The 187,870-nt window shown below is 38.1% G+C and carries 153 protein-coding genes and 1 tRNA gene; 85 read left to right on the forward strand and 69 right to left on the reverse strand.

Features of this window, described 5'->3' with window-relative positions; translation table 11 throughout:
- The first annotated feature begins 363 nt into the window (after nucleotides 1-363).
- From AC13EX_RS15240 to AC13EX_RS15250, 3 genes are read left to right on the forward strand one after another with little or no spacing between them, the layout of a single operon-like run.
- A complete protein-coding gene (locus AC13EX_RS15240) occupies nucleotides 364-912 on the forward strand; it encodes an RNA polymerase sigma factor (RefSeq protein ID WP_048640880.1) in 549 nt (182 codons plus the stop codon).
- Complete coding sequence (locus tag AC13EX_RS15245) at nucleotides 893-2,224, forward strand: outer membrane beta-barrel protein (RefSeq protein ID WP_048640879.1); 1,332 nt, start codon at nucleotides 893-895, stop codon at nucleotides 2,222-2,224. Before AC13EX_RS15240 ends, AC13EX_RS15245 begins: the two co-directional genes overlap by 20 nt.
- Nucleotides 2,225-2,252: 28 nt before the next feature.
- Nucleotides 2,253-3,209 carry an FKBP-type peptidyl-prolyl cis-trans isomerase gene (locus tag AC13EX_RS15250; RefSeq protein ID WP_048640878.1) on the forward strand — a complete coding sequence of 319 codons (957 nt, stop codon included), beginning with the start codon at nucleotides 2,253-2,255 and terminating at the stop codon, nucleotides 3,207-3,209.
- A gap of 48 nt (nucleotides 3,210-3,257) precedes the next feature.
- Here the strand turns inward: AC13EX_RS15250 and AC13EX_RS15255 are convergent, their stop codons facing one another.
- From AC13EX_RS15255 to AC13EX_RS15270, 4 genes are all read right to left on the reverse strand, one after another.
- Nucleotides 3,258-3,716 (reverse strand): hypothetical protein, encoded by a 459-nt coding sequence (locus tag AC13EX_RS15255; protein WP_482893349.1) that lies wholly within the window; start codon nucleotides 3,714-3,716, stop codon nucleotides 3,258-3,260.
- The gene (locus tag AC13EX_RS15260) at nucleotides 3,713-4,639 is read right to left on the reverse strand and encodes a calcium/sodium antiporter (RefSeq protein ID WP_482893350.1); all 927 of its coding nucleotides are present in this window, start codon (nucleotides 4,637-4,639) and stop codon (nucleotides 3,713-3,715) included. The genes AC13EX_RS15255 and AC13EX_RS15260 overlap by 4 nt, the downstream gene beginning before the upstream one ends.
- Nucleotides 4,640-4,653: 14 nt before the next feature.
- Nucleotides 4,654-5,301: a uracil phosphoribosyltransferase gene (gene upp, locus AC13EX_RS15265; RefSeq protein WP_048640875.1), complete on the reverse strand. Its 648-nt coding sequence runs from the start codon at nucleotides 5,299-5,301 to the stop codon at nucleotides 4,654-4,656.
- A gap of 71 nt (nucleotides 5,302-5,372) precedes the next feature.
- On the reverse strand, nucleotides 5,373-6,647 hold the full coding sequence (locus AC13EX_RS15270) for an OmpA family protein (protein ID WP_048640874.1): 1,275 nt from the start codon (nucleotides 6,645-6,647) through the stop codon (nucleotides 5,373-5,375).
- Nucleotides 6,648-6,822: 175 nt separating this feature from the next.
- Between AC13EX_RS15270 and AC13EX_RS15275 the strand changes: the two genes are divergently transcribed.
- The 11 genes from AC13EX_RS15275 to AC13EX_RS15325 all read left to right on the forward strand — a co-directional run bounded on the left by AC13EX_RS15275 (nucleotide 6,823) and on the right by AC13EX_RS15325 (nucleotide 17,930).
- A complete protein-coding gene (locus AC13EX_RS15275) occupies nucleotides 6,823-7,740 on the forward strand; it encodes an aminopeptidase (RefSeq protein ID WP_048640873.1) in 918 nt (305 codons plus the stop codon).
- A 78-nt stretch (nucleotides 7,741-7,818) separates the two neighbouring features.
- Nucleotides 7,819-8,355 carry a hypoxanthine phosphoribosyltransferase gene (gene hpt, locus AC13EX_RS15280; protein ID WP_482893351.1) on the forward strand — a complete coding sequence of 179 codons (537 nt, stop codon included), beginning with the start codon at nucleotides 7,819-7,821 and terminating at the stop codon, nucleotides 8,353-8,355.
- 27 nt (nucleotides 8,356-8,382) lie between these two features.
- Nucleotides 8,383-8,955: an adenylate kinase gene (locus tag AC13EX_RS15285; protein ID WP_048640871.1), complete on the forward strand. Its 573-nt coding sequence runs from the start codon at nucleotides 8,383-8,385 to the stop codon at nucleotides 8,953-8,955.
- Between the two features lie 118 nt (nucleotides 8,956-9,073).
- Nucleotides 9,074-10,063: a GTPase ObgE gene (gene obgE, locus AC13EX_RS15290; protein ID WP_048640870.1), complete on the forward strand. Its 990-nt coding sequence runs from the start codon at nucleotides 9,074-9,076 to the stop codon at nucleotides 10,061-10,063.
- 80 nt (nucleotides 10,064-10,143) lie between these two features.
- Entirely contained in the window at nucleotides 10,144-10,713 is a 570-nt protein-coding gene (locus AC13EX_RS15295) for a nucleotide exchange factor GrpE (RefSeq protein ID WP_048640869.1), read from the forward strand.
- A gap of 6 nt (nucleotides 10,714-10,719) precedes the next feature.
- A complete protein-coding gene (gene dnaJ, locus AC13EX_RS15300; protein WP_482893352.1) occupies nucleotides 10,720-11,832 on the forward strand; it encodes a molecular chaperone DnaJ in 1,113 nt (370 codons plus the stop codon).
- A 69-nt stretch (nucleotides 11,833-11,901) separates the two neighbouring features.
- Nucleotides 11,902-12,789, forward strand: coding sequence for a hypothetical protein (locus AC13EX_RS15305; protein WP_482893353.1), 888 nt, complete (start codon nucleotides 11,902-11,904; stop codon nucleotides 12,787-12,789).
- 66 nt (nucleotides 12,790-12,855) lie between these two features.
- The gene (locus AC13EX_RS15310; protein ID WP_482893354.1) at nucleotides 12,856-13,758 is read left to right on the forward strand and encodes an ABC transporter ATP-binding protein; all 903 of its coding nucleotides are present in this window, start codon (nucleotides 12,856-12,858) and stop codon (nucleotides 13,756-13,758) included.
- Nucleotides 13,748-15,058, forward strand: coding sequence for an ABC transporter permease (locus AC13EX_RS15315; protein WP_482893355.1), 1,311 nt, complete (start codon nucleotides 13,748-13,750; stop codon nucleotides 15,056-15,058). Before AC13EX_RS15310 ends, AC13EX_RS15315 begins: the two co-directional genes overlap by 11 nt.
- 130 nt (nucleotides 15,059-15,188) lie before the next feature.
- Nucleotides 15,189-16,391: a sensor histidine kinase gene (locus tag AC13EX_RS15320; protein ID WP_482893356.1), complete on the forward strand. Its 1,203-nt coding sequence runs from the start codon at nucleotides 15,189-15,191 to the stop codon at nucleotides 16,389-16,391.
- Between the two features lie 24 nt (nucleotides 16,392-16,415).
- Nucleotides 16,416-17,930 carry a glycoside hydrolase family 32 protein gene (locus AC13EX_RS15325; RefSeq protein WP_482893357.1) on the forward strand — a complete coding sequence of 505 codons (1,515 nt, stop codon included), beginning with the start codon at nucleotides 16,416-16,418 and terminating at the stop codon, nucleotides 17,928-17,930.
- Nucleotides 17,931-17,978: 48 nt separating this feature from the next.
- Here AC13EX_RS15325 and pruA read toward each other — a convergent pair whose 3' ends face one another.
- The 3 genes from pruA to AC13EX_RS15340 form a co-directional block, all read right to left on the reverse strand.
- Complete coding sequence (pruA, locus tag AC13EX_RS15330) at nucleotides 17,979-19,616, reverse strand: L-glutamate gamma-semialdehyde dehydrogenase (protein ID WP_482893358.1); 1,638 nt, start codon at nucleotides 19,614-19,616, stop codon at nucleotides 17,979-17,981.
- Between the two features lie 79 nt (nucleotides 19,617-19,695).
- The gene (locus AC13EX_RS15335; protein ID WP_482893359.1) at nucleotides 19,696-20,391 is read right to left on the reverse strand and encodes a YjjG family noncanonical pyrimidine nucleotidase; all 696 of its coding nucleotides are present in this window, start codon (nucleotides 20,389-20,391) and stop codon (nucleotides 19,696-19,698) included.
- A gap of 6 nt (nucleotides 20,392-20,397) precedes the next feature.
- Complete coding sequence (locus AC13EX_RS15340; RefSeq protein WP_048640860.1) at nucleotides 20,398-20,781, reverse strand: ArsR/SmtB family transcription factor; 384 nt, start codon at nucleotides 20,779-20,781, stop codon at nucleotides 20,398-20,400.
- A gap of 147 nt (nucleotides 20,782-20,928) precedes the next feature.
- Between AC13EX_RS15340 and AC13EX_RS15345 the strand changes: the two genes are divergently transcribed.
- From AC13EX_RS15345 to AC13EX_RS15375, 7 genes are all read left to right on the forward strand, one after another.
- Complete coding sequence (locus tag AC13EX_RS15345) at nucleotides 20,929-21,573, forward strand: carboxypeptidase-like regulatory domain-containing protein (RefSeq protein WP_048640859.1); 645 nt, start codon at nucleotides 20,929-20,931, stop codon at nucleotides 21,571-21,573.
- Nucleotides 21,574-21,695: 122 nt separating this feature from the next.
- Nucleotides 21,696-23,336 (forward strand): alkaline phosphatase PafA, encoded by a 1,641-nt coding sequence (gene pafA, locus AC13EX_RS15350; RefSeq protein WP_482893360.1) that lies wholly within the window; start codon nucleotides 21,696-21,698, stop codon nucleotides 23,334-23,336.
- Nucleotides 23,337-23,701: 365 nt separating this feature from the next.
- Entirely contained in the window at nucleotides 23,702-24,040 is a 339-nt protein-coding gene (locus AC13EX_RS15355) for a hypothetical protein (RefSeq protein ID WP_482893361.1), read from the forward strand.
- A 172-nt stretch (nucleotides 24,041-24,212) separates the two neighbouring features.
- Nucleotides 24,213-25,115: a TraB/GumN family protein gene (locus AC13EX_RS15360; protein WP_482893362.1), complete on the forward strand. Its 903-nt coding sequence runs from the start codon at nucleotides 24,213-24,215 to the stop codon at nucleotides 25,113-25,115.
- Nucleotides 25,116-25,482: 367 nt separating this feature from the next.
- Nucleotides 25,483-27,147 (forward strand): BF3164 family lipoprotein, encoded by a 1,665-nt coding sequence (locus AC13EX_RS15365; RefSeq protein WP_482893363.1) that lies wholly within the window; start codon nucleotides 25,483-25,485, stop codon nucleotides 27,145-27,147.
- A 542-nt stretch (nucleotides 27,148-27,689) separates the two neighbouring features.
- Nucleotides 27,690-27,950 carry a hypothetical protein gene (locus tag AC13EX_RS15370; RefSeq protein ID WP_482893364.1) on the forward strand — a complete coding sequence of 87 codons (261 nt, stop codon included), beginning with the start codon at nucleotides 27,690-27,692 and terminating at the stop codon, nucleotides 27,948-27,950.
- 49 nt (nucleotides 27,951-27,999) lie between these two features.
- The gene (locus tag AC13EX_RS15375; RefSeq protein ID WP_482893365.1) at nucleotides 28,000-28,977 is read left to right on the forward strand and encodes a 6-bladed beta-propeller; all 978 of its coding nucleotides are present in this window, start codon (nucleotides 28,000-28,002) and stop codon (nucleotides 28,975-28,977) included.
- 613 nt (nucleotides 28,978-29,590) lie between these two features.
- Here the strand turns inward: AC13EX_RS15375 and AC13EX_RS15380 are convergent.
- Complete coding sequence (locus AC13EX_RS15380) at nucleotides 29,591-29,968, reverse strand: nuclear transport factor 2 family protein (protein WP_482893366.1); 378 nt, start codon at nucleotides 29,966-29,968, stop codon at nucleotides 29,591-29,593.
- Nucleotides 29,969-31,296: 1,328 nt separating this feature from the next.
- Nucleotides 31,297-33,690 carry a glycoside hydrolase family 95 protein gene (locus tag AC13EX_RS15385; RefSeq protein WP_482893367.1) on the reverse strand — a complete coding sequence of 798 codons (2,394 nt, stop codon included), beginning with the start codon at nucleotides 33,688-33,690 and terminating at the stop codon, nucleotides 31,297-31,299.
- A gap of 235 nt (nucleotides 33,691-33,925) precedes the next feature.
- Between AC13EX_RS15385 and htpG the strand changes: the two genes are divergently transcribed.
- The 6 genes from htpG (at nucleotide 33,926) to AC13EX_RS15415 (ending at nucleotide 40,993) form a co-directional block, all read left to right on the forward strand.
- Entirely contained in the window at nucleotides 33,926-35,809 is a 1,884-nt protein-coding gene (gene htpG, locus AC13EX_RS15390) for a molecular chaperone HtpG (protein WP_339714020.1), read from the forward strand.
- Nucleotides 35,810-36,220: 411 nt separating this feature from the next.
- Nucleotides 36,221-36,637 (forward strand): RrF2 family transcriptional regulator, encoded by a 417-nt coding sequence (locus AC13EX_RS15395; protein ID WP_048640851.1) that lies wholly within the window; start codon nucleotides 36,221-36,223, stop codon nucleotides 36,635-36,637.
- 129 nt (nucleotides 36,638-36,766) lie between these two features.
- Nucleotides 36,767-37,495, forward strand: a complete 729-nt coding sequence (locus AC13EX_RS15400; RefSeq protein ID WP_048640850.1) for a phosphoadenylyl-sulfate reductase — start codon at nucleotides 36,767-36,769, stop codon at nucleotides 37,493-37,495.
- 33 nt (nucleotides 37,496-37,528) lie between these two features.
- Nucleotides 37,529-39,631, forward strand: coding sequence for a nitrite reductase (locus AC13EX_RS15405; protein WP_482893368.1), 2,103 nt, complete (start codon nucleotides 37,529-37,531; stop codon nucleotides 39,629-39,631).
- Nucleotides 39,628-40,404 carry a uroporphyrinogen-III C-methyltransferase gene (cobA, locus tag AC13EX_RS15410; RefSeq protein WP_482893369.1) on the forward strand — a complete coding sequence of 259 codons (777 nt, stop codon included), beginning with the start codon at nucleotides 39,628-39,630 and terminating at the stop codon, nucleotides 40,402-40,404. The genes AC13EX_RS15405 and cobA overlap by 4 nt, the downstream gene beginning before the upstream one ends.
- A 7-nt stretch (nucleotides 40,405-40,411) precedes the next feature.
- Nucleotides 40,412-40,993: a precorrin-2 dehydrogenase/sirohydrochlorin ferrochelatase family protein gene (locus AC13EX_RS15415; RefSeq protein ID WP_482893370.1), complete on the forward strand. Its 582-nt coding sequence runs from the start codon at nucleotides 40,412-40,414 to the stop codon at nucleotides 40,991-40,993.
- A 940-nt stretch (nucleotides 40,994-41,933) separates the two neighbouring features.
- On the opposite strand, the gene AC13EX_RS15420 is transcribed toward AC13EX_RS15415, so the two are convergent.
- Together AC13EX_RS15420 and lysA are read right to left on the reverse strand one after the other, a co-directional pair.
- On the reverse strand, nucleotides 41,934-42,173 hold the full coding sequence (locus AC13EX_RS15420) for a hypothetical protein (RefSeq protein WP_048640846.1): 240 nt from the start codon (nucleotides 42,171-42,173) through the stop codon (nucleotides 41,934-41,936).
- Nucleotides 42,174-42,553: 380 nt separating this feature from the next.
- Nucleotides 42,554-43,786 carry a diaminopimelate decarboxylase gene (gene lysA / locus AC13EX_RS15425; RefSeq protein WP_482893371.1) on the reverse strand — a complete coding sequence of 411 codons (1,233 nt, stop codon included), beginning with the start codon at nucleotides 43,784-43,786 and terminating at the stop codon, nucleotides 42,554-42,556.
- Nucleotides 43,787-43,982: 196 nt separating this feature from the next.
- Here lysA and AC13EX_RS15430 point away from each other — a divergent pair, with 196 nt between their 5' ends.
- From AC13EX_RS15430 to fumC, 5 genes are all read left to right on the forward strand, one after another.
- Complete coding sequence (locus tag AC13EX_RS15430; RefSeq protein WP_482893372.1) at nucleotides 43,983-45,698, forward strand: sensor histidine kinase; 1,716 nt, start codon at nucleotides 43,983-43,985, stop codon at nucleotides 45,696-45,698.
- Nucleotides 45,695-46,384 (forward strand): response regulator transcription factor, encoded by a 690-nt coding sequence (locus tag AC13EX_RS15435; RefSeq protein ID WP_048640844.1) that lies wholly within the window; start codon nucleotides 45,695-45,697, stop codon nucleotides 46,382-46,384. The genes AC13EX_RS15430 and AC13EX_RS15435 overlap by 4 nt, the downstream gene beginning before the upstream one ends.
- Before the next feature lie 232 nt (nucleotides 46,385-46,616).
- Complete coding sequence (locus AC13EX_RS15440) at nucleotides 46,617-46,997, forward strand: RidA family protein (protein WP_482893373.1); 381 nt, start codon at nucleotides 46,617-46,619, stop codon at nucleotides 46,995-46,997.
- A 28-nt stretch (nucleotides 46,998-47,025) separates the two neighbouring features.
- Complete coding sequence (locus AC13EX_RS15445; protein ID WP_482893374.1) at nucleotides 47,026-47,508, forward strand: hypothetical protein; 483 nt, start codon at nucleotides 47,026-47,028, stop codon at nucleotides 47,506-47,508.
- A 258-nt stretch (nucleotides 47,509-47,766) separates the two neighbouring features.
- Complete coding sequence (fumC, locus tag AC13EX_RS15450) at nucleotides 47,767-49,167, forward strand: class II fumarate hydratase (RefSeq protein WP_482893375.1); 1,401 nt, start codon at nucleotides 47,767-47,769, stop codon at nucleotides 49,165-49,167.
- A 288-nt stretch (nucleotides 49,168-49,455) separates the two neighbouring features.
- Here fumC and gcvP read toward each other — a convergent pair whose 3' ends face one another.
- Entirely contained in the window at nucleotides 49,456-52,344 is a 2,889-nt protein-coding gene (gene gcvP, locus AC13EX_RS15455) for an aminomethyl-transferring glycine dehydrogenase (protein ID WP_482893377.1), read from the reverse strand.
- Nucleotides 52,345-52,519: 175 nt separating this feature from the next.
- Between gcvP and AC13EX_RS15460 the strand changes: the two genes are divergently transcribed.
- The 4 genes from AC13EX_RS15460 (at nucleotide 52,520) to AC13EX_RS15475 (ending at nucleotide 56,751) form a co-directional block, all read left to right on the forward strand.
- On the forward strand, nucleotides 52,520-54,019 hold the full coding sequence (locus tag AC13EX_RS15460) for a M28 family metallopeptidase (RefSeq protein ID WP_482893378.1): 1,500 nt from the start codon (nucleotides 52,520-52,522) through the stop codon (nucleotides 54,017-54,019).
- A 618-nt stretch (nucleotides 54,020-54,637) separates the two neighbouring features.
- Nucleotides 54,638-55,225, forward strand: coding sequence for a hypothetical protein (locus AC13EX_RS15465; protein ID WP_048644355.1), 588 nt, complete (start codon nucleotides 54,638-54,640; stop codon nucleotides 55,223-55,225).
- 109 nt (nucleotides 55,226-55,334) lie between these two features.
- Complete coding sequence (locus AC13EX_RS15470; protein ID WP_482893379.1) at nucleotides 55,335-55,790, forward strand: DinB family protein; 456 nt, start codon at nucleotides 55,335-55,337, stop codon at nucleotides 55,788-55,790.
- Between the two features lie 106 nt (nucleotides 55,791-55,896).
- Entirely contained in the window at nucleotides 55,897-56,751 is an 855-nt protein-coding gene (locus AC13EX_RS15475; RefSeq protein ID WP_482893380.1) for an alpha/beta hydrolase, read from the forward strand.
- Between the two features lie 87 nt (nucleotides 56,752-56,838).
- Here the strand turns inward: AC13EX_RS15475 and AC13EX_RS15480 are convergent, their stop codons facing one another.
- On the reverse strand, nucleotides 56,839-58,191 hold the full coding sequence (locus AC13EX_RS15480; RefSeq protein WP_482893381.1) for a DEAD/DEAH box helicase: 1,353 nt from the start codon (nucleotides 58,189-58,191) through the stop codon (nucleotides 56,839-56,841).
- Between the two features lie 70 nt (nucleotides 58,192-58,261).
- Between AC13EX_RS15480 and AC13EX_RS15485 the strand changes: the two genes are divergently transcribed.
- The 5 genes from AC13EX_RS15485 to AC13EX_RS15505 all read left to right on the forward strand — a co-directional run bounded on the left by AC13EX_RS15485 (nucleotide 58,262) and on the right by AC13EX_RS15505 (nucleotide 64,739).
- The gene (locus AC13EX_RS15485) at nucleotides 58,262-59,608 is read left to right on the forward strand and encodes a dihydroorotase (protein WP_482893382.1); all 1,347 of its coding nucleotides are present in this window, start codon (nucleotides 58,262-58,264) and stop codon (nucleotides 59,606-59,608) included.
- 74 nt (nucleotides 59,609-59,682) lie between these two features.
- Nucleotides 59,683-59,758 (forward strand) — tRNA-His (locus AC13EX_RS15490).
- 566 nt (nucleotides 59,759-60,324) lie between these two features.
- Nucleotides 60,325-62,241, forward strand: a complete 1,917-nt coding sequence (locus AC13EX_RS15495; protein WP_482893383.1) for an amylo-alpha-1,6-glucosidase — start codon at nucleotides 60,325-60,327, stop codon at nucleotides 62,239-62,241.
- Between the two features lie 11 nt (nucleotides 62,242-62,252).
- Complete coding sequence (locus AC13EX_RS15500) at nucleotides 62,253-63,533, forward strand: glycosyltransferase family 4 protein (RefSeq protein ID WP_048640833.1); 1,281 nt, start codon at nucleotides 62,253-62,255, stop codon at nucleotides 63,531-63,533.
- 3 nt (nucleotides 63,534-63,536) lie between these two features.
- Nucleotides 63,537-64,739, forward strand: a complete 1,203-nt coding sequence (locus AC13EX_RS15505) for a glycoside hydrolase family 57 protein (RefSeq protein WP_482893384.1) — start codon at nucleotides 63,537-63,539, stop codon at nucleotides 64,737-64,739.
- Nucleotides 64,740-64,799: 60 nt separating this feature from the next.
- Here the strand turns inward: AC13EX_RS15505 and AC13EX_RS15510 are convergent, their stop codons facing one another.
- Together AC13EX_RS15510 and AC13EX_RS15515 are read right to left on the reverse strand one after the other, a co-directional pair.
- Complete coding sequence (locus AC13EX_RS15510; RefSeq protein ID WP_482893385.1) at nucleotides 64,800-67,838, reverse strand: AAA family ATPase; 3,039 nt, start codon at nucleotides 67,836-67,838, stop codon at nucleotides 64,800-64,802.
- Nucleotides 67,835-69,067 (reverse strand): metallophosphoesterase family protein, encoded by a 1,233-nt coding sequence (locus tag AC13EX_RS15515; RefSeq protein WP_482893386.1) that lies wholly within the window; start codon nucleotides 69,065-69,067, stop codon nucleotides 67,835-67,837. The genes AC13EX_RS15510 and AC13EX_RS15515 overlap by 4 nt, the downstream gene beginning before the upstream one ends.
- 496 nt (nucleotides 69,068-69,563) lie before the next feature.
- On the opposite strand from AC13EX_RS15515, the gene AC13EX_RS15520 reads away from it, so the two are divergent.
- From AC13EX_RS15520 to hemL, 9 genes are all read left to right on the forward strand, one after another.
- Nucleotides 69,564-70,082 carry a septal ring lytic transglycosylase RlpA family protein gene (locus AC13EX_RS15520; protein ID WP_482893387.1) on the forward strand — a complete coding sequence of 173 codons (519 nt, stop codon included), beginning with the start codon at nucleotides 69,564-69,566 and terminating at the stop codon, nucleotides 70,080-70,082.
- 767 nt (nucleotides 70,083-70,849) lie between these two features.
- Nucleotides 70,850-71,632, forward strand: a complete 783-nt coding sequence (gene rsmA / locus AC13EX_RS15525) for a 16S rRNA (adenine(1518)-N(6)/adenine(1519)-N(6))-dimethyltransferase RsmA (protein ID WP_482893388.1) — start codon at nucleotides 70,850-70,852, stop codon at nucleotides 71,630-71,632.
- Nucleotides 71,620-72,987, forward strand: a complete 1,368-nt coding sequence (mgtE, locus tag AC13EX_RS15530) for a magnesium transporter (RefSeq protein WP_048640828.1) — start codon at nucleotides 71,620-71,622, stop codon at nucleotides 72,985-72,987. The genes rsmA and mgtE overlap by 13 nt, the downstream gene beginning before the upstream one ends.
- Before the next feature lie 7 nt (nucleotides 72,988-72,994).
- Nucleotides 72,995-73,927 (forward strand): NAD(P)-dependent oxidoreductase, encoded by a 933-nt coding sequence (locus tag AC13EX_RS15535; RefSeq protein ID WP_482893389.1) that lies wholly within the window; start codon nucleotides 72,995-72,997, stop codon nucleotides 73,925-73,927.
- Between the two features lie 140 nt (nucleotides 73,928-74,067).
- The gene (gene greA / locus AC13EX_RS15540) at nucleotides 74,068-74,541 is read left to right on the forward strand and encodes a transcription elongation factor GreA (RefSeq protein WP_014019090.1); all 474 of its coding nucleotides are present in this window, start codon (nucleotides 74,068-74,070) and stop codon (nucleotides 74,539-74,541) included.
- Nucleotides 74,542-74,604: 63 nt separating this feature from the next.
- Nucleotides 74,605-75,009 carry an HIT family protein gene (locus AC13EX_RS15545; protein WP_482893390.1) on the forward strand — a complete coding sequence of 135 codons (405 nt, stop codon included), beginning with the start codon at nucleotides 74,605-74,607 and terminating at the stop codon, nucleotides 75,007-75,009.
- Nucleotides 75,010-76,107: 1,098 nt separating this feature from the next.
- Nucleotides 76,108-77,637 (forward strand): glutamine-hydrolyzing GMP synthase, encoded by a 1,530-nt coding sequence (gene guaA / locus AC13EX_RS15550; protein WP_482893391.1) that lies wholly within the window; start codon nucleotides 76,108-76,110, stop codon nucleotides 77,635-77,637.
- A gap of 150 nt (nucleotides 77,638-77,787) precedes the next feature.
- Nucleotides 77,788-79,446, forward strand: coding sequence for an ABC transporter substrate-binding protein (locus tag AC13EX_RS15555; protein ID WP_048640819.1), 1,659 nt, complete (start codon nucleotides 77,788-77,790; stop codon nucleotides 79,444-79,446).
- A 4-nt stretch (nucleotides 79,447-79,450) separates the two neighbouring features.
- On the forward strand, nucleotides 79,451-80,737 hold the full coding sequence (gene hemL, locus AC13EX_RS15560; protein WP_482893393.1) for a glutamate-1-semialdehyde 2,1-aminomutase: 1,287 nt from the start codon (nucleotides 79,451-79,453) through the stop codon (nucleotides 80,735-80,737).
- Between the two features lie 75 nt (nucleotides 80,738-80,812).
- Here hemL and AC13EX_RS15565 read toward each other — a convergent pair whose 3' ends face one another.
- A complete protein-coding gene (locus AC13EX_RS15565; RefSeq protein ID WP_482893394.1) occupies nucleotides 80,813-83,938 on the reverse strand; it encodes a DUF5107 domain-containing protein in 3,126 nt (1,041 codons plus the stop codon).
- Between the two features lie 555 nt (nucleotides 83,939-84,493).
- Here AC13EX_RS15565 and AC13EX_RS15570 point away from each other — a divergent pair.
- Nucleotides 84,494-84,844 carry a Spx/MgsR family RNA polymerase-binding regulatory protein gene (locus AC13EX_RS15570; RefSeq protein WP_048640816.1) on the forward strand — a complete coding sequence of 117 codons (351 nt, stop codon included), beginning with the start codon at nucleotides 84,494-84,496 and terminating at the stop codon, nucleotides 84,842-84,844.
- Nucleotides 84,845-84,866: 22 nt separating this feature from the next.
- On the opposite strand, the gene AC13EX_RS15575 is transcribed toward AC13EX_RS15570, so the two are convergent.
- From AC13EX_RS15575 to AC13EX_RS15585, 3 genes are all read right to left on the reverse strand, one after another.
- On the reverse strand, nucleotides 84,867-85,895 hold the full coding sequence (locus AC13EX_RS15575; protein WP_482893395.1) for a metallophosphoesterase family protein: 1,029 nt from the start codon (nucleotides 85,893-85,895) through the stop codon (nucleotides 84,867-84,869).
- A gap of 14 nt (nucleotides 85,896-85,909) precedes the next feature.
- Nucleotides 85,910-87,184, reverse strand: coding sequence for an amidohydrolase/deacetylase family metallohydrolase (locus AC13EX_RS15580; RefSeq protein WP_482893396.1), 1,275 nt, complete (start codon nucleotides 87,182-87,184; stop codon nucleotides 85,910-85,912).
- A gap of 253 nt (nucleotides 87,185-87,437) precedes the next feature.
- Nucleotides 87,438-88,589: a 2-isopropylmalate synthase gene (locus tag AC13EX_RS15585; RefSeq protein ID WP_482893397.1), complete on the reverse strand. Its 1,152-nt coding sequence runs from the start codon at nucleotides 88,587-88,589 to the stop codon at nucleotides 87,438-87,440.
- Nucleotides 88,590-88,728: 139 nt separating this feature from the next.
- Between AC13EX_RS15585 and AC13EX_RS15590 the strand changes: the two genes are divergently transcribed.
- On the forward strand, nucleotides 88,729-90,312 hold the full coding sequence (locus AC13EX_RS15590; RefSeq protein WP_048640814.1) for a hypothetical protein: 1,584 nt from the start codon (nucleotides 88,729-88,731) through the stop codon (nucleotides 90,310-90,312).
- A 55-nt stretch (nucleotides 90,313-90,367) separates the two neighbouring features.
- Here the strand turns inward: AC13EX_RS15590 and rpmF are convergent, their stop codons facing one another.
- From rpmF to AC13EX_RS15610, 4 genes are all read right to left on the reverse strand, one after another.
- On the reverse strand, nucleotides 90,368-90,559 hold the full coding sequence (rpmF, locus tag AC13EX_RS15595) for a 50S ribosomal protein L32 (protein ID WP_048640813.1): 192 nt from the start codon (nucleotides 90,557-90,559) through the stop codon (nucleotides 90,368-90,370).
- 18 nt (nucleotides 90,560-90,577) lie between these two features.
- Nucleotides 90,578-91,129, reverse strand: coding sequence for a YceD family protein (locus AC13EX_RS15600; RefSeq protein ID WP_048640812.1), 552 nt, complete (start codon nucleotides 91,127-91,129; stop codon nucleotides 90,578-90,580).
- A gap of 69 nt (nucleotides 91,130-91,198) precedes the next feature.
- A complete protein-coding gene (gene pdxA / locus AC13EX_RS15605) occupies nucleotides 91,199-92,218 on the reverse strand; it encodes a 4-hydroxythreonine-4-phosphate dehydrogenase PdxA (protein ID WP_048640811.1) in 1,020 nt (339 codons plus the stop codon).
- A 161-nt stretch (nucleotides 92,219-92,379) separates the two neighbouring features.
- On the reverse strand, nucleotides 92,380-93,540 hold the full coding sequence (locus tag AC13EX_RS15610) for a LysM peptidoglycan-binding domain-containing protein (RefSeq protein ID WP_482893398.1): 1,161 nt from the start codon (nucleotides 93,538-93,540) through the stop codon (nucleotides 92,380-92,382).
- Between the two features lie 146 nt (nucleotides 93,541-93,686).
- Between AC13EX_RS15610 and AC13EX_RS15615 the strand changes: the two genes are divergently transcribed.
- From AC13EX_RS15615 to prfB, 9 genes are all read left to right on the forward strand, one after another.
- Complete coding sequence (locus AC13EX_RS15615; protein ID WP_482893399.1) at nucleotides 93,687-95,054, forward strand: NfeD family protein; 1,368 nt, start codon at nucleotides 93,687-93,689, stop codon at nucleotides 95,052-95,054.
- Between the two features lie 91 nt (nucleotides 95,055-95,145).
- On the forward strand, nucleotides 95,146-95,901 hold the full coding sequence (locus AC13EX_RS15620) for a lysophospholipid acyltransferase family protein (protein WP_048640809.1): 756 nt from the start codon (nucleotides 95,146-95,148) through the stop codon (nucleotides 95,899-95,901).
- A complete protein-coding gene (gene gatC / locus AC13EX_RS15625) occupies nucleotides 95,898-96,185 on the forward strand; it encodes an Asp-tRNA(Asn)/Glu-tRNA(Gln) amidotransferase subunit GatC (protein WP_048640808.1) in 288 nt (95 codons plus the stop codon). Before AC13EX_RS15620 ends, gatC begins: the two co-directional genes overlap by 4 nt.
- Complete coding sequence (locus AC13EX_RS15630) at nucleotides 96,185-98,962, forward strand: tetratricopeptide repeat protein (protein WP_482893400.1); 2,778 nt, start codon at nucleotides 96,185-96,187, stop codon at nucleotides 98,960-98,962. The genes gatC and AC13EX_RS15630 overlap by 1 nt, the downstream gene beginning before the upstream one ends.
- Nucleotides 98,963-99,040: 78 nt before the next feature.
- On the forward strand, nucleotides 99,041-99,757 hold the full coding sequence (locus tag AC13EX_RS15635) for an ABC transporter ATP-binding protein (protein WP_048640806.1): 717 nt from the start codon (nucleotides 99,041-99,043) through the stop codon (nucleotides 99,755-99,757).
- Between the two features lie 16 nt (nucleotides 99,758-99,773).
- The gene (locus tag AC13EX_RS15640) at nucleotides 99,774-100,322 is read left to right on the forward strand and encodes a cob(I)yrinic acid a,c-diamide adenosyltransferase (RefSeq protein WP_482893401.1); all 549 of its coding nucleotides are present in this window, start codon (nucleotides 99,774-99,776) and stop codon (nucleotides 100,320-100,322) included.
- Nucleotides 100,323-100,328: 6 nt separating this feature from the next.
- A complete protein-coding gene (locus AC13EX_RS15645; protein ID WP_482893403.1) occupies nucleotides 100,329-101,396 on the forward strand; it encodes a branched-chain amino acid aminotransferase in 1,068 nt (355 codons plus the stop codon).
- A gap of 38 nt (nucleotides 101,397-101,434) precedes the next feature.
- Nucleotides 101,435-101,950: a hypothetical protein gene (locus AC13EX_RS15650; protein ID WP_048640803.1), complete on the forward strand. Its 516-nt coding sequence runs from the start codon at nucleotides 101,435-101,437 to the stop codon at nucleotides 101,948-101,950.
- A 199-nt stretch (nucleotides 101,951-102,149) separates the two neighbouring features.
- Nucleotides 102,150-103,254, forward strand: a protein-coding gene (prfB, locus tag AC13EX_RS15655; protein ID WP_482893405.1) for a peptide chain release factor 2 whose coding sequence is annotated in 2 segments (ribosomal slippage) — nucleotides 102,150-102,209 and nucleotides 102,211-103,254 — 1,104 coding nt in all. Because the reading frame shifts where the segments join, the coding sequence is not laid out codon by codon here.
- Nucleotides 103,255-103,341: 87 nt separating this feature from the next.
- Here prfB and AC13EX_RS15660 read toward each other — a convergent pair.
- The 7 genes from AC13EX_RS15660 to AC13EX_RS15690 all read right to left on the reverse strand — a co-directional run bounded on the left by AC13EX_RS15660 (nucleotide 103,342) and on the right by AC13EX_RS15690 (nucleotide 113,372).
- Nucleotides 103,342-105,483, reverse strand: a complete 2,142-nt coding sequence (locus AC13EX_RS15660) for a c-type cytochrome domain-containing protein (protein ID WP_482893407.1) — start codon at nucleotides 105,481-105,483, stop codon at nucleotides 103,342-103,344.
- Nucleotides 105,484-105,521: 38 nt separating this feature from the next.
- The gene (locus AC13EX_RS15665) at nucleotides 105,522-106,979 is read right to left on the reverse strand and encodes a DUF1501 domain-containing protein (RefSeq protein WP_048644350.1); all 1,458 of its coding nucleotides are present in this window, start codon (nucleotides 106,977-106,979) and stop codon (nucleotides 105,522-105,524) included.
- Nucleotide 106,980: 1 nt separating this feature from the next.
- Nucleotides 106,981-109,296, reverse strand: coding sequence for a PSD1 and planctomycete cytochrome C domain-containing protein (locus AC13EX_RS15670; protein ID WP_048644349.1), 2,316 nt, complete (start codon nucleotides 109,294-109,296; stop codon nucleotides 106,981-106,983).
- A 540-nt stretch (nucleotides 109,297-109,836) separates the two neighbouring features.
- Nucleotides 109,837-111,189 carry an acetyl-CoA carboxylase biotin carboxylase subunit gene (accC, locus tag AC13EX_RS15675; protein ID WP_048640800.1) on the reverse strand — a complete coding sequence of 451 codons (1,353 nt, stop codon included), beginning with the start codon at nucleotides 111,187-111,189 and terminating at the stop codon, nucleotides 109,837-109,839.
- A gap of 29 nt (nucleotides 111,190-111,218) precedes the next feature.
- Nucleotides 111,219-111,677, reverse strand: coding sequence for an acetyl-CoA carboxylase biotin carboxyl carrier protein (accB, locus tag AC13EX_RS15680; RefSeq protein ID WP_048644348.1), 459 nt, complete (start codon nucleotides 111,675-111,677; stop codon nucleotides 111,219-111,221).
- Nucleotides 111,678-111,789: 112 nt separating this feature from the next.
- Nucleotides 111,790-112,353 carry an elongation factor P gene (gene efp, locus AC13EX_RS15685; RefSeq protein ID WP_048640799.1) on the reverse strand — a complete coding sequence of 188 codons (564 nt, stop codon included), beginning with the start codon at nucleotides 112,351-112,353 and terminating at the stop codon, nucleotides 111,790-111,792.
- A 17-nt stretch (nucleotides 112,354-112,370) separates the two neighbouring features.
- Entirely contained in the window at nucleotides 112,371-113,372 is a 1,002-nt protein-coding gene (locus AC13EX_RS15690; RefSeq protein WP_048640798.1) for a beta-ketoacyl-ACP synthase III, read from the reverse strand.
- Nucleotides 113,373-113,854: 482 nt separating this feature from the next.
- On the opposite strand from AC13EX_RS15690, the gene AC13EX_RS15695 reads away from it, so the two are divergent.
- A complete protein-coding gene (locus tag AC13EX_RS15695) occupies nucleotides 113,855-114,313 on the forward strand; it encodes a (2Fe-2S)-binding protein (RefSeq protein WP_482893408.1) in 459 nt (152 codons plus the stop codon).
- Nucleotides 114,313-116,445: a xanthine dehydrogenase family protein molybdopterin-binding subunit gene (locus tag AC13EX_RS15700; protein ID WP_482893409.1), complete on the forward strand. Its 2,133-nt coding sequence runs from the start codon at nucleotides 114,313-114,315 to the stop codon at nucleotides 116,443-116,445. Before AC13EX_RS15695 ends, AC13EX_RS15700 begins: the two co-directional genes overlap by 1 nt.
- A 19-nt stretch (nucleotides 116,446-116,464) precedes the next feature.
- Here the strand turns inward: AC13EX_RS15700 and hslU are convergent, their stop codons facing one another.
- The 4 genes from hslU to AC13EX_RS15720 all read right to left on the reverse strand — a co-directional run bounded on the left by hslU (nucleotide 116,465) and on the right by AC13EX_RS15720 (nucleotide 123,023).
- Complete coding sequence (hslU, locus tag AC13EX_RS15705; protein ID WP_482893410.1) at nucleotides 116,465-117,847, reverse strand: ATP-dependent protease ATPase subunit HslU; 1,383 nt, start codon at nucleotides 117,845-117,847, stop codon at nucleotides 116,465-116,467.
- Between the two features lie 12 nt (nucleotides 117,848-117,859).
- The gene (gene lon, locus AC13EX_RS15710) at nucleotides 117,860-120,346 is read right to left on the reverse strand and encodes an endopeptidase La (protein WP_482893411.1); all 2,487 of its coding nucleotides are present in this window, start codon (nucleotides 120,344-120,346) and stop codon (nucleotides 117,860-117,862) included.
- Nucleotides 120,347-120,536: 190 nt separating this feature from the next.
- Nucleotides 120,537-121,856, reverse strand: a complete 1,320-nt coding sequence (gene rseP / locus AC13EX_RS15715) for an RIP metalloprotease RseP (RefSeq protein ID WP_482893412.1) — start codon at nucleotides 121,854-121,856, stop codon at nucleotides 120,537-120,539.
- A 3-nt stretch (nucleotides 121,857-121,859) separates the two neighbouring features.
- Nucleotides 121,860-123,023 (reverse strand): 1-deoxy-D-xylulose-5-phosphate reductoisomerase, encoded by a 1,164-nt coding sequence (locus AC13EX_RS15720; protein WP_482893413.1) that lies wholly within the window; start codon nucleotides 123,021-123,023, stop codon nucleotides 121,860-121,862.
- Between the two features lie 589 nt (nucleotides 123,024-123,612).
- Between AC13EX_RS15720 and AC13EX_RS15725 the strand changes: the two genes are divergently transcribed.
- Complete coding sequence (locus AC13EX_RS15725; protein ID WP_048640791.1) at nucleotides 123,613-125,073, forward strand: S1C family serine protease; 1,461 nt, start codon at nucleotides 123,613-123,615, stop codon at nucleotides 125,071-125,073.
- 31 nt (nucleotides 125,074-125,104) lie between these two features.
- Here the strand turns inward: AC13EX_RS15725 and AC13EX_RS15730 are convergent, their stop codons facing one another.
- The 6 genes from AC13EX_RS15730 to AC13EX_RS15755 all read right to left on the reverse strand — a co-directional run bounded on the left by AC13EX_RS15730 (nucleotide 125,105) and on the right by AC13EX_RS15755 (nucleotide 128,455).
- Complete coding sequence (locus tag AC13EX_RS15730) at nucleotides 125,105-125,734, reverse strand: flavin reductase family protein (protein ID WP_339713262.1); 630 nt, start codon at nucleotides 125,732-125,734, stop codon at nucleotides 125,105-125,107.
- A complete protein-coding gene (locus tag AC13EX_RS15735; RefSeq protein WP_048640789.1) occupies nucleotides 125,734-126,177 on the reverse strand; it encodes a hypothetical protein in 444 nt (147 codons plus the stop codon). The genes AC13EX_RS15730 and AC13EX_RS15735 overlap by 1 nt, the downstream gene beginning before the upstream one ends.
- Before the next feature lie 56 nt (nucleotides 126,178-126,233).
- Nucleotides 126,234-126,488, reverse strand: a complete 255-nt coding sequence (locus tag AC13EX_RS15740) for a hypothetical protein (protein WP_048644347.1) — start codon at nucleotides 126,486-126,488, stop codon at nucleotides 126,234-126,236.
- Nucleotides 126,489-126,554: 66 nt separating this feature from the next.
- Nucleotides 126,555-127,235: an SDR family NAD(P)-dependent oxidoreductase gene (locus AC13EX_RS15745; protein ID WP_482893414.1), complete on the reverse strand. Its 681-nt coding sequence runs from the start codon at nucleotides 127,233-127,235 to the stop codon at nucleotides 126,555-126,557.
- A gap of 148 nt (nucleotides 127,236-127,383) precedes the next feature.
- Nucleotides 127,384-128,085, reverse strand: coding sequence for a GTP cyclohydrolase I FolE (folE, locus tag AC13EX_RS15750; RefSeq protein ID WP_048640788.1), 702 nt, complete (start codon nucleotides 128,083-128,085; stop codon nucleotides 127,384-127,386).
- Nucleotides 128,045-128,455, reverse strand: a complete 411-nt coding sequence (locus tag AC13EX_RS15755) for a 6-pyruvoyl trahydropterin synthase family protein (protein WP_048640787.1) — start codon at nucleotides 128,453-128,455, stop codon at nucleotides 128,045-128,047. The genes folE and AC13EX_RS15755 overlap by 41 nt, the downstream gene beginning before the upstream one ends.
- A gap of 779 nt (nucleotides 128,456-129,234) precedes the next feature.
- Between AC13EX_RS15755 and AC13EX_RS15760 the strand changes: the two genes are divergently transcribed.
- Entirely contained in the window at nucleotides 129,235-129,963 is a 729-nt protein-coding gene (locus AC13EX_RS15760) for a murein L,D-transpeptidase catalytic domain family protein (RefSeq protein WP_482893415.1), read from the forward strand.
- A 19-nt stretch (nucleotides 129,964-129,982) separates the two neighbouring features.
- Here AC13EX_RS15760 and AC13EX_RS15765 read toward each other — a convergent pair whose 3' ends face one another.
- From AC13EX_RS15765 to AC13EX_RS15780, 4 genes are read right to left on the reverse strand one after another with little or no spacing between them, the layout of a single operon-like run.
- A complete protein-coding gene (locus tag AC13EX_RS15765; RefSeq protein WP_482893416.1) occupies nucleotides 129,983-131,656 on the reverse strand; it encodes a L,D-transpeptidase family protein in 1,674 nt (557 codons plus the stop codon).
- Nucleotides 131,653-132,501, reverse strand: coding sequence for a 3-deoxy-8-phosphooctulonate synthase (gene kdsA, locus AC13EX_RS15770; protein ID WP_048640782.1), 849 nt, complete (start codon nucleotides 132,499-132,501; stop codon nucleotides 131,653-131,655). Before kdsA ends, AC13EX_RS15765 begins: the two co-directional genes overlap by 4 nt.
- A gap of 9 nt (nucleotides 132,502-132,510) precedes the next feature.
- Nucleotides 132,511-133,071, reverse strand: coding sequence for a KdsC family phosphatase (locus AC13EX_RS15775; protein ID WP_048644345.1), 561 nt, complete (start codon nucleotides 133,069-133,071; stop codon nucleotides 132,511-132,513).
- The gene (locus tag AC13EX_RS15780) at nucleotides 133,071-134,612 is read right to left on the reverse strand and encodes a bifunctional GNAT family N-acetyltransferase/carbon-nitrogen hydrolase family protein (protein ID WP_048640781.1); all 1,542 of its coding nucleotides are present in this window, start codon (nucleotides 134,610-134,612) and stop codon (nucleotides 133,071-133,073) included. Before AC13EX_RS15780 ends, AC13EX_RS15775 begins: the two co-directional genes overlap by 1 nt.
- Before the next feature lie 222 nt (nucleotides 134,613-134,834).
- On the opposite strand from AC13EX_RS15780, the gene AC13EX_RS15785 reads away from it, so the two are divergent.
- The 5 genes from AC13EX_RS15785 (at nucleotide 134,835) to AC13EX_RS15805 (ending at nucleotide 141,807) form a co-directional block, all read left to right on the forward strand.
- Nucleotides 134,835-135,740, forward strand: coding sequence for a mechanosensitive ion channel family protein (locus AC13EX_RS15785; RefSeq protein ID WP_048640780.1), 906 nt, complete (start codon nucleotides 134,835-134,837; stop codon nucleotides 135,738-135,740).
- A gap of 82 nt (nucleotides 135,741-135,822) precedes the next feature.
- The gene (locus tag AC13EX_RS15790; protein ID WP_482893417.1) at nucleotides 135,823-136,767 is read left to right on the forward strand and encodes a hypothetical protein; all 945 of its coding nucleotides are present in this window, start codon (nucleotides 135,823-135,825) and stop codon (nucleotides 136,765-136,767) included.
- Nucleotides 136,768-136,893: 126 nt separating this feature from the next.
- Nucleotides 136,894-139,668: a leucine--tRNA ligase gene (leuS, locus tag AC13EX_RS15795; protein ID WP_482893418.1), complete on the forward strand. Its 2,775-nt coding sequence runs from the start codon at nucleotides 136,894-136,896 to the stop codon at nucleotides 139,666-139,668.
- 337 nt (nucleotides 139,669-140,005) lie between these two features.
- Nucleotides 140,006-140,968, forward strand: coding sequence for a Smr/MutS family protein (locus tag AC13EX_RS15800; RefSeq protein WP_482893419.1), 963 nt, complete (start codon nucleotides 140,006-140,008; stop codon nucleotides 140,966-140,968).
- Between the two features lie 2 nt (nucleotides 140,969-140,970).
- Entirely contained in the window at nucleotides 140,971-141,807 is an 837-nt protein-coding gene (locus tag AC13EX_RS15805) for a hypothetical protein (RefSeq protein ID WP_482893420.1), read from the forward strand.
- Here the strand turns inward: AC13EX_RS15805 and AC13EX_RS15810 are convergent.
- Nucleotides 141,799-142,947, reverse strand: coding sequence for a cystathionine gamma-synthase (locus tag AC13EX_RS15810; RefSeq protein WP_482893421.1), 1,149 nt, complete (start codon nucleotides 142,945-142,947; stop codon nucleotides 141,799-141,801). The genes AC13EX_RS15805 and AC13EX_RS15810 overlap by 9 nt on opposite strands.
- A 101-nt stretch (nucleotides 142,948-143,048) precedes the next feature.
- Here AC13EX_RS15810 and AC13EX_RS15815 point away from each other — a divergent pair, with 101 nt between their 5' ends.
- Nucleotides 143,049-143,774 carry a TVP38/TMEM64 family protein gene (locus AC13EX_RS15815; protein WP_482893422.1) on the forward strand — a complete coding sequence of 242 codons (726 nt, stop codon included), beginning with the start codon at nucleotides 143,049-143,051 and terminating at the stop codon, nucleotides 143,772-143,774.
- Here the strand turns inward: AC13EX_RS15815 and AC13EX_RS15820 are convergent.
- From AC13EX_RS15820 to AC13EX_RS15830, 3 genes are read right to left on the reverse strand one after another with little or no spacing between them, the layout of a single operon-like run.
- Nucleotides 143,765-144,622, reverse strand: coding sequence for a TraB/GumN family protein (locus AC13EX_RS15820; protein WP_048640773.1), 858 nt, complete (start codon nucleotides 144,620-144,622; stop codon nucleotides 143,765-143,767). The two genes, AC13EX_RS15815 and AC13EX_RS15820, sit on opposite strands and share 10 nt — an antisense overlap.
- Before the next feature lie 14 nt (nucleotides 144,623-144,636).
- Nucleotides 144,637-145,368, reverse strand: a complete 732-nt coding sequence (locus AC13EX_RS15825) for an RluA family pseudouridine synthase (RefSeq protein ID WP_048640772.1) — start codon at nucleotides 145,366-145,368, stop codon at nucleotides 144,637-144,639.
- Nucleotides 145,369-145,391: 23 nt separating this feature from the next.
- Complete coding sequence (locus tag AC13EX_RS15830) at nucleotides 145,392-146,972, reverse strand: peptide chain release factor 3 (RefSeq protein WP_482893423.1); 1,581 nt, start codon at nucleotides 146,970-146,972, stop codon at nucleotides 145,392-145,394.
- Nucleotides 146,973-147,121: 149 nt separating this feature from the next.
- Between AC13EX_RS15830 and AC13EX_RS15835 the strand changes: the two genes are divergently transcribed.
- Together AC13EX_RS15835 and AC13EX_RS15840 are read left to right on the forward strand one after the other, a co-directional pair.
- Nucleotides 147,122-147,682: a hypothetical protein gene (locus AC13EX_RS15835; protein ID WP_048640770.1), complete on the forward strand. Its 561-nt coding sequence runs from the start codon at nucleotides 147,122-147,124 to the stop codon at nucleotides 147,680-147,682.
- Nucleotides 147,675-148,460 (forward strand): TIGR02757 family protein, encoded by a 786-nt coding sequence (locus AC13EX_RS15840; protein WP_482893424.1) that lies wholly within the window; start codon nucleotides 147,675-147,677, stop codon nucleotides 148,458-148,460. The genes AC13EX_RS15835 and AC13EX_RS15840 overlap by 8 nt, the downstream gene beginning before the upstream one ends.
- A 111-nt stretch (nucleotides 148,461-148,571) precedes the next feature.
- On the opposite strand, the gene pyrE is transcribed toward AC13EX_RS15840, so the two are convergent.
- Complete coding sequence (gene pyrE, locus AC13EX_RS15845; RefSeq protein WP_482893426.1) at nucleotides 148,572-149,216, reverse strand: orotate phosphoribosyltransferase; 645 nt, start codon at nucleotides 149,214-149,216, stop codon at nucleotides 148,572-148,574.
- Nucleotides 149,217-149,299: 83 nt separating this feature from the next.
- Here pyrE and AC13EX_RS15850 point away from each other — a divergent pair, with 83 nt between their 5' ends.
- The gene (locus AC13EX_RS15850) at nucleotides 149,300-149,989 is read left to right on the forward strand and encodes an NUDIX hydrolase (protein ID WP_482893427.1); all 690 of its coding nucleotides are present in this window, start codon (nucleotides 149,300-149,302) and stop codon (nucleotides 149,987-149,989) included.
- Here AC13EX_RS15850 and coaD read toward each other — a convergent pair.
- The 4 genes from coaD to AC13EX_RS15870 form a co-directional block, all read right to left on the reverse strand.
- Nucleotides 149,977-150,432, reverse strand: coding sequence for a pantetheine-phosphate adenylyltransferase (gene coaD / locus AC13EX_RS15855; RefSeq protein ID WP_048640767.1), 456 nt, complete (start codon nucleotides 150,430-150,432; stop codon nucleotides 149,977-149,979). The genes AC13EX_RS15850 and coaD overlap by 13 nt on opposite strands.
- Entirely contained in the window at nucleotides 150,429-151,223 is a 795-nt protein-coding gene (locus AC13EX_RS15860; protein ID WP_482893428.1) for a DUF3822 family protein, read from the reverse strand. The genes coaD and AC13EX_RS15860 overlap by 4 nt, the downstream gene beginning before the upstream one ends.
- 56 nt (nucleotides 151,224-151,279) lie before the next feature.
- Nucleotides 151,280-151,861, reverse strand: coding sequence for a hypothetical protein (locus tag AC13EX_RS15865; RefSeq protein WP_482893430.1), 582 nt, complete (start codon nucleotides 151,859-151,861; stop codon nucleotides 151,280-151,282).
- A gap of 62 nt (nucleotides 151,862-151,923) precedes the next feature.
- Complete coding sequence (locus AC13EX_RS15870) at nucleotides 151,924-152,433, reverse strand: NUDIX domain-containing protein (RefSeq protein WP_482893431.1); 510 nt, start codon at nucleotides 152,431-152,433, stop codon at nucleotides 151,924-151,926.
- A 16-nt stretch (nucleotides 152,434-152,449) separates the two neighbouring features.
- On the opposite strand from AC13EX_RS15870, the gene AC13EX_RS15875 reads away from it, so the two are divergent.
- Together AC13EX_RS15875 and AC13EX_RS15880 are read left to right on the forward strand one after the other, a co-directional pair.
- Nucleotides 152,450-153,877 (forward strand): ATP-dependent DNA helicase, encoded by a 1,428-nt coding sequence (locus tag AC13EX_RS15875; RefSeq protein WP_482893432.1) that lies wholly within the window; start codon nucleotides 152,450-152,452, stop codon nucleotides 153,875-153,877.
- 41 nt (nucleotides 153,878-153,918) lie between these two features.
- A complete protein-coding gene (locus tag AC13EX_RS15880; RefSeq protein WP_482893433.1) occupies nucleotides 153,919-154,311 on the forward strand; it encodes a DUF1573 domain-containing protein in 393 nt (130 codons plus the stop codon).
- 96 nt (nucleotides 154,312-154,407) lie between these two features.
- Here AC13EX_RS15880 and AC13EX_RS15885 read toward each other — a convergent pair whose 3' ends face one another.
- The gene (locus AC13EX_RS15885; protein ID WP_482893434.1) at nucleotides 154,408-154,995 is read right to left on the reverse strand and encodes a DUF1989 domain-containing protein; all 588 of its coding nucleotides are present in this window, start codon (nucleotides 154,993-154,995) and stop codon (nucleotides 154,408-154,410) included.
- Between the two features lie 73 nt (nucleotides 154,996-155,068).
- Complete coding sequence (gene gntA, locus AC13EX_RS15890; protein ID WP_482893435.1) at nucleotides 155,069-155,758, reverse strand: guanitoxin biosynthesis heme-dependent pre-guanitoxin N-hydroxylase GntA; 690 nt, start codon at nucleotides 155,756-155,758, stop codon at nucleotides 155,069-155,071.
- Between the two features lie 303 nt (nucleotides 155,759-156,061).
- Between gntA and AC13EX_RS15895 the strand changes: the two genes are divergently transcribed.
- On the forward strand, nucleotides 156,062-156,910 hold the full coding sequence (locus tag AC13EX_RS15895) for an SDR family oxidoreductase (RefSeq protein WP_482893436.1): 849 nt from the start codon (nucleotides 156,062-156,064) through the stop codon (nucleotides 156,908-156,910).
- Between the two features lie 110 nt (nucleotides 156,911-157,020).
- Here the strand turns inward: AC13EX_RS15895 and AC13EX_RS15900 are convergent, their stop codons facing one another.
- From AC13EX_RS15900 to AC13EX_RS15920, 5 genes are all read right to left on the reverse strand, one after another.
- Nucleotides 157,021-157,680 (reverse strand): SGNH/GDSL hydrolase family protein, encoded by a 660-nt coding sequence (locus AC13EX_RS15900; RefSeq protein WP_482893437.1) that lies wholly within the window; start codon nucleotides 157,678-157,680, stop codon nucleotides 157,021-157,023.
- Nucleotides 157,681-157,780: 100 nt separating this feature from the next.
- Nucleotides 157,781-158,836 carry a S66 peptidase family protein gene (locus AC13EX_RS15905; RefSeq protein WP_482893438.1) on the reverse strand — a complete coding sequence of 352 codons (1,056 nt, stop codon included), beginning with the start codon at nucleotides 158,834-158,836 and terminating at the stop codon, nucleotides 157,781-157,783.
- An 8-nt stretch (nucleotides 158,837-158,844) separates the two neighbouring features.
- Nucleotides 158,845-160,134 (reverse strand): D-alanyl-D-alanine carboxypeptidase, encoded by a 1,290-nt coding sequence (locus AC13EX_RS15910; protein WP_482893439.1) that lies wholly within the window; start codon nucleotides 160,132-160,134, stop codon nucleotides 158,845-158,847.
- 16 nt (nucleotides 160,135-160,150) lie between these two features.
- Entirely contained in the window at nucleotides 160,151-160,525 is a 375-nt protein-coding gene (locus AC13EX_RS15915; RefSeq protein WP_048640758.1) for a DUF423 domain-containing protein, read from the reverse strand.
- A 5-nt stretch (nucleotides 160,526-160,530) separates the two neighbouring features.
- A complete protein-coding gene (locus AC13EX_RS15920) occupies nucleotides 160,531-161,214 on the reverse strand; it encodes a YggS family pyridoxal phosphate-dependent enzyme (RefSeq protein ID WP_048640757.1) in 684 nt (227 codons plus the stop codon).
- A 593-nt stretch (nucleotides 161,215-161,807) separates the two neighbouring features.
- Here AC13EX_RS15920 and AC13EX_RS15925 point away from each other — a divergent pair.
- Entirely contained in the window at nucleotides 161,808-165,032 is a 3,225-nt protein-coding gene (locus AC13EX_RS15925) for a SusC/RagA family TonB-linked outer membrane protein (protein WP_482893440.1), read from the forward strand.
- An 18-nt stretch (nucleotides 165,033-165,050) separates the two neighbouring features.
- A complete protein-coding gene (locus AC13EX_RS15930) occupies nucleotides 165,051-166,655 on the forward strand; it encodes a SusD/RagB family nutrient-binding outer membrane lipoprotein (protein WP_048640755.1) in 1,605 nt (534 codons plus the stop codon).
- A gap of 92 nt (nucleotides 166,656-166,747) precedes the next feature.
- On the opposite strand, the gene AC13EX_RS15935 is transcribed toward AC13EX_RS15930, so the two are convergent.
- Entirely contained in the window at nucleotides 166,748-168,238 is a 1,491-nt protein-coding gene (locus AC13EX_RS15935; protein WP_482893442.1) for a hypothetical protein, read from the reverse strand.
- A gap of 468 nt (nucleotides 168,239-168,706) precedes the next feature.
- Here AC13EX_RS15935 and AC13EX_RS15940 point away from each other — a divergent pair, with 468 nt between their 5' ends.
- Nucleotides 168,707-172,018: a VCBS repeat-containing protein gene (locus tag AC13EX_RS15940; RefSeq protein WP_482893443.1), complete on the forward strand. Its 3,312-nt coding sequence runs from the start codon at nucleotides 168,707-168,709 to the stop codon at nucleotides 172,016-172,018.
- 697 nt (nucleotides 172,019-172,715) lie between these two features.
- Here the strand turns inward: AC13EX_RS15940 and AC13EX_RS15945 are convergent.
- The 3 genes from AC13EX_RS15945 to AC13EX_RS15955 form a co-directional block, all read right to left on the reverse strand.
- Nucleotides 172,716-174,599, reverse strand: coding sequence for a 6-phosphogluconolactonase (locus tag AC13EX_RS15945; protein ID WP_482893444.1), 1,884 nt, complete (start codon nucleotides 174,597-174,599; stop codon nucleotides 172,716-172,718).
- 10 nt (nucleotides 174,600-174,609) lie between these two features.
- Complete coding sequence (locus AC13EX_RS15950) at nucleotides 174,610-176,076, reverse strand: sodium:solute symporter family protein (protein WP_482893445.1); 1,467 nt, start codon at nucleotides 176,074-176,076, stop codon at nucleotides 174,610-174,612.
- Between the two features lie 236 nt (nucleotides 176,077-176,312).
- The gene (locus AC13EX_RS15955; RefSeq protein WP_482893446.1) at nucleotides 176,313-177,506 is read right to left on the reverse strand and encodes a Gfo/Idh/MocA family protein; all 1,194 of its coding nucleotides are present in this window, start codon (nucleotides 177,504-177,506) and stop codon (nucleotides 176,313-176,315) included.
- Nucleotides 177,507-177,582: 76 nt separating this feature from the next.
- Here AC13EX_RS15955 and AC13EX_RS15960 point away from each other — a divergent pair, with 76 nt between their 5' ends.
- The 3 genes from AC13EX_RS15960 to AC13EX_RS15970 all read left to right on the forward strand — a co-directional run bounded on the left by AC13EX_RS15960 (nucleotide 177,583) and on the right by AC13EX_RS15970 (nucleotide 180,663).
- Nucleotides 177,583-177,714: a hypothetical protein gene (locus AC13EX_RS15960; RefSeq protein ID WP_482893447.1), complete on the forward strand. Its 132-nt coding sequence runs from the start codon at nucleotides 177,583-177,585 to the stop codon at nucleotides 177,712-177,714.
- A 547-nt stretch (nucleotides 177,715-178,261) separates the two neighbouring features.
- Nucleotides 178,262-179,269, forward strand: a complete 1,008-nt coding sequence (locus AC13EX_RS15965; RefSeq protein WP_482893448.1) for a Gfo/Idh/MocA family protein — start codon at nucleotides 178,262-178,264, stop codon at nucleotides 179,267-179,269.
- Between the two features lie 338 nt (nucleotides 179,270-179,607).
- Nucleotides 179,608-180,663, forward strand: coding sequence for a substrate-binding domain-containing protein (locus AC13EX_RS15970; protein ID WP_048640362.1), 1,056 nt, complete (start codon nucleotides 179,608-179,610; stop codon nucleotides 180,661-180,663).
- A 231-nt stretch (nucleotides 180,664-180,894) separates the two neighbouring features.
- Here the strand turns inward: AC13EX_RS15970 and AC13EX_RS15975 are convergent, their stop codons facing one another.
- Complete coding sequence (locus AC13EX_RS15975; protein WP_482893449.1) at nucleotides 180,895-183,534, reverse strand: PAS domain S-box protein; 2,640 nt, start codon at nucleotides 183,532-183,534, stop codon at nucleotides 180,895-180,897.
- 508 nt (nucleotides 183,535-184,042) lie between these two features.
- On the reverse strand, nucleotides 184,043-184,555 hold the full coding sequence (locus AC13EX_RS15980) for a VOC family protein (RefSeq protein WP_482893450.1): 513 nt from the start codon (nucleotides 184,553-184,555) through the stop codon (nucleotides 184,043-184,045).
- 117 nt (nucleotides 184,556-184,672) lie between these two features.
- On the opposite strand from AC13EX_RS15980, the gene AC13EX_RS15985 reads away from it, so the two are divergent.
- Nucleotides 184,673-184,987 carry a winged helix-turn-helix transcriptional regulator gene (locus tag AC13EX_RS15985; protein ID WP_482893451.1) on the forward strand — a complete coding sequence of 105 codons (315 nt, stop codon included), beginning with the start codon at nucleotides 184,673-184,675 and terminating at the stop codon, nucleotides 184,985-184,987.
- Nucleotides 184,988-185,076: 89 nt separating this feature from the next.
- Here AC13EX_RS15985 and AC13EX_RS15990 read toward each other — a convergent pair whose 3' ends face one another.
- Together AC13EX_RS15990 and AC13EX_RS15995 are read right to left on the reverse strand one after the other, a co-directional pair.
- Nucleotides 185,077-185,637, reverse strand: a complete 561-nt coding sequence (locus AC13EX_RS15990) for a DsrE family protein (RefSeq protein WP_482893452.1) — start codon at nucleotides 185,635-185,637, stop codon at nucleotides 185,077-185,079.
- Nucleotides 185,638-185,974: 337 nt separating this feature from the next.
- Nucleotides 185,975-186,466, reverse strand: coding sequence for a CIA30 family protein (locus AC13EX_RS15995; protein ID WP_482893453.1), 492 nt, complete (start codon nucleotides 186,464-186,466; stop codon nucleotides 185,975-185,977).
- Nucleotides 186,467-187,102: 636 nt separating this feature from the next.
- Here AC13EX_RS15995 and AC13EX_RS16000 point away from each other — a divergent pair.
- On the forward strand, nucleotides 187,103-187,672 hold the full coding sequence (locus tag AC13EX_RS16000; protein WP_482893454.1) for a GNAT family N-acetyltransferase: 570 nt from the start codon (nucleotides 187,103-187,105) through the stop codon (nucleotides 187,670-187,672).
- Here the strand turns inward: AC13EX_RS16000 and AC13EX_RS16005 are convergent.
- On the reverse strand, nucleotides 187,659-187,870 hold a 212-nt coding region (locus AC13EX_RS16005), incomplete at its 5' end, for a hypothetical protein (protein WP_482893455.1). The genes AC13EX_RS16000 and AC13EX_RS16005 overlap by 14 nt on opposite strands.

A 187,870-nucleotide genomic window follows, 5' to 3' on the forward strand; every position in this document is an offset into this window, starting at 1 on the left:
GTCAGGGGTGAAGCCTGTCCCGTGTTTACGGGAAGTGTTGCAATCGCAAGAAAATCAGGCTGTTTGGAGATTTTAACATAGCACCGCTATGGTGAAATTGAAAACAGCAACTAAGTGGCTGATTTTGAAGCGATTTCAGCACGTAATAGATTGTCTATTGCATATTTCGGGTTTAAGTCTTTTTTAGGAGTCTATTTTTGATGAAATGGATACAATCAATAAGCTTCTAGGTTCATTTGGTTGGGTTTGTGGGGGCTAAAAAATTGTTCAATTAAATAAAATGAAAATTTTTTGGCAAGTATTGTAGCGTTTTGTGAGTTGGTAACGTATGGGTTTTGAATCGACCCAGTAAAACAAAAGCTTTTGGAGAAAGATCTCATACAAGAAGCACAAAAGCGAGATAAAAAATCGTTAGAAAGGCTTTATCGGCACTTTTATGGCTATGCCATGAGTATTGCGTTAAGGTATTCTGGTAATAGGGAGGAGGCGTGTGAAATCGTAAACGATAGTTATATGAAGGCTTTTGATAAACTTGATCAATTTTGTTTAGAGAATTCTTTTAAGGCTTGGTTTCGTAGAATAATTATTAATACCTCGGTCGACTATTACAGGAAAAACTTAAAACATCAGGCAGTAATGGATATTGATAAAGCTCATGCTGAGACTTACGATCCTGATATTATCGATGAGTTATCTAAAGATGACATCTTAAAATGCCTTGAAGAATTGCCTGATATTTTGCGGGTGATTTTTAATATGTATGAAATAGAGGGGTTTAGGCATGCCGAAATAAGCGAAAAACTTGGGATCCCCTCAAGTACTTGTAGGACTTATTTAGCGCGAGCCAAGGAGAAATTGAGAGAAAAAATTATTGCATTAAATCATATAAAGAATGAAGGAGCAGTTCGATAAGAAGCTAGCGGAGAAAATTAAAGCCTCCTTCAATAATCACGAGGAGCCATTTGATCCAAAAGAATGGGAAAAGTTTTCTGATGCTTATTTTAAGCCTAAGAAGAAAGCATGGCTAATCTACTGGCCATTTATGACAGCAGGTATTGCTGCTAGTTTATTGTTCTTTTTCTTTTATTTTCCTAAGCAACAGGAAATTGATCAAAAGGTGAAATCTATAACGGATGCGGTGATTATGGATGAAGCTCCTTTTTTCGATAAAAGTGAAAAAGATGAAGCTGAAGTGCTTCAAATCCCAACAATCAGTTCAAGAAATGATTCGAGTTATGGTAAGGTAGCTCCACTTACAGGATCTACGGCCCTATCCAATATTGGTGAAGATAGTGTTGTAGATAGAGCTCCTATTCAAAATATCCCTGAGACAGGTAAAGCATCAAACTCAGTTTTTATAGAAACCTTTACTGAAACCTGGGACGAATTTCAGGCTGGAATTACTGAGCGTTTTAATAGTTTAGAAGGAGGAGCGGAGCAAACCGTAGCGATTAATACAGGGAAAGATGTTTCCATGAGCACCTCTGAGGCTCAGTATTTAGTAGATATTTGGAAGTCTTCTAGCTCGGAAAATGATCAAGTAGCCAAAACCCCCAAATCCTTTAAGCTGGGCTTGATGGTGAGCCCTCAAGCCAGCTCCAATCCTGTTTCAGGAATGAATTTAGGGGCTGGAATAATGTCTGAGATCTCTTTAAGTAGAAAGCTAAAACTGGACGTTGGTTTGGCTTATGCCAATCAAAGCATGGGAGCGCAAAATAATCATAGAATGGATCAAATGATGGATGCTTCTCCTTCTTCAGAGGCCTTAAAGAGCAATAGTAATATTATTGATACTGATTACCAACTCAATTTTGCCTCTTTAGATATACCTGTGAATTTGAAATATAAGTTTTATGATAAAAAGCAGACGGGTATGTATTTGATTACAGGCTTGTCTAGCATGGTGTATTTAACTCAAAACACCGTAGAGTCTTATCAGGCGCAGTCCCTTTTCAATGCCAATAGTTTCAATGGGGCATTGGAATACGCCCCAACAGTGCAGAGCTTTAGTAATGTTTTTACTCCTGAATCTGGGCAGAGTAGTACGGATGTAGCCGGACTATTGAATCTTTCATTTGGCTATGAATATCAATTAAACAAAGAGTTTTATATTTCCTTTGAACCTTTCTATAAATTGCCATTGGGAGGACTTACTTTTGCAGATCAGCAGTTTTCAATAGGTGGAGTGAATCTGAGGATGAATTTTAATTTTAATAATAAATAACAAACCAAACTTTAATTATTTAATCACCATGATTTTAACGAACAAATTTACTTGGCTACTTGGCCTGATTGTCTTGATGTCATCTTGTCTTGAAGAATCCGTTTCTGATATAGAGTTGGCAATGGAAAGGGATGACCTAATCTTAGAAGAATACATTGCGAGCAATAGCATTGTTGCTACCAAGGCTCAATCTGGGTATTATTACACTAAAACTGTTGAAAATCCTGATGGAGAGCAATTTGTAAATGCAGATTTTATAGGGGTGTATTATGAAATTAAAACCATCGATGGACAATTGATTGATTCTTATATGGATGAAACGAAGGAACCACGGATATTTAAATACAGTCAGGATGGCTTATGGCCAATATCCATTACTTATGCCTCAGGTCTAGCTAAAGTTGGTGAAGAATTAACTGTTTATTCACCATCCTATCTTGCCTTTGGTAATTATGGGTTCGAAACTTTAATTCTTCCTTCATCCAATTTGGTGATTAAATTAAAGTATGCAGCCAAATATACTGAAGAAGAGTTGATGCAGCGTGAAGAAACAATGATAGCGGACTATATCGCAGCAGAACAACTTGAAGGTTTTGTAGAAGTTGCAGAAGGTGTTTATATGCGTACAGTTACTGAGGGAGATGATACAGAGACTGAGTCCAAACTTGGAAGTAACGTTTCAGTAGATTTTGAATTATTTGAACTGGGAGAGGAAGATCCTGTATTTGAATCTTATGAAAGTAATCAGCCTACAACTGTTTCTATAGGAAACTCAGGATTGGAGTTTTTAAATAAATCTTTAATTGATGTTTTGCCTGATCAGAAGATTGAAGTTTTGTCTACTTCTTTCAATGCATACGATCAATCAATTCAAATATTCCCATCAGCTATTCGTCAAGACTTGGTAAATATGGGAGAACAAATTGATCTTGTGAAGCCTTTTACGCCCATTCTTTTTAAAGCAGAAATACTGTCTGTGAATTAGTAGCGGACTTAATACATAAAAAAAGGGCTTGAATTACAAGCCCTTTTTTTATGTCCATAAACTTTTTAGAAATGGGATTTTCAATAGCTCCTCTATACTTAATCCAAATACAAAGGCCCAGAAAAAAGCACTTACTAACATTGTAAACAGAATTTTTCTTTTTGCGATGCCAAATGAAGTCAATACGACTGTTCCCCCTATTGGTGTCAATATTAGGGGAGTCAGGAAAGCAATTCCCCAAATGCCAAATTTTTTCCAAATCTTAATGATGTTTCTTGTTCTTTTGGAGAAACGCTTTTGCTTTTTTTTAATTATGATGGTCCAGTTTGTTTTAAACCATTCTCCTAAAAAGGTAAAAAGAATCACTGATGTCATCATACCAGAAACTGTTACAATTACTATTTCAAGTAAACCGTAACCTGCCGCTGCTCCAAGAAGTGGTCCGGCTATAAATTTAAAAAGACAAAGGAAATAAATTCCGGCGAATGTAATTAGGTACTCACTCATGATATTATGAAATAGATATAAAGTAGGTAACCTAAGAACAAAGTAAGGCCGTTTAATCTGGAGATTTTATAATCAATCCGCATTATTGGAAGAAGTAAGATTGTAAAGGCTAACATCCAAATAAAATCAGTATATATAAAGTCTGTAGCAACCTCGATAGGCTTAATTAAAGCTGTAATGCCTATAATAGAGAAAACGTTCATAATATTACTCCCTAAAATATTTCCTAAAGCCATTTCAGTTTCCTTCTTTAATGCAGCTAAAACGGAGGTTACCAATTCAGGTAAACTTGTACCTATTGCGATAATTGTTACGCCAATAATTCGTTCACTTACCCCATAATTTCGGGCTATCAATGAAGCATTTCCTACAACTAACTCAGAGCCGAAATATAAACCAGCGGCACCACCTAAAAGCTGTAATACGGCAAGCCAAGGCGACTTCTTTTTCATTTGTATCGCCTCATCTTCTGTAAACTCAACTCTTTCTATTGTTTTGAAAAAATACCAATTAAGCCCAACAAAGCAGGAGAATAAAATAATTCCTTCAAAGAAAGAAATTACCCCACTAAAGGACATTGCATAAAAAATGACGGAGCTAATTAATGTAAATGGGTAATCCAGCTTAAGCGTTGATTTTTGAATATAAATAGGGAATATGATTGCACTTATTCCTAAAACCAGGGTGATATTAGAAATATTACTCCCAATGACATTGCCAATGGCTATATCACTTGAACCTTTCAATGCAGCAGTCACACTTACCAATAATTCTGGGGCAGAGGTGCCAAAAGCAACAATGGTTAGGCCAATTAATCCAGGGCTTAACCCAAGTCTAGCGGCGATCGCAGAGGCTCCATCAACAAGAAATTTTCCACCCAATAGCAGGACCAGAAAGCCCACAGCTAATATTAAATAACTCATTTTGAAAGAAAAGGTTAAATTTTTGAACCAAAAGCAAGGTCCCCTGCATCCCCTAATCCAGGGATAATATAGGATTGATGATTTAGTTTTTCGTCCACGGCTCCGATCCAAAACCGGTGTGGAAGATCTAGATTTTCTTGAATATGCTGTATACCTTCAGGAGCAGCTATGGCACTAACTATTTCAATTTGTTTAGGGATGCCATTTCCATTCAAGGCTTGAAGGCTCTTTAAAATTGATTTGCCTGTAGCAAGCATAGGGTCGACCATTATTATCGTTTTGTTTGTTAAGTCAGGCGCTGCAAGGTAATTTAAGGTGATTTCTATTGCTGAATCACTATCGCTCTCATTTCTATAGGCACCGATGAAGCCACTATCAGAATGGTCAAATAAATTCAATACGCCTTGATAGAAAGGCAAAGCAGCCCTTAATACAGCAATGATTACGGGTTTTTCTGCTAAAAGTTTGGTTTCTACTTCTCCGAAAGGACTTGGGACAGAAGCAGGGGAAAAAGGCAATTTCTTGGAAAGCTCGTAGGCAAGGATTTCACCTACTCTTTCTAGATTTTTCCTAAAACGCATACGGTCCTTCTGGATATTTATGTCCCGAAGTTCGGCCAGATATTGATTTGCAATCGAGTTATTATGATTAAGGATAAACATGGTAGGACAAAGTAAAACAAAAAAACCCGATCTTTTAAGATCGGGTTTTAAATATTATGTAAGATGCCTATTTATTGGATCTCGAAACTAACTCTTCTTGCCATTTGTCTAGCATCAGCAGAAGATTTATCTACGCTAGTATCTTCACCATAGCCTTTGTAAGAAAGTCTAGATGCATCAACTCCAGAGGCAATGATTAAATCATATACAGATTTAGCCCTTTTCTCAGAAAGTTTCATATTGTAATCTTCAGGACCTAATTCATCAGCATAACCTTTAAGTTCTACTTGAACTCCTGGGTTTCTCTTCATGAAGTTAGCAACATAGTTTGCAGAAGATGCAGAGTAACCAAGTGGTTTAGCACTGTCAAAAGCAAAATAAACGTTTACGTACTGATCGTTTATTGCTTTAGCTAGGTAGTCAACTTCTTCGGTATCATCTGGAGCACAACCTTCTAATGAAGCTGGACCTGGAACGAATGGACATTTATCTAAGTGATCAGGAATACCATCACCATCAGAATCCATAGTTACACCATGAGAATCAACTCTTGCTCCAGCAGGAGTATTAGGCTCTTTGTCCAAATAATCAGGAACACCATCACCGTCAGAGTCTTTTAGCATGTCCTTGATCTCACCGATCTGAGTAGCCAATTCGTCTTTAGTAGCATATTTGTTTTCCCTGATGTACCAGTCAGCATGTGTGTCGTTACCCCCTAAATAGAAAGTAAGACCCAAGGTACCAGTCCACCAAACAGCATTTGATCCATAATAGCCATTGTTAGCACCTGGCCTAATTGCTGATTCACCGTCAAAACTTACGTCCTGACGTCCTGCTACTAAATTGGTTACATCACCTGTTAGAGCGATGCGATCACTTAATTTAACCTGTAGGGTCATTCCGGAAATTATATTGTACTGACGATCTTTAAGGTCAGTAAATTGGTTTTCCTGAGGGGTAAGTTGACCTATTCCGCCACCAAAGTGACCTAATAGGTTGAAAGTTTGAGAAAAAGTTTCCCAATTCATTATTCTGCCAATATTGGCAACACCTTGTAGGTTCAAACGGTAATAGTTAGAAGAAAAATCAGGAGTATCGCTAGCATTTTTAAAGCTACCGAAACCAAAATCTAATTTGGTTCCAAATTTTTCATTAAACATATACCTGACCCCAAGGTCGGCATGTCCAAGGTTTAGTGTAGGTGAGAAATAACCCGGCGTGATTGGAGCCATCGGCTTATTGAACCCTCCATTAACCTCTACAGACCATTTGTTGAAGTCGTCTTGAGCATTAGCACCTACAGCTAAAGCACCAACCATTAGTGTTGATAGTATTATTTTTTTCATGATAAAAAATTTTTTACAACATTCAGTGTTTTAATTGATTTTGATTGCTATTAGATTTTTACTCGGTTTATGATACAAATGTATATTAATTTACGGGAACTTTAAACATCTATCTCAATTGTTTCAATAAAAACTAATTTGATCCCGAAATTTAAAAAAATATTTAACATAAACTATGCCATTTATAAATTTATTAAAAGAAATTCTTCATTTAGATAGCGTTTCCGGTGATGAATCAAGGTTTTCCAATTTTATACTGCAATATATCGAGAAACGTAAAAACAGTTGGAAAGTTACTCCTGAAATTCATTTTGGAGAAGAATTTCATGACAATATTGTTCTCGTTTTTGGAAAACCTAAAACAGTTGTCTTTTCCCATATGGATACGGTGGGTTTTACCGCTAGATATGAAAATCAACTTGTACCTATAGGTGGTCCAGAACTTTTGGATGGCGTATGGTTAGTTGGTAGGGATGAAGCTGGCCTTATCAGATGTAAGGCAAAAGAGATCGATGGGAATGTGTTTCATGATTTCCCACGAAAAATTGAAACAGGGACCCTTCTTTCCTTTGAACAGGAGGTTGTTCTGCAAGATGGATTTCTTCAAGCAGCCTATTTAGACAATAGAGTAGGGGTTTGTACCTTACTAAGATTATGTGAAACCTTAGAAAATGGAATCCTTGTTTTTAGTACCTATGAGGAACATGGAGGTGGTTCGATTCCCTATTTAATAAAATTTATTTATGAAAACTGGAAAATTAGAAATGCCTTGATTGCCGATGTCACCTGGATAACTGATGGGATTCATTTTAATAAAGGTGCCGTTATTTCGATGAGAGATAGCTATATCCCTCGTAAAACCTTTATAAATCGAATTGTTGATTTGGCAAGGGATGCAAATGTCCCTTTCCAGTTGGAAGTAGAAGCTTATGGTGGTAGTGATGGAAGAGAGATTCAAATGAGTCCTTATCCAATTGATTGGTGTTTTATAGGGGCCCCACAGGAAAATCCACACACGCCAATTGAGAAAGTGGCTATTTCAGATATGGAGAGCATGTTTAAATTGTATCAATATTTAATGCAATATTTGTAAGGGATTTGAATTTGTACTTATTTTAGATTGATAAAACCTAAATCCCTTTACATCATCCGGGAAACTCACCTTTAAAGAATGATTAAGTTAAAAAATTTATTTTTTGAGCCCTTTCTTACAGAAAAAGTCATTCTTAAGAGGGTGAAAGAACTTGCTGCCTCCATTAATAATGATTATCAGACAAAAAATCCTATATTTTTGGCTGTTTTGAACGGTATTTTTATGTTTATGTCGGATATTTGTAAGGAAATTTCTGTTGAGATGTCTGTCAGTTTTATTAAAGTAGCCTCTTATTCCGGCTTGAAATCTCAAGGAAGTGTCAAAGATTTGATCGGTTTGGATGAGTATCTTAAAGGAAAAGACGTGATCATTATAGAGGATATTGTAGATACCGGCAATAGTATGGCGCACCTTTTGGAGATGATTAATAAGGAGCAGCCAAGCAGTGTGGAGCTTGTTAGCTTATTGTTTAAGCCTGATGCATTAGTCAAACCGATTAAGATCAAATACGTAGGTTTTGAAATTCCCGACCTTTTTGTGGTAGGATATGGGCTGGATTACCAAGGACAAGGCAGGAATTTACGTGATATTTACCAAATTGTTGAAAATAATTAACACTCTATTCATATTAAAATTACACTTATGTTAAATATCGTTTTGTTTGGCCCTCCCGGAGCTGGTAAAGGGACCCAAAGTGAAAAGTTGATAGAAAAATACAATATTGAACACATATCTACCGGAGATCTATTCAGGAAGCACTTGGGTGAAGGTACCGCTTTAGGAAAGTTGGCCCGCAAATATATGGATGAGGGGAATCTTGTTCCCGACGAAGTAGTAATCGGTATGGTAGAAGATAAGATAAACCATTCATTGGATGCCAATGGGGTTATTTTTGATGGTTTTCCACGTACTGTAGCTCAAGCGGAAGCCCTTGACGAATTGTTGACAAAAAAGGGGACAGCCATTTCTGGCATGGTGGCTCTTGAAGTGCCTGAGGAAGAATTGAAAAACCGTCTTAAAGAAAGAGGAAAGACTTCAGGTAGGTCAGATGATCAGGATGAAGAAAAAATTAAAAATAGAATTAAAGTTTATAATGATGAGACTTTACCTGTTGCCAATTATTATCAAAAGCAGGGTAAGTTCTCCGGAATTCATGGTGTTGGTGCCATCGATGAAATCTTTCAAAAAATTTGTGCTGTTGTAGATAAGTATTAATCACTATCTTTGCATAATAATTTTATGGCTGAGCCTACAAGCTTGGCCATTTTCTTTTCATCCAAAAGTTGAATGTTGAGGATGAAAATTAAAGCAATAATATTAAACGGAATAAGTAGTGGCAGGATCCAATTTTATTGATTATGTGAAATTTTGTTCCCGATCTGGAGCAGGAGGGAGTGGATCAGTACATTTCAGAAGAGAAAAGCACGTCCCTAAAGGGGGACCTGATGGTGGTGATGGTGGAAGAGGGGGGCATATTATTCTGAGAGGAAATGCTCAACTATGGACACTTTTACATCTCAAATACAAAAAACATGTCATTGCGGACAGAGGAAACAATGGAGAAGGAGGAAGAAGAAAAGGAGCAGATGGACATGATGTTGTTTTAGAGGTGCCTATCGGTACTGTTGCTAAGGTAGCAGAAACTGGTGAGGTCAGATGTGAAATCACCGAAGATGGACAAGAATTTATTTTGACTCCAGGAGGTAAAGGTGGTCAGGGTAATGACCATTTCAAAACTTCAACCAATCAGGCCCCGCATTATGCTCAGCCTGGAGGTGAAGGAATAGAGGAATGGATCATTATGGAACTGAAGCTTTTGGCAGATGTAGGTCTTGTAGGCTTTCCAAATGCAGGTAAATCAACTTTACTGGCAAGTGTGTCTGCTGCGAAACCTGAAATCGCTGATTATGCCTTCACCACTCTGATACCTAATTTAGGTGTGGTCGATTATAGAGATGGGAAATCTTTCGTGATGGCTGACATTCCAGGTATTATAGAAGGCGCTGCTGAAGGGAAGGGCTTAGGACTTCGTTTCCTTAGACATATAGAGCGAAATTCTATCCTTTTGTTTTTAGTACCTGCAGATGCAGATCATATCGGTGAACAATACGCCATTTTATTGGATGAAATCAAACGCTACAATCCAGAGCTTTTAGATAAAAAGCGAATTTTGGCTATATCAAAAGCGGACCTGTTGGATGAAGAACTAATGGAGGCACTGAAGCCTGAGATACCTGAAGGTATCCCTCACCTCTTTTTCTCTTCGGTTACAGGTTTTCAATTGCCAGCCCTTAAGGATTTGATATGGAGGGCATTGCAGTAAATATGTCAGAATGTCATATTTCTATAGTATGGCAAGTTAATTGTTTAAGAGAGATTGATTGTTGATAAACGTATTGAATAATGACAGATAAAGTGAATGAAGAAATGGATCAAGGTCTTGATCAGCCAGATACAGTTGAAAACCTTAAAAATGGAGAAGATCTGAAAAAGGATTCCCAAGAAGAGACAAAAGACGAAGAATCGGTTGATATGGAAGATGCGTCGGACAGTTTGTCAAAAGAAAATCAAGAACTGAAAGATAAGTATGTCAGACTTTATTCTGAGTTTGAGAATTTTCGTAGGAGAACAGCAAAGGAGAAGTTGGAAATGATTGATACGGCTTCCAAGAACATAATTCAGGAAATCCTTCCCGTCTTAGATGATTTTGAAAGATCATTTAAAATAGAAGGCAATGACCAGGAAGGTAGCAGACTGATATATAGTAAATTAAGTAAGGTTCTTGAATCCAAAGGTTTGAAGCCTATGGATGATTTGGTAGGGAAAGCTTTTGATGCAGAATATCACGAAGCAATCACTCAAATCCCTGCCCCTTCTGAGGATCTGAAAGGAAAAATTGTAGATGTTGTTGAAAAAGGATACATGCTTTCTGATAAAGTAGTTCGATTTGCAAAAGTGGTAATAGGAAATTAAAAACTTATGGCTAAAAGAGATTATTACGAAGTGCTGGGAATAGCAAAAAATGCCAGCCCGGAAGAAATAAAGAAGGCTTACAGAAAATTGGCCATTAAATTTCACCCAGATAAAAATCCAGGTGATCCTACTGCTGAAGACAAGTTTAAGGAAGGCGCGGAAGCGTATGAGGTTCTGAGTAATCCGGAGAAAAAACAACGCTATGATCAGTTTGGTCATCAGGGTGTCAGTGGCAATGGCGGCTTTGGTGGCGGTGGGATGAATATGGATGACATATTCTCTCAGTTTGGAGACATCTTTGGTGGCGGAGGTGGATTTGATTCTTTTTTTGGTGGAGGGGGACGAAGTTCCAGACGAACTAGAAAAGGAACCAATCTTCGGGTAAAATTAAAACTTAATCTTAAAGAACTCGCTCATGGAGTAGAGAAGAAAATCAAGGTTAAGCGTCATATGATTGCTGATGGCGTAACTTTCAAAACCTGTTCTACTTGTCAAGGACAAGGACAAATTAAGAAAGTGGTCAATACCATGTTAGGTCAGATGGTGTCAGCAAGTACATGTCCTACTTGTGAAGGTAGTGGACAGATTGTTGATAAAAGACCGCCAAATGCCAATGCCAATGGTTTGGTAGTGAAGGAAGAAATAATTCCTATCAATATACCTGCGGGTGTTTCTGAAGGTATGCAACTTAGCTTATCCAGTAAAGGGAATGAAGTACCTGGTGGTGTAGCAGGTGATTTATTGATCCTTATTGAAGAAATTGAAGATGGAGAATTGGTTCGAGATGGCAATAATGTCGTTTATGACCTTTACTTGAGCTTTATTGATGTGGCCCTTGGAGCTTCCTTGGAAGTGCCAACCATAGATGGTAAAGTTAAAATTAAAATTGATCCTGGAACCCAAGCAGGAAAAATCCTGAGATTAAAAGGGAAAGGGATTAAAGAGCTTAACGGATACGGTAAAGGTGATCAATTGATACATATTAATGTGTGGACACCTAAAGAAGTGAGCAAAGAAGAAAGAGAAAAGCTGGAATCACTAAGAGATTCTGAAAATTTTAAACCAAATCCAGGAAATTCTGAGAAAAGTATATTTGATAAAGTTAAAGAATTTTTCTAAAAAGAAATGGCCAGCATTTGGCCATTTCTTTTTAAAAACCTTTTCCATCGACTATCGTATTAATTCCCTATGTTTAAGGAATTAAATATATCGATATGTTGTATCCTATTTGTTGTCATTTCAACTGATGCCCAAATCTTGCGTCATTTTGAAGTTGAGGAACAAAGTGGTATCAATATGGTACGTCTTGACTTCTCAAGTTATAAAGGTGTGTCTCATATAAATCGATCCTATCATGGAGTCCCTTTGTATGTAGATGCAGCGCTTGGGAAAGTCAATATTTTACCCTCATTTACCCATAGTCTCACAGATGGTGTGCTCTCTGCACAGCTTGAACATAAGAATGTAGAGTCTGAGAGCTTAAGTAAAAACCTGTCTTATAGATTGTTTTCAAGTGGAGATGATGATTTTGACCACAAATGGGAGGTGGGTTTGGATCCGAATTACTTGTATGACCTGCATTTTCAATTTGGGATAGGTAAGGCTCGTTTAGATTTCTCTAACCTTCCCGTGTCCAACTGCGTTGTCAAAACTGCCTCTGCAGATGTTTTTTTAAACTATGCCAGTCAGGTTTCCAACTCTGTGAGTATGGATACCCTAGCCGTGGCAATCAATATGGGCTCTGTATATGCCAATGACCTTCACTTTTCAAATGCCGAGTTGCTGATGTTTGATGTCAACTATGGCTCTGTTAATTTAACTTTTAATGATACCATGGCTGGCCGTTCTCAAATCCATACCATGGTGGGTGCAGGTTCAGTAAATATAAAATTACCTCCGAAGGATTTGCCTTATTTGATAAAGATCAAATCAACAGCCATGTGTAGAACCAAGGTGCCTTTCAATTTGAAAAAAATTGCTGATAAAACTTATGTTAGTAAGGGGTATAGCAAAGAAGCTAAAAATCTAATGGTCTTTCTAATTGATGTTTCAGTGGGTTCCGTATCTTTGGAATAATTAGTTTTTGGAGACAATTTTCCATTCATAATAATGTTTCAAACCTGTTGCTAAACTATTGTTCATTTGGAAATATTAAGCATTCGATCATTAAATAAATCCTATGGATCACATGTAGCACTCAAAAATTTTGATCTCTCTGTTGATCAAGGTAAGATTTTTGGGTTGCTGGGCCCCAATGGAGCGGGTAAAACAACACTCATCAGGATAGTAAATCAAATTATAGACCAAGACTCTGGGGATATTTTTATTAATGGAGAGCCCTTGAGGATGGAGCATGTTAGAAATATCGGTTACCTTCCTGAGGAAAGAGGTCTTTATAAAGGTATGAAAGTTAAAGAGCAATTGTTGTATTTTGCTCAAATTAAAGGCCTCAGTAAGAATGAAGCCAAACAAAAAATCACCGATTGGCTGGATAGGCTTAATCTCACCCAATGGAAGGATAAAAAAATCCAGGACCTGTCTAAGGGAATGGCGCAGAAAGTGCAATTTATAGCCACTGTTATCCACCGTCCGGATTTATTAATTTTGGACGAACCTTTTTCCGGGTTTGATCCTGTGAATGCAGAGATTATTAAAAATGAAATTCTTGAATTGAGAAACCAAGGGGTAACCATTGTCCTTTCTACCCATAGGATGGAGTCCGTTGAATTACTCTGCGACCAAATAGCAATGATCAATCGGTCAGAGAAAATTTTGGACGGAACGGTGAAAACGATAAAGGATGAAGCAAAAACCAATGTTTTTCGGGTCAAAATGATCCCAGGAAGTGTGGATTTTGTTCCAGAAGGAGAAAATTTGCTTATCCAAGACGGATTTATGGAATTTAAGTTGAGCTTGAATAAGCAGAAGCCTAATGATGTATTGAAAGCACTCATGAACGAAGGGGAGATTCTTGGTTTTGAAGAAATCGTTCCCAGTATAGAAGAGATATTCATTCAAAAAATTAATGAAAGTCATGGGGAATAAAATCTTCTTAGTCATACAAAGAGAATACCTGGCAAGAGTCAAAAAACGCTCCTTCCTCCTCGCAACACTTATAACTCCTCTAGTTTTTCCTACCATTCTAGGCTTGTTTTTATGGGTAGGAATGTCAGATTCTGTAGGTGAAGCCAGGAGAGTGATAGAGGTGGTTGATGAAAACAATTCATTTTTTTTAGAGAGCAATGAATTGTATTCCTTTTCTTATGGGGAGTTGGGACAGGAAAATGCCAAATTATTGGTGCAAGAGGGAGCCAGGTTTGGTTTTCTTTATATCCCTGATCTCGATGTCTCAAATCCAGAAGGAATCGTTTTTTATAGTGAGGAAACCCCGCCAATTTCAATGATGTCGAGCTTGGAATTGTCCCTTCAAAGAAAAATGGAAGCATATAGGCTGGAAGCTTTGGGCATTGACCCGGAGATCCTTTCTGCATACAAGACGAATGTAAATATTCAAACGATTATAGTTAGCGAGGCTGGAGGAGAGCGCGTTTCAAACTCAGTAGTAAATTATGCCATTGGTTTTCTTGCCGGTATACTGATTTATACCTTTATTTTCGTTTATGGTAACCAAGTCATGCAAGGTGTGATAGAGGAAAAATCCAGTAGAATTATAGAGATTTTGGTTTCCTCATTAAAGCCTTTCCAGTTGATGATGGGGAAAATTATTGGTATTGGTGCTGTTGGTTTGACGCAATTTCTAATATGGATTCTATTAATAAGTGCAGTCTCTTCCTTGGTTATGGGATATTTTGGCATGAAAATGCCACAGCAGCAAATATTAGAGATGTCTGGTCAGCAAGGAGTATTTCCTACAGAAGGAAACCCTGAATTATTAGAAATCTTACAGATGGTTCAAGGTCTGGATTTTGTACAGATTACTTTGACATTTTTGATTTATTTTGTCGGTGGATATTTATTGTATGGAGCATTTTTTGCGGCAATTGGGGCCGCAGTAGACAGCCCTTCTGATGCCCAACAGTTTATGTTCCCTGTTACAATTCCATTATTGGTTGCGTACATGGGGCTGTTTATTTTTGTATTAGACGATCCCAATAGTAATGTCTCTTTTTGGCTTTCTGTCATCCCCTTTACCTCTCCAGTGGCCATGATGGGAAGGGTTAGTTTTGGCGTTCCATGGCACCATTTGGCACTTTCTATTTCCCTTTTGGTTCTTGGATTTTTGTCCACTACCTGGCTTGCAGGAAAAATATACCGAATAGGAATATTGGTGCATGGCTCTAAAGTGAATTATAAAGTGCTATGGAAATGGATAAAGCAAAACTAGCTTTGACCGTTAAATTTGTATGCTTTAATTGCTAATTAGTACTAGAATTTTCTGCCATTCTAGGCAATAATCCCTGCTTTATATTGTTTCTCATTATGAACTTACTTAAGTTCGGGAACACCAATTTACAATGAAGAGAAAATTCCAAGACCTAGCATCTTTAGATTTATATAAAAACAGGGAGAAGGTAAAATGGGCTATATTTATTTTTTCCTTTGTTATAGGTTTAGGCTCAATATATTATACCAATACACTGGTAGAAGAGCTTAAAATTCGGGAAAAACGCCAAGTGGATTTGTATGCAGAAGCCTTAGAATATGCCTCTGTAAATTCAGACAATCTAACCTTTGTTTTTCAGGTGATTATTCAGGAAAATAAATCTATTCCTGTAATTACCGTGAATTCCAGTGGAGAGCCCATGGAATATAAAAACATCAATATCCCGACCAATAGCTCGGAGGAAGAAGTCAAGATTTATCTATTGGAGGAATTGGAGTCCATGAAAGAGCTGTATGAACCGATTAGCCTTTCTGATGATGTTTTTATTTATTACAGAAACTCGGACCTACTTACCCGATTGCAGTATTATCCTTATGTGCAGCTTTCGGTTATTTTGGTTTTTGGCCTTCTGGCTTATGCCTTCTTTAACCAAAGTAAAGTAGCTGAGCAAAACAGATTGTGGGCTGGATTGACCAAGGAAACTGCCCATCAATTGGGAACACCATTGGCTTCACTAATGGCTTGGATAGATTACCTCAAGAATTCTCCCGTATACGATGAAAATAAAGAGGTCATCCTGGAAATAGAGAAGGACATCAATAAATTGACCATGGTGACTGAGCGGTTTAGCAATATAGGAAGTACTCCTGTGATTAAGCCAGAGAATGTGTACCAGGTAGTTGGTGACGCTATTAATTATTTGAGACCAAGGATCTCCAATAAAGTCAGCATTGAACTAAATTCTCACGCAGAAAATATCTATGCTCAAATGAATAGGTCACTTTTCGAATGGGTAATAGAAAATGTCTGTAAAAATGCTGTAGATGCCATGAAGGGGCAAGGAGCCATTCGGATTAATATTGTCAAGGAAAGTGAGCAATTCGTATTTGTAGATATTTCTGATACGGGGAAGGGTATAGAAAAAAAGATGCTATCAAAGGTTTTTAATCCGGGTTTTACGACCAGAAAAAGAGGTTGGGGACTGGGATTGACCTTGGCCAAAAGAATAATGGAAGGATATCACAATGGGAGGATATTCGTAAATACATCGGAACTTGGTAAAGGAACAACTTTTAGGATAGTTCTACATGGTGTTAAAGAATTGGATGAATAAATTAATCATTTAAATACATGTATTATGAAAGGAGTTAAGCAGATTCTAGCATTGTCTTTTATTGTAATGATCGGATTTTCTTGCCAAACCAAAACCAAAGAGGAGGCTGTTTCGGAGATTTCTACTTTCAACGAATACAATGAGCCATTCAGGTCTCAGTTTCATTTCAGTCCCCCAGCCAATTGGATGAATGATCCCAATGGTATGGTTTTCCACAAAGGAGAATACCACCTTTTTTACCAGTACTATCCAGATAGCAATGTTTGGGGTCCTATGCATTGGGGACATGCAACCTCTAAAAATCTTGTGGAGTGGGAAAATTTGCCCATTGCCATAGCTCCGGATAGCCTAGGATGGATTTTTTCTGGTTCTGCTGTGTTTGATAGTGAAAATAGCAGTGGTTTAGGTACTGCTGAGAACCCACCTTTGGTTGCCATCTACACCTATCATGATAATGTAAAAGGAGATGCCGGAAGGATTGATTTTCAGACCCAGGGCATTGCCTACAGTCTGGATGATGGTGTTACCTGGGAAAAATTCAAGGGTAATCCTGTTCTCGCCAATCCGGGAATTAAGGATTTCAGAGATCCCAAAGTGACTAAAGTCGAGATTGAAGGCAAGACAGCTTGGATAATGTCATTGGCGGTAAAGGATAAAATAAGCTTTTATTCATCCCCCAATCTAATAGAATGGACCCATGAAAGTGATTTTAACCCTGCTTGGGCTGCGTATGGCGGTGTTTGGGAATGTCCGGATCTATTTCCTTTGACAAGCCCAGAAGGAGATCAAAAATGGATTTTATTGGTAAGCATTAATCCTGGTGGACCAAACGGGGGATCGGCGACCCAGTATTTTGTCGGCGATTTTGATGGGGAAAGCTTTACTACCAATCAGAAAGATATAAAATGGTTAGATCATGGGACAGACAATTATGCCGGGGTGACCTGGTCCAATGTTCCTGATTCGGATGGGCGTAAACTATTTATCGGTTGGATGAGTAATTGGGACTATGCACAAGTAGTGCCTACAGAAGTTTGGCGTTCAGCTATGACTTTTCCAAGAACTTTGTCCTTGTACAGGGAAGGGGAAGAACTATGGCTGGCCTCTAATCCCGTGAAAGAGTTGGAGCAATTAAGGGATCAGCCTTCTGTTGTAAAAGGGGAGAAAGTAGTACTTGAAAATGAACTGTTAGAGATTTCTCTTAAACCAAAAGCAGGTGATTTCTCGGCCACTTTTGAAAATGAGTATGGAGAAATTCTAGTTATCGGTAAAAGAGCAGATGAGTTATTTATTGACAGAAGCAATTCAGGTCTTACGGACTTTAAGGATGGTTTTGCTTCGGTAATGACTGCCCCGCTCAATGAACTTAAAATAAATGAGCTAAGGATACTTTTGGACAGGTCCTCTGTTGAGGTATTTGTCAATGATGGAGCTCTTGCAATGACAGCCTTGGTTTTTCCTGAACATGGCTATTCCGATCTTTTATTAGATGGCTTTGAAGCAGAGAACAAGCTTTATTCACTTAAAAGTATATGGTAAAAGAAAAAGGCATTACTGTTTTACAAGTAATGCCTTTTTCTTTGTGTATCATTTTTCTGATTCCAGGAATGGATACCTATAATCTGTGGCACTGACAAAGGTTTCTTTAATGGTTCTTGGAGAAACCCACCTAAGTAAATTAATCATTGAGCCTGCTTTGTCATTTGTTCCCGAGGCCCTTGATCCTCCGAAAGGCTGTTGGCCCACGACGGCGCCTGTAGGCTTGTCATTGATGTAGAAGTTGCCCGCAGCGTGTCGAAGTTTACTGGTAGCCATTTCTACAGCATACCTGTCTTTGGAGAAGATTGCACCGGTGAGGGCATAGGGAGAGCTTTGGTCCACCAGCTCCAGTGCTTCTTCAAAATGGTTGGCCTGATAAACATAGATGGTCAGGACTGGACCGAAAATCTCTTCTACCATGGTTTTGTACATAGGATCATGCACTAAGATCACGGTAGGCTCAATAAAAAAGCCTTTGGTTTTATCACAATTTCCTCCGGCAAGTATTTCTACATTCGGAGCAGTTTTGGCAGCTTCGATATAGCCACTTATTTTATCAAAAGCTTTTTCATCAATTACAGCATTGATGAAATTACCAAAATCTTCAGTTCCTCCCATTTTCATGGAAGCAAGGTCTTCTAGTAAATATTCTTTTACGGACTCCCAAAGATTAGAGGGGATATAAGCCCTGGAGGCTGCACTACATTTCTGTCCTTGAAACTCAAAAGCTCCACGGCTCAATGCTGTGGCCAATGCTTTTGGGTCAGCAGATTTATGAGCAATTACAAAGTCTTTACCACCTGTCTCTCCGACTATTCTCGGATAGGTTTTATACTTGGAAATATTATTTCCAATAAGTTTCCATAGGGATTGAAAAACTCCTGTAGATCCGGTGAAATGAAGTCCCGCAAAATCAGGATGCGAAAATACTACATCACCTGTATCAGGGCCTTCCACATAGATCAGATTGATTACCCCATCAGGCAAACCTGCTTCCTTAAAAACCTCCATCAATACCTTGGCAGAGTAAATCTGAGTTTCGGCAGGTTTCCAAACCACCGTATTCCCCATCATGGCTGGTGCGGTGGGTAGATTCCCTGCTATGGCTGTGAAGTTGAAGGGAGTAATGGCAAAAACAAAGCCTTCCAAAGGCCTTTGCTCTAATCTATTCCAGACCCCATTTCCACTAATAGGAGGTTGTTGGGCATAGATCTCTGTCATGAATTTGACATTGAACCTCAAGAAATCTATCAATTCACAGGCCGCATCTATTTCTGCCTGAAAGGCATTTTTTGATTGCCCAAGCATGGTGGCTGCATTGATTTTATCGCGGTAAGGACCTGCCAGCAGGTCAGCAATTTTGAGAAATATTGCTGCTCTTTGTTCCCATTGCATGTTTTCCCAAGCAGGCTTGGCACCCATTGCTGCGTTGATAGCTTGTGTGACATGGTCTTTGTCCCCCCTATGAAATTCACCTAATAAATGTTGTCGATCATGTGGAGGGTATATGGCAGTGGTGTTCCCGGTTTTTACTTCTTCACTGCCGATATACATCGGAATAGCTACTACTTGGTCTCGTGCTGCTTTTAAGGCAGCTTGTAAAGAACCCCTCTCTTTGGATCCCGGAGCATAATTCCTGACGGGTTCGTTGCTTGGTTCTGGTACATTAAAAAAGCCTTTTAGCATAATAGTATGGTGTTTTAATTTTCAATCTGCTTATAACTCAAATATACAAAATATCGATGGCTTAGCAGAATTGAGCTGTTTACAGTATTGTAATGAGTTCTGATAAGTGATTTATAGTATAGGTAGGGCTAATCTTACTCTCGATTTTTAAAGGGTTGTAAAAAACCTGATCGATTTGGGCATTTTGAGCTCCTTGAATGTCTGATAGAGGATTGTCACCTATCATCAGACAGTTTATTGCCTCGGTATTAAGTTGGTGCATGGTATGGTCAAAAATCCTTTTGTCAGGCTTTCTAAATCCGGAGTTTTCAGATGTGACGATCAAACCAAAATAACTATCCAGTTTGGAGGATTTTAGTTTATTGTACTGGCTTTGATTGAACCCATTGGTAATGATATGCAACTCATATTTTGATTTTAGATAGTCTAAAGTTTCGAAAGCATGATCCATTACTTTTGGTTTGGAGGATGTTCTCAATATAAATTCCTCTTCTAGCTCCTTAGGTATTTTTGAGACGTTAAGTTTGGCTCTAGTGAAAACTTCTCTGAAACGCATGGCCCGGAGTTTATCTTTATCTACTTCTCCCTTATTGAATTGTTCCCAAAGGATGTGATTGGTGAATTGGAAAGCGTTAAAGAACAATTCGAAATCGGGATTGCCCAAACTTCCTAAATCAAAATCAATAAACAATTCTGACAAAGAGTCTCTGACATTGCTGTCATAATCCCATAGGGTGTGATCGAGATCAAAAAATAGATGCTTGTATTTTCTCACTATTTATTATTTTCTGTATGGATTGTTTTCAAATTTATTGATGGCCAGTTCTCTGTTTGAATATAATATTTCATAAACCTCCTGATCACGAAGAAGGTTTTGATCTTTTTTAATAAATTTCAAAATCTGATTTAGGATTTCATGTGCTTCATCCAAAACATAATAGAAGGTCCATTGATCTTTTTTTTTGCTGCCAATTAGTCCTGCATTTTTCAAATAAGTTACATGACGACTTGTTTTTGTTTGGGTGAATTCTAAAATATGCTCAAGGTCTGAAATACATAATTCCTGGTTTTGCATGAGTAGATGCAGAATTCGTACCCTGGACTCCTCAGAAAGGGCTTTGAAGACCCGCATTCCGTAGTTTAAACTTATGTTTTTTAACCGCATTTAATTAACTTTAACAAATAAATCGGTTTGAAGTTAATGAATTCAAAAGTAATTCGCTTAATATCGTGTGATCATTGACCTTATTTAGAAATGTCAGAAATTTCGTGTTAATATATCGGGAGAGTTTCTCCGAATAAAATTTAAAAAGTGAGACAAAGGCTAATCCTATTATTTGTTGTTTTATTAGGGCTTTTGGGAAATTCAGTAGATGTCTTTTCTCAGGAAACCAAGGATAAAAAAGTAATTCAGTTTTCAGGTATTATTCTGAATGCTGACAGTACCACCGCCATACCGGGTGTAAACATTTACGTGCCTAAAAAAGGGAGAGGAACCAGTAGCAACCGATTTGGTTATTTTTCTATGCCGGTACTTGCCGGAGACAGTATAGTGTTCTCTTATATTGGACTGAAAAGACAAACCGTCACAATCCCTGAAGACATGGAAAAGGATGAGGTGAGTTATATCCTTACCATGGTACAGGATGAAATAGCGCTTCAGGAAGTGCAGGTAATGCCCTATCCGACAGAAGAAGAGTTTAAAAATGCTATATTGGCAGTGAACATTGATGCTGCACCACCTTTGAATAGAGGTAACTTAAGTCCTCAATTACTCTTGCGATGGGCTGCAGACATGCCGGCTTCAGGCAATGAGAATTTCAGGCAATTTACTAACCAACAGACCCAACAGACTATGGATCGTTACGGTCCGAGACCTATGCCTTTGCTCAATCCATTCGCTTGGGCGCAATTTATCAAATCCATAAAAAATGGAGACCTAAAGAACAAAGACTAATTATTGTGGTTTAAAACTTTTATCTTCCGTTTATCCCAATTTTGATCATTTATGATTTTGTTTACCCTCATTAGGTTTGCAAAAAGGTATATTTACAGGCAAAATTTTAAATTATAGACCATATGAAAAGATTGATAATTTTGGGATGCTTATTGTTTTCCCAATTCAGTTTTGCTCAAGAATATTCCGCAAGGGAAGTAGAGCGACCTAAGTTAGTGGTGGGAATTGTTGTGGATCAGATGCGACAAGAATATTTCTACAGATTTCACGACAGGTATGTTGAAGGAGGGTTAAAGCGATTGATGCATGATGGTTTCATGATGCAAAATGGCCATTACAATTATATCCCTACCTATACGGGACCGGGTCATGCTTCAGTCTATACCGGAGCCACTCCCGCAACCCATGGAATCATAGGTAATAACTGGTACATCCGTGCTACAGATGATGATATTTATTGCGCAGAAGACCAGACGGTTACAGCAATAGGAGGAAGTGATAGCGGTGGAAAAATCTCTCCTAAAAACTTATTGAGTAGTACCATAACAGATGAATTAAAATTTGCTACCGGTAAGCGTTCTAAAGTAGTAGGAGTAGCGATTAAGGATAGAGGCGCAGCATTACCTGCCGGCCATTTGGGAGATGCCTATTGGTATGACAGCAAGACAGGTGGTTTTATGACTTCAAGTTATTACCATGAAGAATTACCTTCTTGGGTCAAAGAATTCAACAATAGAAAACTTGTTTCCAAATATTTGGACCAAACTTGGGAGACACTTTTCCCAATAGAGACTTATATACAGGGAGCTGCAGATGACAATGAATTTGAATCTCCTTTTAAAGGAAAAGATAGGCCTACTTTTCCTTATGATTTGAAAAAATTACAGAAAGACAATGGCGGTTTGGGAATGATCAGTTCTACCCCTTTTGGAAATACCTTTACTGTTGAAATGGCTTTAGCAGCTATTGAAGGAGAGCAATTGGGTAAAAGAGGAGAAACTGATTTTCTGGCAGTAAGCTTCTCAACACCTGATTATATAGGTCACCGATTTGGTCCTCAAGCCATAGAGGTGGAGGACAATTACCTAAGATTAGACAGGGACTTGGCTAGGTTTTTTGACTACTTAGACAAAGAAATTGGTAAAGGACAATACCTTGTATTCCTTACAGCTGATCATGGTGTAGCCGATGTGGTTAACTACATGAAAAGTGAAAGGATGTCATCAGGAAGTTTGAATACTAAAACAATGATGACTGAATTGACGGATTTCGTTAATCAAAAATATGGACAAGGAGATTGGATTTCTAATTTCTCAAATCAGCAAATTTTCCTAAACAGGGAGTTGATTGCAGAAAAAGAACTTTCTTTGGAAGCTGTTCAAAAAGAGGTAGCGAACTTTATCCTGAAGTTTGATGGGGTTAAAGAGACCTACATTGCAGAAGATTTAAGAAGGTATGAATATACCACTGGGTTTAAGCACTTGTTGCAAATGGGCTATAACCATAAATCTTCAGGTGATGTAATGGTGATAATGGAGCCGGCATGGCTCGCCAACGCAAGTAAAGGAACTACCCATGGTACCGGTTATACTTATGACACCAATGTGCCAATCGTATTTTATGGTTGGGGTGTAAAACCGGGTAGCAGTAGCAGGTATGCGACCATTACCGATATTGCCCCAACTTTATCCATGATGTTAAAAACCAGGCTTCCAAACGGAGCTACCGGTCAACCTATCGTTGAAATTGTTGATGCAAAATAATTCTTATAAATTAGTTTATAGTATTGGAAATGCCTGGCTTAAAGTCAGGCATTTTTTTTGGTAGGCCATGTCGTATTACATTTTATTGGTCAAGTCAATTTTTAAACCGAAATATGCAATAAACCTTCTATTACCTGATGGAATCACTTCAAAAGCAATCGCTTCGCTGCTATTACGAATCCTATTACATAATGCAGATTAAATTCTCCTTTATTTACTTGGCCTAGGTTTGACAGTAAATTATTTGGATATTTTTTTCATTTTTATTATGTTTAAATAGGTTAATGTCTTAGTTATCAATAGTTAATGTTGGGAATAAATTGGTGAATGAATCTGGTTAGGTCCCATACCATTGTTTTAAAATTGTGGATGCTCATCCAACTGGAAATATGATCACTGTCAAAAACAATGTGCTTTGGTCCTATATCAGTCCAATTGATGATCCAAACCATAGCGCTTGTGTAATGATTTGGAACAAGGGTTCAAAATCTGTCGTATTTATCCAGTCTGAATTTCCTGCAAGTGATTATATGCTTTTCAACAATCGGGAGGAGATTTACATTATAGAAAGAAGACACCTGCAAGCAACTCAAAGTTTCGAGGTTAGGGTGTTGAAAACTAAAGTCGATACTAAACCAAAAGTTATTTGGGATTGGTTTGAGGACGATTGGCGAATTGGGGAAAAAGGTCATTTGAACTTGTAGAAGAATCAAAAAAGAAAAAAAACATCTACCAACAAGCAGTACCTCTTACCCCACATTGGGTAGCTTTTTTGGGCAATGAAAAGCTGTTGTTTTCTTCTAAATTGATTTTCGATGGTAGTACACCCCAGCCCTATTTGGCTTTACTAAAGGAGGATAATGACAAAAAAATAATATGGGAGGCAAATTGAGTCGCACAGTTATCATGCTGTTTTATCTTCAGCTTATTTCTTGTCAATTTGTTTGGGCTCAGGGTGAAAATAAAATAGGTGCCGACACCTTGAATACGGTGTTATTTAAAGTCACTGCTAGCCATTCGAACAAGGTTTCTTATCTTTTTGGTACCCACCATGCATTTGGAAAATCCTTCTTCGATACTTTATATAATGTCCACCAAGCTTTGGGGACTTGTGAAGTGCTGATAAAAGAAAACTTGAATATTTCAGGGCATTTGGCAGAAGACATAATCAATAGGAGAACAGTCAAGACCAAATGGTCCAAATATTTGAAAAAAGATGAGCTTACTTTTGTTAAAAATTTGTTCGCTTCCAGTCCAACCAATTTTCATAAAATTACACCAACAGAAATGTATGTTTTCCTGAACAGGCATTTCAATCAACAAGTTTGTCTGTCAAAAGACCAAACTGATCCTTTCCTTACCTTAGATGACTATATAGCCCTAAAAGCCAAGGAGCATAATGCAAAACTGTTTGGTCTTGAAACAACGGAAGAGCAAATAGAACTTATCAATAAAGACGTTGAAGGCATGCCACGAAAAGTACATAAAAGAAGGCTGTCAAATATTATTGCAAAAATCAAGAGTCGAAAGAACAATTACTGTGAGGAAACAGCATGGTACAAGCAAATGGAAATTGATTATCAATTCAATCTGCCTTGTAGCAATAACTTACTGCTTACCGATAGGAATAATAAATGGATGAGTGACATTATCAAATTAATTGAAACGAAGAATTGTTTCATTGCAGTAGGCTTAAGTCATTTGATGTACGAATGTGGATTAATTAAGCAATTGCAAAACCAGTCTTATACGATCTCACCGGTGATAGTAAATCAGTAGGAGGTATTCCCCTGCTATAAGTAGATTGTATCTACTCCTTCGTATTAAGAAGATTGATCGAATAGAGGACCTTCCACGGGTGAAAAGCCGTGATTGTAGTTTTTGAAGGCTTTTCTAAGTTGGAATTCGCAATTGGCTGTTTTTAAATCCTTGTAATAAAACCACTTAATGATTTTCTACTTCAATAATTTTTAATAAATTAGTTGGAGATGTTTTTCCTCATCGGGATCCCTTCAATTAATGTGAAGTATAAAAGCTATACAAATTAACCCTTTAATTAAAGAAATTGGAGTTTGATGAAATGTGTATGCATCCCCATTCTAATTGTACTATATACATATGGTTTAAATTTTAAAACAGGTTTTTAATGTTCAAATATTTAAAAAACTACGGTCTAAGCATCGCGATTTTCCTTCCAGCTCTTTTTCTTCTTTCTTGTCAATCCAATGATTCTTCAAAGAAGTTGATCAGGGAACTCCCAGATTCAGGGAGCTTGATATCCAAAGAAATAGCGATAGATAGTTCTGTGTTGATTCCTTCCAAAATACTGGTGTTTCCTGACAAGGCGGTTATCCTAGACAATGGCAAAGAATCCTTGTTTAAGGTTTTCAGTTTGCCTGACTTTTCCCTACTTTACAGTTTTGGTAAACAGGGGGAAGGCCCTGATGAATTTAGTTTTGTGGATCCCAATTCTTTGCAAACTAGTGGAGATGATTTGGTGGTGGTCACTAGTACAAAGCTCAGAAAAATAAGGCTGAAAGAGAGTAAGGCAGTGATGGGGGAAAGTGTGAAACTACTCAAATCAAATGCTGGTCCCGTGAACAGGCTGCTTATGATTAATGATTCTACCTATATATGTGATATTTTTGATGCTATACCGGGCGGGCCGGAATACCAAACAGTACACCTGCCTAGTGCTAAAGAAGTAGCCACATTTGGCAAATATCCCGAACAATCTACGGGCCAGAATAGTGGTCAAGGTAATCTATATCGTGATTTTGGAAAAACAACAGTGATCAATCCTAAAGACGGGAGATTGGCTGCATTTTACTTTTTACAAAATCAAATCAAGTTTTATAATCCCAAGGGAGAATTCTTAATGGAAATAGGCGTTGAAGCGCTTGAAAAACCAGTTTCTGGTGAAGAGTTGGCTCTTTTTTGGGTAGAGCCTTACGCAACCGAAAATCATATTTATGTGATGTTTGTAGGTAAACCTAAAAGTGAGATAATGGAAGAATTTGAGACATTCCGGCCCCATATGGAAATCTGGGATTGGGAAGGAAACTTATTGGAGCGTTATACGATGGATCAATTCCTCACTAGCTATGTTGTTTCAGAAAAACAGCAAAAAATATACGGATTTTCTTATTTTAAAGAAGGTGTACTTTTCGAGTACAACCTAAAAGATGCTGGGCGATCCAGTCCCCTTATTGGTAAAAACCAAAATGGGATTTCCATAATAAAAGACAAAAAACCCGAAAAGCAAGGTCAGATTTCAGACCCTAAAAATGAGATTGTTGCTGAAAACGATTATTACAAAATGAAATTACCAGTAGGGTGGAATTATTCTGGAGTTAGAGGGGAAGTGAAAAAAGACTACTATGAAAGTGACGAAATGTACATAAACAAGGCTACTTTCAAGAGTCCAAAACGGGAGGGAAAGTCCTTTTGCGGAGATGCTTCACTTCAGGTAAGGATTTTATTTCCTAAGGAAGCGGCTTTGGATATAGGAAGCCATTTGGATAAAATGGTAGCTGATTATCGGTCTAATTCAAGTTTGATTGAATTTAAGGTAAAAGAAATAGGTAGTGATGAAAAATCTAAAGGTTATAGGTTGAATTTCGCAAACCAACTAGTTGATCCCAAAGGTAATAAGTACATTTCCTATAGTGAGGTTGATATTTTTGAAAAGGAGAATAGGATAATTCAAACCATCTATAGTAGTTGCGACTTATATGAGCACTATTATGAAGAGGTCCAGGAGGCCTTAGCTACGCTTACTTTGAAAGATGCCTTTCCCAATGGGGGGTAAAAATTGAATTCTTGATGTTAAGTACTTTTACAGGGGATGATGAGAGTCGGGGAATTTTTGGGATAAGTAGACCGAGCTACTAAACCTGATTAAGAAAGCATGTCAAATACACACAGCCCTCTTCTGGAAGGAATAGATAGCATTTGCTCCTTTCTATTAATAAGGGATTTGAAATTTGATTACAATTCCCGGATGGTGTTGAACATTGTAACGGAAAGTAATTTTACTTTTTAACCCCTTCCCAGAAAGGGTGTGAATTAATGATTTAGTTTGTTGAAAAAAAAACCATTGCTTGAACGTTGTATTTCAATCCTAAGCTGCCTCAATGAAACTGCTACATTATGTTCACTAACAAATGAATAGTTTACCGACAAGTTTCATTATGGAATAGAATAGCCTTTTAACCTAAAAACACAATACAGGCTTAAATAAAGATAAAATTAACTTTTATTTGTTTATATTTAATAAAATAGTTGCAACTACCATTTTTTTTTCAATTTAACTGCCATTAAATCAATGTTTTACTTTAAATCCAAAAAACTATGAAGAAGTGGCTTAAAAATTCAAAAAAAGGAATGGCAACTCTGGGAGCTGTAGCTTTTATGCTGGTGGCCGGTTGGCAGTTTGGAGTTAGTGGCACGGAAGCGGTGTTTTCAGAAAATGAAGTAGCTTTGGAGAATGCGATTGCGGGGAGCGGGAATGATTGTCCAATAAAAGTAAATAATCCAGATTGGTACTATGACCCTATTTGCGAATGTATTTTATGGTACAATGATTGCTATTGTGGGCCTGGTTGGTGTTAGGGTTGACCTTTCATTAAATATTTAATTCGTCTGATAATTATTAAAAATAATGAGAAGTTTAATAATAATTTGCTTTTTTATCACTTTCTCATGTGGGAGAAAAGCCGATAAAAAAGCAAATTCAGCCGTGTACCCTATTGATTCTAAAAGGGACTTCTTGTATAATTGGCCAAAAAAAACCTCAATAAAAGAAGTTATTTACCTTGAGAGTTTGGATTCCATTTTAATATCCCACGTTGAGAAAATCTGGATCTCCCAAAAGGATTTCAGTGAAATTTACGTTTTAGATAGAAAACTAAAAAAAGTATTTATTTTTAATGCTACTGGAGAAATACTATCGGTTTTTGATAGAAATGGCTCTGGACCTGGAGAATACCATGAAATAAGAGATGCTTTTCTAGATTTCAAAAATAATGAAATCCTTATTTTGGATAATAAACGCATAAAAAAATATAATCTACTTACTTTTAAATACCTAGGAAGCAAGGATTTAAATGGAATACCAGGAGATAATAACTTCACTAGATTTACTAAAATTCATGATGTGTATTATTTATGGACAAACATACCTCCTTTTCAAAGACCAGAATTAAATTTCTTACAGTACGATCAAAGACATCATTTAGTAAGGTTAGAGAATAATACAATTGATTTTTTTATACCTTATGCATACGGCGTATTGAATGAAATTAGATTTTATCCATCTGTAAGTGGAGAAGATTATTATATTTCTCCCCTTACAGGGAAATATGACATTAATAAAATAAGTGAAAAGGGTGTTTCCAAAGAGTATGAGTTTCCCATTATCTCAAAAGAAATTCCAGAAAACTTATTAAAGGAAATGTTTTATTTAGAAGATCAGTTCCTTGCGTCAGATTATTTTAAAATTTTAACAAATTTTAGAGAAACCAATAATCTACTCTATTTTAATTTTATTGGCCCTAAAGCTAAAGTTTATCATGCATTATTTGATAAAAAAGAGAGAGAATTTTTAACTATTGGCAAATCTGAAGAATTTATTCCCTAAATTATCTTTGCAGATACGGATCATTTTTATTCATTGATATCGCCTGATGTTTTACTGTTTTTAATTAAAAGTAAGAGGATAACAATTGAGAATAATAACTTGTTAAAAGAAATCGATTTAAAAGGGTTTAAAACTGATGATAATCCGATAATAATTAAGTTTAGTATTGAATGATGTATGTGCAATAGAGGAAGTGCCCTTCTTCTAGAAGTAAATTACATCAATTGCTTCCTATTAAAAGGAATTGATCGAGAATTGGCCGTTCACTGGTTTTCATCCATGATTATTATTGAAGCCTTAAAGGCTTCTTTGGATAAAAAATAATAAACATCATTCTATAATATTGGTTACTTCACCAACCCCAGGTCTGAAGAGCCTGAACAATAAAAACTGAGAGTTCCAACTTACAGGATAGTTGTTATTGCATTAATCACAGCCCCCCTATTGGTGTTGAACATTGTAACGGAAAGTAATTTACTTTTTGGACGCTATTATGGTATGACTGACATGGAATTGAAAGGGCAAGGAAGTGGGAAATAAATCTATCTGATTTTTAGGAAATTCAAAAAGTGAAATATATGCAAAATATATTTTCAGAAAACCGACAATAAAACTAAAACATGCCATTGTTATTGGCTGCATCGGTAGGCACCTGTTGGATGGCATCCCAGTGTTCACAGATTTTTCCTGCCTCATCAAATCTGAAAAAGTCCATGGTGACGTATTGGTCATTTCCTGGCCAGATCTGTCGGGTATGAAGTGCCACCAAGTCACCCTCAGCGATGCAACGTAAGAATTCGATGGATTTTTTGGGGTATTCTCGCTGCATTTTTTCAAAATAATCAATAAAACCTTGCGTACCATTGGCTACTGCGGGGTTGTGTTGAATGTATTCCTTACCCACAAATTTTTCTACCGCCTCTTTTGGCTTCCCGAGGTAGGCAGTTTTGTAAAAGTCGATGGCGTTTTTCTTATTTGTGTCCGTATTCATGGTTTTAGGTTCTTTTGCAATGAGGATTAAATGGGATAATACAATCTGAATTTTCCAATAAGAAACGTTTAGCTATCTCATAGGTTATGATTTTGTCAGTATTGTTGCAGAAAAAAAGCAACAATACCGCCAAAATCGATTAACGTTTTATTCACCATTCCGGTAGCTGAGGCCACCGGCTATAATCATGTCACCCCTGGCGGGGTTTTAGTTTTGCGTATTGATTAGAATTTGGTTTTTATTTAGGAAAGCGACGTTAAGATTTTGTCAGCATTGTTGCAGAAATAAGCAACAATACCGCCAAAATCAAGATGGCGCTATAATTTTCACACCAAGGGCTGACACCCTTGGCTGGTATATTTCGCCCTGTCAGGGCTTGGTGAGGTCAAGTGAAATAAGGAACGATCAGGTTAGAAAATAGACGTTAAGATTTTGTCATTATAATCAAGTTTCCGTGGGTTGCCACCACACGGTTATTATTATTGAAGCCCTTCAGGCTTCTATATGTGTTCTAGAATTACGTTAGATCGGTTATAATCCTTTCCCCCTAGTGGGGATTTAGGGTTTGAATAAAGCGTTACAATTAACAGAACATGGAAGGGTAAATCTAAATGGATTTTTAGACTTGTTAAGGAAGCACTTCAATGAGCGCATGATATTTTAGGTAAATTTTGGCCTTCAAAGGATATGGTTTTTGGAGATGGATAGCGGGGGTTAAAAAAATGAGTTAGCTCCAACAAGGAGATCCACTCATTTTTAGCCCGAAATTCAGCTCCAAAAATCAAATGATGGTAATGCAAATGACCAATTACCCCTAAGCCTTATCCATCATTTGAAATAAGATTTGACAGCCTTGACCTTTTTGGTTCGTTTTTGGGTCAAGCCTGCCCTGATTTTCTTTACACTCAGGGGGAAAAATGAACAGTGAGGATAGGGGGTATCTTAATCAGTTGATATTAAGGGTTTAAGGTGGTTTTATTTTTAAGAAAAACCATCATCAGAGGAGATTTTGTCAGCATTGTTGCAGAAAAAGAGCAACAATACCGCCAAAATCAAGATGGCGCTATAATTCTCACACCAAGAGCTGACACCCTTGGCTGAGATATTTCGACCCTTCAGGCCTTGGTGAGGTCAAGTGAAATAATGTGCGATCAGAGTTGTGAAATAGATATTTTGATTTTGGCGGTATATTCAAGTTTCCGTGGGTTGCCACCACTTGGTTATTATTGTTGAAGTATTTCAGGCAACTTTATGCATTGAAAACATCTCAAAGGCAGGTACCTGTAGAACTGAAGAAGTCACTCTCTGGGCTAACAATTTATTAAAATTTATAAAAGCACTTTTGAAGCGCCTTTTTCCAGGTCTATTTCATATTCCTTGCCCTGACATACAATCTTTGTCTTGCCACCGGAAATGGACAAAATTTCGGCTTTTTTGAGTTTGCCGGCTTCCCATTCCATGCTTATTTCAAAATTCCCTCTGGCTTTAAGTCCTTTTACTTTACCGGTGTTCCATGCTTGAGGTAGGGCTGGCAGTAATCGGATAATTCCTTCTTCGTGTGACTGTACTAACATTTCTGCTATGCCTGCTGTAGCCCCAAGATTGCCTTCGATCTGGAAAATTTTACCCAGCAAGTCAAACATATTGGGAGACAATTGAGTGGCCATCATTTCATGAATATGTTCAAGTCCTTCTTCTCCCTTTTGCAAGCGAGCAAAGAAATTGATGATCCAGGCCCTGCTCCATCCGGTCTGTCCGGCGCCACCGTAAGTCAATCGCCTTTCAATGGTTTTCTCTGCTGCTTTAAATAATTCAGGTGTAGCCTGTGTGATTTGGTTGGAAGGATACAAGGCATACAAATGAGACATGTGCCGGTGGCCGGGTTCGACTTCTTCATAGTCTTCATACCATTCCTGAAGAGTGCCGTTTTTCCCGATTTTGATCAGTGGTAATTTGCTGGATGCTTTTTCTATGGATGCAGTCAATTGCTTGTTACCAATGATTTCCTCTGCTTTCAGACAAGCATTGAAGATGTCATTGATAATTTGGATGTCCATGCTGGCAGCCGTAGTGTTTTTTGTGGCTTTGCCTGTATTTAGATCTATATAGGCATTTTCCGGAGAGTAAGAAGGGGAAGTGACCAATTCACCTTTTTTATTCTCCTTTAGGAAGTCCAAAATAAATTGTGCGGCACCAGCCAGGACAGGGTAAGCAGTTTGCTCTAAATAGTCTTGGTCTTGCGTGAACTCATAATGCCTCCATAAGGAGAGGGACATCCATGCTCCGGCAAGTGGGTTGGAATAGCCATTGGTCATTTGAGAGTCCTTGGTTGATCCGGATGGAGTAGTTCTTCCAAAAGGATTGCTAACATGGTGGGCCATCCATCCGGAGGATCCAATGAACTTTTCTGCCGTTGTCTCTCCGTTTTTTGCCAATTTCTCCATGAAATTGGACAATGGAACAAAAGCCTCGGACAAGTTGGTCTGATCAGCAGGCCAGTAGTTCATTTGTAGGTTGATGTTTAGGTGGAAGTCTGATTCCCAGGGAGCCCACATCTCTTTGTTCCAGATGCCTTGTAAATTGGCAGGTAGGATGGCCCTATTGACAGAACTGCCCATCAATAGATACCTGCCGTATTGGAAAAACAATTCCGTAATGTGATTGTCATTGGTGCCTTCTCTTACCTGATCTAGTCGTTTGTCAGTAGGAATAGTGTCCTTGATCGGGCCTCCTAAAGATAGGGCTACCCGGTTAAACATTTCACTGTGTGCTGCAGTATGCGCCTCTTTAGCTGTGTTATAAGCAGTTTCCAGAGCGCCAACTAGTGTTTTTAAGGCCTTGTCTTTTGCATCAATGTTTCTGTCAAAGTTCAGCTTGGCTAAATTATAATCAGTCGCTGCACTGACAATAACCGTATACCCTGTGCTGTTTTCGATCTTGAGGGTGTTCTCCATTCCACTGATGCTGCCATTATCCAAAGTTGCCGTTATTTGAGAGGCGAATTTCATGTGCAAGCCGGGTTCACCTGAGCCGTCTACATTGTCATCATACCCATTAGGGTCGTCAAATACCTGACCATCCACAAATAGTATTTCGCCTTCTCCTATGTTTTGAACAATGTCTTTTTCTCGATCAAAACGAATGGTACTGTTGATCGGCTCTCCATCTAAACTTTCAAAACGATAAAAAATCACATTGTATTTGACGGAAGAAAATGCTTCCCGTAGGTATCTTTTCCCATCAATAGTGTAGGTGGAAGTTACAATGCCGGTTTCCATGTCTAGGGTCCTGCGGTAATTTTCAGGAGATTTGTGATGGTCAAAAGTAATATGCAATTCCCCAAGGGGTTCATAGGACCGAATGGAAGTAGGTGAAACAGCCAGATGTTTCATTCCATAATTTAAGGCTTCTTCGTATTTACCTTCCATGTTTAATTGCTGAAAGGCCGCATAATGTTTTTGTACATCTTCGGGGTAAGGGTCTTCTGGCATCCCTGCCCAAAGGCTTTCCTCATTGAGCTGAATTTGTTCCTCTTTTACTCCTCCAAAAATCATGGCACCTAATCTCCCATTGCCTATAGGTAGTGCTTCTAGCCATTCATTGGCGGGAGAGGTGTACCAAAGCTGCATTTTTTTTGAATTGTTTGCTTTCTGGGCTTCACTTTGACAGCTTCCAAGAAACAATGTCAGGTTAATTAATAATAAGAGTATAATGGAACGCATGCTCAATTGGGTTTGATGGAAAGGCATAATACTAAAATATTTTCATTCCTTTTCTAAAAATACTGTAAACGGAGTCTATATATTAGACAAGCAGAAAATTTCACAACTAGGTGTTGGTTTTTCATCTATTTCTAAGTAGGTACTGACAATTTGACATTAAAATGAGTTTGGAACAAGTCTTGATTTAAGCAAAAAGATTATAATTGACTTTGTTTAAATAAAAATAAAAAATACCATGCAGGAAAAAGGTACAATTTCGATTCACACCGAAAATATCTTCCCCATTATCAAGAAGTTCTTGTATTCTGATAATGAAATCTTTTTAAGAGAATTGGTGTCCAACTCAGTGGATGCTACACAGAAAATCAAAAGGTTGGCTACTTTAGGTCAATACAAAGGGGAATTAGGCGATCTAACCATCGATGTTAGCTTTGACAAAGACAACAAATGGATAAAAATCACTGACCGTGGTTTGGGTATGACTGCCGAGGAAATCAAAAAATACATCAATCAGATAGCCTTTTCGGGTGCTTCCGAATTTGTGGAAAAATTCAAGGATGCCAAAGATGCCAATGAGATCATAGGTAAGTTTGGTTTGGGTTTTTATTCTGCATTTATGGTGGCAGACACAGTTGTGATAGACTCATTGTCCTATCAAGAAGGTGCAGAACCTGCCAAATGGACCTGCGATGGAAGTACTGAGTTTGAAATTAGTCCGGGAGAAAGGACAGAAAGAGGTACAGAGATCACGCTTAATATCAATAGTGAATCTGAGGAATTCCTTGAAAAATTCAAACTTCAGGGAATACTAGATAAATACGCCAAATTTTTGCCTGTTCCAATTCGATTTGGTACCAAAACAGAAAGTGTAGAAGATGGTGTAGATGATAAAGGGGAAAAGAAATGGAAATCTGTAGAGGTTGACAATATCATCAACCAAACCAATCCTATTTGGACCCTATCACCAAATGATCTTACAGATGAGGATTACCTGAAATTCTACAAGGAGCTGTATCCTATGAGTGAAGACCCTCTCTTTTGGATTCACCTTAATGTGGATTATCCATTTAACCTTACAGGAGTATTGTATTTCCCTAAGGTTAAGAATGATTTTGAGCTTCAGAGAAATAAAATCAAGCTCTTTAGTCGTCAGGTTTTTATTACGGATGAAGTTAAGGACATTGTACCTGAATTTTTAATGTTGCTTCATGGGGTAATTGATTCTCCAGATATACCACTGAATGTATCTAGAAGTTTCTTGCAGGCTGATAGCAATGTTAAGAAGATCAATAACTATATCACCAAAAAGGTAGCTGACAAACTTGGAGAGCTTTATAAAAAAGACAGAAAAATTTATGAATCCAAGTGGAAAGACATTGGGCTTTTTGTGAAGTACGGAATGATTTCTGAGGACAAATTCTATGAAAAAGCCAAGGATTTTGTCTTGTTGAACAATACCAATGGAGAGTATTTCACCCTTGAAGAATACAAGGAAAAAATCAAGCCTTTCCAAACTGGTAAAGATGATAAATTGGTTTACCTATATGCGACTGATGCTGACAAGCAGGATGCATTTATCCAATCTGCCAATAAAAAGGACTATGACGTATTATTGATGGATTCTCCCATTGATAGTCATTTTATCCAAAATCTTGAAAGTAAATTGGAAAATGCCAGCTTGAAAAGAGTGGATGCTGATGTAGTAGATAAGTTGATCGATAAAGAGGGAGGATATGAAAACCTACTTTCAGAAGATCAGTCTAAAAAGGTGAAAGAGATTTTTGAAAAATCAATAGCCAATCAGTCCTATACTGTAGAAGTAGAAGGAGCTAGTCCTGAGGAATTGCCTGTTACGATCACTATGGATGAATTTATGCGTAGGATGAAAGACATGGCTCAAAATGGTGGAGGTATGAGCTTCTATGGAGCGATGCCAGACAATTATAAAGTTGGGATCAATGGAAACCATCCTGTAATTGATAAAATTCTAAAAACTGAAGATGAGGAAGCCCAACAAAAACTTGCTAAACAAGCATTTGATTTGGCTTTGGTTTCTCAAGGCTTGTTGACCGGAAAAGCTTTGACGGCATTCGTTAAGAGAAGCGTTGATTTGATCTAATTGAATTAAGTTTTATACACAGTGAGGAAACAAGCGTTTGATGAAAGTCAGACGCTTGTTTTTTTAATTCCCTTGGCAGTTTTTGCAAATTTGAAGGAATGAAGTTTTTCGATGGATGTATTTTGCTCTATCCATTAGGCTCGGGTTACAATAGGGTTTCTTAATTTTAATCCGTATCTGTTGCAATCGATTTATAGTCAGTCCATTTCATGGCTTAAGAATAGTTCTGCAATGCTGTAGCTGCATTTGCAGAAGCTGATATTAAGAACCGTTATGAAGATTAGGATTTTTAAGTGATTTTATCAAGTAATTTAAGGTCTACTACTTATTTCGGGTTAAAGAGACCTGGGAAATTAATTTTTTATAGGAAAGTGATTATCTTTAATTCGGAGAAAACCTTTACAAAAACCCATGCTATCTAAAAAAACTAAATATGCCTTTCATGCTTTGACCTATTTGGGTAAACATAAGGAACAGGGAGCAGTGCCAATTCAGGAGATTTCTACCCACCACAATATTTCCCATAAGTTCTTGGAAAATATCCTGCTTGAATTAAAAAAAGCAGGGCTTTTGGGGAGTAAGAAAGGAAAAGGTGGAGGATATTACCTAATTAAATTACCCAGTGAAATCCGATTGTCTAAAATCATAAGGCTGCTCGACGGACCTATTGCACTATTGCCTTGCGTAAGTTTAAATTACTACGAGCCATGTGAGGAATGTGCCAGCCAAGAGAAGTGTGGCTTAAATATGGTGATGGCAGAAGTGAGGGATGAGACCCTTAAGATATTAGAAATGAAAACTTTACAAGATATATTGGAGCGAGAATAATTTTTTTCCATTTACTCTATAATATTTGTAGGTTTTGTGTACTTTTGTGTTTCCAGTAGACTGTTTATGTCATAACTGGCTTAAAGGTAATTTTCTAACCCACAGTTACCTTCAGAAAAATGAAGCAATATGATTGAAGCAAGTGAAATTAAAGAACTTACCCAAAGGATAGAAAAATTATCAATGGAGGAAGCAATGGGGCTTTTAGTGGATTTATTTCCAGGGGAGATTATTTTCTCCACCTCATTTGGACAAGAAGATCAGGTTATTACTCAGAAAATAGCGGCCAATAAATTCCCAATTGAGGTTTTTACTTTAGACACTGGAAGGTTGTTTTATGAGACTTATGATTTATGGTCTAGAACAATAGTAAAATATGGACTTTCTATAAAGCCGTTTTATCCAGAGACAGCGGCTGTGGAAGAACTTATTAGCACCAATGGTATTAATGGGTTTTACCAATCTGTAGAGAATAGAAAATCTTGTTGCTATGTGAGGAAGGTTGCGCCACTGAAACGAGCATTGAATGGTAAGAAAGTTTGGATTACCGGTCTAAGATCAGAGCAGAGTCCAAACCGACAAAATATGGATTTGCTTGAATGGGATGAAGGAAATCAAATTTTGAAATACAACCCTTTGTTGCATTGGACAATGGAGGACATGTTGGCCTATATTAAGGAGAAAAGCATTCCTTATAATACCCTTCATGACAAGGGCTTTGTTAGTATAGGTTGTGCGCCATGTACGCGTGCCATAATGCCGGGCGAGGATGCTCGTGCTGGAAGATGGTGGTGGGAGGCTTCTCACAAGGAATGTGGGCTGCATGAGCATAGAGCCACCGCTAATAAATCCCAATAAAATAGTAACAGCTACAATTGAAAAATATTTAAGATGCAAAGTTTCAGAACTGAAATAGAAAATCCAGTAGTAGAAAAAGAAATTCTTGAACTGGAGAAAAAAATAGCCCTCTTTCGCAACGGGAAAATTGATGAGGAAAAATTCAGAAGCCTTCGATTAGCACGTGGTATTTACGGGCAGCGTCAGGAAGGTGTTCAGATGATCAGGATAAAACTGCCTTATGGAAGGGTGACCTCCGGGAAATTGAATAGAATTTGTGATGTATCAGAAAAGTACTCAACTGGTAGGTTACACATTACTACGAGGCAAGATATCCAAATTCACTATGTCAGTATAGACAATACCCCAGAATTGTGGGCAGAATTGGACCAAGATGATGTTACCATAAGAGAAGCTTGTGGCAATACCGTTAGAAATATTACTGCTTCAGAAACTGCAGGCATTGATCCTAAAGAGCCATTTGATGTGACCCCTTATGCCGATGCGGCATTTAAATACATGCTTAGAAATCCTGTAAGTCAGGAAATGGGTAGAAAATTTAAAATCAGTTTTTCATCAAGTGATGAAGATACCGCACTTTCTTATCTTCATGATCTAGGGTTTATTGCCAAGGTCAAGCAGGAAGGAAATGAGCAAATAAGAGGGTTTAAAGTATTGTTAGGAGGGGGGCTAGGTTCACAGCCAAGGCATGCAGATGTTGTGCATGAGTTCTTGCCTACCGACCAAATCATACCTTTTATTGAAGGTGTAGTAAGGGTTTTTGATAGGCATGGGGAAAGGGCCAAGAGGATGAAAGCAAGGATGAAATTCCTTATCAATAGTCTTGGTGTGGATGAGTTTTTAAAGTTGGTAGATGAGGAGAAGCTAGCGCTTCCTTTTCAAACTTACCCAATCGATACTACGGAGTTTGATGCAGTTAGAGAATTGCCTAATCCTGTTGTTCCAGAATTTACAGTTCCGGCAGATGAAGATTACAGACGTTGGAAATTGACCAATGTTTTGGATCAAAAACAAAAAGGTTATTTTTCTATAGGTGTCAAAGTTCACCTTGGAGATTTCTATATCAAAGAAGCTCGTCAATTGGCAGAGCTTGTTAAAAAATATGCCAGTGACGAGATACGTTTCACACTTCGTCAAAATCTATTGATAAGAGATGTGAAAGAAGAATTGATTCCTTTCTTTTATCAGGAATTGAAGAAATTGGGAATGGTTGATTACGGATACAATTCCGTTGGAGATATTACCGCTTGTCCTGGTACTGATACTTGTAACCTTGGCATAGCGAGTAGTACTGGTGCTGCTGTTGTGATGGAGAAAGTGATATTAGATGAGTATCCTGAATTTTTATTCAACAAAAATCTAAATATAAAAATCTCCGGATGTATGAATGCCTGTGGTCAGCACAATATGGCTTCTATAGGCTTTCAGGGGATGTCCATGAAAGTTGGTAAAGCTGTGTTACCTGCACTTCAGGTATTGCTTGGTGGTGCTACTTTTGGTGATGGAAAAGGAAAGTTTGCAGATAAAGTGATCAAGGTGCCAAGTAAAAGAGGGCCACAAGCCTTGCGCGCACTTCTTGATGATTTCAAATCTGGAGCAGAAAAAGAAGAAAACTACGCGGCTTATTACGAGCGTAAAGGACAGATGTATTTTTATGAAATACTAAAACCTTTTGCAGGTACTGATAACATTACAGAAAGCGATTTTGTAGATTGGGGAAATGACGAAGCTTATGTTAAAGCCATAGGTGTAGGAGAATGTGCTGGAGTGGTTATTGATTTGGTGTCCACCTTATTGTTGGAGGCCAGAGAAAAGTTGGCTGATGCAGAAGACAGTTTGAAAGCAGGAAAATGGTCTGATGGAATTTATCAAACCTATACAAGCATGATGAATGCTGGGAAAGCAATCCTTACAGCTGAAGGAGTTAATACCAATAGCTTTGCCAATCTTGTAATTGAATTTGACAAACAATTTACCGAAACAGGTAAAATCAATCTTTCTGCCTCTTTTTCGGATTTGGTTTATCAGCTTAAAGAAAACCAACCGTCAGAAGCTTTTGCTTTGGCATATTATAAAATCGCCGAACAAGTGTTTGAAGCAATCAGCGAATATAGAGCAAAAGAAGTACATGCATGATGAATGAGATTAGACCAAGAGTTACCCTGGTAGGTGCTGGTCCTGGTGATCCGGAATTGATAACTTTAAAGGGAGTTCTGGCATTAAATAAGGCAGATGTTGTCCTTTATGATGCGCTGATAGATGTTTCCTTGTTGAATCATGCGCCCGATAAAGCCCTTAAGATATTTGTAGGGAAACGAAATGGAAGCCGTCAAAATCCGCAGGAGGAGACAAATAAAATGTGTGTGTACTATGCCAAAAAGTTTGGACATGTAGTACGGCTCAAAGGAGGTGATCCATTTGTGTTTGGCAGAGGGGCAGAAGAGCTTGATTATATTCAGCAGTTTGGAATAAAAGCTGATGTGGTCCCTGGCATTTCTTCCACAGTGGCCGTTCCGGCTGCTGCGGGAATTCCTGTCACTAAGAGAGGTGTCTCAGAAAGTTATTGGGTGATAACAGGAACAACTTCTAATGGTGAATTGTCCAAGGATTTACTGTTGGCCAGTCAATCCAAAGCTACAGTGGTCTTGCTAATGGGTACCAAGAAGTTGGAAGAGATAGTCCGTATTTATGAGGAGCAGGGTTTTACTGACAAAGCCATTGCCATCATAGAACGTGGAACCACAAGGGATGAGAAAATCGTTGCAGGAACCATCGCAGACATAGAAAAGAAAGCACATCAGGATAAAGTTGGTGCGCCTGCCATTATTATCATTGGAGATGTGGTCCGAGAAAGCCCTAAGTTAAGGGCTGTATATGAGGCTGTAGTATATGAGAATAAATTGAATTGAATATACAATGAATGAATTGTACCCGGTTTTCCTAAAAGTACATCAATTGGAAACTTTATTGGTTGGTGCCGGGAATGTTGGTTTGGAAAAATTGTCGTTTCTCTTGAAATCAAGTCCCAATGCCAAAGTTACGATTGTCTCCAAAGATTTTCTAAAGGAGATCGTTACAATAGCCAAAGACAATTCCAATATCAAAATGGTGCAAGATGCTTACAATGACGAGTATTTAAATGAAAAGCACCTGGTGATCGCTGCTACGGATAACAAAGAAGTAAACAAAAAAGTCTACCATGATGCGAAAAAGCGTTACCTCCTGGTAAATGTAGCAGATACTCCAGAATATTGCGATTTTTATTTAGGAGGGATTGTAACGAAAGGGAATATTAAAATTGGCATAAGTACCAATGGAAAAAGCCCCACCACCGCCAAAAGGTTAAGGCAGCTATTTGAAGAGATCATTCCCGATGATATCAATGAAATGGTAGAGAATATCAATAAATACCGGGATACTTTAAAGGGGGACTTTGAGGAAAAAGTAGATGCTTTAAATAAACTAACGGTTGGATTGATGAAAAAAAATAAGGAATGAACAAATAAAAAAGGGGTGGTTAGCCCCTTTTTATTTGTTCATTTTTTAAATCACTAATGTAGGATTTTAATAATTTTAATTTTTCCTCCTCACTCAGTCTTAGATCAGACTGTAGGAGCCTGTTGATGTTCCTGTACATGGGTTTTTTTGGTTATTTGTAGAATTAAATATACTGTTTTTTTGAATACAAAACCATTATAACAATTATTTTTTATGGGTTTATAGTGCTTAAAGCAAGATTTTTTGCCTTTTTCAGGAGATGTTCTCAGTCGGACTTGAATTTGATATTTTGCAATTGTTACCGCGTTAGTTTTCTTGTTAATTGATATAGGGAATGCGAAATGTTGCTATAAATTGAGAAGCTTTCCGAAGTAGGAACCGTATTCTTCTTAGGTTATGTAAACCCGAAATAGGCATTCTATTATGTGGTGGAATCATTTCAAAACCAGTTGCTTCCTTGCTGTTTCCAGACTTTCTTAAGGCTAAACAGGTTTGCCATAACGGAACTTACTCAGTCTTAAATAACATAATTTTATGAAGTTAAATTCCATACTGATGGAGCTGGGGAATTGTAATCAAAACTTGAGGGGATAGGTTAAGTTTTGAAATAAAGTCAATATCATTGGGAAAGATAGAAAAGGATTGTCTGTTGAAATTTGGATGGCAAACCATACAGAAGCCATAAAATGAATTTTTCAGAATATTAAATTTCCGAAACGATCATTTTATGGCTTCTGTGAAAAAATAATTTAATTATTAAAAAGTGAATACTTGCTGTTTACAGATTTTACTTTTCTTTTCGTCCGTTTGACGTTTTGAAGGATTTAAATAAAACAAAAGAGGTTCTGTTGCTTATCTAAAACTTAAAAAATGCTTTTTAAGAATGAATTCTAGTTCTGTGATTAAAAATTTAATAGGTCGCCCTACCATACACCTAAGATCATAAGCCAATGGCATGATCGGAATCTAACAATTCTATATAATCACCGAAGTAACTGTTGAATGTTGTTATTAGATTGTTTAGGTCTCCGCTTTGCATCTCTTGCTGAATTTTAAGAGTATCCATTCCCAATGCTTCACTCAATGTTTCCGCATATTCCAAAAGGTCCTCTCCAATGTTCCCATTGTTTCGTTGATCCAGATGGACCTGCATTATTGCCTTTGTTTTGGACGCCATCATTAATTTTAATTTTAAAAGTTAGTTAAATAAGTCTCTTTATCTTAATAGTAGTTAATCTATAAGGTTTTCAAAAAAAAACTATCGTTTCAGATAAAGAATTTTGTTTTATAAAAGTCATTTTATGTAATTCAATTTTTGAAATATTATTTTATGTTATTGAAATACAGTTAAATGAAATCCTCGTTAGCTGTTATATTTTGATAAATAATAGAATTAATTCCGAATTTGCAAATGGAGCTAAATAATAATTTGTTGTAAGGATTAGAGAATTTTACCAAGTTTTGTTTGGTGGGTTTAAAAATGAATTTTCTATTAGGTATTTTGGAAAAAATAACAAAAAAGTAAAAAACAAAAGGGGCAAATTATTTTTGCCCCTTTTGTTAAAAATCTACAGAAATTTGATTTCTGAGTATATCGTCCATGGTTTCCCTCTTTCGTATAAGGTGATCCTTGCCGTTTAAAATTAACACTTCGGCTGGTCTAAACCTGGAATTGTAATTGGAGGACATGCTATAGCCATAAGCACCAGCATTTTTTATTGCAATAATATCCCCTTCTTTTACTTCTTTTAATTTGCGGTCAGCAGCAATTGTATCTGTTTCACAAATATAACCTACAATTGTATAGACTCTTTCCGGTCCATCAAGTTTTGAGATGTTAACCACACTGTGGTAAGCATCATACATCATAGGTCTCAATAAATGATTGAGGCCTGAGTTTACGCCTACAAATGTGGTGGCAGGAGTAGGCTTAACCACATTTGCTTTGGTGAGTAAGTAACCACATTCACTAACCAAAAACTTACCGGGTTCAAACCATATTTCCAATTCCCTACCGTATTCTTTGCAGAAAGTCTTAAAAGCTGCTGAAACTTTCCTCCCTACATCTTGGATGTCTGTGGTGATGTCTCCTTCTTTATAGGCAACTTTAAATCCACCTCCAAAATCAAGAAAAGCCAAATTATGAAATTCTCTGGCTGCATCGAAAAGAATCTCTGCTCCTTTAAGGAAGACCTCAGCATCAAGAATGTCAGAGCCTGTATGTACATGTAGCCCAATTACATTAAGCTCATAGGCTTGAACTACTTTAAGGATATGTTTTAATTGGAGGATAGAAATTCCAAATTTACTGTCAATATGGCCAACAGAAATTTTGGCATTGCCGCCAGCTAATATATGTGGGTTTAAACGGATGCAAATGGGAACAGAAGACCCATACTCAGTACCGAAGTGCTCTAGCATAGGGATACTGTCTATATTGACCATCACGCCAAAAGCGACTGCTTGCTTGATCTCATCAAAATCCACGCAATTTGGTGTGTACATGATCTCTTCTGGAGAGAATCCTACATGTAGGCAAAGTTTTATCTCTTCTACAGAGACTGCATCCACACCAGTGCCCGCCTTTTTCATCAATTTTAGAATATTGATATTTGAAAGTGACTTGGTAGCATATTTTATTTTCATCTTTACATCCGAAAAAGCTTGATTTAAAGCTTCTATTTGATGTAGGATTTTAGCTCCATCGTAAACATAAACAGGACTTCCGTATTTTTGGGCGATATCCAGTAAGGGGATTTCCCCTATGCAATATTGTTGATTTTTGATTTCCATCGCTTTTTATTTAGCAGGCAAAGATATATAAAGGATGTTAAAGTTAAAATCCAAAAGAGATAAGTCGTTCGGAAAAGGAATTTTGATGGATTTTTAAGGGGTATAAAAAGGCCATAGAATAAATTAATCCCGGGTGCTTTGTGTTAAAAAAAGTTAAGGATATGATTTAGAGGAGGATATCATTTAGATTTGTAATATGTCAAAAACGAGTATAAAGATCATTGTCTTTTTAATGTCCCTGGCAAGTTTAGGTTTGATAGGCTTTCAATTTTATTGGGTAGGAAACGTACTTAAAATTAATGAGGCGCGTTTTGAGCAAAATGTATTTCAAGCCCTTTCTTCTACTTCAGAGCGCATCGAAAAAGGAGAAGCCAGCGATATACTTTTGAGCTCCCTAGCGAGGGATACCATTTTTCAGAAAGCTTTATTGGAACCCATTGAACCTATTCAGGTTCAAGTCAGAAGAAGAAAAGTAGCCGTAAATAGGCCGTCTGTGTTGGATTCAATGTTTGATCAGCCCATACCTCAAATTTCGCCGACTTTCCGAAAATTAATTGCAAGCAGGGAAGGGGATCTTAATAGCTTTAGCCAGATCGAAAAATATTTTAACATGTCTCCTAAAGTGGCTTCCAGTCTTTTTACTCCAGATGAATTGGCCATTTTACTTGCCGAAAAAGAGCGGCACCTACAATTTTTGAGTGAGCAGGATCAAAAATTGAGCAAGCGTCAGTATGCCAACAGGCGACAAAATTATATTATAGAAGAACTTAATGTGTCCCGGAATGTGGCAGAAAGCATAGTTAAAGCCAATATGAAAATTGAGCTTGTGGAGGTTGTGATCCATCAATTGTTGTCTCAGGGAAATCAGAATATTCTAAATCGGCTGGATACAGCTATGGTCAGGAAAGAGGTAATGGGGCAATTAATAAATAGAAATATTGATCAGCCCTTCGAACTGGGTATTGTAGATAATAGAAATCAAATAATTGGAATAGGTCCCGTAGCAGATTTAAAATTTTTGAATGAACATGGTATAAAAGCCGAGCTTTTCCCAAGCGATTTATTGGGAATGGAGAACTTCTTAGTGATCTATTTCCCTGAAAAACAGAATTACTTAATGCGCCAAGTGTTTTTGCCATTGGCAAGTTCTTTGGTTTTTATGTGCATCATTATTATTTGCTTTGTTTATGCCATTAAGGTCATTATTCGTCAGAAGAAAATCTCTGACATAAAAAATGACTTTATTAACAATATGACGCATGAGTTCAAGACACCAATATCAACAGTAAGTTTGGCGGTAGAAGCTTTGCAAGATCCCGACTTATTTGGAGAGAAAGCCTTACGAAAGCGGTACCTGAACATTATAAAAGATGAAAACATCAGGCTTGGGAAGCAAGTAGAACAAGTTCTTCATGCAGCAGCCCTTGAAAAGAAAGATTTCAACCTGAAATTTGAAACGATAGATCTTAGAAAGCTCATTGAAGAAACCAAAAAGCATTTTGAGTTACTGGTGGAAAATAGAGGGGGAACGATCACTAGTGAATATTCACTAATTACTGGTCACTTAGAGGCAGATGTTTTTCATTTGAATAATATTGTTAATAATTTGCTGGACAATGCCAACAAATATTCCAAAAATGCCCCTCAGATAAAAATTATTGTAAAGGAAAGTCAAACTGACTTTACCATTTCAATAATAGATAAGGGTATAGGAATCAGTAAAGAAGCACAAAAAAAAATATTTGATAAATTCTATAGAGTGCCAACTGGTAATTTACATGATGTCAAAGGTTTCGGATTGGGACTTTCTTATGTCAAGACCATGGTGGAGGCTCACAAAGGAACTATAAAATTGGATAGCGAGCCTGGACAGGGTACCGTATTTACAATAAATTTACCCAAGAAAAAATGAGCAAGATCAAAATTTTATTGGTAGAAGATGACCCCAATTTGGGTGATATATTAAAAGACTATCTAGGTGTGAAAGGCTTTGATGTCATATTGTGTAGAGATGGGGAAGAGGGATGGAACAAGTACAAAAAGGATTATTATCAGTTGTGTTTGCTGGATGTGATGATGCCTATAAAGGATGGATTTACGCTTGGAAAAGAGATAAGAAAGGTGGAAGAGAATATCCCCATTATCTACCTCACAGCTAAAAATATGAAAGAGGATGTAATTCAAGGCTTCCGAATTGGTGCCGATGATTATATCACCAAGCCTTTCAGCATGGAGGAATTGCTAATGAGGATCAATGCGATTTTAAGAAGGACAAACCAACAAGGGGAAAAGACCATTTTGAAGTCCTACAAATTTGGTAATTTCATATTGCATTACGACAAGCAGTTGCTGGAAGGACCACAAGGAACCAATAAACTCACCTCTAAAGAGAATGAATTGCTCCGTTTATTGGCTTCTTCATTAAATGAAAATGTTAGTCGCTCTTTTGCATTAAAGCAAATTTGGGGAGATGACAGTTATTTCAATGCGCGAAGCATGGATGTCTACCTAAGTAAAATACGAAAGTTATTGAAAACGGATGAATCTGTGCAGATCATCACTTTGCATGGAGAAGGCTTTAAGTTGGTGGCGAACTAATCACTTGTTTTAACTCATAATAGACAAACTAATTTGCGCTAAAATCACCTTAAAGTCTGTTGCTTTATTGTTGTTTGTGTGGCTGAATGGCAATACCATGCCTTGGCTTTAAAAACAACAGGTTTTTTTGATACTATTCCCTGATCGGATATACACACAGGCAGACTTATCCCTTTTGCAAAATCCGCGTATAAAGTTTAATTTGTAATCAATTTAATACCTAAATTATAAAATGGACAAAGAAATCATCAACTCTCAGGAGGCACCAGCACCAATAGGGCCTTATAGCCATGCGGTAAAAGCCAATGGAATGCTATTTGTCTCCGGGCAAATAGCTCTTGATGCGGATTCAGGGGAATTACTAAATTCAAACATAACTGAAGAGACCCATGCAGTCATGAAAAATCTTGAAGCAATTCTAAGAGCTTCAGGGCTTACTTTTTTGAATGTAGTAAAGTGCAGTATTTTTGTTAAAAATATGGGGGATTTTGCTACCATCAATGAGGCCTATGGGCAATATTTTAAAATAAACCCTCCTGCCAGAGAGACGGTGGAAGTAAGTCGCTTGCCAAAAGATGTACAGGTGGAAATTTCCTGTATAGCAGTTCTGTAAAATTTCAGCCTACTTAGTTTGTTGCAATATGGTGAGACTGGTTCCTAACTATAGTGAAACATTTGTGACCACCTTGGGAAGTAAAGAGGTGATGGAAAGGGTTGAACTTATTACTAAAAGTATTAACTACCTGGACGAAACAAATTACCTGCCCAAAAGTAAAACAGTATTTTTTAACGGCAATATAGAAGAGAACAGTTTTAGAATATCAAAAATTATAGACAGGGCAGATAGTTTTCTGCCTTTAATCAAAGGGGAAATTGCCCCGTTGTCTAAAGGCTGTCTGGTCTCTTTGAATTATTCGTTTTTTCCAGGAGCCTCCTTTTTCTTGGGTTTTTGGGCAGTGATTTCATTTGGCTTGACCGTTTTGTTTCTAGCGGTGGTCCAAGACTGGAAATTGGCCCTTTTATGTTTTCTGGTGGGCTTGGGGAATTATGGTTTTGCCTGTTCTTATTTTAAAAGAAAAGTAAGGGAAAGCCAGGTGCTTTTTCATGAACTGATGAAGTTGTAGTTTATACCTATTTTTATTTTGGCCATTTGTCAAGCTAAGTTTAAACAGGATTTAGCCTACTTTCGAATTTGAAAAGAAAGCGCTTAAAGTGTCCTATTGAAAGAATTTCCGACCGAAAAACATTGTCTATTGCCTGTTTCAGGTTAATGGCGAATTTAATTTGCATTAAGAATTTCTTCTTGCTTTATGGATTATGCCTGACCTGTCGTATTTTAGCAGAATAATTAGTCAATTTATAAATTATCAATACATATTATAATGGAATACAGGATAGAGAAAGATACCATGGGGCCAGTAGAGGTGCCAGCCGATAAATACTGGGGTGCTCAAACCCAAAGATCTGTTAATAATTTTAAAATTGGTGGTGTGAAACACCAAATGCCTTTGGAGATCATTCACGCTTTTGCCATTCTAAAGAAATCTGCTGCCAAGACCAATGCCGAATTGGGGGTTTTGAGTCCGGAGAAAGCAGACATAATTAGCCAAACTTGTGATGAGATCCTTGAGGGAAAACTTGATGATCAATTTCCTCTTGTTGTATGGCAAACAGGTTCAGGCACCCAGTCCAATATGAATGTTAACGAGGTAGTGGCTTATCGTTCTCATGTGCTATTGGGTGGGAGTTTACAGGATGAAAAGAAGAAAATTCATCCCAATGATGATGTGAACAAGTCCCAGTCCTCCAATGACACCTTTCCAACGGCCATGCATATTGCAGCCTATAAAATGGTGGCAGAGACTACCCTGCAAGGAGTTAAAAAACTTAGGGATACACTTCAGGCTAAATCTGAGGAATTTATGGCAGTGGTCAAAATTGGGAGAACCCACTTTATGGATGCTACTCCATTGACCCTTGGACAAGAATTTTCTGGGTATGTGGCGCAGTTGAATCATGCCATTAAGGCGATAGAAAACACCCTTCCTCATTTGTCTGAGTTGGCATTAGGAGGTACAGCTGTAGGGACAGGACTGAATACACCCAATGGTTATGCCAAGTTGGTAGCAGAGAAAATCGCTCACTTTTCTGGAAATCCTTTTATTACTGCACCCAATAAGTTTGAAGCTTTGGCAGCGCATGATGCCATCGTTGAAACTCATGGGGCATTAAAACAGTTGGCTGTAAGCCTTATGAAAATCGCCAATGATGTAAGAATGTTGTCTTCCGGCCCAAGGTCTGGAATTGGTGAAATCCTTATTCCTGAAAATGAGCCAGGCTCTTCTATTATGCCAGGAAAAGTAAATCCTACTCAAGTAGAAGCCATGACCATGGTTTGCGCGCAAGTAATAGGCAATGATACAGCAGTTTCTGTAGGAGGCATGAGTGGTCAGTTTGAACTCAATGTATTCAAGCCAATGATGGTGAATAATTTACTAAACTCTGCCAGACTATTAGGAGATGCTTGTGTTTCCTTTACGGACAATTGTGTGGTAGGAATTGAGCCTAATATTCCATTTATAAAAAGGCATCTTGAAAACAGCCTGATGCTGGTTACTGCGCTTAACCCACATATCGGTTATGAAAATGCAGCTAAAATAGCCAAGAAAGCACATAAGGAAGGTACTAGCTTGAGAGAGGCAGCGATCTCCCTTGAGTTATTGACCAACGAACAATTTGACGAATGGGTGAAACCTGAAAACATGACAGGAAGTTTAAAATAAATGTTACTAGAAAAAGTAAAAACCCCAATTGGCTATAGCTAATTGGGGTTTTTACTTTTTAGACCTTAGGTTTTTAAACCCGAAATATGCAATAGACAATCTATTACGTGCTGAAATCGCTTCAAAATCAGCCACTTCGTTGCTGTTTGGATATTTCACCATAGCGGTGCTATGCTAAAAAATCCAAACAGACCGATTTTCTTGCGATTGCAACACTTCCCGTAAACACGGGACAGGCTTCACCCCTGACTATTGTCAGGACGGAGAAATCCTATTACATAATCCGGGTTAAACTTCCTCAGTTGAAAATTCAGATGTAGGAATACAACTGCACATTAGATTACGGTCACCATAGGCCGCATCAATTCTTCCAACAGATGGCCAAAACTTGCTCTCTTTGACAAAAGGCAAAGGATAAGCAGCTTTTTCTCTACTATAAGGGAAATCCCAGTTGTCGGAGATAATGATTGCCGCCGTGTGTGGTGCATTCTTCAATACATTAGAGGACTTGTCAGCAATTCCTTCTACTACCTCTCTAATCTCTTGACGAATGGAAAGCATTGCATCGCAAAATCTATCCAACTCTTCTTTTGATTCTGACTCTGTAGGTTCCACCATAAGTGTACCCGGTACAGGGAAAGAAACGGTAGGAGCATGAAAGCCATAATCCATTAGTCTTTTTGCTATGTCTTCTACTTCTACCCCAAATTCTTTAAATGACCTACAATCGAGGATCATTTCATGTGCTGCTCGTCCATTAGTGCCTGTATATAGGATAGGGAAATCAGATTCAAGACGCTTTTTAATATAATTGGCGTTTAGAATGGCTACTTTGGTGGCTTTGGACAAGCCTTCCTCTCCCATCATAGCGATGTATGCATAAGGGATAGGTAGGATGCTTGCACTACCGAAAGGAGCAGCAGATATTGGGGTGATGGCAGCAGTTCCTCCAGTTTTAACAAAAGGATTTCCAGGAAGAAAAGGAACCAAGTGCTTGGCTACACATATTGGTCCTATACCTGGTCCACCTCCGCCGTGAGGAATGCAAAAGGTTTTGTGGAGGTTAAGGTGGCAAACATCAGCGCCAATCATTCCAGGACTGGTAAGTCCTACCTGGGCATTCATATTTGCTCCATCCATGTAAACCTGTCCACCATACTCATGTACAAGGTCACAGATCTCTCTGATGGCTTCTTCAAATACACCATGTGTAGATGGATAAGTAATCATAAGGGCTGCAAGTTGGTCTTTGTGAGCTGCCGCTTTTTCCTTGAAAGCTGGTACATCTATATTTCCTTTCTCATCGCATGGGATGATCACCACTTTCATGCCTGCCATAACCGCAGAAGCGGGATTAGTTCCATGTGCAGATGAAGGTATAAGGACAACGTTTCTAAACTCTTCGTTACGATTTTGGTGATAGGCACGTATTACCATCAGGCCTGCATATTCTCCTTGAGCACCTGAATTGGGCTGTAGGGAAGTATCAGCAAATCCAGTGATTTCGCTTAACCAATTGCGTAGATCTTGGAACATTTCATAATAACCCGCAGCCTGATTCTGTGGAGCAAATGGGTGTAGTTGACCAATTTCCGGCCAGGTGACTGGGATCATTTCCGTTGTTGCATTGAGCTTCATGGTGCACGATCCCAAAGAGATCATTGAGTGCACCAAAGAAAGATCTTTGTTCTCCAGTTTTTTTAGATAACGTAGCATTTCATGCTCCGAATGGTATTTTTGGAATACCTCATGTTCAAGGTATTTGGACTCACGTTCTAGGCTTGAAGGAATGGTAGATTCAATCTGACTAGGAATTTCAGGAATTTCCAGTTGAAGTTTATTCGTGGATTTTGCAAACACTTCAAAGATTTCAACAACATCTTGTCTTGTTTTTGCTTGGTCAAAACTTAATAAAATATAGTTGTTTTCATACCTGAAGTTAAGTTTCTTAGACAAAGCAAAAGCACGAATTTTTTCTTTCTGTACTTCATCTACATTTATGCGTATGGTGTCGAAGTAAGCTTCATTTACCTGTTCGAAGCCCAATAGTTTTAGCCATTCTGCAGTCATTACAGCAAGTCCGTGAGTACGTGAAGCAATTGCCTTAAGCCCCTTTGGTCCGTGGTAAACAGCATACATGCCCGCCATTACGGCTAGTAAAACCTGTGCAGTACAAATATTGGAAGTGGCTCTTTCTCTTTTGATATGTTGTTCTCTTGTCTGCAAGGCCATCCTATAAGCATTATTACCTGACTTGTCCACAGATACGCCTATAATTCTACCCGGTATTTGTCTTTTGTAGGCTTCCTTTGTGGCGAAAAATGCGGCATGTGGTCCACCAAATCCCATAGGAATACCAAATCTCTGCGTACTTCCTATGACTACATCAGCCCCCATTTCTCCGGGAGGTTTAAGCAAGGTAAGGCTTAAAAGATCGGTGCTAAAAGCAGTGGAAACTTCATTTTCTTTGGCAGATGCTACCAAGCCATTGTAATTAATAACCTCGCCATCAGAATTGGGGTACTGTAACAATACACCAAATAAGTCTGGGTCGGTCAGATCAAGGTCAGATAAAGGTCCAATTTTTAAGGCTATTCCTACAGGGGAAGCTCTGGTTTTTAATACCTCTTTTGTCTGTTCAAAGACCTTTTCATCAATAAAAAAAGTAGTCGCTTTTTTCTTGCTTCTTCCTTTGCTGGCGTACAGCATGGTCATTGCTTCTGCTGCGGCTGTTCCCTCATCAAGTAAAGAGGCATTGGCCAACTCCATTCCAGTAAGTTCACTGACCATGGTCTGAAAATTAATCAATGCTTCCAATCTTCCTTGTGCAATTTCAGCTTGATAAGGCGTGTAAGCAGTGTACCATCCTGGGTTCTCTAGGATGTTTCGCTGAATTACTCCTGGTAGCAGTGTATCATAATATCCTAAACCAATATAAGATTTGAAAATTTGGTTTTTACCTACGGTAGTCTTAAAAGATTTTAGAAATAAATTTTCAGATAGTGGAGGAGGGAGTTGTAGGGGATGTTTTAATCGGATGTTCTGCGGGATGGTTTCATCTATTAATGTTTCTAAAGAGTCTACTCCTATTGTTTTGAGCATGGCCTGAAGATCCTTTTCAGAAGGTGAAATATGTCTATTTCTAAATTTTTCGGATGAAGCGAGATTGATTTTCATAAAAAGATAAAATATGATTAATTTTGGCCAGGCCAATGTATCTTGTAACAGCTTGCAAAGTTAAAAATATTAGCTGATTTAGGTATTTAATTCACGCTTAAATATCTTCTTATTAGCCTATTGAATTTTCTGGGCTTGGCAGGTAATGCTAAACCCATTTACTTAAAAAACAAAAATGAAAAATAAATCAATCTTAGTAGCAGTATTACTTTTTGCTTCCTTCTCCTACCCGATTTTTGGTCAGGAAGACCTATCATTAAAATATGCTTCAACAATTCAGGCAGGTGATCTAAAAAAACATTTGACTTATATTGCTTCAGATGAGCTGAAAGGAAGAGATACAGGATCGGAAGGGCAGAAACTTGCGGCAGAATACCTGATAGATTTTTATCAGAAAAAAAACCTGAAAGGCCCAGTAAATGGAAGTTATGTGCAGCCATTCCAGTTGTCAAGTGTTAGTTGGAAGGAAGTGTCTCTCAAAGTAGGTAAGAACAATTTGACTTTGAATGAGGATTTTGTCTTTATAGGAGATGCCGATATGAAGAAGAAAAAGAAATCAGAATTGGTTTTTTTAGGCTTGGCTTCTGAGGATAACCTGTCAAAAGTAAATGTGTTAGGCAAACTTGTAGGCTTATGGGCTATAGGTCAAAGTGTAGGGGAATCTATTGAAATGATAATGGAGGCAGGTGCAGCAGGAGCTATTATCGTTACCATGGAAGGACAGGCAAACTTTGACAGAATGGCCAATAGGTACAAAAGCTTAACCGGCAAAGGTCGGATGGGTTTTGATAAACCAACAGAGCAAAAACCTGTATTTATGGTTAGCTCTATAAAAATGGGAGAACTTTTTGGCACAGCAGTAGAAGACTTGAAAGAAGCAGCTAAAAATGACCCTTCGGTTATTCCTTCCCAGAAAGTTGTCTACAAAGTGGTGAAGCAAAAAGATATAGTGGATACTGAGAATGTTATGGCTTTTCTTGAAGGTACTGACAAAAAAGAAGAAGTACTTGTGATTTCTTCACATTATGACCATGTAGGTGTCAATAGCGCTGGCGAGATCAATAATGGTGCTGATGATGATGGGTCTGGTACCGTGTCAGTGATGGAAATAGCTGAAGCATTTTCTCAAGCAGCAAAGGATGGATACAAGCCAAGAAGGAGTGTGCTATTTTTGAATGTTACCGGTGAGGAAAAAGGACTGCTTGGATCTGAATACTATTCAGAAAACCCAATATTCCCTCTGGAAAATACCGTTAACAATATCAATATTGATATGGTGGGTAGGATTGATTATGAATACCAAGATGCAGAAAACCAAGATTATGTATATGTGATTGGTTCCGAGATGTTGTCCTCTCAATTAAAAGTTATCAATGAATACAATAACATTACCTATACCAATCTTATTTTGGATTATAGGTATGATGCAGAGGATGATCCGAATAGATTCTATTACCGATCTGACCATTATAATTTTGCCAAACATAATATCCCAGTAATTTTCTTTTTCAATGGTGTTCATGATGATTATCATCAGCCAACAGATACGGTGGATAAAATTGAGTTTGACTTGATGGAAAAGAGGGCAAGGTTAATTTTTCATACAGCTTGGGATTTGGCCAATAGAGAGCATAGAACTCCTGTAGATGGTACAAATAACCGGAATGAACGTTAATATTGTTCAGTAGTGACGGTCTTTAAAAAAGGATTGGGCTTTAGTCTCAATCCTTTTTTTTATTCCACAAAATGAATAGACCACCAACTACGATGTAATGAAATGGCTTCAAAAACCTTTGATTGCTTTCGGGGCTAATTCATAAGGTCGAGTGTGAAGGGAATTGGTATAGGTTCAAGATAGTTGCTTTACCTGGGTTTTTTTAAGTCCTCGAATCTGGCTTTTAAGGCTCTTCAGCTTAATGTTTTGGTATCATTCTTAAGAATCATGAGCGCAAGAAACCCAAATGTTGTTAAGGGTCTGTTTGCAAATGAGGTTTAAACCCGAAATATGCAATAGCCAATCTATTACATGCTGAAATCGCTTCAAAATCAGCCACTTCGTTGCTGTTTTCAATTTCACCATAGCGGTGCTATGTCAAAATCTCTAAACAGACCGATTTTCCTTCGATTGCAACACTTCCCGTAAACACGGGACAGGCTTCACCCCTGACATTGTCAGGGCGGAGAAATCCTATTACATAATCTGGGTTAAAGGTTTTCTGGATAATTTTTCAATGAAATCAAAAGATTGAGTATATTGATTAATTATTTATATCCTGAAACAGTAGCGATGATCATGAAAAAAATATTCCTAAGTCTTTTTGTAGTTTGCCTATTAGGAAAGGTAAATGCGCAACAAATTCCTGATAAATCTACTCAAATAAAAACTGCGGTTTTGGCTGCCCCTGATGAATTCAGGAAAGATGCTAAAGTATATGGCTACGATAGTAGTGGGGACTGGGCAGTATTAAGGGAAGGTAGTAATGGGATGATTTGTATTGCGGATGATCCAAACTCAGATGGCTTTAGCGTATCCTGTTACCATGAAGCCCTTGAGCCTTTTATGGAAAGAGGCAGGGAGTTGAAAAAGGAAGGGAAGAATTTTAAGCAAATATTCGATATTCGTGAAGAAGAAGCCAAGAGCGGAAAATTGGAAATGCCATCTGCCCCTTCCTCTCTTTATGTGCTATCCGCTGAAAAGTCTGATTTTGATGCCAGCAAAGGAAAAGTGGACAATACCTATCTCAGGTATGTGGTTTATATTCCTTGGGCCACTCAGGAAAGTACTGGATTGGCTTTAAAGCCTGATGTGCCAGGAATGCCTTGGATAATGAACCCTGGTACTCACAGGGCTCATATTATGATTAGTCCTCCAAAAGATTAAACGATTGACGGCCTTACTTTTTTTTGTTTATTGCTTTAAGTAGCCTGATAAGATTGGAGCAAATGATGTGTCAGGAGATGAAAAGCTTTTCCAACTATTATGATTATTAATGAAAGCAACATTTAAAACCTGGAAGACCAGCAGGAGTCTTTACTTGAAATTTCTAGAAGGTTATACTGTGGAACAATTAAATAAAATTCCAGAGGGTTTTAACAATAACCTTGTGTGGAATATTGGGCATGTAATTGTCGGCCAACAAGGGCTAGTTTACAAAAGTACAGGGCTAGAAGCTCATGTGTCCGATGAGATGTTCGGTAAATATGGGATTGGAACAAAGCCTGACAAGCCTGTAGGGGCTGAGGAAATAATGGAAATGAAAAAGCTGTTAATTGATTTAATAGCCCAAACAGAATCAGATTATAATAGTGGGAAGTTTATTTCTTTTCATGAGCGAACTACCAAAACCGGTTTTCATCTGAGTTCTGTAGAAGATGCTATTGTTTTCAATAATTACCACGAAGGCCTACATTTAGGCTATATGATGAGTATTCGTAAATTCGTTTAAATAGAAAAAGACTTTTTTTAATTACAAATTATTAGAGGTGTTAACAAAGGGATGTTGAATAGGTGAATGCTTTATTTCTTCCCCCCGAAACTAAATAAAAACAACAATGAAAATTATACGTATTCTTTTGCCATTGTTTTTTGTCACACTGTCAGGTCTGTTTGCTCAGGAGAGTAGGGTGTTTGATGCCTTAACGATGAATAGCAAGATTCTTGGTATGGAGAGAAAGTTTGCTATCTATTTACCACCGGGTTATGAGTATTCCCAGCGATCCTACCCAGTGCTTTATTTATTACATGGGGCAGGAGATGACCAAACAGGATGGGTTCAATTTGGTGAGGTGCAACGGATCGCAGACAAGGCTTTTGAAGATGGAACAGCTACCCCAATGATCATTGTTATGCCAGATGCCAATACTGGTCAGAGAGGTTATTTTAATGATATAAAAAACGAATGGCGTTATGAGGATTTCTTTTTTGAAGAATTAATGCCTTATGTAGAAGCACAATACCGTATCAAAAGTGTGAAAAAATACAGAGCCATATCTGGCTTGTCAATGGGTGGTGGTGGCACCTATTTCTATGCCATGCATCGGCCGGATTTGTTCTCCTCTGCCTGTCCACTTAGTGCCTCATTGAGAAATACTTCGTTTGATGATTTTATTAAAAGATATGAGGGAGAAGTAAAGGATAAAAGACAATTAAAAGAATATTTTGACAAGCATCAGGCTTTAAGACAATTAGAAGTTAATGATATTGAAAAGATTAAATCAGTAAAATGGTTTTTTGATTGTGGAGATGACGATTTTCTTTATGAAGGAAACAGCCTAGTGCATATAGCAATGAAGAAAAAGGAAATACCTCATGAATTCAGAATTCGTGACGGAGCCCATAATTGGACTTATTGGAGAGCATCCCTTCCGCAGGTACTTGGGTTTATTTCACAGACTTTCCACCAATAATAAAGTAACTGAAAAAAATATATTGTAGGAATACAGTTACAGTAAATGGCAAGCATAAAAAGTAAACGGCTGGATTTAATTCAGCTGTTACTTTTTATGCTTGCTTTTTTTCTTCATTTGATTTCTGTTCCTTTTGGCTTTACTGTTTTTATTGCCTCGCTTCTCTTCCTTTTCCTTAAAGGGTTTGGCATACCCCTTTTTTTCATGAAAAGCCCCTTTGAAGTCAGGGTCATCGCCTCTTTTCTGCTTGTCTATTTCTCTTTCGTACCCTTGTTTTTCTTCGAAAGGAGTTTCATGTATGGTAACGTCTGCAGGGATTGGTTCTTCAGGCACTAGCATTCTTATGATCGTTTCTATTTTCTCGAAGTGAAATGCTTCGGCAGGATTGATAAAGGTGGCCGCCTTGCCAACATTTTCAGCTCTTCCTGTTCGTCCTATTCGGTGGACATAATCCTCATATATCAAAGGAACGTCAAAATTGATAACATGACTCACCATACTTACATCAAGACCTCTGGCGGCTACATCGGTAGCTACAAGGATTTTGACTTCTCCTTTTTTGAAGTCGTCCATGCTGTTTATTCGTGTATTCTGGCCTTTATTGGCGTGAATAACCCGGATTGTTCCTGAATGATGACCTTGTAGGTAATTGTGTACGGTATCTGCATTTTTACGAGACTTGGTAAAAATTATGCCCCTTTCAAAATCCTCTTCCATGACCAGTCCTTCAAGCAAGCTTAACTTGGTCCTGATATTGGGAACGAAATATTTTATTTGTGCGATGGTTTTAGCTGTTGTAGCTTGAGGAGCTACTTCTACTCTCTCAGGAAATTCTAAGAATTCATGAGAGAGATTTTCTACTCGCTGGCTAAATGTTGCTGAAAACAAAAGATTTTGACGTTTGACTGGGATGATCTCAAGAATGGCCTTTATTTGGGGAAGAAAACCCATGTCTAGCATCTTGTCGGCTTCATCCAAAACCATCGTTTTAATGTCTCTGGTATATATTTCGCCTTTTTGATAAAGGTCATTGAATCTGCCTGGTGTAGCGATGATTATATCTACGCCTTCCTGAAGCTTTTCTATTTGCGGTTTTGGGCCAAGGCCTCCATAAAGGCATACATATCTCAGGTCGGTGTATTTTCCAAACTCCATTATGGCTTCTTCGATTTGCATAACGAGCTCTCGGGTTGGCGCCATTATCAGCGCTCTAGGGTGATGACCTTGTGCGTACTTTACCTTATAGAGCAAAGGCAGTACATAAGCAGCAGTCTTTCCTGTGCCTGTTTGAGCAATACCTAAAATATCATGTCCTGCCAAGGCCAAGGGTATGGCTTTCTGCTGAATGGGAGTAGGTTTTTCATAACCTATTTCCTTCACAGCGTTCAAAAGTTGGTTGTTAAGTTTAAAATTATCAAAAGATGATAGCTGATCGGACATGATTTTATAAATTTAGGGAAATTTTAAGAGGTGTTTCGACCCATGCACCCACCCATTAAAAACAAATGCTATGAAAAGAATACTTATACGTGATGCAAATATAGTAAATGAAGGTAAGATTATACGTGGTGATGTGTATATAAAGGAGGGCTTGATTTATTCAGTTGGTGGAGATCTCTCAGGTAAGGAGGCAGATATAGAGATAAATGCCAATGGGAAATACCTTTTGCCAGGATTGATTGATGATCAAGTTCATTTCAGAGAACCAGGGTTGACCCATAAGGCAGAGATCTATACAGAAAGTAAAACAGCCGTGTCGGGAGGTGTTACCAGCTTTATGGAAATGCCTAACACGATTCCACAAAGTACAACACATGAACTTCTGGAAGAAAAATATTCAATTGCAGCACAAAGATCTCTAGCAAATTACTCTTTTTATTTGGGGGCTACAAATACCAATATAGAAACCATTAAAAGTGTAGATGCTGCAAATGTCTGTGGAGTAAAGGTTTTCCAAGGTTCCTCTACAGGGAACATGTTAGTGGATAACCCGGACAGTCTGGAGGCTATATTCAAAGAATGCCCTATTTTGATAGCTACCCATAGTGAGAATGACAATATAATTAAAGCTAACCTGGAGCGCTATAAGAAAGAATATGGTGAGAATATCCCTGCCAAGCTTCATCCTAAGATCAGAACTGAAGAAGCCTGCTATGATGCATCAAAAACTGTCGTTGAAATGGCTAAGACGTTTGGGACCAAACTTCATGTATTGCATATAAGTACTGGTAAGGAAGTTGCTTTATTTGATAATAGTCTACCTCTTTCAGAAAAAAGAATTACAGCAGAAGCCTGTATCCATCATTTGTGGTTTTCTGAAGAAGATTACAAAACGAAAGGGAATTTTATCAAATGGAATCCAGCGATCAAAACTTCAGAGGATAGGGCATTAATTGTAAAAGGCGTATTGGAAGGGAATATTGATGTTATTGCTACAGATCATGCCCCTCATACTATTGAAGAAAAAGAACAGTCTTATCTCAAAGCACCATCTGGAGGTCCACTTTTACAGCATGGATTGCCTGCTTTACTGGAAATGTACCATGATGGAAAGATTAGCTTGGAAAAAATTGTAGAAAAAACAAGCCATAATGTAGCCATACTGTTTGAGATTGAAAAACGTGGGTATTTAAGGGAAGGTTATTTTGCGGATTTAGTGTTGGTAGACTTGGACTCCCCATGGGAAGTAAAGAGAGACAATGTGTTATCTAAGTGTGGTTGGTCTCCTTTTGAAGGACAAACCTTCCGATCAAAAGTCACTCACACCATTGTGTCCGGACATTTGGCCTATGAAAACGGAGTGTTTAACGAAGAAATAAACGGAAGAAGACTTAAATTTTCAAGAAATGTGGGTTAATCTATTGCGTGACTGAAAAAAGGATATTACCTTTGCATTCCTATCTGATAAAAGAATCAGAAAATGTTAAAAATGGTGATTGTAGCTCAGCTGGTTAGAGCGCTGGTTTGTGGATCCAGAGGTCGCCGGTTCGAAACCGGTCTTTCACCCTCAAGCCCTCCCTTTTATTAGGGAGGGTTGTTTTTTTTATAGCCATAGCCTGTTATTTGTTAATCCATAACATCCGTTTTAAGGTGAATACAAATAGATGAAAAGCGATTATTATTTTACCTTTGAATGATTGAAAAACAGTAAGTTAGGATATGTCTTAAGGAGTGTCTGCAATTTGTTCGTATTGAAAACGCTATCTTTAATTAATGGCATGTTATTTGATTAGCGTTTATTATAGATTCATTTAATTTTAGTAGATCATGTTTAAGTTACTTCAGCCTTCAAAAAAAATTCCCCAAATCAGGTATGTTAATCTAAACCACGTTCAGATGTACATGATTAAATTTGAGGAATCAATCAGGAATTTTGAGAAAATTCAAAAGGAAAGTGCCTAATAAGTAGTTAAAAATATTTAATTCCGAAAGAACTCTAGTTGAGTTCTTTTTTTTTGCTCAAATTTTCGCTCCTTAGCTATCATTTAACTTATTTACTCTAGTTTTTAAGTCAAATATTTTTCTTTACGAAGTATTAAAGTATTTTTATAAAAACCTCAAACTTTTGTTTAAATGAGCTATATACACTTCGATAAGACTCAACTCATCAACCTTAATTATTCTTTAGATAAGGAGATAATACGATCCAACCCATTGGGTTGCTATACGAGTACAACGATTATCGGCTGCAATACCCGAAAGTATCATGGACTTTTGGTCGCCCCACAACCTCAAATAGATGGGCAGTTGCATGTACTGCTTTCTAATGTGCATGAAACCATTGTTCAAAAAGACGCTGTCTTTAATTTGGGCATCAATAAATATCCAGGAACCTATTCTCCTCGAGGCCATAAATACCTTGAAGATTTTGATTCTGAACCCATACCCAAACTTACTTACAGGGTAGGAGGAGTGATTTTAGATAAGGAAATTATTTTAGATTCAACGGAAGACCGGGTAATGATCAGGTATACCATGGTCGAAGCAATTATTCCTACCAAGTTAAGAATTAACCCATTTCTTGCCTTTAGGGGCTACCATGCTCTTTCAAAGGCCAATACGTATGTAAATAAGAAAATTAAAAAAATTGACAATGGGGTTCAGGTACAGCTTTATGATGCCTATGACCCTTTGTCTCTTCAGGTTTCAATTGGCAACGATTTCGTTCCTGTGCCAAATTGGTTTTATAATATCGAATACATTCGAGAAATAGAACGTGGTTATGATTACCAAGAAGACCTTTATGTGCCCGGGTATTTTGAGTTTGATATGAAGAAAGGGGACTCGGTGGTCTTTTCCGCAGGATTAAAAGTTGCTGATACAGGTAAACTTCATACTAAATTTAATGAAGAAATAAAGAGAAGGATTCCCAGAGATAATTTCGAAAACTGCTTAAAAAATTCTGCAGGACAGTTTATAAGTAGAAGAGATGGGGAGACACGTGTGATAGCAGGATATCCTTGGTTTGGCTGGTGGGGAAGAGATACCTTTATCGCTTTGCCCGGTTTGACCCTGACAATGGGAGACAATCAAACCTTTTTAGATGTCATGGACTCTATGTCCAAAGATTTAAAGGGAGCCATGTTCCCAAATGTGGGGAGTGGAGTATTGACTAATATGAACTCAATTGATGCGCCATTGTGGTTTTTCTGGTCGCTTCAGCAGTACATTATCTTTACAGGGGACAAGGAAACCATACAGTCAAAATACATAGACAAGTGCAAAGGAATTATTGATGGTTTTATTAAAGGAACCGAATTCAAAATTCATGTTAAAGAAAATGGTCTTATAAGTGGAGGTGTAGAAGGTGTTGGCCTGACATGGATGGATGCGGTAACCAAAGATGGCCCTGTGACACCAAGAATTGGTTGTCCAGTGGAAATCAATGCCTTGTGGTACAATGCTTTGTGCTTTTACCATGAAATGACAGGTGATGAATCTATTCGTGAGTTAGCAGACAAAGTAGCAATATCCTTTGTGGAGGGCTTTTGGTCTGAAAAGAAGGGATACCTGGCAGATGTCATAGATGGTGAAGAAAAAGATTGGTCAATAAGACCAAATATGGTCTTCGCTACCTCTTTGCCCTATAGTCCATTGAGCGATGAGCATAAGGACAAGGTTTTAGAAATAGTGAAAACTAATTTATTCACTCACAGGGGGCTAAGAACCTTGGCTCCTAGTGATCCAAGATACAAAGGCTATTATAAAGGTGATCAATATGAAAGGGACAATGCCTATCATCAGGGAACAGCATGGCCTTGGTTATTGGGCCATTTTGCTGAAGGGTATTTGAAACTACATGGAAAGCAAGGCAAGAAACTGGTGGAAAATATGATCAGTAGCTTTGATGAGGTGATGACACAATATGGGATAGGAACGATAGCGGAGATTTATGAAGGTGACCCTCCTCATAGGCCAAAAGGAGCCATATCACAAGCTTGGAGTGTAGGTGAATTGTTAAGGATGAAATATTTAATCAACAACTTGTAAAGGGACCATATATGAAAGTATTAATGTTTGGTTGGGAATTTCCTCCTCATATTTCCGGTGGCTTAGGTACTGCCTGCTACGGTTTGGTGAAAGGAATGGACCACCACAAACAAGACCTGATTTTTGTTGTCCCAAAGTTATGGGGGGATGAAGATCCATTGGCTGAATTTGTAAATGCGAGTGAAGTTGAAATAGATTATCGGGAACGTCGTTTTCGGGATATATGGAAAAGCCTCACCTACCTTGAAGTAAGCTCTTTTCTTGTGCCTTATCTAAGCCCAGAGGAATATCATAATCACACCGAGCGTCTTTTAAAAGATCAGGATGAACTCGAATCCAGTGTGCTTGCTAATAAGTTTAGTTTTAGTGGTAAATACGGTAAAGACCTTATCTTAGAGGTGTCCCGTTATGCTTTGGTAGCTGCGCAAATCGCTAAGAATAAAAAATTTGATTTGATTCATGCCCATGATTGGCTTTCATTTCCTGCAGGTATAGCTGCCAAGCAGATAAGTGGTAAACCAATGATAGCTCATGTTCATGCCACAGAGTTTGACCGATCAGGGCAGACCGTTAACCAAAGGGTTTATGATATTGAAAAGGCAGGGATGGAAGCGGCCGATAAAATTATCGCAGTAAGCCAGCTTACAAAAAATACCATTGTCTCTAAGTATGGCATTCCTGAAGAGAAAGTTACAGTGGTTCACAATGCTGTATTGGATGCCAGTATTATTAAGTCAAATGTAGTGAAAAAGGTACCTGAAAAAATAGTCACCTTTTTAGGAAGGATAACTTTCCAGAAAGGACCTGAGTATTTTGTGGAGGCAGCTGCAAAAGTAATCCAAAAAGACGATAATGTCCGGTTTGTGATGGCAGGGTCAGGAGATCTTTTGAATCGTATGATTCAAAGAGTCGCGGAGTTGAGGATAGGTACAAAATTTCATTTTACTGGATTTCTTAAAGGGGATGATGTAGATACAATGTTTGCCCTGAGTGATGTGTATGTTATGCCTTCTGTTTCAGAGCCTTTTGGTATATCCCCCTTGGAAGCCGTAAGACACAATACTCCAGTAATCATTTCCAAACAGTCTGGAGTAGCGGAAGTTCTACAAAATGCTGTAAAAGTAGATTTTTGGGACACTGATGCCATGGCGGATGCCATATTTGCACTCTTGCATTACAATGGTATCTCCAAAATGTTTAAGGAAATGGGAAGAGAAGAATTAAAAAGGCTCAAATGGGAGCACGTTGCCGAGAAGGTAATAGGTATTTATAAGCAAACCGTTAACCAATAGAATATGAGAACCATTTGTTTTTATTTTCAAGTACATCAACCCTTCAGATTGAAACCCTATCGCTTTTTTGAAATTGGGGACGATCATGATTATTGGGATGATTACTCGAACAGAAACATCATGAATAAGGTAGCTAAAAAATGTTACCTTCCGATGAACCAACTGTTGTTGGAATTGATCAGGAAATATGATGGTAAGTTTAAGGTATGCTTTTCGTTGTCTGGGACTGTTCTCGACCAGATGGAGGCTTATGCGCCGGAAGTATTGCATAGCTTTCAGGAGCTGGTAGCTACTGGTCATGTTGAATTACTCAACGAAACCTATGGGCACTCACTTTGTGCACTTAAAAGTGAAACTGAGTTTAAAGACATGGTAAGTCTGCATCAGGAAAAAATTCAACATCACTTTAATGGGTACAAACCAAAAGTGTTTAGGAATACTGAGTTGATTTATTCAGATGATATTGGGAAAATGGTAGCTGATATGGGCTTTGAAGGCATCCTTTCAGAAGGCGCCAAACATATCCTTGGCTGGAAAAGCCCCAATTTTGTATATGTAAATGCAATAGAACCTAAACTGAAGGTTTTGCTTAAAAATTTCAGATTAAGTGATGATATCGCTTTTAGGTTTGGAGAAAAAACATGGACAGACTACCCACTTACTACTGATAAATTTATCAGCTGGATAAACCAAGTACCAAAGGAGGATGAAGTCATTAACCTGTTTATGGATTATGAAACATTCGGTGAACACCAATGGAAAGAGACAGGGATTTTTGATTTTATGAGAGACCTTCCTGAAGCAATTCTTAGCCAGACAAATTTCAATTTTTCTACCCCGTCTGAAGTAATAGGGAATGCCTCCCCAGTAGGACAAATAGATGTGCCTATTCCTATTTCATGGGCTGATGAAGAGCGAGATTTGACCGCTTGGTTAGGCAATGATCTTCAGGATGAGGCTTTTGACAGGCTTTTCGAATTGGAAAAGCAAGTTAAAAACGCAAATGATCCTGATATCTATAAGGACTGGCGCTACTTGCAGACCAGTGATCATTTCTATTATATGTGTACGAAATTTTTCTCCGACGGAGATATTCACGCTTATTTTAGCCCTTACGAGAGCCCATATGAAGCGTTTATAAATTACATGAATGTACTCAGTGATTTTATTTTGAGATTAAAGCAGGCAGAAAAAGCGAAGGTGTAAATTTTTTACAACCTTGATATTAATTTGAGCATCCCTGTTTTTCAGGGATGCTTTTTGCTATTACTGATAACTGTACATGACCTGACTGCCTTTTTCAGCGTCTAAAACAATATTGGCGAAAACTTCGATTTCCTGCTGTAGTTCTTCAACATGACTGATTATACCCACAATTCTGTTTTCATGTCTTAGTGCCTTTAAGGTTTCAAATACTATACGAAGCGATTTTCTGTCCAAGGCCCCAAAACCTTCATCTAGAAAGAAGAAGCTTTGATCAGCCTGGTTGAGGGATTTTACTTTTTCAGCCAAGGCCAATGCCAAACACAATGATGCTTGAAAAGTTTGGCCTCCAGACAAGGTTTTTAACAATCGCTTCTTTCCTTCATTCAGGTAATCTACCACCCAAAAGGTATTGTTGGCATCTATCTCCAGTCTTAGGCTATTTTTGGTCAATTGGGTAAATCTTTTATTTGCCGTGTTGCACAATTCCTTAAGGTAAATACTGCTTACATACTTCACAAACCCACTGCCTTTAAACAGTTGCTCCAATTCTTTTAAATTTGTGGCCCTGTTTTCCATGGCATCAAGTAGCTTGGCCAAGTCCTTCTTTGTTTCTAGTTTTTCTTTTAGCTCAGAAATATCACGGTCCAGATTTATCGTTTTTTTATTGATAGCATCTAGCTCGGCTTTCTTTGAATCAAACTCTTCCTGAAGTAAATTGAAATGTACCTGGTCAAAGTTCTTAACTCCCTCTTCTGCTTCTAATGAGCTTAAATGGGATTGTACGATAGAACATTCTTTTTCATACTCTCTAATCTCCCGGTCAAACTTCTCCTCATCCAGGTTGCTATTGAAAAGTTTGTCGAGTAGTTTTTGGTCGGTTTGGCCTAGCTTGGTTTTCAATTCATCGTATTTACTGTTTAAAGTTTCTAACTTCAAAACAGCCACTTCTTTGTTGTTTTTGAAATTCTCCAGGTTAGCAAGGTTAGTGGCTTCATCGTTGCGCTTATCCTTCAGAACTTTTTGTTTTCCATCCAATAAATTAGCTGTGTCCTCAATGTCTTTTAGGACAGTGGCTATTGTTTGTTTGATGGTTTCAGTGGAGGATTGCATGTATCCATTGCTGAAGTTTTTGTCGCTTATTTCCTCCTCTTTTGCTTTTAATCTGCTGGTAAGTTCTATTGTTTGTTGCTCGCCTAACTTCAGTTGCTGTTGACCATTTTCTATTTGAAGCCTTAAGCTCTCCAGTTGCTTTCTATACTCTCTGGCAGACTTTTGTAAGGATTCTTCTTTTTCTATTTGACCTTTAAGCTTTTTGAACCTTCCTTTTAAGGCCTCGAGGTCCTTAAGGCCGTCTTCCAATAGATCGTTTTTAAGGAAAGAGAATTCAATATTTAAAGTTTTTAAATCCTGTTCCTTCTCAGTGTAAAGTTTGACTTGATTTGTTTTTTGTAAGTTTTGATCGTAGAGTTGACGGGAAAGTTTTTGGATTTTATCGATAGTCTGCTTTGAAACTATAAGCTGTTGCTTGAATTCGGCTACTTTTTCTTCAGTTTCGTCTGTGCTAAGCGGCATAGGGTGATGAACAGAACCACATAGAGGACAGGGTTCACCTGTCTTTAAACTTTTGACATGTGCTTGCAATGCTTTGTTCTCTATCAATTGTTCTTTCCCTGCCTCTAATGATTTGAGGTGCTCATTCTCCCAATTGGACCAACTATCTAAGTTTTCAAACTGACTCGGAATTGCAGCTGTGATTTCTTCTTCACGCTCTTTTATGGACTGAATTTCTTTTTTGATCTGGGCTAAGGACAGCTCAAGGTTGTTTATGTTTTCCGAAAAATTGCTCCAATCCTTAATGTCACCGGTGAGCTTTGCCAGTTGCGTACTTGTAGCCTGGCTTCTGCTATTATCCAGTTCTTCTTCAAGTGAAGAGAGCTGTTTTTCTATTGCTGCTAATTTCCCCTGGTTTTCAATAAGGCTTGGCTTAATCGAAGAAACTTTGTTTTTTGCTTCTTCAAGGTCTTTTATGATGACCTGAAGCTCCAATACTTTTTTTAGATCTCGGATCTTGGCCTCTCTTAAAGGTCTTTTTTCTGCTTTTTCTCTTAGTTCTCTTTCCTGAAGTTCTAATTTGCGGATATCATCAGAATAGGCCTCTTTAAACCTATTGCAATTGACTATGCCCGTGGTGGCTTTTTCCAATTCCAGTTGACAATCCTTTATCTGGTTCCATATTGGGCGCAGGTAGTTGTTTGCTTGAGTATAGGCCTTTAGCTCTTTCTTTTTCTCTTCCATCTCCTGTGTGCGAGATTGAAGAGCATCCCATTTGGATTGAAAATCTATGAACTGCAGGTGCTTCTTTTTCAAGGCCTCAAGGGACTGTAGCTGAAGACTGGTTTTGTCTAAGTTTTCACTTGCTTTTTTTCCTGCCTCTTTGAATTCCTCTCTTAATTTAAATTTCTCTTTTAAAATCTCCTCAGAAGTATCACCTAATCCTTCCAATTGTGTTTCTAATCGAATCAGTTCGTTCTTTACTACCTTCAATAAACCACCTGTTTTGGCCGATAAATCAAAACGTTCTAGGCCAAACAATTCCTTCATCATTTCTGCTCTGGGACCAGGAGTGAGGTCTATAAATTCCCTGAATTTACCTTGAGGGATAATTACCGTTTGTTTGAAATGCTCCTTTTTCATGCCGATGATAGCTTCGGCATTTTGCTGTATTGGGCTTGTTTCTCCTCCTTCTATTAGATAAAATGTGTGTTCTGCAGGCTTGATTTCATTGAAATTTTTAGCGTTTCGCTTTACCGAATACCTGGCCAGGAAATGTTGACTATTGTTTTTGCCAGCACTAAATTCAAAGTTGATCAGTAAATGATTGCTCTGAAGATTGACCATACTGTTTTTCTCCCCCCTGTCAGAAAGCCTTTCTGTACTGCCATACAATGCCAATAGTATTGCTTCCAAAATGGAAGATTTACCACTGCCAACTGCTCCGAAAATCCCAAACATTCCTGCAGCAGTAAGTTTTTCAAAATCTATGATTTGTTCTTCTTTGTAGGAGTACAGTCCTTTAATTGAAAGCTTTAATGGAATCATATTTTATTGTCTTGACTAAGTATTTCTCTAAAAATGGACATCAGTTCTTCATTTGGTAATTGTCCTTTTTCACTTTTATAATACATGTTAAACAAGCTATTCATGTCTTTGTCCAAATCCTCTACTTGCAACTCGTCATTAGCATCCTCAGTTAGGTTTTTGATATGAGGAATAAGGTTGATAATGCCATCGTGAGCTTGGAGAAGGCTTTTTCTAGTAGCCGCATCTATGGAGTTTTCCGTTTCATAAGTTAATTCAACGAAACAATTGGGGTTTTCCTCCAGCCATTTCAAAGCTGTACCCAGTTCGTTGAATTTTTTTCGCTCAAGTTTTCGCCCTTGCTTAAGAGGGATTGGCTTGTAATCTACGGGTTTGTTGGGTTCACCAGTAATGAGAACTACTTGTTTTTCCTGACCAGCTTCACTAAATGAATAAGCTAAAGGAGAACTTGAATACACCACTGGAAATGGACTTTTGGTGGTAGCATGGTACCTGTGCAAATGACCCAATGCTGCATATTGGATTTGTGAAGGTATATTGGAGGTGTACAAAGCCTGAGTGCCTCCTACATGTAATATCGGACGCTCGCTTTCAGGTTCTTTTTCAGGAGTTGTTCCTTCCTTTACAAAGAAAAAATGACCCAGAAATAAATTCAAACCTTTTGTGTCACAGTATTGCTTAGCTAGTCCCGTCCATTTTTCTTCCAACACCTTTCTGAGCTCATTTTCTCTATCTCCCTCTCCCAAGTAGGTGCGAAGAGATACTTCGTTGGCATAAGGTGCCAATAATATGCGTACTGGGAAATCCAGATGAGGTAATTTTAATGAGACAAAACCTTTGTCCGAAGCGACAACTTCCACACCACTGTCAAGCTTTCCTGTTGGGATTATGCTGTCGTACCTACTATAAAAGAAGATACCCATCTCCCTTGCCAATGGGTCCGGTGCTTCTATAAATTGGGTGCTATCGTGGTTTCCTGAAATTGCTACTATAGGCCTTTGCCCATTTTTCGAGAGCTTACGAAGTGTTTTGTACAATAATTCGATGGCCTCATGACTGGGGTTAAATCCATCGAAAATATCCCCGGCAATCAGCACCAAGTCTACGTCTTCAGAATTAGCGATTTCTGTGATTTCTTCAAGTACAAGCTTTTGTTCCTCAAGCCTGGAAGCCTCTTGAAGTCTCTTCCCCAAATGCCAGTCAGCTGTATGTAATATTTTAATTTGCATTTTTATTAAAGCTCTAATCTCTAAATATGAATTGATCAACCCTGTGATGGTATTGTGTCAGTAATAGCCAAAAAGATTCCTAGGCAATATTATCCAGGTATTGGGAGCATAATTTTTATCTTATTTATTAATTCATTTGGCCATTTTGGGCCAAAACTATTTCTTAGTTCGAAGTAAGCTCGGATAAATTTACGTTAAAGACAGGGGAGGACAAGGACATTTCCTTATTTTTGGGATCAATTTTATAGAGTAATGAATCCAAGTTGAATGGGTAGGCATCTATCAAGTACCGTTTCGCTTAGTTTCCTAAAATTGTTATGAAATAGATATTCAGCTAATTGGGATGTTGTTTTCTATTGATCTACTATCCCCATTTAGTGTTTTCATCTACTGTGGGTTTTAAGGTAACTCCTGGTTTTGGCGTTTATTTCTAGCGAATCGATTGAAAATCAGTCAGTCTGAATCAATTGGAATAATTGTTGTGAGTAAATTTAGTATGAAAAGAATTTTGGCATTATGCCTTGTTGCTACCTTGGGCTTTGAAAGTCTTCTATTTGCCCAGTCCCCTTTTACTTCCCCAGATTCTCTTTTGGTTATTCAGGAAGGAATTGCAAGTTTTTATGGAACACGTTTTCATAATCGAAAAACGGCTAATGGTGAAGTATACGATATGTGGGAGTTCACAGCAGCACACAAACACCTGCCATTTGGGACCTTGGTGAAAGTGACCAACCAACAGAATGGTTTAGAGGCAATTGTTCGAATCAATGATCGCTTGCCGAAGAGTTCGAAAAGAATAATAGACCTCTCTAAAGGTGTCGCAAAGCATTTGGAAATGGTAAACGATGGCGTAGTTCCTGTAAAATTATCCTTATTGAGTGAACAGGCGGTTGAATGGGTAAGGGACCAATACAAGAAAGTACCTAAGGATATTCGATTGAGAAATTTTCATCAGGAAATAGCTTTTACAAGAGACGATGAAGAGCTATTAAAAATAGAAAACAAAGCTTATTAAATTGGCTTAACTGGGTCCGATGTCTTGAGAGAATTAGTTTAATAATTCACAATTGCACTTCAGTGGGTGATTTTGTTCAGGTACATTTCGTTAATTTCCAAATTTCCAGTGGTAAAGACAGTGGGGATGCTTTTATCTTTCTACTTTAATTTTTGATAGATTAAATCACTTCAGGATAACCTTTAATAATAAGTCAAAAAGATTGGAAACCTTAGCAAACGATGAGTACCAATGCTATTTTCTTGTCCTAAGCAACTTGTAGGTCCTACTCAATAAATCAGTTTATACCTCTTAGGTCAGAATGAATTTGTGCCATGGTCAGTTCAATCCGAAATATGCAATAGACAATCTATTACGTGCTGAAATCGCTTCAAAATCAGCCACTTCGTTGCTGTTATCAATTTCACCATAGCGGTGCTATGTTAAAATCTCCAAACAGCCTGATTGTCTTGCGATTGCAACACTTCCCGTAAACACGGGACAGGCTTCACCCCTGACATACATAATCCGGGTTCAAAGAATTCCGAGGTAAAGGAAGGAAATGGCTTTGAGGTATTAATGCGTATTGAAAAATTCTTTTCAGAAATTATCTTCAGCCCGAAATAATGAAAAAGGCATAGGCTGACAGAGGTAAGCCAAATTATCCAGGCTAAAAAGCATAGGTCAAAAGCTGTTTATATTTTAACGATACGCTCCATTTATGTTATGGTCGTTGTTTTATATTGCTTACTTTTGATGACTTAAAATCCCCTAAATAGATTGGTATTATGAGCAAAGTGAGAGCTAAAAAACATTTGGGCCAACATTTTCTTAAAGACTTAAATGTTGCTGAAAAGATAGCCGGGTCACTTACTGGCCATATGGAGACAGGTGTAGTATTGGAGATTGGGCCAGGTATGGGAGTGCTTACTGATTTCCTATTGAAGAAGAATTGGGATTTAAAACTAATTGAGATTGATAAGGAGTCAATTACTTATTTGAATACTAAATATGAGGGAGAAAACCTTGAAATTATAGAAGGTGATTTCCTGAATTATGATTTCAGGGAAAAGCTTAGTGCTTCCCATGCGATCATCGGGAATTTTCCTTATAATATATCCAGTCAGATTTTCTTTAAAGTATTGGAAAGAAGACACCTTGTGACCGAAGTGGTGGGTATGTTGCAAAAGGAGGTAGCGGAGCGAATGACATCAAAGAAAGGGAACAAAACCTATGGTATATTAAGTGTATTGCTTCAAGCTTACTATGATGTGGAATACTTGTTTACAGTCCCCCCAGAAGTATTTGATCCACCGCCCAAGGTCAATAGTGGGGTGATTCGTATAAAACGGAATGAGGTAGATAAGTTGGATTGTAATGAGAAGTTGTTCTTTAGACTTGTCAAGCAGGCCTTTAGTACAAGAAGAAAAACCCTGAGAAATGCACTAAAACCCATGGGGCTTTCAGATGAATTCAAAGCTATGCCTATGTTGGATTTGAGGGCCGAACAGCTTGGGGTGGCTGAATTTGTTTTATTAACCCAACAACTTGAAGCATCTTGGAAAGAATAGAATTATTTGAGCTGTCTAAGGAGTACTTAGAAGCCCTAAAGGAAAATATAATTGGTGAACATGTAGACTTCATTCAAGAGTCCATGCAAGATGCCAATAAAGCAGATGTTGCTGCATTATTGGATGAGTTGGAAATGATGGAGGCCCTATTTGTCCTAAGAGCCCTCGATCCTGATTTTTCTGCAGATATTCTGAATGAATTAGAAGAGGATTCTCAATACAAAGTTATCAAGGCAATGCCTCCTGAGGAGTTGGCCACGCTGATAGATCACATGGATTCTGATGATGCAGTGGATATACTGAATCAATTGGTAGTAAATGACCGTGAGGCAGTGATAAGCCATCTTGAGGCAAAGGAGAAATCCCTTTACATTATAGAGCTTCTTCGCTACGATGAGGACAGTGCTGGGGGGCTTATGGCAAAGGAGATCATAAAAGCCAACCTGAACTGGACAGTGGTGCAGACCATTGATGAAATTAGAAGGCAGGCGGAAAATGTAGAGAAGATTTTTAGCATTTATGTAGTAGACAATAAGGAAAAGTTGCTTGGTCGGGTAGCTTTGAAAAAGTTGATTTTAGCCTCTTCGGACACTAAAGTTGCTGACCTATATGAAGACAATATAATATCTGTACCCACCTATATGGAAGGGGAGGAAGTGGCTGAAATTATGCGTAAGTATGATTTAGAGGCTATTCCGGTTGTGAATGTTAAAAACAAACTTGTAGGTAGAATTACCGTAGATGATATACTTGATCTGATAAGGGAACAAGCCGACGAGGATATTCAGGCCATGACAGGTATCTCGGATGATGTGGAAGAGTCCGATTCAGTATATAGGCTTTCCAGGGCCAGGTTGCCTTGGCTTTTAATAGGTATGGTAGGCGGACTTTTGGGAGCTGGATTTATTGGTTTCTTTGAAGAAGGACTAAATGCCGTTACAGCCTTGGCTTTTTTTATTCCATTGATTACAGCTACAGGGGGGAATGTGGGCATACAGTCTTCTACATTGGTTGTGCAGAGTTTGGCAAATAGGTCCGTATTTGCAGATAGTTTGACCAAACGATTACTTAAAGTGCTATTGGTTGCCATTTTAAATGGGCTGGTACTTTCCTTGTTTGTGATGGCCACTGTGGTATTTCTGTACGATAAGGAAGTAAAGTTCGGTTTGGTTGTTAGTATTGCCTTATTTAGTGTGGTTTTGCTGGCTTCATTTATGGGGACATTGACACCTATTGTTTTGGATAAATTGGGGATCAATCCTGCGATGGCTTCAGGCCCCTTTATCACTACTGCCAATGATTTGTTGGGTTTAGGAGTGTATTTTATGGTAGCCACTTTGTTATTGAATCTTTAATTAGCACATGAAAATTTTAATCATTGATCAGATGCATGAGAGCATCGTTCCGTTGTTGGAAGAAAAGGGTTACGAGGCACATTATAGGCCGGATATAGATAGAGAGGGTATTCTTCAAATACTAGCCGACTATGAAGGGCTTGTTATTCGTTCTAAAACACCCATTGACAGGGATTTATTGGTAAAAGGGATTAATTTAAAGTTTGTGGCCCGAGCAGGTGCAGGCTTAGACAATATTGATTTGGATTACCTAGAGCAAAATGGTATTGCACTTTATTCTGCGCCAGAAGGCAATAGAGATGCTGTAGCTGAACATGCTGTAGGAATGCTTTTAGCACTCTTTAATCACTTCGTTCAATCTGATAACCAAGTAAGACGTGGTGTTTGGGATCGAGAAGGAAACAGAGGGGAGGAGCTATGTGGCAAAACTGTAGGGATTTTTGGTTTTGGGAACATGGGGTCTGCTTTTGCTCAGCGACTCAAAGGCTTTGGGGTAAAGGTGCTAGCCTATGACAAATACAAAAAAGGCTTTGGAAATGAGTTTGTTGAGGAATGTAGTTTTGAAAAAATTCAGGAAAAAGCAGAGGTTTTAAGTATTCATGTTCCCTTGACGGAAGAGACTAGAAATTTCTTTACAGCTGATATTATAAACGGATTTAATCATCCATTTTATCTGATTAATACAGCCCGAGGGGAAGTGATTAGTTTTGATACACTCATAGAAGGGCTTGAGAAGGGGCAGTTGAAAGGGGCTGCTTTGGATGTGTTGGAAAAAGAAAAACTCCAGAAGCTAACTGTTGCTGAGAAAAAGTCGTTTGAGCAACTAACGGGCTTCAAACAGGTACTGTTTTCGCCCCATGTAGCAGGGTGGACCAAAGAGTCTTACCGGAAGATAAATGAGGTTTTAGTAGCTAAAATTGCCGGTCAATGGAAGGGTTAGTGTCTTAATAAAAGATAGTTAAATTGTAAAATATGAATTCTTATTTTATCTTTGCGTATAGAAAATAATGGAAGCATATGGAAACGGTCTCAAGGTTGAGGCCGTTATTTTATTTAATAAGAGGCTAACAATTAATAAATATGGGAAGCATACAGTATTATACAGAAGAAGGATTGCGGAAGCTCAAAGATGAGCTTCAGTTCCTAAAGACCAAGGGCAGAACAGACATTGCCAAGCAAATTGCGGAAGCCAGAGATAAGGGTGATTTGAGTGAAAATGCAGAATATGATGCAGCCAAAGATGCTCAGGGGCATTTGGAATTGAAGATTGCCAAACTTGAAAACGTCATTGGTAATGCCAGGGTATTGGACAACTCCAAAATGGATACGTCTAAGGTAGGTATTCTATGCACTGTAAAAATAAAAAATGTAAAAAATGGCATGACAGTTTCCTATACTTTGGTTTCTGAGGAAGAAGCTGATCTTAAACAAAATAAGATTTCCTCAGCATCTCCCTTTGGCAAAGGCCTTTTGGGAAAGAAAGTCGGAGATATTGCTCAAATCCAAGCCCCTGCCGGTTTGGTAGAATTTGAAGTGCTTGAAATAAGCATATAATTTTTTAATCCCGGTTGCGATGCATCGGGATTTTTTTGTGATCAATCATTAACTTCCTTACTTATGCCTTCTATTTTCACAAAGATTATCAACAGAGAAATCCCGGCACATATCGTTGCTGAGGATGAGCAACATATTGCTTTTTTAGACATCATGCCCTTGGTAAAAGGCCACGTATTGGTGGTGCCCAAGGAAGAAGTAGATTACATCTATGACCTGGATGATGAATTGTATGCTAGTCTTCACCTTTTTGCCAAGAAAGTCGCCAAAGCCCAAGAGTCAGTCATCAAATGTACCCGAATAGGTGTGGCTGTCATCGGCTTGGAGGTACCTCATGTACATATCCATTTGGTACCGCTAAGAAGCATGGATGATATCAATTTCAGCAGGCCAAAGCTACAATTGGAGCCTTCAGAAATGGAAGAAATTGCCTCAAAAATTAAGCAAGCTTTCAATCAAGCGAATTAAAACCTTCCTTTATCCCGGTGGCTGAGCGGAGCCGAAGCATGGTTACTGAGCGGAGCCGAAGTATGGTCCGGTTATCTTACCACCAATCCCATTGGATTGACTTTTTGACCTGACACAAAATTAAATTAGTGTTACAATAAGCTATTCTGAAATTCCCCCTTTTAAGGGGGCAAGGGGGGTTTTACGTAAAATGTAAACCTAAAGTAGTATTTAAATTTTAATAGGTAAACTTTTTTAGGACAAGTACTCATCACAGATAAATCCCGAATTGCTCAAATATTTCGCCCCTGCAGGGCTTAGGTTGCAATACTGATTTTCCACACAGGGCTTCACCCTGTGCTATTATATTTGTCCCCTGCAGGGCCGGGATTATTTGTAGGAATTGAGGCTTAACCACCTTGGGTATTTAGTTGAAAATGAACTTATAATCTGGATATTTTTTCATTTTAGCCCTGAAAAGGCATAGTAACTTAGCACAGGGTGTCAGCCCTGTGGCAATAGGTAAATATTTTAATCCTGAGCCCTGGAAGGGTGGCATCCATTTTACATAAATTGACTCGTCCTGAAAAAAGTTTACAGTTTTAAAATTTATTGCTTGTTAGCAGCCCAAATTTTCATTTCTCAAATTGCTTAAATATTTCGCCCCTGCAGGGCTTAGGTTGCAATACTGGTTTTCTACATAGGGCTTCACCCTGTGCTATTGTATTTGTCCCTTTCAGGGCCGGGGTTATTTGTAGGAATTGGGGCTTAACCACCTTGGGTTTTTAGTTGAAAAATGCATTTTATTATCCTGATGTTTTTTTCATTTAGCCCTGAAAGGGCGTAGTAACTTAGCACAGGGTGTCAGCCCTGTGGAAATAGGTGAAAATTTTAAATCCTGAGCCCTGAAAGGGTGGCAATCTCAGTTTTCACTTTGACCTATCCAGAAAAAAAACACAAATAAATGTGTGAAATGAAAAGAAAGAGTAAACCTAATTTAGGCCGGTGGCACTTGTTTTTTTGGTTTTCTGCATTTTTCTCAAACTATTAACCCCAAATATTCTTTTGAAAATTCACCTTTTTATTTCGGGAATTGGTAAGGGCTGATTAACTTTGCGCATGGCAGAACAGATTTTAATCCTAGACTTTGGTTCTCAGTACACACAGCTAATAGCCAGACGTGTTAGAGAACTGGATGTATATTGTGAAATTCACCCTTTCAATAAAATCCCCCCAATTACTTCAGACATTAAAGGAATCATACTTTCAGGCAGTCCTTGCTCTGTTAGAGACAATGATTCTCCTGATCTGGATTTAGATGCACTTCGCGGTAAATTACCCATTTTGGGTGTGTGCTATGGAGCACAGCTAATGGCGCAGAAATACGGTGGAAATGTAACACCTTCTGAAATCAGGGAATATGGAAGGGCCAAAATTTCTCATTTGGACACCCATTCAAAGCTTTTTAGGGAATTGACACATGATTCTCAAGTATGGATGTCCCATGGAGATACCATCAAGGAATTGCCGGAAGGGTTTGATGTCATCGCCAGTACGCACTCGGTAAAAATAGCCGCGTACAAAGTACAAGGTGAAGAAACCTATGGTATTCAGTTTCATCCGGAAGTGACCCACTCTACAGAAGGTAAGAATCTCTTGAGGAATTTTGTGGTTCAGATTTGCGACTGTGCACAGGATTGGACCTCAGATGTATTTATAGATGCTACCATAGCTTCTCTTAAAGAAACCATAGGAAAAGACCGTGTAGTGATGGGCTTGTCTGGTGGTGTGGATTCATCAGTGGCAGCAACCTTAATACATAGAGCTATAGGTGATCAATTGACCTGTGTCTTTGTTGACAATGGTTTGTTAAGAAAAAATGAGTTTGAAGAAGTTCTGGATTCCTACAAAGGAATGGGGCTTAATGTCATTGGCGTGGATGCCAAGCAGAAGTTTTATGATGCTTTAGCCGGTATATCAGACCCTGAAGGAAAAAGAAAAGCCATCGGAAAAACCTTTATCGAGGTTTTTGATGATGAAGCCCATAAAATCAAGGATGTAAAATGGCTGGGGCAAGGAACCATCTATCCAGATGTGATCGAATCCGTTTCGGTCAATGGCCCATCAGCAACCATTAAATCTCACCACAATGTGGGTGGGCTTCCAGATTTTATGAAGCTTAAAGTAGTAGAACCATTAAACACCCTATTTAAAGATGGTGTAAGAGAAGTTGGTAAAGCTTTAGGCATTTCCGATGCCATCATTGGCAGACATCCTTTCCCAGGTCCGGGACTTGGGATTAGAATTTTAGGAGACGTGACTGAAGAAAAGGTGCAAACCCTTCAGGAGGTAGATTATATTTTTATTCAAGGTCTGAAAGACGCAGGCTTGTATGATGATGTATGGCAAGCGGGATCCATGTTGTTACCAGTACAGTCTGTAGGCGTAATGGGTGATGAAAGGACTTATGAAAGAGTTGTAGCCTTAAGAGCGGTTTCATCGGTGGATGGCATGACTGCGGATTGGGTTCATTTACCCTACGATTTCCTAGGCAAGGTCTCCAATGATATTATCAATAAAGTGAAAGGTGTGAACAGGGTCGTATACGATATCAGTTCCAAACCACCTGCAACCATTGAGTGGGAATAAAAATAATAAGAAAAGCCTGATGGAGAAGTCAGGCTTTTCTATGTAAATACGCTTAAGGAAAATTTAATTTCGTAATTTTGAAATGATGACGGTTTTTTGTGAAAAAAGGTACGAAGTTTGAAACTACACCATTAAAGAATTCTTCACCCCATGAAAATAACACTATACTTTCTATTTCTTATTGTTCCCTTGTTCACTGCCTATTCGCAGGAGGGTTTTGATCAACTTGAACAAGCTAAAAAACAGATACAGCAAGGAAATCAGGCAGAGGCAATGGAGTTGCTAAGACCTTATCTTGATAAAGAGAAATACAGTTCGTTATCAGATTATGCGAGGTATCATTTTGCTAGAGCAGCCTATGGTAACAGGCAATTTGAACTGGCTAAAGAAGCCTTAAATTCTCTTATTGCTACGAGGGGTTTCGCGAAAAAAGACGATGCCCGCTACCTTTTGGCATTGTGTCATTTTGAGCTCTCGTCTCCAAATGATGCATTGCGATTGATAGATCAAATCTCAGATGAAACCTTGAAAAAAGAGGGGTACAAAGCAAGCTATAATTTTTTGAAAGTAAGCGCGTCAAGTTCTCTTGCTGTACAGTACGGGCTTTTTCCTGAAAATAAGGGCTTGGTCATGGCTTTAAAAGAGCGGCTTGAGACACAAGGTTCTATGTCCTCTACAGAAAGATCCTTGTATGAAAAAATCAGAAGTGAAGCTTTGACTCAGGGAAGTAGTAACGTTAAGCTTTCGAGCAAAGACAATGTTTTAGATATTGCCGTGGTGCTGCCTTTTAATTATGAAGGCAGATCCGGAGTGCAGTCAATTAATTCAAACAACTTTGTTTTACAATTGTATCAGGGGATAAAACTTGCATTGGATCAAGCCAAATCAAATGGGGTAAAGTTAAATTTTAAAACTTTTGATACGGAAAGAAGTGATGCCAAAGTAAGAGGTATATTAGAAGACGACTTTTTATCTAATGCTGACATCATTATTGGGCCACTGTATCCTGAGGAAACTGCGCTTGTTGCGAGTTTTGCTCAACAAAGACAAATTCCTCAAATTAATCCACTGTCCAATATTGATGAAAATGTAAAGGGATTTGAATACTCTTATTTGTTCAGACCATCTATTCAGGCAATTAGCCAAAATGTATTGGATTATTGCAGAAAATTTGAAGGGAAAAGAGTTGCAATAGCCTATTCTGGGACGAGCAGAGATGAATTATTGGCAGCTACTTTTGTAGATATGGCTAGAATTAGTGGGCTTCAAATAGTGAAGAATCAAAAAGTAACTACCAGAGATATGCAGGGTTTTTTCGAGAGCCTGGAATTGGGGAAAGGAAAATCCCAAACCGCAGATTTGATGGTAATCTTTTCGGATGATCCGAACATAGCCTCACCTACTTTTGGGCTTGTAGAGTCTTTAGGAGCAGGACTGCCAGTGGTGGTAATGGAAAGTTGGTTGTATTTTGATTTTGCTAATTACGATATGATGGAAACCCAAAATTTCCATTTTGTAGGCAATAACACCGTTGATTTTAATAATGAATTGCTGGATGATTTCAGGAACGATTACATGAATCATTATAAAATCAACCCTTCATCATTTGCTTATATGGGTTTCGAACTCGCCGATTTTGTAACCAAAGTTATCAACGAAGAAAAAGGTTTTGACTTTCAAAAAAATCTTGATAGAAGAAGTTTTATAAAAGGGAATTTAACATTTGGTTTTAATTTTTCTCGAGTGAGATTTAATAATTATGTTCCTATTCTAAGTTTGGAAGATGGAGTTTTGACTATTGAAGAATAATTAGATGACGACAAGTAAAAGCAAGCAGCTTTTTGAAAAGGCTCAGAAATTCATACCTGGAGGCGTAAATTCACCTGTGAGGGCCTTTAAGGCAGTAGGTGGCGATCCTTTATTTATTGCTAAAGCAGAAGGTGCCTACATCTTTGATGTTGATGGAAATCGATACATAGAAGCGATCAATAGCTGGGGACCAATGGTACTCGGTCACAACCATCCATTGGTGCGTGAAGCGGTTATTAAAGCCATGGAAAACGGAACTTCTTTCGGAGCTCCCACTGGACTGGAAGTAGAGATTGCGGAATTGATCACAAAGATGGTTCCTTCCGTAGAGAAAGTTAGAATGGTTAATAGCGGTACTGAAGCAACCATGTCTGCCGTTCGACTAGCTAGAGGGTTTACAGGTAGAGAGAAATTTATAAAATTTGAAGGTAATTATCATGGGCATGGTGATAGTTTCCTAATAGCAGCGGGATCTGGAGCCATTACCATGGGGAATCCCAACTCTCCCGGTGTTACTAAAGGAACCGCTAAGGATACCCTTTTGGCCCCTTTTAATGACTTAGAGAAGGTTAAAGAGGTGGTGGCAGCAAACAAAGAAGAGATTGCAGCCATTATTCTAGAACCAGTAGCTGGAAATATGGGCTGTGTTTTACCTGAGCCAGGATTTTTGGAAGGACTACGAAAAATCTGTGATGAGGAAGGTATAGTGTTGATATTCGATGAGGTGATGACAGGTTTCAGGCTTTCTCCTGGAGGAGCTCAACAGCTTTTTAATGTAAAACCTGACCTTACCACAATGGGTAAAATTATTGGTGGAGGTATGCCGGTAGGTGCTTATGGAGGTAAAGCTGAAATCATGGATTATGTATCCCCATCAGGGCCTGTTTATCAAGCGGGAACGCTTTCTGGAAATCCAATTGCAATGGCAGCAGGTCTTACTATGCTGAAATACTTGGATGAAAATCCATCTGTGTATGCTCAGTTGACTAAGACCGGAGATACCTTAGTTGGTGGGATAAAAGATAGCCTTAAACAAATGGGGCTTTCCTATACTATCAATAACTTAGGAAGCATGTACACCCTTTTCTTTACCGATAAAAAGGTGATAAATTTTGCGGATGCTCAAACCTGTGATACAGGTGTTTTTGGTAAATATTTTAGAGGGATGTTGGACAGAGGAATTTATCTTGCCCCTTCACAATATGAGAGCCTATTCTTGTCAACAGCCTTGGAGCAATCGCACTTGGATCAGATTTTAGATGCCAATGAACAAGTGTTAAAAAGCTTGTAGTCAGTTAGGTTTTTGTTATAAAAAAAGGAGGCTTTCAATATTTGAAAGCCTACTTTTTTTATGCTAATTGATCTTCTATTTTAAGATAGACTTAGTGGTTTCGATAATTTTTTGAACGATATCGTTGTCCTTCAAGTCTTGAGAAGTGCCAGTTCCTCGATTCTCAGCAAGGTCTAAAAGCTGCTCAATATTGGCAACAGCAGATGGACTTCCTTCCTTTTTAATTTTGTCTACCAATTTTTCAGCAGCATCCTCCTGGCCAGAGTGCTTCAAGGCCAAAACAACTAGAGCTTGCTCTTTGCTGTTGCTATTCAGGTGGTCTCCTTGAGAAATTACAGCTTCCAGGTATTTTGAGAATTGCGGTCGATTATTTTTAGCTTTGTTTACCGCAGCAGCCAAGTAATCTTGGAGAATCTCTCTTGGGTCGAAAGGTTTTCCTACACCTAGGTTTTCTGGCCATATTCTTGATTTTTCAATTTTACTTGTAGCAGCATTCCATTTTTTTGACTGAATGTCTTGAAGTGCAGCATTCAAGTAGACGCTTTCGTAAAGGGTTCTTCCTCCTCCAGCACCCTCATGAGGCAAGACCTGAATTTTATCCAAGAGGTTCATGGCTACTTTATAATCTCCATTTGTGTTGAGGAGTTTAATCATTTCCATCTCCAGTACATAGTTGCCAGGAAAGGCTTTTGTTGCTTCTTTTAGAACAGCCATTGCCTTTTGTTGATCTCCGGATTTATTATGGTATTTGGAAATTTGAAAATAGGTTCTCCATTGTTCTTTGTCCAATTCAAGTGCCCTTTCGAGGTCTTTCAGATTGTTCTCTTGGCTTTCATATTTATCCAGAAGGAGTGCTCTACTCAAGTAAAAAGAAGCTTCATCCGCAGACTGGTTTATTGTTTTTAATATTTGTCTTCCTTCATCCTCCTGTCCCAGGGCCATAAGGTTGAGAGCCAGGTAATAGTCAATTTTCCATGAAGTCACTTCAGATTGAGCCCATTTAAGCATAGGTAAAGTTTCTTTTCTGAAGGGTAGGACAAACTCAGTAGGTTGAGCGATCATTTTCTCCAGTTGGGCTTCTTTTTGCGCTGGATCCATACTTGCTATCCATAAGTTTACCAATGCATGAGGGGGACTGTTTTGTAATAATTCTACAGCGTTTTCTTTTAGTCCGTACTTTTTATAGACAGCAGCTAGCTCCAAGTAAGTTTGATAAGGGAATTCATTGTTTATTACTTTTTTGAATTCATCCAATGAGGCAGGCGTTTTATCCATTAGGTACCGCTCAAATCGAATAAAGTGATTCAATGGATCAATTTCCCAAAGTTTATCCAATGTTGCTTTTGCCAAATCTTTTTCACCTTGAAGTCTTTGGATTACCGCCAAAGCCTGTAGTGCCATTATATTGTCGGTGTTGTTTTTAAGTGCTTTTTTCGCATAGTCTTTAGCCAAGGAAAGTTGCCCTTCTGAAAGGTAAATCTCAGACATGATGGTGTAAGCGGAGGAACGGAACTCCATTGACCTGGCGGCCCAGCCATAAGCTTCAAGGGCTTGTGTGGTTTGCTCATTTGCTAAATAAATACTTCCAGCTACAAAATTCGCCTGATGGTCAAAATAATCAGCAGACAAAGCCTTATAAATGTTCTCTAAGGCCTCATCATATTGAGTAAAACGCAGCAGAAGTTCAGCATAATCTATCCTTCCTTGTTGATGCCCGGGGTCATTTTCTAGTAGCTCTTCATAGGTCGCTTTTGCCTTTTTGTAATCTCGGCTGTAATAATATTGCCTGGCTTCGAAATACAATTTTTGGTTTGGAGATTGTTTAGGTGCATTTACCTTGTCAAAAGGCCTGATGAGTTTCATGTCATCCGTTTCAGACCATTTGTACAATTGTTCACCTTCAAAAGATACCACAAGCTCCTTGATGGGGGTGTCCACTTGGATTTTATGGGAGATTATGTCCATGGCATTTCCCTTAACAGGAATAGATTGAGAACTACTCCCATTGATTTTTATGTCTATTGACCCGTCAACTTTTTGGAAAGGGTTGAATCCCAATTTTACCAAATTGTTTGTTTTCTCTAGATGAATAACACCTTTTTTGGACACATTGCTAATGCCTCCTATTTGTTTAACGGGGAACCAAAAGTTTGACCATTGATCTATAGTATATGGGGCAAAGCCTGCTTTGGTAAGTGGTGTTTCCACATTTTTTGATGGGGAAAACTGGTTCAGCATTCTTCCAGCCTGAAATTCCATATATTGACCGTTCTTATCTGTCAATAAGTCTTCCCAAATCCCTCCATTTCTTGATAAAGCCCATAACCATAGTTTCTTTCCAGGGCTGTCGTCGTAGGTGGAAAAATGTCCAAAACCTATTCCTTTGTCGTGAAAATAACCTCCGAAATGATTTAAATAGGATCCGGCAATATGTTGGGATTTGGCTCCACCAAAATTATTGTTTTTATATAGATTGATTTCAATCCCATCCTGTATTGGCCAATCTTTTATTTCTCCGCTATGTTGTAAGGCGATGTGACCGGGATAATAAAACTCTTGGTCATTTGCCACATGAGCTGCTGCTGTCATCCAGTTGTAATAAGGCTGTCTTAATGGTTCAGGATTGTACCAAGTGGCATCCGTTTCAAAATAGGCTTTGTCCTTAGGTAAGTTGATTTTTACTCTCCATTGGGTCCTTGAAGGAAGGTCAATGGTACCGACTACGCAGGTCACACTACCATCTTCATTTGTGTAATAAATATAATCTACAGGACTGGCAGTAGCTGGAGAATGACCAATGATGCCGAAATTAAATTCTATGCCTCCTGAGGTCCAGGGACCACGCATGGCAATGTTTCTAAATTTCACGACCTCATTTTCATAAATAAAATCTTCGGAAGTTGATTTTTCTATTGCACCCCAGATTCTGCCACCTATTTCTGGCATTACCGTGACTTTCAGGAATTCATTTTCGAGTGTAATAAGGTTCCATTCTTTATTCTGAGACTTTACACTATAGCCATCAAAAGTGAAATAGGGGTAAATGTTCGGCTTGTAGGCCAATGAAGGAACTGGGTTAGGATCTGAGAAAGAATAGGTCTCAAATACGGTTGCTTGTTGTGTAACCCGAGCTTCTTGAGCTGTGCCAGGTTGGCCTATGGCTAGCATTAAAGCCAGAAAGACTGCTATTTTTAATTTCATGTTAAATAAGTGGTTTATTAAATAGGGGAATTGGCTGTTGATAATGGAATGCCCCCGGACTAAAGCGTTTCATTACATTTGAACTCATTCCTCAAATGTATGGTTTTTTGGGCTAAATGGGTACACGTGAATTCCTTTGGTGTTTTATTGGTAAAATTTATTTAATACTAATTAATAACCAATTCATTTTTGATAAAGGGTTATTGCCGTGTTTGTAATTGAAAATAAGAATGGTTTTATTTTTCTTTATTACTGGATTAGTACAAAAGGGGTGAATTGGGGAGCAAGCTAGCCTAGGTGAAACCCTATGATTCCAGTTTCAGTTAAAGCTAATCCCTGTACAATTTATGCGGCTTTTTAAACCTGTTAATCTTAATTAATGGCATATATTTGGACAAAATAAGGTAATTTTAAAGCCTAAAGGGCAGAAGAATTTGTAATAGCCTGAGTTTAACCCGGATTATGTAATAGAATGTCTATTGCATATTTTGGGTTTAATCAAGTAGCCATTTTAACCATTATTTGGAAAGGCTTTGACCAAAAAATAAAAATAGCATGAGTGTAAAGATTTATGGTATCAAAAATTGCAATACGATGAAAAAGACCTTCACCTTGTTTGAAACCTTAGGGAAGGAATATGACTTTATCGATTATAAAAAGCAAAAACCAGATAAAGGGCTTTTAGAAAGTTTTATTGACAGCCTGGGTTTGAATACTGTAGTCAATCGAAAAGGTACCACTTTTAGAAAGCTGGAAGAAAGTGACAAAGCAGCTTTGGAAAGTATTGAAACTGCAATTCCTATTCTTCAAGAAAAAAGCAGCATGATTAAACGTCCAATTCTTGTGTTTGAGGACGGTAGCATGCAGGCAGGATTTGACGAAGAACTGATCCGGTCTAAATTTTAAAAGGGCAGTGGTTCTGTTTTTTTTAGGTAAATTTTGATTGGTCTGACTTGTCCATAGGCAACAAGTCTATTTCTAAGTATCCTCCGGACGCATTAGGGCTGGTTAGGAATTGAGGGATACCATTGGCCCAGTCTATGGTTTGTCTGTGGATATGTCCTGCCAAAACACCTAAAAGGTTTTTCGTAGTGAATACCTCTCTATGAAATTCCATAGTGGTTTTACTATGTCCATTTTCAGGCCAACGTTGCCTACGTTCAATTTCAAAATTCCTGTCATTTTTGGCATTATAATCAGGATGCCCACAGCCATATCCCAAGCTTCTTCCTGGGGCATATAATGGGATATGCATCATTAGAAGGGTAGGCTTTCCTTTTTTTACTTCTCCTTTATAAAACTCCAGTTGCTCCGGAAGTATTTCATAATAGCTATTGTCAATATTTACCAGATTAACACCTTTAACTTCAACGGAATACATCAGCGGGTTTCTGCCTTTGTATAAAGGGAGCAGCCGTTTATTAATCCATGTTTCTCTTAGTTCGTGCAAGCTTCCCTTCATTCCTTCATAGTGCCAGTCATGGTTTCCACTGGAATAGAAGTAGGGGATGCTTGTTTTTTCCAGCCGATCCAATGCCCACTCTATGGCCGCTTCTGACGGGAAACTAAATAAGTCTCCCGTCAGTGTGATGGCATCTGCTTTCTCCTGCTTGGCGATTTCAAGAGTAGCTTCAAAAGCTTCTTCAGGGTGCGTGGGATTCCCGGTAAGAAAATGCTTTGTTTCATTGTATGCTTTAGCCATGCGGCCACTGTATTCTTTGTATTTTACGCCCCTTTCGTCATCTTTCCATAAATGGGTATCAGTGACATGCATGATCTTCACCTTTTGGCTAAGATCAGGGATATTGTAGGTGATTTTATGTCCGTTGACACCAATTATAAATGGGTTTTTATTGTAGTCTGCTTTTGGTTGAGCAGCCAATCTACCATCACTTACGCCTAGCGCTAACCCCGCAGATAGTGCTCCGGCATTTTGGAAAAAATGTCTCCTTTTCATAAATCAGTTCGCTTTTATTCGTTCCACATTGGTGCAGTAAGTCCGTTCAAGTCCCAAACTACTTTGCCAGAACGAACGGTTAACTCATTCTCGATTTTGTATTTGCCCATCATTTTACCAATGCCAGTTTTTTCAGTGAAGCCGAAGTCACCTTCAAGTACATTGAATACAGCAATATCAGCAATGGCTCCTGGGCTTAAGTGACCTAATTCTGTTCGCTTGATTACCTGAGCAGGTGTCCAGGTAGAAGCAGCAACCACCTCTTGAAGGTTCATACCTATGTTAAGAAATTTGGACATGACATTGTTCATGTTTTTCATGCCGCTCATGATACTGCTCAAGTGACTGTCTGTGCTAATTGTGTTGGGTTTGATGCTTTGCTCAATAGCAGGGATAGCATGTTTGAAGGAAAAACTGGATCCACCATGTCCTACATCATAGATAACACCCCTTTCTTGTGCTGCTTTAATAAATGGACGTAATTTTCCATTGTCATCTACCAAGGCTTGTCTAGAAGGAACGCCACCACCAAAGATATGTGTGTAGATGTCACCCGGACGAAGTTTTTCCATAAAGAGGGTCTCCAAAGATAAAGGAGGGTTTGCTCCGCCGAAATCTACCATTACCGGAATGTCTGCCAATTCTCCGGCTTTAACCAATCGGTCAATCTGTTCCCATTGATGGCCAGAATAATGGGCTACTTTGACCCCAACGATATAATCAGGATATTGCTTGGCTACCAATGCAGTCATTTTTGGATCCATGTCGTCCAAGTTTTGTTCATAAAGAGAACCCTTCATTCCATGACCTACGATATTAAGCATTACCAATACTCTTGTGCGGACCCTGTCGATAACCTGTTCCTTAAACTGCACAAAATTGCGCCATCCTGAACCTCCTGTGTCTACAACAGTGGTAACACCAAATGGGAAGGTATATCCATCAGGGTGAATGGCACTGTAGCCACTGCTGTATTGTCCTTTAGGGTCTAAACCATAAAAATTATGGGTGTGTATGTCTACAAGTCCTGGGCTTACATACAATCCTTTTACATCGATTACCTCCGCTGCTAAATCTGATGAAATGGATTTCTGTACCAAAGCTATTTTGTCCCCTTTTATTGCGATGTCCATAGGCTCGTCAATATTGTTTTTAGGGTCCATTAAATGACCACCTTTGATTAAGAGGTCGTATTGCTGTGCAATTAGCTGTAAGGAGCCAAATCCAAGCAGAATTATAGTGAAGGCCAATTTCAGCCAGTGAGATGAAAGTTTAGTAATACTGATCATGCGAGATAGTGGAATAAGTTGATTTTATTTTTCTTGGGATAATTTAGCCCATTAGCTGCGTAGAAGCAAACATTTTTTTTTGATCGGTCTTGGGAAGAGGTAAAAACAAAACGGAGGATGTAGGTCCTCCGTTTTGTTTATTTATATGAATAATTGAAATTTTAACCTCAGTGTTTGCCGTCAAGTATGCTATTGGCAGAGGCATCATAAAGTGATTTCCCTACGAAATAGAAAGCCTATTGCCTCTTTTGGGTTAAACAGCTTCTGAAATGATCTGGTGAATGTCTTCATCCAGTATTTCTTTTTTCATGTCAGCATGTTTTAAGAAAACATTATAGACTTTGTCTAATTCTAGCTTCGAAAGGGTATGACCTACTTTGTGCGCACGATAAGCCAATGCTGCCCTGCCTGATCTGGCAGTAAGTACAATCATTGATTCGTCTACACCTACTTCAATTGGATCAATGATCTCATACGTTTCTCTGTTCTTAATTACACCGTCCTGATGTATTCCTGAAGAGTGAGCAAATGCATTAGAACCAACGATGGCCTTATTAGGCTGAACCATCATTCCCATCTTGTCGGCTACCAAGCGACTGATTGGATTAAGCAATCTGGAATTAATATTGTTGGTAACGTTTAGTCTTGGGTGTTGCTTCATTATCATGGTTACCTCTTCCAAGGAAGTGTTTCCCGCTCTTTCACCGATACCATTGATGGTACATTCAATCTGCCTTGCGCCATTCATTATAGCAGCAATTGAATTGGCTGTGGCTAGCCCCAAGTCATTGTGGCAATGCGCTGAAATAATCACGTTTTCAATGCCTCTTACATTGTCAACGAGATATTTGATTTTGGTACCATATTCATCGGGTAAGCAATAGCCAGTGGTATCTGGGATGTTTAGCACAGTGGCTCCAGCCTTGATAACAGCTTCACAAACTCTCGCAAGGTATTCATTGTCTGTCCTGCCGGCATCCTCAGCATAGAATTCAACATCTTCAACAAAGCTTTTAGCATGAGCAACAGCCCCAGAAGCCCATTCAATGATGTTCTCCCTATTGCTATTGAATTTGTGCTTGATGTGGTAGTCAGAAGTTCCTATACCAGTATGTATTCTAGGTCTCCGTGCAAATCTTAGGGCATCAGCAGCCACCTCAATGTCTTTTTTTACTCCCCTAGAAAGCCCACATATAATGGGTTCCGAAATATTTTTTGATATTTCAATAACGGAATTAAAATCTCCAGGGCTAGAAATAGGAAAACCTGCTTCGATCACATCTACACCTAAAGCCTCCAGTTGTTGTGCAATTTCAATTTTTTGAGGGGTGTTTAATTTACATCCGGGCACTTGTTCCCCATCTCGTAGGGTGGTGTCAAAGATCAATACGTGATTCTCATCCATAGTTTTAATATTTTAATAAAATCTAAAGTAGAACCTTCCAATTAGCCAATAAATTCATTTAACTTTATATGTCCGATGCCTAATGTTAAAAAATTTATCATTAACACCTGAAAATGAGTGTTATAAGTGTTTTTAAATTATGATATCCAATAGTAAAAAAGATTTTTTATTTGACCTGATAAACAGCCTTTCTCCCTCCGAGAAAAGGAATTTTAAATTGTTCGCTAAGCGGCTTGCCTCAAATGAAGGGGCTAAATTTCTTTTGCTTTTTGATGCCTTGGATAAAATGGGGGCTTATAACGAACGGGAACTGCTGGAAAAGGCACCAGTTACAAAAAAGCAATTGTCCAATATGAAAGCTCATTTGTACAAGCAGGTTTTGACTTCCTTACGTCTTTTGTATGCCGATAGGAATATAGAGTTGCAACTGAATGAACAAATTGATTTTGGAAGAATTTTGTTTAATAAGGGCTTGTATATGCAGGGTTTGAAAACCCTTGAAAAAGCCAAGCAGGTGGCAAGTTTATATGGCCTCGATACGATAATGCTAAGGGTTGTGGAAATGGAAAAAGTCATTGAATCCCAGCATATCACGAGAAGCATTAAAAATAGGGCGGATATTCTAAGTGAGGAGGCTGCTGTCTTGTCAAAAAAAGTGGATCTTAAAAATAGGTTTTCAAGTCTTTCCTTGCAGCTGTATGGGATTTATTTAAAGACTGGTTATATCAAAGATAAGGAAGGCAGGGAAATGCTGGAAAACTTTTACAAGCAGAACATGCCTGTATATGATTTTATGACGCTTGGGTTTTATGAGAAAATGTATCTATTCCAAGCCCAGGTATGGTATTTTCATATTATTCAGGATTTCCCGGTTTGCTATAGGGCGGCCCAGCATTGGGTAGATCTCTTTCATTCAGAACCTCAAATGATCAAAGTGGCCACAGGAAGCTATTTGAAGGCTTATCATTACTTGCTGGATACCTTGTTTTATATGGGCTATTATGAGCGGTTCGCTAAGGTGCTGGAGGAGTTTAGGCTTAGCTTGCGACAAAAGGACTTTGTATGGGATGGGAACAGTAAGATCCTGTCATTCCTCTACCTATACTCCAATCTAATAAACTTCTATTTTCTTAAAGGAGATTTTACCAAGGGGGTAAAAGAGATTGTGCCTGATTTATTAAAAGACATTGCACCTTTGAAGCGAAAGCTAGATGTGCATCATTTGATGGTTCTGCATTATAAAATTGCTTGCCTTTATTTCGGAAGTGGGGATAATGAAAGGGCTATTGTGTACTTGGATCAGGTGATTGAAAATAGCCAAATAGGATTAAGGGAAGATTTGCAGTGTTTTGCCCATATTCTTAAGCTAATAGCTAGCTACGAGGCAGGGATTGATGAGAAGTTGGATGGGCAGATTAGAAATGTCTATAGGTTTTTAATCAAAATGGACGATTTGCATCAGGTGCAAAAAGAAATGATGCACTTTATTCGTAACCTTAGCCGGATTTATGATCACGAGCTTAAAGGGGCATTTATAGAGTTACGAGAAAAATTACTTGCCTACGAGAACCATCCCTTTGAAAAAAGGGCGTTTTTATACCTGGATATTATCTCTTGGTTGGAAAGTAAAATAGAAAACAGACCTGTACAGGAAATAATCCGACAAAAATTCTCAGAGAAAGTTAAGCGGGAAAAATATAAAATATCAGACAATAGTCTATAAAAAAGCAGCCTGCTCCAGAATAGAGCAGGCTGCTTCGCAGGAATATGTAAGAAATTTAGGCTAAAACCTCTTTTTCCATGATTACCTGTCCTTTATAATACAGTTTACCGTCAAGCCAGAATGCTCTGTGGGGTAAATGAAATTCCCCGGTGGTAGGACACTGAGCCAAACCAGGTGCATTTAATTTATAATGTGTCCTTCTTTTATCTCTTCTGGTTTTGGAAATTTTCCTTTTAGGATGTGCCATATCTATGTAATTTTTAGATTATTCGTTATTTTTTAAATTTTTCAAAGCTTTCCAAAACGGGTTTCGGTCGTCTTTTATTTGTTCTTCTGTCAAGTCACTTTCTCCTGCTTCATAGACAATCCAACCTTCATCTTCGTCGTCTTCATCTTCTTCTGTCAGGTGATCAGGGTGAATTTTTTTTGCAGGGATTCCGAGCAAAATAAATTCATAGATCAATTGCATCACATTGATGCTCTGTGTGTCATTTGTTATGAAATAGATCTCATCATCTATTTCAGCTTCCTCCTGTCCGTACTTGTATATTATCTTATGAGACAAGTCGGTTGGATGATCGAAATTTTCAAGACTTCTGTCACAGGTTATATTTACCTTTCCCTTCAAATTAAAAATAACTTCAATTAAGTTAATTCTTTTGTCAAGCTCTATTTCTACTTTAATAGCGACATCGTTTACTATATCCCTACTGTTTTCAAAATGATCTAGGAACTCGGTATCAATTTCAAAGGTGAAATTGTGCCTGCCTTCTTTCAGTCTGATAATGTCAATATCGAATTTCCTTATGAATTTCATTTTTCGAATTAAGACCGCAAATTTAGAAAAATATTTCTGATTAATAAAATCTACCCTTTAATAATTTCATTAAGTAGCAGTTAAGTTTTCTTTTCTCTTAATCATATCGTGTGCCAGAAAAATTGCAGAACGCATAGAACCGGGGTCAGCGTCATTTTTTCCAGCTATATTGTAGGCTGTTCCATGGTCTGGACTTGTTCTGATAATCGGCAGCCCTGCGGTGAAATTTACCCCTGAATCAAAACACAATGTTTTAAACGGGATCAAACCCTGGTCATGGTACATGGCCAAAACCCCATCAAACCGTTTTTGGTGCATCATTCCAAAGAAACCATCTGAGGGATAGGGGCCAAAAACCAAGGCGCCTTCTTCTTTAAAGCTTTTAACCACAGGTTGGATGATTTCCTGTTCTTCATTTCCTAATAATCCATCTTCTCCAGCATGTGGATTCAAGCCAAGTACCGCAATTTTAGGTTTTGTAATACCAAAATTTTCCTTGAGAGACCGAATCATGATTTTTAACTTCGCCCGAATGGCTTTTTCGGTTACTCCATTTACAATGTCTTTTAAAGATACGTGACCAGTAACTAATCCAATTCGCATGTCTTCAGACACCATAAACATCATGCTTTCCTTGGTGTCAAAAGCATTTGTTAAATATTCAGTATGCCCTACAAAAGGTGTCTCAGTACTGTTGATATTGTTTTTGTTGAGTGGCGCAGTGACTAAGGCGTCCAATTGACCGCTTTTTAAGTCTACTATGGCTTGATCTATGGCAGCCAGGGCCATACTGCCGGCATCTCTTGTTTCTACTCCAGGCATCACCTCAGGCGATTCCTGTACAACATTGATTACATTGATTTTTCTATGGTGAACTTCTTCAATGCTTTTGACCTGAATGAAATTAAAATCATTTAGCTCCAAAGCTTTTCTATAAAAGGTAAGGGCTTTGCCATGGCCATAGATCACAGGTGTAATCATTTTTTGTAGTCGGTTGTCCAACAAAGCTTTCATTGTCACCTCCGCACCAATTCCATTAATATCACCTATACTAATTCCGATTACGGGTTTATTCTTTTTTATGTTCATGGCCTTTTTGTCTTTGGCTTAATGATAAACTTTTTTTTAATTTTATTATTCAAAATAAAAGGTTTCCAAACGGGGTGAAACAAGTGTTCAATTACAGCTATTTGGCAATCGTTTATCTAGCCAGAATGAGTAGGCAATTGAAGCGCTTTTGAAAATATAATTTAATAGGATACTTCTACTCTGAAGCGTGAATTAACGGCTTTTAATTGATCAAAAGCTGCTTTTGATAATTTTATCAATAGTTTGTTGTTGTCTCCAGTTGCTGGTAACACCCCAACTACTCTAGCGAATACCGTTACATCATTTTCTTCATTTCTGACTCGCATTATTGTTCCTACAGGAGCGTTTCTGTGAAGTACCAAGAATTTTTTATGATTACCTGTTCCTTCGATAACTTCCGCCTGACCACTTTCCGTTACGTTTTTGAAAGCAGTGGATGTACTGATGTTGTTTGTTGGAGGGGTTGAACTTTCAGAGTTGGTAAGCTCTGCACTAGGTTTGTTATTTCCTGGTAATTGAGTAACTGGGATATTGGCATTGGTTTCCCTACCTACTTTTAGGGTTTGTCCAACAGATAAGTTGTTTGAAGAAAGCCCATTCCATTTAATGATGTCTTCAACGTTTGCCTCGTACTTTCTGGCTATGGCAAACAAAGTTTCTCCTTGAACTACCTGATGGGATATCCAATTGCCTGTAGTGGATACAGAAGGAGAAGTAGGTGCAGTAGATGGACTGGCAGGCACTGGGGCCGGAGCTTCTTCAGTTTTAACTTTTTCTACCTTTTCCTTAGGCTGTTTTTTCTTTGTGTTTATTTTTTCAGCGGCAACGGCTACTGTTTGAGGTGTTGCTTCAACAGGTTTTTCTACCTTCTTTTCTACAACAGGAGCTTCCAACTGCTCGATGCCTTCTATAATAAGCGCTTGGCCTACGCTAAGATCAGTGCCTTTCAGGGCATTGGCCTTCATCAGCTTATCCATGCTAATATTATATGACTTGGCAATTGAAAAAAGCGTTTCTCCAGGTGTCACATGGTGTACTTTAGCACCTTCAGGGATAGCCTGTTTCTCAATATAGGGAACCCTGATACGTTGCCCAATTTTTAGCCCATCCTTTAAAGTATCATTGTTTTGGACGATTTCATTTACAGGTGTGTTGTATCTCCTTGAAATTCCAAATAAAGTCTCTTGAGGATCTACTTGGTGAATAATATAGGATTTACCTCCTATTTTTTCTACTCCTACAGAATCCCTATCCACAAGTAATGCTCCTTTAGATGGGACAGCAAGGCCAATCATCCCTATAATCAATATCCAGCACTTCATTTTACTATCGGTTTTTAACAATAAATTTCTAATAATCATGCAAATTTGATATTTATTTTATCAATTGCAACTCCATTTTATACCAATAGGGGCGATGATCATTTTTATTGGTATATTCATACAGAAATATTAAACAGGTATTTAAAATGAAATTCTGGTTTAGCTTATCCATCTATATTTTCATCAATTTTATTGTGGTTCCATTTGTTCAGGGACAAACTGAACAATCTAAGGACTCTTTACAGACCGTCTATGTGTTTGAAATGAAGGATGATATAGATCCTAGAATGAACAGGAAAGTTAGAATGGCAATGGAAGATGCGGTGGAGAAAAAGGCCGCATTGATCATTGTTCATATGGACACCTATGGAGGGGCAGTTAATGATGCTGATGATATCCGAACAAGCTTTCTGGAATCCAAAATTCCCATTGTGTCATTTATTGATAAAGATGCGGCATCAGCTGGGGCATTGATATCCATAGCCTGTGACAGTATTTATATGGCAAAAGGAGGAAGTATCGGGGCTGCTACAGTGGTGATGGGGGGCTCAGGTGAGGCTGCGCCGGACAAGTACCAGTCTTATATGCGTTCAATGATGAGAAGTACTGCTGAGGCTAGGGGGAGGAATCCTCAAATTGCTGAAGCCATGGTAGATGAAAATATTGAGGTTGAAGGAGTTTCTAAAAGTGGAGAAGTCATTACCTTCTCTGTATCTGAGGCTATAGAAAATGGTTTTTGTGAAGCTCAGGTTTCTTCTATTGAGGAAATTGTTGCTAGATATGGCCTAACAAACTATGAAATCTATAAATATTCTCCTTCAGCTACTGAAGACATTATTTCTCTTTTCCTCAATCCAGCGGTAAGTGGGTTTCTGATTTTGATCATTTTTGCTGGGATTTATTTTGAGATACAAACACCAGGTATAGGTTTCCCGCTTGCAGCGAGTGCTATAGCCATGCTGTTGTATTTTATCCCCTATTACCTAACAGGTCTCGCAAGCAATTGGGAATTGGTGGTCTTTATTGTGGGGATAGTCTTATTGGCCCTGGAAATATTTGTCGTACCGGGCTTTGGGGTATTTGGAATTCTGGGGATTGTCTGTATTCTTTCCGGTTTAACCATGGGTATGCTGCCTAATGAGCAGTTTGACTTTACTTTTGTAAGTTCTGGGAAACTTTTTGCAGCCTTATTGACAGTGATTTTGGCAGCAACTATTGCTACGGTTCTGATCTTTACATTGACACCCAAAATCAATCAATGGGAAAGTTTTAGTAGGATTTCCCTGGCTGATACGCAGCAGAAGTCTGAGGGGTATACCTCTTCTTTATATAGTCAGGAAATGCTCGGTAAGGAAGGGGTTACTCATACCCGCTTGATGCCGAGTGGGAAGGTAATTATTGAGGATGAAATGTATGATGCTTATTCAAGGGGAGAATTTATTGATAAGGGAGAGAAAATTAAGGTGATAAGTACTGAGGGGACCTCATTGAGAGTGAAAAAAAATGAGGTTTAATTTTTCTACCCATAGAATAAAATTCCAGTTCTTTCATCATGCCTCTCGATTTTTACTAAATTTCGAAATCAAAACCCTCTTTAAATAAGGAATGAGATTTATTAGAAGAATTTATTCTATCTATGGTAGCATCGGATTTATTATGGCTTTTCTGATTCTGCTGCCAAAATTTATCTATACCATTGAGGTCCCGGGTAAGAAAAGTCAAGGGAGAAAATTAAACAGAATTTGGTCAAAGCTGTTTTTTGGAATGCTATTTTTTAAAGTGAAAATAGAGAACCGAAATCACCTAAAGGAAAGCGAACAGTTTATCTTTGTGTCTAATCATTTTTCCTATTTGGATATTCCCGTGCTCGGGTTAATACCATTTGATCTTGTGTTTATAGGTAAAAGCTCACTGGCTAAAGTGCCATTGTTCGGATACATGTTTAAAAACTTACACATTGCAGTGGATAGGAATAGCTTAAAAAGCAGAGGAGAATCGATGCTAAAAGCCAAAAAAGCGTTGGATGAAGGTGCTAGCGTGGTGTTTTTTCCTGAAGGAGGGATTTCAAGTGAGGCTCCGCCTGCCATGGCAAGGTTCAAGGATGGAGCTTTTAAATTGGCTTTAGATAAACAAATTCCGATTATTCCTGTCACTTTATCTTACAATCACTTAATTTTGCCAGACGATGGTAAGTTTTTGTTGCGCTATAAACCGGTAAAAGTAGTCATCCATGAGCCTATTACCGTAAAAGGTTCCGGGCCTAATGAGGTGAAAGAAATTAAGGAGAAATGCTTTGCCATTATCCAAGAGCAACTTAATAAAGACAATAAACCATTAGCATTTAAAAAAGAAAATTCATGAAACTAGATATCAATTCTCTTAAAAAAATAGCCCACCTAGCCAGGCTTGAGTTTGACGAAAACAGTGCGAAAAAAATGACCACTGATATGACGCAGATCCTTGACTGGGTAGAAAAACTAAATGAGGTGGATACCGACAATGTTGAACCCCTTATTACAATGTCTTCTGAGGAAAATGTAATGAGAAAAGATGAGGTAGGACAGCACTTGGATCATGAAAAAGGGCTTAAAAATGCACCGCAGAGAGATTCCGATTATTTCCGTGTTCCAAAAGTAATGGAATAATGCGCCGGTCAATCTGGCAGAACTTAATCTTTTTCTTTTTTTTGGCTGCTCTTATTGGTGCAGGGATAGGATTGTTGTGGTTAGAATTTGCGGGAGATTCTTTTCAATCTGCCCAACTTTTAACGCTTGAAGAAAGAACTAATGTTCCTTTAGGAAGCTTTCTTTTAGCCTTGAGTTCTTTAGAATTAGAGGTTCAGAATTTCTTGCTTCTTGATCAATTTGAGACTGCCCCATTGCTTACTTACCCCATCTTGACACAAGTGATGGGGATTGGTGTGTGGCTGTTGTTGTTGTTGTTTATTGTTTTGATAACACTATTGAAGCGACAGGCATTTTTGATAGGAGCAGGAGTACTGATATTATTATTAAGCGTTAGCGGAGTAAACAGCTTAAATATTGGAGGGATAGGCACCAATATTCCCTTGGGGATCTGCTTGCTGTTCCTTTTGGCTCCAGCAGCTATCATTCGCCTCTTTTTCAATTATTTGTCATTAAGCTTTAGGATGATATTAATTCTGGGTTTGGGGATAGCGGGATTAGCTGTCTTAATTTATTTTGCTCAGGCGCCTTCACCGACTTATTTGTTGTCAGAAAACCTGTTTTTAATGGCCCTTGTCATGGGCAGTGGTTTTATTCTATACATTGGGCATTCTTTTGTTTCCGCAACTTATTTGTTTTTAGCTAAACTGAATAGAGGTATTGGCATCAAGATCGGTTGGCATTTCGCCGTTGTGTCTACTTTGTATTTGGTATTAGCGGCTTTGGTTTTTCTTGAAGCTACAGGTGATTGGTACAAATGGCCCTTACCTTCATTCCAACTTTTACTTTTTCTTATTGCTGTTGTCGGCTTTTTCGATATTCACTTTAGAATTAAATATTACCCTCAGGCTTTCAATGAGCCTTGGATAGGTAAAGCTTTTTATCTGGGAGGGTTTGCGATTTGCCTTTTGGTGCTTTTTAAGGCGGAACTGTCAGGAAATACACCCATGATAGATTTTACGCATCATGTATTTGCCTATAGTCAGCTTGGTTTTAGCGTTTTATTCTGTCTATACATTTGGGTGAATTTTTCTGCTATTATAAATAGTGGGAATGCCATTGAAAAAATAATGTACAAACCGCCCTTTTTCCCTTATTTTCATATGAGGCTAGGAGGAACCATAGCGGTGTTGATTTTGATGGTTTATGCTGCAGGGATTATTGCCATACAATTTGGCACTTCATCAACTCACTTGTCAGCTGATTACTATTATACTACCAAAAGACCAGTTGAAGCATCCGTACTCTACGAAAATGCCTTTGATAGGTATCGCTCAAACGACCATGCACTTTATGCTGTAAGTAATATTTATCTGGAACAAAATCAACCTACTCTGGCTCTCAAAACATTAGAAAGAAGTTTTGAACAGAACCCTCAGGTAAAGGATATTTTGCTTTTGAGTCAAATGTTAGAAAAGCGTTCAAGGGCCAATGAGGCAGTTTTTTATTTGGAAGAAGGATTGAAATACTATCAGGGAAACCCTTTTTTAGCAAATAATCTCGCGCTGGTGTACCATAGGATGAACCTTCCTAAGGAGGCTTTAAATACCCTATATAAAATGGAAGGATTTGAGGAAGTGAGCCTGCTTAATGCTACCGGGATTAAAATTGCGCATGGTTTGCCTTTGGAAGAAGAAAACCTTTTGGCTCCTGGTCTAAAGAATGAAATCAATCTGTTAGCAGCTAAGAATGCAGGGGGAGAGACTGTGCCTTTAGAGATCAATTCATTTGAGAATAACCTTACCAATGATTTGATAGGAAGGTCATTGATTAGGAATTTTCTAACAAATACCGACAAAGGTTATTTTAATAGTATGCTAAGTGCAGACCTTGATTCAATGTTAAATCAGGAAGAACTTTCCTTATCGGTAGAGCAAAGTTTAAAAGAATCTGGCTTGATATTGAAGTACAAATCCGGCGATATTAAGGGATTACTTGAACACTTAAATGGAATGGCCTTTAGGTTCAGTCAGGATGCAGGTTTTTATCATGCATTTGCAGGATGGGTTCTATCTGAACAAGGTGATTTTGAAAAAGCAGCGATTGAATGGAAGCAAGCATCCTTAAAGGGCTATTCGAAATTCACATCTGACCACTTGCCATTCTTGTATTTCGGTGGATTGAAAGAGGAATCAGCCTTTATTTCAGCAAGCCAAAAGGTAGATTTCCCTAATTGGATGCGATTTGATAAGTCGGGACAATTGTTAGAGAATGACACTGCAAAACTTTACCAAACCTTGGCAGGACTTCCAGGGATGTTGGGTAAAGAATTACTGCCAGCATTGAGGTCTTTGGAAAGTGATAGAAATAAAGAAATTCTTGCCGGAGAAATTATAAAAAGGAAATCTCACTGGCTTGAAGAAAATACGCTTGAGGAACTGCTCACAATAGCAAATAATAGCGGGCAATTTACAGTGGAAGGTTCTTCTCTTGAAGAGTATCTCCAAAAGGTTAAGGTTGGCGGGACACTAGCCAGTGATAATTGTGAAATTACAGTCCTTAACCCGTATTTGACACCTATGGTTTTGGCGCAGATGGAACAAATTGAGGAGGCGGAGAAACGTTATGAATTGCTACAGGGAGCTTGCCAATTCAATAAAGATCCGGTTTTGTGGGTAACGTTAGTGAAATATTGCCGTATAATTGGATTAGACCAATATGCCAGTGCCAATTTAAGGCTAATGGCTGAGTGGATTGGTCAGGAAGACCTAACTGAATTACAGTTGAAATTTCTATAATTCCTTTGGTATAATTTAACAGGTTGAATTCCTGTTTTTGAGCAATATACCCTATCTTCACATTCTAAATCCCAAATTATGCCAGAAATCATTAAAACCAAAGAAATACGTAAAGTATACAGAATGGGAACCGAGGAAGTCAAAGCACTCAAATCGGTGAGCATTAGTGTAAACAGGGGAGAGTATGTGGCTTTTATGGGGCCTTCCGGATCTGGAAAGTCTACTTTAATGAACATTATTGGCTGTTTAGATACACCTAGTTCGGGGCAATATATCTTGAATAGCAAAGATGTGAGTGACATGAGTGAAGATGAGCTGGCAGAGATAAGGAACAAAGAAATCGGTTTCGTATTTCAGACTTTCAATTTGTTACCGCGGGCAACTTGTTTAGAAAATGTGGCCTTACCTTTGATTTACGCAGGGTTTAATAAAGCAGATAGAGAAGAAAAGGCTTTTCTTTCCTTAAAAAGTGTTGGCTTAGATGATAGGATTCATCACAAGCCCAATGAACTTTCTGGTGGGCAAAGACAAAGAGTAGCTATTGCCCGAGCTTTAGTAAATGATCCTAGTATCATTTTGGCAGATGAACCAACGGGTAATTTGGATAGTAAAACCTCCTATGAAATAATGGACCTTTTCCATGTTTTGCATCAGAAAGGAAACACCATTATAATGGTTACACATGAGGATGATATTGCGCATTATGCCCACCGTGTAATTCGGCTTAGGGATGGGCTGGTAGAGTCTGATGAAAGAAATCCTAACCCAACTGTTATAGATAAAACGGTTATTTGAAATCAAAAAGAATTAAATGAAAATATACACCAAAACGGGAGATAAAGGCAAAACATCTCTTTTTGGGGGCACCAGAGTGAATAAATCTCATTTGAGAATTGATGCTTATGGTAATGTTGATGAATTAAATGCAAATGTAGGTTTACTGAGAGATCAGGTAAAGAATGAAAAGATCTCCGGGGTTCTGTACAAAGTCCAGGACAGGCTATTTGTAATAGGAGCGATATTGGCCTGTGATCCTGATAAGAAAGGAATGAAGCTTCCTGAATTTAATGAGGAAGATGTTCATTTTCTAGAATTAGAGATTGACAGAATGGAGGCAAATCTTCAGCCTTTAAAGAATTTTATCATTCCAGGAGGTCATCCAGTAGTTTCTTCGGCACATATTGCACGGACAGTATGTAGGAGAGCGGAAAGGTCAATGGTGTTGTTGTCGGAAAGTTCTCAAGTGGATGTAGTATTATTAGAATATGTTAATAGGCTTTCAGATTATTTGTTTGTTCTAGGGAGGCAATTGGCAAAAGATTTAAATGTAAATGAAATCACCTGGCATGCAGGTGCGTAAATAATTATGGATAAAACATTAAACATAGATATAATTAAGTCATCAACATCAAAATTGGAAACCACTAATTTTGATGAACTTTCATTTGGACAGACCATTAGTGATCACATGTTTGTGGCGGACTATATAGATGGTGCTTGGCAAAACCTAAAAGTTGTGCCTTATGCTCCTCTACAGCTTAATCCAGCTAATGCAACCTTGCATTATGGGCAATCTGTCTTTGAGGGTATGAAAGCATATAGAAATGAACAAGGGGAGATCTTGGTTTTCAGAGGTGATGCCAATCAGCAGAGATTAAATGAATCTGCGAAGAGAATGTGTATTCCTGAATTGCCTAAGGAAATTTTTATGGAGGGAATGCGTAGTTTATTAGAAGTGGATAGAGAATGGGTACCTAAGCAAACAGGATGTTCTCTGTATCTCCGTCCCTTTATATTTGCAGCTGATGATTACTTGGGCATTAGACCATCAAAAAAATACAAATTTATGATCTTGGCTTCTCCTGTAGGGAAGTATTATGCGAAACCTGTTGCCGTGAAGGTAGAAACCAGATTCGCAAGAGCCATAGAAGGAGGAACAGGAGCAGCAAAGGCAGCAGGTAATTATGCTGGCTCACTCTATCCAGCATTGAAAGCCCAAAAAGATGGCTATGACCAACTTTTGTGGACAGATGGAAAGACCCATCAGTATATCGAAGAAAGTGGAACCATGAACGTCATGTTTGTTATAGATGGGGTGTTGATTACAGCTCCTACTACCACTGGCACTATTCTTAAAGGCATTACTAGGGACAGTGTTTTAACCTTGGCCAAAGAGATGGGAATGCCTGTTGAAGAGCGATTCTTAACAGTCATTGAACTTGAAGAAGCACTCAATTCCGGGAAATTGGAAGAGGCATTTGGAACAGGGACCGCAGCAACAGTCGCATTTATAAGATTAATAAATATTCATGGCAAAGATTATGAATTGCCTGAAGTTTCAGAAGATGCATTTTCTGTTCAGATCTTGGAGGCCCTCGACAATATCAAATATGGCAAAGTTCCCGATAAGTACAACTGGATAATGAAGTATTAATCCTTGTCAATTTAAGTCTTGTGAATATTGTTTAGCTTATGAAAGTCCTTATCAGGGCCCTATTGTTTTTAAGTCTGATTTCCTTAGGCCAAGGGACAGTATTAGCTCAGAATTACCTGATCTTGCAAAAAGGTGCCAACGAAAAATCACGTATTACCTATGAGGTGGGAGATGAATTTATCTATTTGCAAGAAGGGAATGATTACTATATCAAAGATGTGATTCGTGAAATTGATAGAGACTATATAGCTTTGAAAGAGAATGTTCTAAGCTTGAAGCAAATTAAAGCCATAGACATTAGAGATAAAGATGAGCGAAATCAAACCCTAGCTAATTTAACCTTGCTGCCAATAGCAGGAGGCACCTTGTTGATGCTGGCAGGTGGGATAAATAGTCTGGCTGCGGATGGTGGAATCCATTACAGTACAGGTGTTTGGACGACTTCGGCAGCCTTGATAGGTGCCGGGATATTGATAAAAAGCCTGAGGTACAAGAAATTTAAAGTAGGGAAGAAGAAAAAGATAATGGTCATCACCGTTGAGGCTTCAGAATAGACTAAAACATTATGATTCTCACATTGCCCTTGGGAGAAGAATCTAAATTACATTATTGTAAGAGAAGGGTTTGGCTTTAAACCCTAATTCCCCATAGCTGCTTATAAGTGTTTACCTTTTTCAATCCAATGAATTAAATTGGTTATTTAGTAGTAATTCAGCAAATTTGCATTTTAAATAAATAAATAAATTAAACATTATGACATCAGATCAATTGAAAGATTTGAAGGCCCGAGTAACGGCCTTGAGGAGGTATCTTTGACTACGATCGTAAGAAATCAGAAATAGAAGAGTTTGAAGCCATTTCAGCACAACCGGGTTTTTGGACCGATACTGATGAGGCAGAAAAAGTAATGAAGCAGATCCAAGCGCGTAAAGCCTGGACTTCTCAGTACGAAACCATAGATACAGGCGTCCAGGATTTGGAAGTGCTGTTTGAGTTTTATAATGCAGGAGAAGTTTTGGCAGAAGAATTGGATATTGAATTCGATAAAAACCTCAAACTAGTTGAGGACCTGGAATTAAAGAAGATGCTCAGTGGAGAAGAGGACCAACTTAGTGCTATGTTGGAAATTAATCCTGGTGCCGGTGGTACTGAAAGCAATGATTGGGCCTCAATTCTTCTCCGTATGTACATCATGTGGGGAGAGAAAAATGGTTATAAGGTGAGAGAAGTAGATCTTCAAGAAGGTGAGGTTGCAGGGATTAAATCCGCTACTCTGGAATTTGAAGGTCCGCTAGCATATGGGTTTTTGAAATCAGAAAGTGGTGTTCACCGATTGGTCAGGATTTCTCCATTTGATAGTGGAGGGAGAAGGCATACATCTTTTGCCTCTGTTTATGCTTACCCTGTAGTAGATGATACCATCAATATAGATATTAGCCCTGCTGATATTGAATTGCATACATCGCGTTCAGGTGGTGCTGGGGGGCAAAATGTAAATAAAGTTGAGACGAAAGTACAACTTACGCACAAGCCTACGGGCATAGTGGTAGTATGCCAGATAGAGCGTTCTCAATTAGCGAATAGGGAGAAGGCCATGCAAATGTTGAAATCCCGGTTGTATCAACTGGAGATGGAAAAAAGAAATGCAGAAAGAGCCAAGGTGGAATCAGGGAAAATGAGGATAGATTTTGGTTCACAAATCAGGAACTATGTTCTGCATCCTTACAAATTAGTAAAAGATGCACGTACCGGACATGAAACTTCAGATGTTCAAGCGGTTTTAGATGGAGGACTAAATGAATTTATTAAATCCTATCTATTGGCCCAAAGTGAAGAAGAAGTTAAAGATAAAGATTAAAAAAAAGCCTGAATTTTCAGGCTTTTTTTTATCCATTTAGGAAGAAAAGCTGGTAGCAATTACGATTTGGATTAACGATCACTGTCGTTAATTAAGTACGATTTCATCTACCATTAGATAGGCTTTTTGTCCTGAAGAATTATGCCAAGAAGGTAATTTATCTACTGGACTGGCTACTATTTTTAAATGTTGTATTCCATTTTCTGAATAAGGAATTTCAACCTGTCTCAAAAAAGAAGGTGAATTTTTTTCAAGTGCTTGTGGACGGAAAGTTTTTGAAAGTTTCCAGTTTTGACTAGCATCAGGTCTTGTCCATATTTCTACCTCTTTTGGAGGGAAGAACCTTGATCCTATGTTTTGCCATAGAGAGATAGCCATTGATGAAATATCGGTTGGTTCTTTGAATTCCATTTCCACTTCTAGAGGATTGTTTAAAAAACCCAACCAGTTTAGATTCCATACATCTGGTATGGCTTTCTTTTTGTCGAAAAGGCTTTCTTTACCATCTCCTTTATACCTATCCTCTGGTAGATGAAGCATCTCAAAGGAAGTTGGGCTTATGGTAGCCCTGATAAATTCAGCTTCTGAAACGGTACTGCCTATCCAACCCTCTGCAAAGGCTCGGGCTTTAATGGTTATGTTTTCTTTTATTTCAAGAGGCTTTTCATAAAGCATGAAATTACTACTATCGGGTTCACTACCATCCAAGGTGTAATAGATACTTGTGGTACCAATAGGATGGGTGAGTTTAACTTCAAGTTTATCTTTGAAAAAGGCTTTGTCAAAACGAATTACTGGTGGGTTTAACATCAGTAAGGTTGACTTTTCCTCTGTACCTATTTCAATGGTGGTTTGAGGCAAGGCAGCTATTAGTTTTTCCAGTGATTCTTTAGAAAGTCCTGTATTCCAAAGAAAAAGCTTTTTAACATTCTTAAGCTTGGATATAGGTTCTATAGCCTCATCAGTTAAATTATTCCCAGCCAGAGAAAGTAAAGAAAGATTCTCCAGACCTATCAATGCCTGCAAACCCTCACCTTTGATATCGGTAAAGTTCAAATACAGTTTTTCAAGGTTAGGGAATGCACTAAGTGAAGCCAAATCCTCATCCTTCACAGGCATGTTATTTAAATTAATGGAGATTGTTTGCACTTTGACTTCGGAAAGCTCCTTCAGGGAGTTAGGATCAAAGTTCGCCCGGCCAAAATAACTAATAGATAGGGCAGGGGATTCTATTCCTAGAGGCTGTATTTTGCGGTAGAAATTATTAAGGGCCTCAATTTTTTCATCAGAAACTGCAGCAAATTCATAGACTTTTGGAGCTGTAGAAAATTTTTCAACTGCCAGTTTATAAATGCTGCTGGTATCAGGCAGTGCCATAACTTTCTCATCAATAATGGCTCCGGAACTAATCCAAGCCTCCAGAATTAATCTTTCCTCTTCGGTAAGCTGGGGCTTGCCTTCAGGAGGCATGTGTTCTTCATCCTCTTCAGGTAGGTTTATTCGGTGAGCCATTAGGCTGTTTTCTAAGTCAAAAGGCTCAACGGCTGGTCCGGATTCACCACCTTTTAATAAATTCTCAGGGGTATCCATTCTTAGTTCCCCTTTTTGCTTGGATGCTTTGTGACAGCTAAGGCATTTATTTTCAATAATTGGATAGATCAAGTGAGGGAAAACCTCTGCTTCTTCCAAGCTTACCATCACTACTTCATTATTTTCAATAGGTGCAGTGATGAAATTTTCACCATGAGTAATTGATGCACCTAAATGTCCTGAAACGATAACTATCAAAGCTAGGAATGAGGCACCGACTTTAATTACCAACTGCTTTTGACTGTCGATAAAATAATAAAGTAAGGAAGAACCCCAGAAGATCCCCAAACCGGTCCACTTGTGCCAAAAAAGCGCCTCTTTCGCGTACCCTGTTTCATGAGACAGTAATAGTCCGGCAATTACGGTAAAGCCAGCTGTAAGTGCTCCAAGTAGCAATAGGTCTGTCCCGTATTCTCTGCTGTCTTCCTTTTTGGGGAGGAATTCGGGAATGCCTACAAGTAAAACAGCCAATAAAATGATTACAATTGGAAAATGCAGTAGAAGTGGATGCATTCTACCAAATACATGAAGCCAGTCAGGAATCAATACCCTGCTTTCTGCAAGCACTAAGAACAATACAAAGACATTTACAGCAAAAAGCACCTGAGCCAGAATGGACTTCAATTTTGATGTTAACATAGATGGGGAAATAGATTTTTTACTTCGGGTTAAAATTGTTAGGCCATAAGACCATTGACTATATTTCCGGCAACATCTGTAAGCCGGTATCTTCTTCCCTGATGTCTAAAGGTGAGTTTCTCGTGTTCCACGCCCAGTAAGTGTAACATGGTGGCATGAAAATCATGAACGTGTACCGGATCCTTGACAATGTTGTAACCAAATTCATCAGTCTCTCCATAGGTGACGCCTGGTTTTATTCCACCACCTGCCATCCACATCGAAAAAGCCCTTGGGTGATGGTCTCTTCCGTAGTTGTCAGCTGAAAATCTTCCTTGACAGTAATTGGTTCGGCCAAACTCTCCTCCCCAAATGACCAAGGTTTCATCCAATAAGCCTCTTTGCTTTAGATCTGTAATTAAGGCAGCGGATGCCTGATCTGTATCCTTGGCTTGTAATGCCATCTCATTAGGGAGGTTGCCATGTTGATCCCAGCCTTGGTGATAAAGCTGCACAAATCTGACGCCATTTTCGGACAATTTTCTAGCTAGCAGGCAGTTGGCCGCATAGGTACCGGAAACCAGACACTCAGGACCATATAGTTTTACAATGCTGTCTGGTTCTTTACTTACGTCAGTGACTTCAGGAACAGCTGTTTGCATCCGGTAAGCCATCTCATATTGTTGAATTTTGGCACTGATTTCAGGATCGCCGAATGATTGGTAATTTATTTGATTAAGTGCTGAAATTTTATCCAGCATCCTCCTTCTATCCATTTTGCTCATACCTTCTGGGTCATTGAGGTATAGCACAGGGTCATCACCGCTAGAAAATTGAACACCTTGGTGAACTGATTCCAAAAAACCATTTGTCCATAGCTTAGAGTAAACCCCTTGTCCATTCCCTTTGCCTCTTGATAAGAGCACACAGAAACTAGGTAAATTATTATTCTCACTTCCAAGGCCATAGCTAAGCCATGCACCCATACTAGGTCGGTTCCCTACCTGTGCACCTGTTTGGAAGAAAGTAAGGGCAGGATCATGGTTAATAGCTTCTGTATGCATGGATTTTACTATACAGATGTCATCTACAATCTTAGCCGTATGAGGAAAAAGGTCACTTACCCAAGCCCCAGATTTCCCATATTGCTTAAATCCATAAGCAGAACCAACCAATGGAAAGGACGATTGTCCGGCAGTCATACCGGTCAGACGCTGTCCCTGTCGAATCGAATCGGGAAGTTCTTCTCCAATTCTTTTGTTAAGCATGGGTTTGTAATCGAAAGATTCTAATTGGCTCGGAGCTCCGTTTTGAAACATATAAATAACTCTTTTCGCTTTGGGTGCGAAATGAGGGATGCTTGCCATTAATTTGTCCGTGTCCAGTTGGGGTTGGCCATTAAATAAATCTGGTATTAAAAGAGATCCCAAGGCCACACTTCCTAAGCCCAGACTTAACTTAGATAGGAATTTCCTCCTATTTTCATTCAATCCATTTTCTACAATTTCTTTTTCCATATCAGGTTTTGGTAATCGCTTCTTCAACATTGTATATAGCCACCAATACTTGCATAAGGGCAGCCGTTTCGGGGGTGTCGCTAAATTGATCCAAAGGAAACTCTCCAGCCTTCACCGTTTCTAAAATTGTTTCAGGCTTTTGCTTGAATCTTTTTAGTTCTTCTTGATGGTACTCTATCAAAAGGGCCAACTCTTCTTCTTTTGGAGCTCTACATATGATTTTGAAAAAAGCCTCTTTTATTGCTTCATCATCTTCTTTTCCCTCCCTTATTAAGTTATTGGCAAGGACACGTGATGCCTCAAGGATCAATGGATCATTGAGCATAGCCAATGCCTGTAAGGGTGTGTTGGTTCTGTTTCTTGTTACTTCACATACGTCCCTATTGCTTCCATCGAAAATGATTGGTTTAGGTGGGGGAGATGTAAGCTTGATAAAGGTGTACAAGCCTCTTCTGTAAAGGTCATTTCCTATGTCTTGTCGATATTCTGCCAATTCTCCTCTACCCGAAGTAGCTGCTTCCCATAAACCCTCAGGCTGGTAAGGTTTGACACTGGGACCGCCGATCTCATCGGATATAAGCCCGCTGCTGGCTAGTACTAAGTCACGAATGTGTTCGGCATTTAGTCTTATCCTTGGATATCTGGCCAAATAAAAGTTGTCCGGATCTGCCTCTATTTTGTTTTTATCCACAGTAGCTGACTGTTGGTAAGTCGCTGAACTCAATATTTTTTTAATTAAATACTTGACGTCCCAGCCACTTTCACGGAAATCAACAGCTAGCCAATCCAGTAATTCCGGATGTGTAGGTAATTTTCCCTGCATACCGAAATCACCTGCAGATCTCACTATTCCTGCGCCAAAAAACTCCTGCCACATCAAGTTGACAAATACCCTTGCCGTTAATGGATTATCCTCAGCAAATGTCCATTGGGCTAAACCCAGTCGGTTTTTGGGGTATTTGTTTTCATCAAATTTGAGAATGGCCTCAGGGGTGGATGGGGTAACCATAGTGGTAGGCTGATCGTAAATGCCTCTATCCAATATGTAGGTTTGCCTTAACGTGTCTTTGAAATCATCCATAACCGAAACCATAATTTTGCTGGTGTCCTGATGATTAACAAAATCTAATATTCCTTCCAAATCCTCTTTTTCCACCCACATTATAGGGTGTTTAGCTGGTTTGGATACGCTTACATCTCCTTCATAGCCTTGCTCAGGAGTATTGTTGAAAAAAGAATACATTTGAAAATAATTCTCCTGAGAGATTGGATCATATTTGTGGTCATGACACTGTGCGCATTCTACAGTCATACCAATTATAGCTTTGCTAAAAGTATTGGTTTTGTCTAGAATGTATTCCACCCGGTATTCTTCTGGTATTACTCCACCTTCCTCAGTGTATTTATGGTTCCTATTAAATGCGGTTGCCAAGATTTGTTCTTTGTTTGCATTCGGCAACAAATCTCCAGCTAGCTGCCAGGTTATAAATGTGTCGTAAGGTAGGTTTTTGTTGAAAGCATGGATGACCCAGTCCCTGTAAGGCCACTGTGTTCTGATATTATCGTCTTGGTAGCCATAAGAATCTGAATACCTTGCAATGTCCATCCACAATACAGCCATCCTTTCTCCAAAAGAGGGTTTACTAAGTAGCTTATCTATGATTTTTTCTGTTGCATTTTCAGAATCGTCGGCTTCATAAGAACGCATCAGTTCCATGGTCGGAGGTAATCCGGTAAGGTCCAGACTTAGCCTTTTGAGAAGAAGCATTTTATCAGCAGGTTCATTTGGTTTGAGGCCCAGTTGGTCCAATTTGGCCAATACAAAATGGTCTATTTCATTGTTTGCCCATTCAGCATTTGAGGTTTTGGGGAGTGGACTTTTTGTGGGAGGAACAAATGCCCAGTGTGGTTCATATTTAGCTCCTTGCTTGATCCATTTTTTAATGGTTTCAATCTCTGTAGCACTAAGTTTAAGATTAGATTCTGGAGGAGGCATCATCTCAGAAGCATCCGTCGATTCAATTCTTGCAACAATTTCTGATTTTGCGGGATTTCCCGGCACTATGGCATGTGCTCCAGGATTTTCTTTAAGTGCGGCGTACGCACTTTCCTCACTGTCAAGCCTTAAACCTGACTCGCGTTTGTTTTCATCAGGTCCATGACAAGCAAAACAGTTGTCTGATAAAATAGGCCTAACGTGAAAATTATAACTGACCTGATCTCCAGATGTCAGTACATCAGCTTCTGATGCTTTTTCTGAACATGAGGTAAAAATTAAAATCGATACTAGAAGTATTTGGGTTAAGTGCCTAAGCATATGTTTTCTTGGCTTGCTTAAATTGTTAATAATGAACAATTTCATAATTTAAAGCTAAATATACAAGCAATAATTAGAATTCTACTTGATTGGTAATACAAGAAAAGATTATTCCAAAAAAACCGTATAATCACATTAAAAAATTGGGTAAAAAGTGATCTTAGCCATTAAGTTAATAGTTGTATAGCGGAAATGGCTAAGCTAGGAATGAACTTCTGGTTAGGGTTTAGGAAAAGCAAATAGGTCTCATTTTAGGGAAATTTAGTATCTTAAATCCTAAATATGCAATAGACAATCTATTACCTGCTAAAATCTCTTCAAAATCAGCCGTTTCGTTGCTGTTTTCAATTTCACCAAAGCGGTGCTATGCTAAAATCTCCAAACAGTCTGATTTTCTTGCGATTGCAACACTCATTACGAATCCTATTACATAATCCGGGTTTAATTGCTGTGAATTATAGTCTGGGCTAAATAAAAAAAGGAGAAGTTTTACCTTCTCCTTTTTCAGTGGTGTATTCAATTTATATTGTTTTAGTCTTTTTAGGATTTTTTCACCTTTGAAAAATCAAAGTCTTCCAGAAATTTCGTAGTGAAATTACCTGCATTAAATTCAGGGTCTTCAAGTAAAGCCAAGTGGAAAGGAATGGTGGTTTTGATACCATCGATCACAAACTCTTCCAGAGCTCTTTTCATCCTAACAATAACCTCTTGTCTTGATTGAGCGCTTACGATAAGCTTTGCAATCATAGAATCATAGTTGGGAGGAATAACATAACCGGCATAAACATGACTGTCGATTCGTACTCCTTTGCCTCCAGGGAGGTGAAGATTTACGATTTTCCCTGGGCTCGGTCTGAATCCATTAGAAGGGTCTTCCGCATTGATACGGCACTCCATGGCGTATAATTTAGGGAAGTAATTTTTCCCACTTATTTTTTCACCAGCAGCTACCTTGATTTGTTCTTTGATCAAATCAAAATCAGTTACTTCTTCTGTGATCGGATGTTCTACCTGTATTCTGGTATTCATCTCCATAAAGTAAAAGTCCCTGTTTTTGTCCACCAAAAACTCTATGGTACCTGCACCCTCGTAGCCTATGGCTTCTGCACCTTTGATGGCGGCAGTTCCCATTTTTTCTCTCAACTCATCTGTGATAAATGGAGAAGGGGTTTCTTCTACTAATTTTTGATGCCGCCTTTGAATAGAACAGTCTCTTTCAGATAAATGACACGCTTTGCCAGAAGAATCACCTATGATCTGAATTTCAATATGTCTTGGTTCTTCGACAAATTTTTCAAGGTACAATCCGTCATTACCAAATGCTGCTGCAGATTCCTGACGTGCATCGTCCCAGGCTTTCTTGAATCCAGAAGGGTCTTTTACTATACGCATGCCTCTACCGCCACCGCCAGCTGTAGCTTTAAGAATAACTGGATAACCAATTTTTTCCGCCAAAGGAAGTCCTTGTTCGATGGACTCTAATAAGCCTTCAGATCCAGGGATAGTAGGCACTCCTGCTGCGGCCATGGTGGCTTTGGCAGTGGCTTTATCCCCCATTTGGTTGATCATTTCCGGACTGGCTCCAATAAATTTTATATTGTATTCCTCACAAATTCGAGAAAATTCAGCATTCTCAGAAAGAAAACCATAGCCGGGATGAATGGCATCTGCATTAGTTATTTCTGCAGCTGCAATAATTCTAGGGATGTTTAAATAAGAATCTTTACTAGCCGGTGCGCCTATGCATACTGCCTCATCGGCAAAGCGTACATGCAAGCTGTCCTTATCAGCAGTGGAATAGACAGCGACAGTTTTTACACCCATTTCCTTACAGGTTCGAATGATCCTTAAGGCAATTTCTCCCCTGTTTGCTATTAATATTTTATTAAACACTATATAAAGTCGATTTGGTTAGAAAACAATCAATTCTGAGGTTCAACCAAAAACAGAGGTTGGTCATATTCTACTGGAGATGCATCATCTACCAAAATCTTTACGATTTTACCTGAAACTTCAGACTCTACTTCGTTGAATAGTTTCATTGCTTCAATGATACAAACAGGCTGTCCTTTTTGGATAGAATCACCCACGTTTACAAAGAATTCAGCATCTGGATTCGGTGACCTATAGAAGGTTCCTATCATAGGAGACTTTACTTCGAGAAGGTTTTGTGCAGCAGGGCTCGCTTCGGTAGGGGCTGGTGGCGCTACTTGCGTTGGAGCCTGAGTATATTGCGGGGTAATATTTTCTGATGGTTTTGCTGCTGGAGCTTCCGAGTTCTTTTTGATGGAAAGCTTGAACTCGTCCGTCTCTATTTTGACCTCTGCTAGTCCGGAATTGGAAATAAAGTCAATTAATTCTTGTATTTCTTTTGCTTTCATAAATCTATTTCTTTGAGAATGACCTGTTTTATGGTCACCCTGTTTCAAATATACTTGATTTTAACTAAAGTAAAACTATGTAAATTAATGAATAATTTTAGTGTTAAAAGGATTATTTCACTCTTTCTGAGTAGGAACCATCACGTGTATCTACCTTAATCATAATGTCCTGATCAACAAATAATGGGACCATTACGACTGCGCCGGTTTCTAGTGTGGCTGGCTTTAATGTGTTTGTGGCGGTATCTCCCTTGATGCCAGGTTCGGTATAAGTTACCATTAATTCTACAAATGCAGGAAGTTCGACACCAAGTGGGGTCTCGGTTTCATCGTGGATAAGGATGTCTACCATTTGTCCTTCTTTCAACAATTCAGGCCTTTCAATTAACTTTTCTTCAATTGGGATTTGTTCGAAAGTTTCAGTGTCCATGAAGTGATAGCCCATGTCATCATTATAAATGTACTGATGTGGTCTTTTTTCCACCCGAGCCGTTGTGACCTTTTCGCCAGAATTGAATGTCTTATCCAGCACTTTTCCGCTAGTAAGACTTTTTAGTTTAGTTCTAACGAATGCTGGACCTTTTCCAGGTTTTACATGTTGAAACTCAACGATTGTCATGATGTCATGATTGAACACCAGGCAGAGGCCATTTTTGAAATCAGCAGTACTTGCCATATTTGCTTTGTTTTTGGTTAAACGCTTTTTGGGTCATATCCCCACTTTAAATATACTGCTCCCCAGGTAAATCCACCTCCAAAAGCAGCTAAAATAAGATTGTCTCCCTTCCTTAGCTTAGATTCATAATCCCATAAGCACAGTGGTAGAGTGCCAGCTGTAGTGTTGCCATATTTTTCAATGTTCAACATTACCTTTTCAGAACCAATCCCCATTCTTTTAGAGGTAGCGTCAATTATTCTCTTATTCGCTTGATGAGGTACTAGCCAAGCGATATCATCAGCAGTCAAATTGTTTTTCTTCATTATTTCAGCACTTACCTCTGCCATATTGGTCACCGCAAATTTAAATACCGTAGAGCCCTCCTGAAAAACGAAGTGTTCTCTGGCAGTAACTGAGGCGATCGAAGCAGGCTTTTTGCTGCCTCCTGCCTCTATACGAAGGTAATCTGCACCCGATCCGTCAGTGTGCAGCATCGAGTCCATGACGCCAAGTGGTTCTTCAGTAGGTTCAAGCAAAACAGCTCCACCGCCATCACCGAAGATAATACAAGTTGTACGGTCCTGGTAATTTACAATAGAGGACATTTTATCTGCACCTATAATGATCACCTTTTTATGCGCGCCCGTTTCAATAAACTGACTACCCATAGTTAAGGCGTATAAAAACCCAGAACAAGCCGCAGAAATATCAAAACTGTAGCAGTTTTTAGCACCCACGTTATGGGCGATGATATTGGCTGTAGCGGGAAATAACATGTCTGGTGTTACGGTTGCACAGATAATCAAGTCGATATCTTCTGGATTTGTATTGGTTTTTTCCAATAAACCTTTAACTGCTGCTGTGCCTATGACTGAAGTGCCTTGATTCTCCCCTTTTAAAATTCTCCTTTCTTTGATACCTGTACGACTGGTAATCCATTCGTCATTAGTATCTACCATGGTTTCCAGTTCTTTGTTGTCAAGTACATAATCGGGTACCCAGCCATGCACTCCTGTAATAACAGCTCTTTTTTTCATCTGATTGGTTCTAGTCTCACATTGGAAACGGGTTGTCCTGTCTTTCGTGCGATTTTTTTATGAAAGTTAATTAGGGCAAATTCCCTATTAATTTATACTGTTTTTGTTAGAAGGTGTCTACAGTATTAAAATTTCGAATCCCAAAATTATTTAAAATGTACTTGTCCACCAAAGAATTCAAGAATATGTGAAAAATAAATAATGATGAAAATCAATATTTTAACCCATATTAGGCATTAAAGTTTCTTGGAATCAGACTTGGTTTTAACCGATATGCTATGTAACAATCAGTAAAACAGTGGGTTGTGGTATTGGTGAATAATGCGTTAAGTCTAAGTGGAATAATGCCAACAGGTTGGCTGATTTAGAATGACTTTAGCAGATTTATGGTTTATTCGGATTTTACAGATTCAATTTGTAGTTTGTGTAGAGGGATAAAAAGCCTTAAATTATGAGGGAGTTGAATTGTACCAGTTTATATAATGAAAATCAATATAAATAATAAAGAATATTTGGTCGATGTCGCCAATAACCCTAGCCTGTTGGAAGTCCTTAGAGACCAATTGGATTTCACAGGTACCAAATATGGTTGTGGTGAAGGAGCTTGTGGTGCGTGTAAAGTTTTAGTCAATGAAAACCCCACGCCCGCATGTATTACACCTGTGACTTCTGTGGCAGGTAAAAAGGTTACAACAATAGAAGGGTTGGAGGTCAATGGAGAACTTCATGCAGTACAAAAGATTTTGCTGGAAGAAGATGTCTTTCAGTGTAGTTTCTGCGCCCCAGGTATGATCCTATCTGCTGTGGCTTTATTGAAAAAACGTCCGAATGCCAATGAGAAAGAATTGATAGATGGGTTGAATGGAAACATCTGTCGATGTTGTACCTATCCTGCTATAATCAATGCACTCAAGAAATTGAGTCAAAACAATAGTGAATAATGAAATTGAAGGTGAATAAAATGCAATCCTCAGGTAATAAAAATTCCAAAAAGCTTGCTGGTAAAATTACCAGAAGAAGCTTTTTTAAGTATATGGGAGCAGGATTTGCTACCTATATGGTTTGGTCCGATGTTTTAGTCGCTTCGGCCTTATCTACCAATGAAAATCCAACTGCATTTCCTGATCAGGATCTTATAGGGTCTTGGATTCACATCTCACCCATTGGTCAGATTACGGTTTTCACAGGGAAGGTAGAAATTGGCCAAAATATTAGAACTTCCTTAAGTCAGGTGGTGGCCGAAGAACTGTCAGTTCGTCCTGATGCTATAAATATGGTCATGGGTGACACTGCCTTGACTCCGTACGATAGAGGTACCTATGGAAGCTTAACTACCCTCCAGATTTCTCCCATATTGAGAATTATGGCCGCTAACCTAAGGCATCTTTTGATGGAGGAAGCAAAAAAAACTTGGGGCATTGCCTCTTCAAACTTAATGTTGAAGGGAGGAATGGTAATTGATCTCAAAACTAACAAAAAGCTGGGATTTGGTGATTTGGTAAATGGAAAGTCTCTTTTGAAAAAGGTGGACAATAACATTAAACCTATAGCTCCGGAGAAATGGAAGATAGCGGGGCAGTCTATTTCCAAAATTAATGGCAGGGATTTTATTACGGGTAAACACCGATACGTTTCTGATCTGGTTTTGCCAGGGATGGTCTTCGGAAGAGTATTGCGCCCACCTTTTTATGGGGCAAAATTACTTTCGGTTGATACCAGTGCTGCAGAAAAAATACCAAGTGTTGAGGTGGTAAAGGATGGTGATTTTATTGGTGTAACTGCAGCGAGCACATTGACCGCCGCAGTGGCTTTGGCCTCAATTGACAGTACTTGGGAGCAAAGCCCAACTACTGAACGGCCTGAGCTTTTTGAACAGTTGGTAAAATCTGCCTCTGAGAAGAAAAAGGTAAATGAGGAAGTGAAAATTGCCTATGATCGTGGCGATATAAAGATCAATCAACGTTTTGAAATTGATTATATAGCCCACGTTCCTTTAGAAACCAGAGCAAGCTTAGCATCTTGGGATAAAGGATACCTTGAAGTTTGGGCCGGAACACAACGACCCTTTGGCCTGCATGAAGAATTGCAGAAATCCTTTGACCTAGCCGTTGATAAAATTCGTGTCCATGTACCTGATACTGGGTCTGGATATGGAGGTAAGCAAACGAGTGAAGTAGGACTTGAAGCAGCAAGGTTGTCTAAACATGTCGGCAAGCCTGTGAAAGTTTGCTGGACCAGAGAGGAAGAGTTTAAATGGGCTTATTTTAGACCTGCCGGAGTAATTGAGCTGAAGGCATCTTTGACCGATGGTAAAGTTTCTTCATGGGAATTTCACAATTATAACTCAGGAGCAGCAGGTATAGATTTTCCTTATACCTCAGCCAATAAACACCTTGAATACCATCGTTCATCCTCTCCATTAAGACAGGGGTCTTATAGGGCTTTGTCCTCTACGGCTAATGTTTTTGCAATGGAATCAATGGTGAATGACCTGGCCATAGAATTTGGTGAAGATCCAGTACAATTCAGGTTAAAAAATTTAGAAAATCCAAGGTTAAAAGCTGTAATCAAAGCAGCAGCCCAGTCCTTTGAATGGGGAAGGCTTAAGAATCAAGAAAATATAGGGCATGGGATGGCCTGTGGGACGGTAAAAGGAGGCTTTGTAGCCACCTTTGTTGAGGTAGAAGTGGCGCAACCGAGTAGGGAATTGATTATTCGTAATGTGGTAACAGCATTTGAATGCGGGGTGATCATCAATCCAAGGCATTTAGAAAGCCAGGTAACAGGCTGCGTTCTCCAAGGCTTGGGTGGAGCGCTTTTTGAGGCAGTAAATTTTAAGGAAGGAAAGCTTACCAATGCCAGCCTGATTTCCTACAGGGTGCCAAGGTTTAGTGATGTTCCGAAAATGAAAGTTATATTATTGGATAGAAAGGATTTGCCATCATCTGGAGCAGGGGAAGCTCCAATTGTATGCATAGCACCAGCTTTAAGAAATGCTATTGATGATGCCTCAGGTGTTAAGCTTTATAATTTACCTATGTTGCCATCAGGTACTGTTCCTGACAATACCTGATGGCATTATAAATATTACATTACAATATGTACTGTGAAAGGTCCCTGTTTTTCACAAGGGAATTTAGCCTTTCATTGACTAGCTCTTTTGTAATCATGATCTTGCTATTGGGCCCGATGGTGTCCGGAACTTCGAACAGGAAGTCGTTTAGCAAATGACTCATGACTGTATGAAGCCTTCTGGCACCAATATTCTCAACTTCTTCGTTAATACTAAAAGCGATAGTTGCAATTTCCTGAATGGCCTCATCAGTATACTCCAGGTAGACTTCTTCAGCTTCAAACAAAGCTTGATATTGTTTTGTCAATGCGTTTTTCGGATCTTTTAAGATCTTGTAAAAGTCTTCCTGGGTAAGGCTTGTCAATTCCACTCTGATAGGAAATCTACCTTGCAATTCAGGGATAAGGTCAGATGGTTTGCTTACATGGAAAGCTCCTGCTGCTATAAACAATACATGATCTGTGTTAACCAAACCATATTTGGTATTGACTGCACTTCCTTCAACAATAGGCAACAAATCACGTTGCACACCTTCCCTGCTTACATCAGGTCCACTTGATTTGCTGGAACCAGAGGCAATTTTATCTATTTCATCGATAAAAATTATCCCGTTGTTTTCTGTAAGCTTTATGGCTTGTTCCTTCACTTCATCAAAATCTATTAGCTTAGAAGCTTCTTCTTCCATTAAGATCTTCCTTGCTTCAGCTATGGTTACCTTTCGCTTTTTAGTGCGTTTTGGCATCATATTACTTAGCATATCTTGAATTCCAGCCATGCTGGCTTCATCCATCATGCCATTTCCTACCATGCCAATACCTGCTGGAGAGGACTGTTTTACATTGATCTCGATCTTTCTGTCTTCCAGTTCTCCATTTTTCAGTTTCTCTTTAAACCTTTCGCGGGTTTTTTCATTGAGTTCCTGTTCGCTGGCATTGTCAGGATTGAAGTTTTCTTTTTGGTTTGTTGTACTGAAACCAGTCCCTCTTACAGGTGGGATCAAAATATCAAGAAGTATGTCCTCTACGATTACAGCCGCTTTTTCCTTAACTTCTTCATTTTTTGTTTCCTTTACCAGAGTTACAGAATGTTCTACCAAATCCCTAACCATGGATTCAACATCTCTGCCGACATAACCCACTTCGGTGAATTTGGAAGCTTCTACTTTAGTGAAAGGAGCATTGGCGATTTTTGCCAGTCTACGCGCAATTTCAGTTTTACCAACTCCAGTAGAGCCGATCATTAAAATGTTATTCGGAACAATATCCTTTTGAAGGTCAGATTTCACCATAAGTCGGCGAATTCGATTTCTCAAGGCGATCGCTACATTTCTTTTGGCTTCCGTTTGGCCAATGATATATTTATCCAGTTCGGCAACAATTTGCCTTGGTGTTAAATGATTCATGTTTTCAATTCTTTACAATGCTTCAGATTTCTTCCCCTCTCCCTCGAAAGTAAACTTCACGGGATTGGATACTTTTTCTTCAAGAAGTGCTAATCCTAAAACTTCACTTACGTGATCAACAAAATGAAACCTAACACCTTTGAGGTAAGAGTCGTCGATTTCTTCGATGTCTCTCTGATTCCTTTTACAAAGGATGATGTCTTCAATTCCAGCTCTTTTTGCTGCCAAGATCTTCTCTTTGATTCCACCTACGGGCATTACTTTACCCCTTAAAGTAATTTCCCCAGTCATTGCTACCTTGGATTTGACTTTTCTTTGGGTGTAGACTGAGGCTATTGCTGTAAGCATAGTGATTCCAGCAGACGGTCCATCCTTAGGGACAGCACCAGCAGGTACATGGATATGTAAATCATATTGATCAAAGACACGGTAATCTATACCCATTATATCAGCATGAGATTTCAGGTAAGATATAGCGGTCATGGCTGATTCTTTCATGACATCACCCAGCTGTCCTGAAAGGGTAAGCTTTCCTTTACCTTTACTGATACTTGCTTCAATAAATAAAATTTCTCCTCCAACAGAAGTCCAGGCAAGTCCTGTAACGACCCCAGCGATGGAATTGTCCTGATAAATTTCCTTATCGAAAATTTCTCCACCAAGAATATTTCTAACTAAGGCAGGAGTGATTTTTTTCTGATAAGGCTCTTCCATTGCAATAGATTTAGCAATGTTTCTAATTACCTTACCTATTTGTCTTTCCAGGCTTCTTACACCAGATTCTCTTGTATAGTCCTCTATGATTTTAACCAATGCATCATTGGCAAAAGTCACGTCTTTTGATTTTAGACCGTGTTCTCTTTTTTGTTTGGGGACCAAATGCTTTTTAGCGATTTCCACCTTTTCCTCCATAGTATAGCCTGTCACCTCTATGATTTCCATCCTGTCTCTTAGTGCAGGTTGTAGAGTTTCAAGGGTATTTGCTGTGGCAATAAAGAGTACTTTAGATAGATCGTAATCTACCTCTACAAAATTATCCACAAAAGCATTGTTTTGCTCAGGGTCTAAGACCTCCAAAAATGCTGATGAGGGATCTCCTCTAAAATCTGTGCTCAATTTATCTATTTCGTCCAAAACAAAAACAGGATTTGAGGACTTTCCCTTTTTCATGTTTTGAATAATTTTTCCAGGCATGGCACCAATATAGGTCTTTCTATGCCCTCTAATTTCTGATTCATCATGTAGTCCACCAAGGGACATTCTAACGTATTTTCTACCTAAAGCCTTGGCTATGGATTTGCCTAAAGAAGTCTTACCTACGCCTGGAGGGCCATAAAGACAAAGGATCGGACCTTTGAGGTCTTGTTTTAGTTTGAGTACTGCCAGGTATTCGATAATCCTGTCCTTTACCTTATCTAATCCGGAATGGTCTCTGTCCAGAATTTTCTTCGCTCGATTGAGATCGAAGTTGTCTGTAGTGAATTCGTTCCATGGAAGGTCTACCAACACTTCAGCATAATTGATTGCAATAGGGTATTCGGCCGTAGCAGGATTCATCCTAAGGATTTTATCCAATTCTTTATTGAATTGATTGGCAACTTCTTTTGGCCATTTTTTCTTTTTACCCCTTGCACGTAATTCTTCTACTTCTTTGTCCGGCCCTTCGTCACCTAATTCCGTTTGAAGGACTTTCATTTGCTGCCTTAAAAAGTAATCCCTTTGTTGCTGGTCAATATCAGTATGCACCTTTTTTTGAATCTCATTTTTGAGTTCAAGCATCTGAATGTCTTTCATCATGAATTCGAGCAGCAAGGTGGCTCTTTCTATGCCGTCATTGATTTCCAATAATTTTTGTTTGGAATCTACCGGTGCATTGATGTTTGATGAAAGAAAATGAGTAAGAAATGGTGTGCTGTCGATATTGTCAAGAGCTACCTGGGCTTCTCTAGGGATTTCTGGATTTAACTGTAGAATTTTAAAAGCCGATTCTTTGAGCGATTGCTCTAGGGCCTCTATCTTCTCATCATTTTTTGGGAAACTCTCATCCAGATAGGAAACCTTTGCCTGGAAATAAGGGTCTTCAGTTAATTCCTCATCAATTTTAAATCGTTTTTTACCCTGTATTATAATAGTTGTATTGCCATCAGGCAAAACGATCATTTTTACAATTTTGGCTAGTGTACCAACATGATAAATGTCCTCCCAGGAAGGGTCTTCAATATTAGGGTTCCTTTGGGCACACACACCTATAAGTTTATCTCCTTTCTGGGCTTTTTTTACCAGCTTTATTGACCGCTGTCTACCAACAGTGATTGGGATGACCACACCCGGAAACAATACCGTATTTCTTACCGAAAGTATGGGTATTTCATTTGCGTAATTTTCTTCCTTTATGCTGGTTTCATCATCTTCATCGGTGATTAATTGGATAAGGTCACCTTCTCCAGAAAAATCTCCCAACATTAGTGAATGATATAATTGATTGTCGTTATTGTTCATACAGACATTATGACAGGTGTTGTGCCATGTTATTTTATTGAAATAAGAAAAACGCCTATTAAATAGGGGGTTATACCTATATAGACCAAGGCCTATGCCAATTTATTTCTTTTTACAAATTGTCAGGTAATAAAAATTAGGAGCAAATTGAAAATGGGGAGATATTATTTCCCCATTTTCAATTTGATAATTAGCTACCTGTGAAAAGCTTAAGAATATCATTCCCTATAGCAAATACCATGATGGCTAATAAAAGAACCATACCGATCTTTTGCGCATTCTCTAGGAACTTGTCAGAAGGACTTCTGCCAGAAACCATTTCATACAGTAAGAACATAACATGTCCTCCATCCAATGCAGGGATGGGCAATAGGTTCATAAATGCCAATATCATGGAAATTAGACCGGTAATTGACCAGAATTTTAACCAATCCCAGGTAGAACCATAGATCTTGGCCATTCCTATTGGTCCACTTACATTTTTTGTAGAGACCTCACCAGTAAACATTTTTCCCATGGCGCGGGCATTGATAATTACCACGCTAAAAGCTCTCTCAGCTCCTAGAGGTATGGATTGAGCAAATGTATATTTCTTTCTTATAGGTTCAATTAGGTTTTCAGCAGCTATACCAATAGTACCGTCTTCCATAACATCTAAACTGGTAATAATTTCCTGCTGATCTCTTACTAAGGTTAATTCTATCGTTTCCCCCTTATACTCTCCCAATGCTGACTGAAGTTCATTGAAATATTCTATAGGTTGATCATTGACAGCCACTATTTTGTCTCCTTTTTGGATACCTGCTTTCACGGCTGTTCCTTTAGGATTTACTTCTGATATAGTGAAAGGGAATCGAATGCTAATAAAATTAGACATGTTTTCTTCATTCGAAAAGGAATTGATAAAACCTCTTGGAATGGTAATTTTCATGCGCTCGCCATCTCTTTCAATCGTATAATATCCATCAGAGCTAAGAAGGGCATTTCCACCGCTTAGGTCATTCAAGGATTCATAAGGAATTCCATTGATGTCTAAGATTTTGTCTCCATCCTGAAGTCCTATTTGTTGTCCAATGTCATAGGCCACTATACCGTGTTCAATTACTTGGTCACGGGAGAAATAGGTTTCTCCTTTACTGTATACCAAAAAGACAAAAATGATAATACCTGTAATTACGTTTACGAATATACCTCCTAACATTACTATTAGTCTTTGCCATGCTGGTTTGGAGCGAAACTCCCAAGGTTGAGGTTCCGCTGACATTTGTTCGGCATCAAGGGACTCATCAACCATTCCGGAGATTTTGACAAAGCCCCCCAGAGGAATTGCTCCTATAGAATATTCAGTTTCTTTCCATTGGAACCCAATGATTTTAGGCGGAAACCCAATGGAAAACTTTTCAACCCTCATTCCAAACATTTTTGCTGCCAGAAGGTGTCCCAATTCATGTAAGCCGACTAAAATCGACAGGCCGAGTAGCAATTGCGCTACCATTATTAATGTATCCATTCTCTATTTTCTACTAATTAATTCTTCTGAAATTATTCTCGTTTCCCTGTCTGTAGCAATCAAATCTTCTAAACTAGGGTTCTTAATAAAACTAATTTTATCCATACTCTGTTCAATAAGTGAAGACATTTCAAGAAATTTGACCTTGTCTTGCAAAAAAGCTGCCACGGCTATTTCGTTTGCCGCGTTTAAAGAACAGGCTGCATTTCCTCCTTTTTTCAATGCTGTAAAAGCCAAATCCAGGTTTTTAAATGTTTCTCTGTCAGGCTTCTCGAATTGAAGGTTAGGGTAATCCATGAAATCGAACCTCTGAAAATCTGATTTGATTCTTTCAGGATAAGACAATGCAAATTGAATAGGGATACGCATATCCGGTAGTCCAAGTTGTGCCTTTATCGACCCGTCCTCGAATTGGACCAATGAATGAACGATGGATTGAGGGTGTACAACTACATCAATCTGATCAGCATCCAAGCCAAAAAGCCATTTAGCCTCTATCACTTCAAGTCCTTTGTTCATCAAAGATGCAGAATCTATTGTGATTTTTGCTCCCATGTCCCAATTTGGGTGCTTGAGTGCCTGCTCTTTGGTGACATTTTTTAAGTAATCCCTGTTTTTACCCCTAAAAGGCCCGCCAGAGGCTGTAAGAATAATTTTTTCTATAGGGTTGTGAAATTCTCCTACCAGACATTGAAAGATAGCAGAATGCTCTGAATCTACAGGGTAAATGTTTACAGCTTTCTCTTTGGCAAGTTTAGTGATCAGATCACCCGCCACTACCAAGGTTTCTTTGTTAGCCAAGGCGATTGGCTTTCCTGCCTCTATGGCTTTTATCGTTGGAATTAAACCAGCATAACCAACCAAAGCCGTCAATACTATGTCAACGGTTTCCATTTCCACCACTGAAGCAATGGCCTTTGCCCCTGCATAAACCTTAATAGGATGTTTACTAAGCGCATCTTTTACTTCCTGATAATAATTATCGTTGCCAATAACTACAACATTTGGTTGGAAAGCAATTGCTTGCTTAATTAATAGGTCCTTGTTGTTCTGAGCAGTAAGTACTTCTACCTGAAACTTGTCTGAATGTTGTTGAATTACATCTAAAGCTTGGGTGCCTATACTTCCTGTTGAGCCTAAAATGGCCACACGTTTATTTGTAGACATGGAAATTTTTTACTTTCAAAAAAGCACAGTGCTGAATAAGGCACCTTACGTTATCTTCTACTGACAAATTTACAAGGTAAAACCAGTATTCCCGTTTTTTTCAAACTTTTTAAGTCATATGTTTTTTTGGCATAAAATTGGATCGGGAAATGTTATGGTTTTTGTACCATAAAAATGTATAACCCATTTACATGCAAATGTTAATTTGACCTATTAATTAATTGCCTTAAATTAAGGTGTTTGTATGTTTTTTTTCTGTCGTGTTACAATACTGTAAACCTTTTATTTAAAGTTGTGTAAGCAGTGGGAATTGTAGATTGTCATGGGAAGGGAAAAGGAAGCCTAAAGGGCTGTTTAAAATAGGAGTTATCTCTAGTAATATTTGGGCATATCCCTAGGTTAATTCCTGTTTTGTAAGTAGATTTTAATCTGTAAAACACCTCATTTTCTTTTGTTTACATCACTTTTCTTTAGCGAAATAAGGCATAGGTTACAAATTCTTTTGTTTTGTTAGGGTTAAATAATGTTAAATAAATTGGCTTAAAATTATGAAAAGCCGTATTTGATAGGGTATTCAACGGTTTCAGTTATGTTAAAAAATGTTTTTTTAGTTTTTGTGGCATTTGTGGGTGGTATAGCGGGTTCATGGGTGTTTCATCAATATTTGAATGAAGAATTAACTAAAAAGGAAATGGTTAATTACATTCAAAATGAGGATTATCCCGCTTCTCAAGTAACCCATCTTACACCAACTTATGAGTCCTCCGGAAGTGCAATAAGTCCGGTTCCGGATTCTTTTGTTGAAGCATCGGAAAACAGTACCAATTCTGTTGTCTTTATAAAAAATTTCTCAGGAACAGATACTCGAAGATACAGTGTCTTTGACTATTTCTTTGGTCAAGGTATGCCCCAACAAACAGTGAGTACAGGGTCTGGGGTAATTTTTTCAGCGGACGGGTACATCATTACCAATAATCATGTTATTGATAAAGCGGAAACTATAGAAGTTATCCATAAAAAAAGGACTTATAAAGCCAGTCTGATAGGTTCTGATGCCAACACGGATATAGCTGTGTTGAAAATTGAAGCAGAAAACCTTCCGGCAATAGAAATAGGTAGCAGTCGTGCGCTGAAAATTGGAGAATGGGTTTTGGCAGTAGGAAATCCCTTTAATCTCACCTCAACCGTGACAGCGGGGATCGTTTCGGCAAAGGAGAGGCAGATCAATATCATGGGGGGAGAATTTCCTCTGGAATCCTTTATCCAGACGGATGCACCTATTAATCCAGGAAATTCAGGTGGTGCTTTGGTAAATGTAAAAGGAGAATTGGTAGGTATAAATACAGCCATATTAAGTAGGACAGGATCCTACACCGGCTATGGTTTTGCCGTTCCAGTGGATATAGCCACCAAAATTGCCAATGACCTCATCCGATACGGAGAGGTTCAAAAGGCTATTCCTGGGATTGAAGTCAATGTAATTACTAAGGAATTGGCGGAAACCATGGATTTAAAATCTTTGGATGGCGTAATAGTTTCACATGTTATAAGAAATGGAGCAGCAGAGAAATCAGGAATCAAACAGAATGATATTATCGTTCAGATTGACGGGAATGCAATTACCGGTAAAGGTAGTTTTGAAGAAGCCCTATCCTACTACTACCCTGGTGATAAGATAACAATCACTTACCTAAGAGAAGGGAAACAGAGAAATGTTCAAATTACCCTGCAAAACCTTCTGGGAGGAACAGGTGTTATTAAAAGGTCCTTTTATTCTTCTGCATTACTTGGTGCCAAATTAGAAACAATCAATGCGATTGAAATGGACCGTTATGGTATTCCATATGGAGTGAAAATCACCTCCGTCACACGCGGATATTTGAGAGATTTGGGATTTGGAGAAGGTTTTATTCTAACTCATATAAATGACGAACCAGTAAAAGATCCTGAGGAGGTAGGTAAGTTTCTAGAAGAATTTAGTGGGCAATTGCGAGTGGAAGGACTTACTCCTGGAGGTCGCTCTTTTGCACAGTCGTATTCTGTCAGATAAGCAATAATAGCAGCGAATAAAGAAGATTTTTTTAAAGTTCTTTTACTGGTTTATCAGGTTTGGCATAGGTCAATCTAGCCAGTTTATTTGCGATATGATAACTGTCTAATCCAGATACGGTAATGGTTCCAAGCTTGTCGAGGGAGATGAATCCATCTTCCTCAACAGCTTGTGGCTTTATCCATACTTCTTCGATACTTCCGATAATTAATACCGTTTCATTAACAGCCAAGGTGATCTTGTCTTTAAGAAGACAAGCAACTTTTAAAGGACTTTTTTCTACAAAAGGCGCAATGAAATTATTTAAGTATTCCTCTTTTAAACCTGTTGCCTCAAACTCCGACCTCTCCCATCGGGCACTGGAAAGGTGAGCTTCTTTGTAGAAGGATTCTGTCACATGGTTGAGTGTGAAATGTCCATTTTGTAGGATGTTTTCCAAAGTGTGTCGTTCCACGGAATGGGGGCGGAATAAAATGCCTACTGTAGGTGGATTGGCCCCAATATGGAAAACCTGACTAAACGGAGCAAGGTTTGTTTCTGAACTTTCTTCGTTGATACTTCCAATTAAATTCAGGCTTTTATATCCGCTCAGGCAGTTTATAAAATTTTTATTGTAGGCAGTACCAGCGGTTAACAGTGCTTCTTTGGTGAAATGCTTCATTAATTTAGGATGGCCTCATTTATAGTGTCACAATATTTAATATCAAGGTCTTTAATTATATTAGCCGGATGATCCATAATGATCTGTTTTTTAGCGATCATCACCATTTTCACAAACCAGGCCTCCTTGGGTAGAATTTTTCTATGGGTTTTGATTCCGTATTGATACACTTCTTTTTTCCACTCCAAAAAGTACCATTCCATACTTGGCTGGTGAAAAGCCCTTAATGCTTGTTTGTCAAAAATAAATTTCTGGTAAGCTCCAGCTTTTATGATTGTAGTTATTTTGTTGAAAACAGCTTTGAAATCTGCAATAGGGACATAGTCTACCAATAAAATGCAAATGATAATGCCCTTACTTTTATTGGTTAAAACTTGAGCATACTTTTCCGCAAGAATAACTTCGAAATCCTTTAGTGCAACTGTATTTATGGTGTCGGTCATAATCAGTATCTTTTTACTTGTTACCTGTAAGTCTAACGGCAATTGTGGAGTATATTTTAGTGAAAAGAGTTTTTTGGTTTACTTTCTACTTTTTGTTTAAAATTTTCTAGGTCATCCTCCAGCTTAATCGCATAGTTGATGGTAGTTTTCATCAATTCTTGTTGCGCTGAAATTTGTTCCTTTAACCTAGAAAGCTCCCGGTTGATATTAGTAAGTTTTTCTTCATATTCTTGCTTTAACAACTCTTTTTCAAGCTGTGCTTTTTTTAATTCTGCTTTAAAAATTAAATATGATTCCGGTGGAGTCCTCATTTCTCTGCTGTTTTGGTACCTGGGTTGATCCCTTTGCAATCTTAACTAAAAAGGCCTTTTAAATGACTATTTAATTACAGACATGCCTCCATCGACCTTTAATATTTGTCCAGTTATCCATGATGATTTGTCTGATAATAAAAAAACAGTAGAGGATGCGATGTCATCGACTGTTCCAAATCGTCCTAGAGGATGTCTATTGGCTGCAGCTATTTTTTTTTCATCAGTGGAAAGCAAGGAATTTGCTAGAGCTGTGTCAGTGAGAGATGGTGCAATAGCATTTACGCGAATCCCTGAGTTAGCCCATTCTGCAGCAAGAGACCTAGTAAGTCCTTCAATCGCTCCTTTTGCTCCTGCCACTGAGCTGTGAAAGCCCAAGCCAGTCTGAACTGCAACAGTGCTATAAAGTACAACAGAAGCATTTTTGGCTTTTTTTAAGAAACTTTCCAAGTATTGTAGAGTTTTTATTGCACCCAAATAATTGATTTCTAAATCCTGTCTAAATTCACTAATCTTAATCCGCTTAAAAGGTTTTAGGTTGATGGTCCCCGGGCAATAAACCAATCCGTGTACTACATCAGGTAGCTTGGGTATCTCTTCAAAATCTTCTAGGATATCCAAATGATTAGAACCCGAATTGGATCTTGAATAAGAAAATACTTTAGCCCCTTCGTTGATAAGTATTTCTTCTACCTTTTTACCAATCCCACTGTTTCCCCCTATAATTACAATATTGCTCCCCTTCATTTATACATTCATTATTTACTTATAAGAATGAAAAAGTGGTCAAATTGTTTAATAATTCTTTATAAATAGCTTAAAAAAAAGAAGAACTACCCCTAGGCAGCTCTTCTTAAGAAGCTTGTTGAAAGCAATGGTCTTTGTCTGCGGAATATTACCGGGCCATTGAAATGTACTTGAGAAACTCATTTCTCTTTTGAGAATCATTTTCAAATTGCCCACTGTAGAAAGAGGTTACCGTGCTACTGGTGGTGTCTCTAACGCCTCTGCTGGATACACACATATGGTCTGCATCCATAATTACAGCTACATCATCAGTTCCCAAGGCTGTTTTTAACTCGTTGCCAATTTGAACTGTAAGCCTTTCTTGAACTTGAGGCCTTTTAGCGAAATATTGGACAATCCTATTGATCTTAGACAAACCAATAACATTTCCTTTGGAAATATAAGCCACATGGGCCTTACCATAAATGGGCACAAAATGGTGCTCACAATGGGAGAAAAATGTGATGTCTTTCTCCACCAACATTTCATTGTATCGGTATTTATTCTGAAATAATTTTACCTCAGGTTTGTTTTTAGGATCTAAGCCTGAAAAAACCTCTTTAACAAACATTTTTGCAACTCTACGTGGTGTGCCTTTCAGGCTATCATCTTTGAGGTCCATTCCTAGAATGTTCATTATCTCTTTAAAATGTTTTTCAATCAATTCCATTTTCAGGTCATCATCCATTTCAAAGGCATCTTCCCTCAATGGAGTTTCATGGGAGGAAGAAATATGTTCGTCTCCTAAGTCGTCAATGGTTTGATTGAGATCAATCTCCGCTGAATTCAACAAAGTTTCTTTCTGTTTCATATAATCGAATTGTTAAGTCGTATTTTAATTCAATTTCTTCTCTCAAAATATTCCAAATAACCACAGCAATGTTTTCTGCAGTTGGATTAAGGTTTTTGAATTCATCGACGTCTAAATTTAAGTTTTTATGATCAAGTTTACTGGTAACATGTTTTTTTATTACATCCTTAAGCCTTTTCATATCATAAACATAACCCGTTTCTGGGTCAATGGGTCCAGATAATTTTACTACCAGATCGTAATTGTGACCATGGTAGCTGGCATTATTGCATTTCCCGAAAACCTCATTGTTTTTTTCTTCTGACCACTTCGGATTATGAAGCCTATGGGCAGCATTAAAGTGTTCTTTTCGATAAATGGCTATTTTCATAAATTCACTAACAGATGATTTCCAATTTTGTTTAATATGGTTTCATTAACCCGCCAAGGGAGAAGAAAACGTAAAGTAGGTGTTTTTGATAAAAGACCTGGAAATCGTTTTAATCCCATTTTTTTATTCCAACCGAAAGAACAAAGAATTAGGGGGAATGGGTTCAAAATTAATTAAATAATAGAGAATCTTGGTTCATTGCTAAAGTTTAACAAGGTTCTGGTTAGTATAAACGTTATGAATTCTTTGAAGTTTTAATATCAAACCGTGGTTTGTTAAATAGCGCAGATGATAGTAAAAGATGCCTTAAGAACAATTATATATGCTTTAGCTCTTATTTTGCCAAGGGCTTTTACCATGAAAAGGAGTTGCTAATCGTTAAATTATTTGATAAATTTATAAAGCACTTTAGCCTATTAAGAGATGATTCCTTTATTTACCAAAGTGTCTGTTGCGTTTCTTAATTTGAAAGGGTGAATTCCTTTTTTTGTTTTTTATGTCCTGGTTATCAGTGGTTTGTAACTTGTGTAGCTGCAGTATTTTAAAATAATTGAGAATTTATTTAAAAGATGTAATATCTGTTTTAATAACCCGTTGTATTTCGGTTGGTAGGTTGTTAATCAGTTGGCTGTCAATAATATTGAAGAAATATTAAGGTTTTAAAATAAATATCCAATGGTTCAGGGAATTATTTACCAGCTTTATTGACTTATATATTTGTGGTATTGCTTTTTTAGGGTTGGATTCAGGTACAAATCCTATCTATAACTATTCATTTTATGTTAAAAATTATAGCCTTTACACTTCTAGTCGTTTTCCCGGTTTTTTCATTTGAAGTAAAAAAATTTGAAGACCAGGTAAGAAAAAATGAGCCAAAACTTGTTTCAAGTAAGGTGGAGACTGTGGTCGAAAATTTATGGGATAACATTCGTGCGGATCATAAGTCCTTGAAGAAAGAAGTCCTGTTATTGGCCTATGAAGGGTATTTGAAAATGGTGAGTGAAGGTATGCTTGAAGAAGGAAAACCATTGACAATTATAGATTTTGATTTACCTTCTTCCGAAGAAAGACTTTGGGTTATCGATATTCAAAACCAAGGCATGGAACATGTCTCTTTGGTTGCTCATGGGAGAAATTCTGGAGGGCTTCATGCTGAGAAATTTTCAAATGTTCCTGAAAGTTACATGAGTAGTCTTGGGTTTTACCTGACAGGAGAAACTTATTTTGGTAAACATGGCAAGTCCCTAAGGTTAGACGGTATGGAAGAAGGTGTCAATGACAATGCTAGGTTAAGGGCCATAGTGATGCATGCAGCGGATTACGCAGAAGCTTCTTTTGTTAAGCGTCATGGTAGGTTGGGGAGAAGCCTTGGCTGTCCAGCACTACCAGATGATGAGTTTGAGGATATTATTGACTTGATAAAGGACAAAAGCTGTTTGTTTATTCATGCCAGTGAAAAAGAATATTTAAATCAATCTGCTTTTATCGGTAATTTATCGGCAGGCTAATACAAAATTATTATAGGATTCAATTAGTATTTATCACAGGTTTTTGCAGTAATAGAAACAATTCATCATCTCTGGAATAGATGTCTTTTCTTACTTGCTCTTTACCTTTGCTGTCTGTCCAAAAAGTAAGATAGAGGATGATGACAGGGATTTTTCTAGTAAGGCTAACAGATTGTGCTTTACTTGATGACATTGCCTTCTTAATCAGTTCGTCTGTCCAATCGGGTTGATCTGCAAGTAAAAGCTTAGCCAGTTCAAAAGGCTTCTGTATACGAATACATCCTGAACTTAATGCCCGGTCTTCTTTGGAGAAAAGTGTTCTTGAAGGAGTGTCGTGAATGTATACGTTGTGTTTGTTTGGAAACATAAACTTTACCTGGCCAAGGGCATTGTCCTTACCTGGATCCTGCCTTACCATGTATTTGAAGTTGTTTCCGTTAACCGATTTCCAGTTTAAAGTAGAGGGGTTGATTTCTTGGCCTGAAAAATCAAGAATTCTCATGTTTTTAGCAGTCAGATAATTTAAATTTTTCTTCACTGCAGGAATCACATCATTTTTTAATATTGTAGGAGGAACTGTCCAAGTAGGGCTAAATACCAAATAGGACATGCCCGCATTAAATACAGGAGTCTTTCTATAGGTCTTTCCCACAATAGCATTAGAGTGAAGCAAGGTGTCCATTTCCCGAATATATTCCATGCTATAATTGGCAATGTTCACCAGTATGAATTCATTTACTGTAGTGTCTGGAAGCCATCTTAACCGTTCCATGTTTACACTCACCTGTTTGATAAGCTCTTTTGGATTTTTATTTAATGCCTCAATTGTGGCCTTTCCCAATACTCCGTCGGCTTGAAGACCATTTCTTTGTTGGAAATTTTTAACGCCTTCCATCAACAGGGAATCATAAATATCTCCATTTCCTTCCTGGACTTGGTAATCATCTAAGTCAGCCCAAAATAAAAGTCTTTTTCTGATGGTGTTGATTTGTGGATTCGCCTGGGAAAGTTCGATTGCGTCCTTGATTTTTATAGTCTCCCATTTCTCATCTACTTGTTCTTTTTGAAGATCAAGGTATTTGATCATAGATTGCCTCATGCGTTTGTAGATGGCAAATTTGGGATGAAGGCTAAATATCTGGGTTCTGACCTCGTTTTGAGTAACGGCTAGGTTTAGTTTTTCCAGAACCTTAGGCTCGTTAACTTTTTGTATTATTTCCCAAGAACCATTAATATGTTCAGGATGTACCTTACCTGTATAAATATGATTGGCATATAAGATGAATGCATCGCTTAGCAAAAAATCCACCTTAGCCAGTTCTAGTGGTGTTAATGGTGTTCCATTGAAAAATTTTTCAAAAAAGGGATTGAGTCCTTCAAGGTGATAATCCTCTGGTACCAAGCCTTCGAATTCAGCTTGTTGAATGAGTAAACGCAATTCAAGAGCATTGCATGTGAGGATTTGGTTTACAGACCAGCTGGGTTCAAATGCCCTGTCGGAATAAAAGGAGAATAATTCGCTTGGAGAATGTAAAGGACTATCATTAAAGACGATGTTTAAATAGGTACTGTCTCCTTCAAGTAGCGTTCTAATTTCGTTGGTTACAGATTGGTCTTGCGCAAAAGCCACTAGCTTTAGGAAAAAGAGTTGGATTACCAGTAGAAAATAGAAACACCACTTTACTTTTTTCATAACAAGGAATAATTTTTGAATTGATTTCCTAGCTCCCATGCACTTTTCAGCATTGCAAGAAAGCTGTCCATGTCAGCAAGAGGGATCATATTTGGCCCGTCACTTAAGGCAATGGCAGGGTTGGGATGGGTTTCGATGAAGAATCCATCTACTCCTGCAGCCCCCGCTGCCCTGGCAAGATATGGTGCCATTTGACGTTGTCCGCCACTACTTCCTTTATTGGCTCCAGGTTGTTGAACACTATGAGTGACATCAAATATTACTGGAGCAAACTGGCGCATAATAGGAAGAGCGCGCATGTCCACAACAAGATTATGGTAGCCTAATGAGAATCCCCTTTCTGTGAGCGCAACATTGTCATTGCCTGTCCCCCTAACTTTATCTACTGCATATTTCATGTCTTCCGGAGCCATGAATTGTCCTCTTTTAATTTTAATTGCCTTACCTGTTTTTCCTGCAGCTATCAGAAGGTCTGTTTGCCGGCATAGAAAGGCGGGAATCTGAATAACATCAGCTACTGCAGCCACTGCTTCTACCTGATAGCTTTCATGAACATCTGTCACTATTGGTACATTCAGTGTTTTGCCAACCGTTTGTAATACTTGCAAAGATTTATCAAAACCAATGCCTCTGTAGGAATCAGAGGAGGTCCTGTTTGCTTTGTCGAATGAAGCTTTAAAGACATATTCAAAACCATGTTTTTCAGAAAGGGCTTTAACCGTACTACCGATTTCCAAGCAGATATCCATGCTTTCTACAGCGCAAGGACCAGAGAATAAAACGGGTTGATCTCCACCTAGTTCAATGTTTTCTTTGATGGTCATGGTATGCTTGCTTCTTTCCATTTTTCGATTTTAATAGTTAGGTGATGAGCTGTTTATTTTGACAGGTGAAGAGGGCAGGTTTCCATTTGAAAATAGGATTAAGTCAGCCAATTCTCTAAATGCCCCTTGTCCTCCCTTTTTTAAAGTGACATAAGTTACCTTTTCTTTGACATAGTCCATGGCATCGGCAGGAGCAGCCGAAAAACCAACATTCAATAATAACTCAAGGTCGATTATATCATCTCCAATATAGGCAACCTGGCTTGGATTTAATTTCATTTCCCCAATTACCTCCGATAAAGTTTTCCATTTATCACGGATACCATGGAAATGAAAATCTACTCCCATTTGTTCGCAGCGGATTTTGGAAACCTGTACGTTTCGGCCGGTAATTATTCCTGTTTTAATTTCGAATTTATGTAAATATGGGATGATTTGACCATCCTTCACCTGAAACCTTTTGTACTCCATACCATTGTCGTCCAGAATGATTCCTCCGTCCGTCAATACACCGTCCAGATCTGTGACAATAAGCTTTATTTGACTTGCTTGCTTTAGGGCCTTTTCGTAATTCGTATTAAAGTAATTCATTATCTCTTGTTTTTCCATTGTATGGAATACAAATCCAATCTTCTTTGTTCGAGGTTTCGCACACTACCTGTTTTTCGTAGTTTTGTCAATAGTCCTAAATCAACATCAGCAACGATGGTTGTTTCTGTGTTGAGAGAAGCTTCTGCTATTATTGCGTCATGAGGAAAAGAAAAATCAGAAGGAGAGTAAATCGCCGCCTGAGAATGCTGGATGTCCATATTTTCAACTCTTGGTAAATTACCTACCGAGCCCGTGATGGCTACATAACATTCATTCTCTATGGCCCTGGCTTTGGCACAGGTGCTTACTCTTAGGTAGGCGTTTTTTGTATCTGTCCAAAATGGAACAAATAGTATATCCATTTCTTTCTCTGCCAAAATTCTACCCAACTCAGGGAATTCCACATCATAACAGATAAGGATTCCAATTTTACCAGCATCAGTATCAAATACTTTTATGCCATTTCCACCCTGAAGGCCCCAATAAGATTGTTCATCAGGTGTGATATGAAGTTTGTATTGCTTGTCCATGGTACCATCTCTTCTGCAAAGGTAACTTACATTTCGAAGTTTTTTCCCATCATATTCAGGCATACTTCCAGCTATAATATTGACATTATAGGACAAGGCTAGGTCCCGCATTCGATTGACTATCTCCTCAGTATAGTCAGCTAGGTTTCTGATGGCCTCAGAAGCGTCCATTTTATTGAAACCTGCCAATAGAGGGGCATTGAAAAATTCGGGGAACAGGCAGAAGTCAGATTGGTAATCAGAAACAGTGTCTACGAAAAACTCTACTTGCTGCATCAGGTCATCCACGTCAATGAATCTTCTCATTTTCCACTGAACGAGGCCTAACCTAACAATTGTCTTTTTATTGCCAATTAATTTTTCGTCTTTTTCATAATAAATATTGATCCATTCAAGTAATGTGGCGTAAGCACGTGAATCAGTGTCTTCAGGAAGATATTTGGTAATGACTTTTCTAACGTGAAATTCATTCGCAAGCTGAAAGGAAAGTACAGGGTCAAATATTTCCTTGTTCTTAACCAATTCTATGTATTTTCTCGGCGACATTTGGTCTGCGAATTTGCTGTATCCTGGTATTCTCCCCCCAGCTATAATGGACCTCAGGTTAAGGTTTTCGCAAAGTTCCTTTCTTGCATCATATAGTCTTCTGCCTAAGCGTAGGCCTCTGTATTCTCTGTCTACAAATACATCCGTACCATATAAGGTGTCTCCTTCTGGATCATGGGTATCGAATTTGCCAAAGCCAGTGATTTGATCATAAGAATGATTGTCTCCATATTTGGAGTAATCTACAATAAGGCTCATCGCGACAGCTACTACCTTGCCATTATCTTCTAGGCAAATCTGACCTTCAGGGAAGGCGTTAAGTTGACTTTTGAATTCATCCTTGGTCCAAGACATGGCCTGGGTTTTATACGTTGAGACCATTATATCACGGATGTCATTAAAATCAGAATGTTTGATGTTTCTGAGTTTAAGCCTGTGTTCGAGTTCTTCCTTTTGTTTACTCATGAGAATGAAATTAGCAACAAATGTACCTAAAATGTAAATTATAGTAGAAATACAAGCGTAATTTTTTAAATGATTTTCAATATGTGCTAAAAACAAACTTAATGATGTTGTTAGTTAAGCATAATATTTGAATGTGTAAGTTGATAGTTTTAAAATAATATTTTTTAATTCACTATATTGTTTTATTAAGTTTAGAAGTCTTTTTGACAAAATCATTAAGTTATGAGTGAAATAATACAAGACATTAAAGGAGGCGATTTCAGTAGTTTCCTAGATAAAATCAATGCGTTACTCAATTATAAACTGTTAATGGTTGGGGAAACGAATCTTACCATAGGATTGTTCTTAGGATTGACTTTTTCTATCATTTTGGTATTTGTTATTTCTGAGTTAGCGAGGAAATTTCTAGCCAATAAAATATTGGCCAGGTATAAGCTGGAGTTAGGGATGAGGCAATCGATTGCCACCATTTTTAAATACCTATTGATTATTATTGGCCTTGTTACCATTTTGCAAAATAGCAATGTAGACCTAAGTGCTTTAGGGATTTTAGCAGGAGCTATAGGTGTTGGTATAGGCTTTGGTTTACAGAATATTACCAATAATTTTATCAGTGGGCTGATTATATTATTCGAAAGACCAATAAAAGTAGGAGATAGGATAGAGGTAGACGATGTGTATGGAGATGTGGTTAAAATTTCGGCCAGGTCTACAATTATTCTTACAAATGATAATATTGCAATAATAGTACCCAATAGTCAATTCATAGATAATTCAGTGATCAATTGGTCTTATAATGACGGGAATATAAGGTTCAACATACCTGTAGGGGTATCTTACAAAGAAGATCCGGAAAAAATTAAAAAGATATTGCTAGAGGTGGTGGAGAGGAATTCAGGGGTTCTAAAACAGCCTAAACCTGATGTGCTTTTTGATAAATACAATGACAGTAGTATTGATTTTAATCTTAGGGTATGGACTACTGAGTATACTAACCGACCAAGTGTATTGAGAAGCCAGTTGTATTATGAGATTTTTAGGCGGTTTAAAGAGGAGAATGTGGAAATTCCTTTTCCTCAGAGAGACTTGCATATTCGTTCTGGCTTACACAAAATTGACAATGACTAATTTTTTTATTGGGCCAATCTATTTATCTTTATGGGGTTTATTGCCAATTGGTTAATGACAAAAGATAAGGTACAAGAGAAAAATGAGGAAGAGAATATTTTTTATAGCATTTTTTCTAACAGCAATTTCAATACAAACATTTGCCCAGAGTATTTATAGGTTTAGGGTTGAAGAACCATGGTCATTTTCCATTCAAGGTGGGCCTTCTCAATATTTTGGAGATCTTTATGCGCTTTGGCAATACAAAGAAGGAGTTCAACCAGACTATAATGCAGGGATTAGTGCCAGATATATTGTTGGAACTAATTTAAAGGCCAGAGGTGACATTGGATATTATCAAATCTCGGGGCAGGATGATCATGCTGATCCTTCTAGTGGGAGGATACCTAGAAATTTAAATTTCCGAAGTAGGAATTGGGAAGCAGCTTTGTTGATGGAATATTACTTGAAGCCTGTAAAAGTTTACAATATCACCAGAGAGTTTTTTAACCCCTATGTCTTTTTTGGTATAGGCGCCAGTACCAATAATCCACAAACAACTTACAATGGAAGATGGGTGGATCTGCGCCCATTAAGAACTGAAAATGAGCTTTACAATAATATTGTAACCGTTTTCCCCATGGGGCTAGGTATAAAATATAAAGCCAATGTCTATATGGACTTTTTTATTGAGGGGAACTATCGATTCACATTTTCTGATTACCTCGATGATGTCAGTACTTTTAATATTTCAGGGTATTATGAAGAATTAATTGATGACTATATATCAGGAGAAAATCCAGACAGGTTGCGTCTTTCCATCAGGCAAGACAGGTTTTTACTTCCTAATGGTGAACCTAATATTGAATTAATAAGAAATACCAGAGGGAGTGCAAGGAGAGGTAGTGGAGATCCACGGCTCAATGAGCCTGGTGCAAGGTACGATGGCTATTTTACTTTGAACTTTGGGGCTGAGATCTATTTTTCTAAAGATATATGGGACAACTGGATCTTCCGTAAAAAGGGTAGGGGATTTCGGTACTGGTAAAGTTTAGCACATCATTTTTTGTTAATTATCTAGTGAATCGCATATAGTGACCCATATTCGAAATGAATAGGGATATTTTTTATACTTTTGGAATTGAATTGACCAATAATTTTACAATTACTGAAAATGTCTGATTATAACTTTCGCACCATTGAAAAAAAATGGCAGGACCGTTGGGAGCAAACGGGAATTTTCAATGCCAATCCGGTAGCAAATAAGCCAAAATTTTATTCTCTGGATATGTTTCCATATCCTTCAGGGGCGGGACTACATGTAGGACACCCACTGGGATATATAGCTTCTGATATTGTAACACGATATAAAAGATTAAAAGGCTTTAATGTATTGCACCCAATGGGCTATGATTCTTTCGGGCTTCCGGCAGAGCAATATGCGATACAGACCGGGCAACACCCAGCCTTAACCACTGAGGACAATATTAAAAGGTATACTGAACAATTAAAAAACATAGGTTTTGCTTTTGATTGGAGCAAGGAGGTAAGAACTTCCGATCCTGAGTATTATCGTTGGACCCAGTGGATCTTTTGTCAGCTATTTGAAAGCTATTACGATTTAGAGGCTGACAAGGCTCTTTCTATTGCTCATCTAATCTCGGTTTTTGATAAAGAGGGGAATAAAAATATAAAGGCAGTCTGTGACGATGATACTGAGTTGTTCAGTAAGGACGATTGGAATCAATTTTCCGAAGAGGAAAAACAGAAAATGCTGCTAAGATACAGGTTGACCTATTTGGCAGAAACCACAGTTAACTGGTGTGGAGCTTTAGGAACAGTGCTTTCAAACGATGAAGTCAAAGATGGTTTTTCTGAAAGAGGGGGGCATCCTGTAGAGCGAAAGCGCATGATGCAGTGGAGCATGCGAATAACTGCTTATGCAGAACGTTTGCTCAATGGCCTGGAAGCTCTTGATTGGCCGGATCCAGTTAAAGAAATGCAGAGGAATTGGATTGGCAGATCTCTTGGTGCTGAAATGGTTTTTGATGTAGTAGGTCAGGACGAAAAGATCAAGGTTTTTACTACCCGTATTGATACCATATATGGGGTGACTTATTTGGCCTTGGCACCTGAGCATGAGTTGGTAGAGAAGTTGATAACTAAGGATCAAAAAGAAACTGCAGAAGATTATGTAGCTCAGGCCAAGAACAGGTCAGAGCGGGATAGGATGACGGATGTGAAAACCATTTCAGGTGCATTTACAGGTAGTTATGCGAAAAACCCATTCAATGGTGAAGCTATTCCAATATGGATTGCGGATTATGTTTTGGCTGGTTATGGAACAGGAGCTGTTATGGCTGTTCCAGCGCATGATGAACGTGATTTCAATTTTGCCAATCACTTTGGGTTAGAAAAAAGGCAGGTTATAGAAGGAGATATGTCTGAAGGTTCCTTCCCAGGTAAAGGTGGGACTATCATGAATTCCGGTTTTATAAGTGGATTGGAAATGCAGGAAGCCATGGACAAAGCCATCGCTTTTCTAGAAGAAAAAGGAATCGGAAAAGGCAAGATCCAATATAAAATGAGGGATGCAATCTTTACCCGTCAGCGTTATTGGGGTGAGCCTCTTCCTGTTTATTTTAAAGATAATTTACCTTACCTTATTGATGAAAGTGATTTGCCTTTAAGGCTACCTGAAGTTGATAAATATTTGCCTACAGAAGATGGAGCACCACCTTTGGGTAGAGCCAAAGACTGGACTTATAAAACTGATTCAGGTAATTGTCCTTTAGAGATGAGTACCATGCCGGGATGGGCTGGTTCAAGCTGGTATTTTTTCCGTTACATGGATGCCAACAATAAGGAAGAATTTGTAAGTAAAAGTGCTGCTGAATATTGGGGAGCCGTAGATTTATATATTGGAGGGGCAGAGCATGCTACCGGGCACTTGCTTTATTCAAGGTTTTGGACAAAGTTTTTGTTTGATAGGGGCCTTGTGCCAATTGAAGAGCCTTTCCAAAAAATGATCAATCAGGGAATGATCCAGGGTAGGTCTAACTTTGTCTATCGAAAAAAAGGTACAAATACCTTTGTCAGCCGTGGATTGATAGGGGAACACGATGTGAGCCCAATGCATGTTGATGTAAATATTGTCCATAATGATCAATTGGATTTGGAAGCATTTAAAAACTGGAGACCTGATCTCAAGGATGCTGAATTTATACTTGAAGATGGCAAGTATAATTGTGGTGCAGAAGTGGAGAAGATGTCAAAGTCCAAGTACAATGTGGTCAATCCAGATGATGTAATTGAAAGCTATGGGGCAGATACCCTGAGGTTATATGAAATGTTTCTAGGCCCATTGGAGCAATTTAAGCCTTGGAATACCAATGGGATTGATGGGGTATTCAAATTTTTGAAAAAGCTATGGAGGTTATTCCATGACCAAAATGGAGAATGGAATGTTTCTGATAAACCAGCCTCCAAGGAAGCCCTAAAGTCTTTGCATAAAACAATGAAAAAAGTGGAGGAGGATATTGAGCGTCATGCTTTTAATACCTCAGTATCTTCATTTATGATTTGTGTAAATGAGCTGTCGGCTTTAAAATGTAACAATAGAGAGGTTTTGGAGCCTTTATTGGTTGTATTATCGCCTTATGCTCCCCATATTTCAGAGGAATTATGGGAAAAGCTTGGACATGAGGAGTCAATTATCAATTCTAAATTTCCTCAAGCTGAGGAAAAGTACCTTGCCGAAGAGAGTCATCAGTATCCTGTGTCTATCAATGGTAAAATGAGAGCTAAAATTGAATTGTCTCTTAGTTTATCTAAACAGGAAATTGAGGATGCTGCATTGGGTGACGAACAAATTCAGAAATGGACCAAAGGACAAAAACCTAAAAAGGTGATCGTAGTCCCTGGGAAAATAGTGAATATTGTACTTTAAAAAAATAGAAAAAGGCTCGTTTCATCTTGAAATGGGCCTTTTTTATTATAATTGGGCATTTAAGGATTATGTGGCTTATCACCGGGATTTAGGCCCATCTCGAATGATTGATATTTAAGCTTTCGTGTTTTAGCCTAGGTTACTTTTAAGTCAGAAATGGCAAAATATTGGCTGTATTTGAAATGGTCTTATTAGAGAAAAGAAGGGGCTTTGAATTTTTAGGATCAAAGATCATTGTCGATTTACAGAATAAATTTCAGGATTAGATTGAGATGAAATACTGGAATCAAAGGCAATTAATTGTGAATATCCCCAATCTATTTGGTAAATTTGGAATATGAACATAGGGGATAAGGTAAGATTACTGCATGGAAAGGAGGAAGGAGTCATTACCAAGCTTTCTTCTGGTGGACAGGTTGAAATTGAAATTGAAGATGGATTTAGAATTCCTGCTTTAAAATCTGAGTTGGTTCTCATCAATGAAGCCGAGGAGGCCTATTTCGACACCAAGCCAAAAAAAACTACAGGCTTCCTTTCTAGTGTTTCGAAAAGCAATGAATCTGACAAAGAAGAAGGTGTATATATAGCTTATGCTCCTTATAACGATCAGGTCCATGATCTGGTGCTAATTAACAACACAACCAAAGATTGTCTGTATTCATTAGATGAATTGCAGGGTGACAATTCAAAAAATATTGGTGCAGGTGTGGTTAAGGCGAAGTCATTTACCAAGTTAGGAGAAAAAATGCTTCAGGAATTTGAACAATGGCCACCATTCAGCATAATGATGGTTTTGTTGAACAAGCGTCTGGAAAAACAGCAGCCTGTTCAGGTTCGGAATGTAAAGTTGAAAGCGTCCTCCTTTTTCAAAACTATGGGGAAGGCACCATTGTTAAATAAAGACGCCTATTTTTTCAAGCTCGATGAAACGATCAAAACCCTTAATGTTAGTAAGTTAAATAAAGAGCTCAATCCTGCTCCGCAAGATATTTATCCAGCAGCAAAGGTTAAGAGACCTCCTGCTTCAGTTGACCTTCATATAGAGAAATTGACTGATGATTATGACCTGATGAGTAACAGCGAAATGATTCAACTTCAAATGAAAACTTTTGAGTCCAACTTAAATGATGCGATTGTATCAGGTATGGATGAAATTGTCTTTATTCACGGAATTGGAAATGGAGTTTTGAGGAAAAATATTCATAAATATTTAAGTCAGCTTAAAGGAATAAAATATTTTAAGGATAGTCAAAAGACTAATTTTGGATATGGAGCGACAACTGTAAAGATAAACGAATAGCTATGGAACCTTCTACCTTACCTCTGGTTTTACATGTTTTTGATAAGCACTATGATGCCGGTAAGGTATTATTTGAGGAATTATCGAAGAAGTTAAAATCAAAAAAATCCATAGAGCTTGAATCCCATTTAGAATTTTTTAGGGTTTATATCCAATTATTAGAAAGGGTACATTTTAATAAGAAGCGTGAAATTGGTCGAATTTTCACCCCCTTTAAGGAGTTGCATAAAAACCTCAGAAAAGTAAAGCATATTCGGTTTATCCAAGATGGTTATATAACCTATATGCAGGCAAATAAACACGATTATCCAGAATATGAAAAGCTTATCTCCTCGGATAAACATAGGGTTTATTCTGAGGTATATGAGCTGATTCTCTCAATACCTTTACAAAAGTGGGAAGATCTCAACAGAAATATCTGGCAATATTCTAAAGGTATGTCCATATTGTCGATTAATACTGCCATTAATCAAATCATCAATGAAGAGGTTGAATTCTTCAATTTTGGCACTAAAACCCGGCTTGATGCCCAAACCATAAGTGAGATTTACAAAGGGCTGAAAAAGGTAACTGTTTTAGAAAAAATAAGGTTGGCAATAGGCCTTAATTCCATTTTCACCCATAAGGTTCATCAAGAGATTGACCTTCTGGTTAAGGAGATGGTGAATTGGCATAAAAATCAACTGTTACTTCAACATCTTGGAAGTCATCTTGGTAAAAAAGAAGATATAAGTAAAAAGTACCAAACGGTTCTTGCCTTCCTACAAAAAAATCATAAAGAATTAACGAAGGATATTGACAATCGATGTCAATATCTCTTCACTAAAATGCTAAATTAATTTATTTAAAGCCTGCGCAAGGTCATTTTTAAGGTCTTCAGCATCCTCAATTCCTACACTTAGCCTAATCAATGAATCCGATAGGCCTACTTTCTCTCTTTCAGCTTTAGGGATACTGGCATGGGTCATGGAAGCAGGATGTCCACAGAGCGATTCCACTCCTCCTAAAGATTCAGCCAATACAAAGATTTCAAAGTTTTCTAAAACACTGATTGCATCCTTAATTTGATTGTTCTCTAAGGTAAAAGAAATCATACCTCCAAAATATTTCATTTGATTTTTTGCAACCTGATGGTTTGGGTGATCTTCGAAGCCTGGCCAAAACACTTTGTCTACCTTAGGATGATTTTTTAGGTAGGCAGCAATTGTTTTACCATTCTGGCAATGTCTTTCCATTCTTAGGTGCAAAGTCTTAATGCCTCGTAGCACTAAGAAACAATCTTGTGGACCAGGTACAGCACCACAAGAGTTTTGAATGAAGGAAAGATCTTCAGCGAGCTGTTTGTCTTTTACTACAATGGCTCCCATTACCACATCGGAATGACCTGCAAGGTATTTGGTTACAGAGTGCATTACTAGGTCCGCGCCCAAGTCCAAAGGTGTCTGAAGAAAAGGGGTGGCAAAAGTATTGTCAACTCCAAAGAGGATTTTGTTGCTTTTAGCAATCTCACCAAGTGCTTTGATGTCAATGATATTCATCATTGGGTTGGTGGGGGTTTCGGCCCAAATCAACTTGGTGTTTTCGTTGATATAAGGAAGGATGTTTTCTGGGTTTTCCATGTTTACAAAATGGAATTTTATTCCATATTTCGAGAAAACCTTTGTAAAAATCCTGTAAGTACCCCCATAAAGATCATTGGTACTGATGACTTCATCGCCAGGCTTCAATAATTTAAGTATACAGTCTATGGAAGCCATTCCAGAGGCAAAGCAAAGTCCGTGATTGCCATTTTCTAGAGCTACAAGATTGTTTTCCAGTGCCTGCCTGGTAGGATTTTGTGTTCTTGAGTATTCGAAACCTTTGTGATCGCCCGGTGATTTTTGTACATAGGTGGAGGTTTGAAAGATTGGGGTCATGATTGCCCCTGTGCCTGGATCCGGTTTAATTCCCGCATGTATGGCTTTTGTAGCAAATTTCATAGGTTAATATATATGGTTTTTCTATCAAATAAGGTATGTTCTCATTTAAAGCCTCAATTTGATGAACTTTTAGTCAGAAATATTTCTAGTTTTGTCCAAAGATGGACAAAAAACCGCCTATTTTCAAGCATTTTAGAAATATCTATAGCAAAAGTCCTTGGTTACTAGTGGCTATCCTATGGGTGAGCATTATTCCAACTATAGGAGCCTTAACCCTAGGTGGCTGGATTTACAGTAATTGGGCTGAATTGACAATTTTGTCAATTATCAAGCCAAAGGTTGCCATTGTTTATTGTTTTATGGGTATTACCCTGATGGGCTTAGCTTTGATTCCAACTACTTTTTTTGCTGTAATTACAGGCTACTTATTTGGTTGGCAGGCCTTTCCCTATCTGGTTTTGTCTTATACTTTTGCAAGTGCTGTAGGGTATTTGTTGGGAAAGATTTTGAAAAAAGATAGTCTTGAATTGATTCTTGATCCCTATCCAAAAGCGGCCAAGCTGATTCATGATAAAAAAAATCTAATGGGAAGGCTTATTTTCTTTATTAGGATTAGCCCAGTCATACCCTTTGCAATCTCTAATTTAGTCTTTGCACTATTAGAAACGGGACTAAAAAGAGTGCTCTGGTTTGGGTTTTTAGGAATGTTGCCAAGGACATTGCTTGCCTTTTCCACCGGCGCCTTTGCGGGGAGTATACAAGAAGCCCTTTCTTCCGATGCATCTGTATGGCAATATCTATTGGTGGCAGGTCTTTTGATTGTGAGCTTTTGGGGGATTTATTCCTTTTTTACCAAGCCAAGTGAGAGCAAAGAGGTTTATAGGTGAATCCTATTCACTTCGTACCCTTCTCTTTTTAAGAGATTAATTAGGCCCTCTGGACCAGCAAGATGGCCCGCTCCAACAGCAAAGAAGGCACTGCTGTCTTTCATGATTTTTTCCATAGGTGCTACCCAGTTTTTATTCCTGTCAGCAAGCAAGATGTCTTGATAATCTTTGTATTCAGGGCTTTCAGAAACCATCTCAAAAAGTTCGCTTATTTTCTCATGTTTATAAGCTTCAATAAGTAGTCTAAACTCTTCCTGTCCTTTTTCTATGTCATTAATGTAGGTGTAAAAACTCTCATATTGGTCTTCAAGTGGGATAAGGTCAAAAAGAGACATCTGGTTTTCTACAGTCTCAAGTCCTGCTACTTCTACATTTTCCTCTTTGGCAAGAAGCATTAGCTCATTCTCAAAAGACTTGGTTTCACATTCCAAGAAGTTGTTATAAAGCAAGGACATCAATATCATAGGACGCATTTCCTGTAACATGTCAAGATCCATACCTGTCCTTTCTTTTAAAAAAGTTCGAATGTCTTCGTATTCCTCTTTGTTTAAAAAGTCGTTGATTTTTTGTCCATCTTTATTGAATAAGTTGGCTCTCATTACTGATTGCAAATGAGGGTCATCCATGTCGATTTCAAGTACAAGCACATCAGTTTTGGATAATGCGCTAGTTACCTGGTCATTTATATTGAAATCTTCTTCACAAATAAGGTGTATGGTACCAAAAAGATAAGAGGGCTGAGGATTATCTTGACTTACGATCTCCCAAAAAACACCCTCTTCTTCTTGTCCAAATGCAGTTAAAGATCCTAGTAAAAACAGCCAAATGATGAAAGCTCTCTTTAACATTTTACGTGTAATTTTTAGCCGCTAAATGTTTTATCCAAATGGCGGTCACTTGACTTTATGTTTTCAAATTCCAGAAATTGCTCCCAAAATGGTTCTTCAGGCAAGGCTGCTCTCAGGAATAATTTCTCTTTCTTAATGGGGTGAATAAATACCAAATGAAATGCATGTAAGTTAATACTTGCATCAGGATTTGGTTTTGGAAACCCATATTTGACATCTCCTCTAATAGGGCAGTCCATGGAGGCTAATTGCACACGCAATTGGTGTGGTCTACCTGTGACTGGGCGAAGCTCTAGTAACCAATGGTCGTTTAATTTGCCTAGCCTTTTATAGGTCATTTCAGATTTTTTGGATTCTGGAACTTCCTTGTCATAAGCTGTTGTAACGTTTTTTTCAGGATTTTTCACCAGCCAATGTGTCAATTTACCTGTTTCTTCTCTTGGCTTTCTTTTTACCAAGGCCCAGTAAACTTTGTGAACTTCTCTTTTCCTGAACAAGGCAGTCATCCTTTCCAATGCTTTGGAGGTTCTGGCAAAAACCACCACACCACTAACTGGTCTGTCAAGTCTATGGACTGGATGCAAGAAAACTGCGCCAGGTTTATTGTATTTATTTGCTATATAGGTTTTACAAAGATCGGTAAGAGTTTTATCTCCGGTTTTATCTCCCTGTACCAATATCCCAGCAGATTTGTTAACAACCAAAAGATGATTGTCTTCAAATATTACATTAAATGGTTTTTTCATTTTTTCTCAGGTTTGATAAAAGATTAATATTCTGATGTGTTGTGGAATTCAATTTCAGGAAAATTGTCCTGAACCATTTGTAACCAAGCCTTACTCTCTGCCATGAATACTAATTTTCCGTTTCTATCTTTTGCAATATGCCTTTGCTTAGAACGGATAAATTCATCCAGTTTCTTTTTGTCATTACTGGTGATCCAGCAAGCCTTATGCAGGTTCATAGGGACAAAATCAGCAGTGGCATTGTATTCATTTTTGAGTCTGAATTTAATTACTTCAAACTGAAGTTGACCTACAGTACCTACAACTTTTCTAGACCCTATCTCAAAGGTAAAGAGTTGTGCCACTCCTTCTTCCATTAATTGTTGCAAGCCTTTTTCTAGTTGCTTGGTTTTCATGGCATCCTTGTTTACTACCTCCCTGAAAATCTCCGGGGAAAAGCTAGGGATACCTTTGAAGTTTAGGTTCTCACCATCAGTTATACTGTCTCCGATTTTTAAATTTCCAGTGTCATAAAGCCCAACGATATCACCAGGGAATGCTTCCTCAATTATTTCTTTGTCCTGAGCCATAAAGGATGTGACATTAGAAAAACGAAGCGGTTTTGTCCCTCTTACATGGGTATAAGGCTTGTTCCTTTGAAAGGTTCCTGAACATATACGTAAAAAAGCGATACGGTTTCTATGTTTGGGGTCCATATTGGCGTGAATCTTGAAAATAAACCCGCTGAAGTGATCCTCATCTGGTTTTACCTCACGTTCTTCGGTCTGCCGGCTTTTTGGCCCGGGAGCTATTTGAATAAATGTATCCAACATTTCCTTTACCCCAAAATTGTTCACTGCAGAGCCGAAAAATACCGGTGCAACAGTTCCTTCTAGGTATTCCTTAGGATCAAAATCTGGATATACCCCTTCAATTAATTCCACATCTTCCCTTAGCTGATCGGCCAAACTAGACCCTATTCTTTCGTCTAGTTTCTTAGAACTTAGGTCTTCTATGACAACCCTGTCATCACTAACCTTTCGTTGACTAGGTGTAAACAGGTTCAATTGTTTGTCATATAGGTTGTAAACACCTTTAAAAGATTTCCCCATAGAAATGGGCCAGGAGAGCGGTCTTACCTGAATGTTTAATTTAGTTTCTACCTCATCCAGTAAATCATAAGGATCACGTCCTTCTCTATCTAGTTTATTAATAAAGCAAATTACAGGTGTGTTTCTCATCCTGCATACTTCCATTAATTTTTCTGTTTGAATTTCCACTCCTTTCACACAGTCAATAACCATGATAACAGAATCCACCGCTGTGAGCGTACGGTAAGTGTCTTCAGCAAAGTCTTGGTGACCAGGTGTATCTAGGAGGTTTATTTTCTGCCCTTTGTATTCAAACCCCATCACAGATGTGGCAACAGATATTCCTCTCTGTTTCTCGATCTCCATCCAATCGGATTTGGTGGCCGTATCTATTTTATTTGATTTTACCGCCCCTGCTGTTTTGATTGCACCACCAAATAGCAGCATCTTTTCTGTTAATGTGGTTTTTCCTGCATCAGGGTGAGCTATAATTCCAAAAGTCTTTCTTTTCGCTATCTCTTGAGTTAGGGTCATGGTGCTTAGGTGTTTTCAGCCTGCAAAGGTAGGTAAATCAGTTGACAATGTCAGGCATTATCCTGATGGGTGTGAGTATTGTTAAGGAAAAGTTGAATTTTGTTTGTTTGATTAATTTGCCTTAATTTTGAAATTGTATTAGTTAGTAAATGAATTCAATTGAACTTTTCTTCCATAGGTTTTTCAAATTTATTTGGAATGCTATTTTTGTTTTGACCTATCCAATTCTGGCTACTTTTGGGCTATTGTTCGTCGGTATAACCTATTTCTTTTCGTGGGTTTCTTCGTTTTTAACCAAATTCAGTGGATCTACACCCAAAATACAAAATAAATCAGAATGGGCTTTGTTAACTGATGAGTCTAATTTGATTGAAGGAAAACTGCATAAACAGATTATTTTTGGTCCAGAGTGCTACCATATACGTCGCACAGATGGTATACCTTCAGTTATAGAAGATGATGTTTTCGGAAAACGAATCATTATTCTGAAAGAAGGCTGGTTGCTTGAAAGGTGGAACACCACCGAATTGGCGAATATTCCTGATTTTGATATTTGTTTGTATAAGCCTGAAGAAGACAAACTTACTAGTTTGGCAAATATCAAGTGCTTTGATTGGCATATTGCAGAGCAAGACGAACAGTTTTTATTGCTTAAATGGTTTGATGGAACCCAAGGCGGGGAAGTAAAAGTAGCACTATCGGATGGATGATTTAAAGGAGTTTCTCGATGAAAAAGTTAGCTTTTTTAACCAACCTTCATTTATAGAGAACGATCCAGTTTCTATTCCTCATCGATTTGTAAAACAGCAAGACATTGAAATTTCCGGTTTTTTCGCTGCTGTTCTTGCCTGGGGGCAAAGAAAAACCATTATCAATAAAAGTCTGGAATTGATGGACATGATGGGGAATAGTCCTCATGATTTTGTTTTAAATCACTCTGAGCAAGAGCTTAAGCAGTTGATGCGGTTCAAGCACAGAACTTTCAATGATTTGGATACCTTGTATTTCATCGATTTTTTTTCGAGGTATTATAAAGACAATCTTAGTCTGGAAAGGGCATTCACTCTAGGTTACTCTACTGATATTGATGTCATGGAATTATTGCTCTCCAATTTTCATGTTTATTTTTTTCAATCCGATCTAGAGCCACGCAGAACTCGTAAGCATGTGGCCACTCCCAAAAAGAAATCAGCCTGCAAAAGGATCAATATGTTTCTGAGGTGGATGGTGAGAAAAGATGACAAAGGAGTTGATTTTGGTATTTGGAACAAGATTTCTCCTTCCCAGTTAGTTTGCCCCTGTGACCTGCATGTGGACCGAATAGGTCGATCCCTTGGCTTAATTAAAAGAAAGCAAACTGACTGGCAGACAGCAATGGAACTGACAAAGAACCTTCGCGTTTTTGATGCTACGGACCCTGTTAAATATGATTTTGCCTTGTTTGGACTTGGAGTGCTACAAAATGAAAAGAATTCTGCGCTAAAGTAAATGAGCATAATTTAGCCAGGAGTTTAGATAAGATTTCTCCAATTCCCGGCTTTTACAAAGGGTCATTTACTGACAGAATTCTTTGTGTCAATTCAGTAGTCCCCTTATAAATTACGGGTTCCAGGTATCAGGGCTCTTTCTCCAATCGGCCAAGGTGTTCATGTCTTCTTCAGACACATATCCTTGTTCTAGTGCTTGAGGTAGTAAGGAACTATAATCGCTAAGGCAATAGAGTTTGACATCTTCCTTTTCGAAATTAATGTCTGAAATCTCAAAACCATAGGTGAAAATGGCGACCATACCTAAGACCTCAAACCCTGCTGCTCGCAAATCATTGACGGCTTTAAGTGAACTTCCTCCTGTAGAGACAAGGTCTTCAACAACGACAACTTTTTGTCCGGGAGTAATTTTCCCTTCAATCATGTTTTCCATCCCATGGCCTTTAGCTTTGGAACGAACATACACAAAAGGGACGTCGAGCTTGTCGGCAATCAATACCCCCTGTGGAATGCCTGCAGTGGCGACTCCTGCTATGGCTTCAATATTTAAAAAGTGAGTTCGGATTACACTTGTAAGTTTTTCCTGAATAAACTTTCTGACTTCGGGGTAAGAAAGCGATAGCCTGTTGTCACAATATATTGGTGACTTCCATCCAGATGCCCAGGTGAAAGGATCCTTAGGCGACAGTTTGATGGCCTTTATTTCAAGAAGCTTTTTTGCAATTTGAGAAGCGGTGCTTTGATCATAAATTTCCATGGGATAAATTTAACCATTTAAAATTTACTCAGGGTTGTGCACGCTGGAAAAAAAATGCAATTTTAAAAAAATTAGATTTGTTTATGAAGATCTTCGTCAACGATAAGCCACTGGATCTTGTGGCCACCAAAGATTTTTTACCTAAAAAATCATTCGAATGCGTTTATGACAACCCCGTAGAATTGCCAGCCTCAGCTGATTTCCATGATGATGTGCTGATAAAAAATCCCTCCAAAGACATTATTGTTCAATTGCTTTATCTCCTACGAACCAGGAAGCTGAAAAATTTGGACAGTGTAACGCTTGTGACGGATGAGAAATCCATATTAAAAAAGTTTATAAAGAGCCGATTTGTAATTATAAAAGCTGCTGGTGGTGTGGTTACTAAAGAGGATAAAGTGCTTTTTATTTTCAGGCTAGGTAAGTGGGATTTGCCAAAAGGGAAATTCGAAAAGAAAGAAACCCCTGAGGGATGTGCCGTAAGAGAAGTTGAGGAAGAATGTAATGTAAAAGTAAAGCTAAACAAGCCCATCTGCATTACTTGGCACACTTATACCCAAAACAGGAAGAGTATTCTGAAGAAAACCTATTGGTACAATATGAAGTGCACCAATGATACGAAAATGAAGCCACAGGTTGAGGAAGGTATTATGGATATCAAATGGTTGAAACATCAAGAAGCCAAAACCGCATTAATCAATTCCTATCCCTCTATGCGATACCTGTACAAGCAATTTTTGAAGTCAAACCCTGAGATTTATCAGACCTTGTAAGGAAGGAACTTGTTTACATTGCCACCATACTTATGAACTTCTCTGATAATAGTGGAGCTGATGGCGGCATATTTAGGAGTAGTGATAAGAAATACCGTTTCCAAGGAGTCGTTGAGATACCTGTTCATTTGACTGATGGTGTTTTCGTATTCAAAATCAGTCGTGTTTCTTAATCCACGGAGTAAGTACTTTGCGTCGTGTTTTTTTGCCAATGAGGAGGTTAACTCATCGTATACAATGACTTTAACAGACGGGTTTTTCTTGTAAGTATTTTTGATTTTATCAACCATAAAATCAATATCGAAATACCTGTTTTTTTTACTTGTATTGTGCCCTACACTGATAATTATCTCATCGAAAATATTTAGTCCTCTCATGACAATGTCATGATGACCATTTGTGTAAGGGTCAAAAGAGCCTGGAAAAAGCGCTGTCTTTTTCATGAAATAAGTTTTTGTTGCCAGTAGGCCTCTAGAAGTTGTGTGTTCATAAAGGACTCGGCTCCTTTTAGGTAGGATGTGTTTTGATAAGGGATGCTTAGGTGGATGTTTTTGAAATAACGTCCCATGCTTTCCATACTTGTATGAAGCCACTCAGGGTTTCCAAAAAATCGAATCTTGCAATGAGACCGATCAAAGGCCATTTGCTGGATAAATGTAAATAAATAACGGAGAAAAGCAGCTTCCTCTGTTATTACAAACCTGTTAAAAAGGTTTAATTCTCCATTATGGAAAGCAGCCAAATACATGCAGTCCGGAGAGGCGTGAATAAACAACTCTTGATTCAGTAAATCTTTTGTTTGGGTTAGAAAGAAGCCCAGCACATGCGAAGCGCCATGAGCTATTTCCAATTCAGGAAGTTTTTTGTCCAGTGTTTCTAAAAGGCCTTTGTCGGCAGTTCCAATTACCTGAATGGTGTTATTAGCAACTCCTGTATAGATCACACTGTCCACTTGTTCATTGAGCTCTGTAGCAAAGCTAAGGTACCTGTCTCCTTGAGCAGGGTTAAATAGGGCAGTAGGAACCAAAGTAAATCTTTGGTGGTGAATATAAAGCCTACCTACCGAATTTGGGGCATTAAAAATAGGTGCTGTGTCTACAATATGTTTGATGGTTTCCTTGTCCTGGAAGGAATAGGTGAAAGTAGCAGCAATGTCTTTGTGCTCACCTGAATGGGCAACGACAACAAAAAGTTTCTCATATAAGAAAAGCGATAAATTTGATATGGATTGCATATCAAATTTATCGCTAATGAATTTGCTTTGGATATGGGAACCTACCGTATCCAAATTTATTCCCAGTTTCCTGAAGTAGAAGAATCAGTTCTTGAACCAACTCTTAAAGCCTTCTCGTTGTTATTTTTTCTTCTTTCTGGATTTCTTGGTGCAGGATCTCTGATTTCAAACACAGCAATTTCTCTATTGCTACGCTCGATTTTGTCTGCAAAGAACTCAAATGTTTTTCCTCCTGATCCAGGAACTACATTTAGTAGATCCAATTCAAAATCAGGGTATTTGTCTGCACTGAAAAGAGAATCCTGTACATTAACAGCACCTAAGGTATCTAAAGTTACTGTTGTTTCTTCTTTACCATAATCCAATAATTTGGTGGTTTCAGTTCTTTGTATCAAGTAGATGCTACCCTCAGTGATGAATTTTTTCAAATCTTCCCAGTTGGAAGCATATTCGTTATTGGCAGCTTGATAAGCTATTTGGGCATCTCTAAGCATTTCTAGCTTTTCAATAATTCTATCTTCGGTTCTTTTTAGAATTTTCTCTTCTTCCACTACTTCATCCACACCCAGATAAAGTTTGTACCCGAGGCCTAAGGCTCCCAATAGAAAAACAATCGATAAGATTTTACTCAATGTCATTTTGAATATCTTTAAAGCGTAATTAAATTATTATAAAGAATTGATGGTTCGTAATTAGAATGCTATTTTATGCATTTATTTCCAAAATTAAAATATCCTTTCCATATTCTTACATCATTCAGAGAATTTATTCTTCCGAACAGTTCATGTTTTTTTTCGGATGGGATTTTTTTGATATCTTCAATGCTAAGAAATTTAACCTCTTCTATAACCTGTTTGTTGGTTTCAAGCTCAGGATCTATTCCAACTACTAATTTACCACTTGTTTGGCTAACTTCAAAGAACAATTCAATAGCGTGTAGCGGAGGTTCTAAAAATTCATGTACAAAAAGGAAATCATTAACAGCAATATTAAGCCCGGTTTCCTCTAAAAATTCCCTTTTTAGATTCTCCTTTGCATCCTGTCCAAATTTCATCCCACCCCCAGGGACATTCCAAAATGAGTGGTTTGTATGCATTCGGTGCTTTACCATCAATAATTTATTGTCCTGAATAAGTATGCCATTAACCCTCGTCCTGAGTCGGTTACCGAAATTTTCAATTATGTCCTTTTTTATGTTCGGCTTTTTCATCTTAGTTTCGCAATAGATGCATAAAGATAATCAAGCAAGTCCAAAGCCATCAGAAAGAATAAGGAAATTTTTCCCTCATCAGCCAACTACTGATCAGGAATACTTTTTTAATTCGATGGATACATTTTTGGGAAAAATAATCCCTTCTTCCTCAGCATTTATTCTAAAGGGGTATGCAGGAACAGGGAAAACAACCGTTTTGGCTGCTTTGGTAAAAGCATTACCATCACTTGGCTTGCGAGCAGTTATGCTTGCGCCTACTGGTCGAGCTGCCAAAGTGATGAGTTCATATGCTGACAAAACAGGTTTTACCATTCACAAGATTATTTACCGTGCCAAGCAAGGGACCGCTGAAGGAGTTGATGGTTTCACGGTGCAAAAAAATTACTATCAAAAATCTGTTTTTATAGTAGATGAGGCCTCCATGTTGTCTGATGATAGGATCGGAGGAAGGTCTTTATTGGCAGATCTTATTGGTTTTGTTTTTCAAAATCCTGAGAATAGGCTATTATTAATAGGTGACATTGCGCAACTGCCACCAGTAGGAAGCGATGATAGCCCTGCCTTAGATAAAAATTACCTTATAAGAAACTATAAATTAGAGGTAAATGAAACCTTACTTACTATAGTTACCAGGCAAGGTCGGGATTCAGGGATATTGGCCAATGCTACAACTTTGAGAGATGAGGTACTTCGGGATAAACCCAAGATCACCTTTGAAACCCGAGGGTTTAATGATTTTTACCGGATGACAGGTGAAAGACTTGAAGATGGTTTGAGGTATGCCTATGATAAATTTGGATTGGACAATACGATGATTATTACCCGCTCTAATAAGGCCGCAGTTCAATACAATAAGTACATTAGAAATTCTATTTTTTATTATGAAGATGAATTAAGCGCAGGAGAACGATTAATGATTGTCAAAAACAATTATACTTATATGGATTCTTCGGACAAGGTTAGTTTTTTGGCCAATGGGGATTTTGTAGAGATACTTAAAATTCGTTCATTTGAGGAAATATATGGCCTAAGGTTTGCTACACTTGAATTGAGGTTGATAGATTATCCAGATGAAGTTCCATTTGAGGCTCGTGTGATTCTAGATACCTTGCATTCTGATAAACCTTCTTTGACAATGGAAGAATGGAGAGCCCTTTATCAACAAGTGGCGGAAGATTATCAAGATTTAGAGAAAAAGAGCAAGATTAGGGAAGCCATGAGTAAAGACCCTTATCTAAATGCCCTACAAGTCAAATATGCTTATACTTTGACATGTCATAAATCACAAGGAGGGCAATGGGATGCTGTTTTTGTTGATCAGGGATATTTAAATGAGGAACAAATTGATAGAAATTACGTCAGGTGGTTGTATACTGCTATGACAAGAGCAAGAAAAGAATTGTTTATGGTGAACTTTCATAACAATTTTTTTATTAAATAGTATAGTACTCCATAATTTGGAATGAATTTAATTTTATGAATATGAAAAGGTTATTAACAGTAGTATTAGCGGTTGTATTAAGTACAGCATTTGCAATCGCCCAGGAAAAAACAGCAAATGGTCCGGTAATTACTTTCGAATCTGATTCGAAAGATTTTGGAGACATCAAGCAAGGAGACAAAGTGGAGAATGTTTTCAAGTTTGAAAACACCGGCAAAACTCCATTAATTATTTCAAATGTAGCAGCAACTTGTGGCTGTACAGTGCCAAGCTGGCCCAAAGAGCCAATAGCACCCGGTAAAACAGCTGAGATAAAAGTGTCTTTTAATTCCGCGGGGAAAATGGGCAAACAAAATAGTGTGGTTAGGATATATTCAAATGCAAGCGAACCTATAGAAAAGGTTTCGCTAATTTCAAATGTCCTCCCTAAATAAAAAAGAACTATTGCTTTCAAACAATTGATTTAAACCTGCCCAATTAAATTGGGTAGGTTTTTTATTTCAGTTTGTCAATTCTGATGAAGAGCGTACTTAAACCAATTCATCCAAAATCTCAAAGTGAATGGGCTTAAAAGTCCCACCATTGCTGTCTTCTGCTGAACAGGCTGTCAAGGCAATAATAAGGTCCATCTTGGCTTCGAAAAGTAGGTAATCTCCTGCCTTGCTCGTTGGTGGAAGGACTTTTATTTTTCCATCTTGATCAAATTGAACATTCATGAAAAGATTAAATGCCGTGGGAATGTCATCTGGTTTAATTCCATAGGGTGCTAAATTGGTATACAAATTCTCAAAACAACTCGGGTGATAGTCGTCAAACTTATACATGATTTTAAATGTCTCTGGACTACATGGCGCAAGTAGAAAGTCATTTCTTCCATTGGTATCCATTATTATTTGCATCATTTGATTACACCTATTACTCCAAAGGTAATTATTGGTAGATATGAGAATTGTTTCTTCAAAATCCAAAGTCTTCCCAGAGGACAATTTCTCACCAATATCATTTGCATTAAAAAGCACCATGTCACTCACTTGCATCCCTTCTGGGTCGATGACTTTTAACTTTTGACCTTTAAATAATTTAAAGGCAGTTCCCGACTGTTTTTTAATAATATTCATGCTAAGCTTTTGAGGTTTTCAATAATTGTTAATAGTAGGGATAACATTGGATAATTTGATTTGTGCCTAAATTTTAAAATTCACTTTTTGAGTGAAAGGGACATTTCCAATTTTCGGCTGTGTTTCGACCACTGTATTGAATGGCTTCACTATTGTCTCCATAATCCTTCAATACTGGATTTATGTGACCTTGAAATGCAATATCCCGTGCTCTGATTTTATCACGTACTTTCTGGAAAGCATTCATTTCCCGTAACTTTTCAAACTGACTGTGCAAATTAAATACCAGCGTGGGGTAGGCAGATCTTCTGGCCATTCGAGAACTATGAGGATGCATACCGACAACATAAAAAGCATGGCCTGCTATGCTGAAGCTAAAATTAGCATTTTCAGGGTCACTACTTACATTTGGATCCCAAGGCTGCTCATCTATTTCGTGGATATATTGCAATTGTTTCCACAACAACTTTTCGAATTCTTCTTCTGAATCTACCTCTGTTTGAGGAAAAACAGCTATAAAGGATTTAAACGTATTCTTGTTAAAGTCGTAATTGGACAAATAAGTTTTAATCGCGTTTAACATTTTACCAGCGGTAGTTCTTGAAGCCAATTTATCAAAAAGGTTGAGTTCGAAATTTTTTAATTTGAACACTGCATTGGCCATTATACATGGGTGTTCATTCTCAATAATAAATTCCTCTAATTCCTGTTTTATCTCCTGTGGTTTAGGACCACTTTTTGGATTCTTATTAGTGGCTTCCATGATAATTAAATTTAAGTTGGTTTATTTTTAATCTTGAAAAATTAGTACAACTTTCAGACCTTTTACTTCTTGATATGCTTTAGCGCTAATTTTTAATTCATTAGGGATAAGCTGCAAGCTTGTTTACTAAATTATAGCTTAAAATCTAGGTTAGTCATCCCTATTAAATGGTAAATAATACCATATTGAAATACAGTTTTTCATTTATCTCTTTTTCCTGTTCTCATGAGTTAAAGAATTCATTAATAGCGTCATTGAATTGCTTTTCCCAGTATTAATTTGCTTCTATAACTAAACAGTATTATGAATAAACCAAAGGAGTTTCCAAGTCAATCGCAGCAACAACCTGGTGTGGAACATAAGATGAAGCCGGTTCCTGAGGTCATCCGAGAAAATTATAAGGGAAGTGACAAATTGAAAAATAAAGTAGCACTTATAACAGGGGGAGATGGCGGTATAGGAAGAAGTGTGGCGGTACATTTTGCAAGAGAAGGTGCGGATGTTGCTATTGTTTATTTAAATGAAATTACCGACGCAGAAGAAACCCAAAGGTTGATTCAGAAAGAAGGGCGAAAATGTCTTTTGATAGAAGGAGATGTGAGGCAGGAAAGCTTTTGCAAAGCTCTTGTTGAAGAATGTGTGAGCTCCTTGGGTGGGTTGAATGTTTTAGTTTGCAATGCTGCTACACAGTTTCCAAAGAATTCATTGTCTGAAATTAACAGTGATCAACTACATAAAACATTTGAAACAAACATCTATTCATTTTTTTATATAACGAGGGCAGCTTTGTCACACTTAAAGGAAGGGGATGCTATAATCAACACAGCTTCAGTTACCGCTTACAGGGGCAGCGAACACTTAATCGATTATTCTAGCACTAAAGGTGCAATTGTAAGTTTTACGCGTTCTCTTTCTCAAAATTTGGCAAAAAAGAAAATCAGGGTAAATGGCGTCGCACCAGGGCCTATTTGGACCCCTCTTATTCCTGCTACTTTTGACGAGGTATCAGATTTCGGACAAGATACTCCTCTTGGGCGTGCAGGGCAGCCAAGTGAGGTGGCACCTGCCTATGTGTACCTTGCGAGTGAGGATAGCAGTTATGTGACAGGGCAATTTATCCACGTAAATGGAGGGGAACTAATTGGTGGTTAAATGGGCAACCCTAATTTGCTGTTCCCCTGACAAGAAATAAAGCTTGTTGCTTCATTAGTAAGGCGACTACAATTATGGTTATCAATTGATTACATCCCTTTTTCCTGCTTTTAATGGTCTGCCATCCCTTTGAATACTTCACTGATCTGCAATGCCCATTGGCTATAAATATGCTTGCTGGGATGTAATCCGTCAGTCACCAGATTTTTTTCTAGACCACCTTTTTCTCTGTAGCTGTCTGTTATATTTATAAAATGCAGTCCATATTTTGAAGCTTCATCTTTTATTACAGCATTAAAGGTATCTATTTCCTTTTTAATTTGATGTTGAGGTTTTGCTGCGGATTGGGCAAAACTGGTAACTCCCCAATCAGGGATTGAAATGAGCACTAAGTTTTTTTGGTTATTATCCCCAAGAAACCCTTGTGTAATAACTATCAATTCAATCAATTCCTTCCTGAACTGCTCTAAAGTTTGGTCCCTGTATTGATTATTCACACCTATAAGTAGGCTTGCAATGTCATAAGAGTTTGCTCCAATGTCTTTTTGGTTTACTGCGTCAAGCAGTTCTCCACTCGTCCATCCTGTTTTTGCGATGACACTAACAGTGGAAAATTTGTAGCCATCGCTTTCCAATAATTTTTCAACCAGATGGGGGTAGGTGTTTTCCGTTTTCTCTCCCTCCCCAATCGTATAACTGTCACCCAAGGCTAGGTACCTTATTTCTGTTAATTGGGTTTTAATGATTTTTATGTTTTTTTTTTCGCTCATTAGTTCTTCGCTTTTACATGAAGCTGACAATAATAAGGACCCTGCAAAAATGAGAAGTCTATTCCGAAATGAAATGACATTCGAATGGATCTTCACCGGCTTATTTTGACTGTTTGAAAATGGGTTGAGTGGTGGTAAGCGTTCCCTTGTCCGCATCTAAGTTTACATTAGCACCAACAGGCAACAGGAATTGTTTGGGCACATGCCCAATCATAGCTCCTCTATATGCGGGTATCTTATGAGGAAGAATATAATCGTCAAAAATTTGGTCCAAAGTAAGGTTTCCATACCCACCACTTGGATCGCAATCTGTACATTGACCAAAAACAAAACCTTTTATTTCTTTAAAGACACCCATGAGCATAAGGGTGCTCATCATGCGGTCGATCCTGTAAGGTTCTTCGCCAATGTCTTCAAGGAAGAGGATTTTGTTTTTGAAGGAAGGGAGGTAAGGAGAGCCTGCTAAGGAGGTAAGTACTGTTAGGTTTCCTCCTATGAGATCACCAACTGCTTTTCCAGGGTAAATTGTTCTAATTCTATTCTCTTTTATAACCAAGTCCTCAGTCTCTTCCAACTCGTTTTCGAAATGGAGTGTGTCGTTTTGTTCAAAAAAGACTTTTTTAAACTGGGAGACATTAAACTTTCCCCAGCTTCCCGAGCCATTGGGCCCATGAAAAGTAATAAGACCTGTTTTAGTGTAGATGGCATTGTGTAGAGCGGTAATGTCGCTATAGCCCAGCAAAGGTTTAGGGTTGTTTTTAATGATCCCATAATCGATCAGTGGTAGTATCCTTGCGGCCCCTGAACCTCCCCTGATACAGATAATGGCTTTAACCGCTTTATTTGCAAACATGTTATTTAGATCATCAGCCCTTTCTTGATCCGTACCAGCTAAATGGCCTCTACGGTTTTGGAGGTGCTTGCCTTCTTGAACCTTTAATCCCAGCGCTTCCAGCGCTTCTTTTGCAAAGGTAAATTGCATTGCATCAGCTGTAGCAGCAGAGGGGCTGATTAGTCCCACCAAATCTCCTACTTGTAGTTTATTAGGTAATAATTTCTTTAGAAGAGGCGGTTTAGAAAGTGGTTGAGAAAGTCCCAAAACTGGGAATAAACCCAGACTCATACCAATAGTTTGTAAAAAGCGTCTTTTTTTCATGGCGGAATTTAGAAATTATCACGTATATATAGTAGCACCTTTTCCATTTCATTTCTTACCACTGTTGCTTTATAGGGGTAATTGTTGTTCATAAAAGCAAAGGCGTAGATTTTATTGTTTTTTGTTTTTAAATATCCTACCAAGCTGTGGTTATTACTGATGGTTCCAGTTTTAGCCATGATGTATGGTGTCGAGGCTGAATAATTAAATTTCAATGTGCCAGTTCTTCCTCCAGTAGGCAATAAGCTGAAAAGCTCTTTATCTGGAAATAACCGGTAAATTTTTTCTATTAAGGATACCATCGTCCGAGGAGTGAATAAATTGTGCCTAGATAGACCTGATCCATCAACCCATTGTGGGTCATCCGGTAAGTCATAAAGATAAGTTTTTTTAATGTATTCAATTGCCTTTTCGCTGTCGAGTTCCAAAAAGACCTGATCAGATATTTGTAGAAGTAATTGTTCAGCAATAAAATTATCACTTTCCAGTAACATTTCCTTATAGAGCGCTTTAGTGGGAATGCCTTTTAAAATGAAATGTTCAGGTGGCAGTTTTGAATCAGAAAGTTTTACAGGAACTCCCCAATCTTTGCTTGCTAGGGTTGCGAAAATTTCCGGAGAGGTCATAAAAGGCACTTTACTGTCCCTGCCATTATAGGTTCTTGGATTGTAGTAAAATTGATTGTCTCTCCAGTTTCGCTGGACATTTTTTACTATTTTTTTTGAATGGACTACATTGAAAATATCGGGAGTTAAAACAGGTCTGTTATTGATGTTTTTCGAGCTCACAAGGTTGCCGAATAGAGGTAATGGGGATTTTTCAGCTGCATAAGAATAATAATAATCATCCCATTGCCAACCGAAACCAAATGGTTCGTTTTTCCAATTACTTTCAGAGTAAATGATTGTGTCGTAAGTAGCTAGGAAATCCCGGATGTTTGGATTGGGTAGTCTTGGGTATTTCCAAGATGGATCTCCTGTTCCCCAGATGGTTACGCTTTTCCCTTTGGGTTCAAACCTTAAAAATGTTGTGCTGTCGGTAAGTACCATCATGGCCCCGAAGAAGGTGAAAAGTTTGGTAGTGGATGCAGGAATGAAGTACAAATGACTGTTTTTCTCGTAACGAACCACTTGGCTATCAAGGTCGTATAGCATGAATCCCGTAAGGTGTTTATCAAAAAAAGAATTGTCTCCCATTAAATTATCTAAACCTAAAAAAGAAGACTTTACGTCTTGTCCTGAAGCAGATTGAAAAATAAACAGCCATAATAAAATCGCTGGTAAAAATTTTAATTTCATATGATCTTCTTAAATTTTATTTACCAAAACTGAGTAGCAACATTACCCATCCAATAATAAATGCCAAGCCTCCTAAAGGAGTGATGGCACCTAGCCATGTTAGCTGACTTAAGCAAAGAAAATACAAGCTGCCTGAAAAAATTATAATACCTGCTATAAAAAAAACAGCACTGTATGCAAGACGTTTTTTATCAGGGAAAAGCTGGTATAAAATTCCTGTCATTAAAAGCGCCAAACTGTGGTAAAAATGATAATTGACAGCAGTTTCATAGGTGTCCGATCTGCCAGTGCTTATTAAAAGCTCCTCTAAAGCATGTGCACCAAACGCTCCGAAAATTACGGCCAGAGCACCAAATACAGCTGCTGTTTGAATTATATGACTAGTTTTCATAATGATTAATTGTAATTTCTAAAACCAAAAATAGCGCTTCCTATCCTTACCATGGTGCTTCCTTCCTGTTGAGCCAACAGGTAATCACTACTCATGCCCATTGATATTTCTCTCATTTCAACATTTTTAGGGAGGGGTAGCTTTTTCAAAGTGTCATGCAGATTTTTTAAAGTTTTAAACTCTTCCCTAATTACCTCTTCACTAGAAGTGTTTGTAGCCATGCCCATTAGCCCTACAATTTGAATATTGTTCATGGAGTTTATCTCATCTCCTAAAAGGAAGGAATATAATTCTTCTTTATCCCAACCGAATTTAGTCTCTTCATTGGCTATATAAACTTGCAATAAACAGTTTATTGTTCTGTTGACTTTTTCTGCTTCTTTATTAATCTGTTTCAACAATCGCAAGGAATCCACACTGTGAATCAAGTGAATAAAAGGTGCAATAAATTTTACTTTATTGCGCTGTAAATGCCCTATCATATGCCACTTGATGTCATCGGGTAATTGGCTTGCCTTCTCAGTAATTTCTTGGACTTTATTTTCTCCAAAATCTCTTATTCCTGCTTCATAGGCTTGCTGAATTGCAGAAATAGGTTTGGTCTTACTTACTGCCACGAGAAGACAATCAGGGTTAAGGAATGTGGCTTTTATTTCCTTTAGATTTTGACTTATTTCAGTTTTTTGCATTTTCTAATGTGGTTACATCAGGTTCAAGTACTGGAACAAAGATATTGGTATATCGGAGACAATACTAAATATATGAAGCTTTAAAGCTGCTTAAAATGCATTTTTATTTAGGATTTAAGTTACCCTAAATTAGGTTGGTCGAAATAGGTGTCTATTTATCGGGTTATTCTGAAACATCTCAGTAAATAAGCCTACTTTATAATGTATTTATCCCCCCCATTTAATAGGTTGGGCGATATAACTAAAAGGGAAGTATGTTTTGAATTTATTTTTTCGTTTGAAAAACTTACAGTTTAGTAAGAAGGTAGGGGCAATCATCCCGATTGTATAAAAAAAAAATTCTGGAAATAATTGAAAAATGGATGGTAGTATTTTTTTTTCTGTTCAATATATTCTACATTTCTACGAAATTTAAGTCTATTATGCCATTTATCATTGTTTGAAACCATTTATGTAGGCTTTGGGCTGAAGGGAGTTGATTTAGTTCACGGAATTGAAAAAGTTGCTCTTTCAGAGTTTTAGCCATTGGTGTAAAAACATTTTTGATGGATAATAAATGTAGAAGTTTTATTTTAACACCAAAATAACCATTTATGAAAAACCTATTACTTATTGCCTTTTTGGCATTACTGACATCTATGGGAGGTAATGCCATTGGGCAGACTGTTAGCGGAACAGTCACTGACAGTTCAGATGGAACACCCTTACCAGGAGTATCCATTCTTATAAAGGGTACTTCCACGGGTACCGCCACGGATGTGGATGGAAAATATAGTCTTAATGTACCTGGTGCACAAACTGTACTTGTTTTTTCCTTTTTAGGATTTGAGGCAGTAGAAGAGACAGTGGGAAATCGAAGTACTATTGATGTTGGCTTATCTGAGGATGCGTCCGAATTGAATGAAGTCGTTGTAACTGCCTTGGGTATAGAAAGAAATGTCAAAGCCTTACAGTATTCGATGACAGAAGTTGGTGGAGAAGAATTCACTCAAGCCAGAGAAAATAACATTGCCAATCAGCTAGCTGGTAGGGTAGCAGGTGTAAATGTAAGCAATGTGGCTTCAGGGCCTGCAGGTTCTTCTCGTGTGATCATACGGGGAAATACCTCTCTTCAAGGTGGAAATCAGCCGCTCTATGTTATTGATGGGGTGCCAATGGATAATACCAACTTTGGGCAAGCCGGAGTCTGGGGAGGTGCAGATCAGGGAGATGGTATGACAAGTGTTAATCCTGATGATATCGAATCCATGTCGGTATTAAAAGGTGCCAGTGCAGCAGCCTTATATGGTTCGCGAGCAGCAAATGGTGTAATATTGATTACAACCAAAAGAGGGACTTCACGAAAAGGTATTGGCGTAGAATTTAATTCCAACGCTGTGTTTGAAAGAATAAACAACCAAACTGACCTGCAAAGAGAATTTGGGTCCGGTAGATTTCAAGGAGATCAGATTACAGGTAGTGCCGTAAGACCAACCACTGTAAGAGATGGTTACGATTGGGGTACCCAAGCTTGGGGCGAACGATTAGGTTCTGGGACTTCCATGCATTTTGACGGTGTCGAAAGACCTTACGTGTATGCAGGAGACAATTGGAATCGTTTTTATGAAACTGGCAAAGCTTTTACCAATAGTCTCTCACTTTCAGGAGGAAGCGATACACAAACGTTCCGCTTTAATGTAACTGATTTAAGGAGTTCTTCAGTTATTCCAAATGCAGGATTCGATCGAATCAATATGTCAATTGCCACAAGTGGTAAATTTGGTAAAAAATTAACTTTCGATGCCAAAGTGCTTTACTCTAACGAAAGAACTCAAAATCGTCCTAGATTATCAGATTCTCCGGGAAATGCTTTTCAGTCCATTTTTGCCTTACCACCAAATGTCAATGTATTGTGGGGACAAGGTGATCCAGACAGGCTAGGAACGATTCCAATTGGAACTGATCCTGCACTGTTAAGTGTTTGGGGTTTTGCGGAGCAGGAAGAATATTTAATGACCAATAACCCTTGGGGACAAAACCCTTATTTTTCCACTCATCAATTGTCTATCAGTGATACTCGTGACCGGATTATTACTTCAGGATCATTAAAATATAACATTACCGAGCATCTTTATTTGTCTGGAAGGGCAGGGATGGATTGGTACACTCGTAGGGGTAGCTCTTTAACTCCTCAAGGAACAGGTTATTCTAGAGGAGGTAATATGTCTGAGGCTGAGCGAAGGGTTAATGAAATTAACTTGGAGGCCATGCTGGGGTATAATAGACAGTTTGGAGATTTTGGAGTTGTAGCCTTTTTAGGAGCCAATAGAATGCGTCGTGAAGATGAAACCATTTCAGCAAATGGAAATGACTTTAATGTGCCTTTCTTTCATGCTATCAATAATACAGTAACTAGGAATTTTGGATATGGTTACTCAGGATGGGGTATTAATTCCGTTTATGGATCAGCAGAAGTTAATTATAAAAACATACTCTTTCTTACCGGTACAGGTAGGACAGATTGGTTTTCCACTTTAGATCCTTCTTTAAATGACATAACTTATCCATCCATTGGAGGTAGTTTTGTTTTTTCTGATGCTATGGAGGATCTTCCTTTCTGGTTAAGTTTTGGTAAGGTCAGGGCTTCATGGGCGAGGGTTGGTAGTTCTACAGTAAATCCATATCAAATTCAAAATACCTATACCCTATTGGGTGCTCCTGCCATTAATTTTGAGGGTAATCAAGTAGCGATGGCTTCTTTTGCCACCGCGGGAAATAACAATGGCACCATTCCAAACCCATTTCTTGTGCCTCTATTGTCTACTGAAATAGAATTCGGTTTAGATGTTAGAATGTTTCAAAACAGACTGGGCTTGGATTTTACTTATTACCATCAGAAAAGTACAAATGATCAGTTGAATGCTCAAATTTCAAGAGCTTCGGGTTTTGGGTCAACTTTGGTCAACCTTGGAGAAATGGAGAACAAAGGGGTTGAGATTTTGTTAACAGGAACCCCAGTCAGAAACAAGGATTTCAATTGGGATATTTCTTTTAACATTGCAAGAAATAGAAACAAGGTAATTTCCTTAATAGAAGGAACTGACATTTTGAACGTAGAAGAACCAAGGACCAGGACGGTATTTGTACAACATAGAACAGGACAGCCTTTTGGAGTGCTGGCCGGATGGGTACAAAAGACCTCCCCAGATGGACAACCAGTTTTTGAAGAAAATGGAGCCCCAGTTCAATCTGACCAAATGGAAGTAATAGGAAACGGTATTCCAGATTTTACCGGAGGTTTTAACAATAGTATTACGTATAAGGGATTTAACCTATCGGCTTTAGTTGATTTTAGAGTTGGAGGAGAAATCTATTCGGGTACCAATGTGAGGTTAACTCAATGGGGATTGCACAAACAATCCCTTCAAGGTAGAGAAGGTGAGGAACCTCTTTCTGTATCTGGGGTAATTCAGTCAGGAACAGAAGCTGATGGAACGCCGATCTATGAGGCATTCTCTAAAACCCTTTCACCAGGTGAAGCCAATAACTATTGGAACCAAATGGGGAACAGGGTTCAAGATCATTTTATTTATGATGGTTCTTTTGCGAAGTTGAGACAAATAACCTTTGGGTACAATTTCCCGAGAAGGTTAATGGAAAAAACTCCTTTTACCAATGTGAGTTTATCCTTTGTAGGTAGAAACCTATCCATCCTTTGGAAAAACGTGGAAAATATAGATCCAGAGTCGGGTTATTCTTCAGGAAATGGACAAGGACTTGATTACTTTGGAATGCCTCAATCGAGATCTTATGGATTTAACTTAAGGGCTTCATTTTAATCGTTAAAAGAAAGAATTATGAAAATTATAAATAAATTTCTTCTGATTGGTTTGGCGGTTGGTGTATGCTTTACCTCCTGCAATACCGAAGAATTACATGATCTTAATATCAATCCTCAAGCAGTAAATGAAATTGATCTGAATTTCATGTTTACGGCTGCACAACTTGGATCGGCTTCAGGTGGATCTGCAGGGGACAATAGGTACATTGATTGGAGAACCAATATTGGAATGACTGCCTACCTTATACAGCATTTGGCCAATGCAGGTGGAGGGATTGCTCCTGGTGATAAATACACAGAAAATTTCGAGTCAAATAGCGCTCCTTTCGAATTCTTTTACGGAGATGCATTGAAAAATATATCTGAGGTGATTAAGCAAACTGGTCCTGGAGGATATGATGAAGGAAACAAAGTGAACACCCGAAATGCTGCACGAATTATGCGTGTTTTGAATTTTCATCGCCTTACAGATTTCTATGGGAATGTGCCTTATTTTGATGCACTTCAAGGTATGGAAGGGGTTTTCTTTCCTGAATATGATGAACAGTCAGCCATCTATCCTGATTTGTTGAAGGAACTGGATGAAGCTACAGCCGCAATGAGCACTTCTAACCCAGACGATGGGTTTTCTGGTGCTGATATTATTTATGAAGGTGATATTGCCAAATGGAAAAAATTCGGTTACTCTTTGATGCTACGCTTAGCAATGCGGGTATCAAATGTGTCACCTCAAATGGCAGATGAATATGTCACCAAAGCCATTGCAGGCGGAGTAATGGAAAGCAATGATGACAATGCTTGGGTACCCATGTCTGAAGGTCCAAGTTTGTGGATCAATCAAAATGGTATTTCCAGGGCTTTTTACCCTGGTGATGGTGGACAGCCTGGTTATCTAAGTAACACTCTTGTAGACTGGCTTAAAGCGGGTGCAACTACAGAAGATGAAGTAGATCCTAGGCTCATGATTATAAGTGGAGGAATTGCCGATTGGTCAGCAGTGGCATGGACACCTACCAACACCAATCCATTGGAGCAAAAAGGAATGCCAAATGGATACGATGGTGCAGGATTGGATGAGTTGGAAGGAGAGTCAGTAGATTTGGTAACAACTTATTCAAGAATTAATTACCTAATGCTTCAAAGAGATGCTCCTTACATGTTTATGAATTATGCTGAATCTGCATTTTTGCAGGCCGAAGCATTGGAAAGAGGAATTGGATCTGGAATTCCAAATTCTGCTAAGGAACATTATGAGTCAGGTGTAAAAGGAGCCATGCAGATGTATACTCCCTTTGATCCTTCATTGACAGTTTCTGATGATGAAGTAAATGCCTACCTTCAAAGACATCCTTATGGTGTAGAAAAGCCAGGACTTGAAATGATAGGTGAGCAAATGTGGGTAAGTAAGTTTTTTAACTGGTGGGAAGCTTGGTCTGACTGGAGAAGAACAGGATATCCTCAGTTAACTCCAACCAACTATCCTGGTAATATTACGCAAGGACAGATCATGAGAAAACTTAGGTACCCAGCGTCTGAAGTAGCGGCAAATGCAAATTTTCAGACTGGTGCTACTTTGCCAGACATAAATACTACTCGTGTTTGGTGGGATGTAGCGAATTAAATAGAGTTAGTTTTAGCTTATTTTGTGATAAAATAAATTTTATTTACTTGGTTAATTTAGTGTTTTGTAAAAGGCTGCCGATAGGCAGCCTTTTATTTTTGGTATATCCCATTTCCGTCTGATCCCATTAAAGCCCCCCAAAGTGGTTTTTTTCTTACTTTTATTGGTAGATCGATTCTTTTAATCTTCATTCCCAAGAAGGATAATATATCTCCGTGACTAAAGTATTGGCAATGCACCAAATCAAGGTAGCCGTCATTGTCCATGTCTCCAATCCAAGGGGTTGAAAATACATTCTTAAAACTTTTTGTTTGATCCAAAATATAGGAGGTATCTGCTTTGAAATCCATTAACATCAACTTATTTTCGATTAGAAATGCCGTTTGATCGTCAATGGCTCGACTGCAATCGTATTCATTAATGCTAAATATCACCTCATCCTTACCATTATTGTTGAGGTCATAGGCAATAGGGGAGGAAAAACCGGTACAACCCAATTCTGTTTGCTTTATAAGCTGCCCAGTCTTTCCATCTATTAATACCTGAACCAATCCCTTGTTTTCTGGCCATACTCCCTTACTAACAAAAGTGAATAGATCAGGTATGTCATCATCGGTAAATTGCCCCACAGCAAAGCTATTGCTACATTCGGTTTCAGGTATTTGAAGTTGCCATATTTTCTCGAGATTTTTTCCATTTATAGCTGTGATGGTACTTGCGTGAGATATACCTACATAATCCAGAACTTCATCATCATTAAGGTCAACAATGACGGGAGAGGAGATAAAACCATGATCATTTTCATTAACAAGTACTTTGGCCTCTGATAAATCGTTGTTCATTAGCCCACTCAGTTTTGCTAAATAGAGATTTCCGGAAAGTGTTTCCCCTCCACTCCCAAATAGAATATATTGCTCATCCTTTGCTTTCTGTTGGACAAACAAAGGAGATAAATAGGTTTCTGCACCATCAGGCATCGTGTCAGCGGCCAAAACCTCACCATTCAATGGGTTGATTACCATCAAAACCCCTGGGAACCTACCTTCAGTTTGACCCGGACCAATTCTGGCATTGCCTCCATTACTAATAAGCAACTCAGCAATCCCATCTTTATTTTGATCGGGAATGGTTACACTGTTGTTGAAGTTGAACCTAGCGTATTGTAAAATTGGATGATTCATATGGGCTAAGGTGTCAAATTCCCAAATCAAATCTCCAGTCTTGCCATCCAAGGCCTTAAGATGAGGTCCTCGTCCACCAATAAATACATCAGTTGTTCCGTCTTTGTTTACGTCTAAAAAAGTGGCCGAACCAAATACTTGGTCTTCTGTTTCTTGCGTCCATAAAATTTCACCGTCCAAACCATTAATAGCCAATATACCAGCTTCAGTATATTCGTATTCATTTTTACCTGCTCCTATTACAAAATCCAAAACGCCATCCCCATTTAGGTCTGCTGATCTAGGGGAAGATTGTGAACCGATTACCGGGAAGCTGGACTCCCAAATCATTATGCTTTTCTCCTTTTTCTTACAAGCCAAAAAACTTGCAAGCAAGAAAATACAAATGTGTGATTTTTTCATATACGCTAAATAATTTGATTTCCTTGCCATTAAACATGTTCAAGTGGAGAGTCAGGAAATTCTAATCTTCCACCCTATTTTAAAGAGGAATAATTATAATGAAATTTTAAATGTTGAGCAAACCAGAGTTGGAGCGGATTATTGGAAAACTTGACTTTTGGGGGAACCCCAATGGTTGAATTAATTTTTGACTGGCTAAACTTGAGAATATCGCTAATAAGGGAGAGTAGATAGCTTATATAAAGCAAGTTTTTTTATCAAAACCTATAAAGTCATTTTACAGTGCTGGATTGAATTTTTTTGATTTTTACTAATAAATCGAGTCCTGAAGAATAAATCTATAAAAAGTCTATTTTCAACGTTTTAGAGTGCAATTTGTGCTATTGTGCGAACCCCATAAAAAATGTAGATTTACTACTGTTACCCCACATTCAAATATAACCCAAAAAGTAGGGGGAAGATTGAATTATGAAAAACCATAATAAATATTTCGTTCTAGTATTGTTCCTTTACTTCATTCAATTTTGTGTGATAGCCCAAGGGTTTGAAAAGATATCCAGTCGAAAATCTGGAGTGAAATTTCAAAACAAATTGGTAGAGAGTCAGCAAACCAATATTTTAACCTATGAGTATTTTTACAATGGTGGAGGTGTTGCCATAGGTGATATTAATAATGATGGTCTTGATGATTTGTTTTTCACAGGTAATATGACTTCCAATAAGCTTTATTTAAACCAAGGAGACTTTAAGTTCAAGGATATAGGAAAATCGTCTGGAACACTAGGTAAAGATGCGTGGACTACTGGAGCGACCATGGTTGATGTCAATGGGGATGGTTACCTTGATATTTATGTTTGTTATTCAGGAAAGGGTGATGCTTCCTCCAGAAAAAATGAATTGCTGATCAATCAAAAGGACAATACTTTTATAGATGAGGCTGAAAAATATGGTTTAGCCGACCCTGCCAATAGTATTCAAGCTGCTTTTTTCGATTTTGATTTGGATGGAGATCTTGACATGTATTTGCTCAATCACAATACTCAGGTAATCAATGAAATAGATTTTGAAGCCAAAAGAAAGGATAGGAATCCGCTTGCTGGAGATAAGCTTTTCAGAAATGACAATGGAGTATATATCGATATAAGTGAAGAAGCAGGTATTATTGGGAATTCCATGGGCTTTGGTCTTGGAATAGCAATTGCAGATATTACTGGTAATGGCTATCCTGATATTCACATCTCAAATGATTATATAGAGCCGGATTATTTATATATAAACAATGGTGATGGCAAATTTTCTGAAAAACTATGGGAGTATTTACAGCATATATCCTATTACTCCATGGGCTCTGATTTTAATGATGTTAACAATGATGGGCTTGTAGACCTTTTTACTTTGGACATGCTACCTGAGGATAATGAACGCCAAAAATTACTGTATGGGCCGGAAAATTATGAGCAATATGCCTTAATGGTAATGAAAGGCTTTTATCATCAAAATATGCGAAACATGCTGCACATCAACCAAGGTACTGGGATGTTTAGCGAAATAGGACAGCTATCTGGAATGTCAAATACCGATTGGAGTTGGGCTGCTTTTTTTACGGATTTTGACAATGATGGCTGGAAAGATCTTTTTGTTAGTAATGGCTATTATAGAGATTATACCAATAGGGATTTTTTAAAGTACAAAGGGGATTATTATTTCAGTAAAGCCCGAGCAAAAGAAAAAGCCGATACACTCCATTTGGTTACCAGCATGAGTTCAACTCCGATTCATGATTATGTTTTTAGAAATGAAAATGGGGCAATCTTTAAAGATGTGTCCGAGGATTGGGGCTTTGAAGAACCAAATTTCTCTAATGGTGCAGCTTATTCTGACCTTAACAGGGATGGAGCTTTAGATTTGGTAGTCAATCATTTGAATGACTTTGCGGGGATTTACGCCAATGTTTTAGCTCCTGAGGAAAATGAAGGCAATTACCTCCAATTAAAGTTGAATGGGGAGGGGAGTAATACCAGTGGTATTGGAGCTAAAATAAATGTCTATATCGGACAGCAGCAGCAATATTTTGAACAGCAACCCACTAGAGGCTTTCAATCCTCTGTAAGTCATATTTTGCACATAGGGCTTGGTGCAGCTGATAATATTGACTCTCTTAAAATTACATGGCCTGGAGGAAAACAACAATGGATCAGGAATATTGCGAGTAATCAATTGCTGCAGTTAGATGAGCGCAAGGCTTTAGATAAAGAGGCTAAACCTGAGGAAATTAAAACCTCTATTTTTACCAAAATTGTGTCACCTATACCCTTTAAGCATGTGGAAGCAGGGTTCAATGATTTTAAGCGGCAACCTCTATTGTCTCACATGTTGTCACCAAGTGGGCCTGTAATTGCAGTGGGGGATGTGAATAATAATGGATACTCTGATGTCTTTATCGGAGGTACTTCAGAGACACCAGGTAAATTGTATTTCCAGGTTTCCACCGGACAATTTTTGGAATCCCAAGGCCTGGATTTGTCAGACATGAAGGGCAGTGCCACTACAGATGCCGTGTTTTTTGATGCGAATGGTGATGGTAAACAGGATTTGTATATCGTAAATGGGGGGTACCATGACTTTGAAAGAGATTCCCCGGAATTAAAGGACCGATTGTATATCAATCAAGGTGGAGGAAACTTTAATTATCAAGCCAATGCATTACCAAATGTTTTGAGCAGTAGCAGTGTAGCTAAACCATTTGACCTTGATAATGATGGGGATTTGGACCTTTTTATTGGGGGAAGAGCTGTCCCTGGTCAATATCCTAAACCGGCTTCGTCTTTTATTTTCATCAACGATGGAAATGGAAAGTTTGAAGACCATACTGATAAATTTTTCCCTGAAATATCAACTTTAGGGATGGTTACGGATGCTTCCTGGATAGATGTAAACCAGGATGGTTGGCAGGATTTGGTAGTCATTGGAGACTGGATGCCTATTAGTGTATTTGTAAATCAAGAAGGAAAATCATTCATTGGGCAGACGGCTGAATATTTTGACAAACCCTTGGTGGGGAAATGGTCAAAATTGGAAGCAGGAGACTTTGATAAGGATGGGGATATAGATTTTATTGTAGGGAATTTTGGTACCAATAGTCAGTTGAAAGCTACTGATCAAGGGCCATTGACACTGGTTTATGCTGATTTTGATGGCAATGGTTCTGTAGATCCAATTTTAAACTATTATTATAAGGGAGAGCTTGTTCCTTTTATGAGTAGAGATGAATTGTTGGATCAAATGTATGGAATGCGCAGCAAATTCACTGATTACGCTTCATTTTCAAAAGCCAAGCTTGAGGATTTATTTAGCAAAGAGGCTCTTAAACAAGCAAATAAATTGGAGATCAATGAGCTAAAAACAATTTACCTAGAGAACAAAGGCAATAAGTTCCTTAGGCATGAATTGCCTGTTGAGGCGCAATATGCGCCTGTTTTTACCATCAGCGTGATGGATATTGATGGGGATGGGAACTTGGATTTTATCCTTGGAGGAAATCAGAACACCACTCGGCTTAGATTGGGGATGATTGACGCCAATTTTGGTCAGGTCTACCTTGGAGATGGCAAGGGTGAATTTTCAACAGTGGATCCAAGGAAAACTGGACTGGCGTTTCTAGGAGATGTAAAAAACACAGCCATAATAGATTTATCGCATCTCAAAATATTATTAGTTGGGATTAACAATCAAGGAATAGAGGCTTATGTGCTCAATAGCAGTTTGAAGAAAAAACCTTAGACCTGAATATATAGGTAGGTTTTATGGTTATTTACGCGACCGGGTGAGATCAAAAAAACAATTGCCTATTTGGTGAAGGATCGTTCCCACTTCTGTTTTAACGTGAAAATAGCGGTAGATAGGTTGGTTTTAAAGCGATAACATCGCATATTAGAAAATACATTGCCTATTTAGGGTTTAGAAAGCTTGTCAAGTTAAACCCGAAATATGCAATAGACATTCTATTATGTGCTGAAATCGCTTTAAAACCAGCCACTTCGTTGCTGTTTGGAGATTTCATCATAGCGGTGCTATGCTAAAATCTCCAAACAGCCTGATTTTCTTGCGATTGCAACACTCATCACGAATTCTATTACATAATCCAGGTTAAAAAAGGCCTCTTCTTCTCAAGAATTTTTAAATTTAGTAATACCAATTTCACGAGCAAATGGGATAGATTTAAGGACAATTGCCAAAAATATTCAACCTGCAACAGCTCAGTATATTTTTGACAAGGAAATCACCCTTTATACTTTTATAAAAATCAGGCCAAATTTGGTTTGCAATATTGGCGAGAATGCTAAAAAATAAGGGTTGGAAACTTTCCCTTAGTAATAAACCAAGAAAAGTCTCCAACCCTATTTGAATTCATCAGAAAAATAGGAGGGAATATTATTTGAATCGAAATTTTAGATAATATTCGTTATTCCCTTTCAATTCATTTTTGGGTAGTCGTATTATCGCAAACCAAATCCCCGTCTTTAAAGACCTTTTGGATGTTCACTTTATTGTCACCCAATTTAAATACCACCCAATCCTTATTTGAAACCTTACCAGCAGCCATGTATTTGGACGGTAGCACTGATGCCTTTTTCCAGGCTTGAGACAAGGGCAACAACTTGCTTTCAAGTAAGTAGTCTATATTTTCGAGTAAGTCCTTCCCTGCTCCTGCCAATAGCCCTTTGGCGCCTTTCATGGACAACCTTCCACTTTCCTCAAGAACAACCTGCCCGCCAATAGGTGAGTCATACTCTCCTGGAGCCATACCTGCAAAACAAGTAGCATCGCTTACAAGTAAACATTCATCTCCTTTGGCACGAAATACTACCTTCAAAAAGGAAGGAGGTAAATGAAAACCATCGGCAATTATACTGGCATGTATCCCTTCCTGAGCCATTAGCTCCCAAATAATATTGGGATGACGTTGTAACTGTAAAGGAACACCGTTACCTAAATGGGTGGCCAGAGAAGCTCCTGCCTCTTTTGCCATTTGCACATCATCCCCTGTGGCCAATGAATGTCCAATAGATACTCTTATTCCTCTATTGGTACAAGTTTTAATAAATTCTTCGCTTCCTTCTAATTCGGGAGCCAGGGTGATCAAAGCTATAGGCTTCAAAGATATTTCTTGAAGTTGATCCAGAAACTCTACCGAAGGGTTTCTAGTAAACTCTTCAGGATGGGCACCTTTAGCTCCAGGCTCTGAAGAAATAAAAGGTCCTTCAATATGTAGACCTGCAACACAGGAATTCACCAAAGGATAAGCTTTACAGGCCTTATTAATGGTCTCTACAAGTTCTAAAATGGTATCAAAGCCATTTGTAACAATCGTTGGGTAATAGGTTGTAACCCCTTTAGAAAGTAAGTATTTGCTTGCCTCTAAGATCGCCTCAGGCTTAGTCAAAGTGGTATTAAAATCCACTCCTTTAATACCATTTATCTGAATATCCACCAAGCCTTCACCTACATATTGGTCTACTTCAAAATCAAGAGGCAATTGCACCAGCGTATTGCTTTTAGTATTCAATAACACAGGTTGGTTATCCAATACATTATATGCAGTAATATTTGTTTCTGCTTCCGGTTTTTGAATTGGGAATGGATTAGAGTCTCCATCCAAGAACAAATCACAATTTTCCGAATTCCGAAGTATTGAAGCAGGACAGCTGGTTGAAATCTCACCAAATAAAGATTGATAAACAGCATTTCTTTTGGTTGTGCCTGGCACTACACAATACAGGAACCTTCCTTTAGTCAATACAGGAATGGTCAATGTCAAGGCCGTTTCTGGAACATCCTGCAGGGTCTCAAAGCAACCATCATTGACTTGCTGTTGTCTACATGATTCTTCTAATACTACTTTTTTAACGGCCAAAAGATCATTAAAATCTGCAACTGGAGGGTCGTTAAAAGCGATATGACCATTTTCACCAATCCCCAAACATACGATATCAATAGGTGCCTCATTAAGCAACTTTGAGTACCTTTTAACTTCTACATCAGGATCTCCTTCCCCATCAAGCAAATGGACTTGGTGAAAAGGAACAAGATCAAATAAATGTCTCTTTAGAAAATTAGAAAAAAGTGCAGGGGAATCCTTAGACAAACCAATATACTCATCCATATGAAAAGCAATAATCCGATTCCAAGGAATTCTCTTACTAGAAGTAAGGTAATTCAGCATTTCACTCTGAGAAGGAGCCGCTGCAAATATTATTCTTATATATTCCTTTTCTTTTAAAAGTGATTCAATTATATTTTCCACAGCTTTGGCTGCTGCTATCCCCATTTCATTTCGGGACTGGCTTAAATGTAAATTCATGTGCAGTATTTTATTCTTTTTCAATGGACTGAAGTAAATCAGCAATTTTTTCTACGTTCCTGTTCGTTTCAAAGAAACCTAATACTATAAAAGTCAGGGTAGATATTATTAAAGGCAAACTAATTTCTAAAGCTAAGCTTAAAGAGCTTATATTTTTTGTGATCACAAAGGTAATTAAACCAGCGACTATTGAACCAATGGCTGCAACAGGTCCACTTTTCTTAAAGGCGGGCAATAAACCAAACAGCATTGGAATGGCAATCGGCCCTACTAAAGCGCCAAACCAAGAAATAATAAGCCCTAAAACGCCCCCAAAATATTCATATTGAAAAGCGATTATTATGGTAAGCAATGTAAATACAAATGTGGTCAATCTTGCTACAAACAGGGATGATTTACCTTTCTTCACCTTTTTAGTAATATTAGGTAAAATATCTCGGGTGATCACAGCCGAAATGGTGTTTATATCCGAGGAAGTCATGGACATGGTATTGGCAAAGAGCGAAGCAATTACCAAGCCTACTAAGCCTGAAGGCAATAATAGTAGTGTTAACTCTCCGTAAGATTTACTTGGATCTGCTAAATCTGGCAATAAAATCGGAGCAGCCCACATTGGGAAGAAAAGGATAAGAGGCCATACAAGGTACAATATTCCAGAAAGCCTTGCAGCCTTGGTCGCCGCTTTTTCATTTGGTGAGGAAATGTATCTGGTAGCCAGGTTCCATTGCCCGCCATTGTAAGCAAGGAAATTTATAAACAAGAAGGCCAGGGCAAATCCTACTCCATATGGTTCATTAAATAGTTGACTGTTTTGCTCAGGAAGCTTATCCCACATGGTAAAGATTCCATCTATTCCACCCAAGTGTTGTAAAACTACGACAAACATCACCAAGCCAGCAAGTAACTGAACAATAAATTGAGCAAAATCAGTGATGACAACAGCCCATAGACCACCAAAAGTAATGTACAGCAATGAAATTCCTCCTGATATAAGAACGCCCACGGGTAGACTAATACCGGTAAAAACATTTAGTAAAAGAGCTATAGCAGCCCATTTTGCTCCAACATCAAACAACTTGAGCATAACGCCACTCCAAGCCATTACCTGTTGGGTCCATAAATTATAACGATGTTCTAAAAACTCCAATGGAGATTGAATTTGATATCTTTTCCTAAGCCTAACCCAATAAACAGGAAACACATGTGCACTAATTAAGACAGAAATACCAATCGTCAATGCCCACCAAGTATACACAGAAAAACCATGGGTATAAGCCAAGGCGGCATAGGCAACAAATACAGCTCCACTATATCCAGACACATGATGTGAGATTCCTGACAGCCACCATGGCAAATTACCACCTGCGACAAAATAGTCATCAGCATCATTGTTTCTAAAATAGGCGTATACACCGATGACAATCATTAGCAAGAAAAACATGCCAATTACCACCAGGTCCAATTCATTCAATTTCATTGTACTTTTTAATTTAAAATTTAAGAGAAACTCAGGTCTCTGGATTATATGCTGTTCTTGTTTACTCCTTTGATAAATAGGTTCTTACCATTCCAATCCAAGAGCTTCCATCCACTGGAGGACTAACAAAAACACTCAATTCAATTAGCATTATAATTGATATAAGCTCATTCCTACTGAATCAAAAGAAAATAAGGGAAAGGCACCTATCATAGAGTGCATTTCCCTTTGTATAATTAAAGATTGGACCAATACTGGAATTTTTCTTCTTCCATGGCCTTATTGCCTAAATGCACCGCAATGGCAGTATCTCTACCTTTATTTACATCACAAAAAGGCTGGCGACCTTCCCTAATACAAGCAGCAAAATCCATTAATGCATAAGAAGTAGGATCCAGATTTTTACCATCTTTACTTTCAAACAATATGGGTTCTGCCTTTCCATCTGATCCATTTTTAACTGTAGCTCCAGACACACCATCTACTGTTCCTAGTTCCATTTTTTTAGGTTCAGCGTAAATAATTGCCTTATCCCTCATAATCTCTATGGTTCCTTCTGTTCCTAAAATATTTATAGAATAACCCTTGTATGCGTTTGTCAAAACAGAACTGACACTAGACATGATGCCTTGAGGGTAATAGTAAGTAGCCCTTACATGATCAAAATTCTCCCTTCCATCTTTCCAGAAATCCAATGATCCCATGCCTGTGACCTTTTCAGGGGATGAGCCAACAAACCAATTGACAATATCTATTTGGTGGGCGCAAAGTTCTGTCATTAATCCTCCAGAAAATTCTTTGTACATACGCCAGTTAATATGTTTTTCTAAAGCGGGATCATTTACCGGTCTTCTCCAGCTTTGATTGCTATGGTATTGACATTCAAACTGTGTCACTTGCCCACACCATCCTTGATCAATAATTTCTTTTACCTTATGATACAGTTCATAATACCTGTATTGATGACCAACTTGTAAGACCGTGGAAGTACCATTCACCTTTTGCGCCAACTTTTCCGCTTCCTCAATGGAGTAGGTGATTGTTTTCTCCACATATATATGCTTGCCTGCATCTATAGCATCCATAGCCATCGGGAAATGCAAGTACAAAGGGGTCGCAATTATTACGGCCTCCACATTGGCCTGGTCAAGAAGCTCACGATAGTCTTTATAGCCTTTTGCACCTTTATCTGCTTGGGTAAGACCTTTGTCAAGATTTTCCTTAATGGTGTCACAGCAAGCTACAAGGGACACCATAGGTAGATTTCGCATAAGTGAAGCCAATCCCCTACCACGACTTCCACATCCTATCAATCCAACTCTTAGTGGTTCTTTCCTTTTTTCATTATAAGAAAATGGGGAAAAAGCAGAGAGGCTAAAACCTGATGCCAGCATGGCACTTGTAAGTATAAAGTTTCTTCTTGTCTTCATTGCAAGTATAAATTTCGTTAACGTTACCGAATCAAGGTTTAAAGAAACGAATTTTTTTTAAAAAATCTAAATAACCATGGATATTTCCTTAAAGGATGTCCTATTAGGCTCCCAAAAAACGCTCAAATTCAAGGAATCAATTGGCAATGGATTAAAAGGTGAATTTGGATTAGGCCCCTTGGGTAAAAAAAGCGTAAACTATGGATGATTAGACATAAATTCTAAACAGAGGGTAAACAATTTATTGTACCAATCATTCTTATTTAATGAGCAAGGCACGGCACACATTTTTGATTGTAAACCTATTCCCAAATCTGGTAAAATGGATAAGCGCTTTTACTATAAAGCCGCTTATTACTAATAAACCTTAAATGAGAGATATAAAATGAACAATTAACGCATACCAACTTATAATATAAAATTTCACCGGGAAGGAGGATTACTATGTTTTTCAATCTTTTTCACATGTAAAACCTTCTATACAAATTATTAAACCGAATATCACCATCATTTATTTGTTTTTCTTCAATAAAATACTAGATTTACTAACCGTGGTTGTGTACGTTACCGTGATATATTGACAACTTTACCTATATACAAAGCTATTAATTTGGAATTTAAGGAGATTAGGAATTTAGTCTGTATTCAAAGTATCCATTATCCGAAATGCTAAAATCAATTTAAAATACATGGATTTAAAGCCTTTACTCCATTAGTCAGATAGGGTCTAAATTCATATCAATTTAAATCATCACATGAAAAATTTTGAACAGTTACATCGCAGAACTTTTATTAGATCATCAGTATTTGCAGGCCTTGGTATGAGCCTAGGGTTTCCATCCTTAGGGAAATCTAAGGCGACCGAAAAACGAGTTGGTATAATCGGTTTAGACACTTCTCATAGTCTTGCTTTCACCAAAGTATTAAATGAAAACAAAGACAATGAAAATTATCATGGCTACCATGTAGTTGCTGCTTACCCTTATGGAAGTAAAACCATTGCTTCAAGTGCTGATCGAATTCCAGATTATATTAATAAAATCAAAGAATACGGCATTGACATAACTGACTCTATACAAGGATTATTAGAAAAGGTAGATGTGGTCCTATTGGAGACAAATGACGGACGGTTGCATTTAGAACAAGCTATAGAAGTATTCAAGTCGGGTAAACGTGTATTCATTGACAAACCTATTGCTGCTTCCTTAAAAGATTCCATAGCTATATTTGATGCTGCAAAGAAATACAATGTCCCTGTCTTTTCTGCCTCTTCACTTAGGTATATTAAGGGTATTGAGAAATTAGAGGGAAGAATAATTGTGGGGGCAGATACATATAGTCCTGCAAGTATCGAGCCTACTCATCCGGATTTGTTTTGGTATGGTATACATGGAGTAGAGACCTTATTTACGGCTTTAGGTCCTGGTTGTGTCTCTGTAACTCGCACACACACGGAGTTTACAGATATTGTGACAGGTATCTGGGAAGATGGAAAGGTGGGCACTTTCAGGGGCACTAGGTCTGGAGACTCTGGCTTCGGAGGTACCGTTTTTACTGACAAGGGTGCTATTGTACTTGGGCCCTATGGTGGTTATGAGCCTTTATTAAAAGAAATAGCGATTTTCTTCGAAACCGGAGTAGTTCCTGTACAAGCGGAAGAAACACTTGAAATCATGGCTTTTATGGCAGCTGCAGATGAAAGTAAAATCAAAGGTGGTCGGCCTATAAAACTAGCCGACATAATGAAAAAAAACCGAAGATAGAAACTAATCAGAAGTGTACCATAAGGCTCAAAATCACCCGTTCCCTAAACAATTTCTTAAGAGCTAATAGGGTTTAGAACCTTAGAAATAAATTCTCAAATTTGAGGGTAATTGATAAATACAAGTTTATTTACAATGCAATCTAAGCTTACCAATATTTGAAGGGTATAATTAATAAATACCTAAATAAAGTAAGCAATTTTGAAATTATAGCAGTAAAACGAATTATTCTTTTAATTTTGAAGGTCAATTCAATATTTAACAAATATTTTCAATAGATATTTACTTTACCACTAGTAACTGTTTTCTAACAAAAGGATTTATAGGATGGAATGCATATGAAAAAACCAAGTAGTCAAACAGGAGTAAAAGAAATTGCTAGAAGGGGAAATGTATCTATTGCAACTGTGGACAGAGTGATTCATAATCGCCCTGGAGTTTCAGCCAAAACCAAGGCTAAAATAGAAGCAATTATTAAGGAATTGAACTACCAGCCAAATGTTTTAGCAAGTAGGTTGTCCTCTGGAAAAGTTTTCCACTTTGCAGTAATCATCCCAAAAAGTTCCATCCATTCGGATTTCTGGGAAGCACCTTTAAAAGGAATTGCTAAAGCTGAATCCGAAATCAGACAATATGGCGTTACCGTTGAGAACTACCTTTTCGACCTAACCAATAAGAATTCTTTTATTCAGGCTACAGAAGAAATTAAAGATAAAAATATTGATGGGGTTTTGATGTCTCCATCTTTTGTAAAAGAGGCGGATGATTTCTTCCAGTATTGCCAAGCCAACAATATCCCAGTGGTATGTATAGATAGTAATATTGAATCACAAGGTAGCCTTTCCTATATAGGTCCTCCCTTGTTACAAAGTGGATATTTAGGAGCTAGTTTATGCAAACTGGGTATTTCAGAAAATCCGAAAATCCTTATTGTAAACATCGCAAAACAAAAGAAAAGCTTTAACCTAATCCAGATTGAAGCAGGGTTTAAAACGTTTTTCACCCAACCACCGAATAAAGCTAACTGCATTAATCTAAATATTCAGGATATAGATCAGGAGTCAGTAGAACTTAACTTGCACAAAGCTTTCATAAAAAATCCGGATATTGAAGCAATATTTGTCACCAATTCCAGGGTATTTGCAGTGGCAGAATACTTAGAGAAAAGAGAGCTAAGCAATATCCTGCTTGTAGGGTTTGATTTTCTTAAGGAAAACCAAAAGCACCTTCAAAAAGGCACTATTAATTTTTTAATTTGCCATAAACCTGAAGAACAGGGGTATAAAGGAATCATGAGTTTGTACCATTCTCTTGCCCTAAACCTTCCTGTAGAAAAGGTTTATTATATGCCAATTGATATTGTCACAAAGGAAAATCAGGAATTTTACAGGTAAGCTCAAAGTTAAAATACTTCTTTATTATTTTTGCTAACCAAACATATCTGATACCCCCTACGGCTTTTCACCCTTAGGAGCTATCAGATGGCCAATCAATGCGCCCTTTTGCCATTTTACTGAAGGTTTGTTAGGTGCCATAAGCGAATTGTCGGTTTCTATTAACAATAAATATTGAAGGACTACATAAATAAGGTAAATCCTATTTTAAAATACTGGCATTTGTAGCAATCAAAGCGTTTCTTGGCTAGTACGAACAATTTTCCTAATAACTTCATCTAATTCATAAGCTGAATCTATAATATGTGTTAAGAGTTGGTCTTTTTCCTCCTCACCCAAAAGCTTACCCTCAGATTTTATCAAATCCACTAAACCCATAATCCTAACTAAAGGAGCACGAACCCAGTGTGATTGCATCCAAGCAATCTTTTTGAGCTTTTCATTTTGCTTTTCTATGGCTTGGATATGCTTATAGCGTTCAGTAATGTCCGTCGCTAATATTACCTCAGCCTTCTTACCTTGGTACGACACAATATTACTTTGAATATCAACAATAATTTCATTGCCGTTTTTCTTTTTATGCAAATACTCACCTCGTGAATAGCTCTTCGCCAAAGATTTTGAATTATTTACAGCCTGTTCGAGTTTAGGTATTTCAGATTTTGGCCTTATATCTCTTAAAGTCATGTTCAAAAACTCCCTGCAAGTATATCCATAATGTTTTATAGCTGCTTCATTTACATCCAAAAACTTCAATGTGTCTACATCATAAACCCACATTGGTTGTGGACTTAGGTGAAATAAATCAGAATAACGCTGTTCGGACTCTTTAAGGGCTCTCTCGAATTTAACACGATCTGTAATATCCAAGCCCAAAGATTGCATTTCAGATGGCTTTCCATCTGCATCTACAATACATACAAAATCCCATAAGGTAGTAGCAGTTTTACCATTCACAGCAAGCTTGTCGATTTCAATTTTAAATACCTTTCCAGGCTCGGAAATGCATTCACTTACGATCTTTTTCACTTTTTGATGATGGTATTCCGATATGGACGACATGCTATTTTCACCCAAAATTTCTCCCCCTGCATATATCCAACCAAATTCTTCAACAAATTTTTTATTTACATAAGTGTAATCTCCATTCATATCGGTTCGAATCACATAGTTCGTTTGGGACTCGTACAAACTACGAAAGTAGGCCTCGCTCTTTTTTAGTTTTTCCTCGGTAAGGATTCGTTCGGTTATATCCCTTGAATTGGCCACAAGACCACCTACATCTGAATCATCCAAAAGATTGGTGATAATGGTTTCTACCCATCTCCATGAACCATCCCCATGTTTAAACCTAAAAGGTTTAATAGTAAGTTGTTTTGCATGTTTTATACGTACAATGCTAGCATAAACAGCTTCTTTATCATCAGGGTGAATGAATTCTAATGCATTTTTTCCAATAAAGTCTTCTGGTGGAATGTCCAATACGGTAGTAGAGGTTGGACTTACATATAGGTAGTTGGCTTTAGAATCAAGGATACCGATTAGATCTGAGCCTTCTTGAACCAGACTTTTAAATCTCTTTTCACTTTTTTCTATCTTCAGTTCGTTTTGTTTTTGAGAAGTAATATCAAGAATGACTGTGTCCCAGATGGTACTACCGTTTTCCAAACGGAAAGGACTCCCTTTTCCTTTTTGCCAGCGTGTGGTGCCATCAGGGTGATAATAGGGCCACTCGTGCTCCCAAAAGCTTAAATTCTCGGCTGATTTTTGTATAGTTAGAAGAAATGCTTCTAACTCTTTCTTTTCAAATCTTTTCCAAATTAAATTATTGTTCTCCATAACCTCTTGGGCAGAGAAGCCCCAAAGGTTTTTGGCGCCATTGCTTAGCAATTGCACCTCATCTTTGCCATCGGCATGGCGCTTATAACGAAATACCGCTCCTGGAATATTATCGCTTATGGTTTTAAACTGTATTTCAGTATTTTTCCGTTCAGTGATATCCGTATGTGTTCCTGCCATAAGTAGCGGTTGACCATCTGCTGCCCAATTCACAACTTTCCCTAAATCATGAATCCAAACTATAAAACCCTTCTTGTGCAAAAAGCGAAATTCACCTTCGTAAAAATCACTTTTTCTCTCTAAACATGCTCTCACATTTTCATTTATTGCCTCAGCATCCTTAGGATATAAAAGCGTTTGAAAACTATCAAAACTAAAAGGCTCAAGTTCCTCTAGAGTATAGCCCAACATTTCTGCCCATCGTTCATTTATGGTAACCTTTCCACTAGGAATATCCCACTCCCAAGTCCCTACTCGTGTGGCATTCATAATATTATTTAGACGCAATGTCTCCAGAGAAAGATTATCACCTATTGCCTTAAGCTCCATGCGGTTTTTCCTAAGCTCAAAAAGATGAACCACTTGATTGGCCAGAGATTTTAAGGCTTCTAATTGTTTGGGTTCCAATTTCCTAGGCTTCTTATCCAAGACACAAAGGGTGCCCAAGGCATTCCCTTGTGTACTTACTAGAGGCATTCCAGCATAGAAGACAATCTCAGGTTCACATTTTACCAAAGGATTGTTCTTAAATCGTTCATCTTTTCGAACATCCTCTACAACAAGTATATTATCAGGTTCATTTACAGCATAAACACAAAATGAATGCTCTAAAGGGGTCTCAGAAATCGATAATCCATGTCGTGATTTAAAAAACTGTCGGGTATCTGTAAGTAGAGAAATAAGAGAAAAAGGAGTATTACAAATTAAAGCTGCCAAACTGGAAATGTCATCGTATTCCTTTTCAGGCAACGTATCTAAAAGTTGCAATGATTTAAGATCATTCAATCCAATATTACCAAAGCCATTTTCCATTATCCTTTAAATTTATAGACTACTAGGCTCAGTTGAATCCCAAACCAATCCTTCCAAAACAGGAAGGTAATAGAAATCATAAATTCTACCCCTATTATATAACTTTTAAAACAAATTATATTTTATGCTAAACGAATACATTTGAAAACTAAATAAAAACCAGAGGCTAAACAGTATGTTATTTAGTGTTGAAATTATATCGCAGTAAACTTAAAAACAACCATATAACACATGCACAAGGCTAAATTGTACTATTTTGCCTTAAAAACGACTGATTTATTCATCAGATCATTTTAAACACTTTCTTTATTCTAAAATAAAACAACGAAGAGATAAAAAAGTTTTAATTCTTGTATCTCAGATTTTCATCAAACCAATACTTACTTTTGCCACAAATGTCTCAAAACCTTTATCAATTCACATAAAATTTAAAACTTTACCATAAACAAAATTAAAATCAAACCCGCTTGTACTTAGGTAAGGGTTTAATTCATAAAGGCTGTATATTTTATTTTTGATAAGCGCCTGAGGAATAGGTCAAATCATAGCTGTGCGTATAAATTTCAAAAACAATTCCAAAAGGATCTTCTACATAACACATTTTATAAGGTTTCTCATTAGGATAATATTCCCTAATAGGCATCCTCTGCTTGCCTCCATAGGCTATTATTTTTTCTATTAAAGCCTCAATATTTGGATCCTGTATACAAAAATGGAAAAGTCCAGTATTAAAAGGATTAAATTCAGGCGCTTCCTTAACTCCATGGGGAAAGGAAAACAATTCAACTCCAATCCCATCGGAGGTAGACAGGTGGGCAATTTCAAATTCTTCCCAGTTCTCCCCAAAAACATCAATACACATCTGCCCGATGGCCGTTTCCTTTTCTTTTTTCACTGTTGAAGGGGCCATAATTACATACCAACCCATTACTTCTGAATAGAATTTTACCGCCTCTTGAATTTTCGGAACCGTTATCCCTATATGTGAGAAGGATTTAGGATAATTTTTAAATACTGTCATATCATTTATTTTTTTTCAAAATTGACATATATTTACCCAATTAGCAATAACCTACGATTTGGTAACCTACTTACCAAAAGGGGTATTTTATTAAATACCAATCGAATACAAAAATAAATGGAGAAAAAAAATTATTGTCCTTTGAACTATACCATGGATTTAATAGGAACAAAATGGAAACCTATGGTTTTGTTTCACCTTTTGGAAGAGCCATTGCGTTCGGGAATATTACAGAAGAAAGTACCTGGAATTTCCAATAAAATGTTTACGCAAACAGTTAGGGAATTAGAAAAGGACGGCCTAATCACTAGAAAAGTTTTTCCTATAGTACCCCCAAAAGTAGAATACTGTCTTAGCGATCGAGGAAAATCCCTAGAAACCATTTTAAGAAGTCTGGACAAATGGGGAATAGATGATTGTAACAAGTCTTAAACACATCAATTAATAAGTACTAAAACTTTATCAGTTCTAATCAATTAAGACTAACTTAAAACACTAAGCATCAAATAAATAATCGGGGATTAAAATTTTATTAAGGCAAAATTATTCATTTGATAAACAGTTAAAACTGTCATTGCTGAGAGGGCTACTTTTACTTCAGGTATTAAATCCTCCTGATCATAACCCCTAGACTTCATTGATTGACCACATATATACACACCAACACCCATTTCAGAAAGCGATTTGATCAATTCTATATTGGGATTGTCTACGTCGAATTTCTCTTTGTATGCAGAAGACTTCAATGCATCTTTTGTGGAATTTCCGTGAAGTACAAAAGCCAGATGAATATTTTCTTTTGGGATACCAGACCGCACATGCATGTTATAATACCTATGCAAACTAGAAATAATACCATTGCTTCGATTTGGATCGGTCTGCTTGTCATCAATGTCAAAAACTGCCTTTAACTGTTGGGTGGAATCAGGAAGGAAATCTAAACTTTCAAAGGAGTACACAGGCCCAAAATCATCAAAAACAGGCCCTTTTGTCGCTTTATTGTCTTGTCCAAAAGAGGGTGTCACAAACACAATAATAATAGCTATAAAGAAAATTTGACAAGGTTTAAATAGTTTTTTCATAAGGTAAATTAAGTACAGTGTTCCAAGCATAGGGTAATAGCTATACCTGGTTTATCTATTACGTTAAAATGATTTTTTTAAAGCAGAAAGGAACTATTATTCCTAATAAGCGCTATATAATTATTAAATCATTTTAAGTTATGAAAAAAAGTCAAACCTTCTTTAAAAAATTCCAACAGTTGATTGTAAACGATGATAGGCTTTCGAACTTTCTACCCAATGAAGAATGAATCCAATTAGAAATTAACTCACAATAACTAGAACTCTTGAATAATTTGGCTTAATTATGTCCTTTTTGTTATAAAATAGACATCCATAAGGCGATTAATGACTGCTATTATTTTAGAACAATACGATCTAACAAAAGCTCGAAACTTTCGTCCTTTTTATTCCCTATTAAAAAAGTAATCTCTTCGAAAAAATCCTCGTGAAAATTTGCCTGATCAAGTCTCCGTCCACGAAAGGAAGGATACATGTCTTCTAGCAGGATGGTAATTTCCTGCCATTCACCTGTAGTTGAAAAAGGGGCAATGTAGGAGAAGTAATCCTGAGATTTGGCTTTTATCCTGAATTGAAAATCTTTCCCATCTCCATGAAGCTTAATAATAACTCTGGAAAATTCCTTTACTGCTAATTTCTGAAACCTGTAGCGCACAGAGGAAAACCCTCCATTATTGTCCAAAGATATTCGGCCCTTGAATACCCCATGACCATTTTCATTCAATGTAAAAGTACCAGAGGATTGACCTCCCATTACCACATCGTCTACAATTGTCCAGCCCTGGACATCTGACTTTTGATTGAAATCATATATTTCTATCGAGTTCATTGAAACAAATAAAATTATGGTACAAAAGAAGAATTTCATATTAATAGGGCTTTAATGGTCCGCCTCCACCCTATAAAACAACTGTTTACTTGAACTAATGTTTCGAAATAAGATATTGTACCACCCTTGCTGATAGATTATTCAACCCGGATTATGTAATAGGATTTCTCCGCCCTGACAAGGTCAGGGGTGATGCCTGTCCCGTGTTTACGGGAAGTGTTGCAATCGCAAAAAAATCAGACTATTTGGAGATTTTAGCATAGCACCGCTTTGGTGAAATTGAAAACAGCAACGAAGTGGCTGATTTTAAAGCGATTTCAGCACGTAATAGAATGTCTATTGCATATTTCGGGTTCAAAGTATACCATAAGGTCTTGAGATAAAAATTAAGCGATCACCAAGCTTCACACATACCCCATTCTCGCCTAACTACTTATCTATCAGGAAAAAAGCGTTTCTATTTTTTTTTTCAAACCAGGTCAGTTTTAGTTATATTTAGGAATGGGTTTACACTCAACCATTCAACCAACTTCTTGGTTAATGGTCAATATTATGATTTGGTTTCTTTTGACACCCAGCAGTTTTCACTTTTAGTTGTTATGATTAATCAAAAAAACCTTTAATCCCCAATCCATTATGATGATAAGAAAAGCAAATCAAAATGACAGGGAGCTAGTGGTTTCTATTCTTTGGCAGGCATTTAAAGAAAACAAAAGTGTGAATTACATCGCTGGAAAAGAAGAAAAAAGCATCCGATTTTTAATAGAATACTCTTTCGAGAGATGCATTGAAAGCGGAGAAGTATTTATTTCAACCGATTTAAAAGCTGTTGCAATGAAACAGTTTCAGGACCAGAAAAAATTTACCTGGAAAGGGATTATTTCAGACTTAAAACTAATTCTTAACACTATTGGCTGGACCAATATACCCAAAACCCTCGCTAGAGAATCATTTATCAAAAAACATTACCCCAAGTCACCTTTCACTTATCTTTGGTACATTGGTGTAGATCCAAAAGTTCAAGGGAATGGGCTTGGAACCCAACTTTTAAAACATGTCTTGTTCTATTCCAAAACCCTCAAGCGTCCAGTGTATTTGGAAACTACGCTAGGGAAAAACATTAATTGGTACCTTAAACACGGATTTAAAATTAACTCCAAATCAGATCGGTTTGGTTTCCCTTTAAATTTTCTCAGAACGGAATAATTACCCCATATAGGTAATCGTAATTATCACCTATATGGGGTCTACTATACCTACTTAGGGCTTGTTGGAAAATTCGATAAAATTTGACCAAGTAAAGATAAACTAAATTATTCGTGGTTATTTTGTGTGTTTGTCTTCTGATCAGCAGTACAATTCGACTACGGTAAAGTGCAATTTGGTGAGGCGTTGGGTAGGTTT

Source organism: Cyclobacterium sp. L-R (assembly GCF_056859355.1).

What these genes read in the sequence shown, in the direction of transcription:
- AC13EX_RS15945 (WP_482893444.1), bottom strand. Translation starts at nt 174,599, where the DNA reads ATGAATTTACATTTAAGCCAGTCCCGAAATGAAATGGGGATAGCAGCA.
- AC13EX_RS15880 (WP_482893433.1), top strand. Translation starts at nt 153,919, where the DNA reads ATGAAAAGGTTATTAACAGTAGTATTAGCGGTTGTATTAAGTACAGCA.
- AC13EX_RS15250 (WP_048640878.1), top strand. Translation starts at nt 2,253, where the DNA reads ATGATTTTAACGAACAAATTTACTTGGCTACTTGGCCTGATTGTCTTG.
- AC13EX_RS15630 (WP_482893400.1), top strand. Translation starts at nt 96,185, where the DNA reads ATGCGCCGGTCAATCTGGCAGAACTTAATCTTTTTCTTTTTTTTGGCT.
- AC13EX_RS15430 (WP_482893372.1), top strand. Translation starts at nt 43,983, where the DNA reads ATGTCAAAAACGAGTATAAAGATCATTGTCTTTTTAATGTCCCTGGCA.
- AC13EX_RS15815 (WP_482893422.1), top strand. Translation starts at nt 143,049, where the DNA reads ATGGACAAAAAACCGCCTATTTTCAAGCATTTTAGAAATATCTATAGC.
- AC13EX_RS15875 (WP_482893432.1), top strand. Translation starts at nt 152,450, where the DNA reads ATGCATAAAGATAATCAAGCAAGTCCAAAGCCATCAGAAAGAATAAGG.
- AC13EX_RS15585 (WP_482893397.1), bottom strand. Translation starts at nt 88,589, where the DNA reads ATGGATGAGAATCACGTATTGATCTTTGACACCACCCTACGAGATGGG.
- AC13EX_RS15910 (WP_482893439.1), bottom strand. Translation starts at nt 160,134, where the DNA reads ATGAAATTAAAATTTTTACCAGCGATTTTATTATGGCTGTTTATTTTT.
- AC13EX_RS15590 (WP_048640814.1), top strand. Translation starts at nt 88,729, where the DNA reads ATGATATCCAATAGTAAAAAAGATTTTTTATTTGACCTGATAAACAGC.
- AC13EX_RS15860 (WP_482893428.1), bottom strand. Translation starts at nt 151,223, where the DNA reads ATGCAATCCATATCAAATTTATCGCTTTTCTTATATGAGAAACTTTTT.
- AC13EX_RS15955 (WP_482893446.1), bottom strand. Translation starts at nt 177,506, where the DNA reads ATGAAGACAAGAAGAAACTTTATACTTACAAGTGCCATGCTGGCATCA.
- AC13EX_RS15475 (WP_482893380.1), top strand. Translation starts at nt 55,897, where the DNA reads ATGAAAATTATACGTATTCTTTTGCCATTGTTTTTTGTCACACTGTCA.
- AC13EX_RS15515 (WP_482893386.1), bottom strand. Translation starts at nt 69,067, where the DNA reads ATGCAAATTAAAATATTACATACAGCTGACTGGCATTTGGGGAAGAGA.
- AC13EX_RS15360 (WP_482893362.1), top strand. Translation starts at nt 24,213, where the DNA reads ATGGGAGGCAAATTGAGTCGCACAGTTATCATGCTGTTTTATCTTCAG.
- AC13EX_RS15760 (WP_482893415.1), top strand. Translation starts at nt 129,235, where the DNA reads ATGTTAAAAATTATAGCCTTTACACTTCTAGTCGTTTTCCCGGTTTTT.
- AC13EX_RS15645 (WP_482893403.1), top strand. Translation starts at nt 100,329, where the DNA reads ATGGATAAAACATTAAACATAGATATAATTAAGTCATCAACATCAAAA.
- AC13EX_RS15900 (WP_482893437.1), bottom strand. Translation starts at nt 157,680, where the DNA reads ATGAGCGAAAAAAAAAACATAAAAATCATTAAAACCCAATTAACAGAA.
- AC13EX_RS15725 (WP_048640791.1), top strand. Translation starts at nt 123,613, where the DNA reads ATGTTAAAAAATGTTTTTTTAGTTTTTGTGGCATTTGTGGGTGGTATA.
- AC13EX_RS15615 (WP_482893399.1), top strand. Translation starts at nt 93,687, where the DNA reads ATGAAATTCTGGTTTAGCTTATCCATCTATATTTTCATCAATTTTATT.
- rsmA (WP_482893388.1), top strand. Translation starts at nt 70,850, where the DNA reads ATGAGCAAAGTGAGAGCTAAAAAACATTTGGGCCAACATTTTCTTAAA.
- AC13EX_RS15870 (WP_482893431.1), bottom strand. Translation starts at nt 152,433, where the DNA reads ATGAAAAAGCCGAACATAAAAAAGGACATAATTGAAAATTTCGGTAAC.
- greA (WP_014019090.1), top strand. Translation starts at nt 74,068, where the DNA reads ATGGGAAGCATACAGTATTATACAGAAGAAGGATTGCGGAAGCTCAAA.
- AC13EX_RS15440 (WP_482893373.1), top strand. Translation starts at nt 46,617, where the DNA reads ATGGACAAAGAAATCATCAACTCTCAGGAGGCACCAGCACCAATAGGG.
- AC13EX_RS15735 (WP_048640789.1), bottom strand. Translation starts at nt 126,177, where the DNA reads ATGACCGACACCATAAATACAGTTGCACTAAAGGATTTCGAAGTTATT.
- AC13EX_RS15380 (WP_482893366.1), bottom strand. Translation starts at nt 29,968, where the DNA reads ATGAATACGGACACAAATAAGAAAAACGCCATCGACTTTTACAAAACT.
- hslU (WP_482893410.1), bottom strand. Translation starts at nt 117,847, where the DNA reads ATGAATCATTTAACACCAAGGCAAATTGTTGCCGAACTGGATAAATAT.
- AC13EX_RS15905 (WP_482893438.1), bottom strand. Translation starts at nt 158,836, where the DNA reads ATGAAAAAAAGACGCTTTTTACAAACTATTGGTATGAGTCTGGGTTTA.
- AC13EX_RS15255 (WP_482893349.1), bottom strand. Translation starts at nt 3,716, where the DNA reads ATGAGTGAGTACCTAATTACATTCGCCGGAATTTATTTCCTTTGTCTT.
- AC13EX_RS15665 (WP_048644350.1), bottom strand. Translation starts at nt 106,979, where the DNA reads ATGGAAAAAGAAATTGTAGAAAATGGATTGAATGAAAATAGGAGGAAA.
- AC13EX_RS15965 (WP_482893448.1), top strand. Translation starts at nt 178,262, where the DNA reads ATGAAAAATTTTGAACAGTTACATCGCAGAACTTTTATTAGATCATCA.
- AC13EX_RS15580 (WP_482893396.1), bottom strand. Translation starts at nt 87,184, where the DNA reads ATGATCAGTATTACTAAACTTTCATCTCACTGGCTGAAATTGGCCTTC.
- AC13EX_RS15885 (WP_482893434.1), bottom strand. Translation starts at nt 154,995, where the DNA reads ATGAATATTATTAAAAAACAGTCGGGAACTGCCTTTAAATTATTTAAA.
- fumC (WP_482893375.1), top strand. Translation starts at nt 47,767, where the DNA reads ATGGAATACAGGATAGAGAAAGATACCATGGGGCCAGTAGAGGTGCCA.
- AC13EX_RS15545 (WP_482893390.1), top strand. Translation starts at nt 74,605, where the DNA reads ATGCCTTCTATTTTCACAAAGATTATCAACAGAGAAATCCCGGCACAT.
- AC13EX_RS15320 (WP_482893356.1), top strand. Translation starts at nt 15,189, where the DNA reads ATGAAGAGAAAATTCCAAGACCTAGCATCTTTAGATTTATATAAAAAC.
- AC13EX_RS15695 (WP_482893408.1), top strand. Translation starts at nt 113,855, where the DNA reads ATGAAAATCAATATAAATAATAAAGAATATTTGGTCGATGTCGCCAAT.
- AC13EX_RS15925 (WP_482893440.1), top strand. Translation starts at nt 161,808, where the DNA reads ATGAAAAACCTATTACTTATTGCCTTTTTGGCATTACTGACATCTATG.
- accB (WP_048644348.1), bottom strand. Translation starts at nt 111,677, where the DNA reads ATGAAAGCAAAAGAAATACAAGAATTAATTGACTTTATTTCCAATTCC.
- AC13EX_RS15510 (WP_482893385.1), bottom strand. Translation starts at nt 67,838, where the DNA reads ATGATTCCATTAAAGCTTTCAATTAAAGGACTGTACTCCTACAAAGAA.
- AC13EX_RS15985 (WP_482893451.1), top strand. Translation starts at nt 184,673, where the DNA reads ATGGAGAAAAAAAATTATTGTCCTTTGAACTATACCATGGATTTAATA.
- AC13EX_RS15700 (WP_482893409.1), top strand. Translation starts at nt 114,313, where the DNA reads ATGAAATTGAAGGTGAATAAAATGCAATCCTCAGGTAATAAAAATTCC.
- AC13EX_RS15730 (WP_339713262.1), bottom strand. Translation starts at nt 125,734, where the DNA reads ATGAAGCATTTCACCAAAGAAGCACTGTTAACCGCTGGTACTGCCTAC.
- AC13EX_RS15640 (WP_482893401.1), top strand. Translation starts at nt 99,774, where the DNA reads ATGAAAATATACACCAAAACGGGAGATAAAGGCAAAACATCTCTTTTT.
- AC13EX_RS15915 (WP_048640758.1), bottom strand. Translation starts at nt 160,525, where the DNA reads ATGAAAACTAGTCATATAATTCAAACAGCAGCTGTATTTGGTGCTCTG.
- AC13EX_RS15415 (WP_482893370.1), top strand. Translation starts at nt 40,412, where the DNA reads ATGAATGAATTGTACCCGGTTTTCCTAAAAGTACATCAATTGGAAACT.
- AC13EX_RS15565 (WP_482893394.1), bottom strand. Translation starts at nt 83,938, where the DNA reads ATGAAATTAAAAATAGCAGTCTTTCTGGCTTTAATGCTAGCCATAGGC.
- AC13EX_RS15690 (WP_048640798.1), bottom strand. Translation starts at nt 113,372, where the DNA reads ATGAAAAAAAGAGCTGTTATTACAGGAGTGCATGGCTGGGTACCCGAT.
- rseP (WP_482893412.1), bottom strand. Translation starts at nt 121,856, where the DNA reads ATGGATACATTAATAATGGTAGCGCAATTGCTACTCGGCCTGTCGATT.
- AC13EX_RS15780 (WP_048640781.1), bottom strand. Translation starts at nt 134,612, where the DNA reads ATGAGTAAACAAAAGGAAGAACTCGAACACAGGCTTAAACTCAGAAAC.
- dnaJ (WP_482893352.1), top strand. Translation starts at nt 10,720, where the DNA reads ATGGCTAAAAGAGATTATTACGAAGTGCTGGGAATAGCAAAAAATGCC.
- rpmF (WP_048640813.1), bottom strand. Translation starts at nt 90,559, where the DNA reads ATGGCACATCCTAAAAGGAAAATTTCCAAAACCAGAAGAGATAAAAGA.
- AC13EX_RS15805 (WP_482893420.1), top strand. Translation starts at nt 140,971, where the DNA reads ATGGAACCTTCTACCTTACCTCTGGTTTTACATGTTTTTGATAAGCAC.
- AC13EX_RS15470 (WP_482893379.1), top strand. Translation starts at nt 55,335, where the DNA reads ATGAAAGCAACATTTAAAACCTGGAAGACCAGCAGGAGTCTTTACTTG.
- AC13EX_RS15810 (WP_482893421.1), bottom strand. Translation starts at nt 142,947, where the DNA reads ATGAAATTTGCTACAAAAGCCATACATGCGGGAATTAAACCGGATCCA.
- AC13EX_RS15650 (WP_048640803.1), top strand. Translation starts at nt 101,435, where the DNA reads ATGAAAGTCCTTATCAGGGCCCTATTGTTTTTAAGTCTGATTTCCTTA.
- AC13EX_RS15445 (WP_482893374.1), top strand. Translation starts at nt 47,026, where the DNA reads ATGGTGAGACTGGTTCCTAACTATAGTGAAACATTTGTGACCACCTTG.
- AC13EX_RS15610 (WP_482893398.1), bottom strand. Translation starts at nt 93,540, where the DNA reads ATGAAGTGCTGGATATTGATTATAGGGATGATTGGCCTTGCTGTCCCA.
- AC13EX_RS15895 (WP_482893436.1), top strand. Translation starts at nt 156,062, where the DNA reads ATGAATAAACCAAAGGAGTTTCCAAGTCAATCGCAGCAACAACCTGGT.
- pafA (WP_482893360.1), top strand. Translation starts at nt 21,696, where the DNA reads ATGAAAAGATTGATAATTTTGGGATGCTTATTGTTTTCCCAATTCAGT.
- AC13EX_RS15660 (WP_482893407.1), bottom strand. Translation starts at nt 105,483, where the DNA reads ATGTTAACATCAAAATTGAAGTCCATTCTGGCTCAGGTGCTTTTTGCT.
- AC13EX_RS15520 (WP_482893387.1), top strand. Translation starts at nt 69,564, where the DNA reads ATGAAAAGAATTTTGGCATTATGCCTTGTTGCTACCTTGGGCTTTGAA.
- AC13EX_RS15920 (WP_048640757.1), bottom strand. Translation starts at nt 161,214, where the DNA reads ATGCAAAAAACTGAAATAAGTCAAAATCTAAAGGAAATAAAAGCCACA.
- AC13EX_RS15975 (WP_482893449.1), bottom strand. Translation starts at nt 183,534, where the DNA reads ATGGAAAATGGCTTTGGTAATATTGGATTGAATGATCTTAAATCATTG.
- AC13EX_RS15785 (WP_048640780.1), top strand. Translation starts at nt 134,835, where the DNA reads ATGAGTGAAATAATACAAGACATTAAAGGAGGCGATTTCAGTAGTTTC.
- AC13EX_RS15960 (WP_482893447.1), top strand. Translation starts at nt 177,583, where the DNA reads ATGGATATTTCCTTAAAGGATGTCCTATTAGGCTCCCAAAAAACGCTC.
- AC13EX_RS15740 (WP_048644347.1), bottom strand. Translation starts at nt 126,488, where the DNA reads ATGAGGACTCCACCGGAATCATATTTAATTTTTAAAGCAGAATTAAAA.
- AC13EX_RS15405 (WP_482893368.1), top strand. Translation starts at nt 37,529, where the DNA reads ATGCAAAGTTTCAGAACTGAAATAGAAAATCCAGTAGTAGAAAAAGAA.
- AC13EX_RS15465 (WP_048644355.1), top strand. Translation starts at nt 54,638, where the DNA reads ATGAAAAAAATATTCCTAAGTCTTTTTGTAGTTTGCCTATTAGGAAAG.
- AC13EX_RS15670 (WP_048644349.1), bottom strand. Translation starts at nt 109,296, where the DNA reads ATGCTTAGGCACTTAACCCAAATACTTCTAGTATCGATTTTAATTTTT.
- AC13EX_RS15485 (WP_482893382.1), top strand. Translation starts at nt 58,262, where the DNA reads ATGAAAAGAATACTTATACGTGATGCAAATATAGTAAATGAAGGTAAG.
- gntA (WP_482893435.1), bottom strand. Translation starts at nt 155,758, where the DNA reads ATGGAAGCCACTAATAAGAATCCAAAAAGTGGTCCTAAACCACAGGAG.
- AC13EX_RS15765 (WP_482893416.1), bottom strand. Translation starts at nt 131,656, where the DNA reads ATGAAAAAAGTAAAGTGGTGTTTCTATTTTCTACTGGTAATCCAACTC.
- hpt (WP_482893351.1), top strand. Translation starts at nt 7,819, where the DNA reads ATGATTAAGTTAAAAAATTTATTTTTTGAGCCCTTTCTTACAGAAAAA.
- AC13EX_RS16000 (WP_482893454.1), top strand. Translation starts at nt 187,103, where the DNA reads ATGATGATAAGAAAAGCAAATCAAAATGACAGGGAGCTAGTGGTTTCT.
- AC13EX_RS15400 (WP_048640850.1), top strand. Translation starts at nt 36,767, where the DNA reads ATGATTGAAGCAAGTGAAATTAAAGAACTTACCCAAAGGATAGAAAAA.
- kdsA (WP_048640782.1), bottom strand. Translation starts at nt 132,501, where the DNA reads ATGGAAAGAAGCAAGCATACCATGACCATCAAAGAAAACATTGAACTA.
- upp (WP_048640875.1), bottom strand. Translation starts at nt 5,301, where the DNA reads ATGTTTATCCTTAATCATAATAACTCGATTGCAAATCAATATCTGGCC.
- AC13EX_RS15980 (WP_482893450.1), bottom strand. Translation starts at nt 184,555, where the DNA reads ATGACAGTATTTAAAAATTATCCTAAATCCTTCTCACATATAGGGATA.
- AC13EX_RS15835 (WP_048640770.1), top strand. Translation starts at nt 147,122, where the DNA reads ATGAATTCAATTGAACTTTTCTTCCATAGGTTTTTCAAATTTATTTGG.
- AC13EX_RS15260 (WP_482893350.1), bottom strand. Translation starts at nt 4,639, where the DNA reads ATGAGTTATTTAATATTAGCTGTGGGCTTTCTGGTCCTGCTATTGGGT.
- AC13EX_RS15460 (WP_482893378.1), top strand. Translation starts at nt 52,520, where the DNA reads ATGAAAAATAAATCAATCTTAGTAGCAGTATTACTTTTTGCTTCCTTC.
- AC13EX_RS15790 (WP_482893417.1), top strand. Translation starts at nt 135,823, where the DNA reads ATGAGGAAGAGAATATTTTTTATAGCATTTTTTCTAACAGCAATTTCA.
- lysA (WP_482893371.1), bottom strand. Translation starts at nt 43,786, where the DNA reads ATGGAAATCAAAAATCAACAATATTGCATAGGGGAAATCCCCTTACTG.
- AC13EX_RS15295 (WP_048640869.1), top strand. Translation starts at nt 10,144, where the DNA reads ATGACAGATAAAGTGAATGAAGAAATGGATCAAGGTCTTGATCAGCCA.
- AC13EX_RS15385 (WP_482893367.1), bottom strand. Translation starts at nt 33,690, where the DNA reads ATGCGTTCCATTATACTCTTATTATTAATTAACCTGACATTGTTTCTT.
- AC13EX_RS15775 (WP_048644345.1), bottom strand. Translation starts at nt 133,071, where the DNA reads ATGAATTACTTTAATACGAATTACGAAAAGGCCCTAAAGCAAGCAAGT.
- AC13EX_RS15825 (WP_048640772.1), bottom strand. Translation starts at nt 145,368, where the DNA reads ATGAAAAAACCATTTAATGTAATATTTGAAGACAATCATCTTTTGGTT.
- AC13EX_RS15570 (WP_048640816.1), top strand. Translation starts at nt 84,494, where the DNA reads ATGAGTGTAAAGATTTATGGTATCAAAAATTGCAATACGATGAAAAAG.
- AC13EX_RS15315 (WP_482893355.1), top strand. Translation starts at nt 13,748, where the DNA reads ATGGGGAATAAAATCTTCTTAGTCATACAAAGAGAATACCTGGCAAGA.
- gcvP (WP_482893377.1), bottom strand. Translation starts at nt 52,344, where the DNA reads ATGAAAATCAATCTCGCTTCATCCGAAAAATTTAGAAATAGACATATT.
- pruA (WP_482893358.1), bottom strand. Translation starts at nt 19,616, where the DNA reads ATGCTAAAAGGCTTTTTTAATGTACCAGAACCAAGCAACGAACCCGTC.
- AC13EX_RS15755 (WP_048640787.1), bottom strand. Translation starts at nt 128,455, where the DNA reads ATGAAAATAGCCATTTATCGAAAAGAACACTTTAATGCTGCCCATAGG.
- AC13EX_RS15480 (WP_482893381.1), bottom strand. Translation starts at nt 58,191, where the DNA reads ATGTCCGATCAGCTATCATCTTTTGATAATTTTAAACTTAACAACCAA.
- leuS (WP_482893418.1), top strand. Translation starts at nt 136,894, where the DNA reads ATGTCTGATTATAACTTTCGCACCATTGAAAAAAAATGGCAGGACCGT.
- AC13EX_RS15325 (WP_482893357.1), top strand. Translation starts at nt 16,416, where the DNA reads ATGAAAGGAGTTAAGCAGATTCTAGCATTGTCTTTTATTGTAATGATC.
- htpG (WP_339714020.1), top strand. Translation starts at nt 33,926, where the DNA reads ATGCAGGAAAAAGGTACAATTTCGATTCACACCGAAAATATCTTCCCC.
- AC13EX_RS15575 (WP_482893395.1), bottom strand. Translation starts at nt 85,895, where the DNA reads ATGAAAAGGAGACATTTTTTCCAAAATGCCGGAGCACTATCTGCGGGG.
- AC13EX_RS15535 (WP_482893389.1), top strand. Translation starts at nt 72,995, where the DNA reads ATGAAAATTTTAATCATTGATCAGATGCATGAGAGCATCGTTCCGTTG.
- hemL (WP_482893393.1), top strand. Translation starts at nt 79,451, where the DNA reads ATGACGACAAGTAAAAGCAAGCAGCTTTTTGAAAAGGCTCAGAAATTC.
- AC13EX_RS15935 (WP_482893442.1), bottom strand. Translation starts at nt 168,238, where the DNA reads ATGAAAAAATCACACATTTGTATTTTCTTGCTTGCAAGTTTTTTGGCT.
- AC13EX_RS15435 (WP_048640844.1), top strand. Translation starts at nt 45,695, where the DNA reads ATGAGCAAGATCAAAATTTTATTGGTAGAAGATGACCCCAATTTGGGT.
- AC13EX_RS15555 (WP_048640819.1), top strand. Translation starts at nt 77,788, where the DNA reads ATGAAAATAACACTATACTTTCTATTTCTTATTGTTCCCTTGTTCACT.
- AC13EX_RS15840 (WP_482893424.1), top strand. Translation starts at nt 147,675, where the DNA reads ATGGATGATTTAAAGGAGTTTCTCGATGAAAAAGTTAGCTTTTTTAAC.
- AC13EX_RS15270 (WP_048640874.1), bottom strand. Translation starts at nt 6,647, where the DNA reads ATGAAAAAAATAATACTATCAACACTAATGGTTGGTGCTTTAGCTGTA.
- folE (WP_048640788.1), bottom strand. Translation starts at nt 128,085, where the DNA reads ATGAAACAGAAAGAAACTTTGTTGAATTCAGCGGAGATTGATCTCAAT.
- AC13EX_RS15970 (WP_048640362.1), top strand. Translation starts at nt 179,608, where the DNA reads ATGAAAAAACCAAGTAGTCAAACAGGAGTAAAAGAAATTGCTAGAAGG.
- AC13EX_RS15950 (WP_482893445.1), bottom strand. Translation starts at nt 176,076, where the DNA reads ATGAAATTGAATGAATTGGACCTGGTGGTAATTGGCATGTTTTTCTTG.
- AC13EX_RS15420 (WP_048640846.1), bottom strand. Translation starts at nt 42,173, where the DNA reads ATGATGGCGTCCAAAACAAAGGCAATAATGCAGGTCCATCTGGATCAA.
- AC13EX_RS15620 (WP_048640809.1), top strand. Translation starts at nt 95,146, where the DNA reads ATGAGATTTATTAGAAGAATTTATTCTATCTATGGTAGCATCGGATTT.
- guaA (WP_482893391.1), top strand. Translation starts at nt 76,108, where the DNA reads ATGGCAGAACAGATTTTAATCCTAGACTTTGGTTCTCAGTACACACAG.
- AC13EX_RS15245 (WP_048640879.1), top strand. Translation starts at nt 893, where the DNA reads ATGAAGGAGCAGTTCGATAAGAAGCTAGCGGAGAAAATTAAAGCCTCC.
- AC13EX_RS15800 (WP_482893419.1), top strand. Translation starts at nt 140,006, where the DNA reads ATGAACATAGGGGATAAGGTAAGATTACTGCATGGAAAGGAGGAAGGA.
- AC13EX_RS15370 (WP_482893364.1), top strand. Translation starts at nt 27,690, where the DNA reads ATGAAGAAGTGGCTTAAAAATTCAAAAAAAGGAATGGCAACTCTGGGA.
- AC13EX_RS15930 (WP_048640755.1), top strand. Translation starts at nt 165,051, where the DNA reads ATGAAAATTATAAATAAATTTCTTCTGATTGGTTTGGCGGTTGGTGTA.
- AC13EX_RS15600 (WP_048640812.1), bottom strand. Translation starts at nt 91,129, where the DNA reads ATGAAATTCATAAGGAAATTCGATATTGACATTATCAGACTGAAAGAA.
- lon (WP_482893411.1), bottom strand. Translation starts at nt 120,346, where the DNA reads ATGAACAATAACGACAATCAATTATATCATTCACTAATGTTGGGAGAT.
- AC13EX_RS15635 (WP_048640806.1), top strand. Translation starts at nt 99,041, where the DNA reads ATGCCAGAAATCATTAAAACCAAAGAAATACGTAAAGTATACAGAATG.
- AC13EX_RS15495 (WP_482893383.1), top strand. Translation starts at nt 60,325, where the DNA reads ATGAGCTATATACACTTCGATAAGACTCAACTCATCAACCTTAATTAT.
- cobA (WP_482893369.1), top strand. Translation starts at nt 39,628, where the DNA reads ATGATGAATGAGATTAGACCAAGAGTTACCCTGGTAGGTGCTGGTCCT.
- AC13EX_RS15375 (WP_482893365.1), top strand. Translation starts at nt 28,000, where the DNA reads ATGAGAAGTTTAATAATAATTTGCTTTTTTATCACTTTCTCATGTGGG.
- coaD (WP_048640767.1), bottom strand. Translation starts at nt 150,432, where the DNA reads ATGAAAAAGACAGCGCTTTTTCCAGGCTCTTTTGACCCTTACACAAAT.
- AC13EX_RS15305 (WP_482893353.1), top strand. Translation starts at nt 11,902, where the DNA reads ATGTTTAAGGAATTAAATATATCGATATGTTGTATCCTATTTGTTGTC.
- AC13EX_RS15720 (WP_482893413.1), bottom strand. Translation starts at nt 123,023, where the DNA reads ATGTCTACAAATAAACGTGTGGCCATTTTAGGCTCAACAGGAAGTATA.
- pdxA (WP_048640811.1), bottom strand. Translation starts at nt 92,218, where the DNA reads ATGAACATAAAAAAGAATAAACCCGTAATCGGAATTAGTATAGGTGAT.
- AC13EX_RS15285 (WP_048640871.1), top strand. Translation starts at nt 8,383, where the DNA reads ATGTTAAATATCGTTTTGTTTGGCCCTCCCGGAGCTGGTAAAGGGACC.
- AC13EX_RS15505 (WP_482893384.1), top strand. Translation starts at nt 63,537, where the DNA reads ATGAGAACCATTTGTTTTTATTTTCAAGTACATCAACCCTTCAGATTG.
- AC13EX_RS15500 (WP_048640833.1), top strand. Translation starts at nt 62,253, where the DNA reads ATGAAAGTATTAATGTTTGGTTGGGAATTTCCTCCTCATATTTCCGGT.
- AC13EX_RS15365 (WP_482893363.1), top strand. Translation starts at nt 25,483, where the DNA reads ATGTTCAAATATTTAAAAAACTACGGTCTAAGCATCGCGATTTTCCTT.
- pyrE (WP_482893426.1), bottom strand. Translation starts at nt 149,216, where the DNA reads ATGGAAATTTATGATCAAAGCACCGCTTCTCAAATTGCAAAAAAGCTT.
- AC13EX_RS15820 (WP_048640773.1), bottom strand. Translation starts at nt 144,622, where the DNA reads ATGTTAAAGAGAGCTTTCATCATTTGGCTGTTTTTACTAGGATCTTTA.
- AC13EX_RS15340 (WP_048640860.1), bottom strand. Translation starts at nt 20,781, where the DNA reads ATGCGGTTAAAAAACATAAGTTTAAACTACGGAATGCGGGTCTTCAAA.
- AC13EX_RS15830 (WP_482893423.1), bottom strand. Translation starts at nt 146,972, where the DNA reads ATGACCCTAACTCAAGAGATAGCGAAAAGAAAGACTTTTGGAATTATA.
- gatC (WP_048640808.1), top strand. Translation starts at nt 95,898, where the DNA reads ATGAAACTAGATATCAATTCTCTTAAAAAAATAGCCCACCTAGCCAGG.
- AC13EX_RS15990 (WP_482893452.1), bottom strand. Translation starts at nt 185,637, where the DNA reads ATGAAAAAACTATTTAAACCTTGTCAAATTTTCTTTATAGCTATTATT.
- AC13EX_RS15275 (WP_048640873.1), top strand. Translation starts at nt 6,823, where the DNA reads ATGCCATTTATAAATTTATTAAAAGAAATTCTTCATTTAGATAGCGTT.
- AC13EX_RS15865 (WP_482893430.1), bottom strand. Translation starts at nt 151,861, where the DNA reads ATGACATTGAGTAAAATCTTATCGATTGTTTTTCTATTGGGAGCCTTA.
- AC13EX_RS15850 (WP_482893427.1), top strand. Translation starts at nt 149,300, where the DNA reads ATGAAGATCTTCGTCAACGATAAGCCACTGGATCTTGTGGCCACCAAA.
- AC13EX_RS15745 (WP_482893414.1), bottom strand. Translation starts at nt 127,235, where the DNA reads ATGAAGGGGAGCAATATTGTAATTATAGGGGGAAACAGTGGGATTGGT.
- efp (WP_048640799.1), bottom strand. Translation starts at nt 112,353, where the DNA reads ATGGCAAGTACTGCTGATTTCAAAAATGGCCTCTGCCTGGTGTTCAAT.
- AC13EX_RS15940 (WP_482893443.1), top strand. Translation starts at nt 168,707, where the DNA reads ATGAAAAACCATAATAAATATTTCGTTCTAGTATTGTTCCTTTACTTC.
- AC13EX_RS15395 (WP_048640851.1), top strand. Translation starts at nt 36,221, where the DNA reads ATGCTATCTAAAAAAACTAAATATGCCTTTCATGCTTTGACCTATTTG.
- AC13EX_RS15995 (WP_482893453.1), bottom strand. Translation starts at nt 186,466, where the DNA reads ATGAACTCGATAGAAATATATGATTTCAATCAAAAGTCAGATGTCCAG.